This window comes from Micromonospora sp. CNZ286, assembly GCF_014207755.1.
The window spans coordinates 5,596,411-5,825,935 of the sequence record NZ_JACHIZ010000001.1; the positions used below are offsets into that span (position 1 = coordinate 5,596,411).

General features: G+C 73.1%; 211 protein-coding genes, 2 tRNA genes, 1 other RNA gene and 1 pseudogene (2 of these 215 running past the window's edge). 78 read left to right on the plus strand and 137 right to left on the minus strand.

The window, feature by feature from the left end; all coding sequences use genetic code 11:
• The 4 genes from FHX31_RS24715 to FHX31_RS24730 all read left to right on the plus strand — a co-directional run.
• Positions 1-947 carry the 3' portion of a helix-turn-helix domain-containing protein gene (locus tag FHX31_RS24715; RefSeq protein ID WP_184977282.1) on the plus strand. The gene continues 490 nt to the left of window position 1, outside the view, so the window shows 947 of its 1,437 coding nt (coding positions 491-1,437); the start codon falls outside the window, past its left edge; its stop codon occupies positions 945-947.
• Positions 944-1,843 carry a phosphotransferase family protein gene (locus tag FHX31_RS24720; protein ID WP_184977283.1) on the plus strand — a complete coding sequence of 300 codons (900 nt, stop codon included), beginning with the start codon at positions 944-946 and terminating at the stop codon, positions 1,841-1,843. Before FHX31_RS24715 ends, FHX31_RS24720 begins: the two co-directional genes overlap by 4 nt.
• Positions 1,844-1,888: 45 nt before the next feature.
• A complete protein-coding gene (locus FHX31_RS24725) occupies positions 1,889-2,437 on the plus strand; it encodes a GNAT family N-acetyltransferase (RefSeq protein ID WP_184977284.1) in 549 nt (182 codons plus the stop codon).
• Positions 2,438-2,555: 118 nt separating this feature from the next.
• Positions 2,556-5,630 (plus strand): DEAD/DEAH box helicase, encoded by a 3,075-nt coding sequence (locus FHX31_RS24730; RefSeq protein WP_184977285.1) that lies wholly within the window; start codon positions 2,556-2,558, stop codon positions 5,628-5,630.
• Between the two features lie 25 nt (positions 5,631-5,655).
• On the opposite strand, the gene FHX31_RS24735 is transcribed toward FHX31_RS24730, so the two are convergent.
• Together FHX31_RS24735 and FHX31_RS24740 are read right to left on the minus strand one after the other, a co-directional pair.
• Positions 5,656-6,129 (minus strand): hypothetical protein, encoded by a 474-nt coding sequence (locus tag FHX31_RS24735; RefSeq protein ID WP_184977286.1) that lies wholly within the window; start codon positions 6,127-6,129, stop codon positions 5,656-5,658.
• The gene (locus tag FHX31_RS24740) at positions 6,126-6,680 is read right to left on the minus strand and encodes an anthrone oxygenase family protein (RefSeq protein ID WP_486481702.1); all 555 of its coding nucleotides are present in this window, start codon (positions 6,678-6,680) and stop codon (positions 6,126-6,128) included. The genes FHX31_RS24735 and FHX31_RS24740 overlap by 4 nt, the downstream gene beginning before the upstream one ends.
• A 170-nt stretch (positions 6,681-6,850) precedes the next feature.
• On the opposite strand from FHX31_RS24740, the gene FHX31_RS24745 reads away from it, so the two are divergent.
• Positions 6,851-8,035: a sensor histidine kinase gene (locus tag FHX31_RS24745; RefSeq protein WP_184977287.1), complete on the plus strand. Its 1,185-nt coding sequence runs from the start codon at positions 6,851-6,853 to the stop codon at positions 8,033-8,035.
• The gene (locus FHX31_RS24750; protein ID WP_030272992.1) at positions 8,032-8,694 is read left to right on the plus strand and encodes a response regulator; all 663 of its coding nucleotides are present in this window, start codon (positions 8,032-8,034) and stop codon (positions 8,692-8,694) included. Before FHX31_RS24745 ends, FHX31_RS24750 begins: the two co-directional genes overlap by 4 nt.
• A 22-nt stretch (positions 8,695-8,716) precedes the next feature.
• Here FHX31_RS24750 and FHX31_RS24755 read toward each other — a convergent pair whose 3' ends face one another.
• Positions 8,717-10,876, minus strand: coding sequence for an MMPL family transporter (locus FHX31_RS24755; protein WP_151014708.1), 2,160 nt, complete (start codon positions 10,874-10,876; stop codon positions 8,717-8,719).
• Between the two features lie 112 nt (positions 10,877-10,988).
• On the opposite strand from FHX31_RS24755, the gene FHX31_RS24760 reads away from it, so the two are divergent.
• Genes FHX31_RS24760 through FHX31_RS24770 form a run of 3 tightly spaced genes read left to right on the plus strand, consistent with a single transcriptional unit; the run spans position 10,989 to position 13,128 of the window.
• Positions 10,989-11,960: a hypothetical protein gene (locus FHX31_RS24760; RefSeq protein WP_184977288.1), complete on the plus strand. Its 972-nt coding sequence runs from the start codon at positions 10,989-10,991 to the stop codon at positions 11,958-11,960.
• A 35-nt stretch (positions 11,961-11,995) separates the two neighbouring features.
• The gene (locus tag FHX31_RS24765) at positions 11,996-12,361 is read left to right on the plus strand and encodes a VOC family protein (RefSeq protein ID WP_145755065.1); all 366 of its coding nucleotides are present in this window, start codon (positions 11,996-11,998) and stop codon (positions 12,359-12,361) included.
• Between the two features lie 32 nt (positions 12,362-12,393).
• Positions 12,394-13,128 carry a YqjF family protein gene (locus tag FHX31_RS24770; RefSeq protein WP_184977289.1) on the plus strand — a complete coding sequence of 245 codons (735 nt, stop codon included), beginning with the start codon at positions 12,394-12,396 and terminating at the stop codon, positions 13,126-13,128.
• Between the two features lie 113 nt (positions 13,129-13,241).
• Here the strand turns inward: FHX31_RS24770 and yidD are convergent, their stop codons facing one another.
• On the minus strand, positions 13,242-13,613 hold the full coding sequence (gene yidD, locus FHX31_RS32845; protein WP_225319755.1) for a membrane protein insertion efficiency factor YidD: 372 nt from the start codon (positions 13,611-13,613) through the stop codon (positions 13,242-13,244).
• A gap of 120 nt (positions 13,614-13,733) precedes the next feature.
• Between yidD and FHX31_RS24780 the strand changes: the two genes are divergently transcribed.
• On the plus strand, positions 13,734-14,594 hold the full coding sequence (locus FHX31_RS24780) for an AraC family transcriptional regulator (protein WP_091329919.1): 861 nt from the start codon (positions 13,734-13,736) through the stop codon (positions 14,592-14,594).
• On the opposite strand, the gene FHX31_RS24785 is transcribed toward FHX31_RS24780, so the two are convergent.
• Positions 14,591-15,790 (minus strand): phosphotransferase family protein, encoded by a 1,200-nt coding sequence (locus FHX31_RS24785; protein ID WP_091329921.1) that lies wholly within the window; start codon positions 15,788-15,790, stop codon positions 14,591-14,593. The genes FHX31_RS24780 and FHX31_RS24785 overlap by 4 nt on opposite strands.
• Before the next feature lie 108 nt (positions 15,791-15,898).
• Between FHX31_RS24785 and FHX31_RS24790 the strand changes: the two genes are divergently transcribed.
• On the plus strand, positions 15,899-16,471 hold the full coding sequence (locus FHX31_RS24790) for a hypothetical protein (RefSeq protein WP_091329923.1): 573 nt from the start codon (positions 15,899-15,901) through the stop codon (positions 16,469-16,471).
• Positions 16,472-16,477: 6 nt separating this feature from the next.
• Here the strand turns inward: FHX31_RS24790 and FHX31_RS24795 are convergent, their stop codons facing one another.
• Positions 16,478-17,632: a hypothetical protein gene (locus FHX31_RS24795; RefSeq protein WP_184977290.1), complete on the minus strand. Its 1,155-nt coding sequence runs from the start codon at positions 17,630-17,632 to the stop codon at positions 16,478-16,480.
• A 266-nt stretch (positions 17,633-17,898) separates the two neighbouring features.
• On the opposite strand from FHX31_RS24795, the gene FHX31_RS24800 reads away from it, so the two are divergent.
• Together FHX31_RS24800 and FHX31_RS24805 are read left to right on the plus strand one after the other, a co-directional pair.
• Positions 17,899-19,440, plus strand: coding sequence for a gluconokinase (locus tag FHX31_RS24800; RefSeq protein WP_013474160.1), 1,542 nt, complete (start codon positions 17,899-17,901; stop codon positions 19,438-19,440).
• A 22-nt stretch (positions 19,441-19,462) separates the two neighbouring features.
• Positions 19,463-20,974, plus strand: coding sequence for a GntT/GntP/DsdX family permease (locus tag FHX31_RS24805; protein ID WP_047893632.1), 1,512 nt, complete (start codon positions 19,463-19,465; stop codon positions 20,972-20,974).
• Positions 20,975-20,980: 6 nt separating this feature from the next.
• Here the strand turns inward: FHX31_RS24805 and FHX31_RS24810 are convergent, their stop codons facing one another.
• From FHX31_RS24810 to FHX31_RS24830, 5 genes are all read right to left on the minus strand, one after another.
• Positions 20,981-21,265, minus strand: a complete 285-nt coding sequence (locus FHX31_RS24810; RefSeq protein WP_013284267.1) for a putative quinol monooxygenase — start codon at positions 21,263-21,265, stop codon at positions 20,981-20,983.
• 27 nt (positions 21,266-21,292) lie between these two features.
• Positions 21,293-22,051 (minus strand): MerR family transcriptional regulator, encoded by a 759-nt coding sequence (locus FHX31_RS24815; RefSeq protein WP_013474157.1) that lies wholly within the window; start codon positions 22,049-22,051, stop codon positions 21,293-21,295.
• 107 nt (positions 22,052-22,158) lie between these two features.
• Positions 22,159-22,791 (minus strand): hypothetical protein, encoded by a 633-nt coding sequence (locus FHX31_RS24820; RefSeq protein ID WP_013284265.1) that lies wholly within the window; start codon positions 22,789-22,791, stop codon positions 22,159-22,161.
• 130 nt (positions 22,792-22,921) lie between these two features.
• Positions 22,922-25,201, minus strand: a complete 2,280-nt coding sequence (locus FHX31_RS24825) for a putative bifunctional diguanylate cyclase/phosphodiesterase (protein ID WP_225319768.1) — start codon at positions 25,199-25,201, stop codon at positions 22,922-22,924.
• Between the two features lie 129 nt (positions 25,202-25,330).
• Positions 25,331-25,828 (minus strand): ArsR/SmtB family transcription factor, encoded by a 498-nt coding sequence (locus tag FHX31_RS24830; RefSeq protein ID WP_013284263.1) that lies wholly within the window; start codon positions 25,826-25,828, stop codon positions 25,331-25,333.
• A 77-nt stretch (positions 25,829-25,905) separates the two neighbouring features.
• Between FHX31_RS24830 and FHX31_RS24835 the strand changes: the two genes are divergently transcribed.
• Complete coding sequence (locus FHX31_RS24835; protein WP_184977291.1) at positions 25,906-26,859, plus strand: S41 family peptidase; 954 nt, start codon at positions 25,906-25,908, stop codon at positions 26,857-26,859.
• Positions 26,860-26,869: 10 nt separating this feature from the next.
• Here the strand turns inward: FHX31_RS24835 and FHX31_RS24840 are convergent, their stop codons facing one another.
• The 7 genes from FHX31_RS24840 to FHX31_RS24870 all read right to left on the minus strand — a co-directional run bounded on the left by FHX31_RS24840 (position 26,870) and on the right by FHX31_RS24870 (position 34,414).
• A complete protein-coding gene (locus FHX31_RS24840) occupies positions 26,870-28,375 on the minus strand; it encodes a hypothetical protein (protein ID WP_184977292.1) in 1,506 nt (501 codons plus the stop codon).
• On the minus strand, positions 28,372-29,442 hold the full coding sequence (locus tag FHX31_RS24845; protein ID WP_123110701.1) for a hypothetical protein: 1,071 nt from the start codon (positions 29,440-29,442) through the stop codon (positions 28,372-28,374). The genes FHX31_RS24840 and FHX31_RS24845 overlap by 4 nt, the downstream gene beginning before the upstream one ends.
• A 462-nt stretch (positions 29,443-29,904) precedes the next feature.
• Positions 29,905-30,138 (minus strand): zinc-ribbon domain-containing protein, encoded by a 234-nt coding sequence (locus tag FHX31_RS24850; protein ID WP_013284259.1) that lies wholly within the window; start codon positions 30,136-30,138, stop codon positions 29,905-29,907.
• A gap of 78 nt (positions 30,139-30,216) precedes the next feature.
• On the minus strand, positions 30,217-31,044 hold the full coding sequence (locus tag FHX31_RS24855) for an SRPBCC family protein (RefSeq protein WP_013284258.1): 828 nt from the start codon (positions 31,042-31,044) through the stop codon (positions 30,217-30,219).
• Positions 31,037-31,597, minus strand: a complete 561-nt coding sequence (locus FHX31_RS24860) for a winged helix-turn-helix domain-containing protein (protein WP_013284257.1) — start codon at positions 31,595-31,597, stop codon at positions 31,037-31,039. The genes FHX31_RS24855 and FHX31_RS24860 overlap by 8 nt, the downstream gene beginning before the upstream one ends.
• 91 nt (positions 31,598-31,688) lie before the next feature.
• Positions 31,689-33,032 (minus strand): class I SAM-dependent methyltransferase, encoded by a 1,344-nt coding sequence (locus tag FHX31_RS24865; RefSeq protein ID WP_114919519.1) that lies wholly within the window; start codon positions 33,030-33,032, stop codon positions 31,689-31,691.
• Positions 33,029-34,414 (minus strand): FAD-binding oxidoreductase, encoded by a 1,386-nt coding sequence (locus tag FHX31_RS24870; RefSeq protein WP_151014970.1) that lies wholly within the window; start codon positions 34,412-34,414, stop codon positions 33,029-33,031. The genes FHX31_RS24865 and FHX31_RS24870 overlap by 4 nt, the downstream gene beginning before the upstream one ends.
• Before the next feature lie 93 nt (positions 34,415-34,507).
• Between FHX31_RS24870 and FHX31_RS24875 the strand changes: the two genes are divergently transcribed.
• Genes FHX31_RS24875 through FHX31_RS24885 form a run of 3 tightly spaced genes read left to right on the plus strand, consistent with a single transcriptional unit; the run spans position 34,508 to position 36,084 of the window.
• Positions 34,508-34,978 (plus strand): aminoacyl-tRNA deacylase, encoded by a 471-nt coding sequence (locus tag FHX31_RS24875; protein WP_030273012.1) that lies wholly within the window; start codon positions 34,508-34,510, stop codon positions 34,976-34,978.
• Positions 34,979-35,018: 40 nt separating this feature from the next.
• Positions 35,019-35,303 carry a DUF427 domain-containing protein gene (locus FHX31_RS24880; protein ID WP_013284253.1) on the plus strand — a complete coding sequence of 95 codons (285 nt, stop codon included), beginning with the start codon at positions 35,019-35,021 and terminating at the stop codon, positions 35,301-35,303.
• Between the two features lie 58 nt (positions 35,304-35,361).
• Positions 35,362-36,084 (plus strand): RICIN domain-containing protein, encoded by a 723-nt coding sequence (locus FHX31_RS24885; RefSeq protein WP_123110697.1) that lies wholly within the window; start codon positions 35,362-35,364, stop codon positions 36,082-36,084.
• A gap of 73 nt (positions 36,085-36,157) precedes the next feature.
• Here FHX31_RS24885 and FHX31_RS24890 read toward each other — a convergent pair whose 3' ends face one another.
• Positions 36,158-37,456, minus strand: a complete 1,299-nt coding sequence (locus FHX31_RS24890; RefSeq protein WP_387031162.1) for an MFS transporter — start codon at positions 37,454-37,456, stop codon at positions 36,158-36,160.
• 70 nt (positions 37,457-37,526) lie between these two features.
• Here FHX31_RS24890 and FHX31_RS24895 point away from each other — a divergent pair, with 70 nt between their 5' ends.
• Positions 37,527-38,600 (plus strand): GlxA family transcriptional regulator, encoded by a 1,074-nt coding sequence (locus FHX31_RS24895; RefSeq protein ID WP_184977294.1) that lies wholly within the window; start codon positions 37,527-37,529, stop codon positions 38,598-38,600.
• A 15-nt stretch (positions 38,601-38,615) separates the two neighbouring features.
• Here FHX31_RS24895 and FHX31_RS24900 read toward each other — a convergent pair whose 3' ends face one another.
• From FHX31_RS24900 to FHX31_RS24935, 8 genes are all read right to left on the minus strand, one after another.
• Complete coding sequence (locus tag FHX31_RS24900) at positions 38,616-39,110, minus strand: hypothetical protein (RefSeq protein ID WP_013284249.1); 495 nt, start codon at positions 39,108-39,110, stop codon at positions 38,616-38,618.
• A 118-nt stretch (positions 39,111-39,228) separates the two neighbouring features.
• Positions 39,229-39,801 carry a hypothetical protein gene (locus tag FHX31_RS24905; protein WP_071097644.1) on the minus strand — a complete coding sequence of 191 codons (573 nt, stop codon included), beginning with the start codon at positions 39,799-39,801 and terminating at the stop codon, positions 39,229-39,231.
• Between the two features lie 829 nt (positions 39,802-40,630).
• Complete coding sequence (locus FHX31_RS24910; RefSeq protein ID WP_013284247.1) at positions 40,631-42,586, minus strand: VWA domain-containing protein; 1,956 nt, start codon at positions 42,584-42,586, stop codon at positions 40,631-40,633.
• Between the two features lie 2 nt (positions 42,587-42,588).
• On the minus strand, positions 42,589-44,079 hold the full coding sequence (locus FHX31_RS24915) for a magnesium chelatase ATPase subunit I (RefSeq protein ID WP_184977295.1): 1,491 nt from the start codon (positions 44,077-44,079) through the stop codon (positions 42,589-42,591).
• A gap of 73 nt (positions 44,080-44,152) precedes the next feature.
• Positions 44,153-45,187, minus strand: coding sequence for a hypothetical protein (locus tag FHX31_RS24920; RefSeq protein ID WP_184977296.1), 1,035 nt, complete (start codon positions 45,185-45,187; stop codon positions 44,153-44,155).
• Between the two features lie 76 nt (positions 45,188-45,263).
• Positions 45,264-45,914, minus strand: coding sequence for a response regulator (locus FHX31_RS24925; protein ID WP_184977297.1), 651 nt, complete (start codon positions 45,912-45,914; stop codon positions 45,264-45,266).
• Positions 45,911-47,152 (minus strand): sensor histidine kinase, encoded by a 1,242-nt coding sequence (locus tag FHX31_RS24930; protein WP_184977298.1) that lies wholly within the window; start codon positions 47,150-47,152, stop codon positions 45,911-45,913. Before FHX31_RS24930 ends, FHX31_RS24925 begins: the two co-directional genes overlap by 4 nt.
• Positions 47,153-47,215: 63 nt before the next feature.
• Positions 47,216-48,184, minus strand: coding sequence for an aldo/keto reductase (locus FHX31_RS24935; RefSeq protein WP_013284242.1), 969 nt, complete (start codon positions 48,182-48,184; stop codon positions 47,216-47,218).
• Between the two features lie 57 nt (positions 48,185-48,241).
• Here FHX31_RS24935 and mgrA point away from each other — a divergent pair, with 57 nt between their 5' ends.
• Positions 48,242-49,231 (plus strand): L-glyceraldehyde 3-phosphate reductase, encoded by a 990-nt coding sequence (gene mgrA / locus FHX31_RS24940; protein ID WP_114919511.1) that lies wholly within the window; start codon positions 48,242-48,244, stop codon positions 49,229-49,231.
• Between the two features lies 1 nt (position 49,232).
• On the opposite strand, the gene FHX31_RS24945 is transcribed toward mgrA, so the two are convergent.
• Positions 49,233-50,129, minus strand: a complete 897-nt coding sequence (locus FHX31_RS24945) for a lytic polysaccharide monooxygenase auxiliary activity family 9 protein (protein WP_013284240.1) — start codon at positions 50,127-50,129, stop codon at positions 49,233-49,235.
• 155 nt (positions 50,130-50,284) lie between these two features.
• Between FHX31_RS24945 and FHX31_RS24950 the strand changes: the two genes are divergently transcribed.
• Together FHX31_RS24950 and FHX31_RS24955 are read left to right on the plus strand one after the other, a co-directional pair.
• Positions 50,285-52,567 carry a DUF4153 domain-containing protein gene (locus FHX31_RS24950; protein WP_184977299.1) on the plus strand — a complete coding sequence of 761 codons (2,283 nt, stop codon included), beginning with the start codon at positions 50,285-50,287 and terminating at the stop codon, positions 52,565-52,567.
• A 154-nt stretch (positions 52,568-52,721) separates the two neighbouring features.
• Positions 52,722-53,789 carry a glycerophosphodiester phosphodiesterase family protein gene (locus FHX31_RS24955; protein WP_184977300.1) on the plus strand — a complete coding sequence of 356 codons (1,068 nt, stop codon included), beginning with the start codon at positions 52,722-52,724 and terminating at the stop codon, positions 53,787-53,789.
• Between the two features lie 18 nt (positions 53,790-53,807).
• Here FHX31_RS24955 and FHX31_RS24960 read toward each other — a convergent pair whose 3' ends face one another.
• Together FHX31_RS24960 and FHX31_RS24965 are read right to left on the minus strand one after the other, a co-directional pair.
• Complete coding sequence (locus FHX31_RS24960; protein ID WP_013284237.1) at positions 53,808-54,149, minus strand: VOC family protein; 342 nt, start codon at positions 54,147-54,149, stop codon at positions 53,808-53,810.
• Positions 54,146-55,090, minus strand: coding sequence for an AraC family transcriptional regulator (locus FHX31_RS24965; protein ID WP_184977301.1), 945 nt, complete (start codon positions 55,088-55,090; stop codon positions 54,146-54,148). Before FHX31_RS24965 ends, FHX31_RS24960 begins: the two co-directional genes overlap by 4 nt.
• A gap of 70 nt (positions 55,091-55,160) precedes the next feature.
• On the opposite strand from FHX31_RS24965, the gene FHX31_RS24970 reads away from it, so the two are divergent.
• Positions 55,161-55,643 (plus strand): anthrone oxygenase family protein, encoded by a 483-nt coding sequence (locus tag FHX31_RS24970; RefSeq protein ID WP_184977302.1) that lies wholly within the window; start codon positions 55,161-55,163, stop codon positions 55,641-55,643.
• A 21-nt stretch (positions 55,644-55,664) separates the two neighbouring features.
• Here the strand turns inward: FHX31_RS24970 and FHX31_RS24975 are convergent, their stop codons facing one another.
• Positions 55,665-56,063, minus strand: coding sequence for a VOC family protein (locus FHX31_RS24975; RefSeq protein WP_013284234.1), 399 nt, complete (start codon positions 56,061-56,063; stop codon positions 55,665-55,667).
• Positions 56,064-56,136: 73 nt separating this feature from the next.
• On the opposite strand from FHX31_RS24975, the gene FHX31_RS24980 reads away from it, so the two are divergent.
• The gene (locus FHX31_RS24980) at positions 56,137-56,751 is read left to right on the plus strand and encodes a TetR family transcriptional regulator (RefSeq protein WP_047893725.1); all 615 of its coding nucleotides are present in this window, start codon (positions 56,137-56,139) and stop codon (positions 56,749-56,751) included.
• Between the two features lie 74 nt (positions 56,752-56,825).
• Positions 56,826-56,957, plus strand: a complete 132-nt coding sequence (locus FHX31_RS24985) for a hypothetical protein (protein ID WP_047893726.1) — start codon at positions 56,826-56,828, stop codon at positions 56,955-56,957.
• A 96-nt stretch (positions 56,958-57,053) separates the two neighbouring features.
• On the opposite strand, the gene FHX31_RS24990 is transcribed toward FHX31_RS24985, so the two are convergent.
• Positions 57,054-57,126: transfer RNA gene (locus FHX31_RS24990), tRNA-Ala, on the minus strand.
• Between the two features lie 88 nt (positions 57,127-57,214).
• Positions 57,215-57,805 (minus strand): YqgE/AlgH family protein, encoded by a 591-nt coding sequence (locus FHX31_RS24995; RefSeq protein WP_013284232.1) that lies wholly within the window; start codon positions 57,803-57,805, stop codon positions 57,215-57,217.
• Between the two features lie 149 nt (positions 57,806-57,954).
• On the opposite strand from FHX31_RS24995, the gene FHX31_RS25000 reads away from it, so the two are divergent.
• Entirely contained in the window at positions 57,955-58,755 is an 801-nt protein-coding gene (locus FHX31_RS25000; protein WP_184977303.1) for an S-methyl-5'-thioadenosine phosphorylase, read from the plus strand.
• A 109-nt stretch (positions 58,756-58,864) separates the two neighbouring features.
• Positions 58,865-60,457, plus strand: a complete 1,593-nt coding sequence (mdlC, locus tag FHX31_RS25005; protein ID WP_184977304.1) for a benzoylformate decarboxylase — start codon at positions 58,865-58,867, stop codon at positions 60,455-60,457.
• A gap of 3 nt (positions 60,458-60,460) precedes the next feature.
• On the opposite strand, the gene FHX31_RS25010 is transcribed toward mdlC, so the two are convergent.
• From FHX31_RS25010 to pruA, 9 genes are all read right to left on the minus strand, one after another.
• Complete coding sequence (locus FHX31_RS25010; protein ID WP_184977305.1) at positions 60,461-61,405, minus strand: hypothetical protein; 945 nt, start codon at positions 61,403-61,405, stop codon at positions 60,461-60,463.
• 40 nt (positions 61,406-61,445) lie between these two features.
• Positions 61,446-61,871, minus strand: a complete 426-nt coding sequence (locus FHX31_RS25015; protein ID WP_013284228.1) for a hypothetical protein — start codon at positions 61,869-61,871, stop codon at positions 61,446-61,448.
• A 194-nt stretch (positions 61,872-62,065) separates the two neighbouring features.
• Positions 62,066-62,441: a transfer-messenger RNA gene (gene ssrA / locus FHX31_RS25020) on the minus strand.
• Between the two features lie 103 nt (positions 62,442-62,544).
• Positions 62,545-63,024: an SsrA-binding protein SmpB gene (gene smpB / locus FHX31_RS25025; protein WP_030271124.1), complete on the minus strand. Its 480-nt coding sequence runs from the start codon at positions 63,022-63,024 to the stop codon at positions 62,545-62,547.
• 133 nt (positions 63,025-63,157) lie between these two features.
• On the minus strand, positions 63,158-64,033 hold the full coding sequence (gene ftsX, locus FHX31_RS25030) for a permease-like cell division protein FtsX (RefSeq protein WP_013284226.1): 876 nt from the start codon (positions 64,031-64,033) through the stop codon (positions 63,158-63,160).
• 64 nt (positions 64,034-64,097) lie between these two features.
• Positions 64,098-64,778, minus strand: a complete 681-nt coding sequence (ftsE, locus tag FHX31_RS25035) for a cell division ATP-binding protein FtsE (RefSeq protein WP_013284225.1) — start codon at positions 64,776-64,778, stop codon at positions 64,098-64,100.
• A 118-nt stretch (positions 64,779-64,896) separates the two neighbouring features.
• Positions 64,897-66,018, minus strand: a complete 1,122-nt coding sequence (gene prfB, locus FHX31_RS25040) for a peptide chain release factor 2 (RefSeq protein ID WP_013284224.1) — start codon at positions 66,016-66,018, stop codon at positions 64,897-64,899.
• Between the two features lie 35 nt (positions 66,019-66,053).
• Positions 66,054-66,569 carry a PadR family transcriptional regulator gene (locus tag FHX31_RS25045; RefSeq protein ID WP_013284223.1) on the minus strand — a complete coding sequence of 172 codons (516 nt, stop codon included), beginning with the start codon at positions 66,567-66,569 and terminating at the stop codon, positions 66,054-66,056.
• 134 nt (positions 66,570-66,703) lie between these two features.
• Complete coding sequence (gene pruA, locus FHX31_RS25050; protein ID WP_013284222.1) at positions 66,704-68,332, minus strand: L-glutamate gamma-semialdehyde dehydrogenase; 1,629 nt, start codon at positions 68,330-68,332, stop codon at positions 66,704-66,706.
• A gap of 454 nt (positions 68,333-68,786) precedes the next feature.
• On the opposite strand from pruA, the gene FHX31_RS25055 reads away from it, so the two are divergent.
• Positions 68,787-69,836 (plus strand): hypothetical protein, encoded by a 1,050-nt coding sequence (locus tag FHX31_RS25055; protein ID WP_184977306.1) that lies wholly within the window; start codon positions 68,787-68,789, stop codon positions 69,834-69,836.
• Positions 69,837-69,847: 11 nt separating this feature from the next.
• Here FHX31_RS25055 and FHX31_RS25060 read toward each other — a convergent pair whose 3' ends face one another.
• Entirely contained in the window at positions 69,848-70,357 is a 510-nt protein-coding gene (locus FHX31_RS25060) for a DUF6912 family protein (RefSeq protein ID WP_013474125.1), read from the minus strand.
• A 197-nt stretch (positions 70,358-70,554) separates the two neighbouring features.
• On the opposite strand from FHX31_RS25060, the gene FHX31_RS25065 reads away from it, so the two are divergent.
• Both FHX31_RS25065 and FHX31_RS25070 read left to right on the plus strand, forming a co-directional pair.
• A complete protein-coding gene (locus FHX31_RS25065; protein WP_013474124.1) occupies positions 70,555-70,782 on the plus strand; it encodes a helix-turn-helix domain-containing protein in 228 nt (75 codons plus the stop codon).
• A 95-nt stretch (positions 70,783-70,877) separates the two neighbouring features.
• Positions 70,878-71,456 carry an Rv3235 family protein gene (locus FHX31_RS25070; RefSeq protein WP_013474123.1) on the plus strand — a complete coding sequence of 193 codons (579 nt, stop codon included), beginning with the start codon at positions 70,878-70,880 and terminating at the stop codon, positions 71,454-71,456.
• Between the two features lie 414 nt (positions 71,457-71,870).
• Here the strand turns inward: FHX31_RS25070 and secA are convergent, their stop codons facing one another.
• Positions 71,871-74,771, minus strand: a complete 2,901-nt coding sequence (gene secA, locus FHX31_RS25075; protein WP_013284217.1) for a preprotein translocase subunit SecA — start codon at positions 74,769-74,771, stop codon at positions 71,871-71,873.
• Between the two features lie 169 nt (positions 74,772-74,940).
• On the opposite strand from secA, the gene FHX31_RS25080 reads away from it, so the two are divergent.
• Positions 74,941-76,098, plus strand: coding sequence for a GNAT family N-acetyltransferase (locus tag FHX31_RS25080; protein ID WP_184977307.1), 1,158 nt, complete (start codon positions 74,941-74,943; stop codon positions 76,096-76,098).
• Positions 76,095-77,210, plus strand: coding sequence for a GNAT family N-acetyltransferase (locus tag FHX31_RS25085; protein WP_184977308.1), 1,116 nt, complete (start codon positions 76,095-76,097; stop codon positions 77,208-77,210). The genes FHX31_RS25080 and FHX31_RS25085 overlap by 4 nt, the downstream gene beginning before the upstream one ends.
• A 43-nt stretch (positions 77,211-77,253) precedes the next feature.
• Here the strand turns inward: FHX31_RS25085 and hpf are convergent, their stop codons facing one another.
• The 5 genes from hpf to mtrA form a co-directional block, all read right to left on the minus strand.
• The gene (hpf, locus tag FHX31_RS25090; protein WP_013474120.1) at positions 77,254-77,898 is read right to left on the minus strand and encodes a ribosome hibernation-promoting factor, HPF/YfiA family; all 645 of its coding nucleotides are present in this window, start codon (positions 77,896-77,898) and stop codon (positions 77,254-77,256) included.
• 249 nt (positions 77,899-78,147) lie between these two features.
• On the minus strand, positions 78,148-78,852 hold the full coding sequence (locus FHX31_RS25095; RefSeq protein ID WP_114919502.1) for a ComF family protein: 705 nt from the start codon (positions 78,850-78,852) through the stop codon (positions 78,148-78,150).
• Between the two features lie 7 nt (positions 78,853-78,859).
• Positions 78,860-80,659, minus strand: coding sequence for an LpqB family beta-propeller domain-containing protein (locus FHX31_RS25100; protein ID WP_013284212.1), 1,800 nt, complete (start codon positions 80,657-80,659; stop codon positions 78,860-78,862).
• Positions 80,656-82,410 carry an MtrAB system histidine kinase MtrB gene (mtrB, locus tag FHX31_RS25105; RefSeq protein WP_184977309.1) on the minus strand — a complete coding sequence of 585 codons (1,755 nt, stop codon included), beginning with the start codon at positions 82,408-82,410 and terminating at the stop codon, positions 80,656-80,658. Before mtrB ends, FHX31_RS25100 begins: the two co-directional genes overlap by 4 nt.
• Positions 82,411-82,423: 13 nt before the next feature.
• Complete coding sequence (gene mtrA / locus FHX31_RS25110) at positions 82,424-83,113, minus strand: MtrAB system response regulator MtrA (protein ID WP_013284210.1); 690 nt, start codon at positions 83,111-83,113, stop codon at positions 82,424-82,426.
• A gap of 215 nt (positions 83,114-83,328) precedes the next feature.
• Here mtrA and FHX31_RS25115 point away from each other — a divergent pair, with 215 nt between their 5' ends.
• Genes FHX31_RS25115 through FHX31_RS25135 form a run of 5 tightly spaced genes read left to right on the plus strand, consistent with a single transcriptional unit; the run spans position 83,329 to position 88,349 of the window.
• The gene (locus FHX31_RS25115) at positions 83,329-84,174 is read left to right on the plus strand and encodes a hypothetical protein (protein WP_091330149.1); all 846 of its coding nucleotides are present in this window, start codon (positions 83,329-83,331) and stop codon (positions 84,172-84,174) included.
• Positions 84,171-84,782 (plus strand): DUF4129 domain-containing protein, encoded by a 612-nt coding sequence (locus FHX31_RS25120; RefSeq protein WP_184977310.1) that lies wholly within the window; start codon positions 84,171-84,173, stop codon positions 84,780-84,782. Before FHX31_RS25115 ends, FHX31_RS25120 begins: the two co-directional genes overlap by 4 nt.
• The gene (locus FHX31_RS25125; RefSeq protein ID WP_184977311.1) at positions 84,779-86,068 is read left to right on the plus strand and encodes a DUF4350 domain-containing protein; all 1,290 of its coding nucleotides are present in this window, start codon (positions 84,779-84,781) and stop codon (positions 86,066-86,068) included. Before FHX31_RS25120 ends, FHX31_RS25125 begins: the two co-directional genes overlap by 4 nt.
• Positions 86,065-87,042, plus strand: coding sequence for an AAA family ATPase (locus FHX31_RS25130; RefSeq protein WP_013284206.1), 978 nt, complete (start codon positions 86,065-86,067; stop codon positions 87,040-87,042). Before FHX31_RS25125 ends, FHX31_RS25130 begins: the two co-directional genes overlap by 4 nt.
• On the plus strand, positions 87,039-88,349 hold the full coding sequence (locus FHX31_RS25135) for a DUF58 domain-containing protein (protein WP_013474115.1): 1,311 nt from the start codon (positions 87,039-87,041) through the stop codon (positions 88,347-88,349). The genes FHX31_RS25130 and FHX31_RS25135 overlap by 4 nt, the downstream gene beginning before the upstream one ends.
• Here the strand turns inward: FHX31_RS25135 and FHX31_RS25140 are convergent.
• A complete protein-coding gene (locus tag FHX31_RS25140; protein ID WP_013284204.1) occupies positions 88,327-89,280 on the minus strand; it encodes a stage II sporulation protein M in 954 nt (317 codons plus the stop codon). The two genes, FHX31_RS25135 and FHX31_RS25140, sit on opposite strands and share 23 nt — an antisense overlap.
• Positions 89,281-89,321: 41 nt before the next feature.
• Between FHX31_RS25140 and FHX31_RS25145 the strand changes: the two genes are divergently transcribed.
• Positions 89,322-90,290: an RDD family protein gene (locus tag FHX31_RS25145; RefSeq protein WP_486481703.1), complete on the plus strand. Its 969-nt coding sequence runs from the start codon at positions 89,322-89,324 to the stop codon at positions 90,288-90,290.
• Between the two features lie 7 nt (positions 90,291-90,297).
• Here FHX31_RS25145 and efeB read toward each other — a convergent pair whose 3' ends face one another.
• The 16 genes from efeB to FHX31_RS25225 all read right to left on the minus strand — a co-directional run bounded on the left by efeB (position 90,298) and on the right by FHX31_RS25225 (position 107,676).
• Positions 90,298-91,620, minus strand: coding sequence for an iron uptake transporter deferrochelatase/peroxidase subunit (efeB, locus tag FHX31_RS25150; protein ID WP_184977313.1), 1,323 nt, complete (start codon positions 91,618-91,620; stop codon positions 90,298-90,300).
• Positions 91,617-92,747 carry an iron uptake system protein EfeO gene (efeO, locus tag FHX31_RS25155; RefSeq protein ID WP_013284201.1) on the minus strand — a complete coding sequence of 377 codons (1,131 nt, stop codon included), beginning with the start codon at positions 92,745-92,747 and terminating at the stop codon, positions 91,617-91,619. Before efeO ends, efeB begins: the two co-directional genes overlap by 4 nt.
• Positions 92,748-92,776: 29 nt before the next feature.
• Complete coding sequence (efeU, locus tag FHX31_RS25160; RefSeq protein ID WP_184977314.1) at positions 92,777-93,715, minus strand: iron uptake transporter permease EfeU; 939 nt, start codon at positions 93,713-93,715, stop codon at positions 92,777-92,779.
• Positions 93,716-93,904: 189 nt separating this feature from the next.
• Positions 93,905-95,404, minus strand: a complete 1,500-nt coding sequence (ahcY, locus tag FHX31_RS25165; protein WP_013474110.1) for an adenosylhomocysteinase — start codon at positions 95,402-95,404, stop codon at positions 93,905-93,907.
• Positions 95,405-95,692: 288 nt separating this feature from the next.
• Positions 95,693-96,853: a mannose-6-phosphate isomerase, class I gene (manA, locus tag FHX31_RS25170; RefSeq protein WP_013284198.1), complete on the minus strand. Its 1,161-nt coding sequence runs from the start codon at positions 96,851-96,853 to the stop codon at positions 95,693-95,695.
• Positions 96,854-96,856: 3 nt separating this feature from the next.
• The gene (locus FHX31_RS25175; RefSeq protein ID WP_091330153.1) at positions 96,857-97,879 is read right to left on the minus strand and encodes a cation diffusion facilitator family transporter; all 1,023 of its coding nucleotides are present in this window, start codon (positions 97,877-97,879) and stop codon (positions 96,857-96,859) included.
• A gap of 28 nt (positions 97,880-97,907) precedes the next feature.
• A complete protein-coding gene (locus FHX31_RS25180; RefSeq protein WP_030271147.1) occupies positions 97,908-99,104 on the minus strand; it encodes an SIS domain-containing protein in 1,197 nt (398 codons plus the stop codon).
• Complete coding sequence (locus FHX31_RS25185; RefSeq protein ID WP_013284195.1) at positions 99,101-99,307, minus strand: Trm112 family protein; 207 nt, start codon at positions 99,305-99,307, stop codon at positions 99,101-99,103. Before FHX31_RS25185 ends, FHX31_RS25180 begins: the two co-directional genes overlap by 4 nt.
• Positions 99,308-99,506: 199 nt before the next feature.
• Positions 99,507-100,454 carry a hypothetical protein gene (locus tag FHX31_RS25190; protein WP_047892328.1) on the minus strand — a complete coding sequence of 316 codons (948 nt, stop codon included), beginning with the start codon at positions 100,452-100,454 and terminating at the stop codon, positions 99,507-99,509.
• 105 nt (positions 100,455-100,559) lie between these two features.
• Entirely contained in the window at positions 100,560-101,279 is a 720-nt protein-coding gene (nfi, locus tag FHX31_RS25195; RefSeq protein WP_184977315.1) for a deoxyribonuclease V, read from the minus strand.
• 17 nt (positions 101,280-101,296) lie between these two features.
• On the minus strand, positions 101,297-101,731 hold the full coding sequence (locus tag FHX31_RS25200; RefSeq protein ID WP_013474106.1) for a hypothetical protein: 435 nt from the start codon (positions 101,729-101,731) through the stop codon (positions 101,297-101,299).
• Positions 101,731-101,973 carry a hypothetical protein gene (locus tag FHX31_RS25205; protein WP_184977316.1) on the minus strand — a complete coding sequence of 81 codons (243 nt, stop codon included), beginning with the start codon at positions 101,971-101,973 and terminating at the stop codon, positions 101,731-101,733. The genes FHX31_RS25200 and FHX31_RS25205 overlap by 1 nt, the downstream gene beginning before the upstream one ends.
• Positions 101,974-102,003: 30 nt before the next feature.
• Positions 102,004-102,786 (minus strand): IS5/IS1182 family transposase, encoded by a 783-nt coding sequence (locus FHX31_RS25210; protein ID WP_013285023.1) that lies wholly within the window; start codon positions 102,784-102,786, stop codon positions 102,004-102,006.
• Between the two features lie 105 nt (positions 102,787-102,891).
• Positions 102,892-106,878 (minus strand): toxin glutamine deamidase domain-containing protein, encoded by a 3,987-nt coding sequence (locus FHX31_RS25215; RefSeq protein WP_486481723.1) that lies wholly within the window; start codon positions 106,876-106,878, stop codon positions 102,892-102,894.
• Positions 106,879-106,902: 24 nt separating this feature from the next.
• Entirely contained in the window at positions 106,903-107,259 is a 357-nt protein-coding gene (locus FHX31_RS25220; protein ID WP_013474104.1) for a hypothetical protein, read from the minus strand.
• A gap of 3 nt (positions 107,260-107,262) precedes the next feature.
• Positions 107,263-107,676 carry a YbaB/EbfC family nucleoid-associated protein gene (locus tag FHX31_RS25225; RefSeq protein WP_013284189.1) on the minus strand — a complete coding sequence of 138 codons (414 nt, stop codon included), beginning with the start codon at positions 107,674-107,676 and terminating at the stop codon, positions 107,263-107,265.
• Between the two features lie 78 nt (positions 107,677-107,754).
• Here FHX31_RS25225 and FHX31_RS25230 point away from each other — a divergent pair, with 78 nt between their 5' ends.
• Positions 107,755-108,990 (plus strand): SUKH-3 domain-containing protein, encoded by a 1,236-nt coding sequence (locus FHX31_RS25230; RefSeq protein WP_184977317.1) that lies wholly within the window; start codon positions 107,755-107,757, stop codon positions 108,988-108,990.
• A 12-nt stretch (positions 108,991-109,002) separates the two neighbouring features.
• On the opposite strand, the gene FHX31_RS25235 is transcribed toward FHX31_RS25230, so the two are convergent.
• The gene (locus tag FHX31_RS25235) at positions 109,003-110,442 is read right to left on the minus strand and encodes an aldehyde dehydrogenase family protein (protein WP_184977318.1); all 1,440 of its coding nucleotides are present in this window, start codon (positions 110,440-110,442) and stop codon (positions 109,003-109,005) included.
• A gap of 142 nt (positions 110,443-110,584) precedes the next feature.
• Between FHX31_RS25235 and FHX31_RS25240 the strand changes: the two genes are divergently transcribed.
• On the plus strand, positions 110,585-112,021 hold the full coding sequence (locus tag FHX31_RS25240; protein WP_013284186.1) for a gamma-aminobutyraldehyde dehydrogenase: 1,437 nt from the start codon (positions 110,585-110,587) through the stop codon (positions 112,019-112,021).
• Positions 112,022-112,025: 4 nt separating this feature from the next.
• Positions 112,026-113,297, plus strand: coding sequence for a 4-aminobutyrate--2-oxoglutarate transaminase (gene gabT, locus FHX31_RS25245; RefSeq protein WP_091330159.1), 1,272 nt, complete (start codon positions 112,026-112,028; stop codon positions 113,295-113,297).
• Between the two features lie 67 nt (positions 113,298-113,364).
• On the opposite strand, the gene FHX31_RS25250 is transcribed toward gabT, so the two are convergent.
• The 7 genes and pseudogenes from FHX31_RS25250 to FHX31_RS25275 form a co-directional block, all read right to left on the minus strand.
• On the minus strand, positions 113,365-114,024 hold the full coding sequence (locus FHX31_RS25250) for an RlpA-like double-psi beta-barrel domain-containing protein (protein WP_013474099.1): 660 nt from the start codon (positions 114,022-114,024) through the stop codon (positions 113,365-113,367).
• A gap of 75 nt (positions 114,025-114,099) precedes the next feature.
• Positions 114,100-114,735: a M15 family metallopeptidase gene (locus tag FHX31_RS25255; RefSeq protein ID WP_013474098.1), complete on the minus strand. Its 636-nt coding sequence runs from the start codon at positions 114,733-114,735 to the stop codon at positions 114,100-114,102.
• A complete protein-coding gene (locus tag FHX31_RS25260; RefSeq protein WP_184977319.1) occupies positions 114,732-115,865 on the minus strand; it encodes a D-alanine--D-alanine ligase family protein in 1,134 nt (377 codons plus the stop codon). The genes FHX31_RS25255 and FHX31_RS25260 overlap by 4 nt, the downstream gene beginning before the upstream one ends.
• Positions 115,862-117,142 (minus strand): threonine ammonia-lyase, encoded by a 1,281-nt coding sequence (locus FHX31_RS32850; protein WP_486481724.1) that lies wholly within the window; start codon positions 117,140-117,142, stop codon positions 115,862-115,864. Before FHX31_RS32850 ends, FHX31_RS25260 begins: the two co-directional genes overlap by 4 nt.
• Before the next feature lie 139 nt (positions 117,143-117,281).
• Positions 117,282-118,016 (minus strand): annotated as a pseudogene (locus FHX31_RS32855) (acyltransferase family protein); the annotation flags it as partial.
• Positions 118,017-118,131: 115 nt separating this feature from the next.
• Entirely contained in the window at positions 118,132-119,184 is a 1,053-nt protein-coding gene (locus FHX31_RS25270) for a sensor histidine kinase (RefSeq protein WP_030271169.1), read from the minus strand.
• Positions 119,181-119,846, minus strand: coding sequence for a response regulator transcription factor (locus tag FHX31_RS25275; RefSeq protein WP_030271171.1), 666 nt, complete (start codon positions 119,844-119,846; stop codon positions 119,181-119,183). Before FHX31_RS25275 ends, FHX31_RS25270 begins: the two co-directional genes overlap by 4 nt.
• Before the next feature lie 237 nt (positions 119,847-120,083).
• Here FHX31_RS25275 and FHX31_RS25280 point away from each other — a divergent pair, with 237 nt between their 5' ends.
• From FHX31_RS25280 to FHX31_RS25295, 4 genes are all read left to right on the plus strand, one after another.
• The gene (locus tag FHX31_RS25280) at positions 120,084-121,367 is read left to right on the plus strand and encodes a sigma-54-dependent transcriptional regulator family protein (protein WP_145755105.1); all 1,284 of its coding nucleotides are present in this window, start codon (positions 120,084-120,086) and stop codon (positions 121,365-121,367) included.
• Between the two features lie 40 nt (positions 121,368-121,407).
• On the plus strand, positions 121,408-122,913 hold the full coding sequence (gene adh / locus FHX31_RS25285) for an aldehyde dehydrogenase (RefSeq protein WP_184977320.1): 1,506 nt from the start codon (positions 121,408-121,410) through the stop codon (positions 122,911-122,913).
• Positions 122,913-123,260, plus strand: a complete 348-nt coding sequence (locus FHX31_RS25290) for a DUF779 domain-containing protein (protein ID WP_013284177.1) — start codon at positions 122,913-122,915, stop codon at positions 123,258-123,260. Before adh ends, FHX31_RS25290 begins: the two co-directional genes overlap by 1 nt.
• A gap of 101 nt (positions 123,261-123,361) precedes the next feature.
• Positions 123,362-123,811, plus strand: a complete 450-nt coding sequence (locus FHX31_RS25295) for a hypothetical protein (RefSeq protein WP_071096692.1) — start codon at positions 123,362-123,364, stop codon at positions 123,809-123,811.
• 19 nt (positions 123,812-123,830) lie between these two features.
• Here the strand turns inward: FHX31_RS25295 and FHX31_RS25300 are convergent, their stop codons facing one another.
• The 8 genes from FHX31_RS25300 to FHX31_RS25335 all read right to left on the minus strand — a co-directional run bounded on the left by FHX31_RS25300 (position 123,831) and on the right by FHX31_RS25335 (position 132,084).
• Positions 123,831-124,142, minus strand: a complete 312-nt coding sequence (locus FHX31_RS25300) for a helix-turn-helix domain-containing protein (protein WP_013284175.1) — start codon at positions 124,140-124,142, stop codon at positions 123,831-123,833.
• Positions 124,143-124,182: 40 nt separating this feature from the next.
• Positions 124,183-125,196, minus strand: a complete 1,014-nt coding sequence (speB, locus tag FHX31_RS25305; RefSeq protein ID WP_184977321.1) for an agmatinase — start codon at positions 125,194-125,196, stop codon at positions 124,183-124,185.
• Positions 125,193-126,395 (minus strand): saccharopine dehydrogenase family protein, encoded by a 1,203-nt coding sequence (locus FHX31_RS25310; RefSeq protein ID WP_030271177.1) that lies wholly within the window; start codon positions 126,393-126,395, stop codon positions 125,193-125,195. Before FHX31_RS25310 ends, speB begins: the two co-directional genes overlap by 4 nt.
• Complete coding sequence (locus FHX31_RS25315) at positions 126,395-127,816, minus strand: NAD(P)/FAD-dependent oxidoreductase (RefSeq protein ID WP_151012241.1); 1,422 nt, start codon at positions 127,814-127,816, stop codon at positions 126,395-126,397. Before FHX31_RS25315 ends, FHX31_RS25310 begins: the two co-directional genes overlap by 1 nt.
• Positions 127,813-128,646 (minus strand): ABC transporter permease, encoded by an 834-nt coding sequence (locus FHX31_RS25320; RefSeq protein WP_030271181.1) that lies wholly within the window; start codon positions 128,644-128,646, stop codon positions 127,813-127,815. The genes FHX31_RS25315 and FHX31_RS25320 overlap by 4 nt, the downstream gene beginning before the upstream one ends.
• A gap of 114 nt (positions 128,647-128,760) precedes the next feature.
• Complete coding sequence (locus tag FHX31_RS25325; protein WP_013284169.1) at positions 128,761-129,669, minus strand: ABC transporter permease; 909 nt, start codon at positions 129,667-129,669, stop codon at positions 128,761-128,763.
• Between the two features lie 76 nt (positions 129,670-129,745).
• On the minus strand, positions 129,746-130,903 hold the full coding sequence (locus FHX31_RS25330) for an ABC transporter ATP-binding protein (RefSeq protein ID WP_013284168.1): 1,158 nt from the start codon (positions 130,901-130,903) through the stop codon (positions 129,746-129,748).
• Positions 130,900-132,084: a polyamine ABC transporter substrate-binding protein gene (locus FHX31_RS25335; protein ID WP_030271186.1), complete on the minus strand. Its 1,185-nt coding sequence runs from the start codon at positions 132,082-132,084 to the stop codon at positions 130,900-130,902. The genes FHX31_RS25330 and FHX31_RS25335 overlap by 4 nt, the downstream gene beginning before the upstream one ends.
• 205 nt (positions 132,085-132,289) lie before the next feature.
• Between FHX31_RS25335 and FHX31_RS25340 the strand changes: the two genes are divergently transcribed.
• The 3 genes from FHX31_RS25340 (at position 132,290) to FHX31_RS25350 (ending at position 135,685) form a co-directional block, all read left to right on the plus strand.
• On the plus strand, positions 132,290-132,802 hold the full coding sequence (locus tag FHX31_RS25340; RefSeq protein ID WP_013284166.1) for an Lrp/AsnC family transcriptional regulator: 513 nt from the start codon (positions 132,290-132,292) through the stop codon (positions 132,800-132,802).
• A 148-nt stretch (positions 132,803-132,950) separates the two neighbouring features.
• A complete protein-coding gene (locus FHX31_RS25345; RefSeq protein ID WP_030271188.1) occupies positions 132,951-134,297 on the plus strand; it encodes an aspartate aminotransferase family protein in 1,347 nt (448 codons plus the stop codon).
• A gap of 5 nt (positions 134,298-134,302) precedes the next feature.
• On the plus strand, positions 134,303-135,685 hold the full coding sequence (locus tag FHX31_RS25350) for an FAD-dependent oxidoreductase (RefSeq protein ID WP_184977858.1): 1,383 nt from the start codon (positions 134,303-134,305) through the stop codon (positions 135,683-135,685).
• Between the two features lie 129 nt (positions 135,686-135,814).
• Here the strand turns inward: FHX31_RS25350 and FHX31_RS25355 are convergent, their stop codons facing one another.
• Positions 135,815-136,183, minus strand: a complete 369-nt coding sequence (locus tag FHX31_RS25355) for a DUF3499 domain-containing protein (protein ID WP_013474083.1) — start codon at positions 136,181-136,183, stop codon at positions 135,815-135,817.
• A gap of 153 nt (positions 136,184-136,336) precedes the next feature.
• Here FHX31_RS25355 and FHX31_RS25360 point away from each other — a divergent pair, with 153 nt between their 5' ends.
• Positions 136,337-136,786, plus strand: a complete 450-nt coding sequence (locus FHX31_RS25360; RefSeq protein ID WP_018787548.1) for a metallopeptidase family protein — start codon at positions 136,337-136,339, stop codon at positions 136,784-136,786.
• A 98-nt stretch (positions 136,787-136,884) separates the two neighbouring features.
• Here FHX31_RS25360 and FHX31_RS25365 read toward each other — a convergent pair whose 3' ends face one another.
• From FHX31_RS25365 to FHX31_RS25390, 6 genes are all read right to left on the minus strand, one after another.
• A complete protein-coding gene (locus FHX31_RS25365) occupies positions 136,885-137,145 on the minus strand; it encodes a WhiB family transcriptional regulator (RefSeq protein WP_013284161.1) in 261 nt (86 codons plus the stop codon).
• 460 nt (positions 137,146-137,605) lie between these two features.
• The gene (locus FHX31_RS25370) at positions 137,606-137,944 is read right to left on the minus strand and encodes a hypothetical protein (RefSeq protein ID WP_013284160.1); all 339 of its coding nucleotides are present in this window, start codon (positions 137,942-137,944) and stop codon (positions 137,606-137,608) included.
• Between the two features lie 13 nt (positions 137,945-137,957).
• A complete protein-coding gene (locus tag FHX31_RS25375; protein ID WP_013284159.1) occupies positions 137,958-139,355 on the minus strand; it encodes a DUF4331 domain-containing protein in 1,398 nt (465 codons plus the stop codon).
• 71 nt (positions 139,356-139,426) lie between these two features.
• Complete coding sequence (locus tag FHX31_RS25380) at positions 139,427-139,720, minus strand: hypothetical protein (protein WP_013284158.1); 294 nt, start codon at positions 139,718-139,720, stop codon at positions 139,427-139,429.
• A gap of 150 nt (positions 139,721-139,870) precedes the next feature.
• A complete protein-coding gene (locus FHX31_RS25385) occupies positions 139,871-142,396 on the minus strand; it encodes a bifunctional FO biosynthesis protein CofGH (protein WP_184977322.1) in 2,526 nt (841 codons plus the stop codon).
• A 154-nt stretch (positions 142,397-142,550) separates the two neighbouring features.
• The gene (locus FHX31_RS25390; protein ID WP_013284156.1) at positions 142,551-143,486 is read right to left on the minus strand and encodes a hypothetical protein; all 936 of its coding nucleotides are present in this window, start codon (positions 143,484-143,486) and stop codon (positions 142,551-142,553) included.
• Between the two features lie 99 nt (positions 143,487-143,585).
• On the opposite strand from FHX31_RS25390, the gene cofD reads away from it, so the two are divergent.
• Both cofD and FHX31_RS25400 read left to right on the plus strand, forming a co-directional pair.
• On the plus strand, positions 143,586-144,533 hold the full coding sequence (gene cofD / locus FHX31_RS25395) for a 2-phospho-L-lactate transferase (protein ID WP_030271199.1): 948 nt from the start codon (positions 143,586-143,588) through the stop codon (positions 144,531-144,533).
• Positions 144,530-145,615, plus strand: a complete 1,086-nt coding sequence (locus FHX31_RS25400; protein WP_013474080.1) for a coenzyme F420-0:L-glutamate ligase — start codon at positions 144,530-144,532, stop codon at positions 145,613-145,615. Before cofD ends, FHX31_RS25400 begins: the two co-directional genes overlap by 4 nt.
• 15 nt (positions 145,616-145,630) lie before the next feature.
• Here the strand turns inward: FHX31_RS25400 and FHX31_RS25405 are convergent, their stop codons facing one another.
• Both FHX31_RS25405 and FHX31_RS25410 read right to left on the minus strand, forming a co-directional pair.
• On the minus strand, positions 145,631-146,620 hold the full coding sequence (locus FHX31_RS25405) for an ArsR/SmtB family transcription factor (RefSeq protein WP_013284153.1): 990 nt from the start codon (positions 146,618-146,620) through the stop codon (positions 145,631-145,633).
• 245 nt (positions 146,621-146,865) lie between these two features.
• On the minus strand, positions 146,866-147,909 hold the full coding sequence (locus FHX31_RS25410) for a hypothetical protein (RefSeq protein WP_091330170.1): 1,044 nt from the start codon (positions 147,907-147,909) through the stop codon (positions 146,866-146,868).
• Positions 147,910-147,948: 39 nt separating this feature from the next.
• Between FHX31_RS25410 and FHX31_RS25415 the strand changes: the two genes are divergently transcribed.
• On the plus strand, positions 147,949-148,518 hold the full coding sequence (locus tag FHX31_RS25415; protein ID WP_091330171.1) for an NUDIX hydrolase: 570 nt from the start codon (positions 147,949-147,951) through the stop codon (positions 148,516-148,518).
• Positions 148,519-148,562: 44 nt separating this feature from the next.
• On the opposite strand, the gene FHX31_RS25420 is transcribed toward FHX31_RS25415, so the two are convergent.
• Complete coding sequence (locus FHX31_RS25420; RefSeq protein WP_013284150.1) at positions 148,563-149,654, minus strand: mannose-1-phosphate guanylyltransferase; 1,092 nt, start codon at positions 149,652-149,654, stop codon at positions 148,563-148,565.
• Positions 149,655-149,718: 64 nt separating this feature from the next.
• A complete protein-coding gene (locus FHX31_RS25425) occupies positions 149,719-150,864 on the minus strand; it encodes a glycosyltransferase family 4 protein (RefSeq protein WP_013284149.1) in 1,146 nt (381 codons plus the stop codon).
• 150 nt (positions 150,865-151,014) lie between these two features.
• Here FHX31_RS25425 and FHX31_RS25430 point away from each other — a divergent pair, with 150 nt between their 5' ends.
• On the plus strand, positions 151,015-151,704 hold the full coding sequence (locus FHX31_RS25430; RefSeq protein WP_184977323.1) for a TIGR03089 family protein: 690 nt from the start codon (positions 151,015-151,017) through the stop codon (positions 151,702-151,704).
• A gap of 127 nt (positions 151,705-151,831) precedes the next feature.
• Here the strand turns inward: FHX31_RS25430 and FHX31_RS25435 are convergent, their stop codons facing one another.
• Together FHX31_RS25435 and FHX31_RS25440 are read right to left on the minus strand one after the other, a co-directional pair.
• A complete protein-coding gene (locus tag FHX31_RS25435) occupies positions 151,832-153,823 on the minus strand; it encodes an acetoacetate--CoA ligase (protein ID WP_184977324.1) in 1,992 nt (663 codons plus the stop codon).
• Positions 153,824-154,140: 317 nt separating this feature from the next.
• Entirely contained in the window at positions 154,141-154,656 is a 516-nt protein-coding gene (locus FHX31_RS25440) for an acyl-CoA thioesterase (RefSeq protein ID WP_013284146.1), read from the minus strand.
• Positions 154,657-154,679: 23 nt separating this feature from the next.
• Between FHX31_RS25440 and FHX31_RS25445 the strand changes: the two genes are divergently transcribed.
• Positions 154,680-155,333: a hypothetical protein gene (locus FHX31_RS25445; protein ID WP_047894724.1), complete on the plus strand. Its 654-nt coding sequence runs from the start codon at positions 154,680-154,682 to the stop codon at positions 155,331-155,333.
• Between the two features lie 52 nt (positions 155,334-155,385).
• On the opposite strand, the gene FHX31_RS25450 is transcribed toward FHX31_RS25445, so the two are convergent.
• Positions 155,386-156,549: an acyl-CoA dehydrogenase family protein gene (locus FHX31_RS25450; RefSeq protein ID WP_091330175.1), complete on the minus strand. Its 1,164-nt coding sequence runs from the start codon at positions 156,547-156,549 to the stop codon at positions 155,386-155,388.
• A gap of 247 nt (positions 156,550-156,796) precedes the next feature.
• Between FHX31_RS25450 and FHX31_RS25455 the strand changes: the two genes are divergently transcribed.
• Positions 156,797-158,224 (plus strand): UDP-glucose dehydrogenase family protein, encoded by a 1,428-nt coding sequence (locus FHX31_RS25455; protein ID WP_013284143.1) that lies wholly within the window; start codon positions 156,797-156,799, stop codon positions 158,222-158,224.
• A gap of 161 nt (positions 158,225-158,385) precedes the next feature.
• Positions 158,386-163,293, plus strand: coding sequence for an SCO7613 C-terminal domain-containing membrane protein (locus FHX31_RS25460; RefSeq protein WP_184977325.1), 4,908 nt, complete (start codon positions 158,386-158,388; stop codon positions 163,291-163,293).
• A 299-nt stretch (positions 163,294-163,592) separates the two neighbouring features.
• Here FHX31_RS25460 and purE read toward each other — a convergent pair whose 3' ends face one another.
• From purE to mca, 7 genes are all read right to left on the minus strand, one after another.
• Entirely contained in the window at positions 163,593-164,084 is a 492-nt protein-coding gene (gene purE / locus FHX31_RS25465) for a 5-(carboxyamino)imidazole ribonucleotide mutase (RefSeq protein WP_013284141.1), read from the minus strand.
• Positions 164,084-165,241 carry a 5-(carboxyamino)imidazole ribonucleotide synthase gene (locus FHX31_RS25470; protein ID WP_013284140.1) on the minus strand — a complete coding sequence of 386 codons (1,158 nt, stop codon included), beginning with the start codon at positions 165,239-165,241 and terminating at the stop codon, positions 164,084-164,086. The genes purE and FHX31_RS25470 overlap by 1 nt, the downstream gene beginning before the upstream one ends.
• A 64-nt stretch (positions 165,242-165,305) precedes the next feature.
• Positions 165,306-167,342: a thioredoxin domain-containing protein gene (locus FHX31_RS25475; protein WP_184977326.1), complete on the minus strand. Its 2,037-nt coding sequence runs from the start codon at positions 167,340-167,342 to the stop codon at positions 165,306-165,308.
• Positions 167,343-167,427: 85 nt separating this feature from the next.
• Positions 167,428-168,321 carry a hypothetical protein gene (locus FHX31_RS25480; RefSeq protein WP_091330178.1) on the minus strand — a complete coding sequence of 298 codons (894 nt, stop codon included), beginning with the start codon at positions 168,319-168,321 and terminating at the stop codon, positions 167,428-167,430.
• Positions 168,322-168,432: 111 nt separating this feature from the next.
• Positions 168,433-170,964 carry a putative bifunctional diguanylate cyclase/phosphodiesterase gene (locus tag FHX31_RS25485; protein ID WP_387031075.1) on the minus strand — a complete coding sequence of 844 codons (2,532 nt, stop codon included), beginning with the start codon at positions 170,962-170,964 and terminating at the stop codon, positions 168,433-168,435.
• 180 nt (positions 170,965-171,144) lie between these two features.
• Entirely contained in the window at positions 171,145-171,429 is a 285-nt protein-coding gene (locus tag FHX31_RS25490) for a hypothetical protein (RefSeq protein WP_013284136.1), read from the minus strand.
• Positions 171,430-171,477: 48 nt separating this feature from the next.
• Complete coding sequence (gene mca, locus FHX31_RS25495) at positions 171,478-172,359, minus strand: mycothiol conjugate amidase Mca (protein WP_013284135.1); 882 nt, start codon at positions 172,357-172,359, stop codon at positions 171,478-171,480.
• Between the two features lie 243 nt (positions 172,360-172,602).
• Here mca and FHX31_RS25500 point away from each other — a divergent pair, with 243 nt between their 5' ends.
• Both FHX31_RS25500 and greA read left to right on the plus strand, forming a co-directional pair.
• Positions 172,603-173,037 carry a DUF4307 domain-containing protein gene (locus FHX31_RS25500; protein WP_184977327.1) on the plus strand — a complete coding sequence of 145 codons (435 nt, stop codon included), beginning with the start codon at positions 172,603-172,605 and terminating at the stop codon, positions 173,035-173,037.
• A gap of 145 nt (positions 173,038-173,182) precedes the next feature.
• A complete protein-coding gene (greA, locus tag FHX31_RS25505; protein WP_013284133.1) occupies positions 173,183-173,683 on the plus strand; it encodes a transcription elongation factor GreA in 501 nt (166 codons plus the stop codon).
• A gap of 134 nt (positions 173,684-173,817) precedes the next feature.
• Here greA and ilvA read toward each other — a convergent pair whose 3' ends face one another.
• The 4 genes from ilvA to FHX31_RS25525 all read right to left on the minus strand — a co-directional run bounded on the left by ilvA (position 173,818) and on the right by FHX31_RS25525 (position 178,543).
• Entirely contained in the window at positions 173,818-175,038 is a 1,221-nt protein-coding gene (ilvA, locus tag FHX31_RS25510; protein WP_013284132.1) for a threonine ammonia-lyase, read from the minus strand.
• Positions 175,035-175,823 (minus strand): DUF4328 domain-containing protein, encoded by a 789-nt coding sequence (locus tag FHX31_RS25515; RefSeq protein ID WP_232236674.1) that lies wholly within the window; start codon positions 175,821-175,823, stop codon positions 175,035-175,037. The genes ilvA and FHX31_RS25515 overlap by 4 nt, the downstream gene beginning before the upstream one ends.
• A gap of 148 nt (positions 175,824-175,971) precedes the next feature.
• Positions 175,972-177,384: an amidase gene (locus FHX31_RS25520; protein ID WP_184977328.1), complete on the minus strand. Its 1,413-nt coding sequence runs from the start codon at positions 177,382-177,384 to the stop codon at positions 175,972-175,974.
• A 16-nt stretch (positions 177,385-177,400) separates the two neighbouring features.
• On the minus strand, positions 177,401-178,543 hold the full coding sequence (locus FHX31_RS25525; protein ID WP_013474068.1) for a cystathionine gamma-synthase: 1,143 nt from the start codon (positions 178,541-178,543) through the stop codon (positions 177,401-177,403).
• Positions 178,544-178,638: 95 nt separating this feature from the next.
• On the opposite strand from FHX31_RS25525, the gene FHX31_RS25530 reads away from it, so the two are divergent.
• From FHX31_RS25530 to msrA, 3 genes are all read left to right on the plus strand, one after another.
• Positions 178,639-178,965: a hypothetical protein gene (locus FHX31_RS25530; protein WP_071096722.1), complete on the plus strand. Its 327-nt coding sequence runs from the start codon at positions 178,639-178,641 to the stop codon at positions 178,963-178,965.
• A gap of 154 nt (positions 178,966-179,119) precedes the next feature.
• A complete protein-coding gene (locus tag FHX31_RS25535; protein WP_013474065.1) occupies positions 179,120-179,533 on the plus strand; it encodes an HIT family protein in 414 nt (137 codons plus the stop codon).
• A gap of 76 nt (positions 179,534-179,609) precedes the next feature.
• Positions 179,610-180,269, plus strand: coding sequence for a peptide-methionine (S)-S-oxide reductase MsrA (msrA, locus tag FHX31_RS25540; protein WP_013474064.1), 660 nt, complete (start codon positions 179,610-179,612; stop codon positions 180,267-180,269).
• Positions 180,270-180,335: 66 nt separating this feature from the next.
• Here msrA and FHX31_RS32860 read toward each other — a convergent pair whose 3' ends face one another.
• Positions 180,336-180,473: a hypothetical protein gene (locus FHX31_RS32860; protein ID WP_236619367.1), complete on the minus strand. Its 138-nt coding sequence runs from the start codon at positions 180,471-180,473 to the stop codon at positions 180,336-180,338.
• A 139-nt stretch (positions 180,474-180,612) separates the two neighbouring features.
• A complete protein-coding gene (locus tag FHX31_RS25550) occupies positions 180,613-181,080 on the minus strand; it encodes a hypothetical protein (RefSeq protein ID WP_013474063.1) in 468 nt (155 codons plus the stop codon).
• Between the two features lie 205 nt (positions 181,081-181,285).
• Between FHX31_RS25550 and FHX31_RS25555 the strand changes: the two genes are divergently transcribed.
• From FHX31_RS25555 to FHX31_RS25575, 5 genes are all read left to right on the plus strand, one after another.
• Entirely contained in the window at positions 181,286-183,076 is a 1,791-nt protein-coding gene (locus FHX31_RS25555; RefSeq protein ID WP_013284126.1) for an N-acetylglutaminylglutamine amidotransferase, read from the plus strand.
• A 2-nt stretch (positions 183,077-183,078) separates the two neighbouring features.
• The gene (gene ngg / locus FHX31_RS25560; protein ID WP_013284125.1) at positions 183,079-184,917 is read left to right on the plus strand and encodes an N-acetylglutaminylglutamine synthetase; all 1,839 of its coding nucleotides are present in this window, start codon (positions 183,079-183,081) and stop codon (positions 184,915-184,917) included.
• Positions 184,914-186,098, plus strand: a complete 1,185-nt coding sequence (locus tag FHX31_RS25565) for an osmoprotectant NAGGN system M42 family peptidase (RefSeq protein ID WP_013474062.1) — start codon at positions 184,914-184,916, stop codon at positions 186,096-186,098. Before ngg ends, FHX31_RS25565 begins: the two co-directional genes overlap by 4 nt.
• A gap of 304 nt (positions 186,099-186,402) precedes the next feature.
• Positions 186,403-187,332, plus strand: coding sequence for a ribonuclease Z (locus tag FHX31_RS25570; RefSeq protein WP_013474061.1), 930 nt, complete (start codon positions 186,403-186,405; stop codon positions 187,330-187,332).
• A complete protein-coding gene (locus tag FHX31_RS25575) occupies positions 187,329-187,838 on the plus strand; it encodes a GNAT family N-acetyltransferase (RefSeq protein ID WP_013474060.1) in 510 nt (169 codons plus the stop codon). Before FHX31_RS25570 ends, FHX31_RS25575 begins: the two co-directional genes overlap by 4 nt.
• A gap of 88 nt (positions 187,839-187,926) precedes the next feature.
• On the opposite strand, the gene FHX31_RS25580 is transcribed toward FHX31_RS25575, so the two are convergent.
• Positions 187,927-189,297, minus strand: a complete 1,371-nt coding sequence (locus tag FHX31_RS25580; RefSeq protein WP_013474059.1) for a cystathionine beta-synthase — start codon at positions 189,295-189,297, stop codon at positions 187,927-187,929.
• Between the two features lie 76 nt (positions 189,298-189,373).
• Positions 189,374-189,730, minus strand: coding sequence for a YkvA family protein (locus FHX31_RS25585; protein ID WP_013474058.1), 357 nt, complete (start codon positions 189,728-189,730; stop codon positions 189,374-189,376).
• A gap of 141 nt (positions 189,731-189,871) precedes the next feature.
• Between FHX31_RS25585 and FHX31_RS25590 the strand changes: the two genes are divergently transcribed.
• The 4 genes from FHX31_RS25590 to FHX31_RS25605 all read left to right on the plus strand — a co-directional run bounded on the left by FHX31_RS25590 (position 189,872) and on the right by FHX31_RS25605 (position 194,653).
• Positions 189,872-190,918 carry an SGNH/GDSL hydrolase family protein gene (locus FHX31_RS25590; protein ID WP_184977329.1) on the plus strand — a complete coding sequence of 349 codons (1,047 nt, stop codon included), beginning with the start codon at positions 189,872-189,874 and terminating at the stop codon, positions 190,916-190,918.
• A 76-nt stretch (positions 190,919-190,994) separates the two neighbouring features.
• Positions 190,995-191,807: an SGNH/GDSL hydrolase family protein gene (locus tag FHX31_RS25595; protein WP_013284118.1), complete on the plus strand. Its 813-nt coding sequence runs from the start codon at positions 190,995-190,997 to the stop codon at positions 191,805-191,807.
• A 58-nt stretch (positions 191,808-191,865) separates the two neighbouring features.
• Positions 191,866-193,128, plus strand: coding sequence for an acetyl-CoA C-acetyltransferase (locus FHX31_RS25600; protein ID WP_184977330.1), 1,263 nt, complete (start codon positions 191,866-191,868; stop codon positions 193,126-193,128).
• Positions 193,129-193,168: 40 nt separating this feature from the next.
• Positions 193,169-194,653: a CYTH and CHAD domain-containing protein gene (locus FHX31_RS25605; RefSeq protein ID WP_184977331.1), complete on the plus strand. Its 1,485-nt coding sequence runs from the start codon at positions 193,169-193,171 to the stop codon at positions 194,651-194,653.
• Positions 194,654-194,761: 108 nt separating this feature from the next.
• Here FHX31_RS25605 and FHX31_RS25610 read toward each other — a convergent pair whose 3' ends face one another.
• The 4 genes from FHX31_RS25610 to FHX31_RS25625 all read right to left on the minus strand — a co-directional run bounded on the left by FHX31_RS25610 (position 194,762) and on the right by FHX31_RS25625 (position 197,063).
• A complete protein-coding gene (locus FHX31_RS25610) occupies positions 194,762-195,082 on the minus strand; it encodes a hypothetical protein (RefSeq protein WP_013284115.1) in 321 nt (106 codons plus the stop codon).
• Between the two features lie 48 nt (positions 195,083-195,130).
• On the minus strand, positions 195,131-195,889 hold the full coding sequence (locus tag FHX31_RS25615; protein ID WP_184977332.1) for a Bax inhibitor-1/YccA family protein: 759 nt from the start codon (positions 195,887-195,889) through the stop codon (positions 195,131-195,133).
• 125 nt (positions 195,890-196,014) lie between these two features.
• Complete coding sequence (locus FHX31_RS25620) at positions 196,015-196,872, minus strand: Bax inhibitor-1/YccA family protein (RefSeq protein ID WP_184977333.1); 858 nt, start codon at positions 196,870-196,872, stop codon at positions 196,015-196,017.
• A gap of 110 nt (positions 196,873-196,982) precedes the next feature.
• Positions 196,983-197,063: transfer RNA gene (locus FHX31_RS25625), tRNA-Leu, on the minus strand.
• Between the two features lie 90 nt (positions 197,064-197,153).
• Between FHX31_RS25625 and FHX31_RS25630 the strand changes: the two genes are divergently transcribed.
• Positions 197,154-198,983: a DUF6311 domain-containing protein gene (locus FHX31_RS25630; RefSeq protein ID WP_184977334.1), complete on the plus strand. Its 1,830-nt coding sequence runs from the start codon at positions 197,154-197,156 to the stop codon at positions 198,981-198,983.
• A 56-nt stretch (positions 198,984-199,039) separates the two neighbouring features.
• Here the strand turns inward: FHX31_RS25630 and FHX31_RS25635 are convergent, their stop codons facing one another.
• The 8 genes from FHX31_RS25635 to FHX31_RS25670 all read right to left on the minus strand — a co-directional run bounded on the left by FHX31_RS25635 (position 199,040) and on the right by FHX31_RS25670 (position 206,184).
• Complete coding sequence (locus FHX31_RS25635; protein WP_013284111.1) at positions 199,040-200,371, minus strand: NAD(P)/FAD-dependent oxidoreductase; 1,332 nt, start codon at positions 200,369-200,371, stop codon at positions 199,040-199,042.
• Between the two features lie 103 nt (positions 200,372-200,474).
• Complete coding sequence (locus FHX31_RS25640) at positions 200,475-201,035, minus strand: hypothetical protein (protein WP_013474052.1); 561 nt, start codon at positions 201,033-201,035, stop codon at positions 200,475-200,477.
• A gap of 37 nt (positions 201,036-201,072) precedes the next feature.
• The gene (locus FHX31_RS25645; RefSeq protein ID WP_013474051.1) at positions 201,073-202,434 is read right to left on the minus strand and encodes a DUF58 domain-containing protein; all 1,362 of its coding nucleotides are present in this window, start codon (positions 202,432-202,434) and stop codon (positions 201,073-201,075) included.
• Positions 202,434-203,432, minus strand: coding sequence for an AAA family ATPase (locus FHX31_RS25650; protein WP_013474050.1), 999 nt, complete (start codon positions 203,430-203,432; stop codon positions 202,434-202,436). The genes FHX31_RS25645 and FHX31_RS25650 overlap by 1 nt, the downstream gene beginning before the upstream one ends.
• Positions 203,432-204,016, minus strand: a complete 585-nt coding sequence (locus tag FHX31_RS25655; RefSeq protein WP_013284107.1) for a hypothetical protein — start codon at positions 204,014-204,016, stop codon at positions 203,432-203,434. The genes FHX31_RS25650 and FHX31_RS25655 overlap by 1 nt, the downstream gene beginning before the upstream one ends.
• Complete coding sequence (locus FHX31_RS25660; RefSeq protein ID WP_013474049.1) at positions 204,013-204,744, minus strand: DUF4129 domain-containing protein; 732 nt, start codon at positions 204,742-204,744, stop codon at positions 204,013-204,015. The genes FHX31_RS25655 and FHX31_RS25660 overlap by 4 nt, the downstream gene beginning before the upstream one ends.
• 20 nt (positions 204,745-204,764) lie before the next feature.
• Complete coding sequence (locus FHX31_RS25665; RefSeq protein WP_013474048.1) at positions 204,765-205,478, minus strand: uracil-DNA glycosylase; 714 nt, start codon at positions 205,476-205,478, stop codon at positions 204,765-204,767.
• A 19-nt stretch (positions 205,479-205,497) separates the two neighbouring features.
• Positions 205,498-206,184 (minus strand): dienelactone hydrolase family protein, encoded by a 687-nt coding sequence (locus FHX31_RS25670; RefSeq protein ID WP_184977335.1) that lies wholly within the window; start codon positions 206,182-206,184, stop codon positions 205,498-205,500.
• 177 nt (positions 206,185-206,361) lie between these two features.
• On the opposite strand from FHX31_RS25670, the gene FHX31_RS25675 reads away from it, so the two are divergent.
• Complete coding sequence (locus tag FHX31_RS25675) at positions 206,362-206,724, plus strand: type II toxin-antitoxin system RelE/ParE family toxin (protein WP_013474046.1); 363 nt, start codon at positions 206,362-206,364, stop codon at positions 206,722-206,724.
• Entirely contained in the window at positions 206,721-207,038 is a 318-nt protein-coding gene (locus FHX31_RS25680; RefSeq protein WP_013284102.1) for a helix-turn-helix domain-containing protein, read from the plus strand. The genes FHX31_RS25675 and FHX31_RS25680 overlap by 4 nt, the downstream gene beginning before the upstream one ends.
• 82 nt (positions 207,039-207,120) lie before the next feature.
• Here FHX31_RS25680 and FHX31_RS25685 read toward each other — a convergent pair whose 3' ends face one another.
• From FHX31_RS25685 to FHX31_RS25695, 3 genes are all read right to left on the minus strand, one after another.
• Positions 207,121-208,080 (minus strand): HAAS signaling domain-containing protein, encoded by a 960-nt coding sequence (locus FHX31_RS25685; protein ID WP_184977336.1) that lies wholly within the window; start codon positions 208,078-208,080, stop codon positions 207,121-207,123.
• The gene (locus FHX31_RS25690) at positions 208,077-208,409 is read right to left on the minus strand and encodes a PadR family transcriptional regulator (protein WP_030271259.1); all 333 of its coding nucleotides are present in this window, start codon (positions 208,407-208,409) and stop codon (positions 208,077-208,079) included. The genes FHX31_RS25685 and FHX31_RS25690 overlap by 4 nt, the downstream gene beginning before the upstream one ends.
• A gap of 63 nt (positions 208,410-208,472) precedes the next feature.
• Positions 208,473-208,670 carry a hypothetical protein gene (locus FHX31_RS25695; RefSeq protein WP_230651275.1) on the minus strand — a complete coding sequence of 66 codons (198 nt, stop codon included), beginning with the start codon at positions 208,668-208,670 and terminating at the stop codon, positions 208,473-208,475.
• A 178-nt stretch (positions 208,671-208,848) separates the two neighbouring features.
• Between FHX31_RS25695 and FHX31_RS25700 the strand changes: the two genes are divergently transcribed.
• Positions 208,849-209,037: a hypothetical protein gene (locus FHX31_RS25700; RefSeq protein ID WP_176921700.1), complete on the plus strand. Its 189-nt coding sequence runs from the start codon at positions 208,849-208,851 to the stop codon at positions 209,035-209,037.
• 105 nt (positions 209,038-209,142) lie between these two features.
• Here FHX31_RS25700 and FHX31_RS25705 read toward each other — a convergent pair whose 3' ends face one another.
• From FHX31_RS25705 to eno, 5 genes are read right to left on the minus strand one after another with little or no spacing between them, the layout of a single operon-like run.
• Positions 209,143-210,072 carry a Ppx/GppA phosphatase family protein gene (locus FHX31_RS25705; RefSeq protein ID WP_091330190.1) on the minus strand — a complete coding sequence of 310 codons (930 nt, stop codon included), beginning with the start codon at positions 210,070-210,072 and terminating at the stop codon, positions 209,143-209,145.
• Positions 210,073-210,114: 42 nt separating this feature from the next.
• The gene (locus tag FHX31_RS25710) at positions 210,115-210,624 is read right to left on the minus strand and encodes an amino-acid N-acetyltransferase (RefSeq protein ID WP_184977337.1); all 510 of its coding nucleotides are present in this window, start codon (positions 210,622-210,624) and stop codon (positions 210,115-210,117) included.
• Position 210,625: 1 nt separating this feature from the next.
• On the minus strand, positions 210,626-211,183 hold the full coding sequence (locus FHX31_RS25715; protein ID WP_013284095.1) for a DUF501 domain-containing protein: 558 nt from the start codon (positions 211,181-211,183) through the stop codon (positions 210,626-210,628).
• A 23-nt stretch (positions 211,184-211,206) separates the two neighbouring features.
• On the minus strand, positions 211,207-211,842 hold the full coding sequence (locus FHX31_RS25720) for an FtsB family cell division protein (RefSeq protein ID WP_013284094.1): 636 nt from the start codon (positions 211,840-211,842) through the stop codon (positions 211,207-211,209).
• Positions 211,843-211,870: 28 nt separating this feature from the next.
• Entirely contained in the window at positions 211,871-213,154 is a 1,284-nt protein-coding gene (gene eno / locus FHX31_RS25725; protein ID WP_013284093.1) for a phosphopyruvate hydratase, read from the minus strand.
• 212 nt (positions 213,155-213,366) lie between these two features.
• Between eno and FHX31_RS25730 the strand changes: the two genes are divergently transcribed.
• On the plus strand, positions 213,367-214,059 hold the full coding sequence (locus FHX31_RS25730; RefSeq protein WP_013474041.1) for a hypothetical protein: 693 nt from the start codon (positions 213,367-213,369) through the stop codon (positions 214,057-214,059).
• Positions 214,056-214,883, plus strand: coding sequence for an NAD(+) diphosphatase (locus FHX31_RS25735; protein ID WP_184977338.1), 828 nt, complete (start codon positions 214,056-214,058; stop codon positions 214,881-214,883). The genes FHX31_RS25730 and FHX31_RS25735 overlap by 4 nt, the downstream gene beginning before the upstream one ends.
• Before the next feature lie 33 nt (positions 214,884-214,916).
• Here the strand turns inward: FHX31_RS25735 and FHX31_RS25740 are convergent, their stop codons facing one another.
• The 4 genes from FHX31_RS25740 to mfd form a co-directional block, all read right to left on the minus strand.
• On the minus strand, positions 214,917-216,536 hold the full coding sequence (locus FHX31_RS25740) for a DUF885 domain-containing protein (RefSeq protein WP_030271270.1): 1,620 nt from the start codon (positions 216,534-216,536) through the stop codon (positions 214,917-214,919).
• A gap of 438 nt (positions 216,537-216,974) precedes the next feature.
• Positions 216,975-217,964 (minus strand): nucleoside triphosphate pyrophosphohydrolase, encoded by a 990-nt coding sequence (locus tag FHX31_RS25745; RefSeq protein WP_184977339.1) that lies wholly within the window; start codon positions 217,962-217,964, stop codon positions 216,975-216,977.
• The gene (locus tag FHX31_RS25750; protein ID WP_184977340.1) at positions 217,961-218,731 is read right to left on the minus strand and encodes a hypothetical protein; all 771 of its coding nucleotides are present in this window, start codon (positions 218,729-218,731) and stop codon (positions 217,961-217,963) included. The genes FHX31_RS25745 and FHX31_RS25750 overlap by 4 nt, the downstream gene beginning before the upstream one ends.
• A gap of 164 nt (positions 218,732-218,895) precedes the next feature.
• Positions 218,896-222,552 (minus strand): transcription-repair coupling factor, encoded by a 3,657-nt coding sequence (gene mfd, locus FHX31_RS25755; RefSeq protein ID WP_184977341.1) that lies wholly within the window; start codon positions 222,550-222,552, stop codon positions 218,896-218,898.
• A 155-nt stretch (positions 222,553-222,707) separates the two neighbouring features.
• On the opposite strand from mfd, the gene FHX31_RS25760 reads away from it, so the two are divergent.
• Positions 222,708-223,619: a cyclase family protein gene (locus FHX31_RS25760; RefSeq protein WP_184977342.1), complete on the plus strand. Its 912-nt coding sequence runs from the start codon at positions 222,708-222,710 to the stop codon at positions 223,617-223,619.
• 27 nt (positions 223,620-223,646) lie between these two features.
• On the opposite strand, the gene FHX31_RS25765 is transcribed toward FHX31_RS25760, so the two are convergent.
• The gene (locus FHX31_RS25765) at positions 223,647-224,687 is read right to left on the minus strand and encodes a S66 family peptidase (protein ID WP_184977343.1); all 1,041 of its coding nucleotides are present in this window, start codon (positions 224,685-224,687) and stop codon (positions 223,647-223,649) included.
• Between the two features lie 84 nt (positions 224,688-224,771).
• Here FHX31_RS25765 and FHX31_RS25770 point away from each other — a divergent pair, with 84 nt between their 5' ends.
• Together FHX31_RS25770 and ppc are read left to right on the plus strand one after the other, a co-directional pair.
• The gene (locus tag FHX31_RS25770) at positions 224,772-225,800 is read left to right on the plus strand and encodes an ABC-2 transporter permease (protein ID WP_013474033.1); all 1,029 of its coding nucleotides are present in this window, start codon (positions 224,772-224,774) and stop codon (positions 225,798-225,800) included.
• A 123-nt stretch (positions 225,801-225,923) separates the two neighbouring features.
• A complete protein-coding gene (gene ppc / locus FHX31_RS25775) occupies positions 225,924-228,710 on the plus strand; it encodes a phosphoenolpyruvate carboxylase (protein ID WP_047893793.1) in 2,787 nt (928 codons plus the stop codon).
• A 164-nt stretch (positions 228,711-228,874) separates the two neighbouring features.
• Here the strand turns inward: ppc and FHX31_RS25780 are convergent, their stop codons facing one another.
• On the minus strand, positions 228,875-229,525 hold the 3' portion of the coding sequence (locus FHX31_RS25780; RefSeq protein WP_013474030.1) for a hypothetical protein. 162 nt of this gene lie beyond the right edge of the window; only the last 651 of its 813 coding nucleotides appear in the window; its start codon lies off the right edge, out of view — the gene reads right to left on this strand; its stop codon occupies positions 228,875-228,877.

Here is a 229,525-nt window from a genome sequence, read left to right on the forward strand (position 1 = left end):
GGGTCGCCGAGCAGCCCCGGCCCCGGCGTATCGGCAGTGCGGACGTCTCTCGGCTGAACGCGGTCCTGGAGCTCTACCGGTCGGTCGACTACGAATGCGGTGGCGGCCTGCTCTATCGGGAGGTCGCGCGGTTCGCGGAGTCGGTGTACGGGATGCTCGACTGGTCACACGCGCCCGGGCTGACACCCCGCCTCGTCGCGGCGGTCGCGGCGGCGCGTCAGTTGGCCGGCTGGACCGCGCTGGACGCCGGCCGGCACGCGGACGCTCAGCGGCATTTCGCCGCCGGCGAGCGGGCCGCGATGTCCGCTGACGATGCCCCGCTGGCGGCCCTGATCCGCTACTCGCAGGCCAAGCAGCTACAACACCTTCGGCACAACCACGATGCTCTGGCCGCGCTGAGGCTGGCCCACTCAGAACTGGGATCGCGGGCGACCCCGGCGGTGAGTGCGCTGCTCTGGGGCGCGGAGGCCGCCTCGACAGCCGCACTCGGCGACCACCGAAGCGCGCTGACCCTCCTCGGTCGCGCGAGTGACCAGTTCGAGCGGATGGATCCCGAACGCGAGCCGACCTGGATGGCCTTCTACGACCGTGGCGAACTGCTAGCCCAGTACGGCCGCGTGTACCGCGACATGGCCCGGCAGGCCGGCACGCACGCGGCACAGGCGGTGCGGAGCGTCGAAGAGGCGATCGTCGCCTTCGGCCCGGCGAACGTCCGCAGCATGGTCCTGAACGAGGTCGGCTTGTGCAGCGCGCTCTTCCTCACCGATGAGCCCGAGCGGGCGGTCGCTGTCGGCACGCGCGTGATCGAGCAGTCGCGTGCGCTGAGTTCCAGTCGAGTGGTAGATCGAGTGCTCAACCTGCGGCGCGATCTCGGACGGCACCGCCACCTTCCCGTCGTTGCCGAATTCGATCGGACACTCACCGCACGAGCTGCGGCCACGGTATGAGCGGACGGTTCTCGGAAGAAGCGATGACCCGCGCCATGCGGGAGATCGCCAGCGGACTTGAGGTGCCGACCGAGGATGCCCGCCTCCTGCGGCTGACCAACAACGCCGTGTTCGCGTTGCCGGATTCCGGGCTCGTCATCCGCATCGCGCGGACGCACCGGCTCCGGGACCGGGTGACGAAGGTCGTTCAGCTCGCGCGATGGTTCGCCAAGCTGGACGCGCCCACGATCCGGCTGGCGCCTGGCGTGGCGCAGCCGGTTGCGGTCGGTGACTTGGCCGCCTCGGTATGGGCCTACGTGCCACCCACTGGGCCTACTCCGACGGTGGATGACCTCGGCTCGGCGCTGCGGCGGTTTCATGCGCTCGGACCCCCGCCCTTCCCGCTGGCCGCCTGGGATCCGATCGGGGATGCGCGCCGACGCCTAGCGGATGCCGACGGCTTGAGCGCAGAGGACCACGACTATTTGAAGACGTGGTGCGACCGCTTGGACCCGCAGGTCGCCGATCTCAATCGACGCGTGGAGCAGTCGCTCATCCACGGGGACGCACACGTCGGCAACCTGCTCCGGGATGCGTCCGGAAGCATTCTGCTCTGCGACTTCGACGCCACTTGTCTCGGGCCTTGGCAGGTGGACCTGGCAGCGGTCGCTGTGGGCGAGGCCCGCTTCGGAAAGACGGGAGCGCATCGGGCGCTCGCAGAGGCGTACGGGTACGACGTGATGTCCGACCGCAACTGGCCGCTTCTGCGGGAAGCCCGCGAGTTGAAGATGATCGCTGCCGCCACGCCGCTTCTCGCGAGTTCGGCGAGCGTCGCGACCGAATTTGCCAAGCGATTGCAGTCAGTTTCCCAAGGCGATCACGGTCTACGTTGGAAGCCATTCGCCGATCTCGCCTGAGAGCCTCTCGGCGAGCGACTGCCGCCCCGGTGGGATCCTGTGCTCGTGCTGGAGAATCTGCGACTACGGCACCAGACCGCAGCGGAGGCCGACGGTCTGATGGAGCAGCTTGTGGACGTGTACCTCGACGCGCACGCCCACGACGGCCCGCGCTACACGGCCGAGCGGTACGAACAGCAGCTCGCCGCGCACATGCCCCGGGAAGGCTGGGAGCTGGTGACGGCCTACGTCGATGACGAGTTGGCCGGCTACGTGTACGGCTTCCCGCTCGGACCCGATTCGCATTGGTGGGACGGCATCCACGAGCCGGTACCGGACGGCTTCACGGACGAAGACGGGCAACGGACATACGCGGTCTGCGAACTGCTGGTGCGGCGATCGTGGCAACGCCGGGGTATCGCGCGGGCGCTCCACGATCGGCTCCTGAGCACGCGGCGGGAGGAAAGGGCCACGCTGCTCGTACGGCCCGACAACGTTGCCGCCCAGCAGGCGTATGACTCCTGGGGTTGGCAACCGGCCGGATGGCTCCGGCCCACGCGGGAGGGAGCACCGCTGTTCGAGGTCCGCGTCAAAGCCATTGCGTCGAGCCGGTGATGGACAACGCGTCGACCTTCACCTCTAGGTGTCAATGATCTGACAGGCCACCGGACAAGGCTCCTAACACCTATCGCACCGGCTTCCGCCCGGCGTTCATCGCGGCTAGCTTGCCATCGTGGGGGATCTTGAGAAGGGCATCTACGAACACCTGATCACGGAGAAGCTGGCGACGCAGCTCAGGCATGTCGATAGCGCCCTCGTCCGGGATGCCAAGCTGGATGCCGCCGACGCGCATGACGTCCTGGCCCGGCACATCGCGGGCCTCGCGCGGCGGGCGCTCCTCGGCGTCGGTGGCGGGGAGAACAAGTTGGCCCGGCAGGTCGACCTGGCGAACCGCATCGCCGCGCACATCGCTCAGGCCGAGCCCCGCGCCGTCACCGCCGATGACCAGGTAGCGGACGCCCAACGTCTGTTGCACGCCATCGCCTCACCGCCCACCCCACCGGCCGCACCGGTCTTCCCGATCCGCCCCTCGACGCCGCTTTCCACCGGCGCGCTCCTGGTCAACGGCCGGCACCAGCCGCGCATCGGCCACGAGGTCAGCCACGAGATGGCGTCGGCGGACGAGGTGGACCTGCTCTGCGCCTTCATCAAGTGGCACGGGCTGCGCATCATCGAGCCCGCGATCACCGAGCTGGTCGGCAGAGGCGGTCGGGTACGGGTCATCACGACGACGTACATGGGCGCCACCGATCAGCGGGCGCTCGATCGGCTCGCCGAGCTGGGTGCCGAGATCAAGGTGTCCTACGAGACGCGGACCACCCGCCTGCACGCCAAGGCATGGCTGTTCCGGCGGAACAACGGCACCACCACCGCGTACGTCGGTTCGTCGAACCTCTCCAAGGCCGCGCTCGTCGACGGCGTGGAGTGGAACGTGCGCATCTCGAACCTGGAGCAGCCGCACGTCATCGACACGTTCGAGGCGACGTTCGCCGACTACTGGAACGACTCGGCGTTCGAGACCTACGACCCGGCAGCCGATGGCGAGCGCCTACGTGTCGCGTTGCGCGGGGAACGCGCCGACGACGCACCGACTGAGATCGCGAACCTGGACGTGCGGCCGTTCCCGTACCAGCAGGAAGTTCTTGACGACCTCGACGCCGAACGCCTGGTGCACGGCCGCTGGCGCAACCTGGTGGTGATGGCGACCGGCACCGGCAAGACGGTGGTGGCGGCGCTCGACTACCGCCGGCTCCGGCGAGCCGGCCGCGTCGACTCGCTGCTCTTCGTCGCACATCAGGAGCAGATCCTGCGGCAGAGCCGGTCGGTGTTCCGCCAGGTCATGGGCGACGGCACGTTTGGCGAGACGCTGGTGGGCGGCGATCGGCCGCAGGGGTGGAAGCACGTCTTCGCGTCGATCCAGTCGCTGCGCCAGCAGGAGATCGACCCCGAGGCGTACGACATGGTGATCGTCGACGAGTTCCACCACGCCGAGGCGGCCACCTACACGGCGCTGCTGGAACGGCTTCGGCCGCGCGTACTCCTGGGTCTGACCGCGACGCCCGAGCGGAGCGACGGCCGTGACGTGCGCCGGTGGTTCGACGGCCGCGCGTCGGTGGAGTTGCACCTGTGGGAGGCCCTCGAACGGCAGTTGCTGGCGCCGTTTCAGTATTTCGGCCTGCATGACGACGTGGACCTGACGCGGGTGCGGTGGAAGCGCGGACAGGGGTACGACAAGGGCGAGCTGGACGGCGTCTACACGGGCAACCACGCTCGGGCGCGGCTCATCCTGCACGCGGTCCGGCGCATCGCTGACGTCGGGCGGATGCGCGCCCTCGGCTTCTGCGTCAGCATCGGACACGCGGAGTTCATGGCCGACTGGTTCACCCGGCACGGAGTGCCTTCGGCGGCGGTGACATCGCAGGTCAACCGGCCAGAGCAGCACGTGCTGATCGACCGCTTCCGCAAGCGCGAGCTGAAGGTGCTCTTCACCGTCGACCTGTTCAACGAGGGCGTCGACCTGCCGATGGTCGACACCATCCTCATGCTGCGCCCCACTGAGAGCGCGACGATTTTTCTGCAACAGCTCGGCCGCGGTCTGCGGCTGGACGACGACAAGCCATGCTTGACGGTCCTCGACTTCATCGGCGGTCAGCACGCGAACTTCCGGTTCGACATGCGCTGGCGGGCGCTCGCCGGGGTCAGCCGGCGGGCGGTCGAAGCGGCCGTCCGGGAGGACTTCCCCTCGCTACCCAGCGGCTGCCACATCGAGCTGGACCGGGTGGCGAAGGAAATCGTCCTCGCCAACCTCAAGTCGGCGCTGCCGACGTCGAAGAACGCGCTGGTGGCCGAGCTGCGGCAGCTCGGTGACGTCAGTCTGTCCGACTTCCTGCGCGAGACCGGCCTGGAAATCGAGGACGTCTACCGATCGGCGAGCATCGGCGGCTGGGCGGGGCTGCGGCGGCTGGCCGCGCTCGACCCGGCCGAAGGTGGCCCGGACGACCGTGACCTGAGCCGGGCCATCGGCCGGATGCTCCACATCGACGATGTCGACAGGTTGGATCTGATCGCTCGGGTCGCCGCCGGACAGCCCTCCACCGTCGGGCGGCTGCTCGACATGCTGCACTTCAGCCTGTGGGGGTCGTCGGTGCCGCTGGCCGAACGCGACGCCCGGCTCAAGCGATTGTGGGCGGAACCGGCGCGCTGCGCCGAGCTGCGGCAGGTAGTCGACGTGCTGCGTGACCGCATCCATCGGGTCACCGAGCCACCTGCCCCGGGCCGGGTGCCGCTGCGGGTGCACGCCCGCTACAGCCGCAACGAGGCGTGCGCCGCATTCGGCATGACCAACCCCGGCTCGCTGCGCGAGGGCGTGAAGTGGCTGCCCGACGAGCGCGCGGATCTGTTCTTCGTCACGCTCGTCAAGTCCGAGGAGCATTACTCGCCCACCACCATGTACGCCGACCGCGCTATCACCGATCGGTTGTTCCAGTGGGAGTCGCAGAGCACCACGTCATCGGGCTCGGCCACCGGGCAGCGGTACGTCAACCACGTCGCGCAGGGCTCGACGGTGCACCTGTTCGTCCGCGAGACCAAGATCGCCGACCGTGACCTCGGTGCACCGCCGTACCTGTACGCGGGTCCGATGACGTACCGGGAACACAGCGGCGACCGGCCCATGCGGATCCTCTGGGAGCTGCGGCATCCGCTGCCCGCCGACATGTACGCCGCCGCCCGGGCGATCGCTGCCTGACCTGGGGTCCCGCCCGCTCGCCGAGTCAGGCGAGCGGGCGGGAAGCGTCGGCTCGCTCACGACGTCGGAATGGTGTGGGCAGCACCCGGGACAACAGCACCGCGACCGCACCCGCGATCACTCCGACCATCGTCCCCGTGACCAGGCTCGACATCACCGCCGCACCCCGCAACAACGCCTCCCGCGCGCCGGGCTCCGGCCCGGCCAGCCCCGGCGCGTCCATGCCCAGCGACGAGTCCCAGAACACCTGGTGACCGACCGCCAGGAACACCCCGTACAACGCCCCGATCACCACCATCGTCAGGAACGGGCGTGGCGGTCGCCGCCACAGCACGGCGGCCACCCAGCACAGCGGCGGCCCGACCGCGAGCAGCGCGGCCACGACGGTGCCCTCCGGCACCACATCCAGGTCGTGCAGGACCACGCGCGGGGCGGCCAGCGCGGCCAGCGCGACCAACGCCGGCCAGGGGAAACCGAGGGTACGGCGACCCGCGCTCATCGCGTCACCTCCGACGGGGCCGAAGCCGACGTCGGTGCGGGAGCCGACACCGAGCCCGGCGCGGTCGAGCGCACGAACTTCAGCAGCGCGACGAACGCCAGGACGGCCGTCACCGCGCCTCCGGCGAAGCGCACCCAGTGCCCCGCGACGAACTCGGCGGCGACCTGACGCAGGTACTCGCCGGAGTGCGTACCGGGCGGGTCGACGAACATGATCTCGTTGCGCGGCCAGAAGAAGACAGCGGAGAACAGGAACTCGCAGACGACGAACACGGCCGTGGCGCCGGCGACCCACCAGCGCAGCCGCCGGTCGCGCCAGGTGAGCAGCGTGGCGGCGACGCTGCTGAGGATCACCGACGCGCCGAGCGGCGGGAAGTAGTCGTGCGGGCCGCCGTGGACGAGGAACTCGCGGGCCCGGTCGAGCGAGGCGGGCGCGTCGTTGAAGATGTTCGGGTAGAGCATGACGGTCTCGGCGGCGACCCCGCCGAACGACATCATTGCCGCCCATACCATGACAATAAGGGCGAGCCAGGTCAGTCTTGTGCGTACCACGAGGGTTCTCCTCACGTTTCGGGGACGCCATCGACGCTAGGTCGGCTGTCCCCGGCCGTCGTCCGCGTGGCCGCGCGACCGGATGTCGCTTCTCGGCGTACGCCTCGGGGTCGTCCCTGACGCCTGCGGACGACAGCGGTGAGGGTCCGCGCGGACCTAGGCTCGAAGGCGTGCCCGACACCTCGCCCACCCGCGCCGATGTGCTGCTCGCGGCGGCCACGCTCGGCCTGGTCGCGGTGGCCGTGGCGGCCGACCGGCCCTCGCCCGGCGGCGCGGCGCTCGCCGTCGTGGTCGGCGCGGTGCTCGGCGGGCTGGTGCTGTGCGCCAGGCGGTGGCCGCTGCCGGCGCTGGTCGCCACGGCGGTCGTGATCCTCGGGTACTACGCGCTGGACCTGCCGCCCGTCGGAGTGGCCGCCCCGGCCGCCGCCGTCCTCTACCGGGTGTCCGAACGCGGGCGTGTCGTCCCGGCCGCCGTGGTGGCCGGGAGCCTGCTGGCCGTGTCCGTGGTCGCCCGGCTGGCCGAGGGCGACGACATCGCGGTGGTCGTCGGTACGGAACTCGGCTCCGAGGCGGCGTTGCTGCTCGCCGTCATCGCCCTCGGTGACGCGGTACGCAACCGCAGGTCGCTGCGGGCGGCGCTGGTCCGGCAGGCGGTCGCGGCCGACGAGGAGCGCCACCGGGAGGCGGCCCGTCAGGTCGAGGCGGAACGGCTGCGCATCGCCCGGGAGGTGCACGACACGCTCGGGCACACCATGTCGGTGATCACGTTGCAGTCCGCCGTCGCCCGGGAGGCGCTCGCCGACAGCGATCCGGCGCAGGCGGAGAATGCGCTGGCCGCCATCCGGTCGGTGAGCGGCAGCGCGATGGCGGAGCTGCGGGCGACGCTCGGCACGCTGCGCCGGGAACCCGGTCCACGGGAACCGGCCCCCGGCTTCGACCGGCTCCCGGCGCTCGTGGACGGCGTACGCCGGGGTGGGCTGACTGTCGACCTGCGGATCGAAGGTCCGGTGGACACGCTGCCGGCGGTCGTGGGCAGCACCGTCTACCGGGTCGTGCAGGAGGCGTTGACGAACGTCCTGCGCCACGCCGAGGCCACCCGGGTCACCGTCACGGTCCGCGCCACGCCCGGCCGGCTCGCGCTGGAGGTGGTGGACGACGGCCGCGGCAGCCCACCCGGCGGGCCGACGAGCGGGAAGGGCCAGGGCCTGCGCGGCATGGCCGAGCGGGTAGCCCTGTTGGGCGGCACCGTAGAAACCGGCACCATCCAAACCGGCAGCACCGGAGCAACCGGCACGGGCGGCACCGCCGGCTTCCGGGTGTCGGTTCACCTGCCACTGACGGGAGTCGCCGCGTGAACCCGATCCGCGTCGTGCTCGTCGACGACCAGCACCTCGTACGTACCGGCCTGCGCGCGCTGCTCGACCGGGCGCCGGACATCGAGGTGGTGGGCGAGGCCGGCGACGGCGGCAGCGGCCTCTCGGTGGTACGGGAGCAGCGGCCCGACATCGTGCTGATGGACGTCCGGATGCCCGGCGGGGACGGACTGGAGGCGACCCGGCGGATCCTGACCGACCCGATGCTGGACGGCGTGCAGGTCGTCATGCTCACCACGTTCGACGACGACGAGTACCTGTTCGAGGCGATCCGCGCCGGGGCAGCGGGTTTCCTGCTCAAGGACACCCCGCCCGACGCGCTGCGGGACGCGGTCCGGACCGTCGCCGGTGGCGACGCGCTGCTCTCCCCCGCCGTCACCCGGCGGGTGCTCGCCGCGGCGGCCCGTTCACCGGTGGCCGACCCGGCGCGGCTGGCCGGACTGACCGCACGGGAACGGGACGTGCTGGCGCAGGTGGGCGCCGGGCGGTCCAACGCGGAGATCGGGCAGGCATTGTTCCTGAGCCCCGACACCGCGCGTACCTACGTGAGCCGGCTGCTCCAGAAGCTGAACGCCCGCGACCGGGCGCAGCTCGTCGTGATCGCGTACGAGAGCGGGCTGGTCCGCCCCGGCGAGGGCTGAGCCGCGCCGGGGCGGGTCACAGTCAGGTCGACGCCGCGTCCGCAGGTGCCGGTGCCGCGTGCCGGCCGCCGCCGTTGCGCCGTTCGTCGCCGTGCCCCGGCCACCACGCCTTGTGGCCGATCAGCCCGGTCAGCGCCGGCACGAAGAACATCGACATGACGAACGCGGACAGCACGATCCCGATCGCCACCGCGAAGCCCATCTGCTGGAGGAACGAGATCGGCGCGAGCATCAGCACCCCGAACGTGCCGGCCAGGATCAGCCCGGCGGCGGCGACTGTCGGCCCGGCGTGTTCCACCCCGATCGCGGCGGCCTGGTGCGGTTCGTGGCCCTCGCGCGCCTCCTCGCGTAGTCGGGCGATCATCAGGATGTTGTAGTCGGTGCCGATCGCCACCACGAACAGGTAGAGGATGATCGGCAGCTGGAACGTCACGCCCGGGTTGCCCTGGAGCCCCTGGAACACGTAGACGGTGGCGCCGAGCGTGGCGGCGAAGTTGAGCAGCACGGCGATCACCAGATAGACCGGCGCGACGAGGCTGCGCAGGAGCAGCGCCAGGATGATCGCGATCAGGAGTGCGGCCACCGGCAGGATCACCGACAGGTCCCTGTTGTTCGCCGAGTTGATGTCCGCGAAGATCGCCGTGGTGCCGCCGACGAGTGCCCTGGTGCCCGGCGGAGCCGCCTCGTGCAGGGACTTCCGCAGGTCGTCGCGTACGAGCGTGATCGCCTCGTTGGACATCGGGTTCTCGTTCAGCAGCAGGTTGATCCGGACGACGCTCGGGTCGGTGGCGCTGCGCTCCGGCGGCTGCGCCTGCCCGACGCCGGGTGCGCGCGCCGACGCGGCGGCGAAGTCGTTCACCTGCTGCTCGGTGAGCGGGGTGCCGTTGCCGGTGGTCAGGTAGACCTCGGTGGGCGCGAGCGCCCCGGCGGCGAACCCGCGCTGGAGGTCCTGGGCGGCCCGCGCCGACTCGGTGTCCTGCGGGAAGCCGGCGCCGAAGTCGTAGTCGGCCTTGTAGCCGAGCACACCGGCGGCGAGCGCGACGAGCAGCGCGCCCGAAGCGGCGGCCACCACGGCCGGGCGGCGGCCGACGACGGCGCCGAGCCGCCGGGACAGGGTCGCCTTGGGCGGGCGCTGCCACGCCTTCGACGGCCAGAACACCCACCGGCCGAGCAGCGACACGAGCGCCGGGATCAGGGTCAGCGAGGTGACGAGCATGACGCCGACGGCGATGGCGAGCGCCGGGCCGAGCGACCCGAAGAAGCCGAGTGAGGCGAGCAGCAGCACCAGGAACGCCACGATGACCGCACCGGCGGCGGAGGTGATGACCTCGCCGACCCGCTGCACCGAGACGATCATGGCGGTGCGCTTGTCGTCTCCGGCGCGCAGGCGCTCGCGGTAGCGGAACAGCAGGAACAGGATGTAGTCGGTGCCGATGCCGAACAGCACGATCAGCAGGATGGTCTGGAGGTCCTGGCTGACGTTGAGGTCGAATGCCTTGCCGGCGGCGGCGACCAGCCCGGTGGTGACGGACATGACGACGCTGATGACCACGACCGGCAGCAGCGCGGCGATCGGGCTGCGGAAGATGATCAGGATCAGCCCGATGATGAGGACGATGGTGGCGACGCCGACGACGGCGAACGCCTCGTTGAACGTGTCCTCGTTGTCGACGAAACTCGCCACGTCGCCCGCCACTCCGGCGGTCAGCCCGCTGCCGGCCAGGTCCGGCCCGAGGGCGGCGCGCAGGTCGCGTACCGCGTCGAGCAGGCCCGGGTCGTCGGGGCTGTCGGCGTCGAGACCGACGGTGACCACCTGCACGGACTTGTCGGGCGCGACGGCCTGCGGGCCGGTGAGGTAGCCGGAGGTCTGCGGGATGTTCCGGGCCTTGAGCGCGGCGGCCAGCTGCCCCACGCGCGCCTCGTCGGCCGCGGTCAGCGGTCTACCGTCGCTGCGTTTGACGACGACCGTTGCGGTGGCGGTGGCGGCCTGCGGGAACGACTTCGCGCCCAGCTCGGTGGCCTGCACCGACTCGTAGGTGCGCGGCAGGAAGCTTTCCTGGTCCGCGGAGGTGATGTCGCTCAGTGAAGGACTGGCGGCGATGATCGCGATCGCGGCGACGACCCAGCCGCCGATCACCCACCAGGCCTTGCCCACGACGAATCTGCCCAGGCGCTCGAACATCGTTTCCCCCGTGTGTTCGGCTGTGTCGCACGCGATCCTACGCTGCGTGAGCAATCCCTTTCGGACGGCTCGCGGACTTTCGTCGAGGATCCGGGTGGTCGAGGATCGACGGATGAGCGCGACGCTGCCCGGTCCCGGAGTGCTGACGGCCTGGTTGGCGGCGACGGTGCCGGCTCCGCTGGTCTTCTTCGAGTGGACCCACAGATGGGAGGAGGACCAGCCGGTCTCGACCGCGCTGTGGTGGCCCGTGCTCGCGTCACCGGTGCTCGCCGCCGTGCTGGCGGCCCGGCAGCCCCGGCGGCCCGGGGTGGCCCTGGGCGTGTCCACGCTGGTCGCGACGGCGCTTCTCGCGTTGTCACTGGCGTTCTTCCGGTGGGTCGTGCCGCTGACCGGCGAGGCCCGCTGGGGGCGGGCTCTGCTCGGCGGCGCGGCGCTCGCGGTGGCCGGAGCGCTGATCGGGTACGCCGCCGGCGGGCGCCTGCCCCACCGGGCCCGCCCGGCGTCGCGGCGCGGCTATCTGATCGGCGGGCTCGCCGTGGTGTTCGGCGCACTGCTGGCCCAGTCCGCGGTACGGCTCGGCGCCGAGGACAGCACGATCGGGCAACCCCCGCATGAGTACGGCGGCGTCGGCCCCTACTCGACGTCGGCGGGCCGGTTCACGGCACCGGCCGCCGGGGCGTACGCGATCTTCGCGGTGGGCTTCTCCCCGACGGACCCGGACTGCCGCGTCACCGGCGGCGGCGCGGAGGTCCGGACGGCCGAGCCGGTCTCCGTCCCGCCGGGCGACTACGGCAGCGACGCCGCCACCTATTCCTGGGTGGCGACCGTGCGGGTGCCGATGCCGGGTACGTGGACGCTCGACTGCCGCACGACCGACCCGGAGGCGTCCTACGTGGTCGGTGACGTGCCGGAGATCCGGGGCGCGGTGAGCGAGGTGATCCACTGGCCGGTGGGCGTGATCTGGCTGCTCGGCGCGGTTCCCGGCCTGCTGATCGTCGCGGACACCGCCAGGCGACGGCGAGCCGTTCTCGCAGGCCGGTCCGACGGCGCGGCGTCCGGCGGAAGTGTCGTAGGGGTCTCGTAGCCTGGCGCGGTCATCGACGATCGCAGGGAGGCGACGTGCTCGACCACTTCTCCGTAGCGGTACGCGACCTGAAGGCCAGCGGCGCCTTCTACGACGCGGTCCTCGCCCCGCTGGGCGGGCGGCGGCTGATGGAGCCCGGCCCGATCGGCTACGGCGTCGACGCGCCCGACTTCTGGGTGGAGCCCGCGCCGTCCGGCGCCACGCCGGTGCCGGTGCACATCGCGTTCACCGCGGCCGACCGCGCGACGGTGCGGGCGTTCCACGACGCGGCGGTGGCAGCGGGCGCGGAGGTGCTGCACGCGCCGAAGGAGTGGCCGGAGTACCACGCCGCCTACTACGGCGCGTTCGTCCGCGACCCGGACGGCAACAACGTCGAGGCGGTCTGCCACCGCCCGGAGTGACTCCCGGCGCGTCCGGGAGGCAGGATGGTCCGGTGGAGATCGAGCCGGTCGAGCACGCTCCCGTACGCGCCATCCGCCGGGCCTGGCTGGCGCAGCGCTGGCACGATCTCGCCTTCCTGCACTGGGCGGTCCCGCCGGAACGGGTGGCGCCGCTGCTGCCCGCCGGCACCCGGCCGGACACGCTCGACGGGCTCACCTACGTGGGGCTGATCGGGTTCCGGATGGTCGGGCTGGGGCTCGGCCGTGGCCCGGGCGTGCCGTACCTCGGCACGTTCTGGGAGACGAACGTCCGGCTCTACTCGGTCGACGGCTCGGGGCGGCGCGCTGTCGTGTTCCGCTCGCTCGACGCGTCCCGTCTGGTGCCGGTGCTGGTGGCCCAGGTGAGCCTGCGTCTGCCGTACAAGTGGTCGGCGATGCGGCTGGACCGGTCCGGTGACACGCTCACCTACCGCTGCCGCCGCCGCTGGCCCGGTCCGGCCGGCGCGACCAGCCGGATGGTGGTACGCGTCGGCGCGCCCATCGCCGAGCCGACGCCGCTGGAACACTTCCTGACCGCCCGCTGGGGCCTGCACACCCGGGCGTACGGCCGCACCCGCCACCTGCCGAACTGGCATCCACAGTGGCCGCTGCACCGCGCCGAACTGCTGCACCTCGACGACGAGCTGGTCACCGCCGCGGGCCTGCCCGCACCGGACGGGCCGCCGGTGAGCGTGCTCTATTCCCCCGGCGTACCTGTCGTCTTCGGCGGCCCCACGTCGGTCGGGTGACCGCCACGTTGATCGACGCCAGGTCGGCGGAGTGGCGGCATCCGGCACACCGGAACACCGCCACTTCCCCGAGGTGGCCCCGGCACGTCCGCGCGGCGCGGAGGCGAGCGGGGTCAGTGCAGCGGGTCGTGGGTGCCGTGCGGGACGTCGGGACGGCATCGGCGTACCCGGTCCGCGGCCATCCGGCCACCCACCGCCAGCCCGTACCGCTCCACCGCGGCGAGCCCGTACGCGCTGCACGTCGGCGTGTAGCGGCAGGTCGCCGGCCAGCGGTGCGACAGCCAGCGCCGGTAACCGAGGATGGCGGCCCGGCCGGCCCGGTCCACGGCGGGCCGCCGGACGACGCCCGCGGTCACCGAGCCGAGGGTGAGCAGCATCGAGAAGAGTCCCAGGTCGCAGCAGCCCGGCCCGTCGCAGGTGGGCACGTCGCAGTTGCACCAGTCCCGGCTCTTCTTTTTCTTGTGGTGCCGCTTCCGGAAGATCACCACGCCATGATGCGACACGCCCGCCACCGTCGATGAGGCGACCGGACCGGGTCCGGTGTGATCGGGTCGGTGGGCGGCCGGGAACCTAGCGTCGAAGGCGTCACCAGGAGGGAAGACCGGGTGCTGGATCGGCTCAACGCCGCGCTGGACCACCTCGAACAGCGGCTCGACCAGCCGCTCGACGTGGCCGCGCTGGCCCGGATCGCGGGCGTGTCGGAGCACCACTTCGGCCGGCTGTTCTCGGCGCTGGCCGGGCTGCCGCTGTCGGAGTACGTGCGCCGACGCCGGATGACGCTTGCGGGCGCCGACGTGCTCGCCGGCCGGGAGTCGCTGCTCGACGTGGCGGTCCGCTGGGGGTACGGCTCGAACGAGGCGTTCGCCCGCGCGTTCCGGGCCGTGCACGGCGTCGGGCCGACGCAGGCCCGGCAGGCCGGTGCGGTGCTGCGGTCCCAGCCCCGGATGTCCTTCCGGCTCGTCGTCGAAGGGAACACCAGCATGGACTACCGGATCGTGACCAAGGACGCCTTCCGGCTCGCCGGGCTGACGGCGCGGGTGCCGCTCGTGCACGAGGGGATGAACCCGCACATCGTGGCGTTCGTCAGGGGCATCGACCCGGCCACCGTCCGCCGCATCGAGGCGCTGTCCGACCAGGAGCCGCCCGGGATCGTCAACGTCAGCGCCGAGCTGGCCGGTTCCCGGGACGAGGGCACCGAGCTGGACTACTGGTACGCGGCGGTCACCGGCGCGGACGTGCCGGACGACCTGCGCAGTCTGCCGGTCGAGGCCGGCGAGTGGGCGGTGTTCTCCAGTTCCGGGGCGTTCCCGGTGGCGGTGCAGCACCTGTGGCGGGCCGTGTTCACGTCGTGGTTCCCGTCCAACCCGTACGAGACCCGCCCGGGGCCGGAGATCTCGCGGGTGCGGGTCGCGGAGGACGGCGGCACCGCCGACGCGGAGCTGTGGATCCCGGTTCGCCGCATCTAGGGTCGCGCCACCGCCGCCGCTCGCGCCAGCGCGGCCGGCACGTCGTGCACGTGGTACGGATGCTCGCCCGGCTCGATGGCGGCGAGGAACATCGCGTACACGGCGGCCAGCCGCAGCGGTGCGACCGGCCGGAGCAGGTCGACGGCCCGGTGCGGGTCGCTGCCGGGCACGTCGGCCCGCCACCGTCGCGCCCACGCGTCGACCAGCCGGGCGGCGGCGTCCGCGTCGACGTCCTCGGTGAGACGCAGGATGTCGAAGGCGGGATGGCCGGCGAACGAGTCCGCCCAGTCGATCACCGTCAGGCGCCGGTCGTCGCCACGCACGTTGCCGGGGTGCAGGTCGCCGTGCACGAGCGTGTCCGGCAGGCCGCAGTCGGCGACCTGCCGGAGCCGCCGGTCGAGCCCGTCGAGCAGGCCGGCTGCGGCCGACACGTCGTGCCCGGCGAGCCGTTCCCGGATCCAGTCCGCCAGCCGCGCCCCGCGCAGGTCCGGCACCCCCGCCGCAACCAGCTCGCCGACGATCCCGCACGCCCGCCGCTGCACCGGGTGATGTCCGGCCGCGACGGCGGCCCGCTCGCCCTCCCCGGCCCCGTACCGGTCCTCCCCCGGCACGTCGTCCAGCAGCATCCGCCCCTCCCCGTCGGCGGCGAGCACCACCGGCACGCCGATCGGGGAGTTCGTGTCACCGGGTAGACCGGCCACCGAGGGGAGCCGGCCGAGGACCTCGGGCTCGTGGCGGGCGAAGGACGGTAGCTGCTTCAGCCACGCCGGGCCCTGGTCGGTGTCCAGGCGCCAGATGGCGGAGAGGTTCCAGGTGCGCTGCTGCGCCACCGCCGTCACCCGGCGGCAGCGCCGGCTCAACTCGCCGGTCGCCCACGCGACGCTGCGAGCCGGACCGCCGGCCTCCGCCCACGGCTGGCGCAGCGGGTGCGGCGCGAGGTCCACGGCCGCCGGTTCCAGGGGTACGGCCGGCGCGTCGACTACCTGCGCCAGGTAGCGGACGTGGCCGCCGGGAGGCGTGGAACGGTCGGCGTCGAGCAGCCGCAGCACCGTCACCTCCAGACCGTGGCGCTGCCGGACGGTGTCGACGATCGAGTGGACCTCCTGCCACCACGGCTCCGGCACGTCGAACGGCGGCAGCGCGCCGAGCGGACGGCCGGTGGCGTCGAGCAGGACCAGCGAGACGGTGCGGGACACGGCCGGACGGTATCCGGGCACCCCTACGGGAGGCGAGCGGATTGATCCGGGTCAGGTTCGGGACCGCTCCCCGATGTCCCGGGCACGGGCGCCCGGAACGCTGAGGCGATGAGCCTCCTCGATTCCCGCACACGTCCCACGCACCAGTGGCTACGCCCGGTCGCCGTGGCGTCTGCGGTGCTGCTGCTCGGCTACGGCCTGCTGCGCCTGCTCGACCGCCTGGACGGGCACAGCGACAAGGGCGCCTGGGCCTGGAACACCGGGCACACGCTGTTCCTGCTCGGCGTCCTCGGCTTCGCCGCGCTGATCGTCGGGCTGCACGGCCTGCTGCGTACCCGGTCGTCGCGACTGCGGACGCTCGACGACGTGGCCGCACCGGCCGGTCTGGTCGGCGCTGCCGCCTTCGTCTGGGTGATCCTCGGCGACCTGTTCCCGCGCTTCGCCGACGCGGTGCCCACGCCCGGCCCTGTGCTGTACGGCGGACCGCTGCTGTTCGAGGTGGGCCTGCTGGTGCTGCTGTACCGGGCGGCGGCGGCACGGCTGCTGCCGGTGTGGGCGCCGGTGCTGGTGCTGGCCGGGTTCCTGGCGATCGCGGTGAACCTGAACCTGCTGCCCGTGGGCGCCGCGCTGGTGCTGGCCGGGCTGCTGCCGCTGCGCGTCACGCCCCGCCCGGTGGCCTGACCTCCGTCACCGCCAGACGGTCCGGCGGAACCCCTTGTGACCGGCGCACACGTCGCGCTGGCCGCCGGTGCGGCTGATCGAGCCGTCGCGGCACTGCACCAGCCAGCCGCGGTCGTACCAGAACCCGGGTACGCACTCGAACCAGTCGCACACCCCGGCAGCCGGCCGGCGGATGCGCTGGCCGTCGCAGAAGTCGTACCCGAAGGGGTTCGCCGGTGCGCCGCAGCGGCGCTCGACCGGCGGCTGCGGCGTGCCGCGCGGCGGTGCGGGACGGACGCGGGACGGCTCGGGGCTCGTGCTGGGCCGGACCTGGACGGCGGGCGCGACGTGCGGCGGCGCGGGCGTGCCGGTGGCCCCCGGGGTCGCGGCGGCGGCGCGCTCCGAGCCGGCCCGGGTGGGCGGGTTGGACTCGATGAGCATCGCCGGCACGATCAGCGCGAGCGCCGCGCCGACCGCCACCGTCCGCCGGCCACCGGGCACCAGCGCGGTGACGCGGGCCTGGGCGGGGGTGAGCACTGCGGGGCGTTCCGGCCGCGCCGCGGTGTGCTCCGCGATCAGCTCGTCCAGCTCGGCCACGACTGCGGCGCGCTGCTCGATCGCGTCGGCGAACGCCAGCGTGAGCGTGAACCGGAAGTCGGCCGCCGCGCCGGTGGGCAGCAGCAACCCGGAGGTACGCCGCCGGTCCAGCACCTGGATCAGGGTGACCGGCGCGCCGGGGTCGTGGGACAGGCCGGTCATCCGGCCGTACGCCCAGTCGCGCCGGCCGCGTCCGCCGAGCAGGACCAGGCGCCGGTTGGTGAGCACGGCGAGCCCGGCGTCGACCACCTTGACGCCCTCGGGGCGGCGGGGGCGCAGCGCGGGCGGGTCGGGGTCGACTGTCAGTTCGGGGGCGGGCAGCACGGCTGTGTGCCGGACCTCGACCAGTTGCGCGGCCGGGAGTGTCCAGAAGACCACCTCGCCGGGAGCCAGCTCCATCGGCAGGCCGACGCCCGCCTGAGCCGAGCCGTGGAAGGACACCGCGAGGGTACGCAGGCGGCGCAGCTCGTCGTCGCGGCGTCGCCACGCCTCGTCGGCGGCGCGGAAGGCCCGCTGACGCCGCTCGTTCTGCCGGTGCGCCCACCGGTACCGCCATGTGGAACCCGTCGAATCAGTCTTCGTCACGCCGACTCCTCCGCCGCGCGAGCCCACCAATCGGGGTGTCATTCATGTCAACTGTGCGGCAGGGGTACGAAGACACGCGAAAGTCGCCAATTAGACCGATCGGCTGATTGACCTACACAATCGGCGGAAACTCCCGCGTCGATTCACGTTCCGTGCCACCGGCTCCCGGCGGTCCCGCTTCGTCATGCGCGCGCGTGGACACGTCGGTAACGTCAGCCGCAACGGCGGGGCGGAGCGCGGCCCCCGGGCGGCGAGGAGGTGCACCGGTGGGCGACCCGGCCGTGGTGGTGGGAGTGGACATCGGCACCACCAGTTCCAAGGCCGTCGCGTTCGACACCACCGGCCGGCAACTGGCCAGCCACTCGATCGGCTACCCCCTGGAGGAGCCGAACCCGGGCTGGGCCGAGCAGGACCCGGACCTCATCCACGAAGCCGTGATCGGCGTGATCCGCGCGGTGGTGAACGAGCTGCGCGTACCGGTTGCGGGCCTGTCGTTCAGCACCGCCATGCACAGCCTGATCGGGCTGGACGCCGACGGCACCCCGCTGACCCCGTCGATCACCTGGGCCGACTCCCGCGCGAGCGCGCAGGCCGAGCGCCTGCGGGCCGCGCCCTCCGGGCTCGCCCTGCACCGGCGCACCGGCACCCCGGTCCACCCGATGGCGCCGCTGCCCAAGCTGGTCTGGTTCGCCGAGCAGGAGCCGAAGCTGCACGAGCGGGTCGCGCACTGGGTCGGCATCAAGGATCTCGTGCTGCGGCGGCTCGCCGACGCGCTCGTCACCGACCACTCGGTGGCGTCCGCCACCGGCCTGATGGACATCCACCGGCTGGCCTGGGACACCGAGGCGCTCCGCCTCGCCGGCATCACCGAGGAGCAGCTCCCCCAGCTCGTACCCACCACCCACGTACTGCCCGGGCTCACCCCCGAGGCGGCCCGCGCCACCGGGCTGCCGGCGGACACGCCGCTCGTGGTGGGCGCCGGCGACGGGCCACTGGCGAACCTCGGGCTCGGCGCGGTACGCCCCGGCGTGGTGGCCTGCTCGATCGGCACCAGCGGCGCGATGCGGGTGATGGTGGAACGCCCCGGCGTGGACCCGCTCGGCGGCGTGTTCTGCTACGCGCTCACCGAGGACCGCTGGGTGGTCGGCGGCGCCATCAACAACGGCGGCATCGTCCTCCAGTGGGCGAACGACGCGCTCGCCCCCGAGCTGGGCGAGCACGCCGAGGAGGAGCTGCTCGACCTGGCCGCCACGGCGCCGGTCGGCTCCGGCGGGCTGATCATGCTGCCGTACCTGCTCAGCGAACGGGCGCCGCACTGGAGCGCGCTGCCCCGCGGCGCGTACGTCGGTCTGACCCACGGCCACGGCCGGGCGCACCTGGTCCGGGCCGCGCTGGAGGGCGTCTGCCAGCAGCTCGCCCTGGTCCTCGCCTCGGTCCGGGCCGCCGGGAACGAGGTACGTGAGGTCCGCGCCAGCGGCGGGTTCGCCCGCAGCGCGCTGTGGCGGCAGATCCTCGCCGACGCGCTCGGCATGCCGGTGCGGTTCCCCGCCGGGCACGAGGGGTCCGGCTTCGGCGCGGCGCTGCTCGGCATGCAGGCGCTCGGCCTGATCGAATCGATCGAGGTCGCCGCCGATCTGGTCCGGATCGAGGAGACGGTCCGCCCGGATCCCGCCTCCGCCGCCACGTACGCCGCACTGCTCCCCCTCTTCTCCGAGCTGTACGACGCCCTCGTACCCACGTTCGCGTCCCTGCGGCGGATGGCGCCGAGCCTTCCGCCGGAACCACCACCCACCGCACCACCCCGCTGACCGACCGAAGGGCGTGATAGCCGTGGTCACACTGCTCGCCGCACCCGCGGAACCGCTCACGAACGCCGGTGACACCCAGCTCGTCCTCGCGGCCCTGCTGGGCATCGCCGCGGTCGTGCTGCTCATCGCGTGGGGCAAGGTGCATCCGTTCCTGGCGCTGATCCTCGGCGCCGCGGTGCTCGGCGTGGTCGCCGCCGTACCCGTCGACAAGATCGTCACGTCGTTCAGCGGCGGCGTCGGCTCCACTGTGGGCGGCGTGGGCCTGCTGATCGCGCTCGGCGCGATGATCGGCGGCCTGCTGGCCGAGTCCGGCGGGGCGGACGGCATCGTGGAGCGGGTGGTCGGCCGGGTCTCCGGGACCGCGCTGCCCTGGGCGATGGCCGGTGTGGCCGCGCTCATCGGCCTGCCGCTGTTCTTCGAGGTCGGCGTGGTGCTGCTGGTGCCGATCGTGCTGCTGGTCTCGCTGCGGGTGAACGTGCCGCTGATGAAGATCGGCATTCCCGCGCTCGCCGGCCTGTCGGTGCTGCACGGCCTGGTGCCGCCGCACCCCGGCCCGCTGGTGGCGATCGACGCGCTCGGCGCCAACCTCGGTCAGACGCTCGCGCTGGGCCTGCTGGTGGCGATCCCCACGGTGATCATCGCCGGCCCGGTCTTCGGCAACTTCATCGCCCGGTACGTGCCGGCCACCGCACCGGCCGAGCTGCTGCCGACCCGGCGCGACGCCGCCGTCGACCGCAGCCCGACCCGGCCCGGTGACGGCCGGCTCGACGCCGACGGCGACCTGGTTACCGCGGACGACCTGGTCAACCCGGGCACCGGACGGCCCGGCGGCGCGATCGACGAGCCGGTCGGGCGGCGATCGCGCCGGGCCCCGGCGCTCTGGGCGGCTGTGGTGACGGTGCTGCTGCCGGTGGTGCTGATGCTGCTGCGGGCGGTCGGCGAGCTGACGCTCGGCGAGGACACCGCCGGCCGCAAGGCGCTGGACATCGTCGGTACCCCGATCATCGCGCTGCTGGCAGGCGTCATCTTCGCCATGATCTTCCTGGGCTACCGGTCCGGCTTCAGCCGTACCCAGGTCTCCGGTTTCCTCGGCGGCTCGCTGCCGCCGATCGCCGGCATCCTGCTGATCGTCGCCGCCGGTGGCGGCTTCAAGCAGGTACTCGTCGACGCCGGCGTGGGCGACCTGGTCGCGAACGCCGCCGACGGTGCGAACCTCTCGCCGCTGCTGCTCGGCTGGCTGGTAGCGGTCGGCATCCGGGTCGCCACCGGCTCGGCCACCGTCGCCACCATCACCGCCGCCGGCATCGTCGCGCCGCTGGCCGCCACGCTCCAGGGCCCCGAGGTGGCGCTGCTGGCGCTGGCCATCGGCTGCGGGTCGCTGTTCTTCTCCCACGTCAACGACGCCGGCTTCTGGCTGGTGAAGGAGTACTTCGGGTTGACAGTCGGGCAGACCATCAAGAGCTGGTCGGTGATGGAGACCATCATCTCGGTGGTCGGCTTCCTCGGCGTCCTGCTTCTCGACGTCTTCATCTAGCGACGGTCACGGAGCCTCGACGCCGGAGATGCGGAACTTGTGCACCTCGGCGCCGAGGATCTCCGTCACCTGCTCGGCCTCCGGGCCGGAGCCCCGGAACGCCAGCAACTGCTCGTCGGACTCCCACCGCTCGTAGACGTTGATCCGGCCCGGCTCGACCAGGTCCGCGCTGACCGCGAAGTCGACGCAGCCGGGCGCTTCCCGGGCCGCGCGGACGGCGGCCTCACAGGACGCCAGGTAGGCGTCCCGCCGGGCCGGATCGACGTAGAGGGTGCCGGCGACGATGAGCATGCCGGCCATCCTGCCACCCGCTCCCGGTCAGGACCGGGTGATCGCGTTGGCGTGGATCGCCTCGTTCAGGTACGCGGCCATCCCGGGCCGCAGCGTCTCGAAGTACGCGGTGAACCGCGGATCCGCCACGTACATGTCGGCCAGGCCGGTGTGGATCTCGTACGAGCAGTCGTACCACCACTTGGTGATGAGCTGCCGGTGCTCCTCGGCCAGCGCCATCGCCTCCGGGCCGTCAGCCGGCGCGCCCGAGTCCATCAGCGCGACGAACCGCCGCCCCCAGTCCTCGTTCTCCGCCTTGTTGCGCAGCCAGTCCTCCTTCGAGTAGCGGCCCGCGCGCTCCTGCGACTGCCGGTACGCCTCGGTGCCGCCCCAGCGCTGCTCCGCCTCCTCGGCGTGCTCGTCCGGGTCGAAGTCACCGAACACCTCGAACCGCTCCTCCGGGGTCAACTGGATCCCCAACGTCCTCGCCTCCATCGCGTGTTCGATCGCCGCGACCATCTCCTGGAGCTTCCCGATCCGCCCGGACAGCAGCTCGTGCTGCCGGCGCAGGTGCGCCACCGGGTCGGCATCCGGATCGTCCAGGATCTCGGCGATCTCCTCCAGCGGGAACCCCAGCTCGCGGTAGTACCGGATGAGCTGCAACCGGTCCAGGTCGGCCTCGTCGTAGCGGCGGTAGCCCGCCGGCGTGCGCCCGCTGGGCCGCAGCAGCCCGATCTCGTCGTAGTGGTGCAGCGTCCGGACCGTCACCCGGGCCGCCCGCGCCACCTGTCCCACCGTGTACGGCATGGTTCCCTCCCTTCCGCGACCAAGCCTCCCGCCTCCCGCTGCGTGAGGGTCAAGCCGGACAGCACGACGCCCCCGACCAGGATCGGCCGGGGGCGTCGTCGGTGCGGTCAGTTGGTGACCTTCTCCTTCTCGGGAGCGGCGAAGGTCGCGTTGGCCGGGGTGCGGAAGGCGTGCACCAGACCGGCGATCGAGAGCAGCAGGAGCAGACCCGCGCCGAGGTACAGGGCCAGGGCGCCCTGCTCGGCCTTGCGGCCGAACTCGCTGAAGCCGTACGAGGTGAGCAGCAGGCCGCGCAGCGTCTCGCCCTTGAACACGGTCTCCCGCTGGGCGCTCACCTCGGCGAGCTGCTTCTGCAGGTCGGCCAGGTTGGCGGCGTTGCTCTGCTCGGCCTGGGCCACCTGCTCGCGCAGCGCGCTCTGCGGCTCGCCCAGGTCGGCGTAGGTCTTGCCACCGGCCATGTTCTTCAGGTGCAGGCCGATGTACTCGTTGGCGTAGCACTCGGCCTGCTTGCCGGTGGTCATCTTCTGGCCGGCGTACTCGCGCAGGCAGTCCGACTTCTTCTCCTCGTCGGACAGCTTGTCCGCCGGGGTGAAGGTGATGTGCTGCGCGCCGAGCTGGTCGCGTACGTAGTCGTTGGCGAAGTTGGCGTTCGTCGTCAGGACGACGCCGACGACGAGCAGCAGGACCGCCAGGCCCAGCCCACCGATGCTGAACAGCAGATCGAGCGTCCGTCGCTTCATATCAAACTCCCGTGTGGAGGGTGTGTTCGTCTTGTTGACGAGAACCATCATGGCGGTGCCGGACCGCCGGTGAGCAGGGTCGAATCCCCTGTCCCGTCCGGGACCTTCGGCCCCCGTGGACCCGGGCCGGTCAGCGCTCGGCGCCGGCCCCGGACAACGCGGGGAGCAGGTCCGGCAGGGCGGCCGGACGGCCGTACCGCCAGCCCTGGCCCTGCCGGCAGCCGATCGCGGTGACCGCCGCGTGCTGCGCGACAGTCTCCACACCCTCGGCCACCACGGCCAGGTCGAACGCGCCGGCCAGCCGGTTCACCATCTCGACCGTGGCGTACGCGCGGGCGTCGCCGGCGTCCAGCCGGGACACGAACGACCTGTCGATCTTCAGCTCGGTGGCCGGGATACGGTGCAGGTAGCTCAGCGAGGAGTACCCGGTGCCGAAGTCGTCGATGGCGATGCGGATGCCGAGGTCGCGCAGCTGGGACAGCCGGTCGAGCACCGACTCGCTGCCCTCGATCAGCGCCGACTCGGTCAGCTCCAGGGTGAGCGCGCGGGGCGGCAGGCCGGCCGCGCCGACCGCGCCGGTGACAGTGGCGATCAGGTCCGGCCGGCACAGGTGGGCGGCGGCGATGTTCACCGCCACAGTCACGTCCGGCGCGTGCTCGCGCCAGGTGGCCGCGGCCCGGCACGCCTCGTGGATGACCCACCTGTCGATGGCCACGATCAGCCCGGTCTCCTCGGCCAGCGGCAGGAACCGCGCCGGGGTCAGCACACCCAGCCGGGGATGCCGCCAGCGCACCAGCGCCTCGGCGCTGCGTACCGTGCCGGTGTCCAGGTCGACGATGGGCTGGAACTCCATCAGCAACTGGCCCTCGTCCACCGCGCGGCGCAGGTCGGCGATCAGTTCGGCCCGGCTGACCGCCGACTCGCGCAGCTCCGGCGTGCACGTGCGGTACGCGGCCTTGCCCGCCGCCTTCGCCGCGTACATGGCGATGTCGGCGTCCCGGAGCAGGTCGGTGTGCGAGGTGTGCTGCGGCCCGTACTCGGCGATGCCGATGCTCGCCGACGGGTGGACGCCGAGATCCTCCTCGCCGGGCAGCGGTTCCAGGGCTGCCAGCAGCCGGACCGCGAGCCCTTCGGGTGACACCGGGCGCTCCCCTGCGACGAGCACTGCGAACTCGTCGCCGCCGAGACGGGCGATCATCCCGTCCGGGCCGACCGCGTCCCGCATGCGCTCCGCGGTGGTGGTCAGCAGCCGGTCCCCGGCGGCGTGCCCGAACCTGTCGTTCACCTGCTTGAAGCCGTCCAGGTCGAGCAGCACCACGGCGACCGGCCCACCCCCGCGCAACGCCCGCCGCAGCCGCCGTACGAACGTCAGCCGGTTGGGCAGGCCGGTGAGCTGGTCGGAGTACGCGAGCCGGCGCAGCCGCCCGACCAGCCGCAGGTTCTCGTTCGCGGCCAGCCCCTGGCGCAGCGCCAGCACCCCGAGCAGGCCCATCATGCCGACGAAGACGACCTGCGGGGTCTGCCCGCTGGGTTGCCGCGACAGCAGGACCGCGACGATCGCACCGCCCACCGGCAGGTACGGCAGCGCGACCCGCCACCACGGCGGCAGCGGCGAGTCGACCACGTCGTCCTCGCCCTCCCCGTCGTTCGGCGGCGGATAGCGGGTGGCCAGGCCGACCAGCAGGTAGCTCAGCGGCCAGCAGACGTCGACCGGGTGCCCCGGCGTGTAGTCGCCGCGCGCGACCAGGGAGACGTAGACGGCGTCCGCGCCGGACCGGATCGCCAGGCCCGCACCGATCACCGTGAGCGCCCGCCACATCGGCCGGCCCGGACCGGCGACCGCCACGAGGATGGTGAGCTGCATCAGGTCGAACATCGGGTAGAGCAGCCCGAACGTCCGCATCGGGTCGGCCAGCTCGGCGTCGGTGATCCGGTGGAACACCACCACCCAGCCGATCGGGATGAGGGCCAGCCCGACGATGACCCCGTCGAGCAGGGTGCGGGCCCGGCCGATCACGCTGCGCGGGCCGGTGCGGGAGCAGAGCAGCGCGGCGGTGCCGGTGACGATGCCGGCGGCGAACAGGCCCCCCACCAGCGGCGTGTGGGGCAGGCCGAGCCCGCCGAGCCGTTCCACCGTCCACACCGCACGGCCGAGCGCGGCGAGGGCCATGGTGGCGGCGAGCAGTTCCCAGAACCGGCGCAACACGGCCGGCTGACGTCGCGCCGCGCCGGCGCAGAGCACTGCCGCCCAGCTCGACACCGCCATCGCGCCGAGGTCGCTCACCAGCGCCGCGCCCGGCAGACGGGCGGCCAGCCAGGCCATCTCCCCGAGTACGACGACAGCGGCCGCGACAAGTCCGACACGGCCGACGAGCGGATGACGGGCCGGCGCCGCGACGGCGAGGCTCACGTCGTGCTGGGATACAACGATGCGCTCCGGCTCTCTTCCAGACGTGCACCCTCGACGACGAGGACCGGACGACGGACGGCGCAAGCCTAGCCAGCGCCGGGGACTGCCGCCAGAGTCGACGACTGTCGGTCAGCGGACCGCAGGCGGGTGCCGGTAGAGGGAGACCAGCACGCCGTAGCGCGGCTGCCCCGGCGGCGCCTCCTCGGCCTCGCCGACCAGTTCGTCCAGCGTGGACCGCAGGCGCCGGGCCTGGGCCGGCGTGAGCCGCAGGTGTCGCAGGTGCACGAGCGGGTCGGGGTCACCGGCGAGTTCCTCGGCGTACGCGCCCAGCAGCGCAGCGGTGGCGCCCGCGTCGGTGTCGGCGCCGACGAGCCGGCGGAACGTGCGTTCGTGGTAGCGCTCGGTGCCGCCCCGGACCTGACGGCTGTGCGCCGGGCGGACCATGCCGGCCTCGGTCAGCACCGCGAGATGGTGGGCCACCGTGCCCTTCGCCGCGCCGAGACGGGCGGCGAGCTGGCTGAGCGTGGCGGGACCGGCTCCGAGCGCGAACAGCAGCCGGTGCCGGAACGGGTGGGCCAGCGCCTTGAACTGGGCCGGGTCGCGGATCTCCAGCGGATCGTCGGTCACCGCGAAAGCGTCTATTTCTCTTGACGCTTTGTCAACCGGCTGCTCTACTTCTCCCCCACCGCGAGAACGGGGACTCGATGGATCCGGACCAGATCACCGCCATCGTCGAACGGGCCGCCGCCCTGGTGGCCGACGAGTACGTCCTGCCCGACGTCGCCGACCGGGTCGCCGGCCACCTGCGCGAGCGCCTGCGCGCCGGGGCGTACGCCGGTGCGGGCGACCCCGCCACGCTCGGCGCGCTCGTCACCGCCGACCTCCAGTCGGCGAACCGCGACCTGCACCTGCGGCTCAAGCACCACGACCAGCCGCTGTCCGACGAGGCCGACGACCCGACCGGGGAACACTTCGCACGCCTCGCCGCGCTCGGCATGGGCGGCGTGACCCGGGTGCAACGGCTGCCGGGAAACGTCGGGCTGCTGGAGATCCAGCCGTACGTGTTCCCGCCCGACCTGGCCGGCGACGCGCTGACCGCCGCGCTGCGGCTGCTCGCCGGCACCGACGCGCTCCTGCTCGACCTGCGCCGCACCGAGGGCGGCAGCCCGGACGGGGTGGCGCTGCTCTGCGGCTGGTTCTTCGCCGAGCCGACGCACCTGCACACCATGCACGAGCGCTCCGGCGCCACCCGCCAGTTCTGGAGCGCCGCCTGGCTGCCGGTCCCCCGCTACGCGCCGGAGAAGCCGGTCCACGTGCTCACCGGTCCGGCGACCTTCTCCGGCGGCGAGGAACTGGCGTACGACCTTCAGCAGTTCGGCCGGGCCACAGTGGTCGGTGAGCCCACCCGGGGCGGCGCGCATCCCCGCGTCGGGCACCGGCTGCACCCGCACCTGGAACTGACGGTGCCGGTGGCCCGGCCCGTGCACGCGGCGAGCGGCACCAACTGGGAGGGCTGCGGCGTCACCCCGGACCTGGCGAGCCCGGCCGACGGGGCGCGCGACGTCGCGTACCGCCGGAGCCTGGAGGCGCTGCTCGCAGCGGACCCGGACCGGCCGACGGCGGACGAGGCGCGGACGGCTCTCGCCGCCCTGGGCTGAGCCGCGCGGGTCAGGACCAGTCCTCCGCCGGGGCCGGGTCCGGCGGCGCGACGGCCGTGCCGGGCGGCCCGCCGTGCGTCCACGGCGTCTCCTCCGGCGCCGGGAACGCGCCGCCCGGCAGGAAGCCGTCGGACAAGCTGGTCAGGCAGATCCGCTCGCCCACCTCGGGCACGCTGCCGGGAGGTGCGGTCAGCCCCCGGCCCATCCCGCCGGACAGTTCCAGCACCACCTCGGTCTTGCCGTCGGCGCCGGGCGTCACGAACACGACCTTCGCCTTCTGCGCCGGGCGGGCCGGGGAGTACAGCGTCGCGCCCACCGGCATCGGCACCGGCTCGGTGGTGACCACCTGGATGCGCGGGCGCAGCACCGGCCGCTTGCCGGAGTCGTCCACCCGCGCCGGGTCGGCGAGCGTCACCTCGCCGACGAACGCCTCACCGGACAGCCGGTGCTCGGCCATCACCAGCGGATCGTCGTAGGCGCGCTGCACCGCCCACGCGGTCGACGCCCGTTCCAGCCGCTGCAACCGCAGCGCCGCCGCCACCGCGCCGTCGCGCCGCGGCTGCGGGCCGCCCCCGGCGTCGACATGCTCGGCGTGCGCGGTGAACGCGTCCCGGTCACCGGCCCACCGGCCCGCCACCCGCGCGCCGGCCGGCAGCGCCCGCAACAGCCCGACGCCGCGCCACATCAGCTCCCAGGTGGGCGCGAGCTGGTCGCGCAGCAGGCCGGCGAGCTCGTCGTACGCGGCCGCGCGGGCCGCCGGGTCGTCCTCGGCCCGGGTGTACGCCTCGATAGCGGGGGCGAGCCGGCGGTTGTCGAAGTCCGGGTCGGTGGCCGGACCGGCCGGCGGGCAGTGTGCCGGATCCTCGGCACGGGCCGCCGCCTCGGCGCCGGTCAGCCCGGCCGGCGGGTCGAGCCAGCCCAGCACCGCCGGCAGGTGCAGATCCTCCACCACGCTCTGCCCGGTCGCCCAGTGCAACGTCAGCGCCTCGGTGAGCGCCAGCAACGCGGACGAGCCGGGCTGCTCGGCACGCTCGGCGAAGAACGTCAGCCAGCGGCCGAGCAGCGGCACCGACTGATGCACCGGATAGTCGCCGTCGGTCCGGCGGAACCGGGTGGAACGGCCGAACAGCCGCAGGAACGTGATCCCGGCCGGGTTCGGCACCAGCAGTTGCGGCGCGTCGACGTACCGGTGGCGGACGTCGCGGCCCCGGTCCACCGGCACCGCCTCGGTCAGGTCGCGGAACTCGTCCAGGTAGGGCAGGACGATCCCGGCCAGCTCGGCGGCGAACGCGAACCGCTGGTCCCGGTTGCGCGGCTGCGGCACCACGAGCAGCCGGGCCTCGTCGGGCGCGGCGCCGACCATCGCTGCCAGCGGGGCGTTCGCCTCACCGGCCAGCGCGAGCGGCACCAGCACCAGCGGCCGGTCGGACAGGTGCAGGTGGCGGACCGTGGCGACCGGCTGGGCCCGCCCGGTGGCGACCGCCTGGGCTCGGGCGAGTGCGCGGAGCGTACTCACGCGGGGTGTCCGGCGAGGGCGTCGGCGCGCAGGCGCGCGGCGGCCCGCAGCAGCGCGGCGGCCTCCGCCTGCTCCGGCTCGGGCGCGGTTACGCCCTCGGCGAGCGCCAGCACGTCGGCGACGTCCTCGACGCCGCCCAGCGCCTCACGGACCGGCCGGCCCAGCGCGCCGGTCTGCCCGCGCGCCTCGTGCCGGCAGAAGTACGCCAGCTCGCAGGCGGCCAGGCAGTCGGGTGCATAGCGAGCGGGCACCTGGTGCAGCGCGGCGGCGAGCGTGGCCGGATCGGCCGCCGGGTCGACCGTGAACCCGGCCGGTACGGCCGCGAGCAGCTCCTCGACCCGGGCCATCCGGGCCAACTGGCGGCGCAGCACCAGCAGTTGCCGGCGCACGTCGAGCAGGCTGGCCACCGGCTGATTGGCGAAGTCGCGCGGGCAGACCAGCACCACCTCGTGCGACACCAGCTCCGGGTCGCGTCCCTCGGCGGCGAGCAGCTCGCGCAGCGCCAGCACGTAGACGGCGGACTGGATCGCGGCGGCGGCGACCTTGCCCGGGTCGGCCTGCCCGTCGATCACCGGGAACGACTTGATCTCCACGACGTGGAACCGGCCGGCCAGCCGCGCGGCGACCAGATCCGGTTCCAGGTGCACCCGGGTGCCGGCCACGTCCAGGCCGAGCAGCGGGTGGTCGAACAGCGCCGGGCCGTCGCCGCTCGCGGTCAGCGCCGCCCGGGACCGTTCCGGCCGGTCGTCGTCGGCGCCGAGGTCGGTCCAGGTCGCGGCCTCCGGCACCGGTACGCCGAGCCGCTCCGCGACCAGGCGCAGCAGTTCCGCCCCGCCGTCGGCCTTGACCTGGGCCTCGAACGCGTTGCCCCGGGTGATCGCGAAACGGGACTGCCCGAACCGGGCCGGGAAGCCGAGCTGCTCGGCGAGCGCCGGCTTGTCCGCGCCCGCGCTGTCCAGCACGGCGCGGCGGGTGCAGCCGGGGTTGCCGGTCAGCGCGGCGACGGTACGGGCGTTGTGCCGCCGGGGCGGCCCACCACCCCGGATCTGCGCCAGCCGCTCCTCCATCCGATGAAGTGTAAGGAAGGGTCCCTTGTTAACGCCTCCGGTAGAGGAAGGGCCCCTTCTTAACACGGCGGTCAGATCTCCCTCAGGCGTCGCCACCACCAGCCGCTGCCCCGCTCCCAGTTATTGACCGGCCAGGGCACCGGCACGGTACGGCGATGGAATTCCCGGTCGAGGGGCTCGACGACGCACAGCAGGTCGGCTCGGGCGGCCGGCGGCCGGTGCAGCACTGAGCGAGCAGCTCGCGATGGTTCTCCGGTTCGATACCGGGGTCGGGCCACGCCGTCAGCGGTCGGCGGAGCGGTTCCAGGGCGAGCGCGGGGACTGCGCTCCCGCCACCGGACGACGCCGGCGGCGGTGCCGGCGCCCGGGCGTGCAGGGTGGACGGGCAGCGGTGTGCACCGGCGGGGCGATCGGTGTGGCAGGCTGCCGGCCGATCAGCCAGCAGAGGAAGCGGGTCACTGGTCAGCCGACCGGGAGGCGCTCGGCCTCGGCGCGGGAGATGTCGTACTGGGCGCCGCAGAACGTGCACTGCTGCCCGTACCGGGTGCGCAGCGGGATCAGCGGGATGAAGAAGAGGCTGAACTTGGTGACCCGGCGGGTGATCACCTGGGCGGCCTGGTTGCCGCAGTTGCGGCAGACAGCGGTGACGACGCCGGACCGGACGACCTTGGTCCGCAGCCCGAAGATGAAGAACATCGCCCGGCATTACCCAGCCAGCGCCCGTGTTAAAAGGGGTCCCCTCCTCTACCGGAGGCGTTAAGAGGGGGCCCTTCCTTACAGCCAGATGGGCTTCCAGTCCGGCACCTCGTGGAAGCGTCGCAGCTCGGCGAACCCGGAGACGATGCCGGTCCAGGCGCCGTACGGCGGGTTGCCCTCGTCGAAGCCGGACTGCACGAACGTCAGCTTCGTCCGGCCCTCGGACTCGTCCAGCTCCCAGGAGGTCACGCCGGTCGGTCCCCAGTCGATGGACAGCGCCCGCCCCGGCGTCACGTCGAACACCTTCGCGGCCTCACCGGCGTCGAAGCCGCCCATCGCGTACCGGCCGCCCTCCCAGGGCTCGATGCCGATCGGGTAGCCGAACCAGGCGCCGGCCTGCTCGGAGTCGGTGAGTGACGTCCACACCTTGTCCATCGGGGCGTCGATCAGCAGTTCGCCGCGCAGGTCGGCGGAGGTGAAGTCGGTACGCGGCAGCAGCGGCCGGCCGTCGAGGTGGTCGTTGAGGTTGGCGATCGCCAGGTACCAGAACGTCTGGAGCACGCCCCGGATGCTGCTGCCGCTCATCGCCTCCTCGAAGCTGAAGTGGCTCTGCCGCAGCGTGAGTACGGTGGCGTCGCCGTCGGGCTCCAGCTCGAACTCGGTGGTGGTCTCCACCCCGTCGAGCGTCCACGCGAAGCGCAGCGTCCGGTCGTCGGCGTGCAGCAGCCGCTGGTGTGGCGCGTCGCCCTCGGGCGTGTAGCGGCCCCAGAACTCGTACCGCCGGGGCAGCTCGACCTCGGCGTGCTCGGCCAGCCAGACGCGCAGCTCGGCGGCGTCGGTCAGGGCGCGGCGGACGGTCGCCACCGGGGCGGCGAGGCGGGCGCGGATGATCATCGGCTCAGTCATGCGTGTCGCCTTTCGGGTAGCAGGCCACGGCGAGCTTGAAGGCGTCTCCCTCGGCGCCGCCGTAGCGCGTGAACAGGTCCTGCAGCGTCGTCTGCAGGTCGTGCAGGAACTCCTGCCGCCGCTCGGCGGGCACCCGGATCTCGCCGGAGACGCCGATGGACGGCAGTTCGGGGGCGGTGCGGTCGAGCGCGGCGATGTCGGCCTGGACCTCCTCCATGAGGTCGAGCAGGTAGCCCAGGCTCAGCTCGTCGCGGGCCCGGCGGGTGCCGCCGATGCGGCCGACCAGGCGGGGCGAGAGCCAGTACGACCGGGCGACGGCCTGGTAGATGCCCTCGGTGATGCCGCGCACCTGCCGCTGCGCCACCTGCTCGGCCAGCCCGGCCGCGACGAGCTGCTTGACGTGGTAGTAGACGCGCTGCGGCGTCTGCTCCAGCCGGGCCGCGACCTCGGTGCAGGTGCGGGGCTCGGCGAGTTGCCGCAGCACCTCGATGCGCTGCGGCTTGAGCAGGACTTCGGCCTGCTCGCGCTGTTCCAGGTACAGGACGTCTCTCATGGCAAAATCAGTTTTTACTTACAAAACTTCTTTGTCAATGGCTTCGACGAAAGGCCGCGCGGTCCGCGCGGCCTTTCGTCGGTACGTCGCGTCAGGGCGTCCAGTCCGGACGCAGCGGGTACCCGTTCACCCCTTCCGGGCCGTTGTGCGTGGCGAGCACGTGGTGCAACTGGATGCCGTTGCGCTCGAACGCCAGCCGGGAGCCGGCCATGTAGAGCCCCCACACCTTCGCGGTGCCCGGCCCGACCTCGCCGACGCAGAAGTCCCAGTGCTCGACCAGGTTGCGGCACCAGCCGGCGAGCGTCAGCGCGTAGTGCTGGCGCAGGTTCTCCTCGTGGTGCACCTCGAACCCGGCGTCGTGGATCTCGCTGATCAGCCGGCCCGGACCGGCAAGCTCACCGTCCGGGAAGACGTACCTGTCGATGAACGCGCCGGAGCGGTGCGGCGCCCGGTTGTCGGCCCGGGTGATGCAGTGGTTCAGCAGCCGCCCGCCGGGCTTGAGCCGGGAGCGCAGCGCGCCGAAGTAGGCCGGGTAGTTGCGCACCCCGATGTGCTCGGTCAGCCCGATCGAGGAGATCGCGTCGAACTGCTCGCGCGGCGCGTCCCGGTAGTCCAGGTGACGCACCTCGGCCAGCTCGCTCAGCCCTTCCCGCTCGATCGCGGCCCGCGCCCAGTCGGCCTGCGCCTTCGACAGCGTCACACCGAGCGCCTTGACGCCGTACTCGCGGGCCGCGTGCCGGACCATGCCGCCCCAGCCGCAGCCGACGTCCAGCAGCCGCATCCCCGGCTTGAGCGCCAGCTTGCCGGCGACCAGGTCGTACTTGTTGCGCTGCGCCTCCTCCAGGGTGTCGCCGGGGCTGCGGAAGACCGCGCAGGTGTACGTCATGGACGGCCCGAGCACCTTCTCGTAGAAGGCGTTCGACACGTCGTAGTGGTGCGAGATCGCAGTGCTGTCCCGGATGCGCGAGTGACGCAGGCCGGTCATCAGCCGCCGCCAGCGCGGCGCCGCCTCCTGCGGCGGGGGCGGCGGCGGGCGCAGCCGTTCCCAGCCCAGGCCCCGGACCAGCGTGAGCGCCTCGCTCATCGCCGGGATCCGCAGCGGCACCTCGTCCTTGATCACCCGCAGCGCCTCGTACGGGTCGCCCGGGTGCACGCCCTCCAGCGCCAGGTCGCCGCTGACGTAGGCCCGGGCCATGCCCAGGTCGCCCGGCGCGGTGAGCAGGTAGGACAGGCCCCGCTCGGTGCGGATCGCCAGGGTGATCCCGGCGTCGGCCGGGCCCACCTCGCTGCCGTCGTAGCCGGTGACCCGGACGGGCAGGTCGCCGGTGGTGACCGCGCGGACCACGTCCGCGACTGTGGGTCCGGTACGCCGCCCGCCCGCCGGCGGGCCGGCCGGGGCGCTCGCCGCCCCCGGTGTTCGGTCGGTCAGACTCATGCTCGGGATACCGCCTTCTCGTACAGTCCGGTGAGTCGGTGGTCCGGGTCGTAGCGGTCCTTCACGGCACGCCAGGTGTCCCCGCCGTAGAGGCGGTCGAACTCCCCCCGGTCGTAGTACGCGTCGGAGTAGAGCGACTTGTGACCGCCCACCTCCGACACCATGCGCTCGATCTGGCGGTTGACGTCGCCGTCGGCGGCGCCCGCCGCGATGGCGACGCTTCCCCAGAAGCCGATGTTCACATACGTTTCGCCCGGTCGGAGCGGATATAGCGGCCACGCCTTCGCCGACCCGGGACCGGACGGTTCCCGCAGCCGCAGCGGGCACAGCCACACCGGCGTCATCCCCACGTTCGCGGCGAACCAGCGCAGGAACTCGGGCGTGCGGTCCAGCGGGACCTCCACGTCCTGCACCACCCGCTCCCGGGCCGGGCGACCCCGCCACCTGTCGACCCGGGCGGCCACCTGGTGCCGGTGCTCCAGCCGCACGATCCGGTGGTAGACGTCGCTGCGCCGGTAGCGCCGCGGCCACAGCCGCCGCACCACCGGGTGCTGCACCCCGAACGCCGCCGAACACCAGAACCAGTCGGTGTCCCAGCGCCAGAGATAGTCGTACGCGATGAGCGTGTCCCGGGTACGCCGGCGCAGCGAGCGGTAGTAGATCTCCTGGCCGGTGTAGTCGGACGGGCCGTCGTCGGCCTCGTCGGTGAACGTGCCGAGCACGAGGTACGCCTCGCCGGGGCTGAACACCACCCCGTCCATGGCGTCGACCGGCTCACCGCCCCAGGCGCCCTTGGCGACCACCTCGCCGATCGCGTCGACCAGCTCCTCCAGCCGGGTGAACCGGATGTTGCGCAGTGACACGTACCGGCGGACCGGTTGCAGCTCGATGCGCAGCCGGGTCGCGTAGCCGAGGCTGCCCAGCGAGTTGGGGAAGGCGCGGTGCAGGTCGGCGTGCTCGCCCCGGGGCCGGGTCGTGACGATCTCCCCCGCGCCGGTGAGGACGTCCATCTCCAGCACCGACTCGTGCGGCAGGCCGTTGCGGAAGGAGGTGGACTCGATGCCCAGCCCGGTCACCGCCCCGCCCAGCGTGATGGTGCGCAACTGCGGCACGACAAGCGGCATCAGGCCGTGCGGCAGCGTCGCGTCGACCAGATCCTCGTAGGTGCACATGCCCTGCACGTCGGCGGTGCGGGCCGCCGGGTCCACGGCGAGCACCCCGGTCAGGCCGCTCACGTCCAGGCCGGGCGTACGCGGCGCGGAGCGGGGCCGGAACAGGTTCGAGGTCTGCTTGGCCAGCCGTACGGGTTCCCCGGCGGGCACCGCGGCGTAGGAGCGCCGCAGCGTGTCCACCGCCCGTTCATGATCACGGACAGCGTGCATGAGATCACCTTACGCTCGGGTACGACAATTCGTGGGATGTCCACGGTGGCCATTCCGCGACCGGCCGACGACGCGCGCGTTACCGTGACCGCCATGCCGAATCCCGCGCTCACCGCACTCGACGACGCCGGCCTGCCGTACCGGGTGATCCGCCACGGCCCGGTCGCGAGCCTCGCCGAGGCGGCTGCGGCGCGCGGCGTCGAGGTGCCCGATGTGGTCAAGACGATCGTGGTCCGCCGCGGCGAGGGCGACCTGCTGTTCGTGCTGACGCCCGGCGGCCGGGTGATCTCCTGGCCGAAGCTGCGCGCCCTGCTCGGGGTGAGCCGGCTGTCGATGCCCGACGCCGAGGCGGCGAAGGCCGCCACCGGGTACGCGCGCGGCACCATCACGCCGTTCGGCGCCACCACCGCCTGGCCGGTGGTCGCCGACGAGCGGCTACGCGGCCGGGAGATCACGCTCGGCGCGGGCGAGCACGGCCTCGCCGTCGCGGTCGACGCGGACACCGCGCTGGCCGCGCTCGACGCGACGGTGGCCGACGTGACGGACGAGGAGCCGACGCGCTGAGCGGTGGCCGGCACGCGCCCACCGGCATAGCGTGGAGGACATGCCGAAAGCCGTCTGGAACGACCTCGTCGTCGCCGAGAGCGACGACACAGTGGTGGTCGAGGGCAACCACTACTTCCCCCGTGCCGCGCTGCGCGACGACCTGATCCGGGAGTCCGACACCCACACGGTCTGCCCGTGGAAGGGCACGGCCTCCTACTACACGCTCGAACACGGCGGCGCCACCAGCCCGGACGCCGTCTGGTACTACCCCGATCCCAAGCCGGACGCGGAGATGGTCCGCGACCGGGTGGCGTTCTGGAAGGACGTCCGGGTCGTCGACTGAGTCACCGTGCCGCCGGGGCGACTGGCACCCGGCGGCCCCGGTGGGTCACTATGCCCCCATGGCCGACCCGCACTCCGACCCGTCCGGCACCGTCTACGGCGCCCGCCGCGCCCGTGGCGCCCGTGGTGTCCGGCTGCCCCAGGACCCGCTGATGCGGATCGCGCTGGGCGTCGGCGTGGCGGGCGTACTCCTCGGGGTCTTCTTCGCCACCGGCGTGCTCGGCGGCGGCGACGACCGGCCGGTGGTGCCGGCGGCGGCAGTGCCCACAGCGGAGCCGAGCGAGCCGAGCGCGGAACCGACGGCGGAGCCCACGCCGTCGTCGTCGCCCTCGCCGAGCGCGGCGCCGAGCACACCCGCCGCGCCTGTGGCCACGCCGAAGGTGATCCGGGGCGTGCCGTCCGGACGCTGCCTCGGCGTGACGGGCGACGAGGCCGAGGGCGCGCAGGCGGCGCTGGCCGACTGCACCGGCGGGCCGGAGCAGCAGTGGGTGGTCACGCCGGTCACGAACGACACCTACCTGCTCGTCAACGCGGCGAGCGGCAAGTGCCTGGACGTCAACGAGGCGAAGACCGACGACGGCGTCGACGTGCAGCAGTGGTCGTGCAACGGGCAGGCCAACCAGCAGTGGCGGTTCCAGCAGGCCGGTGACGGTGCGGCGCTGCTTGTGGCAGTGCACAGCGGCAAGTGCGCGCAGGTCGACGACGCGGGCACCGAGTCCGGCCGCGAGCTGGAGCAGGCGCCGTGCAGCGGCGCTCCCGAGCAGCAGTGGGCGGCCGGCTGACCGGTCGGCCCCGGTGGCGCCGCCCCGCCGGCCCCGGTGGCGCCGCCCCGCCGGCCCCGGTAGCGCCCACCCGTCAGCCGCGGTAGCTCCAGGCCCGCCGGCCCGCGACCACCGGCAGCGTGAACGCGGGCTCGCCGGCGGGACGGCGCCGCAGCAGCAGCGACAGCCCGGCCGCGCCGACCGACAGCGCGCCCGCCACGTACCAGGCCAGCGCGTAGTCGCCGAGCCGGTCCCGGACCAGACCGGCGCCGGTGGCCGCCAGCGCGGCGCCGAACTGGTGCGCGGCGAACACCCAGCCGAACACCACGGCGCCGGACGCGCCGAACCACTCCCGGCACAACGCCACAGTCGGCGGGACCGTCGCCACCCAGTCCAGCCCGTAGAAGACGATGAAGACCAGCATGCTCGGCTCGGCCGTACCGGCGAACAGGCTCGGCAGCACCAGCAGCGACGCCCCGCGCAACGCGTAGTAGGCGCCGAGCAGCAGCCGGGCGTCGACCCGGTCGGTGAGCCACCCGGAGGCGATCGAGCCGGCGATGTCGAAGAGCCCGACCACGGCGAGCAGACCCGCGGCTGTGGTCTCCGGCATGCCGTGGTCGTGGGCGGCCGGCACGAAGTGCGTACCGACCAGGCCGTTCGTGGTCGCGCCGCAGATCGCGAAACCGCCGGCGAGCAGCCAGAACGGCCGCGTCCGCGCGGCGGCGGCGAGCGCGCCGACCGCCCGCGCCGCGGCGCCGCCCTCCGGCCGGGCCGGCGGCACGACCTCGGTCGCGCCGTAGGCGGGCCGCCCCAGGTCCGCCGGATGCTCCCGCAACAACCACACCACAAGGGGTACGACCGCCAGCGCGGCCCCGGCGACGACGAGTGCCGCCGTGCGCCAGCCGTGGTCGCGCACCAGCACCGCGAGCAGCGGAAGGAAGACGAGCTGCCCGGCCGCGCCGCCGGCGGTGAGCACACCCGTCACCAGGCCCCGCCGCTTGACGAACCAGCGCCCGGTCACCGTCGCCACGAACGCCAGCGCCATCGAGCCGGTGCCCAGCCCGACGAGGACGCCCCAGCACAGCAGGAGCTGCCAGCTCTCGGTCATCCCCACGGTCAGGCCGCTGCCGGCGGCCACCAGCACCAACGCACCGGCCACCACCCGGCGGATGCCGAACCGGTCCATCAGCGCGGCGGCGAACGGCGCGGTGAGGCCGTACAGCAGCAGGTTGACCGACACGGCGGCGGAGATGGTCGCCAGCGGCCAGCCGAACTCGGCGTGCAGCGGGTGCAGCAGCACACCCGGGGTGGCGCGGAAACCTGCGGCACCGACGAGCGCGACGAAGGCCACGGCGGCGACGAGCCAGGCCGGGTGCAGGCGGGATCGTGTCACCAATCGAGTCTCGGACCGGGCGGTTCCTGCGACGAGTGGCCGGAAAGCCATCGTGCGCAATAATCGGGCCATGTCCGTACCGCACCGGGTCGCCGTCCTCGCCCTCGACGGCGTGGTCGCGCTCGACCTCGGCACCCCCGCCCAGGTCCTCGGCGCCGCCCGCGCCGACGACAGCACCCCGCTGTACGCGGTGGCGACCTGCACCCCCGGCGGCCTGCCGATACGCAGCAGCGCCGGCTTCCAGGTCCTCCCCGACCACGGGCTGGAACTGCTGGAGCGCGCCGACACCGTGATCGTCCCCGGCATCCACTCCGGCTCGCCGCTGCACGACGGCACGGTTGCCGCCGAGGTGGCCCAGGCGCTGCGGGCCGCGTACGACCGGGGCGCCCGCGTCATGTCCATCTGCACCGGCGCGTTCGTGCTCGCCGCCGCCGGCCTGCTCGACGGCCGCCCGGCCACCACGCACTGGGCGTACGCGTCGCGCTTCCGCCGCCTGCACCCCGGCGTACGGCTCGACCCCGACGTGCTCTTCGTCGACGACGGCCGCGTGCTCACCTCGGCCGGGGTGGCCGCCGGAATCGACCTGTGCCTGCACGTCGTCCGCACGGACCACGGCAGCGCGGTGGCCAACCGGGCCGCCCGGCGCTGCGTGGTGCCGCCGTGGCGCGACGGTGGGCAGGCCCAGTACATCGAGCGGCCGGTGCCCCGCGGCGCTGACAACGGCACAGCGGCCACCCGCGAGTGGGCGCGGCAGCGGCTGCACGAGCCGGTGGCGCTGCGCGAGATGGCGGCGCACGCGCGGATGAGCGTCCGTACGTTCACCAGGCACTTCCGCTCCGAGACCGGGCTCAGCCCGGCGCAGTGGCTGCTCCAGCAGCGCACCGAGCACGCCCGGGTGCTGCTGGAGACGACGGATCTGAGCGTCGACCGGATCGCCCGGGATGCGGGTTTCGGCACCACCGCCGCGCTGCGACAGCACTTCCACGCGCGGGTAGGCGTATCCCCCACCGCCTACCGCCGCACGTTCCGCCACCCGTCCCCTGCGACGTCCCCCGCCCCGCCCGCGCCCGCTTCCGTCGATCTTGAAGTTGTGGCGCCTGGAAGGCCAGGCATGTCGGAGTTGTCCACTGCCACAACTCCATGATCGGTTGTCTGCCGGTCAGGCGAGGTGGGGCTGGCGGCGCAGGGCGCGGAGCTGGGCCAGGTGCAGCGGCAGGTGCACGCGGATGTGCAGGTCCAGCGCCCTGCCCCAGGGCAGCGAGTCGTCCACGTCCAGGTCGAAGCCCTCGCGCAGCACGGTGTCCACCGGCGTCTCCGCCGCCGGGCCGAGCCGCTCCGCCAACGCGCACAACTTCTGGCTGGTGGCCCGGAACAGCGCGGCCAGACCGTCGAGCCCGCCGCACTCGGAGACGAGCGCGTCCAGTTGCGGCCGGTGGATGGTGTCCAGGTCGTAGTACGCGAACGGCGAGCCGGCCAGCACCGCCTCGGTCGCCTCGCTCATCAGCTCGTCGTTGGCGGCGAGGTGCGCGACGATCTGCTCGGCGCTCAGCTGACCTTCGGGCGGCGGCCCGAACCCGCCCGCGTCGATCTCCGCGAACAACTCCTCGTACGCCTGCCGCAGTGCCGGGGCGTCCACCTCGTCCATGCCCCGCATCCAACCCTCGCAGCCGCTGCGGGCACCCCGGCTACCGTGCCCGGTTCACCCAGACGCGTGAAGGCCGGCACCCCGTTGGTTCGGGGTGCCGGCCTTCGCTGTTTCTTACTTGTTCGTCTTAGCTGTTCCAGTGCTGGGCGACGAGGTCGGCGGCCTGCTGCTCCCACTGGGCGTAGTGGTCCGGGTAGGCCGACACCTGGACGGTCTGGGCGGCCTTGGTCAGCGGCATGTCCTGCCAGCCGTCGACCTGCTTCAGACCCTTCAGGAACGCCGTCGTGGAGTACTCCGGGTCAGTGATCTGCTCCACCGTGCCCCAACCGCTGGACGGGCGCTGCTGGAACAGGCCCTGCGAGTCGTGGTCGTTACGGTCACCGAGGTGGCCGAGGTTCTCCAGCTTCGACTCCTGCAACGCCGTCGCGATCGACACGACAGCGGCACGCTCGTCCATACCGGCCTTCTTCGTGGCGGCAATGATCGCCTTCACATTGGCGGTCTGCTCGTCGTTGAGGTCGATGCGCGACTGCTCACCCTGCACACCGTGCGGGATCAGCTTGTCACCCTGCACACTCACACTGACCGGCTTGGTGTGGGTGGTGTCCGCCGCGTGCGCAGCCACCGGACCGGCGAACACGCCACCGGTGAAAGCCAGACCAGCAACACCCAGAATGCTCTTACGCAGAATCGTGTTCATGGAGGGCTCCATTCGGGGGATCGACGCCCACACCGACAGGGGGGCCGGCGCGGGTGCGAGCACCGTCAGGCGCTCAAAAAAGTCTTCGGGGGGATCGGCTGCTCGCGAGGGTCGGGGGTGCCTCGTCGCGGCGCCGGAAGCATGTTCAACGACCCGCCACCCGCCACCATTCCCGGGGGCACCACACGCCACCAGAAAGCGGCGGGGGTTCACGTCGTCGGAACCGTGTTCAACGACCAGCCGGCCAGGATGATTCCCGGGCCTGCGGATGCCACCCCGCTCGCGGGGCGCGCCGCCGACGCTCGGTCGTTCACCCGGTTACAACGCCACCCACCCGCCCGCGATTCCACCCCCCGAGTGCCACCCACCACCCCCGAACCGAACACCACCGCCCACACCGGCACGGGTCGCACCACAGGCACCCGACCCCGCGCCGTCGATCATGAAGTTGACGCCGACAAACCGGACACCAAACACCGCCAACTTCATGATCGACCCCGAGCCAGGCGGGCTGATCCGGGCGAGAGGACGGCACACCGGATCACCTGCGCGATCTTGCAGTTCGAGCCCTTCAGATGCCCCATTCGCGCGGTTTGCGGGGTACGAAAGTGCAAGATCGCGGATGCCCCAGGGGGCCTGGGCGGCTCTTGTGCCCGAGCTGGCGAGGACTCGCCAAGGTTCTAGGAGAGGCCCGCCGATCTTGGAGTTGTGGCACCTCGCGAACGCCGCAAACCGGGCATCATGGGCACCACAACTCCAAGATCGGCGAGAGCGCGAGAGCGAGCGCGCGGGCGAGAGGACGCGAGAGCGCAGGCGCGCGGGCGCAAGCTCAGCGGCGGCCGTGGCGGGCGCGTAGGTAGTCGGAGACGACGTACTCGCCCAGGTCGTCCAGGTCCGGGGTGAACATCCGGCCACCCGAACGCCGCGCCACCGCGTCCACAAACCGGCGCAGCCCTGGATCGTCGCCCAGCATGAACAGGTTGAGCGTCGCGCCGTACCGGGTCAGCCGGTCCACCTCCCGGATCGTCGCCGAGATCGTCTCCGGCAGCGGCGGCCAGTGGAAGTACGCCTCGCCGTCCTCCGGGTCCAGGTGCGCTGTCGGCTCGCCGTCGGTGACCACCAGCACCACCGGCTCGGCACCCGGGTGGCGGCGCAGGTGCCGCCCGGCGATCCGCAGCGCGTGCTGGAGGTTGGTGCCCTGCTGCATGTCCGGCTCCACCGCCGCCAGCTCCTGCTGGGTCAGCGGCATCGCCTCCCGGCCGAAGCCGACGATCTGCAGCGCGTCCTGCGGGAACCGGGTCGCCATCAGGTGTGACAGGGCCAGCGCGGTCTGCTTCATCGGACCCCAGCGGCCCTGCGAGATCATCGAGTACGACAGGTCGACGCACAGCACCACCGCCGCCGACGCCCGCCGTTCGGTCTCCACCACCTCGAAGTCCTCGACAGCGAGCGGCACCGGCACTCCGGGACCGGCCCGTCGTACCGCCCGGGTGAGCGTGCGCACCACGTCAAGCGGCTGTTCGTCGCCGTACTCCCAGGGGCGTGACGCCCCGCTCACCTCGCCTGCGGCGCCCGCCGTGCGCAGGTCGTGCTGGCCGCGCGGGCCGGCGGTCAGGTCGGAGAAGACGCGCCGCAGCGCGGTGCTCGCGAGCCGGCGCAGCGCCTTGGGGCTGAGCGTCAGCCCGTCCGCGTCGCGGGTGACCCAGCCCTGGCGGCGCAGTTCGCGTTCCAGCTCCTGCAACCGGCGTACGTCGTCGGCGGCGTCCCGGCCCAGCGTACGGGCGACGGCCTCCACGTCGACGTCGTCGAGCGTGGCGCCGGGCTGGTCCTGGTCGAGGGAGTCCAGCAGCTCGTCGAGTTCGGCGATCTCGTCCAGCGCGCCGGTGGCCTCGCCGTAGCCGAGGGGCTGGTCGCCGCGGACCCGCTCGCCGCGCTGCCAGTTCATGTCCGGCCGCAGCGACCGCAGGTGCGCGTCGAGCTGGGACAGTTCACCGGAGAGCCGGTCGCCGAGCGACTGGCGCATCAGCCCGGCGAGTTCCTCACGTTGCCGGTCCGACAGCGACCGCATGAGCCGCTCACCTGCGGCGGCCCGCCGGGCCAGTACGTCGATCAGCTCGTCGACGTCCCTGGGGCGTTCCGGGAAGAACTCGCCGTGGCGGCGCATGAACTCGGCGAACGCGTCGGTGGTGTCCTCGGAGCGGGCGTGCCGGGCGAGCAGGTCGTTGAGGTCGCGCATCATCTCGGCGAGCTGCCGCTGGACGGCCGGGTCGGCCGTGGCCCGGGCCGCGTCGCGCAGCCCGGCGAATCGCTGCTCCAGCACGTCGCCGCGCAGCCCGTCGAGGATCCGCTGGTACGTCTGCCGCGCCTCGGCGCTGGCCCAGTCGTACTCGGAGAGCTCCGACACCGCGCGGGCGGTGGAGCGGGGCAGGTTGTCGAGCACGGCCTCGGCGAACCGGGCGTCGTCGCCGTCGCGGCCGCGCAGCTCGTCGCGTTCGGCGGCGAGCGCCTGGTCGAGCAGTGCCCGGGCCCGGGTGACGGCGCCGTCGAGGTCGCCCCGGCGCAGCGCCTCCCGGCGCAGGCGGCGGGCGCGGGCGGCCAGGTCGTCGAGCCCGCCGCGCCCTTGCGGGCCGCGTCGCAGCAGCTCGCGCAGCGATTCGCGCAGGCTGCCGCCGGCGAGCACGTCCGAGCCGACCGCGTCCACAGCGGCACGTACGTCGTACGGCGGGGCGAGCGGATCGGGTCCGCCGCGCCACTGCCCGTACCGGAAGCGGTTGCCGCCGGCCACTGTCAGTCCCGGTCCCCGTAGACGGTGCGCCCGGAGTCGGTGACGTCCTTGCCGAGCCGGCGGGTCAGGTGCAGCCCTTCCAGCACGAACTCGATGCCGGCGGCCGCCTCCTCCGGGCTGGGCGCGTCGCCGAGCCCGAGCCGGTCGAGCACCTTGGCCAGCCCCGGCACGGTGCCGACCTGGCGTAGCAGCTCGGACGAGGAGACCAGTTCGCCGGTCTCGACGGCGCCGCCCTCGGCGACGATCGCGGTGAAGCCGGACAGGTCCAGCCCGGCGAGCCGGGCGCGGAACGTCTCGGCGGTGGCAGTACGCAGCAGGTGCGCGAGCACCTCGATCTCGCGTCCCTCCTCGCCGCTCTCGAACTCGACCTTGCCGCGCAGGGTGGAGGTCACCGACACGGTGTCCCCGATCCGGGCCACAGGCGCCTCCGGCCGGGACGCCGACCCGGCCGCCCCACCCGAGGCACCAGCGCCGGCAGAAGCACCGGCCAGCAGACCCGAACGACGCAACGCGGCGGCGGCCACCGTCTCCGCGGCGGCGATGGCGAACCGGGCGGACACACCGGAGCGCGGGTCGACCGACGGCGACTCCCGCACGTCGCGGGCGAACCGGGCCAGCACCTCCAGCACGTGCTCCGGCACGACGGCGACCAGGTCGGCCTCCTGCCGGATCAGCGCCAGCTCCAGGTCCAGGTCCAGCGGGTAGTGGGTACGGATCTCCGCGCCGAACCGGTCCTTCAGCGGCGTGATGATCCGGCCCCGGTTGGTGTAGTCCTCCGGGTTGGCGCTGGCCACGAGCAGCAGGTCCAGCGGCAGCCGTAGCTGGTAGCCGCGGACCTGGATGTCGCGTTCCTCCAGCACGTTGAGCAGCGCCACCTGGATGCGTTCGGCCAGGTCGGGCAGCTCGTTGACGGCGAAGACGCCCCGGTTGGTACGCGGTACGAGCCCGAAGTGGATGGTCTCCGGGTCGCCGAGCGTGCGCCCCTGGGCGAGGCGGATCGGGTCGACGTCGCCGATCAGGTCACCGACGCTGGTGTCCGGCGTGGCGAGCTTCTCGCCGTACCGCATCGAGCGGTGCAGCCACCCGATCGCCAGGTCGTCGCCGGCCGAGTCGACGAGCGCCTGGGACGCCGGGGTGAGCGGGTGCATCGGGTGCTCGTTGAGTACCGAGCCGGGGATCACCGGGGTCCACTCGTCCAGCAGCGCGCCGAGCGAACGGATCAGCCGGGTCTTGCCCTGCCCGCGCTCGCCGAGCAGCACCATGTCGTGCCCGGCGAGCAGCGCGCGCTCGACCTCGGGCAGCACCGTGTCCTCGTAGCCCACGATGCCGGGGAAGCGGTCCTCGCCGGAGCCCATCCGGGCGAGGAGGTTGTCTCGGAGTTCCTGTTTGACCGTGCGGTAGCGGTGGCCGGTAGCGCGCAGCTCGCCGAGTGTGCTCGGCAGGTCGGCGGGCGGGACCGGGGAAACCTGGTTGGGAGCGGTCACCCGATCCACGCTAGCTCAGAATTCGCGTACCGCCCGGGGGTCGGTCCCGCCCCGTGCCGGGACCGACCCTCCGGGCGGCGTCTCAGGCGCGGCGTCGCAGGTGGTACGCGTACGCGGCACCGGCCAGCGTGACCGCCCAGACCGGCCACAGCACCATCGGCAGGGCGGCGGCGTTGCCCTCGCTGATCAGCTCGGCGAACTGCGGCGCGGCGAGCAGGTCGAGGCTGGCCGCCAGCACGGCGAGCGCGACCAGCCCGGCCGGGATCACCGCGAGGAGCACCGGTACCCGTCGGCCCGCCAGCCCGGGCATCCAGCGCGGGAACCGCTCTCCCCAGCGGGCCACCAGTCCGAGCGTGAGCACCGCGCCGACCACGGCGAACGCGCCCAGCCCCGCGCCGGCCCAGATCGCACCGTCGGCCCGCATCTCGGCGAGCGTCTCCCGGGACATTCCCAGCGGGACACCGGCCAGCCAGGCGAACCGGGTGAACGCGTAGAGCACCGGGACGACGGCCGCCGTCCACGTCGCCCACCGGCCCCACCGGGCGGCCGCAGCGGGCGCGGTCCAGCCCGGAGCGGACCCGTCGGCGATCCGGCGACGCCAGCGCAGCAGCGCGCCGGCCAGCAGCATCCCCCCGGCCAGGGCAGCCAGCCGGGCGAACAGCGGCCAGGTGAAGACGTCGGCGTAGTCCACCGAGGGCCAGCCGAACGGCGCCCCGATGATCAGCATCGGCGCGTAGCCGAGCAGGGCGAGCACCCGCATCCCGGGCACCACCACCGCCAACGCGAGGGCGACGGTCGAGGCGTACCCGGTGATCAGCAGACGCACCGGGCGGGACTGCCGCCGGGCCGGGCCGGTCATGGCCAGGGCGGCGACGGCGCCGGTCAGCAGCACCGCCGCGAACAGCGGCGGGCCGACGGCGTCCGGCAGCAACTGGAGCAGGCCGGCGGCGTCCCCGCCGTGCGGGTCGTTCGTGCCGAACGGGTAGCCGGCGCCGGTGAGCGCCGACAGCAGGGCGAGCACGCCCCAGCCGCCGAGCCAGGCGGCGGCGAGCGGGGCGGCCGGGTCCAGCCGGGTGCGGGTGTCCCGGGGAGGTGCGGAGGTGATGGTCGTCGTCATGCCCTCAGCCTGGACCGGCCAGGCGCACGTTCCATCCCGCCACGGGGTGGACCCGCTCCCCCCCGGGAGGGACCGGTCAGCCGGCCGGGATCACGAAGCCCGACTCGTAGGCGGCAACCACCGCCTGGGTCCGGTCCCGGACCCCGAGCTTGGCCAGCACGTTCCCGACGTGCGTCTTCACCGTCTCGACGCCGACGACCAGCCGGGCGGCGATCTCCGGATTGGACAGGCCGGCGGCCATCAGCCGCAGCACCTCGGCCTCGCGCTCGGTCAGGCGCGCGGCGCGAAGCCGGTCGCCGTCGCGCCGCCCGTACGTGTCGACGAGCTGCCGGATGGCGGCCGGGAACAGCAGCGACTCCCCGGCCGCCACCACCCGGATCGCCTGCACCACCTCGGCCGGGCGGGCCCGTTTGAGGAGGAAACCGGCTGCCCCGGCGCGCAGCGCCTCGTAGACGTACTCGTCGTTGGCGAACGTGGTGACCACCAGGACCCGGGGCGGGTCGGCGGAGGCGGCGAGCAACCGGCGGGTGGCCTGGATGCCGTCGATGGCCGGCATCCGCACGTCCATCAGCACCACCCGCGGTCGCAGCTTCGCGACCAGCGGCGGCACCTGGGCCCCGTCCGCCGCCTCGCCGACGACACGCAGGTCCGGCTGGGCGTCCACGATCGCCCGCAGGCCGACCCGGATCAGTTCGTCGTCGTCGACGATCAGCACGTCGATGGTCACCGGACCTCCCCTCTCGGCACCGGCAGGGTGGCCCGGACGCGCCAGCGATCCCCGTCGGGGCCGGCGTCCAGCCGGCCGCCCAGCAGCAGCACCCGCTCCCGCATGCCGTCGAGCCCGCGCCCGCCGCGGGCCGGCCCGGCGGCGCCGCGCACGCTGTTGACGAGCTCGATCGCCAGCCCTTCCGGGGGTACGGCGACTCGCAGCGTGACCGGTCCACGGCCGTGCCGGGCCGCGTTCGTCAGCCCTTCCTGGACGATGCGGTAGCCCTCGCGGGACACCACGGCGGGCAGCGCGTCGAGCGCCCCGTCGACGCGGGACTCGACGTCCAGCCCGGCGGCGCGGGCCGCGGCGACCAGCCGGTCGAGTCCGGCGAGCGTGGACTGCGGCGCGGGTGCCGTCGCGGCGCCGGCCTCGCGGAGCAACCCGAGGACGTGGTCCAGGTCGTCCATGGCGCGGCGGCTGGTCTCCTCGATGGCCGTCAGGGCCCGCCGGCTGAACTCGGGGTCGGTGTCGAGCAGTTCCCGCGCGGCGCCGGCCTGGAGGGTCGCCACGGTCAGGGCGTGGCCGACCGAGTCGTGCAGTTCCCGGGCCAGCCGGTTGCGTTCGGCCAGCCGTACCGCGTGGGCCTCCAGCGCGGCGATCCGCTCGGCCTGGGCCGGGCCGAGCAGCACCGGCGCCATCGAGGCGGCGAGCGCACCCAGACCGGCCACGGCGTAGCCGAGCCCGGCCAGCACGGCCAGGCCGGCCAGCCCGGCCTGGACCGGGTGCGCCGGATCGACGGGGCCGAACCGCTGGTCCGCCACGGCGCCGGTGTCCATCCCGGCCAGGCCGGCGACGAAGACCAGCGCCATCGGGAACGCGCTGATCGCGGCGAACCACACCACCGCGCCGGTGCCCAGGTGCAGGGCGATCCAGAGCGCGGCGCGCAGCCGGGTCTCCCGGTCGATCCGGTGCCCGGGCGCAGGCTCCGGCAGGTCGACGGCGAGCAGCGCCCGGGCGGCGGCGATCTCCAGCGCCCGGCTGCCGGCCAGGAACACCGGCACCACGGCGAGCCCGGCAGCCACCAGCAGCAGGCCGAGCACGAGCGGGCGGGGCGCTGTCGCGTTCCCCAGCATCTGCGCGAAGACCACCGCCAGCAAGGCGTACGGCAGGGCGAGCACGCCACCGAGGAGCAGGAACACGGCACGGCGCCAGGTGCTGGCGCGCACCAGCGGCGCGAACACCCCCCGGACCGTCACCCGGTCATTGTCCGCCCCGTCGTACCGGTCCGGCTCCCCCGTGCCGGGGAGATTCCGGCCGGCTCACCCGCCCAGGCGGGCGCGGACCATCCGGGGTACGGCGGCCAGCCCGGTGACCGGGCGGAACGCGTGCGCGGCGGCCACGAGTGCGGCGTACTCGTCGTCGGCGAGGTCGATCTCGGCGGCGGCCGCGTTGCGTTCCATCTGCTCGACCCCGGAGGCGCCCGGGATGGCCACCACGTTCGGGTGCCGCAGCACGTACGCGAGCGCGATCTGGCTCGGCGTCGCGTCGTGCGCGTCGGCGACCTCGCGCAGCGTGGCGATCAGCGCGGTGCCGCGTTCCAGGTTCTCCGGCAGGAAGTACGGGTTGGCCCGGCGTACCGCCCCGGCGGGCGGGTTCGTGGCGTCGTAGCGGCCGGAGAGGAAACCCTGCGCCAGTGGGGAGTACGCGATGACGATGCGGCCGGCCTGCTCCGCGTACGGGATGAGATCTTCTTCGGGGCCGCGGTCGATCATGCTGTAGCGGACCTGGTTGCTCAGCACCCGGCGGCCCAGCGCGGCCTCGGCGAACCGCCACCGGCGCAGGCCGTAGTTGCTGACGCCGACCTCGCCGACCAGCCCGACGTCCTGCAACGAGCGCATGCCGCGCATGGTGGTGGTGTCGGCGACCACCGGGTTGGCCTGGTGCACCTGGTAGAGGTCGATGCCGTCGACGCCGAGCCGGGCGGCGGAGGCGACGGCGCGCTGCTGCACCACCGGGGCGACCGGCAGCAACGGGAAGATCTTGGTGGCGACCACGACCTTGGCCCGGTCGTCGCCCAGGGCCGCGCCGAGGATGCGTTCGCTGCGGCCGAAGCCGTACAGCTCGGCGGTGTCGAACAGGGTGACCCCAAGGTCGAGCGCCCGCCGGACGATCTCGGCGGCGCGGCGCTCGTACTCGGGGCCGTAGCCCCACTCCTTGGAGCCGAACTGCCAGGTGCCGAGGCCGATCTTGGAGATGGGCTTGGGGGTGTCGAGCCGCACGTAACGCATGAGGCCGAACGTACCCGGGCTGCTGCGTGCGCACTCCGGTCCGGACAGAATGGCCTGGTGACCTACCTCGCCAGCGACGACCGTTACCACGAGATGATCTACCGGCGCACCGGCCGGAGCGGGCTGAAGCTGCCTGTCATCTCCCTCGGCCTGTGGCACAACTTCGGACCGGACCGCCCCTTCGAGCGGCAGCGCGACATCGTCCGCCGCGCCTTCGACCTCGGCATCACCCACTTCGACCTGGCGAACAACTACGGCCCGCCGCCCGGTTCGGCGGAGGAGAACTTCGGCCGGCTGCTCGCCACCGACCTGAAGCCGTACCGGGACGAGCTGGTGATCTCCAGCAAGGCCGGTTATCTGATGTGGCCCGGCCCGTACGGCGAGTGGGGTTCGCGCAAGTACCTGATCTCGTCGCTGGACCAGTCGCTGCGCCGCCTCGGGCTGGACTACGTCGACGTCTTCTACTCGCACCGGTTCGACCCGGAGACTCCGCTGGAGGAGACGATGGGCGCGCTCGACGCGATCGTCCGCTCCGGCAAGGCGCTCTACGTCGGCATCTCCAACTACGACTCGGAGCAGACCGAGCGGGCCGCGGCGATCCTCCGCGACCTGGGCACGCCGCTGCTGATCAACCAGCCGTCGTACTCGATGATGAACCGCTGGACGGAGAGCGACGGCCTGCTGGACACGCTGGAGCGCGTCGGCGCCGGCTGCATCGCCTACAGCCCGCTCGCCCAGGGCCTGCTCACCGACCGTTACCTGAAGGGCATCCCGGCCGACTCCCGGGTGCGCACGAGCGTCTTCCTGAACGAGAGCGACCTCGACGAGGAGACGATGGCGACGGTCCGGGGGCTCGCCGCGGTGGCGCAGCGGCGCGGGCAGACCCTGGCCCAGCTCGCCCTGGCGTGGGCGCTGCGCGACCCGCGCATGACCAGCCTCATCATCGGCGCGAGCAGCGTCGGGCAGTTGGAGGGCAACGTGGCCGCGTTGAACAACCTCGACCTCGCCGGGGACGACCTGGCCGAGATCGAGCGCCTGCTCGGCTGAGTCACCAGATGCGGCGCCGCCCGGCGCGGTGGTTGCGGACACCGCACGGCCGCCCGGGCGGCGGCCCGCCGGTCCGCCGCAGTCCGACCACCGCCGCCGCGAGGAGCGCGACGACGAGCGCCGCCGCGCCGACCAGGAGCGGCCGGGACAGCGGTCCGCCGTCGGTCACCGTCGCGACCGGCACCGCCGGCTCGTCGTCGGCCGCCGGAACGGCGAGGGTACGCGGGGGCGACGCGCTCGCCTTCGGCGCTGCCGACGGCGGGTCCGACGCACCGCGTGCCGCCCGGAAGATCACGTCCGAGCAGGAGTAGTACGTGTCCTGGGTGTCCGAGTTCTGCCAGATCACATAGACGATGTGCCGGCCGCTACGGTCGGCCGGCAGCCGCCCCCGCATCTCGTACGCGCCCGCGCGGATCGGCGGGTCGGTGACCTGAAGGAACGGCTTCTCCTCCAGATCCGCCCAGGTCAGCGAGCGCCGAGGCGAGTACGAGCCGGTGGTGACGTAGTACCGGAACGTGCCCCGGTGCGGGATGGTGGTGCGGTAGCGGAACGTGTGCCGGGCCCCGGCCGTGAGCGTGGTGGCGGGCCAGTCGGCGCGCGCCAGGTCCAGTCCCCGGTACGCGGACAGCCCGCCGCTGCACAGCTCCCCGTCCGGGATGCGTTCCCGGTCCCGCCCGTCGATCCGCGCCACCCGGATGTTGTCCCACTCGCGTACCGCCGCTCCGGCGGCGACCGCGGCCCGGCAGGCGGGCGTCTGCGCCCGGCCACCCTCGGGCCCGCACGCGGCGGCCCGGCTCAGCGGGCTGGTCGGCGCACCGTGCGCCGCGGCCGGCGCGGCGGTCAGCGGCACCGTCGCGGCGACGGCGGCGAGCGCGGCGAGCGCGCGACGTGCGGCCATGTGATCGACCTCCCGCGCACTGGTACGGCCGCGAGCCGCCAAAGGTTCGATCCGCGCCGATCGGCCGGGGCGGCATGACCGAACGGACAACCGGGGCGGCGACGGACACCTGATGGGCCCTACAGTGACGAAACCCTGTGATCGAGGAGCGTCCCTTGTCCGAGCCGGCCCCGTCCCCCGAGCCGTCCCGCGCCGCCCCCGCGGCCGGGCCCGCGCCGGGCGACGTCCCCGCCCCCGCACAGCCGTACCTGCTGGTCCTGCCCACGATGGAGGGCGCTCCCGCGCCGGTGCCCTGGCCGGGCGCCGAGGGGCAGCCCGGCTGGGCGATTCCGGTCACCGTGCCACCCGGCACCCAGGGGTACGCGTTGTTCGTCCCGCTGGTCCCGGCGACCGGCCAGCAGACGGCGACCGGCCAGCCTGCGGCGGCGGTGCCCGCCCAGGCCACAGCGCCCGCCGCCGAGCGCTCCCCCGTGGAGGGCGCCGCCCCCGCCGCCGCACCGGCCGACCGACCGGCGAGCGGAGAGCCTGTCGCTGCCTCACCGGACGCGGCTTCGGCCACTACCCAGGCGGCCGGCTCGAAGCCGTCCGTCGCGAGCGCCGACGCAGCGGGGGCGGCCACGGCCGGCTCCGGTGAGGCCGGCGCGCGTCCCGGCGACGGCGCTCCGCAGACGGCCACTTCCGCGACGTCCGGGCCGCCGGGGGCCTCGCAGACGCCTGCCGCTCCCGCGGGCACGCAGCCGGCCTCCGGGTCATGGGCAGCGCCGGGCACGCAGCCGGGCTCCGGGCCGCCGCCCGCGCCGGGTGCGCAACGTGCTCCGGGCACGCCGCCTCCGCACGGCGGTGGGCCGGTGCCCGCGCCGCCGTACCCCGGAATGGGGTGGAGCGGGCACCCGCAGGGGCCGACGTGGACGCCGCGACCTCAGGTGCCGCGGACCTCGTTCCTCGGCGCGCGGTGGCCCGGCCCGAAGGCAGCGACCGGGCGGGCCGTGCCGCTCGCGGTGCTGGCCGCCGCGGTCGGCAGCGCGGTCTTCGTGCCGCTGGGCCGCGTCGGCGTCGGCTGGTTCCTGGGGTGGCTCACGCTCACGCTCGCGGTGGTGCTGGCGGTCCGGTCGAAGACCGCGGAGCTGCCGCGCGCCGACAAGCTCATCCGGGCCGGGTGGGCGGCGGCCGCGCTGGCCCTGATCGCCGTGCCGGCGTTCCGCAACGCCTGGTGGCTCGTGACGTTCTGCGTGCTCGGCACGCTCGGCTGCGCCACCCTCGCGATCATCGGCGGGCGGCTGGTGCGCTCGGTCCTGTTCGGCCTGGTGGCGACGCCGTTCGCGGCGTTGCGCGGCCTGCCATGGGTACGCCGGCACATCACCGCCTCGCCGCAGGAGGCGACGGTGCGAAAGGTGACCGTCTCGGTGGTCGCCACGGTCGTGGTGCTCGTGGTCTTCGGCAGCCTGCTCGCGTCGGCCGACGCGGCGTTCTCCGAGGCGCTCGGCTCGCTCGTCCCCGAGATCAACCTCGGTACGGTGTTCGGCTGGCTGTTCCTCGCAGTGGTGGGCGGGCTGATCGCTGTCGCCGCGCTCTACACGCTCGCCGCGCCGCCCGACCTGTCCGCAGTGGATCGCGAGGGTGAGCGCCGTCTCGGCCTGCTGGAGTGGGCCCCGGCCATCGGCGCGCTCACGCTGCTGTTCGCCGGATTCGTGGTGGTGCAGTTCACCACGCTCTTCGGCGGGCAGCAGCACGTGCAGCGGGTCGCCGGGCTCAGCTACGCCGAGTACGCGCGCAGCGGATTCTGGCAGCTGCTCTTCGTCACGCTGCTGACCGTGGCGGTGCTCGGCGGGGTGAGCCGCTGGGCACGCCGGGAGCGGCCGGTCGAGCGGATCATGCTGCGCGTGCTGCTCGGGCTGATCAGCGCGCTGAGCGTGGTGATCGTGGCGTCGGCGCTGTCCCGGATGTGGACGTACCAGAAGGTCTACAGCTTCACCGGCGAGCGGATCTTCGTGATGGCGTTCGAGATGCTGCTCGGCACGGTCTTCCTGATGATCATCGCGGCCGGCGTCAAATGGCGGGGCCGGTGGATTCCCGGCACCACGCTCGCGCTGGCCGTGGCGATGCTGCTCGGCCTGGCCGTGCTCAACCCGGAGGACTACGTCGCCCGCCGCAACACGCTGCGGTACGAGCAGACCGGCAAGATCGACGCCTGGTACCTGCGGGCGCTGTCCGCCGACGCCACCCCGGCACTTGCCAAGCTCCCCGACCCGGTACGCCGGTGCACGCTGAGCTGGATCGCCGACGACCTCGCCGAGCCCGACCCCTGGTACGCCTGGAACCTGGGTCGCCAGCGCGCCCGTAAGGCCCTCGACGAGGTCGGCCCGAAGGCGATCGGCGGCCCGAAGGACTGCCGCCGGGCCGACCAGTTCGACCTGCCGAAGACGCGGCGTCCCCGCTGACGTCGCGGGCCGGGCCGCGGACCACCGCGGCCCGGCCCACCGGCAGCCGTCCGGCGACCGTTCATCCGCTCCTCACCTCGATGCCACGGCGGGCACCGACTCCGCACCTAGCTTCGGCTGCGCGAACGACAACCGAGGTAGCGGAGGTTTCTCCATGTCCACCCGTCAGCTCGTGACGGCATTCGTCGCCGGCGCGGTGCTCGCCGTGCCGGGCGTCGCCCACGCGGGTCCGGCCGACCGTCCCGGCGTACCGCCGCAGCGGACCCACTTCGACCTTCAGGCCCACCGTGGCGGCATCGGGATGACCACCGAGGAGACACTCGCCGGGTTCGCCAAGGCGATGCGCCTCGGCGTCACCACGTTGGAGCTGGACACCCAGGTCACCCGGGACGAGAAGGTGGTAGTCACGCACGACCGGCAGGTCAGCGCGCAGAAGTGCCGCGACACCGCCCCGGTGCGGCCCGGCGACCCGGCCTACCCGTACGTCGGGAAGTACATCAAGGACCTCACGCTCGCGCAGATCAAGACCATGGACTGCGGCTACCAGCAGTTGCTCGGCTTCCCCGAGCAGGAGCAGATCGCCGGTGTCCGGATGGCCGAGCTGCGCGACGTGCTCGACCTGGTGAAGCGCTACCGCGCGCACGGGATCACGCTCAACATCGAGACCAAGGTGGAGGCGGGCGCGCCCGAGCAGACCGCGCCGCGTGAGCTGTTCGTCCGGCGGGTCTTCGAGGAGATCCGGCGCTCGGGCATCGAGCGGCAGGTCACCATCCAGTCCTTCGACTGGGGCGCGCTGCGGGAGATGCACCGGCTCGCGCCGCGCTGGCCGCTCGTGGCGCTGACGAACTACGACTTCCTCCAGGTCGGCAAGCCGGGCGCGTCGCCGTGGCTGGGCGGGCTGGACGTGGACGACTTCGGTGGCGACTTCGTCCGGGCCGCCGCCGCGACCCCCGGCGTGACCGCGCTGTCCCCGAACTACGGGTTCCCGCAGAACGGCACGATCGCCGACCCGAACTTCCGCTTCTACCCGGACCGCCGGATGATCGCTGACGCGCACGCACGGGGGCTCAAGGTCATCCCCTGGACCTGCGACGACATGCCCACAGTGGCGGCGCTCATGGACATGGGCGTCGACGGGATCATCACCGACTACCCGAACCGGGTGCGGCAGCTCATGGCCGAGCGCGGGATGCGGTTGCCGAAGGCGTACCGGGCGCGCTGAGGTCCGGCGGCGGCCCGGTCAGGCCGGGCCGCCGCCGAAGCCGATCTCGTTGCCGTCCGGGTCATGGAAGATCACCTTCCGGACCCCGTTGTCGTAGGTCTCCTGCGCTGTCGGCGTCAGACCACGGGCGGTGATCGCCGCGACGCGGGAGTCGAGGTCGTCGACGAAGACCGTCTGCATGGCGTGACCGGCGTGCTCGGGCCGCACGTCGACGTAGAGGTAGCGGTGCTCGGCCAGCTCCCACACCGCCTCGCTGTCGTTTGGCCGGAACTGCGGCGGTGCGCCGAACAGCCGCTCGTACCAGTCCGTCGCCACCGCGAGATCGCGCACCGGGACGCCGGCGAACAGGTCGACAGTCATCCGGCCAATCTATCCGGGTCGACGTGCCGGCGCGGGCTCACGCCGTACCGGCGTTTGAACGCCGCACTCAGGGCGAACGAACTGCCGTAGCCGACCCGCCGGGCCACCGCGCCGACTGTGGCGCCGGGCTCGCGGAGCAGATCGGCCGCGAGCGCCAGCCGCCAGCCCGTCAGGTACGCCATGGGCGGCTCGCCGGCCAGCGCGGTGAACCGCCGGGCCACCGCCGCCCGGGACATCCCCACCTCCGCGGCGAGCGATGCCACCGTCCACGGCCGGGCCGGGTCGTCGTGCAGCATGCGCAGCGCGCGGCCGACCACCGGATCGGCGTACGCCCGGTACCAGGCAGGTGCGGCGGCGCCCGGCCGGGCGAACCACTCCCGCAGCGCGGCGATGAGCAGCAGGTCGAGCAGGCGGTCCAGCACCGCCTCCTGGCCGGGATCGTCCTTGACGATCTCGGCGGCCAGCAGCGGCACCAGCGGCGTGTCCCAGGACTCGCGCCGCACCACCGCGAGCGGCGGCAGCGCGTCCAGCAGCCGCCGCCCGACGGTGCCCCGCACCGGGTACGTGCCGGTGAGCAGCACGGTCCGGCCGTCCGGCCCGTTGCCCCAGGTGCGTACGCCCCACCGCGTCATCGCGAACAGCTCGCGCCCGTCGGGAGTGGTGCAGCGCTGGCCCGGGTGCACGACCACCTGCGGCGCCGTGGCCGGGTCGTCCGCCACCGTGTACGGGCCCGGCCCGCGCACGATCGCCACGTCACCCTCGGTCAGCCGCGCGGCCTCGCCCTCTTCCGGCACGATCCAGCCGTCGCCCCGCACCACGGCGACGAGCGTGAGCGGCGCCTCGTCCCGGATCAGCATCGACCAGGGCGGGGTGAGGATCGAACGCAGCAGGAAGGCGCCCCGCGCATGGGGACCGTCGAGCAGGCCGGATACGGCGTCCACGAGACGATTGAACACAGGATCGCGCGTCCTGACCATGGGCCGTCTCACCGCACGGCGGTTCGATGAGGACATGCGACTCGTACAACTGACGCTGGTCGGCGCCACAGTCGGGGCCGGGCTGATGGCGGGCCTGTTCGCCGCATTCGCGTACGCCGTGATGCCGGCGCTGCGCGGCACTGAGGACCGCACGTTCGTGGACGCCATGCAGCGCATCAACGTCACCATCGTCAACGGCTGGTTCCTGCTGGCGTTCCTGGGTACGCCGGTGCTGGCCGCGCTCGCGGCGGTGCTGGCGTGGCGCGGAGCGGCCCGGCCGGCGCTGCCGTGGATCGTCGCCGGGCTCGCGCTGTACCTGGTGATGTTGGTCGTCACCGTGGCGGTGAACGTGCCGTTGAACGATGCGCTCGCGGCGGCTGGTTCCGCCGATCTCGCTGCGGCTCGGGAGCGCTTCGAGTCCGCCTGGGTCACCTGGAACGTGGTGCGGACGCTGGCGAGCACGGCCGGGTTCGGCGCGCTGTGCTGGGCGTTGGTGCTCGCGGGCCGCGCCGCTTGAGCGCCGTTTGCCTGCGAGATGCTAGGAGATGAACCTGTCCGCGTACTCCTCCGCAGGTTCCACGTTGGTGATGACGTCGATCAGGACACCGTCCGGGCCGGCGAGGATGAAGTGCCGCTGTCCGAACTCTTCGGTCCGGACGGGAAGCACGACCTCCAGGTGCCGCAGGCGCTCCCACTCGGCGTCGACATCGTCCACCTCCAGGTTGAGCAGCATCCCACTGGCGACCGGCCCGCGGTAGGCCGCCGGGATCGTCTCGTGGCTGCTGTCCAGCACCGCCAGTTCCCAGTTGTCGCGGCGCAGGCTCACGTACCACTCCGTCTCGAAGGTCGGCTGGAACCCGAAGTGCTCGCGGTAGAAGGCCGCAGCCGAGGTCACGTCGGTCGTCATGAGGACCGGGTACGAGCTGGCGAGTGTCATGGCGAACTCCTTTACATACACTGTGCAGGTAAAGGAATATACATACACGGAGCATGTAAAGGAAGAGTGCGGCATGGCGCGAGCCACCAAGGAGCAGAGCGAGATCACCGGCCGGCGCATCCGGGACGTCGCGACTGCCCTGTTCGCCGAACGCGGCTACACGGCCGTCCGCCTGGAGGAGGTGGCCGCCGCAGCCCAGGTCACCAGGGGTGCGGTCTACCATCACTACCGCAACAAGCAGCACCTGTTCGAAGCCGTCGCAGCCGCCGCGCAACAGCGGGTCGCCGCTGCGGTCGCCAGCGCTGCCGAAGCGGTCGCCGATCCATGGGACGGCCTGGTCGCCGGCTGCCGGGCGTTCCTCACCGCCAGTGTCGACGACACACACCGGCGGATCCTGCTGGTCGACGCGCCCGCGGTGATGGGTTGGCGCACGTGGCGCAGCCAGGACGCGGCCGCTTCCGGGCACCACCTGGCCGAGGCGGTGGCCACGCTGGCAGCAGCCGGGCACCTTGAGGTCAACTCGCCCGAGGCAACTGCCACCTTGCTCTCCGGCGCGATGAACGAGGCAGTGCTACGGATCGCCGAAGCCCCGGACCGGGACGCCGCATTGGTCGAGACGTGGCCCGATCTGCTGCGCCTGCTTCAGGGTCTCCGCGGGCCGCGCACCGCACCCGTCCGGCACGGTTAGCTGGTGGTGCGGCCTTCGAAGGTGACACCGGCAGCACATGGTCAGCACAGAGCGGCGCGACGCTCAAAGAACTGATGGCGCGCATCGGCCATTCGAGCACCCGGGCAGCGATGATCTACCAGCACGCGACCCGTGACCGCGATCACGCCATCGCCGCCGCGTTGGACGCCCTGATCGAAGAGGCGCGAGGCAAGCTCAGCGCCTGATCTGGCACGGGTCTGGCACATTGCGACCCGAGAGATCGACGAATGACAAAAGCCCTGGTGGGAGGCGTTGTCTCTCACCAGGGCTTTTCGCTTGGGTGGAGCCGAGGGGACTCGAACCCCTGACCCCCACACTGCCAGTGTGGTGCGCTACCAGCTGCGCCACGGCCCCTTGCGGTCGTCCCCGGTCGCCCGGGCACGGAGAGAACTATACACACGCCGCCCGGCATGGTCATCTCGCGGGGTCACCCGCACCCGGCTCAGTTCAGCGCCACGTCCGGCGGGAAGTGGGCCACCGCGGCCAGCATGCCGCCCTGCCGGCGCAGCACCATCGGCCAGAGATCATCCGGCCGGTCGACGAAGGCGTCGCCGGGCAGCGCGTCGAACACGAACCAGGAGCCCTCCTCGATCTCGCGCTCCACCTGCCCGGCACCCCAGCCGGAGTAGCCGGCGAACACCCGGATGCCGCCGATGGCCTCGCGCAGCTTCTCCGGGTCGACCGAGAGGTCGATGGTGCCGACCGCGCCGGAGACGCGGTGGAAGCCTTTGACCGGCCGGACGGGGTGCCGCATCCGGGCCAGGCAGATGGCGGAGTCGGGCTGCACCGGGCCGCCCTCGAACAGCACTGCCGGGTCGCGCGCGAGGTCGCTCCAGTCGCCGAGCACGTCGGCCACGGAGACCTCGGTGGCCCGGTTCAGCACCACCCCGAGGGCGCCGCCGGGTTCGTGGGCGACGAGCAGCACGACCGTACGGTCGAAGTTCGGATCCTTGAGCCCCGGTGTCGCGACCAGCAGTCGTCCGGTCATCGACTCCATGGCTCGGCCACCGATCGCCTGCCCCTCACTCTGCATGTCCGACACCCGTCAGCCGTGCGCCCGTACGGGCCCGAGGCCGTCGACCGTCCACCCTGTCAACGCCATGTCACGCACCATAGCCTGCGTCCGGCCCGCTGGTTAAGGTCTGACGGGCGGGTGATCACGACGGATCGAGGGAGGGCCGGATGGCGGCGCAGGCCGAACTGGCGGTGATCGGCGGGTCGGGGCTCTACGCCCTGCTCGACGGGGTGGAACACGTCGTGGACACCCCGTACGGCGAGCCGTCGGGCCCGATCACGGTCGCCGAGGTGGGCGGTCGCCGGGTGGCGTTCCTGCCCCGGCACGGGCGCGATCACCGGTACCCGCCGCACCTGATCCCCTACCGGGCCAACCTGTGGGCGCTGCGGTCGCTCGGCGTACGCCAGGTGCTGGCGCCCTGTGCGGTGGGTGGCCTGCGGCCGGAGCTGGGGCCGGGGACGTTCGTGGTGCCGGATCAGTTGATCGACCGCACCAGCGGGCGCGCGCAGACCTACTACGACAGGGGCGCGGTGCACGTGTCGTTCGCCGACCCGTACTGCCCGGCGGGGCGGCGCACGCTGCTGGACACGGCGGCCGGTCGGGGCGTGCCGGCGGTGGACGGCGGGATCGTCGTCGTGGTCGAGGGTCCGCGCTTCTCGACCCGGGCGGAGTCGCGCTGGTTCGCCTCGATGGGCGGCACGATCGTCAACATGACCGGCCACCCGGAGGCGGTGCTGGCCCGCGAGCTGGCGCTCTGCTACACGTCGATCGCGCTGGTGACGGACCTGGACGCGGGGGTCGAGGCGGGCGAGTCGGTCACCCACGAGGAGGTGTTCCGCGTCTTCGCGGAGAACACGGACCGGCTGCGCGGGCTGCTCCTGGACGCCGTGGCGGCGCTGCCCACCGAGCGGGAGTGCGAGTGCGGAAGCGCCCTGGACGGGATCAAGCTGCCGTTCCCGCTGCCCTGAGCGCGGGAAGCGCCCGAAAAGTCGCCTTCGGCCCGATAGATTCGGCTGGTCGGGAGACTGGGCACCGGGCCGGCTCCGGCATCCGCGTGCGGAACGGAGGCAGCCGGCGATGGCGACGGTGCGGGAGGCGACCTACGACCTGCTGCGCGCGCTCGGCCTGACCACCGTCTTCGGCAACCCCGGCTCGACCGAGGAGCCGTTCCTCCAGCACTTCCCGGACGACTTCCACTACGTGCACGCGCTCCAGGAGGCGTCGGCGGTCGCGATGGCCGACGGCTACGCCCAGGGCACCGGCCGGCCCGCGCACGTCAACCTGCACACCGCGCCGGGCACCGGCAACGGCATGGGCAACCTGGTCACCGCCTGGCACAACCGGACCCCGCTGATCGTCAGCGCCGGCCAGCAGACCCGCGAGATGCTGCTGATCGAGCCACGCCTGGCCAGCCCCCGGGCGGTCGAGCTGGCCCAGCCGTACGTCAAGTGGGCCCACGAGCCGGCCCGCGCGCAGGACATCCCGGCGGCCTTCATGCGGGCGTACGCCTCGGCGGTGCAACCACCCGCCGGGCCGGTCTTCCTCTCCCTGCCGATGGACGACTGGGACCGTCCGGCCGACCCGCCGCCGCAGGTGCGTACCGTCGCCACCCGGATCGCGCCGGACCCGGACCGGCTGCGGAGCTTCGCCGGCGCGCTGGCCGCCGCCCGCACCCCGGCGCTGGTGCTCGGCGCGGCGGTGGACCGGTCGGACGCCTGGCCGGAAGCGGTGGTGCTGGCCGAACACCTGGCCGCCCCGGTCTGGGCCGCCCCGGCGCCGGAGCGCGCCGTGTTCCCGGAGCGCCACCCGCACTTCCAGGGCGTGCTGCCGTACGCGATCGGGCCGCTGTCGGAGGCGCTGCGCGGCCACGACGTGGTGCTGGTGGTGGGCGCGCCGGTGTTCCGCTACTACCCGCACGTGCCGGGCGACTACCTGCCCGGTGACGCGCGGCTGCTGCACGTCACCGACGACCCGGACGAGGCGGCCCGCGCTCCGGTCGGGGAGAGCCTGCTCGGCGACGCCGGGCTGACCATGGCCGCGCTGCGCGAGCTGCTGCCGCCGACCGACCGGGCGGCGCCGTCACCGCGCCCGCAGCCGGCCCCGCCCGAGCCGGCCGACCCGCCGAGCGCCGACACGCTGTTCGCCGCGCTCGCCGCCGCGTGGCCGGCGGACGGGGTGCTGGTGCAGGAGTCGCCGTCCAACCTGGCCGCGCTGCGCCGCCGGCTGCCGATCGAGCGGCCCCGCTCGTACCTGACGATGGCAAGCGGCGGTCTCGGCTTCGGGCTGCCGGCGGCGGTCGGCATGGCGCTCGCCGAGCGCGACACCGGGCGTGGCCGCCCGGTCGTCGCGGTGGTCGGCGACGGCTCGTTCCACTACTCGGTCCAGGCGTTGTGGACGGCGGCGCGGCTGCGGCTGCCGCTCGCCGTCGTGGTCCCGGTGAATCAGCAGTACGCGATCCTCAAGGCGTTCGCCGAGCTGAAGCACACGCCTGGTGTGCCGGCGCTGGACCTGCCCGGGCTGGATGTGACGGCGGTGGCGCACGGCTACGGCTGCGCCGGTGAGGTGACCACGCCGGACGGGCTCGGTGCGGCGCTCGCCGCCGCGCTCGCCGCGGACCGGCCGACGGTGCTGCCGGTGCCGATCAGCACCGACGTGCCGCGGATCCTGTGAGCCTCAGCCGGGCCGTACGGTCAGCGGGGCACCGCTGGCAGCGTCCAGCACGGCCCGGCCGCCGAGCGGGGCGGTGAGCGTGACGCTCACCGGCTTCATCACGAGCTGGGCGGTGCAGGGGCCGGTGGGCGTAACGACGGCGCCGCCGATCACCACCACGTCCGGCCGTTCCAGCACCAGCGGGGTGGGCGGGCCGTCGCAGGCGCCGACGCCGAGCAGGTAGTCGATGCGGTCGCCGTCGACCGCCCGCAGCTGCTGCGCGGACACCAGGCCCGCCGGGAGCGGCCGGGCAGGCACCGTGCCGCCGGGGGCCCGGCCGGTCACGCGCGGTGCGACAGCGATCCGCGCCACGGGTACGGCCAGCTCGTCCACTGTGAACAGCCAGGCGGGCACCTCGGCACGCCCTCGGCTGGTCCAGACCGGTGCGGTGCCCAGCCGTACCCCGGTCACGGTGAGCGCCACGCACGCGCCCGGCGCCGAGGTCGACACCGGGTCGTTCGGGCCGGGCCGCCCGGTCGGTGCCGGGTCCGGTGCGGCCGGGCGCCCGTCGCACGGCGGCGGGTCGCCCTGGTGGAGTTCGGCGTACGCGTCGGCGGCGCTGACCAGCGGCACCCGCAGCGTGCCGTCGGAAAACCGGATCGTGCCGTCCTTCGGCACATCGGCCGGCATCGGGATCTGGTCCCGGTACCAGCCGGCGCCGAACGCCGTCTTCGTCTCCTCGGTGAAGCCCGGGTCGCCGGTGAGCACTGTGGCGTCCTGGAGCGGCACGTACCCGTCGCGCCAGCCCGGCCCGGGCCGCCAGCCCGCCGCCACCTCCTCGGCCCGCTCGGTGAACGCGGTCCGCTGGTCCGGGCCGGCGGGCGGGGCCGCCCCCGGATCGGCGCCGGGCGTGGCGCAGGCGGAGAGGGCCAGCAACGGGATCCCGAGCAGGGCGAGCACGCGACGCATACGGGTTGGACGCCTGCCCGTCCCGGCCGGTTCCCCCGGCTCAGTCCTCGCCGCCGAGGTCGGCCTGGTACGCCTCCCAGAGCAGGTCGGCGCCGTGCCGCCGGTGCCGGTCGAGCGCGCGCACCAGGTCGCGGGTGCGGGCCCGCACCTCCGCGGCGGACACCCCGGGCAGGCGTACGGCGTGCTGGAGCGCGGCTAGCGCCGCACTGATCGCGGCGTGCTCGCCGACCAGCAGGCGTACGCCCCGGTCCAGCCGTGGCGCGGCGCGCACCAGGTCGGCGTAGTGCCCACCCACTCCCTCGGTGACGCGGACGTGTTCGGTGAAGCCCCGCCGGACGGGGTCCAGATCGGTGAGAAGTCGCTCCCGCCAGCGCGGCCCGGTTGCCGGTGCCCGCCCGAGGGCGCGCAGGTCACCGACGGCGCTCGGGAGCACGGCGGTCGGCTGCTGGATCGGACTGGTGACCATGGGACACCTCCCGCTGCTGGGTGCGAACCCGTATGGCGATGGTGGACCTGGTTCGAGGGCCTGTCCAGCGGTCCGCGCCGCCTCATCTGCCTCTCGGGCATCACCGGCCCCAGCCGCCTCGCAGGCCCCAGAGACGGCGGCCCCAGAGACGACTGTGCGCCCCGGTCCGGGTGGACCGGGGCGCACAGGCCGTGTGGTGGAGGTGCCGGGAATCGAACCCGGGTCCTTCGCCGGTTTGTCAGGGCTTCTCCGAGCGCAGCTCGCTATGCCTCTACTCGGCCCCACCGCTCACGCGAGCAAGTTGGTGTGACGGGCCCAGTCGCTGATTGATCTCGCCGCACGGACCCCGCGACCGGGTCCGATTGGCCAGCCTTCTAGCTGATGCCGGCTAACTGGGTCGAAGGCGCTCCCAGGCCGACAGACTTGCTACTCGCCTCAGGCGGCGAGAGCGAAGTCAGCGCGATTGTTCTTGGCGCTTATTGGTTTCCGACGACCGATTCTCGAGACGACGTCGGCTTCCTCGGCTCGCTTCCCCTGTCGCTGCGTACGAAGTCGAAACCAGTCACCCCCTCGAAGCGCTGCCCCTGTCGGCAGCACACCAAGCCTAACGCCTGGCGCAACCGGTTTCATCCCGAGGCCCGCTCGACGCGGGCTACCGGACGAACCGGACGTATCACTCACCCATGCCCTTGCCGCGCCGGCCCACCGCCCGGGCGATCTCCCGGTCGGCGTCCCGCTTGGCGAGGTCCTGGCGCTTGTCGTACGACTTCTTACCCCGCGCCAGGCCGATCTCCACCTTGGCCCAGCCGTCGGAGAAGTAGACCTGCAACGGCACCAGCGTCAGGCCGCTCTCCTTGAGCTTGCCCAGCAGCCGGTCGATCTCCAGCCGGTTCAGCAGCAGCTTCCGGGTACGCCGGGGCTCATGATTCGTCCAGGTGCCCTGGGCGTACTCCGGGATGTGCATGGCGTGCAGGTAGATCTCGCCGTCACGCTCCTGGGCGAACGCGTCCACGAGCGACGCCCGCCCGGCCCGCAGCGACTTGACCTCGGTGCCGGTGAGCGCCATGCCCGCCTCGTACGTGTCGAGGATGGCGTAGTCGTGGCGCGCCTTCTTGTTGGAGGCGACCACCTTGCGACCCTTTTCCCGTGGCATCGGCGCCACCCCCTTCCTGATCGACTCACCGGCCACCGGCCGGCGAGCGGAGATCATGCTACCGGAACCACAAGGGCCCTCCCGCGCCGTTTATTCCGGCGCGGGAGGGCCCTCGGTGAGCCGTACGAGGTGACTAGACCCGCAGGTAGAAGCGCAGCGTGACCCAGGCGGTGACCGCGCTGACCACGCCACCGACGGCGGCCATCAGCGGGAAGGTCAGGAAGATCTCGGACCAGGAGATCGGGGTGATGAGGCCCTCCAGGGCCGCCATCGAACTGCCGGCCGACAGCAACTTCACCCCGACCAACGCGAGCAGGCCCAGGATGGAGCCGAACAGACCGGCCACCACCGCCTCCAGCACGAACGGCGCCTGGATGAACCAGTTCGACGCGCCGACGAGCTTCATGACCGCCACCTCACGCCGCTTGCTGTACGCGGCGACCTGGATGGTGTTCGCGACGAGCAGCAGGGCGGCGATGGCCATCACGGTGGCGATCGCGAGGGCGCCGTTCTGGAACCCGCTGAGCACGCCGAAGACCTTGTCGAGCAGCTTGCTCTGGTCGACGATCGTGTCGATGCCCTCGGTGGCCTTGTACTTGTCGTAGATCGCCTTGTACTGCTCCGGGTCGTTCAGCTTCACCCGGTACGACTCGGGAAGCTGGTCCGGCTTGACGGCGCTGACCAGGTCCGGGGCGTCGGCGTACATCTGCTGGAAGCGCTCGTACGCCTGCTCCTTGTTGACGTACGTCGAGTCCTTGACCAGCGGGTCCTGGCCGAGCTGCTGGCCCAGCGCGTCGACCTGTTCCTTGGTGGCATCGGTCTTCAGGAAGATCGAGACCTCGACGTTCTCGTAGTAGAGGTCCTTCATGTCGCCGACCTTCTGGTAGAGAAGGCCGCTGCCGCCCAGCATGAACAGCGACACCGCCATTGTGATGATCATGGCGATGGTCATGGTGACGTTGCGCCACAGCCCGACCAGTACTTCGGACAGGACGTACTTCATCCGCATCGGGATATCCTCCGGCTCTCCGGCGTGAGGTTTCGTCGTCAGGGTCTACGGAACGTCGGCCGGCTCAGCCGTAGACGCCCCGGGCCTGGTCGCGCACGATGCGGCCGCTCTCGATCTCGATGACCCGGCGCCGCATCTGGTTCACGATGTTGGAGTCGTGCGTGACCATCACGACGGTCGTACCGGTGCGGTTGATCCGGTCCAGCAGGCGCATGATCTCGATCGAGGTGTCCGGGTCCAGGTTTCCGGTCGGCTCGTCGGCCAGCAGGATCAGCGGCCGGTTGACGAACGCCCGGGCCACCGCGACACGCTGCTGCTCACCACCGGACAGCTCGTGCGGGTAGCGGTGCTCCTTGCCGCCGAGACCGACCAGCTCCAGCACCTCCGGCACGACCCGGCGGGCGACCGCCTTCGTCTTACCGATCACCTCCAGCGCGAACGCCACGTTCTCGTACGCGGTGCGGTTCGGCAGCAACCGGAAGTCCTGGAAGACGCAGCCGATGGAACGCCGGAAGTGGGGTCGCTTCCAGGAACGCATCGACGTGACGTCCTTGCCGTTGACGACGACCCGGCCCTTGTTGGGCGTGACCTCGTGCAGCAGCAACTTGATGATGGTGGACTTGCCGGAGCCGGATGGACCGATGAAGAAGACGAACTCGCCCTTCTCGATCGAGACGGACACGTTGTCGAGCGAAGGCCGGGACGCCTTCGGGTACGTCTTCGTCACTTGCTCAAGCTGAATCACGGGTCGGTAGTCTACGCGGTGTAACCGCAGAGCCAAGCCCCACGCCCCGCCGAAGCGGTGCGCGTCATCGATTTACCCGGTCAGACCGAGATCGATGACGCGCTGCGTCCAACCGTGATCACGCACTGTCAGCGCTGAGCTGCTGCTGCTTCCGCCAGCGGATTCCCGCCTCGATGAAGCTGTCCAGGTCACCGTCGAAGACCGAGGACGGATTGCCCGTCTCCTGCTCGGTACGCAGATCCTTCACCATCTGATACGGGTGCAGGACGTACGAGCGCATCTGGTCGCCCCAGGAGCTGGTGCTGCCGGTCTTCAGGCCGGCCAGCTTCTCCTCCTCCTCCTGCCGCTTGCGCTCCAGCAGCCGGGCCTGGAGCACCCGCATCGCGGACGCCTTGTTCTGGAGCTGGGACTTCTCGTTCTGGCAGGTCACCACGATGCCGGTGGGGATGTGGGTCAGCCGCACCGCCGAGTCGGTGGTGTTGACGCTCTGCCCACCCGGCCCGGACGACCGGTAGACGTCCACCCGGACCTCGTTCTCCGGGATGTCGATGTGGTCGGTCTGCTCGGTGACCGGCAGCACCTCGACCCCGGCGAAGCTGGTCTGCCGGCGGCCCTGGTTGTCGAACGGGCTGATCCGCACCAGCCGGTGCGTGCCGGACTCCACGCTGAGCGTGCCGTAGGCGTAGGGCACCTTCACCGTGAAGGTGGCCGACTTCAGGCCCGCCTCCTCGGCGTACGAGGTCTCGTAGACCTCGGTCGGGTAGCCGTGCCGCTCGGCCCAGCGCAGGTACATCCGCAGCAGCATCTCGGCGAAGTCGGCGGCGTCCACGCCACCGGCGCCGGCCCGGATCGCGACGAGCGCCTCCCGCGAGTCGTACTCGCCGGAGAGCAGCGTCCGGACCTCCATCTCCTGGATGGCCTTGGTCAGCCCGGTGATCTCCGACTCGACCTCGGTCAGCGCGCCCGGGTCGTCCTCGGCCTGGGCGAGTTCCAGCAGCACCCCGGCGTCGTCGAGCCGGGAGCGCAGGTCACCGAGCTTGGTGATCTCGCCGTTGACGTACGACAGCTGCGACGTCACCTGCTGCGCCTTGGCCTGGTCGTCCCAGAGGTCGGGGGCGGAGGCCTCCTGCTCCAGCCGGGCCTTCTGCTCGCGCAGCTTGTCGAGGTCGAGCACAGCCTCGATGTTGCGCAGCGTGGCGTCGAGGTCCTTGAGCTGTTCGGCGTAATCGGCAGCGGTCACGACAGACAAGACTACTGCCTGGTCGACGCAGGTGGTCAGCCGACGGGCGCGGTCTTCAGCCAGGACAGCGCCGCCTTGTGGTAGGCGACGGCGAACTCCAGCGCGCTGGCGTCGTAGCTGTCGCCTTCCTTCTTGGCGTTCTTGACCTGCTCCCGCACCGCCGCCAGCGCCTCGGTGTGGTACTCGTTCGCCGTCGCGTACAGGTTCTTGAGCTGGCTCGACGAGTGCAGGTCACCGAACGCGATCCGTAGCGCTATCGGGTTACGGATGGTGTCCTTGCCGGGATTCTCCGCCAGCCAGCGGGAGAATGTCCGTTTCCCGGCCGCCGTCAGCGCGTACGGCTGGCTCATCCGCGGCCCGGGCTTGCCGAGACGCACCAGACCCTTCTCGGCCAGGACCGGCAGCTCCCGGTAGACCTGACTGCGGGTCATCGACCAGTACGGCGCCAGCCGGCGCTCAGCGGCGGCCATCAACTGGCCGCCAGTCATCGGGCCGTCGTGCAGCAGACCGAGCAGAGCTGCTGCCGTCGGGTTGACTCCGGATTCCGCCATGCCCTCTAAGCTGCCACTTTGTCGGCTCTGGCGTCCAGGATTTGCTCATTTCGGCACCCGATGACGGGTCCGATGTGCACTGTCGGATGAGGAAGAGGGCCCGCCCCGGCCGGGACGGGCCCTCTCGGAGCGCCTCAGCCCATGTGCGGGTAGACGTGATCGGTCGGCGGGACGAACGTCTCCTTGATCGTCCGCGGCGACATCCAGCGGACCAGGTTGTGCCAGGAGCCCGCCTTGTCGTTGGTGCCGCTGGCCCGGGCGCCGCCGAACGGCTGCTGCCCGACCACCGCGCCGGTCGGCTTGTCGTTGATGTAGAAGTTGCCGGCGGCGTACCGCATCTTCTCCGCCACCTGGTCCACCACCCGGCGGTCGGTCGCGAAGATCGACCCGGTCAGCGCGTACGGCGCGATCGACTCGGCCTGGGTGACCACGTCGTCGAAGCGGGCGTCGTCGAAGACGTGCACGCCGAGGATCGGCCCGAAGTACTCGGTGGTGAACGTCTCGTGCGCGGCGTCGGAGCACTCGAACAGCGTCGGCCGGACGAAGTAGCCGACCGAGTCGTCGGCGGTGCCGCCGGCCAGGATGCGGCAGGAGTCGTCGCCCTTGATCAGCTCCAGCGCGGCGGTGTGCCGGCCGAACGCCTTGTCGTCGATCACCGCGCCGCCGAAGTTGCTGAAGTCGGTCACGTCGCCGTAGGTCAGCGAGTCGGCGGTGGCGGCGAGCCGGTCGCGCAGCCCGCCCTCCCAGATCGACCGCGGGACGTACGCCCGCGAGGCGGCCGAGCACTTCTGGCCCTGGTACTCGTAGGCGCCCCGGATCAGCGCGGTGTGCAGCGCGTCCACGTCGGCGCTGGGGTGCGCGACGACGAAGTCCTTGCCGCCGGTCTCGCCGACCAGCCGGGGGTAGCCCCGGTAGCGGGCGATGTTGTCGCCGACGGTCTTCCACAGGTGCTGGAACACCTTGGTCGAGCCGGTGAAGTGGATACCTGCGAGGTCCGGGTCGGCCAGCGCCACCTCGGAGACCTCCTCGCCGCGCCCGGTGACCATGTTGATCACACCGGGCGGCAGGCCGGCGGCCTCGAACAGGCGCATGGTGAAGTGCGCCGCGAACTGCTGCGTCGGGGACGGCTTCCAGACCACAGTGTTGCCGAGCATGGCCGGCGCGGACGGCAGGTTGCCGGCGATCGCGGTGAAGTTGAACGGGGTGATCGCGTAGACGAACCCCTCCAGCGGCCGGTGGTCGAGGCGGTTCCAGACCCCGGGCGAGGACAGCGGCTGCTCGGCCAGGAGCCGCCGGGCGAAGTGCACGTTGAACCGGAGGAAGTCGATCAGCTCGCACGCCGCGTCGATCTCGGCCTGGACGGCGGTCTTGGACTGGCCGAGCATGGTGGCCGCGTTGAGCGTGTCCCGCCAGGGGCCGGCGAGCAGGTCGGCGGCGCGCAGGAAGATCGCGGCCCGCTCCTCGAACGGCAGCGCCCGCCACATCGGAGCGGCGTCCTTGGCGGCCCGGACCGCGGCGCGGGCGTCGTCGTGGGTGGCGTGCCCGGTGACGCCGAGGACGTGCGCGTGCTTGTGCGGCTGCACCACGTCGATCGAGGCGCCGCCGGCCATCCGGCGCTCGCCCGCGATCGTCATCGGCAGCTCGATCCGCTCGGCGGCCAGTTCGGCCAGCCGCCGCTGGAGCCGTTCCCGGTCGGCACTGCCGGGCTCGTAGGTGTGCACCGGCTCGTTGAGCGGCTCGGGTACGGAGAACACGGCGTCCATCACAGGCTCCTGGCGATCTCGACGGCGACGGCGAAACCGGACCCGCTGGCGCCGGCCGGCGGCCGGACGCCGGACACCGCGGGGTCAGCGGCGGCGGGACCTGGCCCGATTCTGTCACGAGACGCCCCCGCCGGCCGCGCCTCCCCGCCACACCGGACAGCCGGATCATCTCGGGACCGTCGGCTCAACCCACCCACATCCGACGAAACATCGGATCGCAACCCCGTTCATCGACGATTCGTCGGCACCCGCGCGGACTGATTGATCGACTCCACCTCGGGGGGACGGCGGCATCCGAGCCCTCGGGATGCCACCACATCGGCGTACTGCAGTCGATCAAGGCGCGGACGGCACACGGCCCGCCCGGGGAGCGGCGGCACGCCGCGTACGCTGGATGACCGGTGACCTGCCCCGCCCGGCGCGGGAAGATCCGGCGACCGTCGAAGGGAAGACGATGAGCAACCAGCCCGGCAGCTCCACGGCCGCGGAGACGGATCAGCCCGAGGCCGTCGAGCCCACCACGGGCGACGGGACCGCCGTCGAGACGCCCTCCGGCGAGGAAGCAGCCGGGCACGCGGACGAGGGCACTGTCACCGGTGGGCGACCGGAGTTCGCGCCGGGCGCGATCGTGCTCGCCCTGATCTCGGTCGGGTGGCTGGCCGCCATGCTCTGGTCCACCCGTGAGGCGATCCACTCCACGGCGGCCGGCGTCACCGCGATCAGCCTCTCCGCGTACGCGCTACCAGGCGTCATCACCGCGGCGCTGGTCACCGGCGCCACGGTGGCCCTGCTCGCGACCAACCGGCTGGGCCGCGCCACGCTGCGCTTCCTGGCCGCCGTCGGCACCGGCCTCCTGGTCGGGCTCGTCACCGCGGTGGCGATCAACCTGACGTACGCGGACAACGCCACCACGAACACCATCGCCGGAACCGCGGCGGCGGCAGCGATCATCGGCGGGGCGATGGCCGGTGCGCGCCAGGCCCGGGTGGTGGGGGCGATCACCCTCGCCACGCTCACCGCGCAGATCTTCGTGGTGCTGTTCAGCCGCGCCCGCGATCCGCTCTCCGACCTGTTCGGCGCCGGGGAGACCCAGCAGTCGGTGCTCGACGCCGCGAAGTGGGTCTCGCGTACCGAGTCGCTGCTCGCCGGGCTGCTCGCCGGCCTGGCCGCGTACCTCTATCTCACCTGGTCCCGGCGCCGGGCGGAGCGCCGCGACGGCGCCGCGTCGCCGCTGCGCTGGCCGGCCTACCTGGTCGCCGGGGCGGGCGCGGGCCTGCTCCTGCTGCTCACCGAGGTGATCATCCGGATCGGCGGCCGTGGGCTGCTCGACCTGGCCGCGGCGCTCAGCGAGGCCGACGAGGTGGCGCAGACCGCGCTGGGCACCTCGCGGGTGGACAACGGGATCTGGGTGCTCTTCGTGGGCGCGCTGACCACGCTCATCGTCTTCGGGCGCACGCTCGGGCCGCGCCCGGTGAACGACGACGAGGACGAGCCCGCGGCCTGAACCGCGCGCCGTCAGCCCGCTTCGCGCAGGAGCAGGTCCAGCTCGGTCACGTCGTACCACTCCAGTTCGTGGTCCTCGGCGCCGTCGACTGTGAACTGGGCGTCCGGGTCACCGGCCTGGGCCTCCACCACCACGTCGACGGCGGCGGCCACGTCCTCGACCGCGTCCGCGCCGTCCACGTGCAGCGCGGCGACCGACTTCACGGGTACCGGTCCGACCGGCCGGACCACGCTCGATCCCAGCTCGCCGCCGACCCGGCCGACAGCACGGGCCGGCAGGTCGGCCGAGACCACCACCCGTCGCCGGGGGGCGGCGGGGTCGTGCCGGAGCAGGAGCAACGCGTCCTGGGCGGCCCGGGTAAAGGCCACGTACTCCAGTTCCTCCTCGTCGCCCTCGGCGTACCACTCGCGCAGCTCCGGGGTCACGGCGTGCGCCGCCTCGGCGCTCAGCCCCTCCTCGCGCAGCCGGGCGAGCATGGGAACGGTCGCCGGCAGGTACACCCGGACAAGCTCGTCGGTCACCGGTCACTCCCACACTCAGGCCGATCGTCGGCGGACGCCGACTCCGGGCGCCGATCATGCCGTACGCCGAGACCGTCATACACCCGGCACCCGCGCGGGTGAAGTCTCCCGCCGGTGTGTCTCCCGAACGGGCGCGCGGCGATGTCACCTGGTGATGGCAAACTGAAGCAAACACAACCAACCCCGGGAGTCACACCGTGGAGTCGAGGTTCCTGCTGCTGTCCGACGTCGCCGCCGAGCTGAACGTGTCGGACTCGCAGGTCTACCACATGGTCCGCAGCGGCGAACTGCCCGCGATCAAGATCGGTGGCCGGGGCCAGTGGCGGGTCGAGCGCGCCCGGCTGGAGGAATACATCGAGCGCAAGTACGCCGAGACCGCCGAATGGGTACGCGGCAACCCGCTCGGCGAGCGCGACGAGGAGTGACCACCCGGGGACCGTGAGCCATTGACGGCGATCGTCCGCGTCCGGGAAGATGAGAGTCTGTCGGAGGCAAACGAAGGCAAACGCAAGGATTCGAGATGGTCGACACCCGCCGTCCCCGCGCACCCCGCCCGCCGGTCCGTCTCCGGCCCGCCCCGCCGCTCGACCCGCCGTGCACCGACGAGGAACCGCTCTGGAGTCCCGTCGGTCAGCTCACGCTCGACCTGGCCGACCCACGCCGCCGTGCCGCCGCACGCCCCGCCGGTCGAGCACCGGACCCGGCGACCGCCTGGCCCCGCTGGTCCGGGGCGCAGGCGTCAGCCCTCGCCTCCGCCACACCCGAGGGAGCGCGAGCCGCGCACCTGTTCGTGCGCACCTTCCTGGAGATCGTCAACGGCTTCCGGCCGCCCGGTCAGCTCCGGCCGCTCTGCCTGCCCGAGTCGGCCGGCCCGGTGGCAGCCGAGCTGACCCGCGCGGCCCGCCGGGTGACACCGGTCCGCCGCCGTACCGCCCGGCCGGCGCTGCTGCTGCGGCGCCTGCGGGTGTGCGAGCCGCGCGCGGGTGCGGTCGAGGCCACCGCCGTGTTCGCGGGCGCCGGGGGCGCGAGCTGGGCGGTGGCGATACGCCTGGAACGCCGTCGAGGCACCTGGCTGTGCCAGGTCCTGGACGTCCTTTGAGCCCGGCCATCGCCTCCCCGACCTGGCCCGACGCGCCGCGGCCACCCGCGCCGATCGGTGTGCGCACGCCCGGCACCCGGCACCCGGGCCGGCGTGATCTTGGTACCAAACGGCCCTCATAGGGGCACTTTCCTACCAAGATCTCCACCGCTCCCACCAAGCAGAACGCCAATCTCGCCCAACGGGAGGCTCGCCGCAACAACCAGGCGAACGAGGATCTCCAGCCCACCCCACCCCACCAAACCCCCGCGATCTTGCACTTTCGTACCCCCGATTCCGGCATGAATCGGTCACAACAGGGGCCGCAACTGCAAGATCGACCGAGGGAGGGCGCGAGTGAGGGCGGGAGGGAGGACGGGAGGACGGCGACGGGCCCCGGCCTTGGTGGCCGGGGCCCGTCGTGGGTGTTCGGGGTCAGTTGCCGCCGTTGGGCGAGCCGTGGCAGCGCTTGTACTTGCGGCCCGAGCCACACGGGCAGGGCGCGTTACGGGACGGGCCCTCGCCGCCGTCGACCTGGCCCGGCGCGGCCCGCCGGGCGGTGCTCGCGGCCACAGCCTGGCCGCTCGCCCCGGCCGGAGCACGGCGCGGCGTGGTGGCGGCCGGGCGCTCCGAGGACTGCTGGCCGATGCCGAGCGCCGGCGCCTGCTGCTCGGGCCGCTCGATCACCGGGGCACCCCGGCCGGCCTCGCCGTCCACGGCGGGCGCGGAGTATTGCAGGCCCTGCTGCTGCGGCGCGCGGTTGAGACCCTTGGCCCGGATCTCCACCGGCTTCTCCAGCAGCTGCACCTCCTCGGCCTCCGGCTCCGCCTCCTCGACCTGGACGTCCAGGTTGTAGAGGAAGCCGACAGTCTCCTCCTTGATGCCGTCCATCATGGAGGCGAACATGTCGAAGCCCTCGCGCTGGTACTCGATGACCGGGTCGCGCTGGGCGTACGCCCGCAGGCTGATGCCCTCCTGGAGGTAGTCCATCTCGTAGAGGTGCTCGCGCCACTTACGGTCGATCACCTGGAGCAGGACCATGCGCTCAAGCTGGCGCACCGCCTCCTCGCCGAGGCTCTCCTCACGCCTGTCGTACGCGGCGTGCGCGTCCTCCTTCAGGCGGGCGAGCAGGAAGTCCTGGTCGATGCCCGAGCGGGAACCGACCTCCTCCTCCAGTTCCTCGACGGTGATCCCCACCGGGTAGAGCTGCTTCAGGCTCGACCAGAGCTGGTCGAGGTCCCAGTCCTCGGCGTAGCCGTCGCTCGTCGCGCCGACCACGTACGCGGTCACCACGTCGTCGATCATGTTGCGGACCTGGTCGGACAGGTCCTCGCCGTTGAGCACCCGGAGGCGCTCGGCGTAGATCACCTGGCGCTGCTTGTTCAGCACCTCGTCGTACTTGAGGACGTTCTTGCGGATCTCGGCGTTCTGGCCCTCGATCTGGGCCTGGGCGCTCCTGATCTGGCGGGTGACCATCTTCGACTCGATGGGCACGTCCTCCGGGATGTTGAAGCGGTCCATCACGGCCTCGACCGCGCCGGCCCGGAAGCGCTTCATCAGCTCGTCCTGGAGCGACAGGTAGAAGCGGGACTCGCCCGGGTCACCCTGCCGGCCGGCGCGACCGCGCAGCTGGTTGTCGATCCGGCGGGACTCGTGCCGCTCGGTGCCCAGCACGTAGAGCCCACCGGCGGCGGCGACCTCCTCCGCCTCGACGTCGCACGCCTGCTTCCAGGTCGGGAGGATCTCCTCCATCGCCTTGGCGTACTCCTCCGGCTGCTCGACCGGGTCGAGCCCGCGCTGGCGCAGCTCGTTCGCGGCGAGGAACTCGGGGTTGCCGCCGAGCAGGATGTCCGTACCGCGGCCGGCCATGTTGGTGGCGACGGTGACCGCGCCCTTGCGCCCGGCCTGCGCGACGATCTCCGCCTCCTTGGCGTGGAACTTCGCGTTCAGCACCGAGTGCGGGATGCCGCGGCGGCGCAGCATGTGCGACAGGATCTCGGAGTTCTCCACCGAGACGGTGCCGACCAGCACCGGCTGGCCCTGCACGTGCCGCTCGGCGATGTCCTCGACGACGGCGTTGAACTTGGCCTTCTCGGTCTTGTAGATGACGTCGGGCCGGTCGAGCCGGACCATCGGCCGGTGCGTCGGGATGGTCACGACGCCGACCTTGTAGACCTTGTTGAACTCGCCCGCCTCGGTCTGGGCGGTACCGGTCATGCCGGAGAGCTTCTCGTAGAGGCGGAAGTAGTTCTGGAGGGTGATGGTGGCGAGCGTCTGGTTCTCCTGCTTGATCTCCACCCCCTCCTTGGCCTCGATCGCCTGGTGCATGCCCTCGTTGTAGCGGCGGCCGTGCAGGATGCGGCCGGTGAACTCGTCGACGATCAGGACCTCACCGTCGTTGACGATGTAGTCCTTGTCGCGCTTGTAGAGCTCCTTGGCCTTGATCGCGTTGTTCAGGTAGCCGACCAGCGGGGTGTTCACCGACTCGTACAGGTTGTCGATGCCCAGGCGGTCCTCCACCTTGGCCACGCCGCGCTCGGTGATCGCGATGGTGCGCTTGGCGTAGTCGACCTCGTAGTCGCCCTCGCCGTCGGTGCCGGGCTGGAGCCGGGCCACCACGGCGGCGAACTCCTGGTACCACCGGGCGGAGTGCTCGGCCGGACCGGAGATGATCAGCGGGGTACGCGCCTCGTCGATCAGGATCGAGTCGACCTCGTCGACCACGGCGAAGAAGTGGCCGCGCTGGACCAGCTCGTCCTTCGACCAGGCCATGTTGTCGCGCAGGTAGTCGAAGCCGAACTCGTTGTTGGTGCCGTAGGTGATGTCGCACTCGTAGGCCGCGCGGTGCTCGCTGGCGGGCCGGTTGGGCAGCACCACGCCGACCTGCAGGCCGAGGAACTCGTGGACGCGGCCCATCCAGGCGGCGTCGCGCTCAGCCAGGTAGTCGTTCACCGTGATCACGTGCACGCCCTTGCCGGCGAGCGCGTTCAGGTAGACCGGCATGACCGAGGTGAGCGTCTTGCCCTCACCCGTCTTCATCTCGGCGATGTTGCCGAAGTGCAGCGCCGCGCCACCCATCACCTGGACGTCGTAGGGGCGCTGGCCGAGCACCCGCGAGGCGGCTTCCCGGCACACCGCGAACGCCTCGGGCAGCAGGTCGTCGAGGGTCTCGCCATCCTCGAGCCGCTCCTTGAACTGGTCGGTCATGGCGCGCAGCTCGTCGTCGCTGAGGTTGACGTAGTCGTCCTCGATCGAGTTGACGGCGGCAGCGATGGCCTTCAGCCGACGCACCATGCGGCCCTCGCCGGCGCGAAGGAACTTTTCCAGAATCGACACGGATCAACGCTCCCCTAGACGGTCTCGAACCATCGTAGGCGCTCCGACGCGACGATGGTCACTGGTGGCGGCGGTCCGGGCTCCGGAACCCGACATAACGCCGCGACCGTGCGCCACCGGCCGCTAATCGGGTTACGCCGTGCGCGAACGATCCGGCACGATGGCTCGAATGGAGCCTGTGGAGATCATCGAGGACGGCCTGCTGCTGCGCCCGTGGCGCGCGGAGGACGCCGACGCGGTGCACCGTGCCTGCCAGGATCCGGACATCCAGCGCTGGACCACCGTACCTCGCCCGTACCTGCCGGAGCACGCGAGCGAGTACGTCACCACGATCAGCGCCACCGCCTGGGCCGAGAGCACCGGTGCACTCTTCGCGGTCTGCGACGCCGGCACCGGTGAGCTGCTCGCCTCCTTCGGCCTGGTCTCCGTCGACCGCGCGCGGGAGTCGGCCGAGGTGGGCTACTGGACCGCGCCGTGGGCCCGGGGCCGGGGCGTCGCGGTCCGCGCCACCCGCGCGCTCGCCCGCTGGGCGTTCGACGCGCTCAAGCTGCGCCGGCTCACCTGGCAGGCCGAGATCGGCAACCACGCCTCCCGGCTGGTCGCGCTGCGCGCCGGCTTCCGGATCGAGGGTGAGCTGCGGCTTGCCGACCCCAGCCCCGGCGGCCGGCCCGAGGGCTGGATCGGCTCGCTGCTCCCCGGGGAGGTCGCCGCCGCCGGCGACCCGGTCCCCTACGGCCCGGACACGCTCCAGGCCCGCCGCGCGGCGGTCTTCGGCCGGCCGCAGCCGGTCCTGTTCGCCACCGCAGGCGACACCGAACTGCGGCTGCGCGCGCTGGAGGAACGCGACCTGGCCGCGGTGACCCGCACCTGCCAGGACGAGCAGACGATCCGCTGGACCACGGTGCCGCACCCGTACCGGCCGGAGCACGCCGAGGGCTTCCTGCGCGACCTGGTGCGCCCGGCCTGGGCGCGGGGAACGGCAGTGACGTTCGCCGTGGCCGACCCGGACGACCGCTACGTCGCGTCGATCCACCTGCGCCTGCTGCCGAACGACCCGCTGGTGGCCGACGTGGGCTACATGACCGCGCCGCACGCCCGCGGCCGGGGCTACCTGCCGGCCGCGCTCGCCGCGGTGTGCGCCTGGGGTTTCACCACGCTCGGCCTGGCCCGGATCGAGTGGCGGGCGAACGTGGGCAACACCGCCTCGCGGCGGGCCGCCGAGAAGGCCGGGTTCACCGTCGAGGGCACGCTGCGCGGCGGCGTCCAGCACCGCGGCGAGCGGCAGGACGTGTGGATCGGCGGCCTGCTCCCGGGCGACCTGGCGTGACGCCGGAGACGATCGAGGGGTACGGCGTACGGCTGCGGCCGTGCCACCTCGCGGACGTGCCCGAGATGGTGGCCGGGTGCGCCGATCCGGAGATCCGCCGGTTCATGCCCCTGCTGCCCGGCCCGTACGACTCCGACGCCGCCCGCTGGTGGGTCACCGAGGGCGCGCCCGCGGCGTGGGCGGCGGGCGGTGCGGCGTACACGATCGCCGACCCGGCGAGCGACCGGCTGCTCGGCAGCATCGGGCTGACCCGGCTCAGCGCGGAGCGGGAGACGTACGAGATCGGTTACTGGGTGGGAGCGGCGGCGCGCGGCCGGGGCGTGGCCACCGCCGCCACCCGGCTGCTGACCGAACGTGCGTTCGCCGCCGGGGCGGCCCGGTTGGAGTTGCTCACCCGCACGGAGAACGTGGCGAGCCAGCGCATCGCGCTCGCCTGCGGTTACCGGCACGAGGGCGTACGCCGGGCGGCGGGCGCGGACGGCGACGGCGTACGCCAGGATCTGATCGCCTGGGTGCGGCTGGCCGACGACCCGCCCGGGCCGCTCGCCCGGTTGCTGCCGGACCTGCCGGACCTGCCGGACGGCCGGCTCACCGACGGCGTGGTGACGCTGCGCCCGGTGGAGCCGGCGGACACGGACGCGCTGTACCGGCTGCACTCGCTGCCGGAGGTGGTGGCGAACCGGGTGCCGCCGGTGGCGCCGGAGCGGGCGGCGCTCGCGCGCCGTTGCCGGCTGGCGGCGAGCCGCTGGCTCGCCGGAGAGGCCGCCGACCTGGCGATCGTCGACGCGGTCACCGGCGCTGTCGTCGGCGGCTGCGCGCTGTTCTACGACGAGCCGGCCACCGGGCAGGCCATGATCGGCTACAGCCTGCTGCCCGAGGCGCGCGGGCGCGGGCTGGCGGCCCGGACGGTCCGGCTGGTCGCGGGGTGGGCGTTCGGCATCGGGGTGGCCCGGCTGTGGGCCGGCACGCGGCCGGACAACGTCGCCTCGCAGCGGGTGCTGGAACGGGCCGGCTTCCGGCGGGAAGGGCTGTTGCGCGGCCGGCTGCCCGGCCCGGACGGCGCCCGTGTCGACTCGGTGGTCTACGGCCGGCTGGCCACCGACGAGAACTGAGTACGGGCCCCCGCGCGGGGGCCCGTACTCACCGGTCAAGGGGTCACGTGTCGAGCTGGATGATCCCGTAGTCGTACGCGTGCCGCCGGTAGACCACGCTCGGGCGGCCGGACTCCTTGTCCTGGAACAGGTAGAAGTCGTGGCCGACCAGTTCCATCTGGAACAGCGCGTCGTCGACGGTCATCGGTTCGGCGGGGTGGACCTTCGCCCGGGCGATGTGCCACGGCTGGTCGTCGGGTTCGGTGTGGCCGCTCTCGTCGGGGCGTTCCGCGACCGCTGTGGCGGTGCCGTGGCCGTCGAGCGCCGCCAGTCCGGGCCCGTCGAGGTCGGCAACCGGCAGGCCGGCGGTCGCGGCGGCCACGGAGATCGGCGCATGCCGTCCGCGGTGTACCCGGCGACGGTCCGCCGCGCGGCGGAATCGCGTGTCCAGCTTGGCGATGGCGGCGTCGAGCGCGCTGTAGAAGTCGTTCGTGCAGGCCTCGGCCCGGATCACCGGGCCGCGCGTCACGCACGTGATCTCCACCCGCTGGCAGGTGTCCGCCTGGCGTGGATTGCGCTCGTGGAACAACTCGACGTCCACGCGAATGAGCTTCTGGTCGTAGCGTTCGATCTTCGCGAGCTTCTCGGCTACGTGCACCCGGTAATGGTCCGGCACTTCGACGTTACGGCCCTTGACCACGATGTCCACGTGACCTCCCTTGTTCGGACGGTCGTTCGGTCCGGATCATCCGGTCGACGCACCCGGGAGGGCCCCGCTCGGCGTCGACCGGTGTTGTTCGGCTACGCCTCCTTCCAGTGCCGGGGGAAGGTTTGACCCTCACTACCCCCGACACCGAAACGCTAACTCCTGTACGGCCAACCGTCACCCCTGGTTGCCGAAGGCGGTCGCGAAATTTAACAGCTCATACACCATGGGGTGAAACGGATACACGAAGCGTCACCGACGGTGCCGCTTTTGCGTTGCGGCGAGCACGGCCGCGGCCTTTGGCGTCATTCCCGCGCGGTGCAACATCCGGCTCACCGCCGCCAGCGTGGCGCCGGTGGTGACGATGTCGTCGAGCAGCACGACCGTCTCCCCCGGCCGGTGGCCGGCCGGCGGGCGGCGCAACCGGAACGCCTCCTCGGCCGCGGCGGCCCGCCCGGCGCTGTCCAGCGCCACCGAGTCGGTCCGGGGCAGCGCCCGCAGCGGGCGCAGCACGCGTACCGGCCAGCCGGCCGCGCGTAACCGGGCCGCCGCCGGCCGGACGAGCCGGTCGAGGTGGTCGCCGTAGCGGGCCCGGGCGGCGCGAGCGGTGTCGGGCACCGCCACGAGCGTGACCGGGCCGGGTTGCCCTGCCGCCACCGCGACCACCTCGGCGAGCAGCGCGCCCAACGGCCGGGCCAGCCCGTGCCGGCCCCGTTCCTTGTACGCCAGCAGACCCTCGCGCAGCGCGCCGCCGTACGGGCCGAGCGCGACGCAGGGCGGCAGGCCGGGCGGAGCCGGATCGGGCCGGGCAGGTGCGGGACGCAGCGACTCCAGCTCCCGCACGCAGCCGGGGCAGAAGCCGTGCCGCAGCCGTACCGATCCCGCGCCGCAGCCCGCGCACCCGGCTGGCAGCACCAGGTCGGTCAGGTCCGACCAGAGCCCGCCCAGGTCACGCACGGACGGCTCAGTAGAGGAAGAACGGCGCGGTCGGGTTGGTCGCCCGGCTGCCCGACGGGACGTCGAGCACCTGCTCCCGCTTCACGTAGTCGAACGGGTTGTTCCGCCAGGCCGCGCCGTCCGTCTCGAACATGAACGAGAACGCGGCCAGGCCGCGGTCGCCGCCGCCCGGATACCCGGCGAGCTGGGTCACCGGGGCGCCGATCTCCACCGCCAGCGGGGTCTCCCAGGCACCGTCGACGCTGAGCTGGTGGATCGCCGAACGCCGGTCCGCCTCGTTGCCGGCGAGCGCCAGCTCGTTCTCCGCCACCCAGTCCACCACCGTCACGCCGGTGAGCAGCGTGGTCACCCGGCGGGGCTGTCCGAGGCTGACCACGCCACCGTCGACGCTCACCGCGGCGACGAAGACCGCGCCGCCGGAGGCCAGCGCGATCCGGTGGCCGTCGAGGGAACCGGCCACAGCCGTCACCGGCCCGGGAACGGACAGCGGGATCTCGCTCATCCGGCCTGCGCCGTCGAACCGGTAGAGCCGGCCGTCCGCCGCCACCAGACCGGCCGGGCGGGCCTTGTTCAGCGACCGCAGCCAGGTGGGACGGCTCATCGCCCGGAACGTACGGTCGCCGGGGCTGAGCATCGCGACCGGTTCCGGACCGGTGCCCACCTTGAGCCGCCTGCGGTTGTCCGACCCGGTCACCACGAGCGCGGCGAGCACCTGGTCGTCGGCGCGGGCGAGCGACGCGGAGACCACGTTGCGGTTCTCCGCGGGCGGCAGCGGAACGGCGGCACGCGACTCGTTGCCGAACGCCAGGGGGCGGACGGCGCCGTCGTAGACGGCGAACCGCATCGGATCGCCGCCGCGTGGATAGGCGGCTGTCGAGACGCGCTCCCGCCGCAGGTCGACGGTGAGCCGCTTCTGGTTCTGGATCTTCAGGTCGACCTGGCCGTCGAGGTCCGACAGCGACCATGCCAGCTGGGTGCCGAGCCGGGTCAGCCGCTGCTCGTTGGCGCCCGGCATGTTCAGGTTTATCTCCCAGTGGCCGTCGGCGCCGGTCGCATTGTTGATCAGCTGGGTGCCGTCGGGCAGCCCGGTCACGCCGGGGGCCAGCCAGTCCGACGGGCGGTCGGCCAGCCACTTCATCACCTCGGTGATCCGGCGCTCGGTCGGCGCCGACGAGGGCAGGTAGCGCTGGTCCGGCACCAGCCGGGTCAGGTCGGTGTTCCAGAAGTAGACGGTGCGGGGACGGTAGTACTCGCGCATCGCCGAGTCGCTGGCCAGCAGCACGTTCGGCAGCTCGGTGATCAGCAGGCCGGTACCGGCCTGCTCGGCCCGGCGCAGCTCGAAGGCGTACTGCGTCTCGCTCGCCACCGGCGGGCCGAGCGTGCCGTCGGCGCGCAGCACGCCCACCTGCTGCACCTTGAGCGTCACGGTGCTGGTGCCCTGGTTGTTGGGCGGCGTGCTCTCCGGCTTCTCCCGCAGCCGCACCACTGTCAGTTCGACCTCGCTGGTCTGCGGCTTGCCGGGAAGCAGGTCGCGGGCCTCCGCGGCGAGGAACTTCCGGGCCCGGGCGTACGCCTGGTCGCGCTCCCCTGCCGCGGCGGCCCGCAGGTAGTTCTCGATGAAGGGCACCGGCTCGCTGCTGTCGGCCGGCTCGGGCGGCCGGGCCGGGCTGCCGTTGAGCGCCCCGGACTCGGCGGCCGGCACCGAGCCGTCCACCTGCACGTCCGTCTGGTCCGGGATGCCGCATCCGGCGAGCGCGGCCGGCAGCAGCGCGCCGGTCAGCAGCAGGGCCAGGACGCGGCGGTTCACGGCCGCGCCTCCGCGTGGTCGCCCCCGCCGGCCGGTCCGGGGGTCAGCGCCGCGACGCCGCCGCCGGGCCCGACGGCGGGCAGCCCGCCGTCGCGGGGGCCGCCGAACGGCACCGTGGCGTCGGCCGGCACCAGCCGCAGCGGGGAGGTGGTGAGCCGGTCCCCGGCCCGGGCCGGCAGGGTGAGCCGGAACTGCGCGCCCTGCCCCGGCGCGCCCCACGCCTCCAGCCAGCCGCCGTGCAGGCGGGCGTCCTCCAGGCTGATCGACAGGCCCAGCCCGGTGCCGCCGGTCTGCCGGGCGCGCGACGGGTCGGCCCGCCAGAAGCGGTTGAACACCAGCTTCTCCTCCCCCGGCTTGAGGCCGACCCCGTGGTCCCGCACGGTGATCGCCACCGCGCTCTGATCCTGGCCCAGGGTGATCCGTACCGGCTTGGCCTCGCCGTGCTCGACCGCGTTGCCGACCAGGTTGCGCAGCACCCGCTCGACGCGGCGCGGGTCGACCTCGGCGATCACCGGAGTGTCCGGCAGGTCCAGCTCGATGGTCACCCCGACCCGCTCGGCCAGCCCGGCCAGCCGCTCGGTCACCCGGTGCACCACCGGCACCAGGTCGGTCGGCTCGCTGTCCAGCACCGCGAAGCCGGCGTCGAACCGGCTGATCTCCAGCAGGTCGGTGAGCAGTTCCTCGAACCGGTCCAGCTCGGCCTGGAGCAGCTCGGCGCTGCGGGCCACCGCCGGGTCGAACTCGTCGCGCTCGGCGAAGATCAGGTCGGCTGCCATCCGTACCGTCGTCAGCGGTGTCCGCAGCTCGTGCGAGACGTCTGAGGTGAACCGGCGTTGCAGCCGGGACATCTCCTCCAGCCGGAGGATCTGCCGTTGCAGGTTCGTCGCCATCTGGTTGAACGAGGCGGCCAGCAGGGCGAGGTCGTCCTCGCCGGAGACCACCATGCGCTGGTCGAGCAGGCCGGCGGAGAGCCGCTGCGCGGTGCGCGCGGCCACCCGTACCGGCGTCACCACCAGGCGGGTGACAAGGGCGGCCAGCAGGCCGAGCAGCAGCACCAGCGCGACGCCGGTGGCGACCACCGTGGCGCGGGCGTCGGCCGCCGTCGCGTCCTGCCGCGCCAGGGGTACGAGGTAGTAGAGCTCGACCTGCCCGAACTTGGTGGGCACCGGGGAGCCGTAGACCAGGTATTTCGTCCGCTCGCCGCCGAGCGAGCCGGTACGGATCTGGTGTGCGACCTTGCCGGAGGCGACTGTGGCCCGCAGCTCGTCGCCGATCACCGCGCCCACCGGCACGTCGGGCGTCGTACGCGGCTCGATGAACTCGGCGAAGTTGTCGGCGGTGATCGCCACCACCACGCCGCTGGTCTGGGTGGGGTCTCCGCCGGCCAGGTAGTTGACGGTGCCGTCGATGGTGTTCTGGAGCTGCGCCTCCTGCGGCTGGCTGTAGAGGTTGAACTGCTTGGCCGCGTACTCGCTGCCGTTGCTCAACCGCAGCCGCACGTCGGTCTCGGCGTTCTCCAGCAGGATGCTCGTGATCTTGTCGGCGATCAGATAGGCGAAACCGCCCACCAGCAGGCTCGACGCCACCAGCGTGATGGTGACCACACGGACCTGGAGCGACCGCCGCCACGCCTGGTGCACCGCGGCCACCAGCCGGGCGACCCGGCCGGTCAGGGCGAGCCAGATCGCCCGCACGGCGTGGAGCCGGCGGGGCGCGGCGGTCGGCGGGTCGGGCAGCGGGGTGGTCACCACAGTGCTGACCAGGCTATCCGGTACCCGCCTTGTAGCCCACGCCCCGCACGGTGAGGATGATTTCGGGTCGCTCCGGATCCGGCTCGATCTTGGCGCGCAGCCGCTGGACGTGCACGTTGACCAGGCGGGTGTCCGCCGCGTGGCGGTAGCCCCAGACCTGCTCCAGCAGCACCTCGCGGGTGAAGACCTGACGCGGCTTGCGGGCGAGCGCGACCAGCAGGTCGAACTCCAGCGGCGTCAGCTTCACCTCCTCGCCGTCGCGGCTGACCGTGTGGGCCGGCACGTCGATGGTGATCTGGTTGCCGGGCGGGCCGATGGTCAGCATCTCCGGCGCCACGTCCTCGCCGCGGCGCAGCCGGGCCCGCATCCGAGCCACCAGCTCCTTGGGCTTGAACGGCTTGACCACGTAGTCGTCGGCGCCGGACTCCAGCCCGAGCACCACGTCGACTGTGTCGCTCTTGGCGGTCAGCATCACGATCGGCACGCCGGACTCGCCCCGGATGGCGCGGGCCACGTCGATGCCGCTCATGCCCGGCAGCATCAGGTCGAGCAGGACGATGTCGGGTCGGTTGTCGCGGAACGCGGCCAGCGCCCGTTCGCCGTCCGCGACGAAGGACGGCACGAAGCCCTCGCTGCGCAGCACGATGCCGAGCATCTCGGCGAGGGCGGGGTCGTCGTCGACCACGAGTACCCGGGCTCTCATGGGGTTTATCGTTCCATCCCCGTTCGTCTGGAGTGTTCGGCGTCTCCACGAGACCGTAGCGCCGAGCGGCCCCGCGCACCACAGCAAGTCGGCGTGGCCGCCCAGCGTGGCGCGCCGGGGCGGACGGGTCCACCGGATGCGGACCCGCCGTGCAACCATGATCCCCCGGGCGTCGCCCCGCCCGCCACCTCCGCTCGCCCCGCCCAGGAGTACGCGTGCCCGACGCCGGCCCGACCGCGGTGCTGCCGCGCCGTCCGCTGACCGTCGGCGAGCTGCTCGACGCGGCCGTGCTGCTGCTGCGCGACCAGGCCCGGGTGCTCGTCCCGCTCGCCCTGCTGCTGGCCCTCGCCGAACAGGCGGTGCTCCACCCGCTGCGGATGCTCGCCGGGACCGAACCGCCGTTCTGGTGGCCGGCGGAGTTCGGCGACTCCCTCCCCGCGTACTGGCTGCTGCTGGCGGCCGGCGCGGGCACCGAGGCCGCGATCGTCGCGCTGCTCGGCGCCCCTGCGGCTCGCGGCGCCGGCGCGGCGCTTCTGGGGCGCCGTCCCGCACCGTCGGAGCTGCTGCGCGGCGCCCGGCTCGGCGCGGCACTGCCGGCCGCCGTCCTGGTCGGGCTGACCGTCACCGCCGCCGGGCTGACCGGGCCGGGCTGGTTCCCGGCGTACGCGCTGCTCGGCCTGGTGGTACCGGTCCTGGTGCTGGACGGGGTGCCCGCGCACCTGGTGCCCTGGCGGGCGCTACGCCTGGCCGGCCGGGTCAGCGCGCGGGCCGCCGCGATACGGCTGCTGGGCTACCTGGGCTGGTGGCTGATCCGGCTCGGCATCGGGCTGGGTCTCTACCAGGGCCTCACCATGCTGGGCCTGTTCGACGTCTCGGCCTGGGCGCTGCCGGTGACGATCGCCGCCTTCACCGCTGTGAACGCGCTGGCGTACCCGGCGCTCGCCTGCCTGGACGCGGTGCTGCACCTGGAGACCCGGATCCGCACCGAAGGGCTGGACATCCGGCTCTCCCGCGCGCCGGCCGACGTGCCCGAGCCGGTCCTGCTGGCGGCGCACCGGTGAGCCGGTGGTGGACCGAGACGGTCGCGGCCCTCGGTGACGTGGTGCCGCTGCCGCTGGTCGCGCTGATCCTGCTGGCGGTCGCGCTGCTGGCGGCGCTGGGCTGGTACTTCTTCCCGGCCTGGGTGCCCCGCCGGCTGCCCCGGTTCAGTCTCCCCCGGTGGCGGCGTCCACGGCTGCCCCGGTTCCGCCTGCCCCGGTTCCGCCTGCCCCGGTTCCGGCGGCGCAGCCGGAAGCGCACCGATCCGCCGCCGGTACGCCTGCCCGCGCCCCGGACCCCGGAACCCGTGCCGGCAGGCGGGCTCGGGCCGGCCGACCGGCTGGCGGCCGAGGGCCGGTACGCCGAGGCGGTCCGGGAGCGCCTGCGCGAGATGGTCCGGCTGCTGGTCGTCCGGCAGGTGGTGGAACCCCGCCCCGGGCTCACCGTCGTCGAGCTGACCGAGGCGGCGGCCCGTAACCGGCCGCAGGTCCGGCCGACGCTGCACGCGGCCGGGGCGATCTTCTCCGACCTCTGGTACGCCCAGCGTCCCGCGACCGCCGCGCACGACCGGCGGATGCGTGAACTCGCCACCGACCTGAGCCGCGACCTGACCGGGGAGGAGCCGCGGTGACGGCCACAGTCGTACCGGAGACCGTGACGGCGGCGCCACGCCGGCGTCCGTACCGGTTGATCGTCCCGCTCGGGCTCGCAGTGCTGTTGATCGTGACCACGCTCGTGCTGCGCGCGGTCGACCGGCCCGACGCCGACGAGCCCGGTTTCCTGTCCCCGGTCGCCACCGACGACGACGGCGCCAGCCTGCTCGCCGAGGCGCTGCGGACGCAGGGCGTGCCGGTACGCCGGGAGACGGATCTGGCGGCGGCGCTGCGTACCGCCGGGGCCGGGCCGAGCACGCTGTTCGTGCCCGCGCCCGGCCTGGTGCACCCGGACCTGCTCGACGGGCTGACCACCCTGCCGCCCGGCAGCCGGCTGGTGCTCGTCGAGCCGTCCCGGCGGGTGCTCGCCGAGTTGGACACCCCTGTCGAACCGGCCGGCGGGCGCTGGGCCGCCCGCGCGGTGCCGCCGGACGCCGACGGCACGCCCTGCCCGCTGCCCGAGGCGGTCCGGGCCGGCACGGCCGCGATCGACCTCCAGCGGTACGCCGGGCCGGCCGAGGTGGACCACTGCTACGGCGGCGCGCTGCTGCGCGTCCCCGGCCGGGTCGAGGTGGTGCTGGCCGGCGCCAGCGACCCGTTCCGCAACGACCGGATCGGCGAGTGGGGCAACGAGGCCCTCGCCACCGGCCTGCTCGGCGGCGACCGCCCGCTGGTCTGGCTCGACCTGCCCGAGCCGGCGTCGGCCCCGACCGGTCCGAGCTGGTCCCCGGAGCCGTTCACCGAGGAGCCCGCCCCGGCCGGCAGCGGCAGGTCGGAACGGCCCGACCCGCCCGACCGCGCCGACCCGCCGCGGGAGAACCCGCTCTGGGGCGCCTTCCCGCAGTGGTTCTGGGCCCTCCTGGTGCAGCTCGCCCTGGCCGGCCTGCTCGTGGTGCTCTGGCGGGCCCGCCGGCTCGGGCCGCCGGTGTCGGAGCCGCTGCCGGTGACCGTCCGGTCCGCCGAGACGGTACGCGGCCGGGCGCGGCTCTACCGCCGGGCGGGCGCCCGGGACACCGTCGCCGCGACGCTGCGCGACGCCGCGCTGGACCGGCTGACGACCCGGCTCAACCTGCCCCCGGGCACGCCCGACGACGAGGTGGCCGCCCGGGTCGCCGAGCGCGCCGGCGCCGACCCGGAACGGGTGGCCGACCTGCTCTACGGCCCCGCCCCGGAGAAGGACCGCGAGCTGCTGGAGCTGGCCCGCGAACTGGACGTCCTGACCCGTACCCTGGCCCCGCATCCCAGCGAAGGAGACACCCGGTGACCGGACCCGTCACGACCACCGCCCCGTCCGGCGCCCGCGCCGCCCTGCACCGGCTGCGCGCCGAGGTCGCCAAGGCCGTCGTCGGGCAGGACGCCGTGGTGACCGGCCTGGTGATCGCCCTGCTCTGCCGGGGGCACGTGCTGCTGGAGGGCGTACCGGGAGTGGCCAAGACGCTGCTGGTGCGGACGCTGGCGGCCGCGCTCGACCTGGACGCCAAGCGGGTTCAGTTCACCCCCGACCTGATGCCGGGCGACGTCACCGGCTCGCTGATCTTCGACCAGCGCACCGCCGCGTTCACGTTCCGGGAGGGGCCGGTCTTCACCAACCTGCTGCTCGCCGACGAGATCAACCGCACCCCGCCCAAGACGCAGTCGGCGCTGCTGGAGGTGATGGAGGAGCGGCAGGTCTCCGTCGAGGGCGAGCGCCGCCCGCTGCCCGACCCGTTCATCGTCGCGGCCACCCAGAACCCGGTCGAGTACGAGGGCACCTACCCGCTGCCCGAGGCGCAGCTCGACCGTTTCCTGCTCAAGCTGACTGTGCCGCTGCCGGAGCGCGAGGAGGAGCTGGGCGTGCTGCGGGCGCACCACGCCGGCTTCGACCCGCGCGACCTGCGTGCCGCGGGCGTACGCCCGGTGGCCGACGCGTCGGACCTGGCCGCCGCCCGGGCCGAGGTGCGGATGGTGCACGTGGCCGAGCCGGTGCTCGGCTACATCGTGGACCTGTGCCGGGGCACCCGGTCCGCTCCGGCGCTGGAGCTGGGCGCGTCCCCCCGGGGCGCCACCGCGCTGCTCAACGCCGCCAAGGCGTGGTCCTGGCTGGCCGGCCGCGACCACGTCACCCCGGACGACGTCAAGGCGGTCGCCCGGCCCACGCTGCGGCACCGGCTGCGCCCGCGTCCGGAGGCGGAGCTGGAGGGCGTGACTGTGGACGCCGTGCTGGACTCGGTGCTGGCCACCGTGCCGACGCCGCGATGACCTGGCGGGCGGGTCTGCTGCTCGGCGCGGGCGCGCTGACCCTGCCGGCCTGGCCGGCGCCGTTCCTCGGCGTCGCCGTGCTGACCGCGACGGTGCTGCTGCTGGTGCTGCTCGACCGGGCGATGGCGGTCCCGCCGGACGCGCTCACGGTGACCCGGTCCGGGGAGCGGACGGTCCGCCTCGGCGGCACCGCCACCGTCACGCTGCACCTGGCCAACCCCACCGACCGCACGCTCCACGCCCAGGTACGCGACGCCTGGGTGCCGTCGGCCGGGGCGCGCCCGGACGTGCCGCCGGACCGCCTGCTCACCGTGCCGCCCGGTGGCACCGCCACGCTGCCGGTCCGGCTCACCCCGACCCGGCGCGGCGACCGGCCGGCGGTGGCGCTGACCGTACGCTCGCTCGGGCCGATGCGCCTGGGCGCCCGGCAGCGCGCCGGGCAACCCGCCACGCCACAGTGGACGCTGCGGGTGCTGCCACGCTTCGACTCCCGCCGGCACCTGCCCGAGAAGCTGGCCCGGCTGCGGGTCATCGACGGCGTGCAGGTGACCCGGGGGCGCGGTCACGGCACCGAGTTCGACACGCTGCGCGAGTACGCGGTGGGCGACGACGTCCGCTCGATCGACTGGCGGGGCAGCGCCCGCCGCGCCGACGTGCTGGTGCGCACCTGGCGCCCGGAGCGCGACCGGCGGCTGGTCTGCGTCCTGGACACCGGCCGCACGTCGGCGGTACGCCTCGGCGACGAGCCGCGGCTGGACACCGCCATCGACGCGGCGCTGCTGCTCACCGCGCTCGCCGCCCGGGCCGGTGACCGGGTGGACCTGCTGGCGGCGGACACGGAGATCCGGGCCCGGGTGACCGGCAGCGGCCGTCCGGCGCTGCTCGCCCGGCTGGTCGACGCGGTGGCGCCGTTGCAGCCCGCGCTGGCCGAGACCGACTTCGAGCTGATCGCCGCCGAGGTGCTGCGCCGGGAGCGGCAGCGCAGCCTGGTGGTGCTGTTCACCGCGCTGGAGGCGGGCGCGATCGGCGACGGGCTGCTGCCGGTGCTGCCCCGGCTGGCGACCCGGCACCGGGTGGTGCTGGCCGCGGCCGGCGACCCGGTGCTGAACCGGCTCGCCACTGCCACCCCGGCCGGCCCGGACGACCCGTACGCGGCCGCATCGGCGTGGCGGGCGCTGGCCGAACGGGACCGGGTACGCGCCGCCCTGTCGCGCTACGGCGTGACTGTGGTGGACGTACCGGGGCACCGGCTGGCCCCGGCCGTCGCCGACACCTATCTGCGGCTCAAGTCTCTCGGCCAGCTCTGACCGCGCGCCGGCCGAGCACCAGCGCGTACGCCAGGAAGGCCAGCCACACCGCGGCGCCGGCGGCCACCCGCAGCGGGATCGGCACCGGCGCCGGGGTCACGAACGCCTCGATCAGCGCGGAGACCGCGAAGAGGCCGACCAGGCCGGCGGCGACCACGACGGCGAGCCGTCCCGCCTCGGCGACCGCGCGGCCGCGCCCGAGGTGCGCGGGCGGAGCGATCCAGGCCCAGGCGGTCCGCAGTCCGACCCCGGCGGCGACGAAGATGCCGGTCAGCTCCAGCAGCCCGTGCGGGGTGATCATGCCGAAGAAGACGTCCGCCCGGCCGTAGGAGATCATCACGCCGCCGACCACGCCGATGTTCAGCGCGTTCTGCCACAGCAGCCAGAGCACCGGCACCACGAGGACGCCGGCGGCCAGGCACTGGGCGGCCAGCCAGGCGTTGTGCGTCCACAGGTGGAACGCGAACGTGGGCGCGGCGAACTCGGTGTAGTAGCCGGCGAAACCGGAGTCCACGAGCTGCCGGGCCGCCTCGGGGCCGACGAACGCGGCGGCGGTGTCCGGGTTACCGGCGACGAACCAGATGAGGAAGGCGCTCAGGGCGCTGAACGCCGTGGCCACGCCGCACCACCACGGCCAGGCCCGGTAGAGGGCGGCGGGCAGGTCGGCGGCCAGGAACCGGCCCACCGCCGCCCAGGACAGCCGGGGGCGGCCGGTGACCCGGGCCCGGGCGGCGAGGACCAGGTGGGACAGGCGGTTCACCAGCGTCGGCTCGGGTGCCCGGGCGCGCAGCGCGGAGAGGTGTGTGGCGCTGCGCTGGTAGAGCGCCACCAGTTCGTCGACCTCGGCCGCGTCGAGGCGACGCCGGCCGGTCAGGTGTTCCAGCCGCCGCCATTCGGCGCCGTGCTCGGCCACGTACGCGTCGAGATCCACTCACCCTCCCCCGTTCGGCGTCCATGGTGTTCACTGTCGGGGTGCGCGCGCAACCTCCCCCACCGCCCAGTTGGGCCGATGCCGGTCTGGTCAGCGGCGAGGCGGTGGAGCTGGACGTCCGGGTGGCCCGGCTGGGCTCCCGGGTGCTCGCCCTGCTGATCGACGCCGTGATCCAGCTCGTGCTGTTCCTGCTGCTCGGCGCAGTGCTGGCCATGGTGGCGCTCGCCCTGCTGGGCGACCTCCTCGACGCCGCGCTGGCCGGCGCGCTCCAGGTCGTGCTGCTGGTGCTGGTCCTGCTCGGCTATCCGGTGGTGATGGAGCGCTTCGCCGGTGGCCGGACGGTGGGCAAGCTGGCCGTGGGGCTGCGGGTGGTGCGGGCCGACGGCGGCCCGGTGGGGGTGGGCCAGTCGCTGACCCGGGCGCTCGTGGGCGTCGCGGTGGAGTGGCCCGGGCTGGTGCTGCCGCTGCTGAGCTGGGCGGCGAGCGTCACGGTGATGCTCACCGACCCGCGCGGCCGCCGGCTGGGTGACCTGGTCGCCGGCACGCTCGTGGTGCACAGTCGAGGCGCGCCGCTGTGGCGGCCGCTGCCGCCGGCTCCGCCGCCGCTGCTGGCCTGGGCGACCACGCTCGACCTGACCCGGTTCGACGACGGGCTGGCGCTGGCCGTCCGGCAGTATCTGGACCGGCTGCCTCAGCTCGCCGAGCCGGACCGTTCCCGGCTGGGCCAGGCGTTGTGGGTGGAGGCCGCGGCGGTCACCTCGCCGCCTCCGCCGTGGTCCGCGCCGGACTGGGTCTACCTGTCCGCCCTGCTGGCCGAGCGGGGGCGCCGGGCCGCGCTCCGGCTGGGCCGCGCCCGGGCGGTCACCGCCACGCTCTGGCCGGAGCTGGTCCCGCCCCCGGCCGCGGTGCCGCACGCCGTCGCGCCGGCCACCCTGCGTCCCGCCGCGCCGGCCGTCGGCCGGTTGCGGTCCGCGGCGCCGGAGGCCGCCCCCGATCCGGTACGCCGCTGAGCCGGGCTCAGCCGAACAGCCCTCGCCCCCACCAGTCGGCGGCGTCGCGTACGCCGGGCGGGCAGGCGAACAGGCCGCTGGAGACGTGCCGCAGGTACTCGTTCATCGCGTCGTTGCGGGCCAGCCGGGTCTGGATCGGCACGAACTGCCGGCGCGGATCCCGCTGGTAGGCGATGAAGAACAGACCGGCGTCGAGCCGGCCCAGCCCGTCCGAGCCGTCCACGAAGTTGTAGCCGCGGCGCAGCAGGCGGGCGCCGTTGTTCGCGTCCGGGTGGGCGAGCCGTACATGTGCGGTGTCGGCGATGAGCGGCTCCCCGTCGTCGCCCTTCGCGGCGAAGTCCGGTTCGTCGAACTCGTCCCGGAGGCCCAGCGGCGCGCCGCTGCCCTTGGTCCGCCCGACGATCATCTCCTGCTCGGCCAGCGGGCTGCGGTCCCACGTCTCGATCAGCATCCGGATCTTCCGGGTGACCAGGTAGGAGCCACCCGTCATCCACTCCGGGCCGTCATCGGGCTGCACCCAGAGCTGGTCGCGGAGCAGGCCCGCGTCCTCGGCCTTGAGGTTGGCGGTGCCGTCCTTGAAGCCGAACAGGTTGCGCGGCGTGGCCTGGTCCCGCGACGTCGACGAGGTACGCCCGAAGCCGAGCTGCGACCAGCGGACGCTCACCACGCCCATGCCGATCCGGGCCAGGTTACGGATGGCGTGCACCGCCACCTGCGGATCGTTGGCGCAGGCCTGGACGCAGAGGTCGCCGCCGGACAGCTCCGGCCTGAGCGCGTCCCCGGCGAAGTGCGGCAGGTCGACGAGGGCTGCCGGGCGGCGGGCGGCGATGCCGAAGCGGTCCCGGCCCTGCGCGTCGCGGAACAGCGTCGGCCCGAAGCCCACAGTGAGGGTGAGCTGCGACGGGGGCAGTCCGAGCGCCTCGCCGGTGTCGTCCGGCGGAGCCTCGGGCATGCCGCCGACGGCGCCGATCACCCCGGCGTCCTTGCCGGCGGTCATCCGGGCCGCGGCGGCGGTCCACTCCTGGAGCATGGCGACGAGCCGGTCCCGGTCCTTCGTGACCACGTCGAACGCGACGAAGTGCAGTCGGTCCTGGGCCGGGGTGGTGATGCCGGCCTGGTGTTCGCCGAGGAACGGCACCGACCCTGCGGCGGAGCCGGTGGCTGAGGCCTCGTTCCCGCCGGCGAGCAGCGCACCCGCGCCGCCCGCCACCCCGGCGACGCCGGCCACACCGGCGCCGGCCAGGGTCATCGCCCGGCGCCGGGACAGGCCGCGACCAGTCCGCTCGCGGTTCGGCTCGCTCGTCGCGTCACCACCGGCCGGGCCGGTCATCGCGCGACTGCCGCCGCGACCTTGCTGACCGGCTCGGCCAGCGCGTTCACCGCATCCGACAGCTCCTTGAGCTCGGCCTTGCCGAGCTGGGTGTGCAGCTTCCAGCCGTCGCCGTCCCGGTGCTTGCCGAGGGTTGCCTCCACGTTCGCGAACTCGCTGTCGAGCTGCTTCACCAGGTCGGGCGCGCGCTGCTCCAGCGCCGGGCGCAGCGCCGCGATCGCCGCCTTCGAGCCCTCCAGGTTGGCGTTGAAGTCCCAGAGGTCGGTGTGCGAGTAACGCTCCTCCTCGCCGGTGATCTTGCCGCTGGCGACCTCGTCGAGCAGCGCCTTGGCGCCGTTGGCGAGCTGGAGCGGGGTGAGCTTCTCGGCGTCCGCCTTGGCGACGATCGCCTTCACGTCGACCAGGAGCCGGTCGGCGATCGGGCCGTCCTTGCTGACGTCCCCGGTGGTCCAGAGGTCCTTCTCGATCCGGTGGAAGCCGGTGAACTCCATGCCCTCCTCGACCACCTCCTCGCGGCCGTCGATCTTCGGGTCGAGGTCGCCGAAGCTCTCCGCGACCGGCTCGATCCGCTCCCAGTAGGTGCGGGCCACCGGGTACAGCGCCTTGGCCTTGGCCACGTCGTTCGCCTTGACCGCCGCCACGAACTCCTCGGTCTTCGTCAGCAGCGCGGCGGTCTGGCTGCGCACGTACCGCTGGTAGCTCTCGGTGGCCTGGGTCAGCGCGGCGTCGGGGGCGACTGTCGCGGCGGTTCCGGAGACCTTCAGCGCGCCCCGGATGCCCCGGCCGCTCATCCCCGGCTTGCAGGCCGTCTCGTACGTGCCGGCGGTCAGCTCGACCCGCAGCTCGCGGCTGAGCCCGGGGGCGATGTTCTCCACCTCGCCCATCACCCGGTCACCGGCCGCGTAGACGTAGAACTCGTTGACCTTGGAACCGGTGTTCGTCACCTTGAAGGTCACCTGACCGGCGTCGATCTCGGTGTCGCCGACCTCGCAGACGGTGTCGGTGGCCTTGACGGCGATCGGCCCGCCGTTCGTGGCGTCGGCGTCGTCACCGCCCCCGCAGCCGGTCAGGCCGGCGACGGCGAGCAGCCCGGCGGCGGCGGGCGCGACGAGTCGAGTGGTACGCATCGTGCGGGGTCTCCTCGGAAACGGGCGGGTCAGGAGCGGGGGGACGGAACGGCGGCGTCGGCCGGCGCGGCGGACGTCTCGGCGGACGTGTCGGCGGACGTGTCGGCGGCCGGCTCGGCGGGCTGAACCGGCTCGGCGGACTGCACCGGCTTCGCGGGCTTGGCCGGCTTGCGCAGGAAGAGGACGAGCACCGGCACCGCGTACGCGACCCAGGCGACCAGTTCCAGCACCGTCGGCGCGGCGGTGACGTTGAACATGCCGGCGAGCAGCGCGCCGTACCAGGAGCCCGGGTCGAGCGTGCCCGAGATGTCGAAGGCCAGGTCGTTCAGGCCGGGCAGCACGCCGGCCTCCTGGAAGTCGTGCACGCCGTACTTGAGGATGCCGGCCGCGACCAGGATGAGCAGCGCGCCGGTCCAGGTGAAGAACCGGCTCAGGTTGATCCGTACCGCGCTGCGGTAGAGCAGGAAGCCGATCACGACGGCGGTGGCGATGCCGCCGGCCAGGGCGAGCAGCGAGCCGGGCCCGGTTCCGCCGGCCGCGCTCTCGGCGGCGGCGTAGAAGATCAGCGCGGTCTCCAGGCCCTCGCGGATCACGGCGAGGAACGCCATGCCGGCGACCGCCAGGGAGCCGACGGCGAGCGCGTCGGTGAGCTTGCCGCGCAGCTCACCGGCGATGGTGCGGGCGGCCCTGCGCATCCAGAAGATCATCCAGGTCACGAAGACCACGGCGGCGACCGAGGTGACCGCCTCGAACAGCTCGCGCGACTCGGAGGTGCGCAGCAGCGAGGTGGAGGTGTACTGGATCAGGGAGCCGAAGCCGACGGAGAGCGCCAGGGCCAGGCCGACGCCGACCCACACCTGCGGCAGCCGGTCCCGGCGCTGCGACTTGACCAGGAAGGCGACGAGGATGCTGACCACGAGGGTCGCTTCCAGGCCCTCGCGCAGGCCGATCAGGTACGTGGCGAACATGGATACTCCGTAGTCAGGCTTGCCTCAGTTAACTTAGGGCAGCCATACCTTGCTCCTGTTCACAGCAAACGTCAAGCCGATCCGGGTAACGTCACCTGGTTCGACATCCGCCGGACTCCCCCCGTACGCGAAAAAGGACCGGGGCGGCCGCGCGGCGGCCGACCCCGGTCCTTTCGGGAAGCGTGGGACTCAGTAGCGGTAGTGGTCCGACTTGAACGGGCCCTCCGGGGAGACGCCCAGGTAGGCGGCCTGCTCCTTGGTCAGCGTGGTCAGCTTCGCGCCGAGCGCGTCCAGGTGCAGCCGGGCGACCTTCTCGTCCAGGTGCTTGGGCAGCACGTAGACGCCGATCGGGTATTCCTCGGTCTTGGTGAACAGCTCGATCTGGGCGATCGTCTGGTTGGCGAACGAGTTCGACATCACGAAGCTCGGGTGGCCGGTGGCGTTGCCCAGGTTCAGCAGGCGGCCCTCGGAGAGCACGATGATGGCGTGGCCGTCGTCGAAGCGCCACACGTCGACCTGCGGCTTGATGTTCTCCCGGGTCACGTCGCTGCGCTTGGCCAGGCCGGCCATGTCGATCTCGTTGTCGAAGTGGCCGATGTTGCCCACGATGGCCTGGTGCTTCATCCGGGCCATGTGCTCGTTGGTGATGACGTCGAAGCAGCCGGTCGCGGTGATGAAGATGTCGGCCTGCTCCACCACGTCGTCGAGCGTGGCGACCTGGTAGCCGTCCATCGCCGCCTGGAGCGCGCAGATCGGGTCGACCTCGGTCACCACGACCCGGGCGCCCTGGCCGCGCAGCGACTCGGCGCAGCCCTTGCCCACGTCGCCGTAGCCCATGACGACAGCCATCTTGCCGCCGATCAGCACGTCGGTGGCGCGGTTGATGCCGTCGATGAGCGAGTGGCGGCAGCCGTACTTGTTGTCGAACTTGCTCTTGGTCACCGAGTCGTTGACGTTGATGGCCGGGAAGAGCAGCGTGCCGGCGCGGTGCATCTCGTAGAGCCGGTGCACACCGGTGGTGGTCTCCTCGGTGACGCCCTTGATGCCGGCGGCGATCCGGGTCCAGCGCTGGCCGTCCTCGGCCAGCGAGCGGTGCAGCAGTTCGAGGATGACCGCGTACTCCTCGGAGTCGGCGGACTCGACCGGCGGCACGACGCCGGCCTTCTCGAACTCGGCGCCCTTGTGGACGAGCAGGGTGGCGTCGCCGCCGTCGTCCAGGATCATGTTCGGGCCCTGCCCGTCGGGCCACGCCAGCACCTGCTCGGTGCACCACCAGTACTCCGGCAGCGTCTCGCCCTTCCAGGCGTAGACCGGCACGCCGGCCGGGGCCTCCGGGGTGCCCTCGGGGCCGACCACGATCGCCGCGGCGGCGTGGTCCTGGGTGGAGAAGATGTTGCAGGACGCCCAGCGGACCTGCGCGCCGAGCGCGACAAGGGTCTCGATCAGGACGGCGGTCTGAACGGTCATGTGCAGCGAACCGGTGATGCGGGCGCCGGCCAGCGGCTGGGCCTCGGCGAACTCACGCCGGATCGCCATCAGGCCGGGCATCTCGTGCTCGGCGAGCCGGATCTCCTTGCGCCCGAACGCGGCGAGCGACAGATCCGCCACCTTGTAGTCGCCCTCGGCGAGGGTGCTCGGCCGGGCCTGCGACGACGCGCCGCTGGAGGCCGCCGGGAGGGTGCTGGTCATGGAAGCTCCTGTCGAACGATGGTGGTGCGCAGCCTTCCACCTTACGCTCGCGGGCCACTCGACCCGTGCCCGGTTGGCCGACCGCGCAATCGGCCGGTCGGCGGACAGCGCACGGGGCGGTCGGTCGTGAGCGGACTTTCCACCCACGGCCCGGCCGCCCCGCGCATCCCCCCGGTTTGGTTCCCCCGCACGTCACCGGACCTTCGTCGCGACAACGCTGCGTACCCGTAGAGTCACACCACGCAGCGTGACCGTCAAGCCATTTCGGGAAAGTCGGACTTGCGCAGATCAGTGCATGCCGCAAGTGGCGACGAACGCCTCGCCCGCCCCGCCCACCGTCAGCGGGCCACCGGCCGCCGTACCGACCGCTGCCTGACCCGCGTCCAGCGTCACCACGCCCACGCCGTCGTCAACTGTCAGCTTCCCGGCCCGGCAGAGCACCACACGCGGCCCGGGCAGCGTCAGCCGCACCCCCGGTGACCCGGCAGCCACCTCGACCCGGTGCAGCGCGAAGTCCTCCACCGGCACCGGCCAGGTCAGCACCCCCGGCTCCACCTGCTCCGGCCGCAGCACCGGCTGGGTCAGCACCTCGAACCGGAGCACCCGCAGCAGCTCGTCCACGTCGACCCGTTTCGGGGTCAGCCCGCCGCGCAGCACGTTGTCACTGGCCGCCATGATCTCGACGCCGGTGCCGCGCAGGTAGGCGTGCAGGTTCCCGGCCGGCATCCAGATGCCCTCGCCGGGCGCCAGCCGGACGTGGTGCAGCAGCAACGCCACCACCACGCCCGGGTCGGCCGGATAGCCCGACGCGAGCGTGCGGACCAGCTCGGCGTCCGCCGAGGCCGGCCCGGCCTCCGCCGCCGCCAGCACGGCCGCCACCAGCCCCGCCCGCTCCGCCCGGGGCCAGCTCAACAGCAGGCGTACCGCCTCCCGCAGCCCCGCCGGCCCGTCGCGCAACGCCGCCACCACAGGCTCCAGCGCGGGTACGCCGAACGCGGCGATCGCCGCCGCCGACTCCCCCGGATCGCGGAAGCCGCACAGCGCGTCGAACTCCGAGAGCGCCACCAGCAGCTCTGGCTTGTGGTACGGGTCGACGTAGTTGACCCGCCCCACGTCGGCGGCGTGCCCGGCGCGGGCCTGCTCGGCGTCCGGATGCGCCTGGAGGCTCAGCGGCGCGTCGGCGGCCAGCACCTTCAGCAGGAACGGCAGCCGGGTGCCGAACCGGCCGACCAGCCGCTCACCCAGCCAGTGGCCCGGCTCGGCCACCAGCAGTTCGGTGAGGCTGACCGGTCGGCCGTCGCGCTGCACAGTGGCCGGGGCGCCCGGGTGGGCGCCCAGCCACAGCTCCGCCTCCGGCCCGTTGCTCGGCACCGGCCGCCCCTGCAACTCGGCGATCGCGGTGCGCGAGCCCCAGGCGTAGTCACGGATCCGGCCCTGCAACAACTCCATCGGTCAGCTCCCGGGCCGCCCGGCCACCTCGTCGGCCGGCTGCGTCCCACCACTGGTCACGGCCTCCGGGACGGCGGTGTCCGCCGCCTGCCCGGTGCCGGCCCGCTCGGCGGCGGGCGAGTAGATGTCCGGCTCCAGGTAGATCACCCGGGCGGTGGGCACCTCGCGGCGGATCCGCGCCTCGACCGCGTTGATGTCACGCGCCAGGTCCTGGGCGGTCTCCCAGGCCGGCACCGCGATCTTCGCGGCCACCATCAGCTCCTCGGGGCCGAGGTAGAGCGTCTTCATGTGGATGATCCGCTCGACCTCGGGACCGCTGGTCACAGCCTGCTCGATCTTGTCCAGCTCGCTCTGCTCGGCACCCTCGCCGAGCAGCAGGCTCTTGGTCTCGATCGCCAGCGTGATCGCGATGATCACCAGCAGCACACCGATCATCGCGGTGCCCGCGGCGTCCCACATGCCGTCTCCGGTGATCAGCGTCATGCCGACGCCGAACAACGCGAAGACCAGACCGACCAGGGCGCCGAAGTCCTCCAGCAGCACCACCGGCAGCTCCGGCGCCTTGGCGCGACGGATGAACCGGACCCAGGACTGCTTGCCCCGGACCAGGTTCGACTCCTTGATCGCGGTACGGAAGGAGAAGCCCTCCATCACGATCGCCGCGACCAGCACCACCACCGGCACCCACTGCCACTCCGTGATCGCGTGCGGGTCGGACGCCTTGTGGTACGCCTCGTAGAGCGCGAACAGGCCACCGATGCTGAACAGCACGATCGCCACGATGAAGGCGTAGATGTAGCGCTCCCGGCCGTACCCGAACGGGTGCTGCGGCGTGGCCTGCCGCTTGGCCCGCCGGCCGCCGAGCAGCAGCAGGCCCTGGTTACCCGAGTCGGCCACCGAGTGGATCGACTCGGCCAGCATCGACGACGAGCCGGTGAGGGCGAACGCAATGAACTTGGTGACGGCGATGCCGAGGTTCGCCGCCAGGGCGGCGACGATCGCCTTCGTGCCCCCGTTTGCGCTCATTCCCCGCCTCGCTCGATGCCCCGTGTGCTCACTGGTTTGCCAGCTCCTTCATCTCCGTGATTGCCGGTACCGCCATCGGGTCCAGCCCGTGCGCCAGGGCCAGGTAGATCGAGGCGAAGTCGGGGACCGCCACCAGCGACGCGAGCCGCTCCAGCGCGGAGCCGCCCTCGGCGGTCACCACGTCGCAGCGCACCCCGCGCCGCTCGGCGAGCGTCTGCACCGCGTCCGCGCGGCGCTCCTCGACCGCCAGCGGCTCGTCGGTGTCGTCGTCGGCGTTGAGCCCGCCGTCGCGCAGCAGCACCAGCCGTAGCCGGGTGCCGTCGGGCTCGTCGTCGCCCGGGTCGGCGAAGATGTCCCGCTCGCCCTCGGCCAGACCGCCGAACACGCCGTCGAGCAGGCCGACGCGGCCCCGGCCCGCCTCGCCCAGCGCACCGGCGACCACCGGGTAGCGGGCGTTCGCGGACAACGTGTCACCGAACCGCCGGGCGGCCACGGTGGCCAGCGGGGACGAACCCCACACGATCGGGATCGAACCGGACAGGCCGAGCGCCAGCGACTTCGCCGGGTTGACGAAGGACTCGGCGGTCGGCCGGCATCGATCGGCGTCGGCGTCCAGCCGGGCCGCCGTCTCGGCCAGATCCGCCTCGTTGACCTTCACGAGCCCGAGGGTACGGGCGGCCAGCAGAACCGGCACGGTGAGCGCCCAGAGGCTGGCCCGGGCCGGCGCGCGCCGGGGCACCGGGATGAACGGCGCGCGGGCCCGCTCGGCCACCGACTGGAGCTGCGAGTCGGGCGCGCCGACCGCGACCAGCCGGGCACCGCGCCGGTGCGCCGCCTCGGCCGCGCCCAGCGCTTCCGGGCTGCGGCCCGACGCGCTCACCGCGATGACCACGTCCGCCGCGCCCACCCAGCCCGGCACGCCGGCGCTGCGGTGCGGGATGACCGGCACCGGGCAGCGCGGCCCGGCGACGGTGGCCAGCACGTCACCGGTACGCCCGGCGGTGCCGATGCCGGCGATGACCACCGCGCGGGGTCGCCCGTCGTCGGCGAGCACCGACAGGTTCGCCTCGGCGGCCAGCGCCGCCGACTCGCGCACCTGGGCGCCCGCGGACGCGGTGAACCGGAGCATGCCGCCCGGATCCCGCTCGGAGAGCTGCGCCGCGTCGTCCAGCAGGGCCTCGTCGGCGTGCCGGTGGCCGCTGACCCCGGCCGTACCCTCCATCACCGCGACGACCCGCCCCGCGCGTCGTCGGCGGCGGGTCCACCGCGCGCCTCGTCCAGCAGGAGCACCGGGACGTCGTCCCGGACCTCGAAGATGCGACCGCACTCGGTGCAGGTGAGCGTCTGCGCCTGCGCGTCGTAGTCGAGCGGGGCGTGGTGCGTGTCCGGGCAGGCGAGGATGTCGAGCAACTGCGGGTCCAGGGCCACGGCGCGGCTCCTTCCACGTATGCGGTCTCACCGGTCGGCGGTGCCGATCGGCGCACGCGATCTTATCGGCCGAGCGGCCCCGGCACCGGGCCCCGTTCGGCCCCGGTGTTCCGTCCTCCGGCCGGGCAGGTGGCGGCTACCGGGTCACGGCATGACCACCCACAGTCACGGTAACCCCGGGACCGGGTCGGGTTCCGGCTCAGTCCGGCAAGCGGGGCAAGACGCTCGTCGCGTCCCCGGCAGGCGGGGCCGGCGGCGTCGGGGCGGGCGCGGGCGCGCCGTACACGTTGCCGGCCGGGCGGGGCGGCGTCGCGCCCCCGTACACCGTGGGGGCCGGCCCGGGCGTGCCGGAGCGGTAGGTGGTGGTGCTGCGCGGCAGCGGGACCGGCGGGAGGCCGGCGTCCACGCCGCCACCGCTGCGGTCGGCGCGGTTGCGGCGCAGCAGCAGGACGATGAGAGCGGCGCCGACGAGCACCAGCCCGATACCGAACCACATGATCATGGAACCTCCGAACGACGAGTCGTCGGCCGCGGCGGTGGCCGGGGCGACGGCGGCGGCCACCGGCGACGTGTCGGTCGCCTCGGCCGGCGTGGTCTCGCTCGCGCTGGGCGTCGGCGAGGGCTTACGGGACGGGCTGGGACTCGGCGTCGGCGCGCCCACCAGCCGGGCCGACCCGCCGGCGCGGCCGAGCACGTCGCCGTTCGCGGCGCTCGCCTCACCGGCCAGTTCCAGCCGGCCGCCGACGGCCCCGGCCAGGAAGGACACCCGGTAACGCACGGTGACGCCCTTGCCCTTGCACAGCGGCCGGTCGACCGGGGCCACCGCGGCGGTGGCGACGGCGCCGCCGTCCCCGGAGACCTGCACCGGCACCCATCGGCCGCCGGACGCCACCTGCACCCGGACCTGGTCCGCCCGCAGGCCCTCCAGCCGGAGCCCGACCGCGGTACGCAACTGCACGCAGCCGTCCGTGCGCTTGCGCACCTCGACCGCCACCGTCCCGGGCGGACCACCGGCGGTGAAGCTCTTCGCCGAGCGCAGTCCCACCCGGTCGTCCCGGGCCGACGCCGGTGACGCCGGGACGGCGATCAGGCCACCCAGCAGCGCGCCGACCATGGCCCACCGCGCCGCGTGCCGCCCTGCCGACATCTCCACCTCACCGTTGCGTCCGGACCGGATCCGCCGGTCAGGTTACTACCGGCCCCTCCAGGCACCCGCGCATCGAGCACGCCACATGTGTGCAGCGCCACGCGATCACCGCCCGCCCAGGTCACCGCCCGACGCGCCTGCATCGGCGAGCGCCCGCCGGCACAGCCGGTCGGCCGTACGGGTGGTCTCCGGCAGCCGGTACCGGGGCGTCAGTGCCAGTACCCGCTCCACCGCTTCGTCCAACCCCATCCGGTGCCCGACGCTCACGAAGACCGGCCGGACACCGTCCTGAGTCCGCAGCACCCGCCCGACCACCTCGCCCTCGTCACACAGGTCGGCGCTGTCACCACGCTCGGGACCGGGGCCCGTCCACGAGCCGACGAGCGGCGTCTTGCCCACCCCGATCGTGGGCAGCCCGGTCACCAGGCCCAGATGACAGGCCAGCCCGAACCGGCGCGGGTGCGCCAGCCCGTGGCCGTCACAGACCAACAGCTCCGGACGGGTGGTGAGCCGGTCCAGCGCGGCGAGCAACGCCGGCATCTCGCGGAACGCGAACAGTCCCGGCACGTACGGGAAGGCGGGCCGCCCCACGCACACCGCCTCGTCCACCACGTCGAGGGTGGCCGCGTCGAGGACCGTGACGGCCGCTGCGAGCAGGTCACGGTCCTGCGCGTACGCCACGTCCAGCCCGGCCACCGTCGCGGGCGCGGCAGGACCGGGCCCGACCAGGTCCACCCGGGACCGCAACTCCTCCTGTACGCGTCGCGCCTCCGCCACGTCGGCGGGCGGCAGGTAGGGCACGGGCTGGCCGTCGGTGGAGGGCATGGCGTTCCGGGCCGTTGTCAGGAGGCGATGGTGGGGTCGGCGGCCGGGTCACCGGCCTGCTGGAGCTGCTCCTCGAACATCACGAAGGTCCGCCGCCGGATCCCCTTGATCAGCGCGGCTTCCTCCGCGGTGAACGGTCGCCTCTCCGCGACGGCGGGCGCCGCGATCGCCCGGACCGTCTCGTAGAGCGCGAAGACCGGCCCCTCTCCGCTCAGGTAGCGTCCGCGCAACTGCTCGACGTGCTGCACGAAGGCATCAGCCGAGCGCACGTAGATCTCGCCGCCCACGCCACCGATCACGTCGTCGACGAGCTCGTCCGCCGGCCGCCAACCCCCCGTCGAGCGGTCCAGCTTCCAAGCGGCGTGGCCGCCATCCGGTGTGGCGACCAGCTTCACAGGCGTGTCGTAGTGCTCGAAATAAGCGGGAAGTTCGACGCCGTCGACTGTAGCCATCACTCACGCTCCTTGTGCAGCGCCGTCTGAAGAGCCTCCCAGAACAGCTCACGCTGGCGCCGAAGCACCGCCCGACGAATGGCGGACTCTGTCACCGTCACGCTACGTCCCTCCTCACGAGCGACCGCTTCGAGGTCGCGCCGCACTTCGAAGAGGGAGTGTTCCCAGGTCGCCACTCTGTCGAGTGGCGCCAGTTGCAGCCGGAACTCAGCGATGTGCCCGTTGGAGGCACGAAGGAACATCTGTACGTCTCGGTATCCACTGAGCCATTTTCATCCTGCGTGGCGGTCGGCTTCGACGCGGTGCAGGACGAGGATGGCCTGCACGATCGCGGTCGCTCGGCGTGGGCAGCAGCGCAGCTTGACCAGGATTTTCCAGGTCTTGAGGGTGGCGATCGCGCGTTCGCCGCGGGCGCGGATCTTCGCGTGCGCTCGGTTGACGGCCTTCTGCCGGCGTGACAGCTTCGGCCGGAAGCGGCGCCGCTTGAACGGGGTGCGCACGCTGCCGGGGGCGCCTTGATAGCCCTTGTCCGCGAAGGTCATCACGTCGGTGCTGGCCAGGGCGTCGATGATGCCGTGGGTGCGGGCGGCGGTCAGGTCGTGCGTCGAGGCGGGCAGCGCGGCCGAGGCCCAGACGAGACGCCCGGCCGCGTCGGCGATGACCTGCACGTTCACGCCGTGACGCTTGTGTTTTCCGGAGTAGTACGGCTTCTGGTTGGCGACCCGGTCGATCGGGATCAGGGTGCCGTCGAGGATTGCGTAGGCGAGCAGACGGATCCTGGTCATGGCCGTGGCCAGGTCGTCGGCGGTCGCGGCGAGCAGGTCGATGGCCTCGCGGACATAACGCCAGGCGGTCGTGACGCCGATGTCGAATCCGGCGGCCAGGCGGGTGTAGGTGTCGCCGTTGCGCAGGTGGGCCAGGGCGAGCAGGGCTTGCCGGCCGGGGTCGAGGCGTCGCCACCGAGACCGTTGCTGCTGGCGGCGGGTTCGGATGAGGGCGGCGAGGTGGTTCAGGCTGCGGGTGGACAACGGAATCGCGGCAGGGTAAGACAGCACAGCGAGGCTCCCGGTTGGGGCATCTGATCTTGGTCGATTGCTGTCTTACCGGGAGCCTCGTCCTACCTGGACACCGGCCTCCCACACCGCCCGTGACCTGCGCCGTCACGATGAAAATGGCTCACTTTTCTGTGGGCTCTGGAAGCGGTCTTCGAACTTCACCAGATCCAATCGCCCGTCGTTCCTCAGACGTGCCAGTCCGCCGTAGAGTTCGTCGAGGTTGCCAAACGAGACGTAGCCGCCCGCGAGATCCTTCAGCTGTGACGCATCGCCGCCGTAGCCCTTGATCTTGTCCTCAGCCCGCCCACGGTCCTTGGGCTCACGACGCGGGCGATATTCGGCACCACCACCGCATGACTCTGCCAAATCCCGCCCCAGGGCGTTGAGCTCCGACTGTGCGACAGCGGCTTCCTCATACAACTGGTCCAAGAACTGCTTTCGATACGCGGCGTCACCGAGTCGCGTTAGATCGAAACCCGGCTGCGCGGCCTCCGCGCCATCAGTCGTAAAGGATTCGCTCACCGCCAGGTGAGCGCCTGTCAATCGAGTCGGCATCAGGGCCGGCGGTTCCGTCGATGCAACGACGTCAGCCCCCCGTTCCCGGATCTCGCCTACCACGTCCTGCAATACGTCGATGGCCTGCTGGTGGCTGGCCAGGTGGTGCAGGGTCAGCGGCCGCGCGGTCAGCGAGTTGGCGAGTTCCGGCGTCGCCAGGATCATCCGGACCAGGTCGGGCCGCTCCGCGAGTTGCCGCACCAGCGTCTCGGCCAGCAACTCCTCCCGTCGCGGCGGCGCCTCCCAGCTCTGGTCGAGCATCCGCTGCACACGCGGGTCGGCGAAGAACCGGGTGAGGTCGGCGGCGGCGGTCTCGTCGAGCCCGGGTACGAGCCGCCGCAGCGTCGGCACGTCGGCGTGCTGCGCCAGCTCGACGGGCGTCACCCCGGCGGCGAAGGCGTCGTCGAGGTTCCCGCTCTGCGCGAGCGCGTCGCGCACGTAGAGCCCGGCGGCGATCCGGTCGGCGTGCGCCTGCCGGTGGTCCTGGTGCACCCGGGCCGGTTCCGGCCCGACCGGCGGCGCGCTCCCCGGCAGCGGTCCGTCGCCCCGGCGGTAGATGGTGGTGGACTCGCCGAGCAGGTGGACGTGGTTGAAGTCCGGGACGTGGCCGTCTGCGATCGGCGGCGGGGCCGGCGGTCGTGGCGGCGCCGGACGGGGTAGCGGCTCGGGCAGGACGCTGTAGGTGCCGGGCGGCCGGCCGGCGAGCGGCATCGGCCGGCCGTCGGGGCCGAGCACCAGAGCGTCGACGCCGACCACGTTGCTGCGGGCCGGACGGCCGCTGTGGTGGTAGATCGGCCGGTCTGCCACCTCGCCCGTCTGCGGGTCGAGGAAGAGGATCGTGCCGTTCTGGTTCAACGCCACCCACGCGTGCGATCCGCCGCCCTCGAAACTGGTGATGAGGAACGCGTAACTGCCGTGACCGCCCGACGCGAGCTGCGCGTACAGGTCCCGGTAACCGCCGTCCACCAACAACTGCCGGTCCCGGCCGGTGATCCCGGGCCGATCCGGCCGGCAGAGGTTCTGGAACCGGCCGCCGGTCGTCTGCTCGACCCGCAGCGGTCCGTCCGCCTCGCCGCCCACCGGCCGGTTCACGTCGCCGTGCAGGTAGCCGTCGAACGTACGCGGCGCCGCGACGCGCGGCCGTCCGTGGACCCAGGTCTCGAACAGCGACAGCGTGCAGTCGAGGCAGTTGATCCCCCGGGTGGCGTCGGCCGCCGGTCCGCCGTCGTTCGCGAGGCGGAACCAGCCACCGCGCCGGGGATCGGCGGTACGCGTCACGCTGCCGTCGGGGTTGCGGGGCATCTGCCGTTCGAGGTCGGTCTGGTGCAGCGCGAGCGGAGGCCGGAGCCCTCCCCGGCGGCCGTACGGCCGGGACCTGTCGATCGGCTCGGGGTGTCCGTGACCGGTGAGCGCGGAGTGGTCGGCCGTCTCCACCGCGCCGACGGCCAGGTCCGCCACGTCGTCGTTGATGCGGTAGAAGTCGAGGTCCTCCTCGACCATCACCTCGCGCGGCAGCCGCTGGCCGGCACGGACCGCCTCCACCTCGTCGACGGCTCGGTAGTGCAGGCGTTCTCGCCGCCGGCCCTCCCACACGTGCCTGTCGGCAAGGTCGTGCCGCCCGGCTTGGCGCAGCTCGTGGGCCTGCATGAGGAGCCAACGCGCCGCCTCGTAATGCTGTTCGGCGAGATCACGTAGCTCGTTGATCTGCGCCTGGCGTCTGTTCTCCTCGTGCAAGGCACGCTGGGACTGCAGATAGCCCTGGTAGCGCCGCCGGTCCAGACCCTCCCGATCGGCCTTCAGCCGCGCGGCGCGCTGCTCGGCGGTCTCACGGAGCCACGCCTGGACATGGGGCGGGCCCGGGTGGGGCCCCGGGGAGTCGGTAGGAGGGCGATGCGGAGCCAAGGCCTCCAGCAGCGGAAAACGGGGGTTCGGCCCCGGTCGGGGCTCGGGCCCGACGGCCGGCGCTCCCGGATGCGGCCCCGGCTGAGGGTTGACCGGTGAGACCGGAGGCGGTCCCGCATGACCTCCATTGCTGACGGGGGCGGTGCGGTCCGCCGTTGGTGGCGCCGCGATCTGCGGGTGGTCGGCAGGCGGTGCAGAAAGTGTCGCCGGTGCGGCTGCCGCCTGAATCGGGTTGGTCGAGGACGGCGTGGGGTGGTCGATCGGCGTCGCCACCGGACCAGAGCCGCTGTGGACTCCGGGCGCGGTCGACGGGGGCGTGGCGACGGGCGCGTCCGTGATCACCGAGGACAACGTGGGGCCCGTGGTGACCGTCGGACGTGCCACGTCGTGCGGGACGACATTGTTGTGCGGCGGCGTGGTCGTGGGATCCGGCGCCGGGCGGGGCAGGTCCACGGCGAGCGGGTGCGGAGCGGCGGCTTGGGGCGTGACGAGCGTGGGTGTCACCGGAACGGCGCCCGCGGTCGTGTCGCTGCCCTGCACGACCGGCTCGGCGACCCGCTGGGCCGGGATCAGCCCGACGGGATCGGCGGCGATCGGCACGTCCAGGCTGACCGGGGACACCGTCAACCCGCTCAGCTGCCCGTCGAGGCGGCGTTGCAGTGCCGAGTCGGCCTGGTTGGTGGCGGACCCGGTGGCGCCGGAGGCAGCCGCGCGCGCCAGATCCTCCAGCGACGGCCCTTGGCCGGTCGCCAGACCCGCAGCGGTCTCGGCGAGCGTCTCCCCGGCCATCTCCCGCCCGAACCGCTCACCGATCTCCGCGAACCGCCCGTTGGCGTGCCGGCCCAGCCCGGCCAGCGGCGCGACCGCGCCGCCGGCGAATCCGCCGAGAGCCGACGTGCTCACGTCGGTCAGGTCGAGGCCGTCCCGCCGGCCGGTGGAGTTCTGGTACGCCTGCGTGCCGAGGCTGGTGCCCGCTTCCTGACCGGCCTCCAGCAGACCCCCGATCGCGGCCCGTCGAGCCAGCGTGCGGGCACCGGACCTGGCCACCTCCTTGGCAGCACGTTCGCCCGCCTCCTTGAGGCCCTGCTTGACCGCCTTGCGGGCGAGTTGAGCCACCAGCCGCTTGAAGATCTGCTGCACCACGACCCGCGTGGCGGTGATCGCAGCGGCCGCCGCCGGTGAGGCGGCGCCCAGGGTGAGCACTGTGGCGACCGCCAGGGACAGCAACTCGACGACCAGGATGCCCAGCTCGATCCAGGCTTCCAGCTTCGCGCCCTCGATGTCGCAGCCGCAGGAGTCGACCAGACGTGCCAGCTCGTCTGTGGCCGCGACCAGGACGTGCAGTGGAGCGTCCTGGCCTTCGGCGAGCTTGTGCCACGCCGTGTCGAACGCGCCGGCGACCAGGCCGACTCCCCCGTACCCGCTCTTGACCTCGCCGGCAGCGGTGATCGCGTCGTCGCGCGGACGGGTAAGGACGCCTGCTACGCCGTACCACTGGTCGGCCAGGTCCCAGACGGCGCGCTCGTCGCCCTCCGGCCATTCGACGCCGACCACCCAGTCGAGCGCCTCGTAGATCCAGCCGGGCAGGTCCCACGGGCAGAAGTCGAGCGGGTGCGGGATCGGGCTGGGCAGCATGCTCACGCGCGGGTCCTCCGGTGGTCAGCGCCGGGGCCGATGGGGGTTGTGCCCTTGCTGCGGGATCTTCCCGAGGTCACGGGCGTTGCTGAGGTCCGTCTCCACGGTGGCCGTGACCGAGCGGACGACGTCCGAGCCGAGCACCTCCAGCGACCGGCCGAGAAGCTCCCACGCGCGCAGCAGCGTCTCGGCGTAGCCCTGGTAGTGCTTGTCGAACGCGGCGCCGATGTCGTCGCGGCCCCAGGGCCGCTGCGCGCTCGCGTGGGCGATCGGCTCGCCCGTCTCCCGCCGGGCCGCGCTCACCGCCCGCCCCGACAGCGCCAGGTCAGCCCCGCCGCGCCGGGCCCGGTCCGGGTCCAGCCAGATCTCTCCCCCGGCCACCTGTCACTCGCCGCGGGCCAGCACGGAGTCGGCCCGGCCGAGCAGCGCGCCGAAGTCATGGGTACGCAGGAATTCGACCGAAGGGGAGCCCGGCGGCAGGTATCCGGAGACCAGTTCGCGGGTGGCGGCGCTCGCCGCCGTGGAGGCGCGCAGCACGGTCTCGGTGATCTTCCGGCTCAACGCACGGGCGTCCCGGTCCTGGAACGCCGCCGGGCTCACCTCGACGCTGATCAGCTCGCCTCGCGCGCCGACGACGGCGGTCACCTGACCGTCGTCGGAGCGTTCGGTGACCCGCAACTCGGCCAGCTTGGTCTGGAGATCGTCCAGACCGGACCGCAAGCGCTGGTATTGGCCGTACACCTCGTCGAATCGCGCGCGTAGTGCACGGTTCGCATCCCGGTCCGCACTCTCGGCCACCGTCGCTCCCCTTCCGTCACCGTGGGTAGGGCCGACCATACCGGGTGCCACGAAATCCGTGGGGTCCGGTAATTTCAGGTGGTGATCGAGCGACAGCAGGCCGAGCAGATCGCCTCGGTGTGGGCCCGGCGGGACTCCGACCGCCTCGGTTTTCCCTGCACGCCGGAGGTCGAGGAGTTCGACCTGGGCTACGTGGTGAGTTCCGTCGTGTCCACCGAGGCCCGGGCGCTCCCCGGCGACCTGCCGACCACTGTGATCGACAAGGAGACCGGCGAGGTGTCCACGTGGCCGCGGGTGCCGGCCGCGGCGGTCGAGCGGATGTACCGGCAGCGGCGTCCGGCCGAACCGCGCCCGCCGCGTACCGTCGATCCGGCCGCCCAACTGCTGCGTGAGCTGACCCGCCTGCCCACGCCCGGCGCGGCGGCGCACCTCACGCTCGACGGCCGGCAGCACGTCGCGCAGGGCGCGAAGGGCGCGATCGAAGTACGCCACCATCCGCTGGTGCAGTCCTATCTGGACGAGCTACCCGCGGGGCATCTGGTACGCGGCGGGGAACGGCACGCCGAGATGATCGTCGTCTCCGACGCGCTCTACGAGCACGACCACCGTCGCGCCGCCGAAGGTCTGCCGCCGCTGTCCATCGAGGACGCCCGCGACCTGCTCGGCAGCAGCCGGATCGAGGTTTACCGGAATCGCGAGCCGGGCGACCCGCTGGGCGGCCAGGCGGATCTTCCCTGCGACTCGTGCGTCCGGTTCCTGGTGCGATTCGCGGTCCTGCCGTGGTCCGACCTCGCCTTCGTCGAGGAGTGGCGTCCGGAGCCGCGCGAGGTCATCGAGCCTGGGCGTTTCCCGGACGAGGTCGCCCATGCCCTCATCGACGGCGGCTGGCAGATCAGCATGTTCAACGAGGCACTCGCGATGGGCGCGATGACCGAGACGAAGGCGGTCGCGGGGCAGCATCACCGGCACGAGGCGTTCCCCGCCGCCGAGGCGGCGCTCACCGCGTTCCCGGCCGTCCTGAGCCGACGGCGCGGGCCCGGCGAGCAGGTCTGGATCAGCCGGTTCACCACGAATCCGCTGCGGGCCGCCCACACCGCCGACTCCCTCGCCGACTTCGCCGCCGTCCTGGGCGCCCGTCTCTTCCCGCTCGGCAGCGAGCGTCAGGAGAGCATCCTCGCGGTCGACGAGCACGGCCGGATCTTCGCCCTCGACCAGGCCGGCGAGTGGTTCCTCGGCGCCGACATCGACGCCGCCCTCACCACCCTGCTGCTCGGCCGCGCCCCCGCCCGGGTCCGCGACGACGGCACCTGGTGAGCGTGCGGGCGATCAGAGGGCCACGCCGGTCAGCACCGTGACCCGCGGCTCGGTGTAGTCGTCCATCGCGCTGCGCAGCCCTTCCCGCCCTACCCCGGAGCCCTTCATCCCGCCGTACGGCATCTGGTCGGCCCGGTACGACGGCACGTCCCCGACGATCACGCCGCCGACCTCCAGCGTGCGGGCGGCGTCGAACGCCACGTCGAGCCGGTGGGTGAAGACGCCGGCCTGGAGCCCGTACGCGGAGTCGTTGACGGCGGCGAACGCGGCCCGGTCGTTCACGACCGGGGCGACCACCAGCACCGGTCCGAACACCTCTTCGGCGCACACCTTCGCGTCGGCCGGTACGCCGCTGAGCACAGTGGGCGGGTAGGTGGCGCCGTCGCGCCGCCCGCCGGTCTCGATGACGGCGCCGGCGGCGACCGCCTCGTCCACCCAGGTCTCGACGCGCTGCGCCGCCTCGACCGACACCAGCGGGCCGACGTCGGTCAGCTCGGAGCGCGGGTCGCCGGTGCGCAGCGCCTGCACCGCCGCGACGAGCCGGGGCAGGAAGCCGTCGTAGAGCCATTCGTGCACGTAGACCCGCTGCACGGCGATGCACGACTGCCCGGCCTGGTAGTTGGAGAACGTGGCGATGCGGTGCGCCGCAAAGGTCAGGTCCTCGTCCGCCGCCCAGTCCTCGCAGATGACCGACGCCGCGTTGCCGCCGAGTTCCAGCGTGACGTGCTTGTCCGGCGCGGCCCGGCGGATGGCCGCGCCGACCGGTCCGGAGCCGGTGAACGACACCACCGGTAGCCGCGGGTCGGTGACCAGTTCGGCGGCGCGCTCGTTCGGCAGCGGCAGCACCGAGAACATGCCCTCGGGCAGGTCGGTCTCGGCCAGGATCTCGCCGAGCAGCAGCGCGGTGAGAGGGGTGGCCGGGGCGGGCTTGACCACGATCGGGGTGCCGACGGCGAGCGCCGGGGCGACCTTGTGGGCGACCAGGTTGAGCGGGAAGTTGAACGGGGTGATGCCGAGCACCGGCCCGCGCGGCACGCGCCGGACCAGGGCGATCCGTCCGGTGGCAGCGGGGTCGGTGTCGAGCCGTTGCAGCTCGCCGGAGAATCGGCGGGCCTCCTCGGCGGCCCAGCGGAACGTGGAGATCGCGCGCCCGACCTCGGCCTTCGCCCATTTGACCGGCTTGCCGTTCTCGGCGGTGATCAGCGCGGCGACCTCGTCGGCCCGCTCGGCGAGCCGGCGGGAGACGTGGTCCAGGGCGGCCGCGCGGGCGTGCGCGGGCAGGGCCGCGGCCTCCGCGGCCACTGCGGCGGCGCCCGCGACTGCGGCTTCGAGCTGGTCAGCCGTGGCGACCGTGGTACGCCCCACCGGCTGCCCGTCGTACGGGTGGGTGACTGTCAGCTCGTCCTCGCCGTGGGCGGGGCGACCGGCGACGTAGAAGGCTCTCGGCTCCACGACCGGCAGCCTAGACCACAGACGCCCACGCGGAAACAGTTGCTCAAACCCTTGTCTGCCTCGGATTTAGTAGCCAAGATGGCAGTCAGATTGCGATAACCTCCGCTGACCCTCTCCCCGGCCACCCTCTCGGAGACTTCTGATGAGCGACCAGCAGCAGCTGCGCAACTTCGTCAACGGCGAGTACGTCGACCCGGTGGACGGCGGCTACGCCGACCTGATCGACCCGTGCACCGGCGAGGTCTTCGCCCAGGCCCCGGTCTCCGGCGCGGCGGACGTGGACGCGGCGATGAAGGCCGCCTCCGCCGCGTTCGAGACCTGGCGGGACGCCACACCGGCCGAGCGGCAGCGGGCGCTGCTGAAGTTCGCCGACGCGGTGGAGTCGCGGGCCGCCGAGCTGGTCGACGCGGAGGTCCGCAACACCGGTAAGCCCCGGCAGCTCACCGCCGACGAGGAGCTGCCGCCCGCGGTGGACGAGCTGCGCTTCTTCGCCGGGGCGGCGCGCCTGCTGGAGGGGCGCTCGGCCGGCGAGTACATGGCCGGGCACACCTCGTACGTGCGGCGCGAGCCGATCGGCGTCTGCGCCCAGGTCACGCCCTGGAACTACCCGCTGATGATGGCGGTGTGGAAGATCGCCCCGGCGCTGGCGGCGGGTAACGCGGTGGTGCTGAAGCCGTCGGACACCACGCCGGTGTCGACGCTGCTGCTGGCCGAGATCGCCGCCGAGCACCTGCCCCCGGGTGTGTTCAACGTGGTCTGCGGCGACCGCGACACCGGCCGTACGCTGGTCTCTCACCCGACCCCGCAGCTCGTGTCGATCACCGGCTCGACCCGCGCGGGGATGGAGGTCGCCGCCGCGGCGGCGCCGGACCTGAAGCGGACGCACCTGGAGCTGGGCGGCAAGGCCCCGGTGGTGATCTTCGACGACGCGGACGTGGCGGCGGCGGCCGAGGCGATCGCGATGGGCGGCTACTTCAACGCCGGTCAGGACTGCACGGCGGCGACCCGCGTGCTCACCGGTCCGGGCATCCACGAGGATTTCGTGGCCGCGCTGACCGAGCAGGCCCGCAACACCCGCACCGGCGCGCCGGACGACGCGGACGTGCTCTACGGCCCGCTGAACAACGCCAACCAGCTCGCCCGGGTCAGCGGCTTCGTGGACCGGCTGCCGGACCACGCGAACGTCACCACCGGCGGTGCCCGGGTCGGCGAGCGTGGCTTCTTCTACGCCCCGACAGTGGTCTCCGGCGTCCGCCAGGCCGACGAGATCATCCAGGACGAGGTGTTCGGGCCGGTCATCACCGTGCAGCGCTTCTCCGACGAGGACGAGGCGGTGCGCTGGGCCAACGGCGTGGACTACGGCCTGTCCGCCTCGGTGTGGACGCGCGACCACGGCCGGGCCATGCGGATGACCCGCCGGCTGGACTTCGGGTGCGTCTGGGTGAACACGCACATCCCGTTCGTCTCGGAGATGCCGCACGGCGGCTTCAAGCACTCCGGCCACGGCAAGGACCTGTCGGTCTACAGCCTGGAGGACTACACCCGGGTCAAGCACGTCATGCACAACATCGAGGGCTGATCCGATGGCCACCAGCGAGGAGCTGCACAAGCGCCGGGTCGAGGCGGTGGCGCGGGGCGTGGGCAGCACGATCCCCGCGTACGTGGACCGGGCGGGCGGCGGCACGATCACCGACGTGGACGGCCGGGAGTGGATCGACTTCGCGGCCGGCATCGCCGTCACCAACGTGGGCAACTCCGCGCCGCGCGTGGTCGAGGCGGTACGCGCGCAGGTCGAACGCTTCACCCACACCTGCTTCATGGTCGCGCCGTACGAGTCGTACGTGGCGGTCTGCGAGCAGCTCAACGCGCTGACGCCGGGTGGCTTCGAGAAGCGCTCGGCGCTGTTCAACTCCGGCGCCGAGGCGGTGGAGAACGCGGTGAAGATCGCCCGGCACGCGACCGGGCGGCCCGCTGTGGTGGTGTTCGACCACGCGTACCACGGCCGGACCAACCTGACCATGGCGCTGACCGCGAAGAACATGCCGTACAAGCACCGGTTCGGGCCGTTCGCCGGTGAGGTCTACCGGGTGCCGATGTCGTACCCGCTGCGCGACGGCGGGCTCGACGGCGCCACCGCGGCGGCCCGGTCGATCGAGATGATCGAGAAGCAGGTGGGCGCGGAGAACGTGGCGGCGCTGCTGATCGAGCCGATCCAGGGCGAGGGCGGTTTCGTCGTACCCGCTCAGGGTTTCCTGCCGGCGCTGCGCGAGTGGGCGACGGCGGCCGGGGTGGTGTTCGTCGCCGACGAGATCCAGACCGGTTTCTGCCGCACCGGCGACTGGTTCGCCTGCGAGCACGAGGGCGTCGAGCCGGACCTGGTCACGCTGGCGAAGGGCATCGCGGGCGGCCTGCCGCTGGCGGCGGTGACCGGCCGGGCGGACCTGATGGACGCGGTGCACGTCGGCGGCCTCGGCGGCACGTACGGCGGAAACCCGATCGCCTGCGCCGCCGCGCTCGCGTCGATGGAGACGATGCGGGAGCTGGACCTGGCCGCCGCCGCGCGCCGGATCGGCGCGGTGATGGGTGAGCGGCTGCGCGTGATCGCCGCCGGTGACCCGCGCGTGGCCGAGGTACGCGGCCGGGGCGCGATGCTCGCGATGGAGATCGTGGTGCCGGGCACGCTGACCCCGGACCCGGCCGCCACGGCGGCGATCTCGGCGGCCTGCCACGCGGCCGGGCTGCTCACCCTGACCTGCGGCACCTACGGCAACGTGCTGCGGTTCCTGCCTCCGCTCGTCATCTCCGACGACGAGCTGGGCCGGGGACTGGACATCCTGGCGGCCGCCTTCGGCTGACCCCGGACGTGGGACACCATGGGCCCGATCTCCACCAGGACCGGCCCATGGTGTTCCGCCCGGAGGATCAGCGGAGCAGCTCCACAGTGTTGCGCCGGACCAGGTTCTTGCCGGGTTCCCGGATCGCGTCCATGGCCGCCGTGTTCAGCAGCACGCAACTACCAGACGGCCCGGTCACCGTCACGGTCACCACCTTGTTGTTGTCCAGGTTCGTCACCCGCAGCCGGGTGCCGAGCGGGAACTGGCCGCTGGTGGCTGCGGGCGCCCCGCCCTCGGCGAAGAACGTGAGCGCGCCGGAGCAGACGCTGCCGCCGATCGGCTGCGCCGCGCCCGGCCGGGTCTCACCCGGCTGCGCGCCCGGCGCCGGGGCGGCGGCGCCGTCGAGGCGTTCCACCACGTTGCGGCGGACGACGTTCTTGCCCGGCTCGCGTACCAGGTCCATGGCGGCGGCGTTCAGCAGCACGCAGCTCCCGGACGGCCCGGTCACCGTCACCGTGGCCACCTTGCGGTTGTCCAGGTTCGTCACCCGCAGCCGGGTGCCCACCGGGAACCTGTCGCTTGTCGCGGCCGGCGGCCCGCCCTCGGCCGAGAAGGTCACCGACCCGGCGCAGACCGATCGCGCGGCCGGCGCGGTGTCCGCGAAACCGAGTCCGGTGCCCACCGAGACCGCCACAGTGGCGGTCACCGCCACAGTCGCCGCCAGCACGTGCTTGCGCTGCACCCTCACGTTCTCTCCCGTCGTCGCTGTCGTTCGACGCGTGGTACGGACGGGAGGGCCGGACCGTTCACCCGGATGCGTGGGCTACAGCGGACCGTAGCGGGTGTGTGGCGCTCCGGTCATCAGCGCCCAGTACCTGTCGCCGTACGACCAGTGCCACCACTCCGTGGGGTAGTTCACCAGCCCCGCGCCGCTCAGCGCCGCCACCAGCACGTTCCGGTTGCGCCACGCGCTGACCGGGATGTGCCGGGCCGCGGTGAAGCAGGCGTCGGCGCTCTCCTCCGGGGTGGCGTCGAGCGCTGTGCCCATGTCCAACTCCACCCCGCCGGCGTCACACAGCGTGAGGTCGACTGCTCCGCCGGTGCTGTGCGGGGCCACCTCGACCGGCGAGACGAACTTGGTGGTCTCCCGGTGCAACCGGTCCGCCGGCCAGTCCGGGTGGCGCCGCCGCAACTCGTCCCGGTAGCCGGTGAAGATGTCGAGCTGCGCCCGGTACGGCCGGTACCCCTCGACCACGAGCAGGCGCAGCCCGGCCGGCAGCGCGCGCTGCGCGGCCAGCAACCGGTCCGCGACCCCGAGCCGCACCCGGGCGTACGCCCCGGCGGGATCGGCGGCCCGCCCGTCCACCCGCAGCCCGGGCACCTCGCGCAGGTCCACCAGGGGTTCGCCGTCGTCCCGGCTGGACACCGCGGCGACCCGGGGGTCGGAGAGCAGGATCACGGCGTACCCCCGGGGTGTTCGCGCGACGGCCGGGCCGCGTGCCTGGTGAAGGCAAGCGCGACGAGCCGGTCCACCACATCGGGGTACGCGACGCCGGACTCGGCCCACACCTTCGGGTACATCGAGTGGGCGGTGAAGCCCGGCAGCGTGTTCAGCTCGTTGACGAACAGGTCGCTGGTGGTCTCGTCGTAGAGGAAGTCGACACGGGCCAGGCCCCAGCCGCCGATCGCGGTGAACGCCCGCACCGACAGGTCGCGGATCCGCTCGGTGACCTCGTCCGGCAGCGGCGCCGGGACGATCATCGGGTCGGCGTCGCCGAAGTACTTCTGCCGGTAGTCGAACCAGCCGCCCGCGACCCGGACCTCGCCGACCGCCGACGCCTCCGGCTGCCAGCCGCCGAGCACGCCGCACTCCAGTTCCCGGCCGGTCACGCCCTGCTCGACGAGCACCACGTGGTCGTGCCGGAACGCCTCCTCCACGGCGGCGATCAGGTCGTCGCCGTCGGCCACCCGGGAAATCCCGATCGAGGAGCCCATCCGGGCCGGCTTGACGAACAGCGGCCCGCGCAGCCCGACCACCAGCTTCTCCGGGTCGGACGCGGCCCGCCAGGTCGGTTCGTCGAACCAGACGTACGGCGTGGTCGGCACGTCCTCGGCCCGCAGCGCCCGCTTCATCGCCACCTTGTCCATGCCGACTGCGGAGGCGAGGATGCCGCACCCGACGTACGGCACGCCCAGTGACTCCAGCAGCCCCTGCACCACGCCGTCCTCGCCGTACGGGCCGTGCAGCACCGGGAACACCACGTCCAGTTCGGCGTGCACAGTCGCGGGGGCGTCGGCCGCGCCGACCGCGACGGTGCCGGCTGTCGTTCCACGTCGCAGCTCGACCGCCGGACCGGTGATCGGCAGCCGGTCGTCGATCGCCCGCCCGGCCGCCACTGTTCCGAGGTGCTGCGCGAGCACCGGTTCGGGCAGCAGCCTGATCCCGCCGGTACGGGTGATGCCGAGCGCCACCACCCGGTGCCCCTGCCCGGCCAGGGCCCGGGCCACGCCGAGCGCCGAGGCGCAGGAGACCTCGTGTTCCGCCGACGGGCCTCCGAACAGGACACCGATCCGCACTGTCTCTCTCATGCCGCCACTCCCACAGTCATCCGGTCGCCCGCCAGCCGGGCCACCAGGTCCGCTTCCACGTTTCCGCCGGTCAGCACCACGCCGACAGTCATCTGCCGCCTGCCCTCGGGCGGCCACGGCGCCCCGCCCCCGGGGCGGGCGACGCCGCCCGCGCCGGCCGCCTCGCCGAGGCGCAAGGCGCCGGCCAGGGCGGCCGCGCCGGACGGCTCGACGAGCACCTTCAGGTCCAGCAGGAGCAGCCGGAACGCCTCGGCGATCGCGTCGTCGTCGACACGGACCACCCCGCGTACGCGGTTGCGGGCCACCGCGAACGGCAGGTCACCGACGCAGCCGGGACGCAGACCGTCGGCCAGGCTCGGCGCCGGGGCGACAGGTGTGGGCCGTCCGGCGGCCAGGCTGCGCGCCAGCGAGTCGCAGCCGACCGGCTCCACGCCGTACACCTCGATCGGGGTTCCGGCCGCCGCCAGGCAGGCACCGGCGATGCCGCCGCCCCCGCCCACCGGCACCACGAGCGCGTCCAGCGGTGTGCCGCGTCGCGCCGCCTCCTCGATCAGTTCCAGGCTCGCGCTGCCCTGACCGGCCACCACGTCCGGGTGGTCGTACGCGTCGACCAGCGGGTGGCCCTCCACCTCGGCGATCCGCCGGGCGACTGCGAGGCGCTCCTCGACTGTGGTGCCGGCCCGGACCACCCGGGCCCCGGCGGCCCGCGCCCGGTCCACCTTCACCGGCGCGGCGTCCTCCGGCAGCACGACGGTCGCGGCCAGCCCGTGCCGCCGCGCGGCGAGCGCCACCGCGACGGCGTGGTTGCCGGTGCTCTGCGCGATCACGCCGGTGTGCCCGGCGGCGGCGAGCCGGCCCACCGCCAGCATCGCGCCGCGCATCTTGTACGAGCCGCCGTCCTGGAGGTTCTCCGCCTTGAGCAGGATCCGGGCGCCGGCCAGGCGATCGATCGCCGGGCTGTGCAGCACCGGGGTACGCACCACCCGGCCGGACAGCACGCGGGCGGCCTCCTCGACATGTGTTCGGTCCGGCAGTACCGGCGCGTCGATTCGGGGCATGGTCTCTCCTTCGGGATTCGAGTGGGCGCGGCGGCGCGGCAGGTCGAACAGCCAGTGCGCGCCGAGCGCGGTGAGGCAGCGGTGCGCGGCGAGGCTCAGTGCCAGCACGAGCGCGGTGAGCAGGACCGGGTAGACGGTCACCAGCAGCGCCCGGGCCGGCCCGGGCAGGCCGGCCAGCGGTGTGGCGAGGAGCCGGTCCAGCAGCGCCAGCACCGGCATGTGGATCACGTAGACACCAAGCGTGCGGCGGCCGAGCCGGGCCAGCGCCGGACCGGCCAGGCGGTGCCGGGCCAGCCGGGCGGTGCCGGGCCAGCCGGGCGGCGGCGGTCAGCCCGAACGCCACAGCGATCACGGAGACGAGCAGGTACACGCCGGGCCACCTCTGCGCGCCGGCCGGCGCCATGGCGGCCAGCCCGATCGCGTACGCAAAGCCGGTGCCCACGAGCCGGCGGGTGTTCGCGCCGTCCGCCCACCGGGTGAGGTACGGCCGCAGGTGCACGCCGGCCAGGAAGAACACCAGGTTCTGGTAGACCTGCCCCCGGTTCCCGGGACTGTCCAGCAGCCCGGTGGCGGCCACCGCGGACAGCGCGCCCGCGGCGGTCAGCAGCACCGCCGGATGGATCCAGCGCAGCGCCTTCGCGATCACGAAGTAGAGCGCCAGCGCGTACAGGTACCACAGGTTCGAGGGCGTCACGGTGAGCTGGGCCAGCAGCTCAGCACTGTCGGTGGCCCGGTCGGTCGGGAAGTCCGGTGCCGGCGCCAGCAGCGCGGTGTGGATGAGCAGCCAGATCGCGTAGAGGTAGAGGTTCCGCGCGATCCGGGGCCGCCCGGCCACCCGCCACGGGCGGGCCACCGCGTTCGCCGCGAAGATGCCGGAGAGCGCGAAGAACAATGGCATCCGCAGCGGCAGCAACTGCTCGCCGAGCAGCCCCCACGCACCCGGCACCGGCAGGCCGACCCGCCAGTCGACGCGCAGGTAGTCCTTGACGACGACGTGCCACAGCACCACGAGCACGATGCAGGCGCCCTTCGCCACGTCGGCCCATAGCACCCGGCCGTCGGGCGGCGCGTTCCCCTCAATACGGGTCGGCACTGCGGTCTCCTCTCCGGCCGTCTGCGGGTGGGAGGCGGCGCCGCCGGTCCCGTCCTCGGGCAGGTGTCATCGCGGGACGCCGCGACGGCGGCTCCCGGAGTCGTGTGTGGGGTGGTCAGCCCACGGGGGGCAGGTGGACGTCGACCCGCAGGCCGCCGTCCGGCCCCGGACGCGCGGCAATGATGCCGCCGTGCGCCTGGGTGATGGAGCGGGCGATGGCCAGGCCGAGCCCGGCGCCGCCGCCCTGGTTGGTCCGGTCCCGGGCGAGACGCCGGAACGGTTCGAACAGCCCGTCGACCGCTTCGGCGGGGACGCTCTGCCCGCTGTTCATGACGGTCAGCGCGGGGTCGCCGCCGACCGTGACGACGAGTCGGCCGCCCTCGCGGTTGTACTTGACGCCGTTCTCCACCAGGTTCGTGACCAGGCGTTCCAGCAGTACCCGCTCGCCGGTCACGATCCGGGGCGACAGCTGGGCCTCCACCGTCACGCCGGCCTCGGCGGCCCGGTCGGCGTACGCGGCCAGGACGCCGCTGACGATCTGTTCGAGGCGTTGCGGGGTGGAGGACCGCAGGCCCTGGTCGCTCTCGCTGAGCGCGAGCAGCCCTTCGATCAGCCGCTCGTTGCGTTCGTTCGTGGCGAGCAGTTGGGCGGTCAGCAGTTCCAGTTGCTCGCCGGTGAGCGACTGGGCCATGCCGACCTCGATCAGGGTGCGTTGGACCGCGAGCGGCGTACGCAGTTCGTGCGAGGCGTTCGCGGCGAACCGCCGCTGTCCCTCGTATCCGGCGGTGACCCGGTCCAGCATGTCGTCGATCGCGCGGCCGAGCCCGGCCAGCTCGTCCCGGCCGCCGCGCCGGATCCGGTAGCCGAGGTTCTGCGGCCCCAGGTTCGCGATCGGGGCGGCCAGGTCGTGCACCGGGCGCAGGCACCAGCGGGCAGCGCCCCACACCGCGAACCCGATGGCCACCAGCACCAGCAGTTCGATGAGCATGGGCAGCAGCGGGACGAACGGGCGGCCCGGCTCGCACACCGCGCCGATCGTGGCGAGGCCGCAGAACCGCTCGGCCTGCCCCCACACCATTTCGAGCAGCGACTTGACCAGGTTGGGCAGCATGAACCCGGCGAGCAGGGCGAGCACCCCGACCAGCAGGATGCGGCGGCGGGGGCTCACTCCGGCTCGCCGATCCGGTAGCCGGCCTTCGGCACCGTGTGGATGACGGACGGCTGGCCGAGCTTCTTGCGCAGGGTCATCACCGTCACCCGGACCGCGTTGGTGAACGGGTCGGCGAACTCGTCCCACGCCTGTTCCAGCAGCTCCTCGGCGCTCACCACCCGGCCACCGGCCCGCATCAGCACGTGCAGGACGGCGAACTCCTTCGGGCTCAGCCCGAGCGGGCTGCCGTCCCGGGTCGCGGAGTGCCGGGCCACGTCGAGCACCACACCGTGCTGCTCCAGCACCGGCGGGAGGGCCGGGGTGGACCGGCGGCCCAGCGCCTGCACCCGCGCCACCAGCTCGGCGAACGCGAACGGCTTGGTCAGGTAGTCGTCGGCTCCGAGCCCGAGGCCGGCGACCCGGTCCCGGATGCCGGCGGCGGCGGTGAGCAGCAGCACGCGGGTGCCGGCGTCCGACCCGGCCAGGCTCCGGCACACGTCGTCGCCGGTGGCGCCGGGCATGTCCCGGTCCAGCACCGCCACGTCGTACCGGTTGACCCCGATCCGTTCCAGCGCGCCGTCCCCGTCGTAGCAGACGTCGACAGCCATGGAGAACCGTCGCAACCCCTCGGCGACCGTGTCCGCCAAGAGCCGCTCGTCGTCCGCCACCAGCACCCGCACCGTTGCGCTCCCCCGTGTCTTCGCTCGTCGTCCGGCACACCATCGCAGGCCGGAGTTAAGGGTTCCGTAAGCGTCCGCAGCAGCCATCCTCCACGCGGGCCACGCTGCGACAACCGGCGTGGGGCCGTCTGGGCCGTTCGTCCGGTACGCAGGCGGTGCGAGCACCGCTCAAGTGACCCGGATCACGCATTGGCGCTCGGGGGTGAGGTGGGTCACGATGGGTGGAAGGAGGCGCTGGTGGCTGACCCGTGGCTCGCCCTGGAGTTCGGCGCGGATCCGGCGGAGCGGATCGCGCAGATCGGTGCCGCCCACGAGGCGTTCCTCGCCGCCGGCACCACCTCCGGCCGGGTCCGGGAGGTGGTGGCCCGATCCTGGGAGCGGTCCGCGCTGCTCGACCCGGAGACCACCGCGCCGGTCGACCTCGCCGACGACGCGCTGGAGACGTACCGCGCCGCGCACCCGCTGGCCCGGGTGATGCCGCTGTTCCGCGACCTGCTCGGCGGCATCGCGCAGGACGGCGCGCACCTGATGGCGGTCTGCGACGCCGCCGGGCGGCTGCTCTGGGTGGAGGGCCATCCCGGGGTGCTGCGGCACGCCGAGCGGATGAACTTCGTACCCGGCGCCCGCTGGGACGAGGCCCACGCCGGCACGAACGCCCCCGGCACCGCCCTCGCCGTCGACCACGGCGTGCAGATCTTCGCCACCGAGCACTTCGTCCGGCCCGTGCAGCGCTGGACCTGCGCCGCCGCGCCGATCCACGACCCGGCCAGCGGCGCGCTGCTCGGCGCCGTCGACATCACCGGCGGGGACCACCTGGCCAACCCGCAGAGCCTCGCCCTGGTCCGGGCCACCGCCCGGGCCGCCGAGGCGTTCCTGGCCGGCGCCGCGCCCGCCGCGCCGGACGTGGCGTACGTGTCGGCGCTCGGACGTGACGAAGCGGAGTTGCGCGTCGGCGGCCGGCGCATCCGGCTCGGCCGGCGGCACAGCGAGCTGCTGGTGCTGCTGGTCGACCATCCCGAGGGGCGCACCGGGGAACAACTCGGCCTCGACCTGTACGGCGACGACAGGCGGCACCCGGTCACGCTGCGCGCCGAGCTGTCCCGGCTGCGCCGCGTGCTCGGCGAGGAACTGCTCGACTCCCGCCCGTACCGGCTGCGGCCGGCCGTGCGCGCCGACTTCCGTACCGTCACCGAACTGCTGGAACGTGGCGATCCGGCGGCGGCGCTGCGCGCGTACCCCGGGCCCCTGCTGCCCCTGTCGGACGCGCCGGGAGTCGCGCGACTGCGCCGCCTGGTCGACGGCCAGTTGCGCGCCGCCGTGCTGGCCGGTGCCGACCCGGGGCTGATCGCGGCCTGGACCGCGACGGCGGCCGGGTCCGACGACCTGGCCGCCTGGCAGGCCCTGGCCCGGGCGTTGCCGCCGGGCGCGCCCCGCCGGCCGCTCGCTGTCGCGCGGGCCCGCCAGCTCGCCGAGGAGTACGCGCTGCCGCGCGCAACGTTCCTGCAACGTCCCGGAAACTAGCCTGCCCGCCATCCACCCCAGACGGACGGCGGAGGTACCCATGACGCGCTACGACGCCCCCACCCACTGGCAGTCCCGCTACGACCACTACATCGGCGGCGAGTACGTGAAGCCGCACGGTGGGAAGTACTTCGAGAACCCGACCCCGGTGACCGGGCAGACCTTCTGCGAGGTGGCCCGGGGCACCGCCGACGACGTGGAGAAGGCGCTCGACGCGGCGCACGGCGCGGCCGACGCGTGGGGCCGCACGTCGGTCGCCGAACGCTCGCTGATCCTCAACCGGATCGCCGACCGCATGCAGGACAACCTGGAGTCCCTCGCGATCGCCGAGACGTGGGAGAACGGCAAGCCCGTACGCGAGACGCTCGCCGCCGACCTCCCGCTCGCGATCGACCACTTCCGCTACTTCGCCGGTGCGATCCGGGCGCAGGAGGGGTCGCTCGGCGAACTCGACGACGACACGGTCGCCTACCACTTCCACGAGCCGCTCGGCGTGGTCGGGCAGATCATCCCGTGGAACTTCCCGATCCTCATGGCGGTGTGGAAGCTCGCCCCGGCGCTGGCCGCCGGCAACGCGGTGGTGCTCAAGCCGGCCGAGCAGACACCCGCCTCGATCCACTACCTGCTCTCGCTGATCGGCGACCTGCTGCCGCCGGGCGTGGTGAACGTGGTGAACGGCTTCGGTGTCGAGGCGGGCAAGCCGCTCGCGTCCTCGCCGCGGGTGGCGAAGGTGGCGTTCACCGGCGAGACCACCACCGGGCGGCTGATCATGCAGTACGCCAGCGAGAACATCAGGCCGGTCACGCTGGAGCTGGGCGGCAAGAGCCCGAACATCTTCTTCGACGACGTCAGCGCCGCCTCCGACGACTTCCTGGACAAGGCCCTGGAAGGCTTCACCATGTTCGCCCTGAACCAGGGCGAGGTGTGCACCTGCCCGTCGCGGGCGCTCATCCAGCAGGGCCACTATGCCGACTTCCTGGCCGCCGCCGTGGACCGGACCCGGCAGATCACGCAGGGGCACCCGCTGGACACCGACACGATGGTCGGCGCGCAGGCGTCCAACGACCAGCTGGAGAAGATCCTGTCCTACCTGGACATCGGGCGGCAGGAGGGCGCTCGCGTCCTCACCGGCGGTGAGCGGGCGGACCTCGGCGGCGAGCTGTCCGGCGGCTACTACGTCCAGCCGACCATCTTCGAGGGCGACAACTCGATGCGGATCTTCCAGGAGGAGATCTTCGGCCCGGTCGTGTCGGTGACCTCCTTCGCCGACCTGGACGACGCCGTGAAGATCGCCAACGACACGCTGTACGGGCTCGGCGCGGGCGTGTGGACCCGGGACCTGAACACCGCGTACCGGGCCGGACGGGCCATCCAGGCCGGCCGGGTGTGGACGAACTGCTACCACGCGTACCCGGCGCACGCGGCGTTCGGCGGCTACAAGCAGTCCGGCATCGGCCGGGAGAACCACAAGATGATGCTGGAGCACTACCAGCAGACCAAGAACCTGCTGGTCAGCTACTCGCCGAAGAAGCTGGGCTTCTTCTGATGGGCGACACCGTGACCCTGACCCCCGCGGCGGCCGACCTGATCCGGTCGCTGCGGGGGCAGCACGGCCCGCTGATGTTCCACCAGTCCGGCGGCTGCTGCGACGGCAGCGCCCCGATGTGCTACCCGGCCGGTGAGTTTCGCACCGGCGGCTCGGACGTGCTGCTCGCCTCGCTGGCTGTCGACGGGGTGCCCGAGCCGGTGGAGTTCTGGATGTCGAAGGCCCAGTGGGAGCTGTGGCGGCACACCCGGCTCACCGTCGACGTGGTGCCCGGCCGGGGCAGCGGGTTCTCCCTGGAGGCCCCGGAGGGCGTCCGCTTCCTCATCCGGTCCCACCTGAACCGCTGATCTGTCCGAGATCTTGCAGCTCGCGGGCATCGCGGCGGTGGGATGCTGACGCCGTCCACTTCGGAGTACGCGTCCCACCACCGCCCGACAGGAGACCGCGCATGAACCCGGTCCGACAGCCAGTGCTCGCCGCCGGCCTCACCGCCCTGGCCACCGCCGCCACGCTCGGGCTCGCGCCGGGCGCCGCCGTCGCCGCCCCGGCCGCCTCCCCCAGCATCTCCGTCAACTGGTTCGGCGCCGCCGACGTGCGGGCGCACACCGCCACCGTCGGCGGTCGGTTCGACTGCGGGGCCGAGCGCGGCCTCGCGTACATCGAGGTGCACCTGGAGCAGCGGGTACGGCGCGGGTCGGTCACCGGCTTCGGGTTCGGCGTGATCGGCGCGTGCACCGACGAGCGCACCGCCGGCACGTGGACCGCGACCATCCCCGCCGACCAGGGCAGATTCCGCCCCGGCCCCGCCACCACCATCGCCCGCCTGGTGATCGAGCCCAACTCCCTCACCGAGACCACCGAACGCGTACGCCTGCGCCCCCACTGCGCCCGCCCCTGACCGCATCGGCGGCCTCCGGTCAGGCGATCTGCCGGAGGTCGTCGCCGTAGTCGAAGATGATCCGCAGCCGGGCGCCGAGGGCATTGGCGTACCGGCTCAGCGTGGCCACCTCGTTGACGTCGAGGTCGCCGTTCTCGATCTGGCTGACCCGGCCCGGCGTGACCCCCATGATCTCGGCGACCTGCCGCTGGGTGAGCCCCAGCCGCTTGCGCTCCTCGGCCAGGTGGAACGCGCTCACCCACGCGTCGGTCCGGGCGCGCTCCGCCTCGTACGCCTCGTCGTCACCGCCGAGTTCGGCGCGGACCTCGTCCCAGTGATAGAACTCCGTCACCTGCTCGACTATAGCCCGAGCTAAACTCGGAGGGCTACGCTCAGCGGTTGTCCAGGAGCGGCTGGGTGGGGTTCCACGGGGGTCCGCCGGCGGCGTCGTGGCGGCGGCGGGCTATCGCGGACAGCGCCTCCAGCACCACCCGGTTGCCCAGGTACGCGGTGATGTCGGCGTGGTCGTACGGCGGGGCGACCTCGACCACGTCCAGCCCGACCACAGGCAGCTCGTAACAGACCCGGCGCACCGCGTCGAGCAGTTGCCGGGAGGTGAACCCGCCCGGCTCGGGCGTGCCGGTGCCGGGTGCCATGCCCGGGTCGACCACGTCCACGTCGACGGAGAGGAACACGCCCTCGCACTCGTCGGTCGCGATGTCGAACGCCTCGGTGAGGCAGGTGTCCAGGCCGCGCGCCACGACTTCGGTCATCTCGTACGAGCGCATCCGCTGTTCCGCCATCCACGCCAGCGTGTCCGGGCCGGGCCAGTAGCCGCGCAGCCCGATCTGGAGGAAACGGTCACCGCGTACCGCACCGGACTCGATGAGCCGGCGCATCGGCTGGCCGTGGCCGTGCAGCGAGCCGAACTCGACGTCGCCGGTGTCGGCGTGCGCGTCGAAGTGCACGAGCGACACCCGGCCGAGCCCGTGGTGCCGGGCCACGCCTGTGGCGTCGGGCAGCGCGATGGAGTGGTCCCCGCCGAGCACCACAGGGATCGCCCCGGCGGCGGCGACCGCGTGCACGGCGGTCTCCAGCGCAGCCAGCGAGCGCTCGATGTCGCCGCTGAACATCTCCACGTCGCCGGCGTCGTAGACGCACAGGTCCTTCAGCGCGTCGACGCGCAGCGCCAGCGACGGACGGGAGCCGTCGTGCGGCAGGTAGCAGGCCTGCCGGATGGCGGACGGCCCGAACCGGGTGCCCGGCCGGTGCGAGGTGCCGCCGTCGAACGGCGCCCCGATGATCACCACGTCCGCGTCGGCGTACGTGACCGGTTCCTCGACTGTGCACGGCGGCACGCCGAGGAACGTGATGTCGGGACCGTACATCGGGCCGTACCGGGTCATCGTTCCTCCATCCCCCACGGCGAACCGTAGCCGGTGAGCAGGTCCAGGAAGGGGATCGGCGGGAACGCCTCCGGGCCGAGCACGCCCGTGCCGGACCAGGCGCCGGTGGCGAGCAGTTCCAGCGCGACGACCGGGTTGACGGCGGTCTGCCAGACCACCGCCTGGTGGCCGTACTCGGCCATCGACCACTCGTTGTCGACCACGTGGTAGAGGTAGACGCGGCGGGGCCGGCCGTCCGGCCCGGTGCCGGTGACGTACGTGCCGGCGCACGTCTTGCCGCTCATCCGGTCGCCGAGCGTGGCCGGGTCGGGCAGCGCGGCGGCCACCAGGTCGCGCGGCGACACGTCGACCCCGCGTACGCGCACCGGCTGGGTGGAGTCCAGCCCGAGCTTGTGCAGCGTGCGCAGCACCTCGATGAACTCGGCGCCGAGGCCGTACTTGAAGGTGACCCGCTTCGCCGGCACCCAGCGCGGGATGAGCAGCACCTCCTCGTGCTCGACGTTGACGCACTCGACCGGGCCGATCCCGGCCGGGAAGTCGAACACCTCCGGCTCGCTGAACGGTTCGGTGGTGAACCAGCCGCGCCCGGCCTCCCAGATCACCGGCGGGTTGAGGCACTCCTCGATGGTGGTCCAGATGGAGAACGAGGGCGCGAACTCGTACCCGGCGACTGTGAGGTTCGCGCCGTCGCGTACCCCGATCTCGTCGATCTCGGCGAAGAGTTCGTCGGCGGCGTAGCGGGCGAAGACGTCGGACAGGCCCGGTTCGACGCCGATGCCGCAGAGCGCGAGCCGTCCGGCGGCGGCCCACTGCTCCGCGACGGCGAACTGCTCGTCGCCGAGCTTGACCCCGGTCTCGGCGTAGGGGTGCTCGGGGTGCGGCCGGGACAGCGACATCGCCATGTCCAGGTAGTCGGCCCCGGCGGCGAACGCGCCGTCGAAGATCGGCATGACGAAGCGCGGGTCCACCGCGTTGAGCACGTGCGTGATCCGGTGTTCCCGGCACAGCGCGGCCACCGCGTCGGCGGAGGCGGCGTCCACTGTGGCGGCGACGAACCGGTCGCCGTGCCCGGCGACGGCCCGCGCGGCCCGCGCCGGGTCGTGGTCGGCGACCACCATGATCTCGAAGAAGGTACGGCGGGCGGCGATGGATACGGCGGCGGAGCCGACGCCACCGGCGCCGACGAGGAGGATACGCATCAGGAGTCGAACCCCAGTCCAAGACGGTCGAGAGTACGGAGCCAGAGGTTGCGCCGTCCGTCCCGCGCGTCGGCGCGGGCGAGCGACCATCGGGTGAGGTTGATGCCCACGGACCGGGCCGGTTCCGGCGGGAACGGCAGCGGCTTGCGGCGCACCAGGTCGAGCCGGGTCAGCGGGGTGTCAGTGCCGGAGAGCAGGTCGAGCGTCACGCGGGCCCCGAACCGGGTCGCGCCGACGCCGAGCCCGGTGAATCCGGCGGCGTACGCCAGGCGTCCGGAGTACGCGGTGCCGAAGAACGCGCAGAACCGGGTGCAGGTGTCGATGACGCCACCCCAGCGGTGGCTGAACCGCAGGCCATCGAGTTGCGGGAAGGTCGCGAAGAAGTGCGACGCCAGCGTGGTGAAGGTGGCCTCGCGCTGCTCCAGCGCGGGCGCCACCCGGTTGCCGTAGTGGTAGACGGCGTCGTAGCCGCCGAACAGGATCCGGTTGTCGGCGGTGAGCCGGTAGTAGTGGAACTGGTTGCCGGTGTCGGCGAGCCCCTGCCGGTGCCGCCAGCCGATCGCGTCGCGCTGCGCCCCGGTCAGCGGCTCGGTCATCAGCGCGTAGTCGTAGACCGGCACGATCCAGGAGCGCAGCCGGCGCAGCAGTGGCGGGAACGCGTTCGTGGCCAGCACGACCTGCCGCGCCCGTACCGCGCCGGGCGCCGCGTCCGCGCCGCCCGCCGTGGTGGCGCGCAGCCCGGCGCCGTCGCCGGTCAGGCCGGTGACGCGGGTGTGCTCGTGCACGCGTACGCCCAGGTCGAGCGCGGCCCGGCGCAGTCCCCAGGCGAGCTTCGCCGGGTCGATCAGGGCCACCCGGTCGCGGTCCCACATCCCGCCCAGGTACGTCGGCGACGCCACCTCGGCGCGTACCTCGTCTCGGTCGAGCAGCCGCACGTCGTGGCCGTACCGGCGGGCCAGCTCGGCGTCGGCGGCGAGCCCGTCGAGCTGGTACGGCTCGACGGCAACCGCCAGCTCGCCGGTGCGTTCGAAGTCGCAGTCGATGTCGTACTTCGCCACGGTGGCGGCGATGGCGTCGAGATTCTCCCGGCCCAGCCGTTCCAGCTCACCGATCTCGCCGGGGAACCGCTCGACGCCGTTGGCGAGCCCGTGGGTGAGCGACGCGGCGCAGAACCCGCCGTTGCGCCCGGACGCCGCCCAGCCGCACGTGCCCGCGTCGACGAGCAGGACGTCGCGGTCCGGGTCGGCCTCCTTCGCGAGCAGCGCGGTCCACAGCCCGGCGTACCCGCCGCCGACCACGAGCAGGTCGGCGGTGTGCGTCCCGGTCAGCGGCGGCAGCGGGTCGGGGCGAGCCGGGCGGTCCAGCCAGTACGACACGGGCGCGGCGTCGGCCAGCGCCCGGCCGGTATGCGGGAGTGTCATGGCTTGCCCGCCGGTGTGGCGACCATCGCGAGGGCGGCCCGGCGTGCCCGCCGCCCCCGCAGCGAGGTGGCCCCGACCAGCAGCAACGCGATCACGAACATGGCCGTGCCGATCACGTTCACCTGCGGCGGGATGCCCCGCTGGGAGGCGCCCCAGACGTACATGGGGAACGTGACAGTGGTGCCGGCGTTGAAGTTCGTGATGATGAAGTCGTCGAAGCTGAGCGAGAACGCCAGCAGCGCGGCGGCCACGATGCCGGGTAGCACGAGCGGCAGCGTGATCCGGCGGAACGTCTGCCACTCGCTGGCGTACAGGTCCATCGCGGCCTCCTCCAGCCGCCGGTCCATGCCGGAGAGCCGGGCCTTCACGGTGACCACGACGAACGACACGCAGAACATGACGTGCGCGATGACGATGGTCCAGAAGCCCTGCGGCACCCCGGCGGCGACGAAGAGGGCGAGCAGCGAGGTGCCCATCACGAGTTCCGGGGTGGCCATCGGCAGGAAGATCAGCCCGTTGAGCCCGGAGCGGCCACGGAAGCTGTGCCGGACCAGGGCGAACGCCATCAGCGTGCCGAGGAGCGTGGAGACGACCGTGGCGATGAGGCCGATCTGCATGCTGCGCACCACGGCGTCGCACATGTCCGAGGTGGCGCAGGGCTGCTTCCAGTTGTCGAGCGTGAACTCGTTGAAGTCGTAGGAGAGCCGGCTGGAGGGCCGGTTGAAGGACAGGCCGGCGACCACCATGATCGGCAGCGTCAGGTAGCCGAGGACGAGCAGTGCCACGCCCATCACCCACCGGTCGGCGAGCCAGCGCCTGAGTCCGCTCACAGCGCCCGCCTTTCGTTCGCGACTGCGGGGCTCCGCTTCGCTGCACTCCTCGCGCTCACAGCGCCCGCCTTTCGTTCGCGACTGCGGGGCTCCGCTTCGCTACGCTCCTCGCGCTCACAGAACCTCCTCCGTGCCGGCCTTCCGCAGGTAGACGAAGACGATCGCCAGGATCGCGGCCATCAGCAGGAACGACAGCGCCGCGCCCTGCGGATAGTCCAGCCGGACCAGGAACGCCGAGTCGATGACGTTGCCGATCATGTACTCGTTCGGCGTACCGAGCAGCTCGGCGTTGATGTAGTCACCGGTGGCCGGGATGAAGAACAGCAGCGTGCCGGCGATCAGACCGGGCATCGACAGCGGCAGCGTGACCTTGGCGAACGCGCGCAGCGGGCTCGCGTACAGGTCGCTCGCCGCCTCCAGCAGCCGGGAATCGAGCCGCTCCAGGCTCGCGTACAGCGGCAGCACCAGGAACGGCAGGAAGTTGTACGTCAGGCCGAGCACAACGGCGATCGGGGTGGCGAGCAGCCGGCCGTCCGGGCCGAGCAGGTGCACGTCGCGCAGCAGCCCGACCAGCGCGCCGTTGTCCGACAGGATGGTCTTCCAGGCCAGCGTGCGCACCAGGAAGCTGGTGAACATCGGCGCGACCACCGCGACCAGCAGCAGGTTCTTCCACCGGCCGGCCTTCTGCGCGATCGCGTACGCCAGCGGATAGCCCATCAGCAGCGCGAGCACCAGCGCGATGGCCGAGTAGAGGAACGACCGGGAGAACTGCGGCCAGTACGCCTGCAACGCGTCCGGGTAGTTGCTGAACGCCCAGGTCATGGCGTACCCGGTGGAGAGCGAGCCGGCCGGGTCGTAGAGGCTGGCCGAGGCGAGCTGCACCAGCGGGAGCGCGAAGAAGACGAGCAGCCAGACCGCGCCGGGCAGCAGCAACAGGTACGGAAGGAGGCGGCTGCGCCCGCGCCGCACCGGCGGCGGCACCGGCTTCCCGGCGGAGGTCGGTACGTGGGCCAGCGCGCTCATGCCGCCACTCCGCTTCGCTCCGTGCCGCCATGAGGCACCTTCGCGCTGAGCCGGCCGATTCGCTCGCTACGCTCGCTCATGCCGACGCACCCACCGGCGGCTCGTCGAGCAGCGGCGCGGTCTGGTCGTCCTCACCGGCGGCCCGGGGCAGCAGGAACGCGTGCCGCGGATCCCAGTGCGCGGTCACCGCCGTACCGACGGCGAGGCGGCCGCCCAGCCCGCTGTTCGCGGCGAACGCGGACAGCTCGCTGCCCCACGCGGTGCGCACCAGGTACTGGGTGCTCACCCCGACGTAGGAGGTGTCGGTAACGATGCCGCCGACGTGCTGGTGCCCGGCCGGCACCCCGTCCGGGCCGTCGGCCAGGTGCAGCTTCTCCGGACGTACGCCGAGGAAGGCCGGCCCGTCGGTGAGCCGGGCCCGGCCGGCGGGCACCGAGAAGCGCGAGCCGTGCGCCGTGACCAGCACGTCGTCGGCGGCGCGACCGCCGGCTTCGGCGGCGAGCAGGTTGGACTGGCCGAGGAAGTTCGCCACGAACGCGGTGGCCGGGTACTCGTAGATGTCGGCGGGCGCACCGAGTTGCTCGATCCGGCCGGCGTTCATCACCGCGACCGTGTCGGCCATCGTCATGGCCTCCTCCTGGTCGTGGGTGACGTGCACGAACGTGATGCCGACCTCGGTCTGGATCCGCTTCAGCTCGATCTGCATCTGCCGGCGCAGCTTGAGGTCGAGCGCGCCGAGCGGCTCGTCGAGCAACAGCACCTGCGGGTGGTTGATGAGCGCCCGGGCCAGCGCGACGCGCTGCTGCTGGCCGCCGGAGAGCTGGGCCGGGCGGCGCCGCCCGTACCCTTCGAGCTGCACCAGGGCGAGCATCCGCTCCACCTGGTCGCTCACCTTGCGGATGCCGCGGCGGCGCAGCCCGAACGCCACGTTCTCGTGGATGTCCAGGTGCGGGAAGAGGGCGTAGCTCTGGAAGACGGTGTTCACCGGCCGCTTGTACGGCCGCAGCCCGGCGATGTCCTGCTCGCCGAGCAGCACCTGCCCGCTCGTGGGCTGCTCCAGCCCGGCGATCATCCGCAGTGTGGTGGTCTTGCCGCAGCCGGACGCGCCGAGCAGGGCGAAGAACGAGCCCTGCGGGATCGTGAGGGTGAGGTCGTCGACGGCGGTGAAGACGCCGAACCGCTTGGTCAGGTCGACCAGTCGCAGGTCACCGGCCGGGGTCTGCTGCCCCTTCACGCGCCGATCACCTGCTGGAACTTGGTCTCGTACTCCTTCTCCTGCGCTTCGTCGAGCGCCATGAAGACCTTGGCCTTGGACAGCATCGTGTCGTCCGGGAAGATCAGCGGGTTGGTCGCCAGATCCGGGTCGATCTTCTCCATCTCGGCCTGCGCGCCCTGCACGGGGCAGATGTAGTTGACGTACGCGGCCAGCTTCGCCGCCACCGCCGGGTCGTAGTAGTGGTTCATCAACGCCTCGGCGTTGGCCTTGTGGGTGGCCTTGTTCGGCACCAGCATGTTGTCCGACCAGAGCATCACGCCGGACTCGGGCACCACGAACTTGATCTTGTCGTCCTCGAAGCCGAGCTGCACGACGTCGCCGGACCAGCCGATACACGCGGCGATGTCGCCCTTGGCCAGGTCGGGCGCGTAGTCGTTGCCGGTGAACCGCCGGATCTGCTTGCTGTCCACCGCCTTCTTCAGCTTGTTCAGCGCGTCGTCGAACTGGGCCGGGGTGAACTTGGCCGGGTCGTGGCCGAGCGACTGGAGCAGCAGGCCGATGGTGTCGCGCATCTCCGACAGCACTGTCACCTTGCCCTTGAGATCGGGGCGGGTGAGCAGCTCGTCGACGGTGCGGATCTCCTTGGCGACCTTCGCGTTGTACGCGAGCCCGGCCAGCCCGGACTGCCACGGGACCGCGAGCTGGGTCTCGGCGTCGAAGGAGCGCCCGCGCAGCGACGACAGCAGGTTCGCCTCGACGTTGGGCATCTTCGACTTGTCGAGCTTCTGCACCCAGCCGAGGCGGATCATCCGGGCGGCCATCCAGTCGGTGAGCACCATGATGTCCCGGCCGGTGCTCTGACACCCGGCGAGCTGGTTGCGCACCTTGCCGAAGAACTCGTTGTTGTCGTTGACGTCCTCGGTGTACGTCACCTGGATGCCCGACGCGGCGACGAACGCATCGAGCGTGGGGCGCTTGGACTCGTCCTTCTCGTCGGTGTCCATGTACTGCGGCCAGTTCGAGAAGGCGACCTTCTTCTCGGTGGCGGACAGATCCTCGCTCTTGCATCCGGCTTCGGTCTGCTGGGCGCCCTTGGTCCCGCAGCCGGCCAGGGTGCCCGCGGTGGCGAGCAGCGCGGCCGAGCCGACGGTCCCGGTGAGCAGACCACGCCGGGTGAGGGGCCGGAGGGGACTACGCATGTGACGACTCCTTGGGGGGCATCGTCGGCGGCGGGACGGGGGCGGCGCGCCGGCGGGAGGGTCAGTGGCGATGGACGACTGATCCTGACATGAGAAAACCTCTCTCACAAGGGATTCCGTTGCCGGAATAGCCAGTCGCCACGAAATACGCCAGACTGCGCGGGGCACTACGCTCAACACGGAGAATCGGACACGAGGAGCGTCGATGGTCAACCGGCACCAGGAGAACTCCAACGGCGCCCGCCGGGTCACGGTGCGTGAAGGAGCCAATCACGCTCTGCTCGACGACGTGGCCAAGCAGATCATCGAGCAGCTCCAGGAGGACGGGCGCCGCCCGTACGCGAGCATCGGCAAGGCGGTCGGCCTCTCCGAGGCGGCGGTACGCCAGCGGGTGCAACGGCTGCTCGACGCGGGCGTCATGCAGATCGTCGCGGTCACCGATCCGCTCCAGCTCGGCTTCCCCCGCCAGGCCATGATCGGGCTGCGCACCGACGGCGACCTGGAACCCGTCGCCGACCGGCTGGCCGAGTTCGAGGAGATCGACTACGTGGTGATCACCGCCGGCTCGTTCGACCTGCTGGCCGAGGTGGTCTGCCGCAACGACGCACACCTGCTGGAGATCCTCCAGAAGCTGCGCGGCGTGCCCGGGGTGCTCTCCACCGAGGCGTTCGTCTACCTGAAGCTGCGCAAGCAGACCTACAGCTGGGGCACCGCCTGATGCGGATTCCGTCGGCAGGAAAGTGATATGGCGCTGAATCCGTCGCGCTGAAGCTTTTTCGCTTGCCTTATCGGCACCGCCTGTGGGATAACCGTGGGCAGAGCGGCCGGTGTCACCCCTGACCGGCCCGAGACCCGATGGGGCTGACATGGCCAACGCCACCGACCATCTCTGGATGCACTTCACCCGCATGGCGAGCTACCCGGCCGGCGAGGTTCCGACAATCGTCCGGGGCGAGGGCGCGTACGTCTGGGACGCGCAGGGCCGCCGCTACCTGGACGGGCTGGCCGGGCTGTTCGTGGTGAACGCCGGTCACGGCCGCGCCGAGCTGGCCGAGGCCGCCGCCAAGCAGGCCGGCGAGCTGGCCTACTTCCCGCTCTGGTCGTACGCCCACCCGAAGGCCGTCGAGCTGGCCGAGAAGATCGCCACGCTCACGCCCGGCGACCTGAACCGGGTCTTCTTCACCACCGGCGGCTCCGAGGCCGTCGAGGCGGCGTGGAAGCTGGCCCGGGCCTACTTCAAGCGCACCGGCAAGCCCACCAAGCACAAGGTGGTCAGCCGCTACATCGCCTACCACGGCACCTCGATGGGCGCGCTGTCGATCACCGGCCTGCCCGGCATCAAGACCGACTTCGAACCGCTGGTGCCCGGTGGCATCAAGGTGCCGAACACCAACTTCTACCGGGCCCCCGAGCACGGCGACGACGCCGAGGCGTTCGGCCGCTGGGCCGCCGACGAGATCGGCCGGGCGATCGAGCGGGAGGGGCCGGAGACGGTCGCCGCCGTCTTCCTGGAGCCGGTGCAGAACTCCGGCGGCTGCTTCCCGCCGCCGCCCGGCTACTTCGAGCGGGTACGCGAGATCTGCGACGCGTACGACGTGCTGCTCGTCAGCGACGAGGTGATCTGCTCCTGGGGCCGGCTCGGCGAGTACTTCGGCGCCGTGCGCTACGGCTACCAGCCGGACATCATCACCACCGCCAAGGGCATCACCTCCGGCTACGCCCCGCTCGGCGCGATGATCGCCAGCGAGCGGCTGATGGAGCCGTTCCTCACCGAGACCGGCATGTTCGCGCACGGGGTGACGTTCGGCGGCCACCCGGTCTCCTGCGCGGTCGCGCTGGCCAACCTGGAGGTGTTCGCCCGGGAGGACCTGATCGGGCACGTCCGCGCGAACGAGGGCGCGTTCCGGTCCACCTTGGAGAAGCTGCACGACCTGCCGATCGTCGGCGACGTCCGGGGCGACGGCTACTTCTACGGCATCGAGCTGGTGAAGGACAAGACGACCCGGGAGACGTTCGACGAGGCCGAGTCCGAGCGGCTGCTGCGCGGCTTCCTGTCCACAGCGCTGTTCGACGCCGGGCTCTACTGCCGGGCCGACGACCGGGGCGACCCGGTGGTGCAGCTCGCCCCGCCGCTGATCGCCGACCAGCAGCACTTCGACGAGATCGAGCAGATCCTGCGCGCGGTGCTGACCGAGGCGTGGTCGCGGCTCTGACGCCGATGACCGACTACCGGCATCTGTCGTACTGGCTGTCCGGCCTGGACGAACCGCTGACACCGCGACCCGGGTTGCCCGGCGACACGGACGCCGACGTGGCGATCGTGGGCGCCGGGTACACCGGGCTGTGGACGGCCTGGTACCTGGCCGAGGCCGACCCCACGTTGCGCGTCGTCGTGCTGGAGCGGGAGATCGCCGGGTACGGCGCGTCGGGGCGCAACGGCGGCTGGTGCTCGGCGCTGTTCCCCACGTCGCTGCCGGCGCTGGCCCGGCGGCACGGCCGGGACCGGGCACTGGCCATGCAGCGGGCCATGCACGACACGGTCGCCGAGGTGGGGCGGGTCGCCGCAGCCGAGGGCATCGACTGCGACTGGCGGGCCGGCGGCACGGTGATGCTCGCCCGCGGCGATGCCCAGCTCCAGCGGGCCCGCGCCGAGGTCGCCCAGGCCCACGCGCACGGGCTGACCGACGACGACCTGAGGCTGCTCGACGCCGCCGAGGCCGCCGCGCGCTGCAACGCCGAGGGGGTACGCGGCGGCACGTACACCCCGCACTGCGCCGCCGTACACCCGGCGAAGCTGGTCCGGGGTCTGGCCCGGGCGGTGGAGCGCCGGGGCGTACGCATCCACGAGCGCACCCCGGTGACCGCGCTGCGGCCGGGCGCGGCGGTGACCCCGGCGGGCGTGGTCCGGGCGCCCGTGGTGGTGCGTGCGACGGAGGGCTACACGCCGGGGCTGCCCGGCCAGCGGCGGACCGTGGCGCCCGTCTACTCGCTGATGGTGGCCACCCCGCCGCTGCCCGAGGAGACGTGGGCGCGGATCGGGCTGGCGGAACGGGAGACGTTCTCCGACTACCGGCACGTCATCGTGTACGGCCAGCGCACCGCCGACGGCCGGCTCGCGTTCGGCGGGCGGGGCGCGCCCTACCACTACGCCTCCCGGGTCCGGCAGGGCTTCGACCGGGAGCCGCGGGTGTTCGCGGCGCTGCGCCGGGCGCTCGGGGAGCTGTTCCCGGTGCTCGGGCCGGACGTGCCGGTGACGCACGCCTGGGGCGGGCCGCTCGGCGTGGCCCGGGACTGGGCCGCGTCGGTGGGGCTGGACCGGCGTACCGGGCTGGCCTGGGCCGGCGGCTACGTCGGTGACGGCGTCGGCACCAGCAACCTCGCCGGGCGGCGTACGCTCGCCGACCTGATCCGGGGCGTGGAGAGCGACCTCACGGCGCTGCCCTGGGTCGGGCACCGCTCCCCCCACTGGGAACCGGAGCCGCTGCGCTGGCTGGCCATGAACGCCGGCCTGCGGGTGATGTCCTCAGCCGACCAGAGCGAGCACCGCACCGCCCGCCCGTCCCGCCGAGCCGGTCTCTTCAACCGCTTCCTGGGCCACTGACCGCGCCACCCACCCCGGCGCCCACCCCGTTGATCATGAAGTTAGCGGCACTCAGGGAGATCGAAAACGCCGTCAACTTCATGATCGACCGGTGGAGGGCCGGGGCCCGCGGGCCTGAACGGCGGTGGGTCAGTGGTGGGGTGGGATGACCCGGAGGTGGCCCCGGCGGCCCTGCTGGGGGGTCTGGGGCTTGGCGGGCTCATCCTCCGGAGGACGGGGCGGGACGGGGCGTGCGGCCTCGCGTACCGCCTCGGCCAGCGCCACCAGGTCGTCGGTGGTGGGCGGCGGCGGCTCGAACTCGCCCTCGTGCCGCACCACGTCCCAGCCGCGCGGGGCGGTCAGGCTGCGGGCGTGCGGCTCACACAGGTCGTACGTGTGCGGTTCGGCGAATGCCGCGAGCGGGCCCACCACCGCCGTCGACTCGTTGTAGACATAGGTCAATGTGGCGACCGCTTGCCGGGGGCAGCCGTTACGGGAGCAGCGCCGTGGTGACCTCACGGCGGCAGGGTATCCCCATTACCGGGTCCGGCGCACCGCTTCGCGTTACGACACGCCCGTCATGGTGATCACAATTCCTCCGATCGGCGCAGCGGCACGCCGGACGGCCGCGCGACGGCGGGTGGACCGCCGATGCGGGCTACCCTGTGCGTCATGACGAGCCCCCAGAACCGCCGCCCCGGCTCCGGCCGGCGCACCCACCGTGACCGGCACGGTCGCGGGCTGCGCGGGCGGCTGGTGCCGGCCACGGTGCCGCTGGCGCGGACGAAGGCCGAGGTCTTCGACGATCTGGTGCTCGACACGGTGGAGACGCTCGAACGCCGGTTCGCCAAGGAGCTGGCCGGGGTGGAGTTCGCGGTCGAGGACGTCCCGCCGGATCTGAACGTCTACGACTCGGACGTGCTGGAGGACGGCGAGGTGCCGCTCGCCCGGCTGCTGCCCGGGCGGCCCGGCCGCCAGGAGGTGCCGCCGCGGATCGTGCTCTACCGGCGGCCGCTGGAGTTCCGCGCGATGGATCGCGAGGACCTCGCCGACCTGGTGCATGACGTGATCATCGAGCAGGTGGCGAATCTGCTCGGGGTCGACCCGGACGAGCTGGCCTGACCGGCTGACCGGACAGGCGCCGCCACCCGGCCGGACGCGCCGGCCGGACAGCGACCCGGGTCCGGGCGGCCCCCACCGCCCGTGGACCCGTACGTGGATCAGGCGGCGACCCGCCGCTTGAGCTTGCGCCGCTCCCGCTCGGAGAGGCCACCCCAGATCCCGAACCGCTCGTCGTGGCCGAGCGCGTACTCCAGGCATTCCGTCTTCACTTCGCACCGCGAGCAGATGCGCTTCGCCTCGCGGGTCGAGCCGCCCTTCTCGGGAAAGAACGCCTCCGGGTCGGTCTGCGAGCAGAGCGCTCGCTCCTGCCACTCCGGCGCGTTCCCGAGCAGGTCGGCCACCTCGAGCTGGCCGTCCATCGATTGCCTCCTTGTCGCGCACCGGCGTCATTCGCCGCTGCAACCCCCCACGCGAAAGGCGTGCCTGTCCGTACGGTCACCATTTGTTGCGTTCCGTGCGAACAACCCCATTCAAATTACACGCGTGTAATGCGTGCGCCGTCAAGCCAAACTTGATAATGGAGTCGCCCTCCCGACACGTCCGTGACGACCGCCGCGGTCGCCCGTAGCCTCGCAACCTGCCCTATCGATTCAGACCCCGGACGAGTAACGCCCTCCCCGGCGAGTTGCCGGAAGTTTTCTGCCGTGGCGCATCGCCGGCAGGCCGGCCGGACGCCCCCGCCGGCCGCTCGCACCAAGATCAGAATTGGTGGGGCAAAGGGTAACCCGCTTCCCGCTGTACCGCCCGTCGAGCCGTCCAACGCCGACCGCGCCCCGTCCATCATGTGGACGGGGCGCGGGTTCCGGCGCGACTGACGGATCAGTCCAAGCGGGCTGGTGAGCTGGTGGGCCAAACGAATTCGGCGATCGACCCACCGGTGACCGAGATCGCGCCGGCGGACGTACTCTCGTCCCACCAGACGGTATACACACCCGCCTCCAGATCCGGGTAGACGGCACTGTGGAACACCCCGTCCCGGACGTGCCGCTCGCGTACGGCGGAGTGGGTCCGCGGGCCGTCGAGGTCCACGCGGCTGATCTCGATCTCCCGGCCGTGCAGGTCCCGCCCGGTGTGGATGATCAGCGCGCCCCGGTCGCCACCCAGGTCGAGCACGACGCTGCCGACCTCCGACGGGCCGAGATCGTGATGGTGTGACATTCGCCGGCTCCCGTCAGGACTTCTTCGCCTGCGGGTTGCCGAACCCGTCGTACGGCGTGCCGAGGAACGGGAAGTCGGCCAGGAACGGCGCTGTCACGTCGGCCGCGCTCAGGCCCGGTGTCACCGCCGCGGCGGCGGCGTCCGGCCGGAACGTCTTGTCGACGAGCGGCACGGTCAGCCCGGCGATGGCGCGCAGCGCGATCGTCACCACGTCGTCGGCGGGACGGCGGCCGTTGGGGAAGCCGGCCAGGTCGCCGCCGAGCACACCGAACCGGTCCGGTTTGCGGCTGGGCCGGATCGCCGTGTTCAGCCGCAGCATGTCCGCCTGCACGTCACCGGTGGTGTTGGCGAAACCGTCGATCAGTCCGGCCGGGACGCCGGTGAGCAGGATCGCCACCAGGTCGGCACGCGGCTTCTTGGACTTGTTGAGCGCGTCCAGATTGGGGAACACACCCGGGTAGAGCGCCGGCAGCAGCCCGGCCAGCTCGGGCCGCTCCACGAACCCGGCGAACCGCTTGTCCTCCGACGGCGGCAGCGTGTTCCAGACGTCCTTCCTGGACATCGGCACGATGACCTCGTTGAACAACGGGTTACCGAGCCGCGACACCTGCGTGAAGGGTCCGGCGGCGGTGTCAGCGGCGACCCGGTCACCCAGCACCCGCACCTGCTGGCGGGACGCACTGGTCCAGACCCCGATGGTCGAGGCGCGGTCGGCGTAGCCGTAGCGGGCCGCCTTACGGCGTACCTGGTTGAGCGGCACCTGCACGGCGAGACTGTGCACGTTGAGCCGGTCCAGCGCGTTCACCGGCTCGCCCTCGTCCCGGAACAGCTTCTTGCCGGCGACGTGCAGCTGCTGGAACGGCCGCAGCGTACCCAGGTCGAACACCGCGCCCAGGTCGACGAAGAAGCCGTCGGCCCGCTGCCCGGCGAACACCTTCTCACCGGTGGACAGCTTGAACGTCGCCTGCCGGACCAGGTTCTGGTAGTTCGGCGTGGACAGCGGCCCGACGTTGCACGGCGGGCAGGGCAGTTTGTGCGCCAGCACACGCGCGCGGCCGTCGGCGATCCGGGTCAGCCGGTAGAACTGCCGCCGGTTCCAGTTCTTGCTCTCCAGCGACTCGATCGGCCCGGTGTTGTAGAGAAAACTGTTCTGGTTCGTGATCTCGGTAGTGAATTCGAAACGATAGGTGACGTCCGGATAACCGTCGCCGTCGTTGTCGATGTGAATCTCGTACCGGACGTCGTCACCGAACTCGAAGAAGTTCGGGCCGCCGGACGGGAGCTGCACCGGCACGTAGTTGGCGATCAACGTGACCGTGTCCGGCTGGCTCGGCGTGACGAACGCGTACAGGTCGGAACTGTCGGCGACCGGATCCTTGGCGATCTCCGGGGCCTCGCGGTGAGAGGACATGGCGGACGCACCTTCGTCGGGGGAACGGAAGTCGGAACCGGCGCCGGGAGCCCGCGCCGGTGGAGGGTGGATCAGCGCCGGCCGGCGGCGCGCACCAGGCGGTCGGCCAGGCCGCGGTCGCGTACCTCGACCCGGGTGGTGCCGACGAAGACGTCCATGACGCCGGCCGCGGCGTCGCGGAGGTGGACCACGATCGGCTCGTCGCGCCGGCTCGCCGTGGGGGCGTTCTGGGCGGCGGACAGGCCCGGCACGGTGAGGGCGGCGGCGCCCAGTGTCGCGCTCGCCGCGGCGGTGAGCGTCTGCCTGCGGGTCAATCGCGGCCAGGTCCGCCGTTTCGGCGCGTCGGTGGTCTCGTCAGTGCTCATCGGCAACCTTTCCGGACCGGCGCCGCAGCGCCGCAGCGGGCCGGGCGCCCGGACACCGCCGGGCCCCGGTTCGGGGTCACCGGCGGCGGTCCTCGCCGAAACCGCCGCCGGCATCCACAGGTACGGCGCGCGGCGGGGAAAGGTTCGACCTCAGGCGCGGGCGTGACCGTACGCGGTCGTCCGCTTGCGGAACGGCCGCCCCGCGGCGGTGGCGATGGCCCGCAACTGCTCCTCGGTACGGGCCGACCCGTTGCCCGAGCCGGCCATCCGGGAGATCGTCTCCTCCATCAGCGTGCCGCCCAGGTCGTTGCAGCCGCCGCGCAGCATCTCCACTGTGCCTTCGTCGCCGAGCTTCACCCAGGAGCACTGGATGTTGTCGATCCGGCCGTGCAGCAGCAGCCGGGCCATCGCGTGCACCACCCGGTTCTCCCGCCAGGTCGGGCCCGGGCGGGCGATGCCGGCCAGGTAGATCGGCGCGTTCGTGTGCACGAACGGCAGCGCCACGAACTCGGTGAACCCGCCGGTACGGTCCTGCACGCCGGCCAGCACCCGGAAGTGGGCGAGCCACTGGCCCGGGTGGTCCACGTGGCCGTACATCATCGTGGAGCTGGACCGGATGCCCAGCTCGTGCGCCGTGCTCACCACGTCGACCCAGGCGGAGGCCGGCAGTTTGCCCTTGGTGAGCACCCAGCGCACGTCGTCGTCGAGGATCTCGGCGGCGGTGCCCGGGATGGTGTCCAGCCCGGCCTCGCGGAGCTGGAGCAGCCATTCCCGCACCGGCACGCCGGCCTTCGCGGCGGCGGTGACGATCTCCATCGGGGAGAACGCGTGCACGTGCATGTCCGGCACCCGCGCCTTGATCGCGCGGACGATGTCGGCGTACCCGGTCACCGGCATCTTCGGGTCGATGCCGCCCTGGAGGCAGACCTCGGTCGCGCCTGCCGTCCACGCCTCCTCGGCCCGGTCGGCGACCTGCTCCAGCGAGAGCCGGAACGCGTCGGCGTCGCTCTCCCGCTGGGCGAACGCGCAGAACCGGCAGCCCACGTAGCAGACGTTCGTGAAATTGATGTTGCGGTTGACCACGTAGGTCACGTCGTCGCCGACCGCATCCCGGCGCGCGTCGTCGGCCAGCCGGCACAGCTCGTCGAGCGCCGGGCCGTCCGCGCCGAACAGCGCCAGCGCCTTCGCCTCGTGCGCCGGAGTCAGCAGCGCGGCCGGGTCGTCAGCGGCGAGCCGCAGGCCCGCGCGCAGATCGGCGTCCGCGCCACCGCCCACTGGTACGCCGGCGCGCGCCTCCCGCGCCACCTTGCCGGCCACCTCGGCCCAGTCGCCGTACACGCTGTCGAAGTCGCCCCGCCGGTCGTCGGTCCGGCCGGTGACGTCGATGGTGACGTGCAGGTCGGTGCGGCCGCCGTAAACCTCCTCCGGCTCCTGCCAGGGCCGTCCCTCCGGGCGGGCCGCCTCGACCGCGAGCCCGGTGGCCGGGTCGGCGAGCGCTGTGACGTGCGGCAGCAGGCGCGGATCGAGCCACGGCTCGCCCGCCCGGACGTACTCCGGGTAGACGGTCAGCCGCTCGCGCAGCGTGAACCCGGCACTCGCGGTACGCGCCGCCAGCTCGTCCAGGTGCGGCCAGGGCCGCTCCGGGTTGACGTGGTCGGGCGTGACCGGGGAGACGCCGCCCCAGTCGTCGATGCCGGCGCGCAGCAGCAGGTCGTACTCGCCCGCGATGAGGTTCGGCGGGGCCTGGATGCGGGCCTTCGGGCCGAGCAGCACCCGGGCCACCGCCACTGTGGCGGCCAGGTCGTGCAGCTCGGCGTCGGGCATGCCGCGCATCGCGGTGTCCGGCTTGGCGCGGAAGTTCTGCACGATCACCTCCTGGAGGTGGCCGTACTCCCGCATCGCCCGGCGGATCGCGAAGATCGCGTCGACCCGCTCGCCCCGGTTCTCGCCGATGCCGATCAGGATTCCGGTGGTGAACGGCACCCCGACCCGGCCGGCGTCGTCGAGCACCCGCAGGCGTACCGCGGGTTCCTTGTCCGGTGAGCCGAAGTGCGGGCCGCCCGGTTCGGACCAGAGCCGGCCGGCGGTGGTCTCCAGCATCATGCCCATGCTCGGCGCGACCGGCTTGAGCCGCTGCAACTCCGACCAGGTGAGCACGCCCGGATTGAGGTGGGGCAGCAGGCCGGTCTCCTCCAGCACCGCCACCGCGCAGGCGCGCAGGTAGTCCAGCGTCGAGTCGTACCCCCGCTCGTCCAGCCACCGGCGGGCCGCCGGCCACCGCTCCTCGGGCCGGTCGCCGAGCGTGAACAGCGCCTCCTTGCAGCCCTGCGCGGCGCCCTCGCGGGCGATCGCCAGCACCTCGTCGCGTTCCAGGTAGGCGGCGGGCAGCCGGTGCGGCACGGTGGCGAACGTGCAGTAGTGGCAGCGGTCCCGGCAGAGCCGGGTCAGCGGGATGAAGACCTTCTTCGAGTACGTGACCACGCCCGGCCGCCCGGCGTCGCGCAGCCCGGCGTCGCGGATGTCGGAGGCGATCCGGAGCAGCTCGTCGAGCATCGGCCCGCGAGCGGCGAGCAGCGCGCCCGCCTCGCCGGCGTCGAGCGCCCGGCCGGTGGCGGCCCGCCCCAGTGCCCGCCGGATGCTCGCCTCGGTCGGTTCGGGGTCGCTGCGATCAACCATCCGCCCAGCCTAAGCGCTGCCGGACGGCCGGATGCCCGCCCCCGGCCGCGGTCCGGGCACCGGGACGACCCGGGTGAGCTGCCGCACAGCGGCGGGCGACGGTGGCGGCCCAGGTGGCGGCGGGCGACGATCTCCGTCGCCCGCCGCGCGGGGCTCAGCGAGGCTGGTTCGGGTCCTCGCGGTCGAACCGCTGGGTGCGCTCGTCGTCGGCGGCCGGCGACGGCGCCCCCGGCTCGGCGGACTGGCGCGGGATCGCCTGCGTCGGGTCGGCCGACGGCGGCTGGCCGAACGGCGGCGCGTGGTGCGGCGAGCCGTACTGCGGCGCCTGCTGCGGTCCGGCGAACGGGACACCGGACTGCGGGTCGGCGGACGGCGGACCGGAGTGCGGAGCGTGCGGCGGGGCGGTGTTGAACGGCGGCGCCGACTGCGGCTGGCCGTACGGGCCGGGCTGCTGCGGCCAGCCGGGCGGGGGCGAGCCGGCCTGCGGGTAGCCCTGGCCGGGCTGCTGCGGGTAGCCGCCCGGACCGGGGTAGCCGCCGGGCTGACCCGGCTGCTGCGGCCAGCCGGGCTGGGCCTGGCCGTACACGCCCGGCTGCGGCTTGGGCTTCGGCACGTAGTAGAGCGTGCGCCAGATCTTGAACACCACGAACGCGGCGACCGCGAAGATCGCCAGCCACGCCGCGCGGGTCAGCAGGCCGAGGAACGCGTCCAGCACCTCGCCGTCGGCGAGCCGGCCGACCAGCCAGATCAGGAACGTCAGCGCGCCGAACACGGCGGACACGGCGTACTCGACGAGCGCCACCTGCGTGATCAGCTTGGCCTTCGGCACGACCGGGAGGATCACTGTGGCGATCAGGACGGCGAGCACCGGCAGGACCGTCGACTCCAGGCCGATAAATGTGAAATACGTGCTCCCGGCCCGGCCGGTGGACGTGCTGTAGTCGTCGATCGGCAGCAGGCGCAGCAGGCCGACGAAGAGCAGCACGGCGTTGGCGCCGAGAAGGACGAGCGCGGCCAGTTCGCGCAACGGCTTGATCAACTGGCTGGCCTGCGCGGCGTCGCCGGACGCGGGCTCGGCGGGGCTGGTCACGGACTCCCCCAGGGGACGAAAGCGGACAGTTGCCGAAGTGAGCGTAGTCTCTCCGGCCACCGGACGATCGACGGCGGCGCGTGCGGAAGGATGGACGCCATGCGCATCGTGGTACTGACCGGCGGCATCGGGGGCGCCCGTTTCCTGCTCGGCGTGCGGGCGTACGCCCGGGAGGCGGGCGCCGAGGTGACCGCAGTGGTCAACGTCGGCGACGATCTGCTGCTGCACGGGCTGAAGGTCTGCCCCGACCTGGACAGCGTGCTCTACACGCTCGGCGGCGGCGCCGACCCGGAGCGGGGCTGGGGCCGGGCGGGCGAGACCTGGACGGTGAAGAACGAGCTGGCCGCGTACGGCGCGGAGCCGAGCTGGTTCGGCCTGGGCGACAAGGACGTCGCCACCCACCTGGTGCGCACCCAGATGATCAACGCCGGCTATCCGCTGTCCCAGGTCACCGAGGCACTGGCGGCCCGCTGGCAGCCGGGCGTACGGCTGTTGCCCGCCACCGACGACCGCCTGGAGACCCACGCCGTCGTCACCGACGAGCAGGGCCGGCGGGCGATCCACTTCCAGGAGTGGTGGGTGCGGTATCGGGCCGGCGTACCCACCGACCGGTTCGTCTTCGTCGGCGCGGACGCGGCGAAGCCCGCGCCCGGCGTGGTCGAGGCGATCGCCGCCGCGGACGTGGTGCTGATCGCGCCGAGCAACCCGGTGGTGAGCATCGCCCCGGTGCTGGCGGTGCCCGGGCTGCGCGACGCGGTTGCCGGCGGCCCGGCCCCGGTGATCGGGGTGTCGCCGATCATCGGCGGTGCGCCGGTACGCGGCATGGCCGACCGCTGCCTCGCCGTGCTCGGCGTGGAGTGCAGCGCGGCCGGCGTGGGCGGCCTCTACGGCGCCCGTCCGGCGGGCGGGCTGCTCGACGGCTGGCTGGTCGCGCCGGAGGACGAGGGCACTGTGGTGCCGGACGTGACCGTCCGCGCGGCGCCGCTGCGGATGACCGACGAGGCGGCGACCGCCGCGATGGTGCGCGCCGCGCTGGAGTTGATGTGAGGCTGGAGATCCTGCCGGTGCAGGGCATCGGTGACGTGACCGAGGGCGACGACCTGGCGGCGCTGATCACCGGCGCGGCGCCCTGGCTGCGCGACCACGACGTCCTGGTGGTCACCAGCAAGATCGTGTCGAAGGCGGAGGGCCGGCTGGTCGACGTGCCGGCCGACGGCCCGGAACGGCTCGCCGAGCGTGACCGCATCCTGGCCGGGGAGACCGCCCGGGTGGTGGCGACCCGGGGCGCGACCCGGATCGTGCAGACCCACCACGGGTTCGTGATGGCCTCCGCCGGCATCGACGCCTCGAACGTGGACAAGACCAGGCTGGTGCTGCTGCCCGTCGACCCGGACGCGTCCGCCCGGGCGCTGCGCGCCGCGTTGCGCGACCGGTACGGCCTCGACGTCGCAGTGATCGTCAGCGACACGATGGGACGCCCGTGGCGCAACGGGCTCACCGACGTGGCGCTCGGGGTGGCCGGCATGCCGGCGATCCGTGACCACCGGGGCGAGGTCGACCCGTACGGCAACGAGCTGTTCGTCACCCAGATGGCGGTGGTCGACGAACTCGCCGCCGCCGGTGAGCTGATCAAGGGCAAGTGCGACCAGGTGCCGGTCGCGGTGGTCCGGGGTTACCTCGCCGCGACCCGGGACGACGACGAGGGCGCCCGCACGCTCGTGCGCGACGCCTCGATGGACCTGTTCTCGCTCGGCACGGCCGAGGCGCGCGCCGCCGGTCTGCGGGCGGCGGCGACGCTCGCGGACCGGATCGGCCCCGAGCCCGCCGATCCGGCCGCGGTGCGGCGGGCGATCGACGCGGTGGCCGACGTGGTCGCGCCCGGCACCGTCTTCACCCACGTCACCGACGACGAGGTACGCGCCGGACTCGCCGCCACAGTGCCCGGCTGGCCCGCCTCGGCCACCGGCCTGCTGCTCGGCGCGGCGCCCGCTCCCGTCGACCCGGCGGACCTGGTCCGGGTCGGCGCGGACCTGCAACGCCTGCGCGCCGCGCTGGCCGCCGAGGGCGTCGACTCGACGTTGCTCCCGCCCCCGTCCGGCAGCACCGCGAGCGCCACGCTGGCGCTCTGACTCCGGCGGGCGTGCTCAGGCGTCGAGGACGGCCCGGCCCAGCGGGGTGAGCGTGTGCAGGACGGTGTTGCGGTCCCGCCGGCTGACCAGCAGTCCCGCGTTGCGCAGCACAGTGGTGTGCTGGCTGGCCGCGGCGGCGGAGATGCGCAGCCGGCGTGCCATCTCGCCGGTGGTGCAGCCCTCGTCGGCGGCCTGGAGCACCCGGGAGCGGGTACGGCCGAGCAGGGCGGCGAGCGCCTCGCCCTGCGGCGACGCGGCGGCGCCGGACGCGGGCGTCAGGCCGGCGAGCCGGTCGACCGGGTAGACCAGCACCGGGGGCAGCGTCGGGTCGACCAGCGCCACCGGGGTACGCGAGCAGAAGAACGACGGGACGAGCAGCAGCCCCCGGCCGTCCAGGTGCAGCTCCCGGGTGTCCGGGTAGTCGAGCACCTCCAGCACACCCGACACCCAGCGCATGTTCGGCCGCAGGCTGGCCAGCAGCCCTTCGGCGCCGCCGTCGAGCATGGCGCGCGCACGCCGGGCCCGGTCCGCCTCGACCGCCGCCTGCACGCGGGACCAGTAGGGCGTGACCGCCAGCGACTGGTACCGCGCCATGGCGTCGGTGAGGTGGTGCAGCGTATCCGGCTCGCCACGGGCGAGCGAGGTGGCCGACGACGGCAGCGTGGTCTCCCCGGCGAGCAGCGTCAGGTCGCGGCGCAGCATGTCCACAGAGGTGCCCCGGATCGCGTCCAGCCCGGCCTGGAAGCCCTCGCGGCTGGCGAACGGGGTGAGGAAGTCGGGGAAGTAGCCACGCGGCGGGTTGAGCGCGAGCAGCAGGCGGTACTGCTCGGCGTCGGTGTCGGTCCGCAGGCCGTGCGCCACTGTGCGCCGCCACGTGGTCATCATCGGATCCCGGCTGCGCCCCTGGAGCAGGTGCAGGCTGAGGACCAGCTCCCAGAGCGGGTCCGCGGCCGGGGCGACCCGGGTCCGCAGAACGTCCTCGCCCGAGAAAATGATCTTCAACATGGGTTGCTGCTCCCGTGCGGACGGCGGGGGTGCCCGCCACACCTCGCACTGTACCCGCCGGTACTAATCTCCATCTTTAAGCGTCAGGTGAAAAACCTCGACGCTGGGCGGGCCGGTTCGGCAAACTCTCTGTTGCCCGCCGACGCCGGGGCGCAATGTCGACCCGGACGCCGGCTGACGGGCGTGGCCGGGTGGCACCACGAGGGTCTGCGACATCAGTCGCAGGGGTGCCGCCCGGCCCTCGCTCATCCGATCCAGAGCGCCACCCGGTGGTCCTCGTCCGTGACGTAGTAGCAGCGTCCCGCCAGCTCGGCCAGCCCTTCCACGTGATGGAACGGCGCCAGCTCCGCCACCACCTCCCCGGCCACCAGGGCGCTCCCGCCCGCGTCGTGCCGGAACCGCACGTGCCGGGAGGTCACCTCACCGCCGTGCGGATGGTCGTCCAACAGCACCGAACCCTTGCCCAGCGCGTCGATCGACCCGGTCACCGCCGCGTAGCCGCCGTCGCCGGTCGGCGTGATCGCGCGGAAGCCGGCGAGCGCCCCGGGCGGCGTCACACCGGTCAGCGCGTACGCCCCGAGCGCCCGCAGGTCGCCCGAGTGCTCCGGGTCGTCGAACATCTCCGGTACGCCGGCCAGCTCGACGTAGACCGGCTCCCCCGCGGCGGTCACCGGGAAACGCAGCCCCAGCAGCGCCGTACCGGCCGGGGTGAACGCCGCCGCCTCGACGTTGACCGGCAGGTCGTCCGCGGCGAGCCGGGTCACCCAGCTCTTGGCGCGGGCGGTGCCCCGGGCCAGTGTCTCCACGATGAACCGCTCCCGGACCCGGTCACCGGGCGGCAGCAGCGTCAGCGGGGCGGCGGCGAGCGCGTCGTTCACCGCCCGGTGCAGCCGGAAGCGGTTGCGCACCACGTGCACCGGCAGCGGCCCGGCCACGGCCTCGTCCTCCCGGAACCGGGCCACGAACGCGCGCCGGGGCCGCAGCGGGCCGCGCTTGGACCCGAAGTGCGAGCCGAAGACGTACACCCACCCGTCGTGGTGGGCGAGCGCCTCGCCGTCCTCGGTGCGGCCGTTCTCGCGGCGGGCATCGGCAGGTACGTGGTGCGCCACCCAGTGGCCGTCGTCGCGTTCCAGCAGCAGCGCCAGGCACTGCTCGACCGGCCCCTCGTCCAGCACCGTCCAGAAGCCGCGGCGCGCGCCGTGCGCCCGCAGCAGCGCGGCCGACCGCACCGGCAGGAGGTCGCTCGCCTCGTTGCCGGCCACCAGGAACTCGACGAGTCGCAGGGTCACCGCGCCAGGGTACGGAGGGCGCGCTCGTAGAGTGTCCGGGTGCCCGATCTCATCCCGTACACCGAGTTGCACGCCGACGCCGTCGCGACGCTGAGCCGCTGGACGGCGACCAGCCCCGCCGCCGACGCCGCCCGGGACCGCACCCTGGCGCTGCTGGCCGACGGGCCGGTGGCGATGAGCCGGACGCACCGGGCCGGGCACGTCACGGCGAGCGCGCTGGTGCTCGACCCGGACGGCCGGGTGCTGCTCTGCCTGCACGGCAAGATCCGCAGGTGGATGCAGCTCGGCGGGCACTGCGAGCCCGGCGACCGGACGCTCGTGGCCGCCGCGCTGCGCGAGGCCACCGAGGAGTCCGGCATCACCGGCCTGACCGTCGAGCCGGAGCCGATCGACGTGGACATCCACCAGGTCGCCTGCCAGGGCGGGTCGTTCCACTACGACGTCCGGTACGCCGCCCTGGCCCCGGCGGGGGCGGTCGAGCGGGTCAGCACGGAGTCCGAGGCGCTCGGCTGGTTCCCGCCGGACCGGCTGCCCGAGCCGCTCGCCCACGCCACGGCTCAGCTCGTGCCGCCGGCGCTCGCGGTGCTGGCCCGCCACGCCGGCGGCTGAGCGGCTCTACCGCGCCGCCGGACGCGGCCCGGCGGCCCGGCGGATCAGACCAGGCCCTCCTCGCCGCGTTCCTTCAGCTCGTCCACGATCTTCTTCACGTCCTGCGCGCGGTCACGCGGGCAGACCAGCAGCGCGTCCGGGGTGTCCACGACGATCAGGTCGTGCACCCCGACGGTGGCCACGAGCCGCCCGGAGTGCGGCACCACCACGGTGCCGGTGGTGTCGTGCAGCAGCACGCCCGGCTTCGCGTCACCGCCCAGCACCACGTTGCCGGCGCCGTCGGCGGGCAGCACCTCGCCGAGCGTGTGGAAGTCGCCCACGTCGTTCCAGCCGAAGTCGCCGGGCACCGTACCCACCCGGCCCGCAGTCGCCGCCCCCTCCATCACCGCGTAGTCGACCGAGATCCGGGGCAGCGTCGGCCAGATCCGGCCGAGCACGTCGTCCTGCTCCGGGGTGCCCCAGGCCGCCGCGATGGCGGTGATCCCGGCGTGCAGCTCCGGCTGCTGGCGAGCCAGCTCGGACAGGAAGACGTCCACCCGCCAGACGAACATGCTGGCGTTCCAGAGGTGCCGGCCGGAGCGGACGTACACCTCGGCCACCTCGGCGGCCGGCTTCTCCTTGAACTCGCGTACCGGGCGCAGCGGGCCGTCCCCCGCCGGCTCGCCGGTCTCCAGGTAGCCGTAGCCGGTCTCCGGGCGCGTCGGGGTGATGCCCACAGTCATCAGCAGCCCCTGCTCCGCGCCCCGGATGGCCTGCCGCACGACCTCGGCCAGCCGGGCCGGGTCGCCGATCAGGTGGTCGGCGGCGAACGAGCCCATCACCGCGTCCGGGGTCCGGGCGGCGATCACCGCGGCGGCCAGCGCGATCGCCGCGCAGGAGTCGCGCGGTGACGGCTCGACCAGGATGTTCTCCTCCGGCAGGCCAGCCAGTTGCCGAGCCACCGCCGCGGCGTGCGCGGCCCCGGTGACCACGAGCGTGCGCTCCGGAGTGGTCAACGGCGACAACCGGTCGACAGTGGCCTGCAACAGCGAGGCGGGGGTGCCGGTCAGCGGGTGGAGGAATTTGGGATGGCCGGCACGGGACAACGGCCACAACCTCGTGCCGCTGCCGCCCGCCGGGATGACGGCGTAGAACATCAGCACATCATGCCCGAAGCGGGCGAGCCGTCACGGTCGGTCGCCCGGGACCGGCAGCCGACGCTCAGGACCGGGCCCGTCGCCATGCCGCGATGTGGACCTCCGCGCTGGACTCCCAGGTGAACTCCTTGGCCCTGTCGAAACCGGCCTTGGCCAGCGACAGCCGCCGCTGCTCGTCGTCCAGCAGGGCACCGAGGTCGGTGGCGATCTGGTCCGGGTCCTCGCTGGTGTAGGCCACCGCGTCGCCGCCCACCTCGGGCAGGGACAGGCGCGGCGTGGTGAGCACTGGGGCGGCGCACGCCATCGCCTCCAGGATCGGCAGGCCGAAGCCCTCGCCGTACGAGGGGTACGCCGCCACCAGCGCGCCGCCGAGGAAGCCGGGCAGGTCGGCGTAGCGCAGGTAACCCGGGCGCAGCAGCCGCAGGTGCGACGGGACCTCGGCCACCGCACGGTCGATGTCGTCGTCGTGGCCCTGGCCGCCGGCCACCACCAGCGCGGGCGGGTTCGGCCGGTCGGCCACCGCCCGGGCCCAGCCGCGGATCAGGTTGGGTACGTTCTTGCGCGGCTCCTTGGCCCCGAGGAACGCGATGTAGCTGCTGTCGCCGAGCCCCAGGCGGGCCCGGACGCGTGCCTTCTCCTCGTCACCCGGCGCGTGGAACGCGTCCTGGTCGACACCGTGGTAGGCGACGTCGATCCGGGTCGGGTCGGCGTCCAGCAGCCGGATCAGCTCGTCGCGGGTGGCCTTGCTCGGCACGATCACCCGGTTCGCCCGGCGCAGCGAGGTCTTGATCGCGCTGCGGAAGAAGGTCCGGCGCGACTTGTCGTAGTGCTCCGGCTCGGTGAAGAACGTCGCGTCGTGCACGGTGACAGTCACCGGGCAGCCGGCCCGCAGCGGGCAGGTGTAGAACGGCGAGTGCAGCACCTCGGCGCCGACCTGCTGGGCCAGCAGCGGCAGGCCGGTCTGCTCCCAGGCCAGCCGGGCCGGCCGGTGCGCCACCGCCGCCGGGGCGGGGATCACCTCCGCGCCGGGCAGCATCCGGGTGTAGCGCTCCAGGTCGGTGCGGAGGCTGACCACGGCCAGGTCGACGCCGGTGCCGCAGACCCGGCCCAGCGCGCCGAGCAGTCCGTCGACGTATCTACCGACGCCGCCACGGTCGGCGGGGACACTCGTGGCGTCGATGAGAACGCGGGGCGGGCGACCGGCGGTCACGGGGCGACTCCTCAGGTGGCGCAGTTGTGGGGAATAACACTCTCGGCAAGCCTACGCCGGGCCGGGCGCGAGGCGCTGACCGCGACCCGACGGTACGCCGACTTGTCGCTGTCATCGAGTACGCACGCGGGGCGCGTATCGTTCGCGCCGATGGCCGACAACATTGCCCGGGTGTTCGCCGACGCGATCGCGACCGACCCCACCCGACCGCTGCTGACCTGGTACGACGACGCCTCCGGCGAACGCACCGAACTCTCCGGGGCGACGCTCGCGAACTGGGTGGCGAAGACCGCGAACCTGCTCACCGACGAGGTCGGCGCCGCGCCCGGCGACGCGGCCGGGGTGCTGCTGCCGCCGCACTGGCAGACCGCCGCGGTGCTGCTCGGCTGCTGGTCGGCGAAGCTCACAGTGACCGGCACGCCGGGCCCGGTGGAGGCACTGTTCGTGGCCGTCGGCCGGGTGGACGAGGCGGCCGGGTGGCCGGCCGGCGAGCGGTACGCGCTGGCGCTCGACCCGTTCGCGCTGCCGATGCGGCAGGTGCCGGCCGGCTGCACCGACTTCGTCTCCGCGGTACGCGGACACGGCGACCACTTCACGCCGAACCCGGCCGGTGGCGAGGCGGACGCGGCGCTGCTGGCCCGCGCACAGGCTCGCGCCACCGAGCTGGGCCTGGCTCAGGGCGATCGCCTCCTGGTCGACGTGACCACCCACCCCGACCCGGTCGACTGGCTGCTCACCCCGCTGACCGCAGGCGCCAGCGTGGTCGCGTGCGCCCACCCCGACCCGGCCCGCCTGCCTTCCCGCGCCGAAACCGAGAAGACCACCCACACCCTGGCCTGACGCCCGCCCCTTCCCCTCCCCCGCGTTGATCTTGCGGTTTCGGCCCTCGGGACGGGTGATTCGCCCCCTTCGCCGGGGCGGAAAGTGCAAGATCAACGGGCGGGGCGGCGGGGCGGAGAGTGCGAGATCAGCGAGGCGGGGCAGGGCTGTCGGCGGTGGCCCGGCGCTGGGCCAGGGCGGCGAACGCCGTCAGGGACTCCGGGTTGGCCAGGGCGCCCTTGGCCGCCGCGCTGTCGATCGGGGTGCCCGTCAGGATCTTCTTGACCGGTACCTCCAGCTTCTTCGCGCTCAGCGTGCGGGGCACGGCCCGGACCTGGTGGATCTCGTCCGGCACGTGCCGCGGCGACAGCGCGGTACGCAGCTCCCGGCAGATCTTGCGCCGCATCTCGTCGTCGAGTTCCAGGCCCTCGGCGAGCACCACGAACAGCAGCAGCTCGCCCGCGCCGCCCTCGTCGTCCTCCAGGTGCACGACGACCGAGTCGACCACCTCGTCCAGCCCCTCGACCACCGAGTAGAACTCGGCGGTGCCGAGGCGTACGCCGCCCCGGTTGAGCGTGGCGTCGGACCGGCCGGTGATCACGCACCCGCCGCGCTCGTTCACCGTGATCCAGTCGCCGTGCCGCCACACCCCGGGATAGACCTCGAAGTACGCCTCCCGGTAGCGGGCGCCGTCCGGGTCGTTCCAGAACCCGACCGGCATGCTCGGCATCGGCTCGGTGATCACCAGCTCGCCGAGCTGCCCGATCACAGCGCTGCCGTCGGCGGAGCGGGCCTCCACCTTCGCGCCGAGCGCCCGGCAGGCGATCTCCCCGGCGTACACCGGCAGCAGCGGCACGCCGCCGACGAACCCGGTGCACACGTCCGTGCCGCCGGACAGCGACTGGAGCTGGAGGCGGTCGCTCACGTTCTCGTACACCCAGGTGAAGCCCTCGGCCGGCAGCGGCGCGCCGGTCGAGCCGAGGCCGCGCACCGCGGACATGTCGGCGACCTCGCGCGGCACCAGCCCGGCCTTGCGGCAGGCCAGCAGGAACGGCGCGGACGTGCCGAAGTACGTGGTGCCGGTGTCGGCGGCCAGCCGCCACAGCGCGCCCAGGTCGGGGTGGCCCGGGTTGCCGTCGAACAGCACGATCGCTGCGCCCACCGCCGGGCCGGAGACCAGGAAGTTCCACATCATCCAGCCGGTCGTGGTGAACCACAGGAACCGGTCGGACGGGCCCAGGTCGTGGTGCAGCGCCAGCATCTTGAGGTGTTCCAGCAGGATGCCGCCGTGGCCGTGCACGATCGGCTTGGGCAGGCCGGTGGTGCCGGAGGAGTACAGCACGTAGAGCGGGTGGTCGAAGGCGACAGGGGTGAACGTCAACGGCTCGTCCGTCGCCGCCGCCAGCTCCGCCCACGGCAGCGCGCCGTCGGGGGCCGGGCCGTCCGGATCGAGGTACGCGATGGCGACCGTGTGCCGCAGCGACGGCAGCGCGGCCCGGATCGCGGCCACCTCGGCGCGCCTGTCGACCGGCTTGTCGCCGTACCGGTAGCCGTCCACGGCGACCAGCACCGTGGGCTCGATCTGCTGCCAGCGGTCGGTGACGCTGCGGGTGCCGAACTCGGGCGCGCAGGAGGAGAAGACCGCGCCCAGGCTGGCGGTGGCGAGCAGCAGGACGTACGTCTCCGGGATGTTCGGCGCGTACGCGGCCACCCGGTCGCCCGGCCCGACACCGAGGCAGCGCAGCCCGGCGGCCACCCGGCGGACCCGCTCGCGCAGCTCGGCCGCGGTGAGCGTCTCCGGCGCGCGGGTCTGACCGTGCGCGATCACCGCCGGGTCGTCGTCGCCCAGCCCCGGCATGCGCAGCACGTTCTCGGCGTAGTTGAGCGTCGCGCCGGGGAACCAGCGGGTGCCCGGCATGGCCCGGCCGGTGAGGGTGGCGGTCGGCGGGGTGTGCGCGACCACGTCGAAGTAGTCCCAGATCGAGCGCCAGAACGCGTCCAGGTCGGTCACCGACCACTGCCACAGCGCGTCGTAGTCGGCGAACTCCAGCCCGCGGTGCTCGGCCAGCCAGCGCAGGTAGTCACCGATCCGGGACCGCTCCCGCACGTCCGCCGGCGGCGTCCACAGCACGTCAGCCACTGTTCCACCCTCCCCTGGGCCCGCCACGACGGTGTGCCGGGGCCGTGGCGCCATCTTGCCCTACCTCGTGCCGCCATTGTCCGCGCCGGGTACGCCGTACGGGGCGTGCCCCGCCCACACCCCGAACCCCCACCCCATGTGGCCCGCGTGTAAGGAAGGGCCCCCTATTAACGCCTCGTGTAGAGAAAGGGCCCCTTGTTAACACCTCGCCCTCCGCGGGTGTCCGCCGCCGGTGGAGGCGGCGCGGGTAGGCCGGGGGTGTTAACAGGGGTCCCCTCCTCTACCGCAGGCGTTAACAAGGGGCCCTTCCTTACACCTCAGCCGGCGCGGTGGGCCTGGATCGCGCGGCGCCGGGCGAGCCGGTGCGCGCGCCGGATCTCGGCCTCCCGGAAGCGGCGCTCGTCCTCCGGCGTCTCGGGCAGCACCGGGCGGACCGGCCGGGGCGTGCCACCCACGTCGACGCCCACGAACACCAGGTACGCGGTGGCGACCCGGACCGGTTCCTCCTCGGCCGAGTCCCAGCGTTCGGCGACCACCTTCACCCCGACCTCCATCGAGGTCTGTCCGGTCCAGTTGATCTGCGCGTGCGCGTGCACGAGGTCGCCCACCCGGACCGGCTCGGAGAAGACGATCTCGTCGATGGACGCGGTCACCGCGGTGCCGCCGCTGTGCCGCGCCGCCGCCGCGCCGGCGACGTCGTCCACGAATTTCATCAGTACCCCACCGTGCACGGTCCCGTACAGATTGACATCGACCGCGGTCATGATGCGACTGAGCGTGACGCGGGAGTACGACGTGGGCTTACCCGGCGGGACCGCGGGATGATCTGTCATGCCGAAAACGGTACGGTGCGCGGATGCGACATCTCTGGAGCTTCCTCGCCGGGTTGGCGGTGGCGCCCGTCACCTGGGTGCTCGTCACGCTCGGTCAGGACGGATCTGAGCGGACCGTCGACCGCTGGGTGGAGATCGGGACGTACAGCACGCCGAACCTGATCGAGCCGGCCGTCTATCTGGGCGTCGCCGGCATCCTGCTCGGCCTGCTCGGCACGTTGCGCTTCTCGCCGTTCGGCCCGCTGGTGGCCGGCCTGCTGCTCGCGGTCCCGTACCTCGGGCTGTTCGTCGCGCCGTTCGGCGTGCGGGACCGGGTGCCGGACGACCTGAAGCTGCTCGGTGACCCGCTGCCGCTGCGCGACCCGCTGGACAACGGCACGCTGTTCCTCATCGGCCTGCTGCTGCTGATGGCCGTGTTCAGCACGAGCCGCTGGCGGCGTCCCGTCACATCCGCGACGGCCGAGGCGGAGCTGACCCCGGCCGTCACACCGGTCGAGCACAAGCCGGCGCTCACCGACTGGCCCCCGGCGCCGGCGAAGGACCCCGACACGCCGCCGCTCACGCTCGCGTACCCCGAGTCCCCCACCGAACCCCTGCCCCGCCGCACCGGCGGCGAGTCGCCGTGGTCCGCGCCCCCGCGCGGCGCCGGCCGGCCGGAGGGCACCGAGAGCCGTTGAACGAGCGCGGGCGGGCCGGTACGCACCGGCCCGCCCGCCCGAACGCCTGCGGTCAGCCCTTGAGCAGCTGACGCGCCATCACGATGCGCTGCACCTGGTTGGTGCCCTCGTAGATCTGGGTGATCTTGGCGTCCCGCATCATCCGCTCGACCGGGTAGTCGCGGGTGTAGCCGTAGCCGCCGAGCAGCTGGACCGCGTCGGTGGTGATCTCCATGGCGGCGTCGGACGCGAAGCACTTCGCGGCCGCACCGAAGTAGGTCAGGTCCGCGTCGCCGCGCTCGGACCTGCCGGCGGCGGCGTACGTGAGCTGCCGCGCCGCCTCCAGCTTCATGCCCATGTCGGCGAGCATGAACTGGATGCCCTGGAAGTCGGCGACCGGCTTGCCGAACTGCTTGCGCTCCTGGACGTAGCCCTTGGCGTAGTCCAGCGCGCCCTGAGCGATACCGACGGCCTGGGCGGCGATGGTGACGCGGGTGTGGTCCAGCGTCTTCATCGCGGTGGCGAAGCCGGTGCCCTCGGCGCCGATCATGCGGTCGGCCGGGATCCGGACGTTGTCGAAGTAGACCTCACGGGTGGGCGAGCCCTTGATACCGAGCTTCTTCTCCGGGGCGCCGAAGCTGACGCCCAGGTCGGACTTCTCCACCACGAACGCGGAGATGCCCTTCGAGCGCGCTGTGGGATCGGTCACGGCGAACACGGTGTAGTACTCGGAAACGCCCGCGTTGGTGATCCACCGCTTCACGCCGTTGAGCACCCAGTGGTCTCCGTCACGTACCGCCTTGGTGGTCATCGCGGCGGCGTCGCTGCCCGCCTCCGGCTCGGAGAGGCAGTAGGAGAACATGCCCTCCCCGGCCGCGACCGGGGTGAGGTACTTGCGCTTGAGTTCCTCGGAGCCGGCCAGCAGCAGCGGCATGGTGCCCAGCTTGTTCACCGCCGGGATCAGCGAGGACGACGCGCAGGCCCGGGCCACCTCCTCGATCACGATGGCCGTGGCCAGCGCATCCGCGCCGGCGCCGCCGTACTCGACCGGGATGTGCGGGGCGTGGAAGTCGGCCGCCCGCAGGGCCTCGTAGGACGCCTTGGGGAACTCACCTGTCTCATCCGCCTCGGCGGCGTGCGGAGCCACCTTGGCCGCACAGACCTCACGGACCGCCTCCCGGATCGCCTCGTGTTCCTCCGGCAACCGGTAGACGTCGAACGACTGCTCTGCGGCCATGTCGGCCCTCCCCTTTCACCGCTATCATGCGCAGTCTGTGCCGCCCGGGGGCCGACGACTGCCGCAAACTGAAGGATAGCCACCGGCCCCGGCCGAACCTTACCGGCGGGTAGGCTCGCGCCCGAGCCTCGCCCGCCCAACCCCATTACCCTCACAGCAGACATCCAGTTCCCTCGGTGCCCGGCCTCGGCGCCCCAGCAGAATGCGACGCGTGGAAGCGCCGCCAGTGCGAGCGGAGAAGACAGGCGTGACGATTCCGTACCCGAACACCCAGCCGATGCCCGCCATCGCCGCGGTGACCCCGCCGTCCGGCGCCGCCCGCCCGCGGGTGACCTTCCTCGGCACCGGCTACCTCGGTGCGACCTACGCCATCTGCTACGCGGAGCTGGGCTACGAGGTGCTCGGCTTCGACGTCGACGCGGACAAGATCGCCAAGCTGAACGCGGGCGAGGTGCCGATCCACGAGCCCGGCCTCGACGAGCTGCTGCGGCGCAACCTGGCCGCCGGCCGGCTGCGGTTCAGCACCGACATCCAGGAGACCGCCGACTTCGGCGACGTCCACTTCATCTGCGTCGGCACCCCGCAGCGGGCCGACGGCATGGGCGCCGACCTGTCGTACGTCGAGGCGTCCGTGACCAGCCTCGCCCAGCACCTGACCCGCAAGGCGCTGATCGTCGGCAAGTCCACCGTGCCGGTGGGCACCGCCGAGTGGGTGGAGCAGCTCGTCGGCAAGCACACCCCGGCCGACCTCGGCGTCGAGGTGGCGTGGAGCCCCGAGTTCCTCCAGGAGGGCTTCGCCGTCGACGACGTGCTGCGTCCGAACCGGATCGTGGTCGGCGTCAAGAGCGAGTGGGCCAACGGCATGCTCTTCGCCGCCCACAAAGGCGTCTTCGACCTCGCCGCCACCGAGGACCGCGAGGTGCCGCTGGTGGTCACCGACTTCGCCACCGCCGAGCTGGTCAAGGTCGCCGCGAACGCGTTCCTCGCCACCAAGATCTCCTTCATCAACGCGATGGCCGAGGTCTGCGAGGCGGCCGGCGGCGACGTCACCCAGCTCGCCCGCTCGATCGGCTACGACCCGCGCATCGGCAACCGCTTCCTCCAGGCCGGGCTCGGCTTCGGCGGCGCCTGCCTGCCCAAGGACATCCGCGCCTTCCAGGCCCGCGCGCAGGAGCTGGGCGCCGGTGAGGCGCTGCGCTTCCTGCACGAGGTCGACCTGATCAACCAGCGCCGCCGCAGCCGCGTGGTGCAACTCGCCGCCGAACTGCTCGGCCGCCGCTCCGGGCCGGCCGGCCCGGACCTGTCCGGCACGCGGGTCGCGGTGCTCGGCGCCACGTTCAAACCCAACACCGACGACGTACGCGACGCGCCGGCGCTCGCGGTCGCCTCGCTGCTCGGCAAGGCCGGCGCTGACGTGCACGTGTTCGACCCGCAGGGGGTCGAGAACGCACGCCGGGCGGTGCCCGAGCTGACGTACGAGGAGACGATGAACGACGCCGTCCGCGGCGCCGACCTGGTCTGCGTGCTCACCGAGTGGGCCGAGTTCCGCAACGCCGACCCGGTGGCCCTGGGCGAGCTGGCGAACGGCCGCAAGGTGGTCGACGGGCGCAACTGCCTCGACTCCACACTGTGGACGCAGGCCGGCTGGGAGTACCGCGGCATGGGTCGCCCCTGATCCGCTGAGCGCGCGGACCGGCCGCCGGGGAACGTCTCCCGGCGGCCGGTCCGTTTTTGTTGTCCCGAACGCGGCGGCAACTGTCGAAATCCCGGCCCACTCAAGGCATGCTGCCTCTGGGAGGTCCACAGTGCGGGGGCACGGGCGGACGGGAGACTGTCGTGGAGAGCTTCAGGTGCGCCTCGTGCGGGCAGGACATCAAGCCCGCCGTCGTCTGCCCGCACTGCGGCGCGCACCAGCCGCAGTGGGCCGAGCACCTGGCCGACATCGAGCGCTCGATCGCCGAGATGAAGGCCCGCGACGCCGAGATCGCCCGGGAGCAGCGGCAGATCGCCGCGAAGATGCAGGCCGCCCTCTTCCAGCGGGACATCCTGGCGCACGCCGGTGAGGAACGGATCAGGCAGGCCACCCGGCCGCGCCGGGTGCTGCGCCGCCGGCCCGGCCGCCGCCCGCCCACCGCCGCCACCGGCGCGCCGCCCCGGGTGCCCCGCCAGGGCACCCCGCCGCCCGGCCCGCCGGAGGACCTGCCCCCGTCGCCGCCGCGCGGCCGCCCCCGCTGGCTCGACGCGGACGACCCGGAGCACCCGCCCGAGGCGTCCTCGCGCGAGGTGCAGAACATCCCGCTCGGGCTGGGCGCGCTCCTGCTCGGCGTCGCCGCGGTGGTCTTCGCCGCGGTCGCCACCAGCTCGATGGACGCGCTGGCCCGCCTCGGCGTGCTGCTGGTGGCGACGGCGCTGATGCTGCTCGCCCCGCCGGTGCTGGCCCGGCGCGGGCTCACCTCCACCGCCGAGACCATCGCCGCGGTCGGGTTGCTGCTGGTGCCGCTGGCCGGGTACGCGCTCTGGGCCGTGGACCGGATCGGCGGCGGCTCGTCGGGTGCCGCGTTCGCCGGGACGATCTTCCTGGTCACCACGCTCGTCGCCCTCGGGTACGCGTACGGGACGGGTCTGCGCGCGCCACGCTTCGCCACAGTGCTGGCCGCCCAGCCGGTGCTGCCGCTGCTGGCGTACGAGCGGATCACCGGGCCGGTCGGCTGGGCGCTGGTGCTGACCGTGGTGGCAGTGCTCGACCTGGCGCTCGCGCGCTCGGCGGTGGTACGCGAGCGGCCCGTCCGGCGGGACCTGCCCGTCACCGAGCCGGCACCTCCCGTCCCGCCCCGGCAGCGCGCCGACGACGACCGGCCCGAGTCGGCGCCGGAGGAGTCCGCCGAGGTGCTGGGCGGTGAGACACCACCGGGTCCGGCCGCCACCGCCCGGCCGGTGCCGTGGCTGCCCGAGCTGACCTGGCTGCTGCACGGCGTGGCGGTCGCTGTCGCGCTGGCGTACGCGGTGACCGGACTGCTGCGCGCCACCACGGTGCCGCCGGCCGCCGCCGCGGGCACGGTGCTGCTGCTGGCCGCCCTGGTCGCGCTGGCCGGGACGCTCGTGCTGCGCCGGCCGCCGCTGCCGGACGTGGGCGCCGGCATCCTCACGCTGGCGGTCATCGGCGCTCTCGGGCGGGTCGCCTCGGTGGCTCTGCCCGGTCGGTCCCTGCTGCTCATCTCCGCCGTCATCGCGCTGACCGGGCTCGCCGTCCGGGCCGTACCGGAGACGGCCCGGCGTGGCCCGCAGATCGCCTCCGCGGTGGCGCTCACGGTCAGCGGCCTGGTGGTCGCCGGTGGCGCGCTGCGCGCCGGGCTGGCCCCGGTCCGGGCCGCCTTGCCGGCATGGTCGGCGGATCTGACCGGATGGCACACCGAGCTGGCCCGGGCGGTCGGCCCGGCCGGCTGGCAGCTCGCGGCCAGCGCGTCGTTGCTCACGATCGCCGCCGTGATCGCGCTGCCGGCCGAGATCCGGCGCGAGTTCGCAGTGGTCGGCGCGGCGCTCACCGCGCTCGCCGTACCCGCGTCGCTCGGTCTGGGCTGGGCGGCGGCCTGCTGGCCGATGCTGCTCACAGCGGTAGCGGTCGGCGTGCTCGGGCTGACCGCACGCACCGAACGGTCCGCTGTGGCGCACGCGGTGACAGCGGCCGGGCTGGGCCTGGTCGGCGCGGGTGCTTCGCTCGCCCGCCCGGCGCTCACCGCCGCCGCGCTGACTGTTCTGTTCCTGGCCGGGGCGCTGGTGTCCCTCGCCCCGCGGGTCCGGCTCGCCGCCGCCGCGACGGAGACGGTCTGCTCCTGGGCCGCGGGCGGCGCGGCGTTCGCCCTGCCCGGTGCCGTCGCCGCGTTCGTGGCGGCCACGGTGCCGACGCCGCCGGTCGCCACACCGGCGAACCTGCGCGAGATCACCGTGCCGATCCTCGCGGCGAGCTTCCTCGCCGTCTGTGTCACGCTCGGCTACGCCGCCCTGGTGCAGGTGGCACAGCGGCACCTGAGCATGCCGCACGCGCTCGGTACGGTGCTCGGCGCGGTGGCGGTCGCCGCCGCCGCGTTCGGCGCGCCGGGCGCGACCTCGGCCGACGCGTGGGTGGGGAGTCTGCTCCTGGTCGCCGCCGCGCTGCTGGCGCTCGCCCCACGCATCGACGCCGGCCGCCGCGCGGACATGTCCCTCGACGGGTCCGACCTGGCGCTCGCGGCCACCACAGTGGCGCTCGTCGCCACGCTGGCCCGGATCGCCGCGGTGCTCGCCCCCGGCGGTCAGCTCGTGGTGGCCTCCGCGCTGGTGCTGCTGGTGGCGGTGGCCGCCCGCGCGCTGCCCGAGGAGTGGCGGCGCGGCCCGATTCTCGGCATCGCCGCCGGTGGCACGCTGATCGGCCTGATCGCCGCCTGGAGCGCGTTGCGCGGCGGACTCGGCGTGCTGGCCACCCCCGGCCCGATCTGGGCCGGTGACCTGTTCGGCTGGCCGGCCGCGCCGACCGGCGGGTCGACCTGGCAGGCCCCGGTCGCGCTGGCGCTGCTGGGGGTGACCGCGGCGATCCTGCTGCCGCCGCCGTGGAAGTACGACGTCTCCGGCCTGGCCGCCGTGCTCGCCACGGTGGGCGCACCGGCCGCGTTCGACCTGCCCTGGTGGTCCCCGGTGCTGGTCGGCTGCATGGTGGCCACCGTCTACGGCATGGCGGCCGCGGCCGCTGTCGATCCCCGGGCCGCGCTGTCCCGGGCCACAGTGGCCGGGGTGGTGGCGCTGCACGCGGCCGGGGCCGGGCTGGTACGGCCGTGGACGACAGCGCTGGCGCTGGGCAGCATCGCGCTGATCGGCGCGACGGTGGCCGCGGTGGCCCGCACGCTCGCGCCTTCCCTCGTCGACGACATCCGCAGCGAGGGCATGCCGCCGCACCTGGTGCAGGTGGGCGGCGCGGGCGCCGGAGCCGCACTGCTCGCGCTGCCCGGCGCGGTGGCCGCGCTGGCAGTCGAGTACGGCCGCCCACCGCAGGTGGTGCTCACCGCCGCGCTCGCCGCCGCCAGCATCGGGCTGGCCGCGATCGCGGCGGTACGTCGGCAGGTGCCGCAATACCTCCCGTACGCCAGCGTCGCGGTGGTCGGCGCGGCCACAGTGACCGCCGCCGCGGCGCTCGCGGTCGGCCTGCCGGCGGGCGTGTTCGCCGCCGCCGCCGCGCTGCTCGGTGTGCTCGCCGAACTGGTACGGGCCGCCACCGTCCCGCCCGCAGGTTCGGGCCGGCCGGTACGCCGCTGGACCGTGCTGCTCAACGGGGCGCTACGACGTGCCCCGGACGATCCCGAGCTGCGCTGGCGGGTCAGCCCGGCGGCTGGCGCGCTCGCCGCCGCGGCGCTGCCCACCGCACTGGCGCTGGCCACGCTGGCGCCCTCACTCGTGGTGGCGCTGTTCTCGCCGTTCGCGGTGCTGGGCCGGGTGTGGCAGGGGCCACCACCGGAGTTGCTGACCCCGCCGCCGGAGGCGGTCAACCCCACGCACGTGCTCACCGCGCTGCTGCTGACGGTGACCGCGGCGCTGGCCGCCACCGGGTTCAGCGGCGGCCGGCGGTCCCGGGCGGTGCCGGTGATCCTGCCCGGCGCGGCGATCACCCTGCTGATCACGCCGGTGGCGCTGGGGCGGGGCTGGCCGGTGACCGCGCTTGCCGCGCTCGCGGTGTTCACCATCTCGATGCTCGGGCTGGCGCTGACCCCGCCACCGGCGATCGCCGAGCCGGGCCGGTCGATCCGGGTGGCCCGGGTGCTGGTCTTCGCGCTGGGGCTGGCCGCCGGTGGCGCCGGGCTGGCCGGCAGCCTCGCCACGAGCGACCTGACCGTGTTCACGCTCGGCGGGGCGGTCGGCGTGGGTGCTGTCGCCGCGCTGTTCGGCACCACCCAGCGGGCGCGCATCCTGGGCTGGTTGTTCGGCTCGGTGATGGCTCAGCTGTTCGTGCTCACGATCGGCCTGAAGTCCGGGCTGGCGGCCGTCTGGTCCGCGTTCGGGGTGCTCGCCGTCGGCGCGGCGTTGCAGGTGTTCGCCGCCACGCTGCCCCGGCTGCGCCGTCCCGAGGCGTACCGGGAGGCGGCCACAGTCGAGTGGAGCGGCTACGGGGCGGCGCTCATCGCGCTGGCGCTGGCGTACGACTCGCCCCGGCACATCGCCGCGCTGCTGGCCGCCTGGGGCGCGGTCCTCGGGGTGGCGGCCAGCCGTCCGGGACGCCGTCCGATGGAACGCAACCTGCTGTTCTGGGCGGTGGTGGCCTGCGAGATCAGCGCCTGGTGGATCCTGATGCGGGTGGCCGACGTGGCGCTGCCGGAGGCGTACACGCTGCCGTTCGCCGCGCTGGCCCTGCTGGTCGGCGTCCTGCAACTGCGGCACCGGCCCGACCTGTCGAGCTGGGTGGCGTACGGGCCGGCGCTGGTCACCGCGTTCCTGCCCACGCTGGCGATCGTGATCGCGACCGAATCCAGCATGCTGCGTCAGGTGCTGCTGCTGCTCGGCGCCGTCGCGGTGCTGATCTTCGGCTCGACCAGCCGGCAGCAGGCCCCGGTGATCGTCGGGGCGACGGTGACCGCGATCGCCGCCGTGCACGCGTTGTTCAGCCTCGGCCCGTGGCTGGTCCTGATCCCGGTCGGCATCGTGCTGCTGGTGCTCGGTGCGAGCAACGAACGCCGCCGCCGTGCCCAGGAGCGCCTCCAGACCGCCCTGCGCGGCATGCGGTGAGCCGGTCCCGGTCCCGGTCGGGGCCGGGACGCGACTGATCAGGTCACGCTCCGTGTCGAAGGGCTGCGGCGGGGATGCCGCCCCTCTGCCGCCTTTGCTCTGCACCCACTGACGCAGCAGTCACCAACTGTGACGATGGCCGCCGCCGAGCCGTTTGGGGACGGGAGGCCGGGTTGCAGGCCAGAGCCGTGCTGCGCCGATGGCTGCAGAGCAAAGTGGGCGGAGGGCACAGACACGCGTCGGCCCGGCCGGTCACGCTGAGCGACCAGACACCCGGGAAACAGAGAGTGACGAGACGGTCAGATCAGGGAGGCGCGCAGCGCGGCATCCTTCTCCGCGACCAGGTCCTCCAGGCTCGCCTGGTAGGCGGCCATCCTGTCGCGCAGCACCGGGTCCGAAGCGCCCAGGATGCGTACCGCGAGCAGGCCGGCGTTGCGAGCGTTGCCGATCGACACGGTGGCGACCGGCACCCCGGCCGGCATCTGCACGATGGACAGCAGCGAATCCATGCCGTCCAGGTACTTCAGCGGCACCGGGACACCGATCACCGGCAGCGGGGTGACCGAGGCGACCATGCCGGGCAGGTGAGCCGCTCCGCCCGCGCCCGCGATGATCACCTGGACACCACGTCCGGCGGCGGCCCGGCCGTACTCGATCATCTTGACCGGGGTGCGGTGCGCCGAGACCACACCAACCTCGTACGGCACGCCGAACTCGTCGAGCGCCTCGGCGGCGGCCTTCATGACCGGCCAGTCCGAGTCGCTGCCCATGATCAGCCCGACGGTGCTCATCAGTGCCCCTCCTGGAGCCAGCGGGCGGCACGCGCGGCCCGGGCCCGTACGTCGTCCAGGTCGTTGCCGAGCACCGTGACGTGCCCGATCTTGCGGCCCGGACGGACCTGCTTGCCGTACAGGTGGACCTTGGCCCCGGGCTCGGCGGCGAACAGGTGGTGCAGCCGCTCGTCGATGGACTTGCCGCCCGGCGCGCCACCCAGCACGTTCGCCATCACCACGACCGGCGCGGTCAGCGAGGTGTCCCCCATCGGGTAGTCGAGCACCGCCCGCAGGTGCTGCTCGAACTGGGAGGTCCGGGCCCCCTCGATGGTCCAGTGCCCGGAGTTGTGCGGCCGCATCGCCAGCTCGTTGACGACCAGCCCGGACGGCGTGTCGAACAGCTCCACCGCGAGCAGACCGACCACGCCGAGCGCGGTGGCCAGGTCGATGGCGAGCTGCTGCGCGGCCACGGCCTGCTCCTCGGGCAGGTCGGGCGCGGGCGCCAGCACCTCGACGCAGATGCCGTCGCGCTGCACCGTCTCCACCACCGGGTACGCGGCGACCTGCCCGAACGGCGAGCGCGCCACCTGCACGGCCAGTTCACGGCGCAGCGCCACCCGCTCCTCGACCAGCAGCGGCGTGCCACCGGCGAGCAGCGTGGCGGCCAGCTCACCGGCCTGACCGGCGTCGTCGACCATCCAGACGCCGCGCCCGTCGTAGCCGCCCCGGGCGGCCTTGAGCACCACCGGCCAGCCGGTCTCCTCGCCGAACGCGATCAGGTCGGCCGGGGACTCCACCGGACGCCAGGCCGGGTTCGGCGCGCCCAGCTCGCCGAGCCGTTCCCGCATCACCCGCTTGTCCTGCGCGTGCACCAGCGCCTCGGCCGGGGGGAACAGCTTCACGCCCTCGTCGGTCAGGGTGCGGATGTGCTCGTTGGGGACGTGCTCGTGGTCGAAGGTGACCACGTCGCAGCCCTTGGCGAACGTGCGCAGCGCGGCCAGGTCGGTGTGGTCGCCGTACTGGACGTCGGCGGCGACCAGCGCGGCACCGTCGTCCGGGGCGAGCGCCAGCACGCGCAGCGACTGGCCGAGAGCGATGGCGGCCTGGTGGGTCATCCGGGCCAGCTGGCCGCCACCCACCATGCCCACGACGGGGAGACCGGTACGGGAGTCCATAGCGCCGCCAGCCTATAAGGGCCGGTGCCGGGCCGGACCGTGAGGGCGGCCCGGCCCACTCCGCTCAGCCGAGCTGCACGACCAGCTCCTCGACGCCGGTCACCGGCCGTTGGCAGACGAAGCCCCGGCAGACGTACGCGGCGGGCTTCCCGTCGACGAACGGCCGCCCGGCCAGCAGCGGCACGCCGGGCTGGTCCGGGGCGCCGGCCACCACCACCGCGCCGGGCGGGGCGTGGCGCCGGGCGGCGGCCACCAGCGGGTCGCCCTCCGGGTCGCCGGTCGCCACAGCGATCTCGTACGGCCCGGACAGCAGCGCCTCGCCGACGGTGGCGGCGTACCCGGTGAACCGGGCGTGCCTGTCGACGATCGGCGCGACTGTCGTCAGCGTCTTCTCGGCCGCCTCCCGGTAGCGGGTCTCGCCGGTCAGCGCCGCGTACGCCACGAGCGCCGCGACGATCGCCGACCGGCCCGACGGGGTCGCGTTGTCGGTCGGGTCGGCGGGCCGGGTGACCAGGCGCTCGGCGTCGTCGGCGGTGTCGTAGAAGGCGCCGTCCGGGCCGGCGAACCGGGCCAGCGCCACGTCGAGCAGCTCACCGGCCAGCGTCAGCCACCGCCCCTCGCCGGTGAGCTGGTGCATCGCGCAGAACGCCTCGGCGACGCAGCCGTAGTCCTCCAGCACCCCGGCCGGCTGACCCACGACCTTGTCCCGGGAGACGCGGCGCAGCCGGCCGTCCACGAGATGCACGGTGGCCAGGTGCTCGGCGGCGTCCCGCATCGCACCGTCGGAGACGATGAGCACGCCGTCCATCAGGTTCGCGTCCTCGTCGTCGGGCGACACGAGCAGCGAGGCGACCTGCTGGAACTCCGCGATGGCGGTGATCGCGAGCCCGTTCCAGGCGGCCACCACCTTGTCGTCGCGGGCGGGCTGGGGCCGGGTGTCGCGGGCGGCCAGCAGCCGGCCCACCACGTCCTGCCAGCGGGCCCGCACCTCCGGGTCGGCGTCGTCGACGTCCCGGGCCAGCCGCAGCACGCTGGTGCCGTGCTCGAACGTGCCGTCGGCGGTGACCTCGAAGAGGTCCGCGGCGAAGCGGCCGTCGTCCTCCCCCAGCACCTCGACGAGCTGGTCGGGTGTCCAGACGTAGGTGAGCCCCTCGACGCCCTCGGTGTCCGCGTCGAGCGCGGAGGCGAAGCCCTCACCGGCGCGGTGCAGCTCGTCGGCGAGGAAGCGGGCGGTGTCGCGGGCCACCCGGCGGGCCAGCCGGTCGCCGGTGAGCCGCCAGAGCTGGGTGTAGACCCGCAGCAGCAGCGCGTTGTCGTAGAGCATCTTCTCGAAGTGCGGCACGGTCCAGTGGCCGTCCACCGAGTAGCGGGCGAAGCCACCGGCGAGCTGGTCGTTGAGGCCGCCGCGGGCCATCGCCTCGCAGGTGTGCCGGACGATCTCCAGGCTGCGCGCCGAGCCGGTGCGCTGGTGGTGCCGGAGCAGGAAGAGCAGGTTCATGTGCGGCGGGAACTTCGGTGCGCCGCCGAAACCGCCGTTCGTCTCGTCGTACTCCCCGGCGAGCCGGCTCGCGGCGGCGTCGAGCAGTTCGGCGGTGAGCGGGGCGGTGACGCCGCCGACTGCCTGCGCGCCGCCGATCGCCTCGACCACTGCGGTGCCCTGCCGCAGCACCGCCTCGCGCTGGTCGCGCCAGGCGGTGGCGACCGAGCCGAGCAGCCGGATGAAGTTGGCGCGGGGGAAGTACGTGCCGCAGAAGAACGGGGTGCCGTCCGGCGTGGCGAAGACGGTCATCGGCCAGCCGCCCTGCCCGGTCATCGCCTGGGTGGCGGTCATGTAGACCGCGTCGACGTCGGGGCGCTCCTCGCGGTCGACCTTGACGCAGACGAAGTCGTCGTTCATCAGCCGGGCGACTGCCTCGTTCTCGAACGACTCGTGGGCCATGACGTGGCACCAGTGGCAGGCCGCGTAGCCGACCGAGATCAGCACCGGCACGTCGCGCCGTTTCGCCTCGGCGAACGCCTCGTCGCACCAGGGCCACCAGTCGACCGGGTTGTCGGCGTGCTGGAGCAGGTAGGGCGACGTGGCCTCGGCGAGTCGGTTCACCACCCGACCTTAGCGAGCGCGCGGAGCCGGTGCGGCGCGAGTGCGGCGGCCGGGCCGGGGTCGTGGTCCCGGCCCGGCCGCCGTCTCACCGGGTCAGGGTGAGCGTCGAGGTGTCCCGCACGGTGAACTCGTTCCAGTACTCGAAGTCGCGGACCAGGATCTCGCTGACCGCCTGGGCGGTGCCGCGCTGGAACTTGACGTCGGCCGGGTAGGTGGTGGCCGACCACGGCACCACCTGGCCCGGAACGCACGGGATGTGGGGTGAGAAGTAGCCACGCACCATGCCCGCCTTCTTCTGCTCCTGGACGAGTTCGCCCGCGATGGAGAAGGAGTCCGCCCGGGTGCAGGTGATCGAGCCGCGGACGGTGGCGATGCCCTTGTTGTCCACCGTCGCGACCGGATCGACGGTCAGTGTGACGTCGAGCGCCGGCAGCGGCGGCGGGTTGCCGATGTGGACCTGGCCGCGCAGACCGCCGGTCGCGCCCTCGCACCGGATCTCGAAGGTGGCGTCGAAGCGCTCGACGTAGTCGAAGGGCCCCCACGCGGCGTCGAGGACCGTGAACGATCCGGTGCTCTGCGCGCAGGAGCGCCCCCAACCGCCGTTGTAGAGGCGGATGCCGGCCGTGCCGCTTCCGTCCGGCTGGCCGACGTTCTGGTAGGTGTCGCCCGCCTTCAGCGGCTGGCCGGCCGGGGCGCTGATCTCCAGACGCCAGGTGTTGTCGGCGTCGCTCCAGAACTCCATCCCGAAGTGCTGCTGGTCGTGGCCCCACGCGTTCATCTCGTCGCCCGGTGTCGGTGCGGCGGAGCTGTAGAAGTAGGAGTTGCCGGCGGTGATCGGATCACCCGGCTCGCCGGTGACGGCGAACGACCAGGACTCCGCCGGCCGGGCCTGCGCCGGCGCGGGCATGACCAGGCCGGCGGCGCCGGTGGTCAGCGCCATGGTCGAAGCGAGCAGGATCCGTCGCCAGGAACGTCTCATCGTCGTCCTCCCCGTGTGGACGTCAGCGGGGACGCCTGTCGTGCCCGCCGTGCCAGCAGCGTAGGACCGGCCGGGCGTCCTCCGCTGCCCCGTCCACGGCGGACGGACCGGTCAGGAGGCGCCGTCGGCGCGCAGCGGGAAGACGTTGCCCCGGGCCGCGTCGCGCAGCGACGCGAGCACTGCGGCGATCTTGTCAGCCGGCATCGGCTTGAAGAAGTGGTAGCCCTGGGCGGCGGTGCAGCCCAGCTCGGCCAGCGCGGTGCGCTGCTCGGCGGTCTCGACACCCTCGGCCACCACCCGCAGGCCCAGTTCGTGGGCCAACCCGACGGTGGTCCGGACGATCGCCGCCGCCTCCGGCGAGTCGGCCATCCGGAGCACGAACGAGCGGTCGACCTTCAGCTCGTCGACGGCGATGCGGGTGAGGAACGTCAGCGACGAGAAGCCGGTGCCGAAGTCGTCCACGGCGAGCTGCACGCCCATGCCACGCAGCGTGGCCAGCACCTCGTCGATGACCTCCAGCTCGCTCATCACCACCGTCTCGGTGATCTCCAGGACCAGCCGGTGCGGCGGCACCTGGTGGCGGCGCAGCGCTTCCTCGATCTCGGCGGGCAGCCGCGGGTCGAGCAGGCTGCGCGCGGACAGGTTCACCGAGATCGGGACGTCCAGCCCGTCCCGCGCCCATCCGGAGGCGACCTCCAGCGCCTTGTCCAGCACGTACCGGGTGAAGCTGCCGAGCTGCTCGCTGTTCTCCACCGGGCGGATGAAGTCGGCCGGGCCGAGCCAGCCCCGGCGCGGGTGCCGCCACCGGATCAGCGCCTCCACCCCGGTCGGCGCGCCGGTCGCCAGGTCCACCGCCGGCTGCAACGCCAGCACCAGCTGGTCGTCGGCGGCGAGAGCCTCCCGCATCTCCGCGAGCAGCGCCAGGTGGTCGGTGCTCGCCGCGTCGCGGGAGCTGTCGTACGCGGCAACGCTGCCGCCGCCCTCCTTCGCCTGGTACATGGCGATGTCGGCGCGCCGCAGCAGCTCCGTCAGGTCGGCCGCGCCCGCGTCGGCGACCACGACGCCCACCGCGACCTCCACGGACATCCGCACCCCGGCCACCTCGGTCGGTGCGGCGAGGCGCTCGGCGACCTCCCGGGCCTGGCGCAGCGCGTACGCCAGCGGGGCCGTCCGGTCCTCGACCAGCGGCACCGAGGTCAGCAGCAGCGCGAACTCGTCGCCGCCGAGGCGCCCGAGCAGGTCACCCGGCCGGGTCAGCGCGGCGAGCCGGTTGGAGGTGAGCCGCAGCAACTGGTCGCCCGCCGAGTGCCCGAGCGTGTCGTTGACCTCCTTGAACTGGTTCACGTCGAGCAGCAGCAGGGCCACCGGGTGGTCGTGCGCGCGCTGCCGCAGCGCCTGGTCCCCCTTGGCCAGCAGCGCCGCCCGGTTGAGCAGTCCGGTGAGCTGGTCGTGCACCGCGTCGTACGACGAGCGGGCGGTGACCAGCCGCAGCTCCCGGTGCGTGGCGGCGTCGTGCAGGGCGGCGGCCAGCGCGTCGCCGAAGGCCGCCACGCCGTCGCGTTCCCGGGCGCTCGGCGGGGCGGACCGGGCGAACCGCACCCGCAGGCGGCCGACGTCGGCGGATCCCACCGCGAGGCGGCGCACCAGTTCGTGCTCCCCCGCGTCGGCGCCGGCGGACGGCTCCACCTCCCGGTCGCGTACCTGCCCGCCGCGGTCGGCCCGGTAGCGGCGCCAGCGTCCCTCACCCCGGGCCACGTCGACCTCGACCAGCTCCGCGCCGAACAGGGTGAGCGCGCCGGTCACCGCGGCGGTCGCCACGCCGCGCTCGTCGAGCTGGTTGAGTGCGGCGGTGGCCTCGGCGAACGCCCGCCAGGTACGCCGCTCCTGGTCGGCCCGGAGCCGGTGGCGGTAGGTCTGCTGGAGCAGCCAGAGCGGCGGCGGCAGGAGCAGCAGCCAGCGCGCGTCGAGTTCGAGCAGCGCGACGACCACCAGGCCGACCGCCACGTTGCCGACGAACATGAGCAGCTTGCCGCGCAGCGCGGCGAGCAGCGGCGGACCGATCGCGATGCCGTGCCGCAGGGCGAGCGTGACGGCGCCCAGGAAGGCGGTGGTGAGCAGGTACGTGACCGCGGCGGCGGTGAGCGTGAGCGCCAGCTCCGGCGTGGGCGCGGCGAGCAGCGGCGGGCCGAGCGCGGTGGCCACCGCGGCGGCGAGCGCGGTGGCGGCGGTGAGCGAACCGGCGATCCCCACCAGTTCCAGCGCCGGACGACGGTCGGAGACCAGCGACATCACGGTCCAGGCGGCGCCCACGCCCAGCAGGGCCGCGGCCGGGAGCCAGCCGGCCGGCACCAGCCAGAGGCAGACCACGAGCGCGGCCTCGCCCCAGGTGATGCTCACCATGCCCGAGGCGGTACGGAAGCGCAGCCGGGCGAGCTGGGCCACCGCGAACGCGACGATGGCGATGCCGAAGCGTGCCGGACCGGGCAGTGGGTGGTCGGCCGGCAGGTGGGACGGGACGGTGAGGCCGAGCGCGGCGGCGAGCAGACCGGTCAGCGCGACCGCGACGGTGAGCAGGACGACGCCCACCGGTGTCCCACGCAGGCCGATCCGGTCGGGGGAACGGTCGGCCGGCTCGGTGGTCACGGGGCCGCCCCGTCGACGGGTCGGGCCGGGGCATGGTCGGGGGCCGGTGCTGTCTTCGACATCGGCGTCCCCCTTCCGCGCAGGGTCCGGGGCCTGACGGTCCCCCCGGCGGAAGGCTAAGCCAAAGCCGGTGGTCGCAACAGGGGGCGACGACCGGCTTCGACGTGATTCACGCGGTGTTCAGCTGTTCCGGTGCTGCTGGGAGCCGTTGGGCGCATTCGTCGGTGAATCCTGCTCGACGAGCCCGTCTGTCGGATCGGCGACTGCGGAATCGGCCCGGCCGGGGGTGCCCTGCTGCGGGAAGCGGTCGGGCAGCCGGCGCAGCCGGGCGTTCATGTTGCGGATCAGCAGGACGGTGACGGTGGCCAGCGCGACGATGAGGAAGAGGCCCATCGGACCGGCCAGACCACCCGTACGGGTGTCACCGAAGTTGTTCTGCGCGAGCACCTCGACGGTGGTCAGCATGGTGTTCCTCCGATGTGCGACTGAGCACCAGGGTAGACCCCGGCCGGGTCAGTGGGCACGGCACGCCTCTCGTACGCCGGCGAACAGGTCGGACTCGGGCAGCGGGCTGTCGACCAGCGAGCGGGCGAGCTGGAAGTCCTCCGTCGGCCAGGCGCGCTTCTGCAACTCCATCGGCACCTGGAACCAGAAGCCGTCCGGGTCGATCTGGGTGGCGTGCGCGCGCAGCGCGTCGTCGCGGACCGGGAAGTAGTCGGCGCACTCGACCCGGGTGGTGATCCGGGCGCCCTTGTCGGGGCGCTCGTCCCAGCGCTTCATCCACTCGCCGTACGGCGACTCGAGCCCGGCGGCGAGCACCGCCTCGTGCAAACTCATGATCTTGGCCCGGGAGAAGCCCACGTCGTAGTACAGCTTCAGCGGCTGCCACGGCTCGCCCAGCTCGGGGTGGCGGTCCGGGTCACCGGCCGCGTCGAACGCCGCCACGGTGATCTTGTGGGTCATGATGTGGTCGGGGTGCGGGTAGCCGCCCTCCTCGTCGTACGTGGTGACGACGTGCGGGCGGAACTGCCGCATCAGGCGCACCAGCGGCGCGGCTGCGACGTCCACGTCCTGGAGGGCGAAGCAGCCCTCCGGCAGCGGCGGCAGCGGGTCGCCCTCGGGCAGCCCGGAGTCGACGAAACCGAGCCACGCCTGCTCGACGCCGAGGATGGCCCGGGCGGCGTCCATCTCGGCCCGCCGGATGTCACCGATGTTCGCCCAGACGTCGGGGCGGTCCATCTTGGGGTTGAGCACACTGCCCCGCTCGCCACCGGTGGCGGTGACGACCAGGACGTCCACCCCCTCGGCGACGTATTTCGCCATGGTGGCGGCGCCCTTGCTCGACTCGTCGTCGGGATGGGCGTGCACCGCCATGAGACGCAGCTGTTCTGCCACCTTCGGCGCTCCTCGTCTGTGCCCGCCGACCGACCCCCGGGCCGGCCGGCTGACCTGCCGGAATCTCCCCCCGCGCCCGCGAAAGCCCCCGTGACGGCCGGTCGGGGGCCGCCACCGGAGTGGCCAGGGCCACGCCCGCCGGTCCAGGCCGACCTGCCATCCTTGACTCAGCGCCGGGCTGGGAAGATGGACCTAGCCATTCTTGCCGATGCCGCCGACAACAACGCCAGGAGATACCCGCCGGTGAGCGAGACGCACGCCACAGTCGCCGCGAAGGCACCGGTCTTCCCGCCGGGCCGCTACGGCCGCCGCCGGGAGCCGGGGCGCCGCCGGCCGGTCCTGCTCGCCCTGACGGTGACGGTCATGCTCGCCGTCCTCGGCCTGGGCGCGGCGAAGCTCTACTACCAGTACGGCGACCCGGAGTACCAGGGCGAGATGATCAGCTACACCGACATCACCGACTCCCGGGTGGTCGTCGACTTCCGGGTCACCGTGCCGCCGGGCGGCTCCGCCACCTGTCTGCTGCGGGCCCGCTCCCACGACGGGGCCCAGGTGGGCAGCGCCGAGGCCACCGTGACCGCGGAGCCCGGCCAGCGCCACATCCGGACCCGGCAGGAGGTCTCCACGAGCGCCCGGCCGTTCATCGGCGAGGTCCTGCGCTGCCGGCCCGCCGGCTGAGCCGGACCGCCGGCGAGTCGCCGGCCACCGCACCCCGGTCCCGCCGCCGGCACCCGGGGTGATTGATCACACCTCGACGCGACCCGCACTGGTAGCCTTGCAAGTTCACCTGTCAGCCAGTCCGCACCAATCGAGGAGACCGCCTGTGTCCACAAATGGAAACGAGGCGCCCGCCACCTGGCTGTCCCAGGACGCCTACGACCGTCTGCAGGCCGAGCTCGACGAGCTGATCGCCAACCGACCGGTCATCGCCGCCGAGATCAACGCCCGGCGCGAGGAGGGCGACCTGCGGGAGAACGGCGGCTACCACGCCGCCCGCGAGGAGCAGGGCAAGGCCGAGGGCCGCATTCTCTACCTCAAGGAGCTGCTGCGCACCGCCAAGGTCGGCGAGGCGCCGGACACCGACGCGGTGTCGCCGGGCATGGTCGTGAAGATCTACTTCGACGACGACGCCGACGACAGCGAGACCTTCCTGCTCGGCTCCCGGGAGATCGCCTCCACCACCGACCTCACGGTCTACAGCCCCGAGTCCGCGCTCGGCAAGGCCATCCTCGGCGGCAAGGCAGGGCAGACCTGCACCTACACGGCGCCCAGCGGCGCCGATATCAAGGTGACCATCGTCTCCTTCGAGCCGTACAGCGGCTGACCCCTCCGGACCCGCGCCGGACGGCTCGGGTCCCGAACCCGACCGAGGCTGACAGGCCCTCCTCGGACCCGAGCCGCACACCCGAACGCCCCGACCGGATCATCCGGCCGGGGCGTTCGCGTTCCGCCGAGGGCTCAGCCCTCGCCGGTGAAGACCACCTGGTAGCCGCTGGCCCGCAGCGCGCTGATCAGCGTGTCCGAGTGCTCCACCCCGCGGGTCTCCACGGACAGGGCCACCTCCACCTCGCCGAGGCGCAGGTGCGGGTTGGCGCGCTGGTGCACCACGTCCACCACGTTGGCCCGGTGCTCGGCGATCTCGCTCAGCAGGGAGGCGAGCTGGCCGGGCCGGTCCGTGCAGCGCACGGTGATCCGCAGGAACCGGCCCGCCGCCGCCAGGCCGTGCTCGATCACCCGGAGCATGAGCAGCGGATCGATGTTGCCGCCGGAGAGCACCGCGACGACCGGCGCGGTCACCTCCACCGCGCCGGCCAGCAGCGCCGCCACGCCGACCGCGCCGGCCGGCTCGACCACCTGCTTGCCTCGTTCCAGCAGCATCAGCAACGCCCGGGAGATGTCCTCCTCGGAGACCGTGACGACGTCGTCGACGAGCTTGCGGACATGGGTGAAGGTCAGCTCGCCCGGACGGCCGACCGCGATCCCGTCGGCGATCGTCGCGAACGAGGGCAGCCGCAGCGGCTCGCCGGCCCGCAGCGAGGGCGGGAAGGCGGCGGCACTCGCCGCCTGGACCCCGATCACGCGTACGTCGGGACGCAGCGCCTTGGCCGCCACCGCCATGCCCGAGACCAGGCCGCCGCCGCCCACCCCGGTCACGATGGTGCGCACGTCCGGGCACTGTTCGAGGATCTCCAGCGCCACGGTGCCCTGCCCGGCGATCACGTCCGGGTGGTCGAACGGGTGGATGAACACCGCTCCGGTCCGCTCGGCGAAGGTCTGCGCCGCGACGAGCGACTCGTCCACCGTGTTTCCGACCAGCTCGATCTGCGCGCCGTACCCCTTGGTCGCGGCGACCTTCGGCAGCGGCGCGTTCACCGGCATGAAGACGGTGGCGTGTGCGCCGACCAGCCCGGCGGCGAGCGCCACCCCCTGGGCGTGGTTGCCGGCGCTCGCCGCGACCACGCCGCGGGCCCGCTCCTCGGCCGAGAGCCGGGAGATCCGCACGTACGCACCGCGCACCTTGTACGACCCGGCGCGCTGGAGGTTCTCGCACTTGAGCCAGACCGGCCCGCCGAGCGCGGCGCTGAGCGGCCGCGACGGCTCCAGCGGGGTGGTACGGGTGACACCGGCGAGCAGTTCCCGCGCGGCCTGTACGTCGGCGAGACCGACCAGTTCCGTCATGCCCCGATCGTGCCACCCGGGGTGGGCGGAACCTGCGGCGACGTCGGCGCAACCGGCATCGGCGCGGCGGGCGCGGGCCAGCCCGGTCGGCCGGGCCAGACCGGCTGCCCGGGCCACACGGGCACGGCCCGGGAGAGCCGGTCCTGCTGGGCGGCGGAGATCCGGCGGACCAGCACGACGAACGCGATCCCGGCGACCAGGCAGGCCACCGCCGGCACCAGCCGCGGCGCGAGCGCGTCCTCGTAGAAGCGCACGTACGTGGCGAACTCCGCGTCGTTGCGGGGCAGCTCGGTCAGCCGGTCGTAGCGCTGCTGCTCGGCCCGCGCGACGAACCGGTCGCCGATCAGGAACACCAGCCAGCTCGCCCACCACACCCCGACCAGCCACGACTGGCGGCGCTGCCACACGCTGTTGCGGAGCAGGTCGGCGAGCACCCGGGCCGGTACGACGAGGTTGGCCAGCGGCACCAGCCACCCCGCGATCGCCCACGCCGGGCTCAGGTTCGGCACCGCGCCCGGGAACGCGTCCAGGTTCTTGCGCGCCCGCCAGGTCCAGATCACCACGAGCGTCCCCGCAGTCAGGAGCGCGAGCAGGTAGGGCACCGAGAACAGCACCTCGGCCAGTACCGCGCCGAGCAGCACGTCCCGGTCGAGCTGCTCGGCGGCCGAGCGGGCCATCCGCACACCCACCAGCGGGAACAGCGCCGTCAGCAGGTAGCACAGGGTGGCGGCGCCGACCGCGGACGCGCCGGCCACGGCCAGGCCGCGCACCCCGTACGTGGGCACGCCGGGGCTCACCGCGGGCTGACCGACTCGGGTGCCGCAGCGCCGGCACTCCTCATAGGCCGGGGACGTGGCGTCGCCGCAGGTCTGGCAGTGCATCGGGGACCGTCCGAGGTGGTGAGCGCGACAGGGGTGCGCACACGCTAGACGATCACCCGGCGGCCGGCGACCCCGTTCCGACGCGGGGATAGCCGGGGGCGTGCCGGGCCCACGGCGCCTGCAACTCGAACTGGCCGGCCACTCCGAGCAGCAGCAGTTCGGAGCCGGGCGGGCCGACGAACTGCACGCCCACCGGCAGGCCGTCCGGGCGGCGGCCGACCGGCACCACGATCGACGGCAGCCCGGCGATGTTCCACGGCGCCGCGTACGGGGCGTACCTGATGTTGGTCGACATGTTCGCCAGCCAGGAGCGGCCGGACCACCCGGCGGCCTCCGGCGGCGGCCCGGCCAGCGCCGGGGTGAGCAGCAGGTCGATCGAGTTGTCCGCGAAGAAGTGCACGGACCGTTCGCGCCAGGCGGCCCGGTCGGCCTCCCGCACGTACCCCCGGCGCTGCGCCCACTCGCCGAGCCTGACGTGCTGGCGGCTGCGCCGCTGGAGTTGACGCGGCGCCACCCCGGCGGCGCGCACGTCGGCGGCGGCCGCCGCGAACCAGGTGGCGATGCCCTGGAGGCCGAGCCGGGTCGGGTAGACCGGGTCGGCGGGCACGGTGTCGTGACCGGCGGCGGCCAGCAGCCGGCCGGCGGCGGCGACCGCGTCCCGGTTCGGCGCGTCCGGCGAGACGCCGCGTACCGGCGAGCGCAGCGAGACGCCAACCCGCAGCCGCTCCGGCGGGACCAGCTTGTCCGGCCGGCGGCCGGCCAGCACCGAGAAGCCGACCACCGCGTCGGCGACGGTGCTGGTCAGCATGCCGTGCTCGGTGAGGCCGAACCAGTCGTCCGCGCCGAGCTGGCAGGGCACCACGCCCCGGCCGGGCTTGAGCCCGACCAGGCCGCAGCAGGCCGCCGGGATGCGGATCGACCCGAGACCGTCGTTGCCGTGGGCCATCGGCACCAGCCCGGCAGCCACCGCGGCGGCCGCGCCGCCGGACGAGCCGCCGGGGGTACGAGCCGGATCCCACGGGTTGCGGGTCACAGCGGTGTCGTCGTCGGTGAGGGCCCACAGGCCCAGCTCCGGCATCCGGGTGACCCCGAGGATGACAGCGCCCGCGCCGCGCAGCCGCCGGACCACCTCGTGGTCGGCCTCCGCCACCTCGGTACGCATCGCGGCCGACCCGTTCCAGGTGGGCAGGCCGGCCACCGGCGTGTTCTCCTTGACCGCCACCGGCACCCCGGCGAGCGGCAGGTTCGCCAGTTCCTCCTGCTCGTCGACCTTCTCCGCCTCGGTGATCGCCTCGCCGCCGCGTACCGTGCGGAACGCGCCCAGCTCGGCGTCGACCCGGGCGACGTGGTCCAGGTGGTCGGCGACGACCTGGGTGGCGGAGACGTCGCCACGGCGTACCGCCCGGGCGATCTGTTTCGCGGTCGTCCCGACCCAGGTCGTCGGCAAGATGTCCGGCACTGCCACCCTCCCCAACCAGCGGTCAGCCCAGGGCCTGCTCCAGATCGGCGAGCAGGTCGTCGACCGTCTCGATGCCGACAGACAGTCGCACGAGATCGCCGGGAACTTCAAGCGGCGAGCCCGCAGCGCTTGCGTGTGTCATCCGGCCCGGGTGCTCGATCAGGGACTCGACGCCGCCGAGCGACTCGGCGAGCACGAACAACCGGGCCCGGTTGCAGATCTGGACGGCGTGCTCCTCGCCGCCCGCCGCGCGGAACGAGATCATGCCGCCGAACCGGCGCATCTGCTTGGCGGCCACCTCGTGGCCGGGGTGCGAGGGCAGGCCCGGGTAGACGACCTGGGCGACCTTGGCGTGTCCGTCCAGGTAGGCCGCGACCCGCTCGGCGTTGTCGCAGTGCCGGTCCATCCGTACCCCGAGGGTCTTGATGCCGCGCAGGGTGAGCCAGGCGTCGAACGGCCCGTTGACCGCGCCCATCGCGTTCTGGTGGTAGCGCAGCTCCTCGCCGAGCGTGCGGTCCGCCGCGACGAGCGCGCCGCCGACCACGTCGGAGTGCCCGCCGACGTACTTGGTGGTGGAGTGCACCACCACGTCCGCGCCGAACGCGATCGGCTGCTGGAGGTACGGCGAGGCGAACGTGTTGTCGACCACCAGCAACGCGCCGGCGTCGTGCGCCACCGCGGCGAGCGCGGCGATGTCGGCGATGCCGAGCAGCGGGTTGGTCGGCGTCTCCACCCAGACGATCCTGGTGGTGCCCGGGCGGATCGCGGCACGAACGGCGTCCGGGTCGGAGACCTTCGCCGGGGTGTACGACAGGCCCCAGCGCTCGGCCACCTTGGCGAACAGCCGGTACGTGCCGCCGTACGCGTCGTCCGGGATCACCACATGGTCGCCCGGCTTGCAGACGGTCCGCAGCAGCGTGTCCTCGGCGGCCAGGCCGCTGGCGAAGGCGAGCGCCACCGGGCCGCCCTCCAGCGCGGCGAGGCACTCCTGGAGCGCGTCGCGGGTGGGGTTACCGGAGCGGCTGTACTCGTAGCCCTCGCGGGGCGCGCCGACGGCGTCCTGGGCGTACGTGCTGGTCTGGTAGATCGGCGGGATCACCGCACCGGTGCGGGCCTCCGGGTCCTGACCGGCGTGGATGGCGAGTGTCTCGAAGCCGTGGCTCATGCCGCAGACGTTAGCCCCCCGCCCGCTCCCGCTCTCGTCAACCCGGCGCGAGTCACAACCGCGAAGGTGTCGGGGTGGTCGGCCATACTGGTCCGGTGAGTACGACCGAGGCGCTCCCCTCCCGCCTGCACGGCGTCGCCGACCGGATCCCCACGTGCCTGGACGACCTCAAGGGGCCCGAGCACGGCCGGGTCACGCTGCCGATCCGCCTCGCGTGGTCCGGTCTCACCGAGTTCGACGTCGACGACAGCGGGCAGCGGCTCACGCTCTACCGCACGCTGATGGACTGCGGGCAGCGCGAGGACATCGTCCGGTACGTGAATCCGGCGCTTCTCCGGCAGGACTGGTCCCGCATCCGCAAGCTGACCGCACACCGGGTGATCCGCCTCTGGGAGAGCAGGATCCCGGGCCTGGCGGCCTAGCCGTGGACGAGTTGCACACGCGCTTGCTGCGCGTCGGATTCCGCGCCGCGCCGATCATGAGGTTGACGGTGCCGCCGGTCCGATTTGTCGCCGCCAACCTCATGATCACGCTCGCCCGGAGGTGGGGTGGCCGGGTGGGGCCCAGGGTGAGCTCGTGAGCGGGTGTGTGTTCTGCGGGATCGTGGCGGGCGAGGTGCCGGCCTTCCGGGTGACCGACGAGCCGGACGGCGTCGCGTTCCTCGACACCCGGCCGGTGTTCAAGGGCCACGTGCTGGTGGTGCCCCGCACCCACCTGGTCACCCTGTCCGACCTGCCCGCCGACGCGCTGCCCGGCTACTTCCGGCTGGTGCAGCGCATCGCCGTGGCCGTGGAGTCCGGTCTGGGCTCCGGTGGGACGTTCGTGGCGATGAACAACCGGGTGTCCCAGTCCGTACCGCACCTGCACACCCACGTGGTGCCCCGGACCAAGGGCGACGGGCTGCGCGGCTTCTTCTGGCCGCGCACCCGGTACGCCGACGACGCCGAGGCGACGGAGTTCGCCGGGCGGATCTCGGCGGCGCTGGCCTGACGCCGACGTGGGCGGGTAAGGAACCCGGGGCCGACGATGTTGCACACGCTGGGAAAGCCAAGAGAGGAGTCCCACCGTGTTCCTCCGCCGCATGAAGGCCGAAATGATCTCTCCTGACCAGGCCCTGCCGGGCCGCCCGATCGCGATGCCGATCGCCGACCGGCACGAGGTGCTGCCGTCCTCGCTGAAGGGCCCGTTCCCCGAGGGCGCGCAGGTCGCCGTCTTCGGCATGGGCTGCTTCTGGGGCGCCGAGCGGCTGTTCTGGACCCTCCCCGGCGTGATCACCACGTCGGCCGGTTACGCGGGCGGGTACACCACCAACCCGACGTACGAGGAGGTCTGCTCGGGCATGACCGGGCACGCCGAGGTGGTCCAGGTGGTCTACGACCCGTCGAAGATCGCCTACGAGGACCTGCTCAAGGTGTTCTGGGAGAACCACGACCCGACCCAGGGCATGCGCCAGGGCAACGACGTGGGCACCCAGTACCGCTCGGCGATCTACACCACGACCGACGAGCAGCTCGCCGCCGCCAAGGCGTCGCGGGACGCGTTCGCGCCGATCGTGGAGCGGGCCGGCAAGGGTGAGATCACCACCGAGATCGCGCCGCTCGGCGACTACTACTTCGCCGAGGACTACCACCAGCAGTACCTGGCTCCGACGAAGAACCCGAACGGCTACTGCAACCACGGACCGAACGGGCTGAGCTGCCCGGTCGGCGTGGCCCGCACCGCGTAGCCAGACCCGAGCACTGCCCCACTCGGGCCCTCGTCCTCCAGGGACGAGGGCCCGAACGCACTGCGGTCAATCGGTGGCTCGGGGATGGCCGGTGCCGGCGTGCTTGATCCAGCAGGTCCGGGTCTGGTCGTCGACCAGGTACCAGACGCGGCCGCCGGCGGTGACCTCGTACTGCCACTGCGGCAGGGCCCTACCGTTGTGCACCGCAGTGGCGAGGGAACCCTTGAGGGGGTGCTGGCGGCTGGTCGCTCCTCCCAGCCCTTGGCCGCGTCATTGGTGGCGAACCGCAGGGTGTACCCACCTGGCCGGGGTGGCGGGGCGGCGCGGTCGCCGCGCTTCGCGCTCACTCGTCGGTCGGGCGCGTGACCGGCCCGAAGTCGTCGGCGCTGGGCGCGGCCAGGATCCGATGCAGATCGGGATCGGCGTGAACCTCGGCGGTGTGCCGCCATTCCGCGAGCAGCTGGGACACCGCCGCGGTGCTGCCGACGGCCGCTGCGGCCTCGGCCGTGGCGATGAACTCGTCGGTCATCTGCTCGGCGTCCCCCTGCGGCAGGAACCGCATCCAGGGCAGCACGGTCGGAAGCGTCTCGCGGACCAGGGCCGGCTCTCGCCGCGCCAGGCCGGCCAGCAGCCGCGCGGTCAAATCGACCACCTCCCCCTCGGCCTCTGCCCGTTCGGCGGACATCAGCACCAGGTCGGCGGCGTCGCGGCGACGTAGCCGCAGTGCCCGAGTACGAGCCAGCCGCTCCGCGGTTTCCGTCGGCTGGCGCAGCAACTCGGAGAACGGCACGGACTCCAAGGGCATCGACATGACATCAACACTACTTCAGAAGTAGCGCGCTGCGGCATTCCTCACACCCTCGCGGGAGCCGAATCCCGACATCGGGTGGAGCGAGGCAGGAACCGAAGGCGTGACAGGTGACCACCCTGCGTGACGGCGCATCGTAGCAAGCTGTCACACGTTCGTCATCGTCTCAACAGGCGAACTGCAACAAGCTCTGGCAGCATTGGCTTGTATGTGCGGACTTGCGGGAGAGTTCCGCCGTGACGGTTCACGCGCCGACGTCTCGGCCGTGGAGCGGATGGCGGCCACGATGAGTGACCGAGGGCCCGACGACAGCGGCGTCTGGTCGCAGGGCCCGACCGCGCTGGGACACCGGCGCCTAAAGATCATCGACCTGTCCGCGGCGAGCGGCCAACCCATCGTGGACGCCGCCGCCGGGCTCACCGGTGTCTTCAACGGCTGCATCTACAACTATCGAGAGCTGCGCGCCGAGCTGCAGGCCAAGGGCCACCGGTTCTTCTCGTCCGGTGACAGCGAGGTCGTGGTCAAGGCGTACGCCGAGTGGGGTCTCGACTTCGTCGACCACCTGATCGGCATGTTCGCGGTGGCGATCAGCGAGCGCGACACCGGCCGCCTGGTGCTGGCCCGGGACCGCCTCGGCATCAAGCCGCTCTACCTGGCCGAGAGCCCCGGCGTGGTGCGGTTCGCCTCGACCCTGCCGGCGCTGCTCGCCGGTGGCGGCATCGACACCACCATCGACCGGGTGGCGCTCGCCCACTACCTGAGCTTCCACAGCATCGTGCCGCCGCCGCGCACGATCCTGGCCGGCGTCACCAAGCTGCCGCCTGCCACGGTCCGGGTGTACGAGGCGGACGGCTCCACCCACGAGCGGGTGTACTGGGATCCGGCGTTCAGCCGCGCCGCCGAGCGGGCCGGCTGGTCCGAGCGGGACTGGCAGGACGCGCTGCTCGACTCGCTGACCACAGCCGTACGCCGCCGCATGGTGGCCGACGTGCCGGTGGGCGTGCTGCTCTCCGGCGGCCTCGACTCCAGCCTGGTCGTCGCGCTGCTCGCCGGCGAGGGGCAGGCCCGGTCCGGCCTGGCCACGTTCTCCATCGGCTTCGACGCGGTCGGCGGCCGGGAGGGCGACGAGTTCGTCTACTCCGACCTGGTCGCGAAGACGTTCGGCACCGACCACCACCAGATCCGGGTGCCCACCGGTGACCTGCTGCCGCCGCTGGAATCCGCCGTCGCGGCCATGAGCGAACCCATGGTCAGCCACGACTGCGTCGCGTTCTGGCTGCTCAGCCAGGAGGTCGCGCGGCACGTCAAGGTGGTGCAGTCGGGCCAGGGCGCGGACGAGATCCTGGGTGGCTACCACTGGTACCCGCCGCTCGCCGGGGTGGACCGGGAGCAGGCGCTCGAGACGTACGCGAAGGCGTTCTTCGACCGCGACGCGGCCGGACTGGCCCGGGTGCTCAACCCGGCGTGGCTGGCCGACGGCGACCCGGCGCGGGAGTTCGTGGCCGCGCACCTGGGCCGCGCGGGGGCGCAGACCGCCGTCGACGCGGGCCTGCGGATCGACACCCAGGTCATGCTGACCGACGACCCGGTGAAGCGGGTCGACAACATGACCATGGCGCACGGGCTGGAGGCCCGGGTGCCGTTCCTCGACCACGAGTTCGTCGAGCTGGCCGCGAGCTGCCCGCCGGAGCTGAAGCTGGCCCAGGGCGGCAAGGGCGTACTCAAGGAGATCGGGCGCCGGGTCCTGCCGCACGAGGTCATCGACCGGCCCAAGGGCTACTTCCCGGTGCCCGGACTCACCCACCTGGAGGGCAAGCTCCTCGACCGGGTACGCGACGCGCTGACCGCGCCCGAGGCGCGCCGTCGCGACCTGTTCCGCGCCGACTACGTCGACGCGCTGCTCGCCGACCCGAATGCCGAACTGACCCCGTTGAACGGAAACAAGCTGTGGCAACTGGGACTCCTGGAAATGTGGCTCCAGAGCCACGGAATCGACTGACCGTGACGGACACCCTCGCCACCGGAACGGCGCGTACCGACCGGGAACGGGTGCTGGGCCGGCGCCGGGAACTCACCGGCCCCGGCGGTGACCCGGTCGCACCGGGTACGCCGGAGCCTCGGCAGCCGGAGACCGCGTCCGCCGACGCCTCGGGCGTGGTGCTGGACTGCGGCTGGGGCCGGCTGGTGTTCGGGCAGACGTTCGACGACCAGGTGCACGTGGCCGACGTGCTGCGCTCCGAGGCGGTCGGCGCCCGTGACATCTGCATCTACCTGCGCGACCCGCACGTGCTGGTGTCCCGGCTGCCGGACGAGCTGTTCATCGACCCGTCGCTGACGTACCGGCTGCCGCTGGGCGAGAAGCGGCCCGCCGCCACCGAGGGCGGCGAGGTCCCCGGGCTGACCGTCCGGCCGCTGCGCGACGCCGCCGACGCCGAGGCGGTGAACCGGATCTACGCGCGCAACGGCATGGTCACCGCACCGGTCGAGGTGCTGGTGGACAACGCCGGCACGGACCGGTTCCTGCACCTGGTGGCCGAGGACACCACGGGTGAGGTGGTCGGCACCATCACCGGCGTGGACCACGTCGCGGTCTTCGGCGACCCGGAGAAGGGCGCCAGCCTGTGGTGCCTCACAGTCGACTTCAACACCGCCCCGCCCGGCACCGGGCAGGCACTGCTCACCGCGCTCGCCGACCGGCTCGACGAGCGCGGCCGGGCGTTCGTGGACCTGTCCGTGCTCGCCGAGAACTCGGGCGCGATCCGGCTGTACGAGCGCCTCGGCTTCCACCGCACCGGCACGCTCTGCGTGAAGCGGAAGAACCCGATCAACGAGCGCCTGTTCCTGCCCGCCATGCCCGAGGGGTACGACGAGCTGAACCCGTACGCGAAGATCGTCGCGGACGAGGCGATGCGCCGCGGCATCCGGGTCGAGGTGACCGACCCGCACTGGGGTGAGCTGAAGCTGACCACCGGCGGCCGGACCATCCACACCCGCGAGTCGCTGTCGGAACTGACCTCGGCGGTGGCGATGAGCCGCTGCGACGACAAGCGGGTGACTCGGCGCATCCTCACCGAGGCGGGGCTGTCGGTGCCGCGCGGGCGTACCGCCACCGGCGAGCCCGACGACGTGGCGTTCCTGAACGATGTGGGTCCGGTGGTGGTCAAGCCGGCGCGGGGCGAGCAGGGCAACGGCATCACCGTCGGCGTGCGTACGCCGGAGGCCCTCACCGCGGCCGTCGAGCTGGCCCGCCGGTTCTGCCCGGACGTGCTGATCGAGGAGCTGCGCGCGGGCGAGGACCTGCGGGTCGTGGTGATCGACCACGAGGTGGTCGCCGCCGCGGTGCGTCGGCCCGCGCAGATCACGGGCGATGGCGTGCACGACATCACCGAGCTGATCGAGCGGCAGAGCCGGCGCCGGGCGGCGGCCACCGGCGGTGAGTCCCGCATCCCGGTCGACGACATGACCCGTGAGGTGGTGGCGGAGGCCGGGTACCGGATGCACGACGTGCTCCCGGAGGGCGAGGTGCTGGCGGTCCGGCGGACGGCCAACCTGCACACCGGCGGCACGATCCACGACGTGACAGCCGAGCTGCACCCGGCGATCGCCGAGGCGTGCGTCACTGCCAGCCGGGCGCTGGACATCCCGGTCACCGGGCTGGACCTGCTGGTCCCCGCCCCCGACCGGCCGGAACACGTGTTCATCGAGGCGAACGAGCGGCCCGGACTGGCCAACCACGAGCCGCAGCCGACCGCCGAGCGCTTCGTCGACCTGCTCTTCCCGGGTACCCGGGCACCGCAGCGACTCTGGTCGCCGGCCGGTGCGGCAGGCTCTGGGGCATGACCGCACGCAAACCCCAACCGCTCAAGCTCGACCTCGACTACCTCCGCCAGGTGCTGGTGGAGCTGCTGGAGATCCCCAGCCCGTCGGGGCGCACCGACCACATCCAGCAGTACGTGGGCGAGCGGCTCTCCGCGATCGGGATCAGCTCCACGCTGACCCGTCGCGGGGCGCTGAGCGCCTGTCTGCCCGGCCCCCGGTCGACCGGCGCCGACCGGGCCGTGGTGGTGCACACCGACACCATCGGCGGCATGGTGAAGCGGCTCAAGGAGAACGGCCGGCTGGAGGTCAACCCGATCGGTACGCACAGCGCCCGCTTCGCCGAGGGCGCCCATGTGCGGATCTTCACCGACGACCTGGACCGGGTGGTCACCGGCCAGGTGCTGCCCCTGAAGGCGAGCGGCCACCGCTACAACGAGGCGGTCGACCTCCAGGGCGTCGGCTGGGAACTGGTCGAGGTGCGGGTGGACGAGCCCGTACACGACGAGGCCGGGCTGCGGGCGCTCGGCATCGACGCCGGGGACTTCGTCGCGTTCCTGCCCAACCCGACCATCACCCCGAACGGGTACGTCAAGTCGCGGCACCTGGACGACAAGGCGGGCGTGGCGGCGGTGCTGACCGCGTTCAAGGCGATGGTCGACGCCGGTGTCACCCCGGCGGTCACCGCGCACCTGCTGGTCACCGTCACCGAGGAGATCGGTCACGGCGCGAGCCACGGGCTGGACCCGGACGTCGCGGAGATCGTCTCGGTGGACGCGGCTGTGGTCGCGCCGGGCCAGCAGTCCCGGGAGACCGCCGCGACGCTGGCGATGGGCGACGGGGTCGGCCCGTTCGACTACCACCTGACCCGCAACCTCGCCTCGATCGCCAAGGAGCACGGCGTCGACCTGGTCCGCGACGTGTTCGACTACTACCGCTCGGACGTGGCCGCCGCGGTCGAGGCCGGGGCGCACGCCCGGGTGGCGCTGCTCGGCTTCGGCGTGGACGCCACCCACGGCCACGAGCGCACCCACCTCGACGGTCTGCACCAGCTCACCCAGCTGCTCTGCCTCTACCTCCAGAGCCCGCTGGTCTTCCCCGAGTGGGACGCCGAGCCGGAGGGCGACCTGGCCGACTTCCCGTCGCTCGCAGTGCAGCCGGCGAATGAAGAGGGCCCGCGCGAGGGCCCGATCGGCCTGGACTGACGCCTGTGATCGAAATCCGTTGCCGCGGCCGCCGGGAAGTGGATAGCGTGGCGGTACACGGGAAAGGAGGTGGTCCAGACTTGTATAGCAATCGGACTCGTGAGGTGGCTGTCCGCTAGCCGCTGTCCTCGACAGTGAAAACTCGTCCGCCGCGAGGCGGGCATGCACGATCGTCGAGACCGTGTGGCAGCGGTGCGGCGAAACCACGACAGCCACCCGACCCCCGGGGTGCCGGCCCAGTCCAGCCGGCCCGCGCGTGAGCGCGGAAGCCCCGGGGGTCGCTTTTTGCCTTCCGGAGGATGCCGTGTCCATGCGTGAGCTGGTGGTGCTCGGTACGGCCAGCCAGGCCCCGACCCGGCAACGCAACCACAACGCCTACCTGCTGCGCTGGGACGACGAGGTGATCCTCTTCGATCCGGGCGAGGGCAGCCAGCGGCAGATGCTGCACACCGGGGTCACCGCCACCGACCTGACCCGGATCTGCGTCACCCACTTCCACGGCGACCACTGCCTCGGCCTGCCCGGCATGATCCAGCGCCTCTCGCTCGACCGCGTACCGCGCCCGGTGGCTGTGCATTTCCCGGCCGGCGGCGCCGAGTACTTCGCCCGGCTGCGCCACGCCTCCAGCTTCTACGAGACCGCCGAACTCGCAGTCGAGCCGATCGACGCCGACGGGCAGCGGATCACGCTGGGCATCGGCACGCTGGAGGCCCGCCGGCTGCGGCACCCGATCGAGACGTACGGGTACCGCCTGGTCGAGCCGGACGGCTGCCGGATGCTGCCGGAGCGGCTGGCCGCGTACGGCATCGCCGGTCCGGACGTGGGGCGGCTGCTGCGCGACGGGCACCTGGACCGCGACGGACGCCGCGTCACCCGGGACGAGGTGAGCGTGACCCGGCCGGGGCAACGGTTCGCGTTCGTAATGGACACCGGGCTCTGCGACGGCGTGTACGCGCTGGCCGAGCACGCCGACCTGCTGGTGATCGAGTCGACGTTCCTGGAGTCGGAGGCGGCGCTCGCCGCCGAGGTCGGGCACCTCACCGCCGGTCAGGCCGCGCGGGTGGCGGCCGAGTCGGGGGTACGCACGCTCGTGCTCACCCACTTCTCCCAGCGGTACGCCGACCCGCGCCGGTTCCACGACGAGGCCCGGGAGCACTTCTCCGGTGATCTGGTGATCGCCGAGGATCTCCAGACGGTGCAGGTGCCGCCCCGGCGGGTACCGTCGCCCGGGTGACGATCTCCCTACGTTCCGCGACCGGGGCCGACCTGATGGCGGTCGGCGCCCTGCACCAGCGCTCCCGGACGGCGGCGTACTCGTCGTTCCTGCCGTCCGAGGCGCTGGCCGACCCGACGCCCGAGGCGATGGGCCGTTACTGGGTGGAGCGGCTGACCTGGGAGGGCGCCGACCACCGGATGACGGTGGCCGAGCGGGACGGGCGGCTGGTGGGCTTCAGCTACCTCGGGCCGGACGACGAGGGCGACCCGGCGACCGGGCTGCTCAACGCGATCCACCTGGAGCCGTCCGAGCGGGGCAGGGGCACCGGGCGGGCGCTGATGGTGGACGCGCTCGACGCGATGCGGGCCCGGGGATGGACGCGCGCGGTGCTGTGGGTGCTGCGGGACAACGCCGTCGCGCGGGGGTTCTACGAGCGCGGCGGCTGGACCGCCACCGGTGAGCAGCGGGACGAGCACATCGGCCGGGTGCTCGTCCCCCAGCTCCGCTACGCCCGCCGCTTGTAAGGAAGGGCCCCTTCTTAACGCCTCCAGTAGAGGAAGGGCCCCCTTTTAACACCGAGTGTTAAAAGGGGGCCCTTCCTTACACGCAGGGTCAGCGGGCGCCGAGGTGGGCCAGCAGGTCCTGGCGGGTCAGCACGCCCTTGGGCTTGCCGTCGACCAGCACCAGCGCCGCGTCCGCCTTCTCCAGCAGTCCGACCGCTTCGCTCACCGGCTGGCCGCCGCCGATCATCGGCAGCGGCTCGCCCATGTGCCGCTCGATCGTGTCGTGCAGGTGGGCCTGGCCGGTGAACAGCGCGTCGAGCAGGTCCTTCTCGGCGATCGAGCCGGCCACCTCACCGGTCACCACCGGCGGCTCGGCCTTGAGCACCGGGAGCTGGGAGACCCCGTACTCGCGCATGTAGTCGATGGCGTCGCGGACCGTCTCGGTCGGGTGCACGTGCACCAGCTCGGGCAGGCCACCGGGCTTGCCGGTGAGCGCGTCGGCGACGGTCGGCTCGGTGCCCGAGTCGTCAAGGAAGCCGTACCGGGCCATCCACTTGTCGTTGAAGATCTTCGACAGGTAGCCCCGGCCGCCGTCCGGCAGCAGCACCACGATCACGTCGTCCGGGCCGGCCTTGCGGGCCACCTCCAGCGCGCCCACCACTGCCATGCCGCAGGAGCCGCCGACCAGCAGACCCTCCTCGCGGGCCAGCCGGCGGGTCATCTCGAAGGACTCCTTGTCCGACACCTCGACGATCTCGTCGGCGATCCCCCGGTCGTACGTCTCCGGCCAGAAGTCCTCACCGACGCCCTCGACCAGGTACGGCCGGCCGGTGCCGCCCGAGTAGACCGAGCCCTCCGGGTCCGCGCCGATCACCTTGACCCGGCCCTCGGACGCCTCCTTGAGGTAGCGGCCGATGCCGGAGATGGTGCCGCCGGTGCCGACGCCCGCGACGAAGTGGGTGATCTTCCCCTCGGTCTGCCGCCACAGCTCCGGACCGGTGGTCTCGTAGTGCGAGCGCGGGTTGGCCGGGTTGCTGTACTGGTTGGGCTTCCACGCGCCGGGGATCTCCCGGGCCAGCCGGTCGGAGACGTTGTAGTAGGAGCGCGGGTCCTCCGGCGCGACGGCGGTCGGGCAGACCACCACCTCGGCGCCGTACGCGCGCAGCACGTCCTGCTTGTCCTGGCTGACCTTGTCCGGGCAGACGAAGACGCAGCGGTAGCCCTTGAGCTGGGCCACCAGGGCCAGCCCGACGCCCGTGTTGCCGCTGGTCGGCTCCACGATCGTGCCGCCCGGCCGCAGGATGCCCGCCTTCTCGGCGTCCTCCACCATGCGCATCGCGATCCGGTCCTTGACCGAGCCGCCCGGGTTCACGTACTCCACCTTCGCCAGCACGGTGGCCTGGATGCCCTCGGTGACGTTGCGCAGGCGTACCAGCGGGGTGTTGCCGATCAGCTCGACGACGTTGTCGTAGTACTGCACCTCGTTGTGCCCTTCGTCGCGCCGCCGTCGTGGGGCGGTCGGTCAGCCGTCAGTTCGCCGACCAGCGTACGTGCCGTCAGGGCACCACATGCCCGGGGATGACGGAGCTGCGACGTGCCTCCCACTCCAGGAACCGCTCGGTCTCGGCGAGCACGCTTCCCGCCAGCCAGGTGACCATGACCGCGTCGTCGGCCAGCCCGAAGATCGCCAGCGGGATCTCCGGGAGCAGGTCGATCGGGGAGACGATGTACGCCGTCGCCCCGGCCATCAGCGCCAGGCGCAGGCCACCGTCGTACTCGCCCCTGGTGGTCGCGCGGATCATCCGCGGCAGCGCCGCCAGCCGTGCCCCGAGCGACGGCCCGCCCCGCGTGCCCGCCGCCAGCGCCCGGGCCAGCGCCGCGAACGCGGCACTGCGCTTCAACGTCTTCCCCATGATTTCGCCCCTCTCCGCCCGACCATGGTGCGGCCCGGTGGCAAGCCCGCGTCCGCTGCACCCATCGGTACCCGATCCGGGCACCGCCCAGCCATCCGATCAAGGACAGCAGTGGTCGTACCGGCGCGATACTGTCGGTTCATGGGGGACGCTGGTTCCGTCGCGCCGGTCCGCCGGCAGCGCGCCCGGCAGATCGCCCGCCTCGCGGCGATCGGCACGGGCGCCACGGTGGCGGCCACCGCCGCCACCGGCGGGGTGCTGCTCGGCCAGGCCCGGCAGGCCCGCCGCACCATTCCGATGGCGCAGGCCCCGCCGCCGCGCTGCGACGGTGTGTACGGCGCGAGACTGCCCGGCCCGCCGATCACCATGGTCATCCTGGGCGACTCCTCAGCGGCCGGGTACGGCGTGCACAGGCGCCGGGAGACACCGGGCTCGCTGCTGGCAACCGGGCTGTCCCGCCGCCTGCACCGGCCGGTCCGGCTGCACCGGTTCGCCGTGGTCGGTGCGCTGTCCTCAGGGCTGAAGCCGCAGGTCGAATCCGCCCTGGAGGTCGAGCCGGACGTGGCCGTGATCCTGGTCGGCGGCAACGACGTCACCAACCGCTCACCGTTCTCGGTAGCGGTGCGCTACCTGGTCGACGCGGTCCGTACGCTCCGGGCGGCCGGCTGCGAGGTGGTCGTCGGCACCTGCCCCGACCTGGGCACCATCCGGCCGATCCAGCCGCCGCTGCGCTGGCTGGCCCGGCGCTGGAGCCGCCAGCTCGCCGCCGCGCAGACGGTGGGCGTGGTCGAGGCCGGCGGCCGTGCCGTCTCGCTCGGCGACATGCTCGGGCCGCGGTTCGCCGCCGAGCCCGGGCGGATGTTCGCCTGGGACCGGTTCCACCCCTCCGCCGAGGGGTACGCGATAGCCGCGGCGGCGTTGCTGCCCACCGTGCTGTCCGCGTTGGGCGCGGTCCCGGAACGCAGGCCTGTCCTGACCGGCGTGGAAGGCGTACGGTCGCTCCCGGAGGCCGCCCACCAGGCGGCCCGGCACGCCGGCACGGAGGTCAGCGGCGCCCAGCTCCGGGGTCGCGACCGCGGACCGGGCGGGCGGTGGGCGCAGCTTCGCCGGCGGGCCTTCTTCGGCGTCGGCGCGGTGCCACCGACCGGCAGTGCCGCCGACTCGGCAACGCTGGAGGGAACGTCATGAGCGAGCGCAGCGAGCGAATCAGCCGGCTCAGCGCGAAGGTGCCTCATGGCGGCACGGAGCGAAGCGGAGTGGCGTCATGAGCGAGCGGAACGAGGTGGCCCGGTGGGGCCGGGCGGCGGCCCTGTCGCTGCTGGCCGGGACGGTGGGCGGCGCGGCGGTCCTCGCCGGCCAGGCCATCGCCGCCCGCACCCGCGAGTACGCCCAGCCCGAGCTGGGTCTGGTGCTGCGCGCGACGGTCGGCCGTGCGGACGCCCCGCCGCTGCGGCTGGTGCTGCTGGGTGACTCGTCGGCGCTCGGCGTGGGCGTCGACCGGTTCGAGGACACCATCGGCGGTCAGCTCGCCAACCTGCTCGCCGAGGGGCCGACCGGCCGCCGGGTGCAGCTGTCCAGCGTGGGGGTCTCCGGCTCGCGCGCCACCGACCTGGCCACCCAGGTGGCCCGGGCGCTGCTCGGTGAGCGGCCGGACGTGGCTGTGGTGCTGATCGGGGCGAACGACGCCACCGCGATGTCCCGGCCCGGCGACGCGGCGGCCTATCTCGGCTCGGCGGTACGCCGTCTGCGGGAGGCGCACGTCGAGGTGGTGGTGGGCACGTGCCCCGATCTCGGCGCGGTACGCGCGGTCGCCGCACCGTTGCGTCAGGTGCTCGGCTGGTCCGGGCGGCGGATGGCGCGGGCCCAGACCGCGGCCGTGCTGAACGCCGGCGGCACCGTCGTCGACCTGGGCACCGAGACCGGTCCGGTGTTCCGCGCGGACGCGGGCACGCTCTGCCACGACGGCTTCCACCCGTCGGCCGACGGGTACCGGGTCTGGGCGCACGCCCTGCTCCCGGCGGTCGAGGCCGCGGCGGCCGTCGCGTTCCGGCACCACCGGCGACCGCCCACGGGGTGACATTTCCCGCCCGCCTCGCGGCTTCCCGGGCATGTTACTCGCGCGTTAACGTTGGTTCATGCCGATTGAGTCGCCCCGCGACGCCGTCATCGTCGCCACCGCCCGGTCCCCCATCGGCCGCGCGTTAAAGGGTTCCCTCCGCGAGGTCCGCCCGGACGACCTCGCCGCCACCATCGTCCAGGCCGCCCTCGACAAGGTCCCGGCGCTCGATCCCACCACCATCGACGACCTCTACCTCGGGTGCGGTCTGCCCGGCGGCGAGCAGGGCTTCAACATGGCCCGGGTGGTCGCCACCCTGATGGGCCTGGACGGCCTGCCCGGCGCCACGCTGACCCGCTACTGCGCGTCCTCGCTCCAGACCACCCGGATGGCGATGCACGCGATCCGGGCCGGTGAGGGTGACGTGTTCATCTCCGCCGGTGTGGAGATGGTCTCCCGGTACGCGCGGGGCAACTCGGACACGCTGCCGCCGGAGGCGCAGGCCCTCGTCGGCGGCGGCTGGGAGAACCCGCGCTTCGCCGAGGCCCGGGAGCGTTCCGCGGCCCGCGCCCAGGGCGGCTCCGAGGTGTGGACCGACCCGCGCGAGGCCGGGCAGCTCCCCGACATCTACCTCGCCATGGGGCAGACCGCGGAGAACCTGGCCCAGGCGTACGACGTGACCCGCGAGGACATGGACGCGTTCGGCGTCCGCAGCCAGAACCTCGCCGAGAAGGCGATCGCTGACGGCTTCTGGGCCCGTGAGATCACCCCGGTCACCACGCCGGACGGCACGGTGGTCAGCACCGACGACGGCCCGCGTGCCGGTGTGACACTGGAGGCGGTGGCCGGTCTGAAGCCGGTGTTCCGCCCGGACGGCCGGATCACCGCTGGCAACTGCTGCCCGCTCAACGACGGCGCCGCCGCCGTGGTGATCATGAGCGCGCAGCGCGCGTCCGAGCTGGGGCTCACCCCGCTGGCCCGGATCGTCTCCACCGGTGTCACCGCGCTCTCCCCCGAGATCATGGGTCTGGGCCCGGTCGAGGCGTCGAAGCAGGCGCTCAAGCGGGCCGGCATGACCATCGACGACGTCGACCTGGTCGAGATCAACGAGGCGTTCGCCGCCCAGGTGATCCCCTCGTACCGGCAGCTCGGCATCCCGGAGGAGAAGCTGAACGTCGCCGGTGGCGCGATCGCCGTCGGTCACCCGTTCGGCATGACCGGTGCCCGGATCACCGGCACGCTGCTCAACGCGCTGGAGTGGCACGACAAGACCATCGGTCTGGAGACCATGTGCGTCGGCGGTGGCCAGGGCATGGCGATGGTGCTCGAACGACTGAGCTGAGACCGGTTCGCCGGTGCGCGGGCCGGGTACGGGAGGCCGCATGGCGACCGTCGTGGAACGTGAGCGCAAGTACTCCGGCGACGAGGGTTTCCGGCTGCCCGACCTGACCGGGTGCGGTGGCGTCGTGACCATGTCCGACGCCACCGTCTCGGATCTGGACGCCGTCTACTGGGACACCGACGACCTGCTCCTGCTGCGCAGCGGGCACGCGCTGCGCCGGCGTACCGGTGGGCACGACGCGGGCTGGCACCTCAAGGTGGGCGCGGTCGGTGGCGCCCGGGTCGAGCACCAGTTCCCCGCCGGGGCGTCCGACGACGGTCCGCCGCCCGAGCTGGTCGCGCTGATCCGGGGCGCGTCGCGCGGCCGGCCTGTGGCACCGGCGGCCCGGGTCGTCAACCGCCGCCGGGAACATCGGCTGCTCGACGCGGACGGCCGGGTGCTTGCCGAGGTGGCCGAGGACGACGTCCGATCCGAGGACCTGGTGGACGGCGCCGCGCGGACCTGGCACGAGATCGAGATCGAGCTGGTCGAGGGCGACGAGGAGCTGCTCGACGCGCTCGGCGAGCAGCTTCGCGCGGCAGGCGCCCGCGAGGTAACGGTCAGCAAGTCGCACCGGGCCGTCGCCGGCCGGATCGAGCGCTTCGACGACCGGGAACCGGACGGCACGGCGGCGCCGGTCCTCGCGTACGTCCGGGTGCAGCGGGAAGCGATCGTCGGCAACCACGCGGCCGCGTACCAGGGGAACGAGGACGCGGTCCACGACATGCGCGTCGCGACCCGCCGGTTGCGGGCGACGCTGCGTACCTTCCGGGGGTTGTGGGACCGCCGCGAGAGCGAGGCGGTCCGGGCCGAGCTGCGCCGCCTCGGCGGCGAGCTGGGCCGGGTCCGCGACACCCAGGTGATGGCCGCCCGGCTCACCGAGGCGGTGCACGAGCTGCCGGACGAGCTGGTGCTCGGTCCGGTGGCGGCGCGGATCGGCGAACGGTTCGCCGCCGATCTGGCCGAGGCGACCACCGCGCTGCGGTCCGCGCTGGACTCCGACCGCTATCCCGCCCTGCTGACCCGCCTCGACCGGCTGGCCGACGCCCCGCCCGCCGACGTCGGCCGGCGCTGGACGGACCGCCGGATCCGCAAGGCGGTGCGCCGCGCCGACACCCGGCTGGACCGGGCGCTCGCCACCACCGGGCCGGACAGGGACGCCGCGCTGCACGAGGCACGCAAGAAGCTCAAGGCCGCCCGCTACGCGGTGGAGGTGCGCGAGCCGGTCGTCGGCAAGCGGGCCGCCCGCCTGGTGAAGCGGCTCAAGGCGCTCCAGGATCTGCTCGGCACCCACCAGGACTCGGTGGTCACGCGGGAGGTGCTGCGACGGCAGGCGCTCCAGGCGTACGCCGACGGCGAGAACACGTTCACCTACGGCCTGCTGCACGCGAGGCAGGCCGAGGCCGCCGGCCACGACCGCCCGGCGGTCCTGCGGGCCCGCGACCGGTCACGACACCGCAAGGTACGCCGCTGGCTGAAGCCCTGACCGTCCCTCCTTCTCCCCGTCCCCCACTCCGTCGATCATGAAGTTGACGGGGATCCGCGTCCGTTTTGTCGCCGCCAACTTCATGATCAACCCGACTAAGGGCGGGGGTCAGAGGGCGGTGCGGGTTCGGGTTACCTGGGCGGTGGCCTCGGTGAGCACCGGCTCGGGCGGGTCGGCGAGCGTCAGGTCGGCGGTGACCACGCGGAGCTGGTCGGGCAGGGCCAGGTCGCTGGGGAGGCGGGGCACCTCGCGGCGCGGCTCACCGGCCGCGTCGGCGGCCAGGTTGGCGATCTCCTGGACCAGCTTGTGCACCAGGTCGGCGCGGGACACGTTGCCGCCGTCCGCCTTGGCCGACCAGCGCGGCTGCTGCCAGTGCCCGACCTGTCGGACCAGCAGGGTCACCGCCCGGTCCAGTTCCGCTGCGCTCATCGCCGCCGAGTCTACGGCGACACCAGGCCGGAGCGTGCTCAGCCGGCGTCAGCGGCGTACGTAGCTGAGCAGGCGGAGGATCTGCCAGTACAGGAAGATCAGCCCGACCAGCAGACCGAAGGCGCAGTACCAGGCGTAGCGGCGGGGCAGCCGGTTCGCGGCCGACCGCTCGACCAGGTCGAAGTCGAGGATGAAACTGAGCGCGCCTGCGATGATCGCCACCACCGAGAACAGGTACGGCAGCCAGCCCACCCGGTCGCTGAGGCTGTAGACGACCACCCCCTGCCGCCCGGTGAACAGGTACGCGAACAGGTTGACCAGGCCGATCGCCACGATCCCGACGAGCGTGCCGATGACCAGCCGGGCCAGGCGCGGGGTGGCGCGTACCAGCCGGGCCCGGTAGAGCACCGCCATGCCGAGGAAGACGCCGAACGTGCCGATCACGGCCTGCGCCACGATGCCCGGGTAGACCATCTCGAAGGCGCGGCTGGCCACCCCGAGCAGCAGCCCCTGGAGCACCGCATACCCGACGATGACCGGCGGGCTGGTGATCTGCTTCAGCGAGATGACGAGCACCAGGGCCAGGCCGGCCAGCGCGCTTCCGGCGAGCGCGGCGGAGATCCACGCGGCCTGCGGCACCACCACCCAGGACACCGCCGCCGTGACGCCGGTGACCAGCAGCAGCCCCACGGTCCGGCTGACCACGTCGGCGACCGTCATCGTGCCGGCGGTGCCGACCCCGAGCACCTGCCGCTCGGCGCGGCCGACGTCGTCCAGCCGGTCCAGCACCGGGTTGGCACTGCGCACCGTGACCACCTCCCGCCCACGTACCCGGATCCCACTCTGCCCCGGGCGGCGCGGCGGGGACGGGGAAACGGCGACGCCCGCCGCCGCGGATGCGGCAGGCGGGCGTCGTCGGGGAGGGCGTGATGTCAGTCGTCGCCCTGGAAGTAGCTGAGCAGCCGCAGGATCTCGATGTAGAGCCAGACCAGGCCGACCACGATGCCGAAGGCGGCGGTCCACGAGTAGCGCTGCGGGAGGCCCATCCGGACCCCCTCCTCGATGTCGGCGAAGTTGAGCACGAAGCTCAGCGACGCCACCACGATGCAGACCAGGCTGAAGCCGATCGCGAGCGGGCTGCCGTCACGCAGGTGCGTGTTGACGCCGAACAGTGCCAGCACCAGGTTGACCAGCATCACGCCGAACAAGCCGGCCATGATCGCCACCATGATCCGGGCGAACTTCGGCGTGGCCCGGATGATCCGCGCCTTGTAGATCATCGCCATCAGGAAGAAGACGCCGAACGTGGCCACGACCGCCTGGAGCACGATGCCGTCGTAGAGCGACTCGAACGCCTTGCTGACCATGCCGACGAAGACGCCCTCGATGATCGAGTACGCCACGACGAGCGCCGGGTTGGCCATCCGCGAGAACGAGATGATCAGACCGAGCACCAGGCCGACCACGGCGGCGCCGATCCACGCGACGCCGACCAGGGAGTCCGGCACGAGCACCCAGGCCGCCGCGGCCGAGGCGCCGAGGATGGCGAGCATGAGGACCGTCTTGACGACCACGTCGTCGAGGGTCATCGGGGTCACGGTGGGCGGGGCCACCGGCTGGCCGTAGCCGCCCGGGTAGGGCTGGGCGTAGGGCTGCTGGGGGTACTGCTGCTGCGGGTGCTGCTGGGGGTATCCGGGCTGACCGTACGGCCCGGGCTGGGCGTACCCGGCCGCCCGCTCACGCTCTGCCGCCTGGCCGAGCCGGGCGAGCACCGGGTTCGAGGTCTTCACTTCTCAGGCCTCCCTCAGGGGGTCGATCGCACGTAGACGTGCTACTCCAGGGTAGACGTGGCCGCAATCGCGCGTGCTACGGCTAGCTGTGGGAAAGCTGAGAGTTCACGTGCCCGGGGCGGGGGTCGAACCCGCACGCCTTGCGGCAGCCGCTTTTAAGGCGGCCGTGTCTGCCGTTCCACCACCCGGGCGGGTGACACCGGCGCGTCGACACGCGGCGGTGCAGATCTCACCGTAGCGGCTCGGCCGCGACGCGGCGTACCCCGACGGGTGCGGCCGTTATGGTCGAGGCCGTGACCAGCGCCGCCCGCACGGCACCCGGGCCCGATCACGCCCGGGCGGCCCGCCCGGCGGCGGTCACGCGGCGGGTGACGGCCGCCGTCCGGCGGCACCGCGCGGACCTGCTCGCCGGGCTGGCGTTCGTCGCGCTCGCCGGATGGCTCACCCACGGTCTCTGGCCGGCGCCGGGCACTCGCGCACTCGCCCTCAACCCGGCCGACCAGACGCTGTACGAGTGGTTCCTGGCGCTGGACGCGCGTGCCCTGCGGGGCGAGCTGAGCCTGGTCACCGGCCGGCTGAACGCGCCGGACGGGGTCAACCTGATGGCCAACACGTCGATCGTGGCGCTCGGTGTGCTGCTCGCCCCGGTCACGCTGGCGTTCGGGGCGCCCGTGACGTTCGCCCTGCTCGTCGCCGCGAACATGGCCGGTACGGCGCTCGCCTGGTACCTGCTGTTCACCCGCGTCCTGCGGGCCTGCCGGCTCGCTGCCGTACTCGGCGCGGCGCTCTGCGGCTTCGGGCCGGGCATGGTCTCGCAGAGCAACGGCCACCTGCACATGACCGCGCAGTGGCTGGTCCCGGTGCTGGTCTGGCTCGTGGTCCGGCTGCTGCGCGCCGCCGACCCGGCGGGTCGCCCGGACGGCCCGGACCGCCGCCGGACGGCCTCCTCCGCGGCCGGGCTCGCCGCGGTCGTCACCGTGCAGGTATTCGTCGGCGAGGAGGTGTTGTTCCTCGCCGCGCTCACCCTGGCGGTGACCGCCGTCGCGTACGGGCTGGCCGACCGGGGCCTGCTGCGCCGGGCCGGTTCCGGCTTCGCCGGTGGTCTGCTCGTCGCCGCCGGGCTGGCGCTGCCGGTGCTGGCGTACCCGCTGTGGGTGCAGTTCGCCGGCCCGCAGGGCGTCGCGGACGGCATGTTCCCACCCGCCTACTTCTCCGCCGACCTGATCGCCTGGACCCGCCTGTCCGCGCTGACGGTGTTCGGCAGCCCGGAGGCGGTACGGCTCACCACCGGTCCGTCCGAGTTCACCACGTTCCTGGGCTGGCCGCTGCTGCTGGTAGCCGCCGCCTGCGCGGTCCGGCTGGGCCGGCGCGCCCCGGTGGTGGCGGTCGTGGCCGCCGCGCTGACGATGGCCGCACTCGCGCTCGGCCCGGAGGCGGTGGCCGGCGGTGAGCGGACCGGGATCCCCGGTCCGTACGCGCTGCTGGCCGGGATCCCGGTGGTGGACGGCGCGCTGCCGACGCGTTTCGCGCTGGCGGTGCTGCCGCTCGTCGGCACAGTGCTCACGCTCGCCGTGCACCGGGCGCTCGCCGAACCCGGCCGGGCCCGCCGGGTCGTCCCGCTCGCGGTCGGCGCGGCGCTGCTCAGCGTCTTCCCCACACCGCTGCCCACGATGGACCGGCCGCCGCTGCCCGAGTTCGTCACCGGCGGCCACTGGCAGCGGTGCGTACGCCCCGGCGGGGTGCTGGTACCGGTGCCCACCGCCACGCCGCAGGATCCCTGGCCGATGCGCTGGGCCACCGCCACCGGCGTCGCGTTCGCCATGCCGGAGGGCTTCTTCATCGGCCCGTACGGCCCGCACGGCTCGGCCACCATGGGCACCTGGCAGCGTCCCACCTCGGCGCTGCTCGCCGACGTGGCCCGCCGCGGCGTGGCACCCGCGATCGGTGACCGGCAACGCCGCCAGGCCGCCCGGGACGTCGAGTTCTGGCACGCCTCGTGCATGGCGGTGACCGACGACACGCCGCACGCGGAGATGCTGCGCCGCACCCTGGAGCAGCTCTACGGGCGGCCGGGTACGCGGCTAGCCGACGCCTGGACCTGGCGGTTCTGACCCCAAACACGGCGAAGGGCCCCTCCCGTGCGGAAGGGGCCCTTACGCGAAACGCGTCAGACGCGCGCGGCGACCGGCGGGGCCGACGCCTCGGCGAACTCCTCGCGCGGGTCGTGCAGCTGGCCCAGCGCGACCACCTCACGCTTGAGGAAGAACGCCAGCGTCCAGTCGACCACCACGCGCACCTTGCGGTTGAACGAGGGGATCCGCGACATGTGGTACGTCCGGTGCATGAACCACGCCGGCCAGCCGGTCATCTTGATGCCGTAGACCTGCGCCACGCCCTTGTGCAGCCCGAGGCTCGCCACGCTGCCGGCGTGCTTGTGCTTGTAGTCGACCGGCTCGCGCCCGCGGATCACGTTGGCGATGTTGTCGGCCATCCGCGCCGCCTGCCGCACCGCGTGCTGGGCGCTCGGCGAGCAGAAGTTACCCGGCTCCTTGGTCAGGTCCGGTACGGCGGCGCAGTCACCGGCGCTCCACGCGCCCTCGACCACCCGGTCGCCGTCCACGATCTGCAGCGTCGGCCGGCAGGTCACCCGGCGGCGCTCGTCACGCGGGAAGTCCGTCGCGTCGAGCATCGGCGACGGCTTCACGCCGGCGGTCCAGACGATGGTGTCGGACGGGAAGCTGTCGCCGTCGGAGAGCTTCACCACACCGTCGACGCAGGACTCCAGCCGGGTGTCCAGGCGGATGTCCATGTCCCGCTTCATCAGCTGCTGCACCGTGTAGGCGCCCATGTCCCGGTCGACCTCGGGCAGCACCCGCTGGGTCGCCTCGACGAGCACCCAGCGCATGTCCTCCGGCTTCAGCTCCGGGTAGTAGCGCAGCGCGTCCCGGGCCATGTCCTCCATCTCGGCGAGCGCCTCGATGCCGGCGTAGCCGCCGCCCACGAAGACGAACGTCAGCGCGCGACTGCGGACCGCCGGGTCGGTGGTGGAGGCCGCCACGTCGAGCCGGTCCAGCACGTGGTTGCGCAGGAAGATGGCCTCGCCGATGGTCTTGAACCCGATGCCGTTCTCGTGCAGGCCGGGGATCGGCAGGGTGCGGGAGACCGAGCCGGGGGCGACGACCACGTGGTCGTACTGGATCTCCCGGGCCGGGCCGCTGATCGGCTGCACCACGGCGGTCATGCGGTCGTGGTCGATCCGGGTGACGGTGCCCGCCACCACGGTGCACTTGCGCAACTCCCGCCGCAGCGGCACCACGGCGTGCCGAGGGGAGATGTTGCCCGCCGATGCCTCCGGGAGGAACGGCTGGTACGTCATGTGCGGCTGCGGGTCGACGACGATGACCTCGGCCTCACGCCTGCTCAGCTTCTTGGACAGGCGCAGAGCGGCGTACAGGCCCACGTGACCGGCACCCACGACAAGGATCCGCTTCGGGTTCACGTCATCTATCTTTCCCCGGGTGCTTCGGGTAATCCCGCGCGAGACCCCCTTCTGTGACGGAGCACAACCCGTGTGACCTGCGCAACGTCCCCGGAACGGTGCGTCACCTGCGCCGGAGCAGCCAGCCCAGCAGGGCGCTCAGACCCACCGCCACCAGCAGTCCCACCACAGTCGCGGCCTGTGAGCCGTCGGTGCCGCCCACTCCCCCGAGCCACGCCAGCACCACGCCGAGCACGGCACTGGCGAGCACCACGCCACCCACCCGGCCCAGCCACCGCAGCACCACGTCCGGGTCGATCAGCCCGTCGTAGGGCAGCAGCGCGGCGAGCGCGCACAGCGAGTGCGCCAGGTAGAGCAGCGTCGCCACGGCGAGCAGCCGCCACAGCGCCGGTGGCCGGTCGAAGCCGAGCGTGGCCAGCAGCCAGCCGCCGACTGTCACCAGCGCGGTGAACGTCGGCCAGATCCGGCGCGGCCCGGCCGCCGGGAGCACCGCGGCCACCGTCATGGCCAGCAGCGAGCGCGGGGTGAAGGCCTGCACCGGGTACGCGAGCAGGAAGCCGGCCAGCACGGTGAGGAAGATGCCGCCGCGTACGAGCAGCGGCAGCGGGCTGACCCGGGCGGCGGCGAACCGCAGCGCCCGCACCCGCTCCACAACCGCGTTCACCGGGCCGCCCTTCCGTTCGCGACTGCGCTCCCCGTGCTCATCGCAGCCCCGCCTTCGGGGCGGTCGCCAGCCGGGCCACGTCGCGCAGCACCTCATCCAGGCTGCCCGCGCCCGCCCAGCGCACCACCGGCACGCCGTGCTCGCGGAGCTGGCCGATCATCGTGTCCCGGTCCAGCCGCCACAGCCGGTACGCGACCTCGGCCCAGCCGCGTTCCTTCGGCACCGGCAGCTCGGCCGGCAACGTGTCCACCGCCACCACGAACCGCCCGCCCCGGGCCAGCCGGGCCAGCATCTGCGCGGACCGCTCGTCGAGCAGCGGGGTGAGCACCACCACGAGCGCGTCCGAGGAGAGCACCTGCGGGCCGAAGACCTGGTCGTACGGCTCGTGCGGGGACGACTCGGCCTGCACGTCGAGCAGCCACTCCAGCACTGTCAGGTACTGCCGCCGCCCGGTGGCCGGACGCAGCCGGCGAGCGGCCGGCCCGTACTCCAGCATCGACACCCGGTCACCGCGGTGCAGGTAGTGCTCGGCGAGCGCGGCGGCGGCCCGCACGGTGGTGTCCAGCACCGACGCGGTCCCGTTCACGCCACCGGAGCGGCCCGCCTCGGCCAGCACGTCCAGCAGCACCACCACCTCGGCGTCCCGGTCCGAGAGCGTCGACGCGACGTGCAGCTGGCGGGCCCGCAGCGACACCCGCCAGTCGATCCGGCGCAACCGGTCACCGGGCGCGAAGACGCGTACCCCGGCCAGTTCACCGCCCTCGCCCGGCCGCCGCGAGCGGTGCGCGCCGACCAGTCCGGCGGCCCGCGGCATCGCCTCGACCGCGTCGAACGGCTCGGTACGCGGATAGACCCGGGCCCGGATCGGGTCGGTGATCACCGCGCGGGAGACCAGCAGCCCGTCGGCGGCGGCGACCCGCACCCCGGCCGGCCCGATCGGGTGCCGCCCCCACCGCAGGGCGGTGCCGGTCAGCTTCAGGTCGACAGCGCTGCCCCGGGGTACGGACGTGACGAACGGGCGGTCCGCCCCGCCGGAGCGGCTCACGTCCAGCCCGGTGCCGCCGAAGCCGACCTGCTCCACCCGCAGCCAGCGCGACATCCGGGTCCGGACCACCGCCAGGTCGTACCCGACCAGGTCGGGGTTGGCCACCGCGACGGTGGCGGCCAGCGGCGCGCCCTCGACCAGGTGGGTGTCCCCGACGCCGAGTTCCAGCTCGGGCAGCGCGGCGGGGCGGCGGCGCAGCGCGTACGCGGTCCCGAGCGCGAACGGCGTGGCGAGCACCACCAGGTCGATGCGGCCGAGCAGGACGGCGGCGACGAGCAGCACACCGGTGAGCAGCACGGCCCGGCCGAGCGCCCACGTGGGCGCCCAGCCGCCTGCCGCGTCGGCCCGGTCCATCAGCGTCCGGCGGCGTAGCTGGGCAGCGCGCCGCTCGCCGGGGCGGGCGTGGACTCCAGCACCTCGCCGACCACGAACGACGGGTCGACGCGGCGCAGCCACATCTCCGGCCGCAGCGTGATCCGGTGCGCCAGCGCGGGCGCCGCCACCGCCTTGACGTCCTCCGGCACCACGTAGTCCCGGTTGGCGAGCACCGCCCGCACCCGGGACAGCAGCAGCAGCGCCAGCGAGCCGCGCGGGGACGCGCCGACCAGCACCGACGGGTGCTCCCGGGTGGCAGCGGTGAGCACCACGATGTACCGGCCGATCGAGTCCTCGACCACCACGTCCTCCAGCGCGGCCTGCATGGCGCGCAGCGTGGCGGCGTCCACCACCGGCTTGATCTCCGCCTCCTCGCGGCGGCGGGCGATCCGGCGCCGCAGCACGTCCCACTCCTCGTCGTGGCTGGGGTAGCCGAACGACACCCGCAGCAGGAACCGGTCGAGCTGCGCCTCCGGCAGCGGGTACGTGCCCTCGTACTCGATGGGGTTGGCGGTGGCGAGCACGTGGAACGGCTCGTCCAGGCGGTAGGTCACGCCCTCGACCGAGACCTGCTTCTCCTGCATGGCCTCCAGCAGCGCCGACTGCGTCTTCGGCGGCGTCCGGTTGATCTCGTCGGCGAGCAGCAGGTTGGTGAACACCGGGCCGGCCCGGAAGGCGAAGTCGCCGCTGCTCTGGTCGTAGAGGAACGAGCCGGTCACATCGGCGGGCAGCAGGTCCGGGGTGAACTGGAGCCGCCGGAAGTCCAGTCCGAGCGCCTGCGCGAAACAGCGCGCGGTGAGCGTCTTGCCCAGGCCGGGCAGATCCTCCAGCAGCACGTGACCACCGGCGAGGATGCCGGCCAGCACCAGCTCCAGCGCGTCCCGCTTGCCGACCACGACGGTGCCGACCGCCTCCAGGACGGCCCGGGCGAGCCGGCCCACCTCGGCGGGGGCCATGCTCCGGTCCACGTCGTTCATCAGATCTTCTCCAGTTCGGCGACGATCGCCGCGAGGTCGCGCGGCGACGGAGGGCGGCGGGCGGGGGTGGCGAGGAACGTCCACAGTGGCTCGCCGAGCACCGCCCGGGCGCGGGCCGGGTCGGACTCACGGGTGACGCCGTGGCGCTGGCGCAGCCGTTCGTCGGCCAGCTCGCCGAGGCGGGGCAGGATGCGCTCGGTGAACCGCTCCTGGTTGCCGGCGCACCAGTCCAGCGGGCGCTCCCAGCCGTTGATCGCGGTGCGCAGTGCGTCCCGCGCGGACCAGTTCCAGGTGCCGGGCTCCTCACCGGCGGGCGTTCGGGCACCCGCGCGAGGCGGCGGCGGGGGTGACAGCGCGGTGGTGACCCGGCGTACGGCGAGCACGGCGAGCACCCCCGCCACGATGATCCAGATCGGCACCTTCAGGCCGACCGCGCGCAGCCCGACCACGACCACCACGACGACGGCGGCGGTGACCGCCGCGGTCCGCAGCAGCAGGCGCGCCCGGCCGCCGCCCGAGGGCCGGACGTCCTCCCCGGCGGGCTCCTCGCCGAACGACAGCAGGTCGTCGATGCTGGTGCTCACGACGCCTCCCCCGCCAGGCTGGTCAGCTCGCCGCGCAACCGGCGCAACGCGGCGCGGGCCTGGTCCCGGGTGTGCTCGTCGACCGGGTGCGTGGCGTACCGGGCCTCCCGGTAGACGTGCGCGAAACCGTCGAGCACGTCGGCGCTGGCGATCGCCGGGATGCCGGCCGCCGGGTCGCCGCGCAGCAGCCGGCCCACCAGGTCGGTCGGGGTGTCACCGGTGTGCCGGGGCACACCCGCGTCCTCGGCGGCCTCCTCCAGGCGTACCCAGCAGGCGATCACAGCGGTCCGCGGGTCGGTGGAGCGGTCGTCCAGTTCGACGAGTCCGGCGTCGAGCGCGGCCACCACCTCGCGGGCGGTCCCCTCGGCGGTACGCCTGGTGCGCCGCACCGGCACCGCGCGAGTGGTGCGCCGCAGCGCGCCCCGCAGCACGTTCCACAGGACGTACCCGACGGCGGCCAGCACCGCCGCGGACAGCAACACCACGGCGGCGGTGGCCAGCCAGCCGGGCACACCGCCCGAGGTGGACTCGCCCACGTCCCGGGGCTCGACGGGGATCGACGGCACCGCCTCGGGCGACGGGTAGTCCGGCACGTACGGGATGGTGTCGGCGGCGGGCGGGATCCGGCTGGCCCCGATGGCGGAGTGACCGGCGGCGAACGCGGCGAGCGCGAGCAGCACCGTCACCGCGGCGACCGGCCACCACCTGCGCAGTACGCCGAAATCCATCCCACCGCCTCAGGTGTTCCTCAGTCCACCCCGGCCAGGTCCTTCGCCCGGGTGAACACGTCGTCCAGCATCGCCGGTGTGAGCCGGCCGGTGAACGTGTTCTGCTGGCTGACGTGATAGCAGCCCAGCAACGCCGGCACCGACTCGCCGGACCAGTGTGCCCCATGACCGAACGCAGGTCGCGGTGTGGGCGGTCGCTGCCCGTACACCTGGCGTAGCACCGGCCACCACGCGGCCCACGCGAACGCGCCCAGCGCGACCACGACGCGCAGCGTGGGCCGGATCAACTCGACCTCGCGGTGCAGCCACGGCGCGCAGGTGTCGCGCTCGTCCGGGGTGGGTTTGTTGTCCGGCGGCGCGCACCGCACAGCCGCGAAGATGCGGGTGTCGCGCAGCGTCAGGCCGTCGTCCGCGGACACGCTCGTCGGCTGGTTGGCCAGCCCGGCGCGGTGCAGCGCGGCGAACAGCACGTCACCGGACCGGTCCCCGGTGAAGATCCGGCCCGTGCGGTTGCCGCCGTGCGCGGCCGGCGCCAGACCGAGGATCGCGATGCGGGCGTCCGCCGGCCCGAGGCCGGGCACCGGCCGTCCCCAGTAGTCCTGGTCGCGGAACGCGGCCCGCTTGACCCGGGCGACCTCCTCCCGCCAGGCCACCAGGCGCGGGCAGGCGAAGCAGTCGCTGACCGCGCCGTCGAGGTCGGCCAGGTCGGCCGCCCGCGCGGCGCGGGCGACCACGTCCTGCGGGGTACGCGACTCAGCCAAGCTTCGCCCGGAACAGTTCCAGCGTGCGGGCCCAGGCGGTGGCGGCCGCCCGCTGGTCGAAGTGCTCGGGCCGGTCCTCGTTGAAGAACGCGTGCGCGGTGCCCGGGTAGTCGAACGTCTGGCAGGTGCCACCGGCGGACTCGATGGACCGGCGTACGCTCTGCACCCCGTCGGCGGCGGACAGGCCGTCCGCCTCGGAGCAGTGGATGAGCGCGGCCTTCCCGGCGTAGCCGGCCCAGTCGGTGGCCATGCCCTCCCAGGGCAGGCGCGGGTAGAACCCGGCGGTCGCCACGATGCGCTCGGAGAACGTGCCGGACCACAGCGCCAGGCTGGCGCCCGCGCAGAACCCGGCGCAGCCCACCTTGCCGGCGACCTCGGACCGGCTCGCCAGGTATTCGGCGGCGGCGGCGATGTCGCTGGCCGCCTCGTCCATCTGGGAGCTGTTCAGCATCAGCCGCGGCTCGGTCGGCTTCACGGCCGGCCCGCCGTGCCGGAAGTCGGGCGCGAGGGCGACGAAGCCGGCCTCGGCGAAGCGGTCCACCACGGCCCGGACGTGGGGCACCAGTCCCCACCAGTCCTGGATGACGATGACCGCCGGGCTGGCCGCACCGCCGGAGGGTATCGCGAGATACCCCTCGCTCGTCCCCCCGTTGCCGGTGAAGCTCACCATCTCGCCCATGGGCCCGTCCTCCTAGCGGTCAGTCATCATTGGCTGGTCGCCCAGTTGGCTGATACGTGCCGGTAGCGTGCCACGCGGTCACCGGCGCGGGGAAGACGGAACAACAGTGGCATTCACCTCCTGTTGAACCGCCGGACAGGCACACACGCTGGGTATAGCGATTGCTAAACTAGCCCCGTGGTGGCTGGAGACTGGGACGTCTACCTGGTCGACGAGGTGCGGCAGTGGCTCGACACTCTCGACGCGTCCACCCATGCGCGAGTGGTGCAGGCGATCGACCTCCTGGCCGAGCACGGACCAGGACTCGGACGACCCCTTGTCGACACCATCCACGGTTCGTCGATGGCGAACTTGAAGGAGCTCCGGCCGGGCACCGTGCGTATCCTTTTCGCGTTCGACCCGTGGCGCTCGAGCATCCTCCTGGTCGCCGGCGACAAGTCCGGCCGGTGGAAGACGTGGTATCAGGAGGCCATTCCCGTCGCCGAGCACCGCTACGAGCTCTACCTCAAGGACCGGGCACGAGAGGAGGGGAAGGCATGAGCGACTACTCCCGGTGGCAGGACATCCGCGCCGACCACGTCGCCCGGGTCGGCGGGGAAGATGCGGTCGACGCGGGTAAGCAGGAACTCCTCGCCGAGGTCATCGGTCACCGCCTCGCGGAGGTACGGCGAGCGCGCGGCCTGACCCAGCAGCAGGTCGCCGACCGGATGGGCGTCACCAAGGGACGGGTCTCCCAGATCGAGCAGGGAAAGATCTCCGGACAGGAAGTGGTGGCCCGGTTCGCCGCGGCGCTGGGTGGCCGGCTCCACCAGGCGATCTACTTCGACGACGGTGACATCGCCGCCATCGCCTGACAGCGGATCCCGCGAGATCTTGGAAGATTACGGCCCTCATGGGGGCCGTTTCCTTCCAAGATCTCGCGGGATCGAGCGTGTTCTAGCGCGTTGACGTGGGTTCCGGGGAAGCGCTGGTGGTGGGCGTGGCGGGCGCGGTCGGGGTGGCGCTGCCTGTGGGCGCGGGTGCGGGCGGGGCGATCGACGGCGAGGCCGGTGCGCCGAACGGTGCCAGCTCCGGGCAGTACGGGTAGGCGTTGCGGGGCGCGGGCACGGCGCCGGACGAGTCCAGGCAGTTCGGCCAGCCGAGCCGGATCGGCACGCCGTTCTGGTCGAACAGCTGCGCGTCGCGGATCAGCCGCCCCTGCTGGTCGTAGACGAAGACGTCCTCGATCCGGTCGTACCGCCGGTCCACCGACGTCTGCTCGTAGCCGCTGTAGACGTCGGAGCTGGCGTTCCGGTCCACATCGACGAGCACCGCGAAGCCGAAGAGCAGCAGCGCGGCCGTACCCAGCCGGTGCAGGCGGCGCGGCCAGCCGGTGAAGCCCGCGGAACGGCGGCCGAGCCACAGTGACGCGACCACCGCGCCGATGAGCAGCAGCAGGCCGGCCGACGCGTTGTCGTTCGGCCGGGGCAGCAGACCGGGCCGGCCACCGTCCACCATGACGCTGATCAGCAGCGCGGCCAGCCAACCACGCACCAGCCACCAGGCCGGGCGCAGCGGGCGCAGGAAGTCGCTCACCGTCTCGTGCCCGAGCACCGGGCCGAGCTGACGATCCAGCAGACGTATCTGCGTGGCTGCCTGATCCCGCGCCTCGGCCAGGCGGTGGAAGCGCGCCGGTCGCCGCCCCTCCCCGGCGCCGGCGGCGGCGCGCAGCTCGGCCGCGTACGCCTCGGGGGTGCCCAGCCGGTCCACGAGCGCGCCCTCGCCCTCGGCGGCCACCTCGGCGAGGTGTTCCGGCAGGTCCTCGGTCAGCTCGTCGCGGACTGCCGGCGGCAGGTCGGCGAGCGCCGCGCGTACCCGGTCGACGTAGTCCGTGATCTCCTGCCCAGTGACGGTCATGCCGCCATCCCCCGATCGTCGAGCAGTGCGTCCATGGTGGTGGCGAACGAGCGCCAGGTCTTGCCGGAGCGGGTGAGCTGGTCACGCCCGGCCGCGTTCAGCGAGTAGTACTTGCGGTGCGGCCCGGACTCGCTCGGCACCACGTACGTGGTGAGCAGGCCGGCGGCGAACAGCCGGCGCAGCGTGCCGTAGACCGAGGCGTCGCCGACCTCGGTGAGGCCGGCCTCACGCAGCCGCCGCAGGATGTCGTAGCCGTATCCGTCCTCGTCCTTGAGCACGGCGAGCACCGCCAGGTCGAGCACGCCCTTGAGGAGCTGCGTGGTATCCACGCTCCGCACACTAGTGCGCAATCCACACTACCGTCAATCACACAGCACTTTGCCCGGCCTTGTTCACCGGGAGGAAGGACGGGCGGTCCACCCGATGAAACGGTCGAACAGGTCGGCCGGGTTCGGGTTGGCGGCCATCAGGTCGGCGGTGGCGTCGAACAGGCAGCCCGCCATGTGGATCGACAGGGCGACGCGGTCGCGCCGGTAGTCCAGCAGCAGCAACAGGCGGGCCGGCTGGCACGGCCAGGGTGCCGCGCACACCCGGCACAACCAGAGGGGCCGCATCGGCACGTGCGGCCGCACGACACGGCGACTGCGATCGGGTACGGGAGAACAGTTCCTCACGGTCACCCCCCGATCGTGTCGCCTTCTGTTGTCAACGTCAATAGCCTCCGTAGTTGTCGCTGTTCGGCGACGCCGACACTGCCATCGTCAACGTGTGGAGCTGGTGGGCGTGTCGGAGATCCGGGCGATGCTCGGCAACGTGTCGCGTCAGCGCGCATCCGTGATCGCCAACCAACGCAACTTCCCGGAGCCGATCGCCGTACTGGCGATGGGCAAGGTCTGGCGGAAGTCCGACGTCGAGAAGTGGATCAGGGAACACCGCCCCGACCTGGCGACTGACTGACGCCCGGCCCTCCTTGTTGACCAAGGAGTTGGCGTCCTCTGAGGCGCCCCGATCGGACACGAACTCCTTGATCACCGCCTGAAGGTGCGGCGGCGAAAGAGCGGGCTAGGCGAGGCTCCAGGCGATGCCGTCGAGGATGTCGTGCTCGGAGGCGACCACCGACGGCATCCCGGCCCGCTCCATGATCACCCGCAGCACCAGCGCGCCGGCGCCGATCACGTCGGCCCTCCCGGGGTGCATCACCGGGTACGCCAGCCGCTGCTCACTGCTCTTGCCGAGCAGGTCGGCTGTCACCTCGGCCACCTGCTCGTACGAGATGCGGGCGTCGTGGATGCGGCTGGGGTCGTACTCCCGGAGCCCTTGCGCCAGGGCGACCACTGTGGTGACCGAACCGGCCAGCCCGACCAGCGTGGCGGCCTCGCGGCCGGGCACGGCGGCGAGCGCGCGGTCGACGGCGGCGGCGATGTCGGACTCGGCGGCGGCGATCTGCGCCGCTGTCGGCGGATCGTCGTGCAGGTGCCGTTCGGTCATCCGGACGCAGCCGATGTCCACCGAGATCGCGCCGCGCACCCCGTCGGCGCGGGTGCCGACGACGAACTCGGTCGAGCCGCCGCCGATGTCGACCACCAGGTACGGCGGTTCGGCGTCGGCGGGCAGGCCGCGCACCGCGCCGGTGAACGACAGGCGTGCCTCCTCGTCGCCTGTCACCACCTCGGGCGGTACGCCGAGCGTGCGCTCGACCATGGCGCGGAAGTCGGCGGCGTTGGAGGCGTCGCGGGAGGCCGAGGTGGCGCACATGCGTACCCGGTCGGCGCCGGACTTCTCGATCTCCGCCGCGTAGTCGGCGAGCGCCACGCGGGTCCGCTCGATGGCCTCCGGCGCGAGCATGCCGGTCTGGTCGACGCCCTGCCCCAGCCGGACGATCTCCATCCGCCGGCTGACGTCGCGCAGCGGCGACGAGTCCCCCGCCGACGCCTCGGGCAGGTCGGCGATCAGCAGTCGGATCGAGTTGGTCCCGCAGTCGATGGCGGCCACACGCGCACTCACGGCGCCCACCCTACGGCAGCCCGCGCAGGGTCAGAGGCGCAGCAGCATTCGGGTGTTGCCCAAGGTGTTGGGCTTGACCCGTTCCAGGTCCAGGAACTCGGCCACGCCCTCGTCGTACGAGCGCAGGAGCTGCTCGTACACCGGCTGCGGGACGGGCGCGCCGTCGATCTCGCGGAAACCGAACGAGCCGAAGAAGCCGGTCTCGAACGTCAGCACGAAGATCCGGGCGATGCCCAGCTCCCGTGCCGCGTCGATCAGCCCGCCGACGATCCGGTGCCCGATCTTGTGGCCCCGGCAGGACGGGTCGACCGCCACCGTCCGGATCTCGGCCAGGTCCTCCCACATGACGTGCAGCGCGCCGCAGCCGACCACCGTGCCGTCAGACGTCACCGCGACCCGGAACTCCTGCACGTCCTCGTACAGCGTCACAGTCGCCTTGCTGAGCAGCCGCCGGTCGTCGGTGTAGGTGTCCACCAGCCGCCGGATGCCGCGTACGTCGGTGGTGCGGGCCCGGCGCACAGTGATCTCGTGGGCGCTCATCTCACTGGACCGCGGGCACGTCCACGCAGGGGCCGGCCGCCCACCACTTCTCCACGAGCGCCAGCGTCTCGTCGCCGAACGGGTTGACCCCCGGCCCGGCGGCGAGCGCGTGCCCGAGGTGCACGTGCAGGCACTTCACCCGCCCCGGCATGCCGCCGGCCGAGATGCCCGCGATCTCCGGCACCTCCCCGATCGCCTCCCGGCGGGTCAGGTAGTCCTCGTGCGCCGCCCGGTACCGCGCCGCCAGCTCCGGATCCTCGGCGAGCCGCTCGGCCATCTCCTTCATCAGCCCGGCCGACTCCAGCCGGCTGCACGCCGCTGTGGCACGCGGGCAGGTCAGGTAGAACAGCGTCGGGAACGGCGTGCCGTCGGCCAGCCGGGGCGTCGTCTCCACCACGTCGGGCAGGCCGCAGGGACACCTGTGGGCCACCGCGCGGGTGCCGCGAGGCGGGCGTCCGAGCTGCGCGGCCACCGCGGCCAGGTCGGCCTCGGTGGCCGGCTGGCGTTCCGGCGGGGGTACGGAGTCCGCCGCCGGCTCCTGCGGTGGTACGACGCTCAAGGAAGTGCCTCTCGAATCAAAGCTCACTTGTCGGGGCGCTCGGCGTTGGCCGCCCGCACGCTCCCCCACAGGGTGTCGTACCAGGGCTCGGGCGGCTTCGGCGCCCCCGGCTTCGCGCCCTTGCCGGCGTCCTTCGCGGCGCCCTCCGGGTCGGAGAGCACCACGAGCAGCGTCTCGCCTGGCTTGCCCATGAAGAACCGCTCCCGGGCCTGCGTCTTGACGTACTCCGGGTCCTTCCACTTGGCCGCCTCGGCGGTGAGCCGGTCGATCTCGGCCCGCTGGGCGGCCTGCGCCGCCTCCATCCGCTCGATGTCGGCCTGCTGGTCCAGGTAGACCCGGACCGGATAGGTGTACGCCAGGGCGAGCGCGATGAGCACCGCGAACAGCACCGTGGCGCGCCCGGTGAAGCGCCGGGGTTGGGGTGCGGTGAGCCGCTTGACCGGGCCACCGGCGGCGGTACGCCGGGCCGCGGCGGGGCGGCTCGCGGAGCGTACGCCGTCGGCGGCACGGGACGCGCCGGGTGACCGGCCGGCGGCGCGCGCCTCCGCGCGGACGCCGTTGTCGCGTGCCGTGGACCGGACCCGGGCACCGCCCGTCCGGCCGGGCTGACCCGGCCGGCGGGCGGGCCGCTGGCCACCCGGTGTGCGGCGCTGCTGCATCGTCACACCCCTCCCCCGGAGCGCTCGCTCAGGCCGAACGGTAGCGCGGGAACGCGCCGGCACCGGCGTACCGCGCCGCGTCGGCCAGCTCCTCCTCGATCCGCAGGAGCTGGTTGTACTTGGCCACCCGGTCCGAGCGGGCCGGCGCGCCGGTCTTGATCTGCCCGCAGCCGGTGGCGACGGCCAGGTCGGCGATGGTGGTGTCCTCGGTCTCGCCGGAACGGTGGCTCATCATGCACTTGAAGCCGGCCCGGTGGGCCAGGTCGACGGCGTCGAGCGTCTCGGTGAGCGAGCCGATCTGGTTGACCTTCACCAGGACCGCGTTGGCGGCCTGCTCGGCGATGCCCCGGGCGATGCGCTGCGGGTTGGTCACGAACAGGTCGTCGCCGACGATCTGGATGCGGTCGCCGAGCGCGGCGGTGAGGGTGGCCCAGCCGCTCCAGTCGTCCTCGGCCAGCGGGTCCTCGATCGACACGATCGGGTAGTCGCCGGCGAGCTTGGTGTAGTAGTTGCTCATCTCCTCGGCGCTCTTGGCGCTGCCCTCGAACGTGTAGGTGCCGTTGTCGAAGAACTCGGTGGCGGCCACGTCGAGCGCGAAGACGATGTCGGTGCCGAGCCGGTAGCCGGCCTTCTCCACGGCCTCGGCGATCAGGTCCAGCGCGGCGGCGTTGGTGGGCAGGTTCGGGGCGAAGCCGCCCTCGTCGCCCAGGCCGGTCGACAGGTCCTTCTTCTTCAGCACCGACTTCAGCGCGTGGTAGACCTCGGCGCCCGAGCGCAGCGCGTCCCGGAACGTCGGCGCGCCGATCGGCGCGATCATGAACTCCTGGATGTCGACGTTCGAGTCGGCGTGCGCGCCACCGTTGAGGATGTTCATCATCGGCACCGGGAGCAGGTGCGCGTTCGGGCCGCCCAGGTAGCGGAACAGGCTCAGCTCGGCGCTGCCGGCGGCGGCCTTCGCCACGGCCAGGGAGACGCCGAGGATGGCGTTCGCGCCCAGCTCGCCCTTGTTGTCCGAGCCGTCGATGTCGATCATCTTCTGGTCGATCAGCCGCTGCTCGCTGGCCTCGTAGCCGATGAGCTGGTCGACGATGCGGTCCTCGATGTTGGCGACCGCCTTCTCGACACCCTTGCCCAGGTAGCGATCCTTGTCACCGTCGCGCAGCTCGACCGCCTCGAACGCGCCGGTGGAGGCGCCGGACGGCACCGCGGCGCGGGCGATCGTGCCGTCGTCGAGCCCGACCTCGACCTCGACCGTCGGGTTGCCCCGCGAGTCCAGGATCTCCCGGGCGACGATTCCCTCGATGGTTGCCACTGAGTCGCTCCTCGTTTGTGTGGTTCCGGTCCGTATGGGCCGCGACGGTGCGGCTGAGGCAGGTGTTGAACGCAGCGTATCGGTCCCCGCCCTGCCGCACCCCGCTCGGGGCGGCCCCCGAGGCGCTTGCTGAGACGGACATTCCCGGATTACCGGTCGTCAACCGGCAACCGGTTTGCGAGACGTTGCGTCGATCGACAAGGCTGGGCATCATGCCTGCCGCCTCGACGACTCTCCGCGTGCTCGCCGCCTCGGTCATCGCGTCGCTCTCGGTCACCGGCTGTCAGGCCCTGGACGACGCGAACGTCGCGCTCGGTCGCGCCGACCTGGTCAACGACCTCGCCGCGCGGATGGACCGGGCGCTGGAGCAGACCTGGGCCGCCGACTACCAGATCGACGGCGGCCGGACCGCCTCGATCGCGCAGACCAAGAAGCCGCTGCGGTCCACGTACACCTGGCCCGGCGGCAAGATCACGGTGACGCAGGAGTCGGTGACCCGGTGCGCGAGCACGGCCGCCCGTACCTCCTGCACCGTCTCGCCGCCCGTGCTCACCGCAGGGAAGCCGTCGGTGATCGTCTACGACGAGGCACGCAAGCAGGGCCTGGTCACGCCGCCCGCGGTGATCCGGCTGCTCACCGAGGCGGCGCTGGCGCCGGAGGCGGTCATCGAGCAGAGCGACACCACTCTCGCCGGACACCACGCCACCTGCGTCGACGTCACCCACGACGGGGAGCGCTTCAACGCCTGCGTGACGAACGAGGGTGTGCTGGGAAGCTTCTCCGGCACGCTCGACGGCAAGCCCGCCGAGGTGACGCTGAGCCGCTACACCGAGAGCGTCGAGGCGGCCGCGTTCGCGGTCCCGGACGGCGCCGGCGTGGTGGACCGCCGCCCGTCCACGTCGTGACCCCGCCCGGGTTCCTGCCTGCTGCCGATCACGGGCGGCCGCCGGAGCCGGACGACCTGGCGCTGCCGGTGGCCGGACGGAAGCTGCTGACCGGCCCGGACGAGCAGCCGCTGCGGATCGGCGCGCTGCCCGGCGACCTCGCCTGGATCCCGGTCGGCACGCTCGACGGCGTTCCGGCGTGGGCGGCCGAGGTGACCGATCCGGAGTCGCTTCCCGGCCCGTGGCGCGGCTGGCGCGGCCTCGCCGCCGAACTGCCCGCACCCCGCGCCGACCTGGCCGGACGGGCGCTCGCCGTGGTCACCTGGCGGCGTACCCACAGGTGGTGCGGCGCGTGCCGGGCCGAGCTGGCCGACGTGCCGGGCGAGACCGCGCGGCGCTGCCCGGACTGCGGGCTGACGGTGTTCGTGCCGCTGTCCGTCGCGGTGCTGACCGCGATCACCCGCCCCGGCCCGGCCGGCGGCGTCGACGAACTGCTGCTGGTCCGGCACGCGCAGGGGCCGACGCAGCTGTGGGCACTCGTCGCCGGGTTCGTCGAGGCGGGCGAGTCGCTGGAGGCGGCGGTGCACCGCGAGGTCGCCGAGGAGGTCGGCCTGACGCTGCGGCGACCGGTCTACGTGGACAGCCAGCCGTGGGCGCTGTCCGGGCCGGGCACGCTGCTCGCCGGTTTCACCGCCGAGGTGACCGACCCGGCCGCCGAACCCGTCGTCGACGGCATCGAGCTGACCGAGGCGCGTTGGTTCCCGACCGGCGCGCTGCCCGCCGAGCTGCCGCCCGCGTACTCCCTGTCGCGCTGGCTGATCGACGCGGTCGCCGCCGGGCGGTGACCGCCGGCCGGGTCGCCGCCCGGGCGGTGGCCGTCACACCCCCAGCAGTGTCCGCAGGTGGCGCGGCGGCGGGCAGTCGTGCGCCAGCATGGCGTCGTGCCAGTCGCGCACCGTCACGCCGTCCGGCCGGGCGGCGGCGATGTCGGCCATCTCGCTGTAGCCGACGAAGTACGTGGAGAGCTGCGTCGAGGTGAGCAGCGCCCGCCGCCACTTGCCGGCCGCCTCGCCCTCCTCCTGGAAGCCGCGCCCGGTCATCAGCGCCATCGCCTCGGACTCGGGCATGTCGTCGCAGTGCACGAGCTGGTCCAGCAGCGCGTTGATGGTCATCCGGAGCTGCATCTTGAGCTGCTGCAACCGCACCGGCAGCCCGCCGAAGCCGAGCCCCGCCATCAGCTCCTCGGCGTAGACCGCCCAGCCCTCGACGAACACGCCCGACTCGGTGAGCGCGCGTACCCGGGTCGGGCCGTCGTAACGGCGGGCGTGGGCGAGCTGGAGGAAGTGACCCGGCATCGCCTCGTGCACGGTCAGGTTGCGGATCATGTGGTCGTTGTACTCGCGGTAGAACGACTCGACCCGCTGCGCCGGCCAGTCCGCCGGGGTGGGCGAGATGCAGTAGAACGTCGGCACGTCGGCCGTCTCCAGCGGGCCCGGCGAGTCGCAGTAGGCCACCGCCACGCCGCGCGCGAACTCCGGCATCTCCTGGATCACGCACGGGTCGCCGACCATGCTGACCAGGTCGTGGTGGCGGACGAAGTCACTCGCCTCGTCGAGCGTGACCGAGGCGAGGTCGACGATAGTGGCGTCGTCTGGGTGTTCGGCGGCCAGCAGGTCCAGCGCCCGGCGTACCGTCTCGTCGTCGGCCGGACCACCGACCAGCTCGACCGACGCCGCGCGGATCTCCTCGGTGACCCGGTCGAGGTTGGCCCAGGCGCGGCGCTGCACCTCGGCGGCGCTCAGCTCGGTGTCGAGCGTGTGCCACAGCCGCGCCTCCCACCGCCGCCGGCCCAGCCGCGGGTCACGCCCCGGACCGGCGTCCGCGGCCAGACCCTGCCGCAGCCAGGCCACGAACTCCTCCAGCGCGGCGATCGCCTCGCTGGCCGCCGGGCCGACCCGATCGCGCATCGCCGGCGCCTCGGCGAGCAACCCGGGAACCTCGTCGCGGATCAGCGCCGCCGTACCGGCGAACTGCCCGACCGCCGTCTCCGCGTGGACCCGCGGCATGTCCCGCAGCGTCGCGCGCGCCGTCGACAGCGCATCGGGTACGGCCGACAGACGCCCGACGAGACTGGTCAGGCGCTCCTCGGCCGGGGCGAAGGGACGGGCCAGCAGGGCGTGCAGCAGCGGCCCCGGATTGTGGCGCAGCGGATCCCACTCGTGGCCGCGGATCTCGGTGGCCTCGAACAGTCCCCTGTCGACGAGGCTGGTGAGCAGCGCGTGGTCGACGCTCTCCGCCACGTCGAGCGCGTCCGGGTCGATTTCCGCGAGCGCGTCGGCGGCGTCCTTCAGCATCGCCTGGTCGGCGGCGAGGGCGTCGGCGGAGAGATCGGGCAGCCGGTCGTCGTAGCGGTGATCCCCGGCGGAGGTGGCCAGCCCGGGCCGGCTCTCCAGCAACGCCTCCACGATCCGCTCCGCAAGCGGCCCGAACGACTCCATCCCCCGACCCTACCGATCACCCCGCCCGCTCTCCCGCCTCCCCGCCCCCGTTGATCAAGGAGTTCGTGTCCCCGCCCGAGCCCGCCCCCGGCCCAAACCCCTTGATCACCGCCGCGAGTCCCCTGAAAGGCCACCGCCTGGGTGCCGGGGTTGGTCGGCCGCGAGCGCGCGTCGTCCGAGGCCGGCGCAGATCTTGGACGGAAACGGCCCTTATAGGGGCACTTTCGTACCAAGATCTACGGCGATCCCGGGATGCGGGCGACGAGTCTCGCCTGCCGGGAGGGGCGCGGTCGAGCAAGGAAGGCTGGGCTGGGCTGGCGGTCAGCCGACTCGGCGATCTTGCACTTTGTGCCCGGGCAGAGGGGGCATTTGCGGCACCGCTCGGGCCGAAAGTGCAAGATCGCGGGGAGAGGGCGGGGCAGGGTGAGGCGCGGGGGGTTAGGCGGGGTTGGTGGGGGTGGGGCGTTCGGCGGCTCGGATCGCTTCGGCGTACGCCAAGGTGGCCCGCCGCAACGCGGCCTCCGGGTCGATGCCGGCCTGCCGGGCGGCGGCGACAGTGGCCAGCAGGCTCGCGCCGAGCCGGGCCTCCGGATCCACCTGCGACTCGGCCAGTGGCGGCGGTACGGCGAGGCCCACCCGGCCGGCCCGGTCCAGGATCTTCGCGGCCAGGGAGAGCGCGGGCTGGCTCAGCGCGATGCCGTCCAGCACCGAGTCGCGGGTCTTCTCGGCCCGCTTGATCCGTTCCCAGTTCGCCTCGATCTCCTCGATCGAACCGGCCGGCTCACCGGAGAACACGTGCGGGTTGCGCCGCACCATCTTGTCGACCAGGGTGCCCGCGACGTCGTCGACGGTCCAGCTCTTGCCCTCCGGCAGGTTCTCCGCCAGCCGGGCGTGCAGCAGCACCTGGAGCAGCACGTCGCCCAGTTCCTCGCGGAGCGCGTCGGTGTCGTCGGCGCTGATCGCGTCGTACGCCTCGTAGCACTCCTCCAGCAGGAAACCGGCCAGGCTGCGGTGGGTCTGCGCCCGCTTCCACGGATCGCCGCCCGGGGAGGCCAGCCGGTCCATCACCTCGACCGCGTCGAGCAGCCGGGCGCCGGGCGGATCCCACGAGCCGTACATCAGCTCCAGTTCGGCCAGGCCGGGCTCGCGCGCCAGCCGCAGCCCCAGCTCACGGGCCAGCGTCTCGTCGCCGGCCGGACCGGCCAGCCACACCGCCCCGCCGTGCGCGGCGGCGGCGTCGAGCAGCGCCTGGGTCGCACCCTCGGTCACCACGCTCACGTGGGCGCCGGCCGTTCGGACCGCACGGGTCAGCTCGCTCTCCGCACCGGCGAGGACCGGGGCGGAGCGTACGGCGTCCCACCCGGCCGAGGTCAGCAGGCCGGCGGGCAGCCGGGGTGAGGTGACGAGCAGGACGATCCGCGCGGTCATGCGGCTCCGGGAGCCGGGGAGCCGGAGGCCGGCGCCTCCGGAGTCGAGATGTCGGTGACCGGGCCGTCCTGGTCGACGTACGGCAGGGAGTAGAAGACGAACGACTGGCCGGTGTTGACCAGCGACGGCACGCCCGTCACGCCGAACCGGGGGTTGACGCGGACGTCCGACTTCTCGGCCTGCTCCTGCAGCGCGCTGCTGAGCGCGGTGGCGGTGCGGACGAACCCGGCCTCGCCGAACGCCTGCCGCACCTGGTCGATGCTCAGGCCCGGCTGGATCGCCCCGGTCTTCTCGAGGGCGTGGTAGACGGCCATCAGGGACTCGTCGCTGAGGTCGGCCGGGGGCAGGCTCTGCTGGAGCGTGCCGGAGAGGTCGACCCACTCGCCCCACAGCTTCGTGTACTCGGTGGTCGCCGGCATGCGGAGCGCCTGCTGGATCTGCTCCGGGGAGATCTGGTCGGTGACCTGGAGGCCCTTGTCGGCCGCCACACGCTTGCCCAGGTCGATCGCCACCAGCAGGTTCAGCACGTCCTGCCGGGTCACCGAGGACCGCAGCTCCGCCGGCGACGGCGTCTGCGGGGACTGGCTACGGACGGCCTCCGCGTACTGCCGCTGCGCGTCCTCGTAGATCGCGTCGACCCGGTCGACGGAGTACCGGGCGTCGCCGACGTAGGCGGCGACGTCCGGGGCGGAGCGGCCACAGGCGGCGAGAGAGAGCGCGGCAAGGGCCGCGACGCTGACGGCGACGAGGGAACGGCGAGCACGCATGAGGGTCACTCTCTCACGCCGAGTACCGGCCTGTGACTCCGCCCACCTCATCGCGCACCCGCCCCGGACCGGGCAACACCGGCCAGCTCCTCGGGCTTGCTGTGTCATCGTCCGCTCGCCACTGCGGGGCTGGCAACACCGGCCAGCTCCTCGGGCTTGCTGTGTCATCGTCCGCTCGCCACTGCGGGGCTGGCAACACCGGCCAGCTCCTCGGGCTTGCCGAGGACGTCGGCCAGGAGCTGCCCGCACCACTCCAGCAGCGCCTGGTCGCGCAGCGGCTCGCCGCCGATCCGCCGGGTGCTCGGCCGGGGCACGCTGACCTGGTCGAGCGCCTGCTTGTAGACCGAGTCCGGGTGGTAGCGCTTGAGCCGCATCTGCTTCGAGTCGGGCAGCGGCAGCGGGCCGAACCGGATGTGCTTGCCCTGCATCGACACGTCGGTCAGCCCGTAGCGGCGGGCGAGCAGCCGGAACCGCGCCACCGCGACCAGGTTCTGCACCGGCGCGGGCGGCTCGCCGTACCGGTCGGTCATCTCGGCGACCACCTCGCGCAGACGCTTCTCGTCGCGGGCCTCGGCGAGCTTGCGGTACATCTCCAGGCGCAGCCGCTCCACCGCCACGTAGTCGTGCGGCAGGTGCGCGTCGATCGGCAGGTCGACCTTGACCTCCGCCTCCTCCTCCTGCTGCTCGCCCTTGAAGGCGGACACGGCCTCGCCGACCATCCGGACGTACAGGTCGAAGCCGACGCCCTCGATGTGGCCGGACTGCTCGCCGCCGAGCAGGTTGCCGGCGCCGCGGATCTCCAGGTCCTTCATCGCCACGTACATGCCGGCGCCGAGTTCGGTGTGCTGGGCGATGGTCGCCAGCCGCTCGTGCGCGTTCTCGGTGAGCGGCTTCTCCGGCGGGTAGAGGAAGTACGCGTACGCCCGTTCCCGGCCACGGCCGACCCGGCCGCGGATCTGGTGCAGCTGGGCCAGGCCGAGCAGGTCGGCGCGCTCGACGATGAGGGTGTTGGCGTTCGGGATGTCGATGCCTGATTCGACGATCGTGGTGCAGACGAGGACGTCGAACTCCTTCTCCCAGAAGCCGACCATCACCTTCTCCAGCGCCTCCTCGCCCATCTGGCCGTGCGCCACCGCCACCCGGGCCTCGGGGACCAGTTCCCGCAGCCTGCGTGCCGTCTTCTCGATCGACTCGACCCGGTTGTGCAGGTAGAAGACCTGACCGTCGCGCAGCAGCTCACGGTGGATGGAGGCGGCCACCTGACGGTCGTCGTACGCCCCGACGAACGTGAGCACCGGGTGCCGCTCCTCCGGCGGGGTGGCGATTGTGGACATCTCCCGGATGCCGGTGATCGCCATCTCCAGCGTGCGCGGGATCGGGGTGGCCGACATGGCGAGCACGTCGACCGAGGCGCGGAGCGTCTTCAGGTGCTCCTTGTGCTCGACGCCGAACCGCTGCTCCTCGTCGATGATGACCAGCCCCAGAGACTTGAACCGGGTGGCCGCCTGGAGCAGCCGGTGGGTGCCGATGACGATGTCGACGGTGCCGGCGGCGACCATCTCCAGCGTCTGCTCGGACTCCTTCGGCGTCTGGAACCGGGACAGCTGCCGGATCGACACCGGGAACTGGCTCATCCGCTCGGCGAACGTGTTGTAGTGCTGCTGCACCAGCAGCGTCGTCGGCACCAGCACGGCCACCTGCTTGCCGTCCTGCACCGCCTTGAACGCCGCCCGTACCGCGATCTCGGTCTTGCCGTAGCCGACGTCGCCGCAGATCAGCCGGTCCATCGGGACGGTCTGTTCCATGTCCCGCTTGACCTCCTCGATGGCGGCCAGCTGGTCGGGCGTCTCCTGCCAGGGAAAGGCGTCCTCCAGCTCACGCTGCCACGGGGTGTCGGGACCGAAGTTGTGCCCCTTCGACGCCTTGCGCGCGGCGTAGAGCTGGATGAGCTGCGCGGCGATCTCCCGGACCGCCTTGCGTGCCCGCGCCTTGGACTTCTGCCAGTCCGAGCCGCCCATCCTGTGCAGCGTGGGCTGCTCACCGCCGACGTAACGGGAGAGCTGGTCGAGCTGGTCGGTGGGGACGAACAGGCGGTCGCCGGGCTGGCCGCGCTTGCTCGGCGCGTACTCGATGACCAGGTATTCGCGGCTGGCGCCGTTCACCGTGCGCTGCACCAGCTCCACGTACCGGCCGATGCCGTGCTGCTCGTGCACCACGAAGTCGCCGGCCTTCAGCTCCAGCGGATCGATGGTGTTGCGCCGCCGGCTGGGCATCTTGCGCATGTCGCGGGTGGAGGTGCCCCGGCCACCGGTGACGTCGTTGCCGGTGAGCAGCACGAACTTCGACGCCTCGTCGACGAAGCCGGCGGTCAGGCAGCCGCAGGACACGAGCAGTTCGCCCGGTGCCGGTGCGGCGGGCACCTCCTCGGTGAGCCGGGCGCCGAGACCGGCGTCGCGGAGCACCTCGACGGCCCGCTGGGCGGGGCCGTGCCCCTCGAACACGAGCGCGATCGACCAGCCCTCACCGGCCCAGCGCTTCAGATCGTCGACCACCCGGGCGGTCTCGCCGTGATAGAGCGGGGCCGGCTGGGCGGCCAGGCTCACCGCGATGGCGTCGTCGGGGGTGACGTCGACAGCGGCCGGCTCGTCCTCCCAGGGCTGCCGGGCCGGCGCCGCGTCCGCCTCGACCAGGCCGAACGGCGCGAGCGTCCACCAGGGCTGGCGCAGGGCGCGGGCTGCCGTGCGTACCTCGGCCAGGGTCTTGAAGGCGGCGGCGCCGAGGTCGACAGGGGCCTGGCCGCCGACGGCGGCCGCGGCCCAGCTGGCCTGGAGGAACTCCTCCGAGGTACGGACCAGGTCGTGCGCGCGGGTGCGGATGCGCTCGGGGTCGCAGAGGAGTACGTGGGTGCCGGCCGGCATGCAGTCGACGAGCAGTTCCAGCGCGTCGGCGCCGATCAGGGCCGGAGCGAGCGACTCCATGCCCTCGACCGGGATGCCCTCGGCCAGCTTGTCCAGGATCTCGGCCAGCTCGGGGTGCTCGGCGGCGAGTGCGGCGGCCCGCTCCCGCACCGCCGGGGTCAGCAGCAGTTCCCGGCACGGCGGCGCCCACATCTGCGCCACGCCCTCGATGGTGCGCTGGTCGGCCACCGCGAAGGTGCGGATCTCCTCCACCTCGTCGCCCCAGAACTCGACACGGGACGGGTGCTCGTCGGTGGGCGGGAAGACGTCCAGGATGCCGCCGCGTACGGCGAACTCGCCGCGCTTGGTGACCAGGTCGACCCGGGCGTACGCCATGTCGGTGAGCCGGCGGGCGACCTCCTCCAGGTCGGCCTCGTCCCCGGCGGCGAGCTGCACCGGCTCCAGGTCGCCGAGGCCCTTGAGCTGCGGCTGGAGCAGCGAGCGCACCGGCGCGACGACGACCCGCAGCGGCCCGGTGCGGCCGTGCGCGTCGGCGGCGTCCGGGTGGGCCAGCCGGCGCAGCACGGCGAGGCGCCGCCCGACCGTGTCGGATCGGGGCGACAGGCGCTCGTGCGGCAGCGTCTCCCAGGACGGGAAGACCGCCACCTGCTCCGGCGGCAGCAGGCTGCCCAGCGCGGAGGCCAAGTCGTCGGCCTCGCGGGTGGTGGCGGTGACCGCGAGCACCGGGCGGCCCGCGCCTCCGGCCGGCTCGTCGGCGGCGACCGCTGCCACAGCGAACGGGCGCAGCGCGGCCGGGGCGGTGAGGTCGAGCCCGTCGACCTGCGCGGCACCGGAGCGCGCCAGGTCACGCGCCCGGGCCAGCCCCGGGTCGGCCAGGGCGGCGGAGAAGAGTCCGGTGAGCATCAGTGATCACTTCCAGCGGATCGACACACGACGACGACCCCGCGTCCAGCCGGACGGGGGGTGCACCGTTCGAGCCTATCCCCCTCCACCGACGAACCGGGCCCGCCCGACGTTGGATCTTGACCGGCTGCGACCGGGCGTGGTGCGGTGGGCGGATGGTCGAGTATCGGACGGTCTTCGACGCCGAGGTGGTTTTCTCCAACGGTGGCGGTCTGCGCACCGACGGGTTCCGGCTGGACGTGCCGCACCCCGACGTCACCGACGACGAGGTGGCCGCGCTGCTGGTCCGGCACCTGGGGCTGCTCATGGTCGGCGAGGTACGGATCACGAACCGGACCGTCGTCGAGGAGCCGCACAAGGGCGGACGCGGGGTGGCCGCCCCGGCCACGGGCGGCGGGCGGAAACTCGTCGAGCTGAGTCACGTGATCACCGACGGCCTGGTCACGCTGCCCGGCTGGCCCGCACCGGCGATCAGCGAGTGGCTGACCCGGGAGGCGTCCCGGAGCCGGTACGCGCCCGGTGTCGAGTTCCAGGTCGGGCGGATCGACATGATCGCCAACACCGGCACGTACGTGGACACGCCGTCGCACCGCTTCGCCGACGGCCCGGACCTGACCGGGGTGCCGCTGGACCGCCTCGCCGACCTGCCCGGCCTGGTGGTACGCGTGCCGGCCGGTACGCGGGCGGTGGACCGGCTGATGCTCGCCCCGTACGACGTGGCCGGGTGCGCGGTGCTGTTGCACACCGGCTGGGACGCGCACTTCGGCACCGACGCGTACGCCGCACCGGACGCGCCCTACCTGACCGGTGACGGCGCCCAGTGGCTGGCCGAGTCGGGCGCGGCGCTCGTCGGCATCGACTCGATCAACATCGACGACATGACGGCGGCGGCAGCAGGTCAGCGCCCGGCGCACACCGGTCTGCTGGCCGCCGGGGTGCCGATCGTGGAGCACCTGACCGGCCTGGACGCGCTGCCGCCGACCGGCTTCCGGTTCACCGCCGCTCCGCCGCGGGTCGCCGGCATGGGCACGTTCCCGGTGCGCGCCTTCGCCGTCGTCGACGCCTGACCCCGCGCCGTCGGCCCGACGCCGCCGTCAGTAGCGCACGGCGATGCGGCGCTCGGCCGCGTCCACGCGGATCTCGCCGCCGTACGGGATGATCACCTGCGGATCGGTGTGGCCCAGGTCGACGTCGAAGACCACCACCGGGTCGCCGGCGTAGGGGGCGAGCGCCGACAGGATCGCCGCCCGCTGGTCGGCGGCCCAGGCCAGCCGCTCCGCGACCGAGTGCGGCCGGTCGAAGTCCCACGCCTTGGGGCGGCCCACCACGAACGCCGGGACGGCGGCGAGCAGACCCCGCTCGCCCATGTTGCGCACGATCCGGAAGACCTCCTGCGCGGTGGGCATCTCCTCCGACGTCTCCAGCACCAGTACCGAGCCGGCCAGATCGGCCGCGCGCGGAACACGGTCGGCCGCCATCAGCCAGTGCAGGATCTCCAGGTTGCCGCCCCACGTCCGGCCCTGCACCACCCGGGCCGGGCCGTGCCAGCGCCAGCCCTCGGACGGGTACATCGGCGGCTCCTCGGCGAGCGTGGCCGGGTCACGCCAGTCGCGCGGCTCGTCGCCCCACTCGGAGGCGGCGGTCAGCTCGTACCAGCCGGTGGTGAACAGCGCGGCGCGCAGCGAGTCGAGCGTGAGCGGGTGCGGCTTCCCGGAGCGCCCGAGGTGCACGAGCACGGAGCCGCCGTGGTAGCCGACGACGCCCAGCCGGTACAGGTGGTTGAGCACGTTGGTGTTGTCCGAGTAGCCGAAGTACGGCTTCGGGTTGGCCCGCAACACGTCGTCGTCCAGGTACGGGGTGACGGTGATCAGGTCGTCCCCGCCGACCGTCGCCAGCACGGCGGTGATCGTCGGGTCGGGGAACGCGGCGGTCAGGTCACGCGCCCGGTCGCGCGGGTCGGCGCCCATGACCCGGGTGGTCGGATACTCCACCGGTTCCAGCCCCAGCTCGTCGCGGAGCCGGCGCAGGCCCAGCTCGTACACGTGGGGGAAGAGACCCGGCAGGCCGGCGGAGGGTGAGACGACCGCGACCCGGTCGCCGGGCTGCGGTTTGGCGGGATAGACAGGCACCGTCATGGCCCGACGTTATCGGCCCGGGCCAGCGGTTTTCGCCCGACGAAACCCCATGAGCCGGGCATATGCCCGCAATAGGCTGAGGCCGTGGACGACGAGCCGGAGCTGCGTACCCGGGACTGGCTGCCCCGCACGGCGGCGCTGATCCTCGGCACCCTGGCGCTGGCCAGCGCGTTCATCGCCGCCTACGTCGGCGCGCTGCACAAGCCGGACCCGCGCGACGTGCCGGTCGCCGTCGTCACGAGCGACCAGCAGGCCCAGGCCGTGATGTCCGCCGTCCGCGCCCGCACCGACACGATCAAACCCGTCGGGTACGACAGCCGCGACGCCGCCTCCGACGGTCTCACCGACAGATCGGTGTACGCGGTGCTCAGCTCCGCCCCCGACGGCGGCCTGACGCTCGCCACCGCCAGCGCGGGAGCGCCCGCCGCCACCGAACTCGTCACCGACGTGTTCACCGAGGCGGCCCGGCAGGCCGGGGTGCCACTGGAGGTCACCGACGACGTGCCGGTCTCCGCCGACGACCCGCGGGGCCTGGTCCCGTTCTACCTGGCCGTCGGCGTGGTGCTCGGCGGCTACCTGGCGTCCACGGCGCTCGGCATCTCGCTCGGCACCAGCCCGCGCGACCTGCGCCGGGCCGGGCTGCGGATCGCCACGCTCGCGGTGCACGCGATCCTGCTCGGCGTCATCGGGGCGATCCTGGTCGGGCCGGTGCTCGGCGTGTTCCCCGATCAGGTGGCGACGGTGGCGGTGGTCGGCGCGCTCGCCGCGTTCGCGGCCGGGATGGTCGCCGCCGCCGTCCAGGGCTGGCTCGGGCTGCTCGGCACCGGCATCGTGATCCTGCTGCTCGTCGTGCTCGGCAACCCCGGTTCCGGCGGCATCTACGCGCCCGAGTTCCTGCCGCCGTTCCTGCGCGGGATGCACCGCTGGAACGTTCCGGGCCTCGCCACCGACCTGTTCAAGTCGGCCATCTACTTCGACTGGCGCGGCGGCGGCTGGGCACTGACCGGACTGCTGGTCTGGGTGGTCGCCGGCCTGACCGGCCTGCTCACCGCGACCGTGTTCCGGGCACGCCGCCGGCCGAAGGCGGGACGGCACGCCGGCGAGCGGGGCTGACCGGCGGACCGTCCCAGAGTGCAGATCATCACGCCGTCCCCCTCCTGTCCGCCGGGGCCGCGCGGATACCATCCAGAGGAGTCGGACAGCGCTGTCCTTCGTCCTCGCGTAAGGAGCGCAACCGTGACCGACCAGCACGACCACGACGGCCCCGACGCCGCTCTCCGGGCCGACATCCGCCGCCTCGGCACGCTGCTCGGGCAGACCCTCGCCCGTCAGGAGGGCCGGCCGCTGCTCGACCTGGTCGAGGAGATCCGCGCCCAGGTCCGCTCCGACGTACCGGCCGCGGCCCAGCGCCTCGCCGGGCTCGACGTCACCACCGGCACGAAGCTGGCCCGCGCCTTCTCCACCTACTTCCACCTGGCGAACATCACCGAGCAGGTGCACCGCGCCCGGGACCTGCGCCGCCGCCGCGCCACACACGGCGGCTGGCTGGACCAGGCGGCCAAGATGATCGCCGAGCGGGGCGTACCGGCCGAGGAGATCGCCGCCGCGGCCCGCCGGCTGGCCGTACGCCCGGTCTTCACCGCCCACCCCACCGAGGCGGCCCGCCGGTCCATCCTGTCCAAGCTGCGCGCCGTCGCCGACGAGCTGGACACCGAGACCGCGAACGCGATCCTGTACGGCGCCAGCGACGAGGGCCCGGCGAACCGGCGCCTGGCCGAACTGCTCGATCTCATGTGGCAGACCGACGAGCTGCGGCTGGACCGGCCGGACCCGACCGACGAGGCGCGCAACGCGATCTACTACCTGCGCGACCTGTACGCCGAGGCCGCGCCGCAAGTCCTCGACGACCTCGCCGACACGCTGCGCACGCTCGGCGTGGAGACGTCGCCGACGTCCCGCCCGCTGAGCTTCGGCACCTGGATCGGCGGTGACCGCGACGGCAACCCGTTCGTCACGCCGGTGGTCACCCGCGAAGTGCTGCGCATCCAGCACGAGCACGGCATCGCCGCCACCGAGAAGGCGATGGACGAGCTGATCACCGAGGTCAGCGTGTCCCGGCGGCTGCGTGCGGTGTCGCTCGACCTGTCCGCCAGCCTGGCCAAGGACCTGGACGCGCTGCCCGAGGTGGCGCCCCGGTTCCGCCGGGTCAACGCGGAGGAGCCGTACCGGCTCAAGGCGCGGTGTGTGAAGGCGAAGCTCGCCAACACCCGGGAGCGGCTGCGTGCCGACACCCCGCACGTGCCGGGGCGGGACTACCGGGGCTCGTCCGAGCTGATCGCCGACCTGGAACTGCTGCGCGCCTCGCTGGCCCGCAACTCCGGCCAGCTCACCGCGGTCGGGCGGCTGGCCTCGGCCATCCGTACGGTGTCCGCGTTCGGCCTGCACCTGGCCACCATGGACATCCGGGAGCACGCGGAGAAGCACCACGAGGTGCTGGCCCAGCTCTACGAGGCGGTCGGCGAGGTCTCCGACTACCCGGCACTGTCCCGGCTGGAGCGCACCAAGCTGCTCGCCGACGAGCTGACCGGCCGGCGGCCGCTCTCCACCCAGGACAGCCCGCTCACCGAGTCGGCCCGCAAGACGTTCGACGTGTTCGCGGCGATCCGCGAGGCGCAGGACCGGTTCGGCCCCGAGGTCATCGAGTCGTACATCATCTCGATGACGCTCGGCGTCGACGACGTGCTGGCCGCCGTGGTGCTGGCCCGCGAGGCCGGCCTGGTGGACGTGCACTCCGGGCGGGCCCGCATCGGCATCGTGCCGCTGCTGGAGACCCCGGCCGAACTGAACGCCGGTGGTGAGCTGCTGGACGAGTTGCTGTCGCTGCCCGCGTACCGGGCGCTCGTGGCAGCCCGGGGCGACGTGCAGGAGGTGATGCTCGGCTACTCCGACTCCAACAAGGAGGCGGGCATCACCACCAGCCAGTGGTCCATCCACCGGGCGCAGCGCTCGCTGCGGGACGTGGCCGCGCGGCACGGCGTGCACCTGCGGTTGTTCCACGGCCGCGGCGGCACCGTCGGCCGTGGTGGCGGCCCCACCCACGACGCGATCCTGGCTCAGCCGTACGGCACGCTGGACGGCGCGATCAAGGTGACCGAGCAGGGCGAGGTCATCTCCGACAAGTACACGCTGCCGGCGCTGGCCCGGGAGAACCTGGAACTGACGGTGGCCGCGGTGCTCCAGGCCACGCTGCTGCACACCGCGCCCCGGCAGCCGGCCGAGATGCTGGAGCGCTGGGACGCGGCGATGGACGTGGTGTCCGAGTCGGCATTCCGGTCGTACCGGTCGCTGGTCGAGGAGCCGGACCTGCCCGCGTACTTCTGGGCCTCCACGCCGACCGAGCTGCTCGGCGCGCTGAACATCGGCTCCCGGCCGGCGAAGCGCCCGAACACCGGCGCCGGCCTGTCCGGCCTGCGCGCCATCCCGTGGGTGTTCGGCTGGACGCAGACCCGGCAGATCGTGCCGGGCTGGTTCGGCGTGGGTTCCGGTCTGGCCGCCGCGCGGGCGGCCGGGCTGGCCGACGTGCTCGCCGAGATGAACCGGAACTGGCACTTCTTCCGCACGTTCCTGTCGAACGTCGAGATGATGCTGACCAAGACCGACCTGACCATCGCCCGGCGCTACGTCGAGACGCTGGTGCCGAAGAAGCTGCACCCGATCTTCGACAAGATCGAGCAGGAGTACGAGCTGACCAAGCAGGAGGTGCTCGCGGTCACCGCCGCACCGGCGCTGCTGGACAACTCGCCGGTGCTCCAGCGCACGCTCGCCGTGCGGGACACCTACCTGGAGCCGCTGCACCACCTCCAGGTGGCGTTGCTGCGGCAGTACCGCGAATCCGGCGCCGCCGGGCGTGCGGTGGTGACCGCGCCGGGTGGGCGGCGGGCCCCGAACGACGGTACGGCGCTGGAGCGGGCGCTGCTGACCACCGTCAACGGCATCGCCGCCGGCATGCGCAACACCGGCTGAGATGTAAGGAAGGGCCCCCTCTTAACGCCTCGTGCATAAGAGGGGGCCCTTCTTAACGCCTGCGCCCGGCGCGCCGCGAGCGGTGCCCGACGCGAGCGGTGCCCGACGCGAGCGGCGCCCGACGCGGCGGCGCCTGGCGCGGCGGCGTCGACTAAAGTCGCCGCCTAGAAGTCGCCGCCGCCGAAGTCACCACCGAAGTCCCCGCCGCCGAAGCCACCGAAGTCGCCGCCGCCGTAGTCCCCGCCGCCGCCGAAGTCGCCACCGGCGTAGTCACCACCGCCGCCCGTGTCGCCGCCGCCCATGTCGCCGCCCTGGTCGCCGAAGTCCTGGCCGTCGCCGAAGCCCTCCTGGTAGCCGGCGTCGTACCCGGGGTCGGCGAACGCGGGTGAGAACAGCGCGTCCGCGATCAGGAGACCGCCGACCACGCCGACGCCTGCGCCGAGCGCGGTCTTCCACCACGGCGTGGAGTACCAGCCGGCCGGCACCGGCCGCCCCTGGAACCGGCCACCCGGGTAGTAGTAGGGCGTCGCGTTCCCCGGCTGCGGGCCGGCCCGGAACGTCTGCCCCTGCACGTCGACCTGGCGCTCCTTGGTGAGCGCGCCGGCGCCCTGGGCAGCGGCGAGCGGCGGCAGCTCCGGGCCCGGGTCGATGCCCATCGCGGTCCGCGCCGCCCGGATGTAAGCAAGCCCTTCCAGCGCGGTCTCCCGGGCCAGCCCGAACTGACGCGGCGTGGTCGCCTGCTCCAGCTGCGAACCGGCCGCGTTGTACCGCTCACCGGCGTCGGCGAGCGCCTGCCGGACCGCCGGAGCGTCGCC

Bases quoted from the DNA above. Each gene is read 5' to 3' on its own strand.
- FHX31_RS24720 (WP_184977283.1), top strand. From the start codon at position 944: ATGAGCGGACGGTTCTCGGAAGAAGCGATGACCCGCGCCATGCGGGAG.
- FHX31_RS24735 (WP_184977286.1), bottom strand. From the start codon at position 6,129: ATGAGCGCGGGTCGCCGTACCCTCGGTTTCCCCTGGCCGGCGTTGGTC.
- FHX31_RS24755 (WP_151014708.1), bottom strand. From the start codon at position 10,876: ATGTTCGAGCGCCTGGGCAGATTCGTCGTGGGCAAGGCCTGGTGGGTG.
- FHX31_RS24760 (WP_184977288.1), top strand. From the start codon at position 10,989: ATGAGCGCGACGCTGCCCGGTCCCGGAGTGCTGACGGCCTGGTTGGCG.
- FHX31_RS24790 (WP_091329923.1), top strand. From the start codon at position 15,899: ATGAGCCTCCTCGATTCCCGCACACGTCCCACGCACCAGTGGCTACGC.
- FHX31_RS24810 (WP_013284267.1), bottom strand. From the start codon at position 21,265: ATGCTCATCGTCGCCGGCACCCTCTACGTCGATCCGGCCCGGCGGGAC.
- FHX31_RS24815 (WP_013474157.1), bottom strand. From the start codon at position 22,051: ATGCCGTACACGGTGGGACAGGTGGCGCGGGCGGCCCGGGTGACGGTC.
- FHX31_RS24820 (WP_013284265.1), bottom strand. From the start codon at position 22,791: ATGAAGCGACGGACGCTCGATCTGCTGTTCAGCATCGGTGGGCTGGGC.
- FHX31_RS24835 (WP_184977291.1), top strand. From the start codon at position 25,906: ATGGATCCGGACCAGATCACCGCCATCGTCGAACGGGCCGCCGCCCTG.
- FHX31_RS24845 (WP_123110701.1), bottom strand. From the start codon at position 29,442: ATGGAGGAGCGGCTGGCGCAGATCCGGGGTGGTGGGCCGCCCCGGCGG.
- FHX31_RS24850 (WP_013284259.1), bottom strand. From the start codon at position 30,138: ATGTTCTTCATCTTCGGGCTGCGGACCAAGGTCGTCCGGTCCGGCGTC.
- FHX31_RS24855 (WP_013284258.1), bottom strand. From the start codon at position 31,044: ATGACTGAGCCGATGATCATCCGCGCCCGCCTCGCCGCCCCGGTGGCG.
- FHX31_RS24860 (WP_013284257.1), bottom strand. From the start codon at position 31,597: ATGAGAGACGTCCTGTACCTGGAACAGCGCGAGCAGGCCGAAGTCCTG.
- FHX31_RS24865 (WP_114919519.1), bottom strand. From the start codon at position 33,032: ATGAGTCTGACCGACCGAACACCGGGGGCGGCGAGCGCCCCGGCCGGC.
- FHX31_RS24870 (WP_151014970.1), bottom strand. From the start codon at position 34,414: ATGCACGCTGTCCGTGATCATGAACGGGCGGTGGACACGCTGCGGCGC.
- FHX31_RS24875 (WP_030273012.1), top strand. From the start codon at position 34,508: ATGCCGAATCCCGCGCTCACCGCACTCGACGACGCCGGCCTGCCGTAC.
- FHX31_RS24880 (WP_013284253.1), top strand. From the start codon at position 35,019: ATGCCGAAAGCCGTCTGGAACGACCTCGTCGTCGCCGAGAGCGACGAC.
- FHX31_RS24885 (WP_123110697.1), top strand. From the start codon at position 35,362: ATGGCCGACCCGCACTCCGACCCGTCCGGCACCGTCTACGGCGCCCGC.
- FHX31_RS24895 (WP_184977294.1), top strand. From the start codon at position 37,527: ATGTCCGTACCGCACCGGGTCGCCGTCCTCGCCCTCGACGGCGTGGTC.
- FHX31_RS24900 (WP_013284249.1), bottom strand. From the start codon at position 39,110: ATGCGGGGCATGGACGAGGTGGACGCCCCGGCACTGCGGCAGGCGTAC.
- FHX31_RS24905 (WP_071097644.1), bottom strand. From the start codon at position 39,801: ATGAACACGATTCTGCGTAAGAGCATTCTGGGTGTTGCTGGTCTGGCT.
- FHX31_RS24920 (WP_184977296.1), bottom strand. From the start codon at position 45,187: ATGACGACGACCATCACCTCCGCACCTCCCCGGGACACCCGCACCCGG.
- FHX31_RS24935 (WP_013284242.1), bottom strand. From the start codon at position 48,184: ATGCGTTACGTGCGGCTCGACACCCCCAAGCCCATCTCCAAGATCGGC.
- FHX31_RS24945 (WP_013284240.1), bottom strand. From the start codon at position 50,129: ATGGCCGCACGTCGCGCGCTCGCCGCGCTCGCCGCCGTCGCCGCGACG.
- FHX31_RS24955 (WP_184977300.1), top strand. From the start codon at position 52,722: ATGTCCACCCGTCAGCTCGTGACGGCATTCGTCGCCGGCGCGGTGCTC.
- FHX31_RS24960 (WP_013284237.1), bottom strand. From the start codon at position 54,149: ATGACTGTCGACCTGTTCGCCGGCGTCCCGGTGCGCGATCTCGCGGTG.
- FHX31_RS24970 (WP_184977302.1), top strand. From the start codon at position 55,161: ATGCGACTCGTACAACTGACGCTGGTCGGCGCCACAGTCGGGGCCGGG.
- FHX31_RS24975 (WP_013284234.1), bottom strand. From the start codon at position 56,063: ATGACACTCGCCAGCTCGTACCCGGTCCTCATGACGACCGACGTGACC.
- FHX31_RS24980 (WP_047893725.1), top strand. From the start codon at position 56,137: ATGGCGCGAGCCACCAAGGAGCAGAGCGAGATCACCGGCCGGCGCATC.
- FHX31_RS24985 (WP_047893726.1), top strand. From the start codon at position 56,826: ATGGCGCGCATCGGCCATTCGAGCACCCGGGCAGCGATGATCTACCAG.
- FHX31_RS24995 (WP_013284232.1), bottom strand. From the start codon at position 57,805: ATGCAGAGTGAGGGGCAGGCGATCGGTGGCCGAGCCATGGAGTCGATG.
- FHX31_RS25000 (WP_184977303.1), top strand. From the start codon at position 57,955: ATGGCGGCGCAGGCCGAACTGGCGGTGATCGGCGGGTCGGGGCTCTAC.
- mdlC (WP_184977304.1), top strand. From the start codon at position 58,865: ATGGCGACGGTGCGGGAGGCGACCTACGACCTGCTGCGCGCGCTCGGC.
- FHX31_RS25010 (WP_184977305.1), bottom strand. From the start codon at position 61,405: ATGCGTCGCGTGCTCGCCCTGCTCGGGATCCCGTTGCTGGCCCTCTCC.
- FHX31_RS25015 (WP_013284228.1), bottom strand. From the start codon at position 61,871: ATGGTCACCAGTCCGATCCAGCAGCCGACCGCCGTGCTCCCGAGCGCC.
- smpB (WP_030271124.1), bottom strand. From the start codon at position 63,024: ATGCCACGGGAAAAGGGTCGCAAGGTGGTCGCCTCCAACAAGAAGGCG.
- ftsX (WP_013284226.1), bottom strand. From the start codon at position 64,033: ATGCGGATGAAGTACGTCCTGTCCGAAGTACTGGTCGGGCTGTGGCGC.
- FHX31_RS25045 (WP_013284223.1), bottom strand. From the start codon at position 66,569: ATGGCGGAATCCGGAGTCAACCCGACGGCAGCAGCTCTGCTCGGTCTG.
- pruA (WP_013284222.1), bottom strand. From the start codon at position 68,332: ATGGACGCCGTGTTCTCCGTACCCGAGCCGCTCAACGAGCCGGTGCAC.
- FHX31_RS25055 (WP_184977306.1), top strand. From the start codon at position 68,787: ATGAGCAACCAGCCCGGCAGCTCCACGGCCGCGGAGACGGATCAGCCC.
- FHX31_RS25070 (WP_013474123.1), top strand. From the start codon at position 70,878: ATGGTCGACACCCGCCGTCCCCGCGCACCCCGCCCGCCGGTCCGTCTC.
- FHX31_RS25080 (WP_184977307.1), top strand. From the start codon at position 74,941: ATGGAGCCTGTGGAGATCATCGAGGACGGCCTGCTGCTGCGCCCGTGG.
- mtrA (WP_013284210.1), bottom strand. From the start codon at position 83,113: ATGAGAGCCCGGGTACTCGTGGTCGACGACGACCCCGCCCTCGCCGAG.
- FHX31_RS25135 (WP_013474115.1), top strand. From the start codon at position 87,039: ATGACCTGGCGGGCGGGTCTGCTGCTCGGCGCGGGCGCGCTGACCCTG.
- efeB (WP_184977313.1), bottom strand. From the start codon at position 91,620: ATGACCGGCCCGGCCGGTGGTGACGCGACGAGCGAGCCGAACCGCGAG.
- efeO (WP_013284201.1), bottom strand. From the start codon at position 92,747: ATGCGTACCACTCGACTCGTCGCGCCCGCCGCCGCCGGGCTGCTCGCC.
- efeU (WP_184977314.1), bottom strand. From the start codon at position 93,715: ATGTTCGCCACGTACCTGATCGGCCTGCGCGAGGGCCTGGAAGCGACC.
- ahcY (WP_013474110.1), bottom strand. From the start codon at position 95,404: ATGACCAGCACCCTCCCGGCGGCCTCCAGCGGCGCGTCGTCGCAGGCC.
- manA (WP_013284198.1), bottom strand. From the start codon at position 96,853: ATGGAGTTGTTGCAGGGCCGGATCCGTGACTACGCCTGGGGCTCGCGC.
- FHX31_RS25175 (WP_091330153.1), bottom strand. From the start codon at position 97,879: ATGAGCGCAAACGGGGGCACGAAGGCGATCGTCGCCGCCCTGGCGGCG.
- FHX31_RS25190 (WP_047892328.1), bottom strand. From the start codon at position 100,454: ATGTCGGCAGGGCGGCACGCGGCGCGGTGGGCCATGGTCGGCGCGCTG.
- nfi (WP_184977315.1), bottom strand. From the start codon at position 101,279: ATGCCCTCCACCGACGGCCAGCCCGTGCCCTACCTGCCGCCCGCCGAC.
- FHX31_RS25200 (WP_013474106.1), bottom strand. From the start codon at position 101,731: ATGGCTACAGTCGACGGCGTCGAACTTCCCGCTTATTTCGAGCACTAC.
- FHX31_RS25205 (WP_184977316.1), bottom strand. From the start codon at position 101,973: ATGTTCCTTCGTGCCTCCAACGGGCACATCGCTGAGTTCCGGCTGCAA.
- FHX31_RS25215 (WP_486481723.1), bottom strand. From the start codon at position 106,878: ATGCTGCCCAGCCCGATCCCGCACCCGCTCGACTTCTGCCCGTGGGAC.
- FHX31_RS25240 (WP_013284186.1), top strand. From the start codon at position 110,585: ATGAGCGACCAGCAGCAGCTGCGCAACTTCGTCAACGGCGAGTACGTC.
- gabT (WP_091330159.1), top strand. From the start codon at position 112,026: ATGGCCACCAGCGAGGAGCTGCACAAGCGCCGGGTCGAGGCGGTGGCG.
- FHX31_RS25260 (WP_184977319.1), bottom strand. From the start codon at position 115,865: ATGAGAGAGACAGTGCGGATCGGTGTCCTGTTCGGAGGCCCGTCGGCG.
- FHX31_RS32850 (WP_486481724.1), bottom strand. From the start codon at position 117,142: ATGCCGGTGCTGGCGCTGCTGGACCGGCTCCTCGCCACACCGCTGGCC.
- adh (WP_184977320.1), top strand. From the start codon at position 121,408: ATGACGCGCTACGACGCCCCCACCCACTGGCAGTCCCGCTACGACCAC.
- FHX31_RS25290 (WP_013284177.1), top strand. From the start codon at position 122,913: ATGGGCGACACCGTGACCCTGACCCCCGCGGCGGCCGACCTGATCCGG.
- FHX31_RS25295 (WP_071096692.1), top strand. From the start codon at position 123,362: ATGAACCCGGTCCGACAGCCAGTGCTCGCCGCCGGCCTCACCGCCCTG.
- speB (WP_184977321.1), bottom strand. From the start codon at position 125,196: ATGACCCGGTACGGCCCGATGTACGGTCCCGACATCACGTTCCTCGGC.
- FHX31_RS25310 (WP_030271177.1), bottom strand. From the start codon at position 126,395: ATGCGTATCCTCCTCGTCGGCGCCGGTGGCGTCGGCTCCGCCGCCGTA.
- FHX31_RS25315 (WP_151012241.1), bottom strand. From the start codon at position 127,816: ATGACACTCCCGCATACCGGCCGGGCGCTGGCCGACGCCGCGCCCGTG.
- FHX31_RS25325 (WP_013284169.1), bottom strand. From the start codon at position 129,669: ATGAGCGCGCTGGCCCACGTACCGACCTCCGCCGGGAAGCCGGTGCCG.
- FHX31_RS25335 (WP_030271186.1), bottom strand. From the start codon at position 132,084: ATGCGTAGTCCCCTCCGGCCCCTCACCCGGCGTGGTCTGCTCACCGGG.
- FHX31_RS25340 (WP_013284166.1), top strand. From the start codon at position 132,290: ATGGTCAACCGGCACCAGGAGAACTCCAACGGCGCCCGCCGGGTCACG.
- FHX31_RS25345 (WP_030271188.1), top strand. From the start codon at position 132,951: ATGGCCAACGCCACCGACCATCTCTGGATGCACTTCACCCGCATGGCG.
- FHX31_RS25350 (WP_184977858.1), top strand. From the start codon at position 134,303: ATGACCGACTACCGGCATCTGTCGTACTGGCTGTCCGGCCTGGACGAA.
- FHX31_RS25360 (WP_018787548.1), top strand. From the start codon at position 136,337: ATGACGAGCCCCCAGAACCGCCGCCCCGGCTCCGGCCGGCGCACCCAC.
- FHX31_RS25365 (WP_013284161.1), bottom strand. From the start codon at position 137,145: ATGGACGGCCAGCTCGAGGTGGCCGACCTGCTCGGGAACGCGCCGGAG.
- FHX31_RS25370 (WP_013284160.1), bottom strand. From the start codon at position 137,944: ATGTCACACCATCACGATCTCGGCCCGTCGGAGGTCGGCAGCGTCGTG.
- FHX31_RS25375 (WP_013284159.1), bottom strand. From the start codon at position 139,355: ATGTCCTCTCACCGCGAGGCCCCGGAGATCGCCAAGGATCCGGTCGCC.
- FHX31_RS25380 (WP_013284158.1), bottom strand. From the start codon at position 139,720: ATGAGCACTGACGAGACCACCGACGCGCCGAAACGGCGGACCTGGCCG.
- FHX31_RS25385 (WP_184977322.1), bottom strand. From the start codon at position 142,396: ATGGTTGATCGCAGCGACCCCGAACCGACCGAGGCGAGCATCCGGCGG.
- cofD (WP_030271199.1), top strand. From the start codon at position 143,586: ATGCGCATCGTGGTACTGACCGGCGGCATCGGGGGCGCCCGTTTCCTG.
- FHX31_RS25405 (WP_013284153.1), bottom strand. From the start codon at position 146,620: ATGTTGAAGATCATTTTCTCGGGCGAGGACGTTCTGCGGACCCGGGTC.
- FHX31_RS25420 (WP_013284150.1), bottom strand. From the start codon at position 149,654: ATGTTCTACGCCGTCATCCCGGCGGGCGGCAGCGGCACGAGGTTGTGG.
- FHX31_RS25430 (WP_184977323.1), top strand. From the start codon at position 151,015: ATGGCCGACAACATTGCCCGGGTGTTCGCCGACGCGATCGCGACCGAC.
- FHX31_RS25440 (WP_013284146.1), bottom strand. From the start codon at position 154,656: ATGACAGATCATCCCGCGGTCCCGCCGGGTAAGCCCACGTCGTACTCC.
- FHX31_RS25445 (WP_047894724.1), top strand. From the start codon at position 154,680: ATGCGACATCTCTGGAGCTTCCTCGCCGGGTTGGCGGTGGCGCCCGTC.
- FHX31_RS25450 (WP_091330175.1), bottom strand. From the start codon at position 156,549: ATGGCCGCAGAGCAGTCGTTCGACGTCTACCGGTTGCCGGAGGAACAC.
- purE (WP_013284141.1), bottom strand. From the start codon at position 164,084: ATGAGCACCGTCGGGCTGATCATGGGCAGCGACTCGGACTGGCCGGTC.
- FHX31_RS25470 (WP_013284140.1), bottom strand. From the start codon at position 165,241: ATGGACTCCCGTACCGGTCTCCCCGTCGTGGGCATGGTGGGTGGCGGC.
- FHX31_RS25480 (WP_091330178.1), bottom strand. From the start codon at position 168,321: ATGAGACGTTCCTGGCGACGGATCCTGCTCGCTTCGACCATGGCGCTG.
- FHX31_RS25490 (WP_013284136.1), bottom strand. From the start codon at position 171,429: ATGCTGACCACCGTCGAGGTGCTCGCGCAGAACAACTTCGGTGACACC.
- ilvA (WP_013284132.1), bottom strand. From the start codon at position 175,038: ATGACGGAACTGGTCGGTCTCGCCGACGTACAGGCCGCGCGGGAACTG.
- FHX31_RS25525 (WP_013474068.1), bottom strand. From the start codon at position 178,543: ATGAGCCACGGCTTCGAGACACTCGCCATCCACGCCGGTCAGGACCCG.
- FHX31_RS25550 (WP_013474063.1), bottom strand. From the start codon at position 181,080: ATGTCGATGCCCTTGGAGTCCGTGCCGTTCTCCGAGTTGCTGCGCCAG.
- FHX31_RS25555 (WP_013284126.1), top strand. From the start codon at position 181,286: ATGTGCGGACTTGCGGGAGAGTTCCGCCGTGACGGTTCACGCGCCGAC.
- FHX31_RS25565 (WP_013474062.1), top strand. From the start codon at position 184,914: ATGACCGCACGCAAACCCCAACCGCTCAAGCTCGACCTCGACTACCTC.
- FHX31_RS25585 (WP_013474058.1), bottom strand. From the start codon at position 189,730: ATGGGGAAGACGTTGAAGCGCAGTGCCGCGTTCGCGGCGCTGGCCCGG.
- FHX31_RS25590 (WP_184977329.1), top strand. From the start codon at position 189,872: ATGGGGGACGCTGGTTCCGTCGCGCCGGTCCGCCGGCAGCGCGCCCGG.
- FHX31_RS25595 (WP_013284118.1), top strand. From the start codon at position 190,995: ATGAGCGAGCGGAACGAGGTGGCCCGGTGGGGCCGGGCGGCGGCCCTG.
- FHX31_RS25600 (WP_184977330.1), top strand. From the start codon at position 191,866: ATGCCGATTGAGTCGCCCCGCGACGCCGTCATCGTCGCCACCGCCCGG.
- FHX31_RS25605 (WP_184977331.1), top strand. From the start codon at position 193,169: ATGGCGACCGTCGTGGAACGTGAGCGCAAGTACTCCGGCGACGAGGGT.
- FHX31_RS25610 (WP_013284115.1), bottom strand. From the start codon at position 195,082: ATGAGCGCAGCGGAACTGGACCGGGCGGTGACCCTGCTGGTCCGACAG.
- FHX31_RS25630 (WP_184977334.1), top strand. From the start codon at position 197,154: ATGGTCGAGGCCGTGACCAGCGCCGCCCGCACGGCACCCGGGCCCGAT.
- FHX31_RS25645 (WP_013474051.1), bottom strand. From the start codon at position 202,434: ATGGACCGGGCCGACGCGGCAGGCGGCTGGGCGCCCACGTGGGCGCTC.
- FHX31_RS25650 (WP_013474050.1), bottom strand. From the start codon at position 203,432: ATGAACGACGTGGACCGGAGCATGGCCCCCGCCGAGGTGGGCCGGCTC.
- FHX31_RS25660 (WP_013474049.1), bottom strand. From the start codon at position 204,744: ATGGATTTCGGCGTACTGCGCAGGTGGTGGCCGGTCGCCGCGGTGACG.
- FHX31_RS25670 (WP_184977335.1), bottom strand. From the start codon at position 206,184: ATGGGCGAGATGGTGAGCTTCACCGGCAACGGGGGGACGAGCGAGGGG.
- FHX31_RS25680 (WP_013284102.1), top strand. From the start codon at position 206,721: ATGAGCGACTACTCCCGGTGGCAGGACATCCGCGCCGACCACGTCGCC.
- FHX31_RS25685 (WP_184977336.1), bottom strand. From the start codon at position 208,080: ATGACCGTCACTGGGCAGGAGATCACGGACTACGTCGACCGGGTACGC.
- FHX31_RS25710 (WP_184977337.1), bottom strand. From the start codon at position 210,624: ATGAGCGCCCACGAGATCACTGTGCGCCGGGCCCGCACCACCGACGTA.
- FHX31_RS25720 (WP_013284094.1), bottom strand. From the start codon at position 211,842: ATGCAGCAGCGCCGCACACCGGGTGGCCAGCGGCCCGCCCGCCGGCCG.
- FHX31_RS25730 (WP_013474041.1), top strand. From the start codon at position 213,367: ATGCCTGCCGCCTCGACGACTCTCCGCGTGCTCGCCGCCTCGGTCATC.
- FHX31_RS25740 (WP_030271270.1), bottom strand. From the start codon at position 216,536: ATGGAGTCGTTCGGGCCGCTTGCGGAGCGGATCGTGGAGGCGTTGCTG.
- FHX31_RS25745 (WP_184977339.1), bottom strand. From the start codon at position 217,964: ATGACCGCGCGGATCGTCCTGCTCGTCACCTCACCCCGGCTGCCCGCC.
- FHX31_RS25750 (WP_184977340.1), bottom strand. From the start codon at position 218,731: ATGCGTGCTCGCCGTTCCCTCGTCGCCGTCAGCGTCGCGGCCCTTGCC.
- mfd (WP_184977341.1), bottom strand. From the start codon at position 222,552: ATGCTCACCGGACTCTTCTCCGCCGCCCTGGCCGACCCGGGGCTGGCC.
- FHX31_RS25760 (WP_184977342.1), top strand. From the start codon at position 222,708: ATGGTCGAGTATCGGACGGTCTTCGACGCCGAGGTGGTTTTCTCCAAC.
- FHX31_RS25765 (WP_184977343.1), bottom strand. From the start codon at position 224,687: ATGACGGTGCCTGTCTATCCCGCCAAACCGCAGCCCGGCGACCGGGTC.